Annotated in this window: 184 protein-coding genes, 9 tRNA genes, 2 other RNA genes and 1 pseudogene (1 of these 196 running past the window's edge); 87 read left to right on the top strand and 109 right to left on the bottom strand. The window is 39.2% G+C overall.

The features are described 5' to 3' along the window. Positions 1 to 71, top strand: partial view of a TrmH family RNA methyltransferase gene (locus H4J41_RS07530; RefSeq protein WP_182138090.1) — the end only. The gene continues 469 nt to the left of window position 1, outside the view; 71 of the gene's 540 nt are visible here — the last part of the coding sequence; its start codon lies off the left edge, out of view; it ends in the stop codon at positions 69 to 71. Positions 72 to 168: 97 nt separating this feature from the next. Here H4J41_RS07530 and H4J41_RS07525 read toward each other — a convergent pair whose 3' ends face one another. From H4J41_RS07525 to H4J41_RS07505, 5 genes are all read right to left on the bottom strand, one after another. Continuing rightward, positions 169 to 639 carry a DUF1499 domain-containing protein gene (locus tag H4J41_RS07525; RefSeq protein ID WP_182138089.1) on the bottom strand — a complete coding sequence of 157 codons (471 nt, stop codon included), beginning with the start codon at positions 637 to 639 and terminating at the stop codon, positions 169 to 171. 220 nt (positions 640 to 859) lie between these two features. Beyond that, positions 860 to 2071 carry an FAD-dependent monooxygenase gene (locus H4J41_RS07520; RefSeq protein WP_182138088.1) on the bottom strand — a complete coding sequence of 404 codons (1212 nt, stop codon included), beginning with the start codon at positions 2069 to 2071 and terminating at the stop codon, positions 860 to 862. 303 nt (positions 2072 to 2374) lie between these two features. Further along, positions 2375 to 4939 carry a TonB-dependent siderophore receptor gene (locus H4J41_RS07515; protein ID WP_182138087.1) on the bottom strand — a complete coding sequence of 855 codons (2565 nt, stop codon included), beginning with the start codon at positions 4937 to 4939 and terminating at the stop codon, positions 2375 to 2377. 613 nt (positions 4940 to 5552) lie between these two features. Then, positions 5553 to 5654 (bottom strand): transposase, encoded by a 102-nt coding sequence (locus H4J41_RS17740; protein WP_182198343.1) that lies wholly within the window; start codon positions 5652 to 5654, stop codon positions 5553 to 5555. A 267-nt stretch (positions 5655 to 5921) separates the two neighbouring features. Continuing rightward, entirely contained in the window at positions 5922 to 6797 is an 876-nt protein-coding gene (locus H4J41_RS07505; protein WP_182150450.1) for a S9 family peptidase, read from the bottom strand. A gap of 235 nt (positions 6798 to 7032) precedes the next feature. Between H4J41_RS07505 and ggt the strand changes: the two genes are divergently transcribed. Together ggt and H4J41_RS07495 are read left to right on the top strand one after the other, a co-directional pair. Further along, positions 7033 to 8727 carry a gamma-glutamyltransferase gene (gene ggt, locus H4J41_RS07500; protein WP_259364450.1) on the top strand — a complete coding sequence of 565 codons (1695 nt, stop codon included), beginning with the start codon at positions 7033 to 7035 and terminating at the stop codon, positions 8725 to 8727. 489 nt (positions 8728 to 9216) lie between these two features. Beyond that, the gene (locus H4J41_RS07495) at positions 9217 to 10092 is read left to right on the top strand and encodes a sulfite exporter TauE/SafE family protein (RefSeq protein WP_182138085.1); all 876 of its coding nucleotides are present in this window, start codon (positions 9217 to 9219) and stop codon (positions 10090 to 10092) included. A gap of 166 nt (positions 10093 to 10258) precedes the next feature. On the opposite strand, the gene H4J41_RS07490 is transcribed toward H4J41_RS07495, so the two are convergent. Continuing rightward, entirely contained in the window at positions 10259 to 11599 is a 1341-nt protein-coding gene (locus H4J41_RS07490; protein WP_182138084.1) for a ferric reductase-like transmembrane domain-containing protein, read from the bottom strand. A gap of 612 nt (positions 11600 to 12211) precedes the next feature. On the opposite strand from H4J41_RS07490, the gene H4J41_RS07485 reads away from it, so the two are divergent. Continuing rightward, positions 12212 to 13933 (top strand): DUF262 domain-containing protein, encoded by a 1722-nt coding sequence (locus H4J41_RS07485; protein WP_182138083.1) that lies wholly within the window; start codon positions 12212 to 12214, stop codon positions 13931 to 13933. 49 nt (positions 13934 to 13982) lie between these two features. On the opposite strand, the gene gcvP is transcribed toward H4J41_RS07485, so the two are convergent. From gcvP to H4J41_RS07455, 6 genes are all read right to left on the bottom strand, one after another. Further along, positions 13983 to 16883 (bottom strand): aminomethyl-transferring glycine dehydrogenase, encoded by a 2901-nt coding sequence (gcvP, locus tag H4J41_RS07480; RefSeq protein WP_182138082.1) that lies wholly within the window; start codon positions 16881 to 16883, stop codon positions 13983 to 13985. 307 nt (positions 16884 to 17190) lie between these two features. Further along, the gene (gene gcvH / locus H4J41_RS07475) at positions 17191 to 17580 is read right to left on the bottom strand and encodes a glycine cleavage system protein GcvH (RefSeq protein WP_182138081.1); all 390 of its coding nucleotides are present in this window, start codon (positions 17578 to 17580) and stop codon (positions 17191 to 17193) included. A gap of 178 nt (positions 17581 to 17758) precedes the next feature. Further along, positions 17759 to 18847, bottom strand: a complete 1089-nt coding sequence (gene gcvT, locus H4J41_RS07470) for a glycine cleavage system aminomethyltransferase GcvT (protein ID WP_182138080.1) — start codon at positions 18845 to 18847, stop codon at positions 17759 to 17761. Positions 18848 to 19238: 391 nt separating this feature from the next. After that, complete coding sequence (locus tag H4J41_RS07465; protein WP_182138079.1) at positions 19239 to 20639, bottom strand: UbiH/UbiF/VisC/COQ6 family ubiquinone biosynthesis hydroxylase; 1401 nt, start codon at positions 20637 to 20639, stop codon at positions 19239 to 19241. Between the two features lie 144 nt (positions 20640 to 20783). Further along, positions 20784 to 22121, bottom strand: a complete 1338-nt coding sequence (gene pepP, locus H4J41_RS07460; protein WP_182138078.1) for a Xaa-Pro aminopeptidase — start codon at positions 22119 to 22121, stop codon at positions 20784 to 20786. 153 nt (positions 22122 to 22274) lie between these two features. Beyond that, positions 22275 to 22844, bottom strand: a complete 570-nt coding sequence (locus H4J41_RS07455; protein ID WP_182138077.1) for a UPF0149 family protein — start codon at positions 22842 to 22844, stop codon at positions 22275 to 22277. A 235-nt stretch (positions 22845 to 23079) separates the two neighbouring features. Here H4J41_RS07455 and H4J41_RS07450 point away from each other — a divergent pair, with 235 nt between their 5' ends. The 9 genes from H4J41_RS07450 to H4J41_RS07410 all read left to right on the top strand — a co-directional run bounded on the left by H4J41_RS07450 (position 23080) and on the right by H4J41_RS07410 (position 30736). Beyond that, on the top strand, positions 23080 to 23385 hold the full coding sequence (locus H4J41_RS07450; protein WP_182138076.1) for a cell division protein ZapA: 306 nt from the start codon (positions 23080 to 23082) through the stop codon (positions 23383 to 23385). Between the two features lie 140 nt (positions 23386 to 23525). Next, positions 23526 to 23706, top strand: a non-coding RNA gene (gene ssrS / locus H4J41_RS07445) — 6S RNA. Positions 23707 to 23981: 275 nt separating this feature from the next. Next, on the top strand, positions 23982 to 24836 hold the full coding sequence (gene murI / locus H4J41_RS07440) for a glutamate racemase (RefSeq protein ID WP_259363264.1): 855 nt from the start codon (positions 23982 to 23984) through the stop codon (positions 24834 to 24836). Between the two features lie 198 nt (positions 24837 to 25034). Beyond that, a complete protein-coding gene (gene metK, locus H4J41_RS07435; RefSeq protein WP_182138075.1) occupies positions 25035 to 26222 on the top strand; it encodes a methionine adenosyltransferase in 1188 nt (395 codons plus the stop codon). 596 nt (positions 26223 to 26818) lie between these two features. Next, positions 26819 to 27565, top strand: coding sequence for a 16S rRNA (uracil(1498)-N(3))-methyltransferase (gene rsmE / locus H4J41_RS07430; RefSeq protein WP_182138074.1), 747 nt, complete (start codon positions 26819 to 26821; stop codon positions 27563 to 27565). Between the two features lie 123 nt (positions 27566 to 27688). Further along, complete coding sequence (gene gshB, locus H4J41_RS07425) at positions 27689 to 28642, top strand: glutathione synthase (RefSeq protein ID WP_182138073.1); 954 nt, start codon at positions 27689 to 27691, stop codon at positions 28640 to 28642. Positions 28643 to 28719: 77 nt separating this feature from the next. After that, positions 28720 to 29274, top strand: a complete 555-nt coding sequence (locus tag H4J41_RS07420; RefSeq protein WP_182138072.1) for a YqgE/AlgH family protein — start codon at positions 28720 to 28722, stop codon at positions 29272 to 29274. Next, positions 29274 to 29711, top strand: a complete 438-nt coding sequence (gene ruvX, locus H4J41_RS07415; RefSeq protein ID WP_182138071.1) for a Holliday junction resolvase RuvX — start codon at positions 29274 to 29276, stop codon at positions 29709 to 29711. The genes H4J41_RS07420 and ruvX overlap by 1 nt, the downstream gene beginning before the upstream one ends. Before the next feature lie 92 nt (positions 29712 to 29803). Next, a complete protein-coding gene (locus H4J41_RS07410) occupies positions 29804 to 30736 on the top strand; it encodes an AEC family transporter (RefSeq protein ID WP_182138070.1) in 933 nt (310 codons plus the stop codon). A 38-nt stretch (positions 30737 to 30774) separates the two neighbouring features. Here the strand turns inward: H4J41_RS07410 and H4J41_RS07405 are convergent, their stop codons facing one another. The 3 genes from H4J41_RS07405 to H4J41_RS07395 form a co-directional block, all read right to left on the bottom strand. Continuing rightward, positions 30775 to 31320, bottom strand: a complete 546-nt coding sequence (locus H4J41_RS07405; RefSeq protein WP_259363263.1) for a DsrE family protein — start codon at positions 31318 to 31320, stop codon at positions 30775 to 30777. Between the two features lie 160 nt (positions 31321 to 31480). Beyond that, complete coding sequence (locus H4J41_RS07400; RefSeq protein WP_182138069.1) at positions 31481 to 32608, bottom strand: PilT/PilU family type 4a pilus ATPase; 1128 nt, start codon at positions 32606 to 32608, stop codon at positions 31481 to 31483. 35 nt (positions 32609 to 32643) lie between these two features. Continuing rightward, positions 32644 to 33687 carry a type IV pilus twitching motility protein PilT gene (locus H4J41_RS07395; RefSeq protein WP_182138068.1) on the bottom strand — a complete coding sequence of 348 codons (1044 nt, stop codon included), beginning with the start codon at positions 33685 to 33687 and terminating at the stop codon, positions 32644 to 32646. Between the two features lie 70 nt (positions 33688 to 33757). Between H4J41_RS07395 and H4J41_RS07390 the strand changes: the two genes are divergently transcribed. The 7 genes from H4J41_RS07390 (at position 33758) to tadA (ending at position 39304) form a co-directional block, all read left to right on the top strand. Next, positions 33758 to 34432, top strand: a complete 675-nt coding sequence (locus tag H4J41_RS07390; protein ID WP_182138067.1) for a YggS family pyridoxal phosphate-dependent enzyme — start codon at positions 33758 to 33760, stop codon at positions 34430 to 34432. A 140-nt stretch (positions 34433 to 34572) separates the two neighbouring features. Beyond that, positions 34573 to 35385, top strand: a complete 813-nt coding sequence (gene proC / locus H4J41_RS07385) for a pyrroline-5-carboxylate reductase (RefSeq protein ID WP_182138066.1) — start codon at positions 34573 to 34575, stop codon at positions 35383 to 35385. A 162-nt stretch (positions 35386 to 35547) separates the two neighbouring features. Further along, on the top strand, positions 35548 to 36096 hold the full coding sequence (locus tag H4J41_RS07380; RefSeq protein ID WP_182138065.1) for a YggT family protein: 549 nt from the start codon (positions 35548 to 35550) through the stop codon (positions 36094 to 36096). A 67-nt stretch (positions 36097 to 36163) separates the two neighbouring features. Next, the gene (locus H4J41_RS07375) at positions 36164 to 36604 is read left to right on the top strand and encodes a DUF4426 domain-containing protein (RefSeq protein WP_182138064.1); all 441 of its coding nucleotides are present in this window, start codon (positions 36164 to 36166) and stop codon (positions 36602 to 36604) included. Between the two features lie 348 nt (positions 36605 to 36952). Then, positions 36953 to 37552: an XTP/dITP diphosphatase gene (locus H4J41_RS07370; RefSeq protein ID WP_182138063.1), complete on the top strand. Its 600-nt coding sequence runs from the start codon at positions 36953 to 36955 to the stop codon at positions 37550 to 37552. Further along, complete coding sequence (hemW, locus tag H4J41_RS07365) at positions 37553 to 38698, top strand: radical SAM family heme chaperone HemW (protein WP_182138062.1); 1146 nt, start codon at positions 37553 to 37555, stop codon at positions 38696 to 38698. 3 nt (positions 38699 to 38701) lie between these two features. Continuing rightward, the gene (gene tadA / locus H4J41_RS07360; protein ID WP_182138061.1) at positions 38702 to 39304 is read left to right on the top strand and encodes a tRNA adenosine(34) deaminase TadA; all 603 of its coding nucleotides are present in this window, start codon (positions 38702 to 38704) and stop codon (positions 39302 to 39304) included. Between the two features lie 109 nt (positions 39305 to 39413). Here the strand turns inward: tadA and H4J41_RS07355 are convergent, their stop codons facing one another. The 3 genes from H4J41_RS07355 to mltF form a co-directional block, all read right to left on the bottom strand. Beyond that, positions 39414 to 39794: a hypothetical protein gene (locus H4J41_RS07355; protein ID WP_182138060.1), complete on the bottom strand. Its 381-nt coding sequence runs from the start codon at positions 39792 to 39794 to the stop codon at positions 39414 to 39416. Between the two features lie 282 nt (positions 39795 to 40076). After that, positions 40077 to 40235 (bottom strand): hypothetical protein, encoded by a 159-nt coding sequence (locus tag H4J41_RS07350; protein WP_182138059.1) that lies wholly within the window; start codon positions 40233 to 40235, stop codon positions 40077 to 40079. A 408-nt stretch (positions 40236 to 40643) separates the two neighbouring features. Beyond that, positions 40644 to 42080: a membrane-bound lytic murein transglycosylase MltF gene (gene mltF / locus H4J41_RS07345; protein ID WP_182138058.1), complete on the bottom strand. Its 1437-nt coding sequence runs from the start codon at positions 42078 to 42080 to the stop codon at positions 40644 to 40646. Positions 42081 to 42276: 196 nt separating this feature from the next. Between mltF and purL the strand changes: the two genes are divergently transcribed. Beyond that, positions 42277 to 46212: a phosphoribosylformylglycinamidine synthase gene (gene purL / locus H4J41_RS07340; RefSeq protein ID WP_182138057.1), complete on the top strand. Its 3936-nt coding sequence runs from the start codon at positions 42277 to 42279 to the stop codon at positions 46210 to 46212. Between the two features lie 172 nt (positions 46213 to 46384). On the opposite strand, the gene H4J41_RS07335 is transcribed toward purL, so the two are convergent. Then, a complete protein-coding gene (locus H4J41_RS07335; RefSeq protein ID WP_182138056.1) occupies positions 46385 to 47251 on the bottom strand; it encodes a universal stress protein in 867 nt (288 codons plus the stop codon). 309 nt (positions 47252 to 47560) lie between these two features. On the opposite strand from H4J41_RS07335, the gene H4J41_RS07330 reads away from it, so the two are divergent. Then, the gene (locus H4J41_RS07330; RefSeq protein ID WP_182138055.1) at positions 47561 to 47836 is read left to right on the top strand and encodes a hypothetical protein; all 276 of its coding nucleotides are present in this window, start codon (positions 47561 to 47563) and stop codon (positions 47834 to 47836) included. Between the two features lie 129 nt (positions 47837 to 47965). Beyond that, on the top strand, positions 47966 to 48640 hold the full coding sequence (locus H4J41_RS07325; protein WP_182138054.1) for a nitroreductase family protein: 675 nt from the start codon (positions 47966 to 47968) through the stop codon (positions 48638 to 48640). Between the two features lie 63 nt (positions 48641 to 48703). Here the strand turns inward: H4J41_RS07325 and H4J41_RS07320 are convergent, their stop codons facing one another. Both H4J41_RS07320 and H4J41_RS07315 read right to left on the bottom strand, forming a co-directional pair. Next, positions 48704 to 48916: a hypothetical protein gene (locus tag H4J41_RS07320; protein WP_182138053.1), complete on the bottom strand. Its 213-nt coding sequence runs from the start codon at positions 48914 to 48916 to the stop codon at positions 48704 to 48706. Between the two features lie 16 nt (positions 48917 to 48932). Continuing rightward, the gene (locus H4J41_RS07315; RefSeq protein ID WP_182138052.1) at positions 48933 to 49283 is read right to left on the bottom strand and encodes a ribonuclease E inhibitor RraB; all 351 of its coding nucleotides are present in this window, start codon (positions 49281 to 49283) and stop codon (positions 48933 to 48935) included. A gap of 197 nt (positions 49284 to 49480) precedes the next feature. On the opposite strand from H4J41_RS07315, the gene H4J41_RS07310 reads away from it, so the two are divergent. Beyond that, positions 49481 to 50353, top strand: a complete 873-nt coding sequence (locus tag H4J41_RS07310; protein WP_182138051.1) for an RluA family pseudouridine synthase — start codon at positions 49481 to 49483, stop codon at positions 50351 to 50353. Positions 50354 to 50524: 171 nt separating this feature from the next. Here the strand turns inward: H4J41_RS07310 and dapA are convergent, their stop codons facing one another. After that, positions 50525 to 51433, bottom strand: coding sequence for a 4-hydroxy-tetrahydrodipicolinate synthase (dapA, locus tag H4J41_RS07305; protein WP_404842450.1), 909 nt, complete (start codon positions 51431 to 51433; stop codon positions 50525 to 50527). A gap of 79 nt (positions 51434 to 51512) precedes the next feature. Beyond that, positions 51513 to 51908 carry a hypothetical protein gene (locus H4J41_RS07300; RefSeq protein ID WP_146879118.1) on the bottom strand — a complete coding sequence of 132 codons (396 nt, stop codon included), beginning with the start codon at positions 51906 to 51908 and terminating at the stop codon, positions 51513 to 51515. A 489-nt stretch (positions 51909 to 52397) separates the two neighbouring features. Here H4J41_RS07300 and H4J41_RS07295 point away from each other — a divergent pair, with 489 nt between their 5' ends. From H4J41_RS07295 to H4J41_RS07280, 4 genes are all read left to right on the top strand, one after another. After that, positions 52398 to 53648, top strand: a complete 1251-nt coding sequence (locus H4J41_RS07295; RefSeq protein ID WP_182138049.1) for a CinA family nicotinamide mononucleotide deamidase-related protein — start codon at positions 52398 to 52400, stop codon at positions 53646 to 53648. Positions 53649 to 53875: 227 nt separating this feature from the next. After that, the gene (locus tag H4J41_RS07290; RefSeq protein WP_182138048.1) at positions 53876 to 54202 is read left to right on the top strand and encodes a hypothetical protein; all 327 of its coding nucleotides are present in this window, start codon (positions 53876 to 53878) and stop codon (positions 54200 to 54202) included. 114 nt (positions 54203 to 54316) lie between these two features. Next, on the top strand, positions 54317 to 56002 hold the full coding sequence (locus H4J41_RS07285; protein WP_182138047.1) for a DUF342 domain-containing protein: 1686 nt from the start codon (positions 54317 to 54319) through the stop codon (positions 56000 to 56002). Positions 56003 to 56042: 40 nt separating this feature from the next. Beyond that, positions 56043 to 56816 (top strand): DUF2884 family protein, encoded by a 774-nt coding sequence (locus H4J41_RS07280; protein WP_182138046.1) that lies wholly within the window; start codon positions 56043 to 56045, stop codon positions 56814 to 56816. Positions 56817 to 56998: 182 nt separating this feature from the next. Here H4J41_RS07280 and H4J41_RS07275 read toward each other — a convergent pair whose 3' ends face one another. After that, the gene (locus tag H4J41_RS07275; RefSeq protein ID WP_182138045.1) at positions 56999 to 58648 is read right to left on the bottom strand and encodes an electron transfer flavoprotein-ubiquinone oxidoreductase; all 1650 of its coding nucleotides are present in this window, start codon (positions 58646 to 58648) and stop codon (positions 56999 to 57001) included. A gap of 290 nt (positions 58649 to 58938) precedes the next feature. Between H4J41_RS07275 and H4J41_RS07270 the strand changes: the two genes are divergently transcribed. The 4 genes from H4J41_RS07270 (at position 58939) to H4J41_RS07255 (ending at position 62113) form a co-directional block, all read left to right on the top strand. Continuing rightward, entirely contained in the window at positions 58939 to 59691 is a 753-nt protein-coding gene (locus tag H4J41_RS07270) for an electron transfer flavoprotein subunit beta/FixA family protein (protein ID WP_182138044.1), read from the top strand. Beyond that, positions 59688 to 60614, top strand: a complete 927-nt coding sequence (locus H4J41_RS07265; RefSeq protein WP_182138043.1) for an electron transfer flavoprotein subunit alpha/FixB family protein — start codon at positions 59688 to 59690, stop codon at positions 60612 to 60614. Before H4J41_RS07270 ends, H4J41_RS07265 begins: the two co-directional genes overlap by 4 nt. Positions 60615 to 60895: 281 nt before the next feature. Then, on the top strand, positions 60896 to 61294 hold the full coding sequence (locus tag H4J41_RS07260; protein WP_182138042.1) for a stress response translation initiation inhibitor YciH: 399 nt from the start codon (positions 60896 to 60898) through the stop codon (positions 61292 to 61294). A gap of 30 nt (positions 61295 to 61324) precedes the next feature. After that, positions 61325 to 62113: a response regulator gene (locus H4J41_RS07255; RefSeq protein ID WP_182138041.1), complete on the top strand. Its 789-nt coding sequence runs from the start codon at positions 61325 to 61327 to the stop codon at positions 62111 to 62113. Between the two features lie 81 nt (positions 62114 to 62194). Here H4J41_RS07255 and H4J41_RS07250 read toward each other — a convergent pair whose 3' ends face one another. Beyond that, positions 62195 to 63760, bottom strand: a complete 1566-nt coding sequence (locus H4J41_RS07250) for a sigma 54-interacting transcriptional regulator (RefSeq protein WP_182138040.1) — start codon at positions 63758 to 63760, stop codon at positions 62195 to 62197. A 319-nt stretch (positions 63761 to 64079) separates the two neighbouring features. On the opposite strand from H4J41_RS07250, the gene megL reads away from it, so the two are divergent. Next, positions 64080 to 65297 carry a methionine gamma-lyase gene (gene megL, locus H4J41_RS07245; RefSeq protein ID WP_182138039.1) on the top strand — a complete coding sequence of 406 codons (1218 nt, stop codon included), beginning with the start codon at positions 64080 to 64082 and terminating at the stop codon, positions 65295 to 65297. Positions 65298 to 65456: 159 nt separating this feature from the next. On the opposite strand, the gene H4J41_RS07240 is transcribed toward megL, so the two are convergent. The 3 genes from H4J41_RS07240 to topA all read right to left on the bottom strand — a co-directional run bounded on the left by H4J41_RS07240 (position 65457) and on the right by topA (position 69991). Beyond that, positions 65457 to 65888, bottom strand: coding sequence for an HIT domain-containing protein (locus H4J41_RS07240; protein WP_182138038.1), 432 nt, complete (start codon positions 65886 to 65888; stop codon positions 65457 to 65459). A gap of 93 nt (positions 65889 to 65981) precedes the next feature. Further along, a complete protein-coding gene (gene ylqF / locus H4J41_RS07235; RefSeq protein WP_182138037.1) occupies positions 65982 to 66914 on the bottom strand; it encodes a ribosome biogenesis GTPase YlqF in 933 nt (310 codons plus the stop codon). Positions 66915 to 67309: 395 nt separating this feature from the next. Then, positions 67310 to 69991 carry a type I DNA topoisomerase gene (topA, locus tag H4J41_RS07230; RefSeq protein WP_182138036.1) on the bottom strand — a complete coding sequence of 894 codons (2682 nt, stop codon included), beginning with the start codon at positions 69989 to 69991 and terminating at the stop codon, positions 67310 to 67312. Between the two features lie 398 nt (positions 69992 to 70389). On the opposite strand from topA, the gene H4J41_RS07225 reads away from it, so the two are divergent. Continuing rightward, positions 70390 to 71496 (top strand): arginase family protein, encoded by a 1107-nt coding sequence (locus H4J41_RS07225; RefSeq protein ID WP_182138035.1) that lies wholly within the window; start codon positions 70390 to 70392, stop codon positions 71494 to 71496. Positions 71497 to 71577: 81 nt separating this feature from the next. On the opposite strand, the gene H4J41_RS07220 is transcribed toward H4J41_RS07225, so the two are convergent. After that, positions 71578 to 75303, bottom strand: coding sequence for a hypothetical protein (locus H4J41_RS07220; RefSeq protein WP_182138034.1), 3726 nt, complete (start codon positions 75301 to 75303; stop codon positions 71578 to 71580). 464 nt (positions 75304 to 75767) lie between these two features. On the opposite strand from H4J41_RS07220, the gene H4J41_RS07215 reads away from it, so the two are divergent. Next, positions 75768 to 77102 (top strand): dicarboxylate/amino acid:cation symporter, encoded by a 1335-nt coding sequence (locus tag H4J41_RS07215; protein WP_182138033.1) that lies wholly within the window; start codon positions 75768 to 75770, stop codon positions 77100 to 77102. A gap of 209 nt (positions 77103 to 77311) precedes the next feature. On the opposite strand, the gene kdsA is transcribed toward H4J41_RS07215, so the two are convergent. The 7 genes from kdsA to hemA form a co-directional block, all read right to left on the bottom strand. Continuing rightward, on the bottom strand, positions 77312 to 78154 hold the full coding sequence (kdsA, locus tag H4J41_RS07210; protein ID WP_182138032.1) for a 3-deoxy-8-phosphooctulonate synthase: 843 nt from the start codon (positions 78152 to 78154) through the stop codon (positions 77312 to 77314). Between the two features lie 37 nt (positions 78155 to 78191). Next, positions 78192 to 79454 (bottom strand): DUF819 domain-containing protein, encoded by a 1263-nt coding sequence (locus tag H4J41_RS07205; RefSeq protein ID WP_182138031.1) that lies wholly within the window; start codon positions 79452 to 79454, stop codon positions 78192 to 78194. A gap of 93 nt (positions 79455 to 79547) precedes the next feature. Continuing rightward, entirely contained in the window at positions 79548 to 80348 is an 801-nt protein-coding gene (locus H4J41_RS07200; RefSeq protein ID WP_182138030.1) for a tetratricopeptide repeat protein, read from the bottom strand. Positions 80349 to 80658: 310 nt separating this feature from the next. Further along, the gene (locus H4J41_RS07195) at positions 80659 to 81033 is read right to left on the bottom strand and encodes a SirB2 family protein (RefSeq protein WP_182138029.1); all 375 of its coding nucleotides are present in this window, start codon (positions 81031 to 81033) and stop codon (positions 80659 to 80661) included. Between the two features lie 37 nt (positions 81034 to 81070). Then, positions 81071 to 81910, bottom strand: coding sequence for a peptide chain release factor N(5)-glutamine methyltransferase (gene prmC / locus H4J41_RS07190; protein ID WP_182138120.1), 840 nt, complete (start codon positions 81908 to 81910; stop codon positions 81071 to 81073). A gap of 50 nt (positions 81911 to 81960) precedes the next feature. Continuing rightward, entirely contained in the window at positions 81961 to 83049 is a 1089-nt protein-coding gene (prfA, locus tag H4J41_RS07185) for a peptide chain release factor 1 (protein WP_182138028.1), read from the bottom strand. Positions 83050 to 83237: 188 nt separating this feature from the next. Next, positions 83238 to 84506, bottom strand: a complete 1269-nt coding sequence (gene hemA / locus H4J41_RS07180) for a glutamyl-tRNA reductase (RefSeq protein ID WP_182138027.1) — start codon at positions 84504 to 84506, stop codon at positions 83238 to 83240. Between the two features lie 267 nt (positions 84507 to 84773). Here hemA and lolB point away from each other — a divergent pair, with 267 nt between their 5' ends. From lolB to H4J41_RS07125, 11 genes are all read left to right on the top strand, one after another. Continuing rightward, positions 84774 to 85388, top strand: coding sequence for a lipoprotein insertase outer membrane protein LolB (gene lolB, locus H4J41_RS07175; RefSeq protein ID WP_182138026.1), 615 nt, complete (start codon positions 84774 to 84776; stop codon positions 85386 to 85388). Between the two features lie 10 nt (positions 85389 to 85398). Next, entirely contained in the window at positions 85399 to 86259 is an 861-nt protein-coding gene (ispE, locus tag H4J41_RS07170; protein ID WP_310649831.1) for a 4-(cytidine 5'-diphospho)-2-C-methyl-D-erythritol kinase, read from the top strand. Positions 86260 to 86382: 123 nt separating this feature from the next. Then, entirely contained in the window at positions 86383 to 87330 is a 948-nt protein-coding gene (locus tag H4J41_RS07165; protein WP_182138118.1) for a ribose-phosphate pyrophosphokinase, read from the top strand. 468 nt (positions 87331 to 87798) lie between these two features. Continuing rightward, positions 87799 to 88416, top strand: coding sequence for a 50S ribosomal protein L25/general stress protein Ctc (locus H4J41_RS07160; protein ID WP_182138025.1), 618 nt, complete (start codon positions 87799 to 87801; stop codon positions 88414 to 88416). A gap of 128 nt (positions 88417 to 88544) precedes the next feature. Continuing rightward, positions 88545 to 89129, top strand: coding sequence for an aminoacyl-tRNA hydrolase (gene pth / locus H4J41_RS07155; RefSeq protein WP_182138024.1), 585 nt, complete (start codon positions 88545 to 88547; stop codon positions 89127 to 89129). Positions 89130 to 89161: 32 nt separating this feature from the next. Beyond that, positions 89162 to 90253, top strand: a complete 1092-nt coding sequence (gene ychF, locus H4J41_RS07150; RefSeq protein ID WP_182138023.1) for a redox-regulated ATPase YchF — start codon at positions 89162 to 89164, stop codon at positions 90251 to 90253. Between the two features lie 961 nt (positions 90254 to 91214). After that, a tRNA-Met gene (locus H4J41_RS07145) sits at positions 91215 to 91291 on the top strand. A gap of 31 nt (positions 91292 to 91322) precedes the next feature. After that, positions 91323 to 91407: transfer RNA gene (locus H4J41_RS07140), tRNA-Leu, on the top strand. A gap of 51 nt (positions 91408 to 91458) precedes the next feature. Continuing rightward, positions 91459 to 91533 (top strand) — tRNA-Gln (locus tag H4J41_RS07135). Positions 91534 to 91595: 62 nt separating this feature from the next. Beyond that, positions 91596 to 91670 (top strand) — tRNA-Gln (locus tag H4J41_RS07130). A 58-nt stretch (positions 91671 to 91728) separates the two neighbouring features. Beyond that, positions 91729 to 91813: transfer RNA gene (locus H4J41_RS07125), tRNA-Leu, on the top strand. A gap of 376 nt (positions 91814 to 92189) precedes the next feature. Here the strand turns inward: H4J41_RS07125 and H4J41_RS07120 are convergent. Then, the gene (locus H4J41_RS07120; RefSeq protein ID WP_182137025.1) at positions 92190 to 93356 is read right to left on the bottom strand and encodes an FAD-dependent oxidoreductase; all 1167 of its coding nucleotides are present in this window, start codon (positions 93354 to 93356) and stop codon (positions 92190 to 92192) included. A 431-nt stretch (positions 93357 to 93787) separates the two neighbouring features. Between H4J41_RS07120 and miaB the strand changes: the two genes are divergently transcribed. The 7 genes from miaB (at position 93788) to H4J41_RS07085 (ending at position 101803) form a co-directional block, all read left to right on the top strand. Further along, a complete protein-coding gene (gene miaB, locus H4J41_RS07115) occupies positions 93788 to 95230 on the top strand; it encodes a tRNA (N6-isopentenyl adenosine(37)-C2)-methylthiotransferase MiaB (RefSeq protein ID WP_182136907.1) in 1443 nt (480 codons plus the stop codon). Between the two features lie 86 nt (positions 95231 to 95316). Beyond that, positions 95317 to 96396, top strand: coding sequence for a PhoH family protein (locus tag H4J41_RS07110; protein WP_182136908.1), 1080 nt, complete (start codon positions 95317 to 95319; stop codon positions 96394 to 96396). Further along, positions 96386 to 96856 carry an rRNA maturation RNase YbeY gene (gene ybeY, locus H4J41_RS07105; RefSeq protein ID WP_220460911.1) on the top strand — a complete coding sequence of 157 codons (471 nt, stop codon included), beginning with the start codon at positions 96386 to 96388 and terminating at the stop codon, positions 96854 to 96856. The genes H4J41_RS07110 and ybeY overlap by 11 nt, the downstream gene beginning before the upstream one ends. Before the next feature lie 203 nt (positions 96857 to 97059). Beyond that, complete coding sequence (locus tag H4J41_RS07100) at positions 97060 to 97938, top strand: HlyC/CorC family transporter (RefSeq protein ID WP_182136909.1); 879 nt, start codon at positions 97060 to 97062, stop codon at positions 97936 to 97938. Positions 97939 to 97944: 6 nt separating this feature from the next. Beyond that, positions 97945 to 99504, top strand: coding sequence for an apolipoprotein N-acyltransferase (gene lnt, locus H4J41_RS07095; RefSeq protein WP_182136910.1), 1560 nt, complete (start codon positions 97945 to 97947; stop codon positions 99502 to 99504). 269 nt (positions 99505 to 99773) lie between these two features. Then, positions 99774 to 101435, top strand: coding sequence for an amidohydrolase (locus tag H4J41_RS07090; protein ID WP_182136911.1), 1662 nt, complete (start codon positions 99774 to 99776; stop codon positions 101433 to 101435). Positions 101436 to 101491: 56 nt separating this feature from the next. Next, on the top strand, positions 101492 to 101803 hold the full coding sequence (locus tag H4J41_RS07085) for a VanZ family protein (protein WP_310649811.1): 312 nt from the start codon (positions 101492 to 101494) through the stop codon (positions 101801 to 101803). 127 nt (positions 101804 to 101930) lie between these two features. Here H4J41_RS07085 and H4J41_RS07080 read toward each other — a convergent pair whose 3' ends face one another. Then, a complete protein-coding gene (locus tag H4J41_RS07080; RefSeq protein WP_182136912.1) occupies positions 101931 to 102890 on the bottom strand; it encodes a diguanylate cyclase in 960 nt (319 codons plus the stop codon). 2 nt (positions 102891 to 102892) lie between these two features. Beyond that, positions 102893 to 103975 carry a response regulator gene (locus H4J41_RS07075; RefSeq protein WP_182136913.1) on the bottom strand — a complete coding sequence of 361 codons (1083 nt, stop codon included), beginning with the start codon at positions 103973 to 103975 and terminating at the stop codon, positions 102893 to 102895. A gap of 224 nt (positions 103976 to 104199) precedes the next feature. On the opposite strand from H4J41_RS07075, the gene tpx reads away from it, so the two are divergent. Both tpx and H4J41_RS07065 read left to right on the top strand, forming a co-directional pair. Further along, entirely contained in the window at positions 104200 to 104844 is a 645-nt protein-coding gene (gene tpx / locus H4J41_RS07070) for a thiol peroxidase (RefSeq protein ID WP_182136914.1), read from the top strand. A gap of 350 nt (positions 104845 to 105194) precedes the next feature. Continuing rightward, on the top strand, positions 105195 to 105668 hold the full coding sequence (locus H4J41_RS07065; RefSeq protein ID WP_182136915.1) for an Hsp20 family protein: 474 nt from the start codon (positions 105195 to 105197) through the stop codon (positions 105666 to 105668). 447 nt (positions 105669 to 106115) lie between these two features. Here H4J41_RS07065 and H4J41_RS07060 read toward each other — a convergent pair whose 3' ends face one another. Next, a complete protein-coding gene (locus H4J41_RS07060; protein ID WP_182136916.1) occupies positions 106116 to 107453 on the bottom strand; it encodes an amidohydrolase in 1338 nt (445 codons plus the stop codon). A 776-nt stretch (positions 107454 to 108229) separates the two neighbouring features. Here H4J41_RS07060 and H4J41_RS07055 point away from each other — a divergent pair. Then, complete coding sequence (locus H4J41_RS07055; protein WP_182136917.1) at positions 108230 to 109639, top strand: NAD(P)/FAD-dependent oxidoreductase; 1410 nt, start codon at positions 108230 to 108232, stop codon at positions 109637 to 109639. Positions 109640 to 109918: 279 nt separating this feature from the next. Here H4J41_RS07055 and H4J41_RS07050 read toward each other — a convergent pair whose 3' ends face one another. The 3 genes from H4J41_RS07050 to H4J41_RS07040 all read right to left on the bottom strand — a co-directional run bounded on the left by H4J41_RS07050 (position 109919) and on the right by H4J41_RS07040 (position 111481). After that, on the bottom strand, positions 109919 to 110311 hold the full coding sequence (locus H4J41_RS07050; protein ID WP_220460912.1) for an MGMT family protein: 393 nt from the start codon (positions 110309 to 110311) through the stop codon (positions 109919 to 109921). Next, positions 110305 to 110970 carry an SDR family oxidoreductase gene (locus tag H4J41_RS07045; protein WP_182136918.1) on the bottom strand — a complete coding sequence of 222 codons (666 nt, stop codon included), beginning with the start codon at positions 110968 to 110970 and terminating at the stop codon, positions 110305 to 110307. Before H4J41_RS07045 ends, H4J41_RS07050 begins: the two co-directional genes overlap by 7 nt. Before the next feature lie 133 nt (positions 110971 to 111103). Beyond that, a complete protein-coding gene (locus H4J41_RS07040) occupies positions 111104 to 111481 on the bottom strand; it encodes a hypothetical protein (RefSeq protein WP_182136919.1) in 378 nt (125 codons plus the stop codon). Between the two features lie 611 nt (positions 111482 to 112092). Here H4J41_RS07040 and H4J41_RS07035 point away from each other — a divergent pair. The 4 genes from H4J41_RS07035 (at position 112093) to H4J41_RS07020 (ending at position 114825) form a co-directional block, all read left to right on the top strand. Beyond that, positions 112093 to 113058: a tRNA-dihydrouridine synthase gene (locus H4J41_RS07035; protein ID WP_182136920.1), complete on the top strand. Its 966-nt coding sequence runs from the start codon at positions 112093 to 112095 to the stop codon at positions 113056 to 113058. Between the two features lie 155 nt (positions 113059 to 113213). Beyond that, positions 113214 to 114191 carry a methylenetetrahydrofolate reductase gene (locus tag H4J41_RS07030; protein ID WP_182136921.1) on the top strand — a complete coding sequence of 326 codons (978 nt, stop codon included), beginning with the start codon at positions 113214 to 113216 and terminating at the stop codon, positions 114189 to 114191. An 81-nt stretch (positions 114192 to 114272) separates the two neighbouring features. Further along, a complete protein-coding gene (locus H4J41_RS07025) occupies positions 114273 to 114515 on the top strand; it encodes a hypothetical protein (RefSeq protein WP_182136922.1) in 243 nt (80 codons plus the stop codon). Positions 114516 to 114621: 106 nt separating this feature from the next. Beyond that, entirely contained in the window at positions 114622 to 114825 is a 204-nt protein-coding gene (locus tag H4J41_RS07020) for a hypothetical protein (protein ID WP_182136923.1), read from the top strand. A 259-nt stretch (positions 114826 to 115084) separates the two neighbouring features. Here the strand turns inward: H4J41_RS07020 and H4J41_RS07015 are convergent, their stop codons facing one another. From H4J41_RS07015 to H4J41_RS07000, 4 genes are all read right to left on the bottom strand, one after another. Further along, complete coding sequence (locus tag H4J41_RS07015) at positions 115085 to 115474, bottom strand: acyl-CoA thioesterase (RefSeq protein ID WP_182136924.1); 390 nt, start codon at positions 115472 to 115474, stop codon at positions 115085 to 115087. Between the two features lie 66 nt (positions 115475 to 115540). After that, entirely contained in the window at positions 115541 to 116611 is a 1071-nt protein-coding gene (locus tag H4J41_RS07010) for a beta-ketoacyl-ACP synthase 3 (RefSeq protein ID WP_182136925.1), read from the bottom strand. 528 nt (positions 116612 to 117139) lie between these two features. Continuing rightward, positions 117140 to 117754 (bottom strand): DsbA family protein, encoded by a 615-nt coding sequence (locus H4J41_RS07005; RefSeq protein ID WP_182136926.1) that lies wholly within the window; start codon positions 117752 to 117754, stop codon positions 117140 to 117142. Between the two features lie 522 nt (positions 117755 to 118276). Then, positions 118277 to 119164 (bottom strand): matrixin family metalloprotease, encoded by an 888-nt coding sequence (locus H4J41_RS07000; RefSeq protein WP_182136927.1) that lies wholly within the window; start codon positions 119162 to 119164, stop codon positions 118277 to 118279. A 750-nt stretch (positions 119165 to 119914) separates the two neighbouring features. Here H4J41_RS07000 and H4J41_RS06995 point away from each other — a divergent pair. Further along, the gene (locus tag H4J41_RS06995) at positions 119915 to 121339 is read left to right on the top strand and encodes a nodulation protein NfeD (protein ID WP_182136928.1); all 1425 of its coding nucleotides are present in this window, start codon (positions 119915 to 119917) and stop codon (positions 121337 to 121339) included. Next, positions 121323 to 122105: a slipin family protein gene (locus H4J41_RS06990; protein ID WP_182136929.1), complete on the top strand. Its 783-nt coding sequence runs from the start codon at positions 121323 to 121325 to the stop codon at positions 122103 to 122105. The genes H4J41_RS06995 and H4J41_RS06990 overlap by 17 nt, the downstream gene beginning before the upstream one ends. Positions 122106 to 122629: 524 nt before the next feature. Here H4J41_RS06990 and H4J41_RS06985 read toward each other — a convergent pair. Next, entirely contained in the window at positions 122630 to 123067 is a 438-nt protein-coding gene (locus H4J41_RS06985; RefSeq protein WP_182136930.1) for a universal stress protein, read from the bottom strand. A 30-nt stretch (positions 123068 to 123097) separates the two neighbouring features. Continuing rightward, the gene (locus H4J41_RS06980; protein WP_182136931.1) at positions 123098 to 123553 is read right to left on the bottom strand and encodes a cytochrome C; all 456 of its coding nucleotides are present in this window, start codon (positions 123551 to 123553) and stop codon (positions 123098 to 123100) included. A 495-nt stretch (positions 123554 to 124048) separates the two neighbouring features. Between H4J41_RS06980 and H4J41_RS06975 the strand changes: the two genes are divergently transcribed. Together H4J41_RS06975 and H4J41_RS06970 are read left to right on the top strand one after the other, a co-directional pair. After that, positions 124049 to 124513 (top strand): Hsp20/alpha crystallin family protein, encoded by a 465-nt coding sequence (locus H4J41_RS06975; RefSeq protein WP_182136932.1) that lies wholly within the window; start codon positions 124049 to 124051, stop codon positions 124511 to 124513. 372 nt (positions 124514 to 124885) lie between these two features. Then, a complete protein-coding gene (locus tag H4J41_RS06970) occupies positions 124886 to 125797 on the top strand; it encodes a DNA-binding protein (protein WP_182136933.1) in 912 nt (303 codons plus the stop codon). A gap of 1061 nt (positions 125798 to 126858) precedes the next feature. Here H4J41_RS06970 and lon (H4J41_RS06965) read toward each other — a convergent pair. Further along, positions 126859 to 129327 (bottom strand): endopeptidase La, encoded by a 2469-nt coding sequence (lon, locus tag H4J41_RS06965; protein WP_182136934.1) that lies wholly within the window; start codon positions 129325 to 129327, stop codon positions 126859 to 126861. 340 nt (positions 129328 to 129667) lie between these two features. Here lon (H4J41_RS06965) and H4J41_RS06960 point away from each other — a divergent pair, with 340 nt between their 5' ends. From H4J41_RS06960 to H4J41_RS06945, 4 genes are all read left to right on the top strand, one after another. Next, positions 129668 to 130336 carry a response regulator transcription factor gene (locus H4J41_RS06960; RefSeq protein ID WP_182136935.1) on the top strand — a complete coding sequence of 223 codons (669 nt, stop codon included), beginning with the start codon at positions 129668 to 129670 and terminating at the stop codon, positions 130334 to 130336. Between the two features lie 93 nt (positions 130337 to 130429). Then, complete coding sequence (locus H4J41_RS06955) at positions 130430 to 134044, top strand: CheR family methyltransferase (protein ID WP_182136936.1); 3615 nt, start codon at positions 130430 to 130432, stop codon at positions 134042 to 134044. A 278-nt stretch (positions 134045 to 134322) separates the two neighbouring features. Further along, complete coding sequence (locus tag H4J41_RS06950; RefSeq protein ID WP_182136937.1) at positions 134323 to 134592, top strand: DUF211 domain-containing protein; 270 nt, start codon at positions 134323 to 134325, stop codon at positions 134590 to 134592. Between the two features lie 82 nt (positions 134593 to 134674). Beyond that, the gene (locus H4J41_RS06945) at positions 134675 to 135202 is read left to right on the top strand and encodes a hypothetical protein (RefSeq protein ID WP_220460913.1); all 528 of its coding nucleotides are present in this window, start codon (positions 134675 to 134677) and stop codon (positions 135200 to 135202) included. A gap of 120 nt (positions 135203 to 135322) precedes the next feature. On the opposite strand, the gene H4J41_RS06940 is transcribed toward H4J41_RS06945, so the two are convergent. The 7 genes from H4J41_RS06940 to H4J41_RS06910 form a co-directional block, all read right to left on the bottom strand. Beyond that, positions 135323 to 143839 carry a GH36-type glycosyl hydrolase domain-containing protein gene (locus H4J41_RS06940; RefSeq protein WP_182136938.1) on the bottom strand — a complete coding sequence of 2839 codons (8517 nt, stop codon included), beginning with the start codon at positions 143837 to 143839 and terminating at the stop codon, positions 135323 to 135325. Further along, positions 143839 to 144819, bottom strand: a complete 981-nt coding sequence (locus H4J41_RS06935) for a universal stress protein (RefSeq protein WP_182136939.1) — start codon at positions 144817 to 144819, stop codon at positions 143839 to 143841. Before H4J41_RS06935 ends, H4J41_RS06940 begins: the two co-directional genes overlap by 1 nt. A 552-nt stretch (positions 144820 to 145371) precedes the next feature. After that, positions 145372 to 146073 carry a cyclic nucleotide-binding domain-containing protein gene (locus H4J41_RS06930; protein ID WP_182136940.1) on the bottom strand — a complete coding sequence of 234 codons (702 nt, stop codon included), beginning with the start codon at positions 146071 to 146073 and terminating at the stop codon, positions 145372 to 145374. A gap of 371 nt (positions 146074 to 146444) precedes the next feature. Then, the gene (locus H4J41_RS06925) at positions 146445 to 147161 is read right to left on the bottom strand and encodes an SGNH/GDSL hydrolase family protein (protein ID WP_182136941.1); all 717 of its coding nucleotides are present in this window, start codon (positions 147159 to 147161) and stop codon (positions 146445 to 146447) included. Between the two features lie 218 nt (positions 147162 to 147379). After that, positions 147380 to 147646 (bottom strand): hypothetical protein, encoded by a 267-nt coding sequence (locus tag H4J41_RS06920; protein ID WP_182136942.1) that lies wholly within the window; start codon positions 147644 to 147646, stop codon positions 147380 to 147382. Between the two features lie 92 nt (positions 147647 to 147738). Further along, a complete protein-coding gene (locus H4J41_RS06915; protein WP_182136943.1) occupies positions 147739 to 148173 on the bottom strand; it encodes a universal stress protein in 435 nt (144 codons plus the stop codon). A 271-nt stretch (positions 148174 to 148444) separates the two neighbouring features. Next, positions 148445 to 149515, bottom strand: coding sequence for an NAD(P)-dependent alcohol dehydrogenase (locus H4J41_RS06910; RefSeq protein WP_182137030.1), 1071 nt, complete (start codon positions 149513 to 149515; stop codon positions 148445 to 148447). Between the two features lie 194 nt (positions 149516 to 149709). Here H4J41_RS06910 and H4J41_RS06905 point away from each other — a divergent pair, with 194 nt between their 5' ends. After that, positions 149710 to 152400 carry a cation-transporting P-type ATPase gene (locus H4J41_RS06905; RefSeq protein ID WP_182136944.1) on the top strand — a complete coding sequence of 897 codons (2691 nt, stop codon included), beginning with the start codon at positions 149710 to 149712 and terminating at the stop codon, positions 152398 to 152400. 224 nt (positions 152401 to 152624) lie between these two features. Here the strand turns inward: H4J41_RS06905 and H4J41_RS06900 are convergent, their stop codons facing one another. From H4J41_RS06900 to H4J41_RS06890, 3 genes are all read right to left on the bottom strand, one after another. Then, a complete protein-coding gene (locus H4J41_RS06900) occupies positions 152625 to 153056 on the bottom strand; it encodes a TerB family tellurite resistance protein (RefSeq protein ID WP_182136945.1) in 432 nt (143 codons plus the stop codon). A gap of 66 nt (positions 153057 to 153122) precedes the next feature. Then, positions 153123 to 153440 carry a hypothetical protein gene (locus H4J41_RS06895; RefSeq protein WP_182136946.1) on the bottom strand — a complete coding sequence of 106 codons (318 nt, stop codon included), beginning with the start codon at positions 153438 to 153440 and terminating at the stop codon, positions 153123 to 153125. A 95-nt stretch (positions 153441 to 153535) separates the two neighbouring features. Continuing rightward, positions 153536 to 154354 (bottom strand): formate/nitrite transporter family protein, encoded by an 819-nt coding sequence (locus H4J41_RS06890; protein WP_182136947.1) that lies wholly within the window; start codon positions 154352 to 154354, stop codon positions 153536 to 153538. A 230-nt stretch (positions 154355 to 154584) separates the two neighbouring features. On the opposite strand from H4J41_RS06890, the gene fdhF reads away from it, so the two are divergent. The 3 genes from fdhF to H4J41_RS06875 are packed head-to-tail and all read left to right on the top strand — an operon-like array spanning position 154585 to position 158660. After that, complete coding sequence (gene fdhF / locus H4J41_RS06885) at positions 154585 to 156696, top strand: formate dehydrogenase subunit alpha (RefSeq protein ID WP_182136948.1); 2112 nt, start codon at positions 154585 to 154587, stop codon at positions 156694 to 156696. Then, complete coding sequence (locus H4J41_RS06880) at positions 156677 to 157717, top strand: 4Fe-4S dicluster domain-containing protein (protein WP_182136949.1); 1041 nt, start codon at positions 156677 to 156679, stop codon at positions 157715 to 157717. Before fdhF ends, H4J41_RS06880 begins: the two co-directional genes overlap by 20 nt. Beyond that, positions 157710 to 158660 (top strand): FAD-binding oxidoreductase, encoded by a 951-nt coding sequence (locus H4J41_RS06875; RefSeq protein WP_182136950.1) that lies wholly within the window; start codon positions 157710 to 157712, stop codon positions 158658 to 158660. Before H4J41_RS06880 ends, H4J41_RS06875 begins: the two co-directional genes overlap by 8 nt. Positions 158661 to 158663: 3 nt before the next feature. Here the strand turns inward: H4J41_RS06875 and ppsA are convergent, their stop codons facing one another. The 18 genes from ppsA to H4J41_RS06790 form a co-directional block, all read right to left on the bottom strand. Continuing rightward, positions 158664 to 161177: a phosphoenolpyruvate synthase gene (gene ppsA / locus H4J41_RS06870; protein WP_182136951.1), complete on the bottom strand. Its 2514-nt coding sequence runs from the start codon at positions 161175 to 161177 to the stop codon at positions 158664 to 158666. 40 nt (positions 161178 to 161217) lie between these two features. Next, positions 161218 to 161463 carry an acyl carrier protein gene (locus H4J41_RS06865; RefSeq protein ID WP_182136952.1) on the bottom strand — a complete coding sequence of 82 codons (246 nt, stop codon included), beginning with the start codon at positions 161461 to 161463 and terminating at the stop codon, positions 161218 to 161220. After that, entirely contained in the window at positions 161460 to 162728 is a 1269-nt protein-coding gene (locus H4J41_RS06860; protein ID WP_182136953.1) for a dihydrolipoamide acetyltransferase family protein, read from the bottom strand. The genes H4J41_RS06865 and H4J41_RS06860 overlap by 4 nt, the downstream gene beginning before the upstream one ends. 51 nt (positions 162729 to 162779) lie before the next feature. Continuing rightward, the gene (locus H4J41_RS06855) at positions 162780 to 163781 is read right to left on the bottom strand and encodes an alpha-ketoacid dehydrogenase subunit beta (protein WP_182136954.1); all 1002 of its coding nucleotides are present in this window, start codon (positions 163779 to 163781) and stop codon (positions 162780 to 162782) included. Then, entirely contained in the window at positions 163778 to 164797 is a 1020-nt protein-coding gene (pdhA, locus tag H4J41_RS06850; protein ID WP_182136955.1) for a pyruvate dehydrogenase (acetyl-transferring) E1 component subunit alpha, read from the bottom strand. The genes H4J41_RS06855 and pdhA overlap by 4 nt, the downstream gene beginning before the upstream one ends. 50 nt (positions 164798 to 164847) lie before the next feature. Further along, positions 164848 to 166626 carry an acetate--CoA ligase gene (gene acsA, locus H4J41_RS06845; protein WP_182136956.1) on the bottom strand — a complete coding sequence of 593 codons (1779 nt, stop codon included), beginning with the start codon at positions 166624 to 166626 and terminating at the stop codon, positions 164848 to 164850. A 327-nt stretch (positions 166627 to 166953) separates the two neighbouring features. After that, the gene (locus H4J41_RS06840) at positions 166954 to 167283 is read right to left on the bottom strand and encodes a YbaB/EbfC family nucleoid-associated protein (RefSeq protein WP_182137031.1); all 330 of its coding nucleotides are present in this window, start codon (positions 167281 to 167283) and stop codon (positions 166954 to 166956) included. Between the two features lie 64 nt (positions 167284 to 167347). Continuing rightward, positions 167348 to 169579, bottom strand: a complete 2232-nt coding sequence (dnaX, locus tag H4J41_RS06835; protein ID WP_182136957.1) for a DNA polymerase III subunit gamma/tau — start codon at positions 169577 to 169579, stop codon at positions 167348 to 167350. 9 nt (positions 169580 to 169588) lie between these two features. Beyond that, positions 169589 to 170134 carry an adenine phosphoribosyltransferase gene (apt, locus tag H4J41_RS06830; protein ID WP_182136958.1) on the bottom strand — a complete coding sequence of 182 codons (546 nt, stop codon included), beginning with the start codon at positions 170132 to 170134 and terminating at the stop codon, positions 169589 to 169591. A 54-nt stretch (positions 170135 to 170188) separates the two neighbouring features. Further along, positions 170189 to 170572, bottom strand: coding sequence for a response regulator (locus H4J41_RS06825; RefSeq protein WP_182136959.1), 384 nt, complete (start codon positions 170570 to 170572; stop codon positions 170189 to 170191). Between the two features lie 21 nt (positions 170573 to 170593). Beyond that, positions 170594 to 170716, bottom strand: a complete 123-nt coding sequence (locus H4J41_RS17595; RefSeq protein WP_259363252.1) for a hypothetical protein — start codon at positions 170714 to 170716, stop codon at positions 170594 to 170596. Between the two features lie 229 nt (positions 170717 to 170945). After that, entirely contained in the window at positions 170946 to 172205 is a 1260-nt protein-coding gene (locus tag H4J41_RS06820; RefSeq protein ID WP_182136960.1) for a lipopolysaccharide assembly protein LapB, read from the bottom strand. 2 nt (positions 172206 to 172207) lie between these two features. Next, a complete protein-coding gene (locus tag H4J41_RS06815; protein ID WP_182136961.1) occupies positions 172208 to 172825 on the bottom strand; it encodes an energy transducer TonB in 618 nt (205 codons plus the stop codon). 3 nt (positions 172826 to 172828) lie between these two features. After that, the gene (locus H4J41_RS06810) at positions 172829 to 173230 is read right to left on the bottom strand and encodes a biopolymer transporter ExbD (protein ID WP_081149207.1); all 402 of its coding nucleotides are present in this window, start codon (positions 173228 to 173230) and stop codon (positions 172829 to 172831) included. Between the two features lie 12 nt (positions 173231 to 173242). Next, on the bottom strand, positions 173243 to 173767 hold the full coding sequence (locus tag H4J41_RS06805; protein WP_182136962.1) for a MotA/TolQ/ExbB proton channel family protein: 525 nt from the start codon (positions 173765 to 173767) through the stop codon (positions 173243 to 173245). Further along, positions 173767 to 175110: a MotA/TolQ/ExbB proton channel family protein gene (locus H4J41_RS06800; protein WP_182136963.1), complete on the bottom strand. Its 1344-nt coding sequence runs from the start codon at positions 175108 to 175110 to the stop codon at positions 173767 to 173769. Before H4J41_RS06800 ends, H4J41_RS06805 begins: the two co-directional genes overlap by 1 nt. Next, positions 175110 to 175889 (bottom strand): DUF3450 domain-containing protein, encoded by a 780-nt coding sequence (locus tag H4J41_RS06795; RefSeq protein WP_182136964.1) that lies wholly within the window; start codon positions 175887 to 175889, stop codon positions 175110 to 175112. The genes H4J41_RS06800 and H4J41_RS06795 overlap by 1 nt, the downstream gene beginning before the upstream one ends. A 1090-nt stretch (positions 175890 to 176979) precedes the next feature. Further along, positions 176980 to 177411 (bottom strand): hypothetical protein, encoded by a 432-nt coding sequence (locus tag H4J41_RS06790; protein ID WP_182136965.1) that lies wholly within the window; start codon positions 177409 to 177411, stop codon positions 176980 to 176982. 812 nt (positions 177412 to 178223) lie between these two features. On the opposite strand from H4J41_RS06790, the gene H4J41_RS06785 reads away from it, so the two are divergent. Beyond that, a complete protein-coding gene (locus H4J41_RS06785; RefSeq protein ID WP_182136966.1) occupies positions 178224 to 178505 on the top strand; it encodes a hypothetical protein in 282 nt (93 codons plus the stop codon). Positions 178506 to 179025: 520 nt separating this feature from the next. Here H4J41_RS06785 and H4J41_RS06780 read toward each other — a convergent pair. After that, entirely contained in the window at positions 179026 to 181923 is a 2898-nt protein-coding gene (locus H4J41_RS06780; RefSeq protein WP_182136967.1) for a TonB-dependent receptor domain-containing protein, read from the bottom strand. 453 nt (positions 181924 to 182376) lie between these two features. Between H4J41_RS06780 and H4J41_RS06775 the strand changes: the two are divergent. Continuing rightward, positions 182377 to 183183: pseudogene (locus H4J41_RS06775) on the top strand (IS1595 family transposase). 288 nt (positions 183184 to 183471) lie between these two features. Here the strand turns inward: H4J41_RS06775 and H4J41_RS06770 are convergent. Beyond that, complete coding sequence (locus H4J41_RS06770; RefSeq protein ID WP_182136968.1) at positions 183472 to 186273, bottom strand: TonB-dependent receptor; 2802 nt, start codon at positions 186271 to 186273, stop codon at positions 183472 to 183474. A gap of 829 nt (positions 186274 to 187102) precedes the next feature. Here H4J41_RS06770 and H4J41_RS06765 point away from each other — a divergent pair. The 4 genes from H4J41_RS06765 to H4J41_RS06750 all read left to right on the top strand — a co-directional run bounded on the left by H4J41_RS06765 (position 187103) and on the right by H4J41_RS06750 (position 190792). Continuing rightward, positions 187103 to 187882 (top strand): TSUP family transporter, encoded by a 780-nt coding sequence (locus H4J41_RS06765; RefSeq protein ID WP_182137032.1) that lies wholly within the window; start codon positions 187103 to 187105, stop codon positions 187880 to 187882. A 12-nt stretch (positions 187883 to 187894) separates the two neighbouring features. Then, the gene (gene priC / locus H4J41_RS06760) at positions 187895 to 188497 is read left to right on the top strand and encodes a primosomal replication protein PriC (protein ID WP_182136969.1); all 603 of its coding nucleotides are present in this window, start codon (positions 187895 to 187897) and stop codon (positions 188495 to 188497) included. A gap of 121 nt (positions 188498 to 188618) precedes the next feature. Then, positions 188619 to 188879, top strand: coding sequence for a late competence development ComFB family protein (locus H4J41_RS06755; protein WP_182136970.1), 261 nt, complete (start codon positions 188619 to 188621; stop codon positions 188877 to 188879). A gap of 83 nt (positions 188880 to 188962) precedes the next feature. Next, positions 188963 to 190792, top strand: coding sequence for an SLC13 family permease (locus H4J41_RS06750; RefSeq protein ID WP_182136971.1), 1830 nt, complete (start codon positions 188963 to 188965; stop codon positions 190790 to 190792). Between the two features lie 588 nt (positions 190793 to 191380). Here H4J41_RS06750 and H4J41_RS06745 read toward each other — a convergent pair. From H4J41_RS06745 to pspA, 13 genes are all read right to left on the bottom strand, one after another. Continuing rightward, the gene (locus H4J41_RS06745) at positions 191381 to 191938 is read right to left on the bottom strand and encodes an NAD/FAD-utilizing enzyme (RefSeq protein WP_182136972.1); all 558 of its coding nucleotides are present in this window, start codon (positions 191936 to 191938) and stop codon (positions 191381 to 191383) included. A 1013-nt stretch (positions 191939 to 192951) separates the two neighbouring features. Continuing rightward, an RNA gene (gene ffs, locus H4J41_RS06740) (signal recognition particle sRNA small type) lies at positions 192952 to 193048 on the bottom strand. A 92-nt stretch (positions 193049 to 193140) separates the two neighbouring features. After that, positions 193141 to 193314, bottom strand: coding sequence for a hypothetical protein (locus tag H4J41_RS06735; RefSeq protein ID WP_182136973.1), 174 nt, complete (start codon positions 193312 to 193314; stop codon positions 193141 to 193143). Positions 193315 to 193749: 435 nt separating this feature from the next. Continuing rightward, on the bottom strand, positions 193750 to 194610 hold the full coding sequence (locus H4J41_RS06730; protein ID WP_182136974.1) for a DUF3014 domain-containing protein: 861 nt from the start codon (positions 194608 to 194610) through the stop codon (positions 193750 to 193752). 91 nt (positions 194611 to 194701) lie between these two features. After that, a complete protein-coding gene (gene maiA, locus H4J41_RS06725; RefSeq protein ID WP_182136975.1) occupies positions 194702 to 195340 on the bottom strand; it encodes a maleylacetoacetate isomerase in 639 nt (212 codons plus the stop codon). Positions 195341 to 195391: 51 nt separating this feature from the next. Beyond that, complete coding sequence (gene tyrR / locus H4J41_RS06720) at positions 195392 to 196942, bottom strand: transcriptional regulator TyrR (RefSeq protein WP_182136976.1); 1551 nt, start codon at positions 196940 to 196942, stop codon at positions 195392 to 195394. Positions 196943 to 197053: 111 nt separating this feature from the next. Next, complete coding sequence (locus tag H4J41_RS06715) at positions 197054 to 197389, bottom strand: 4a-hydroxytetrahydrobiopterin dehydratase (protein WP_182137033.1); 336 nt, start codon at positions 197387 to 197389, stop codon at positions 197054 to 197056. Between the two features lie 13 nt (positions 197390 to 197402). Beyond that, complete coding sequence (gene phhA / locus H4J41_RS06710) at positions 197403 to 198215, bottom strand: phenylalanine 4-monooxygenase (protein ID WP_182136977.1); 813 nt, start codon at positions 198213 to 198215, stop codon at positions 197403 to 197405. Positions 198216 to 198433: 218 nt separating this feature from the next. Then, the gene (locus tag H4J41_RS06705; protein ID WP_182136978.1) at positions 198434 to 199444 is read right to left on the bottom strand and encodes a YcjF family protein; all 1011 of its coding nucleotides are present in this window, start codon (positions 199442 to 199444) and stop codon (positions 198434 to 198436) included. Next, positions 199441 to 200871, bottom strand: a complete 1431-nt coding sequence (locus H4J41_RS06700) for a YcjX family protein (protein ID WP_182136979.1) — start codon at positions 200869 to 200871, stop codon at positions 199441 to 199443. The genes H4J41_RS06705 and H4J41_RS06700 overlap by 4 nt, the downstream gene beginning before the upstream one ends. A gap of 164 nt (positions 200872 to 201035) precedes the next feature. Beyond that, positions 201036 to 201524: an envelope stress response membrane protein PspC gene (gene pspC, locus H4J41_RS06695; RefSeq protein ID WP_182137034.1), complete on the bottom strand. Its 489-nt coding sequence runs from the start codon at positions 201522 to 201524 to the stop codon at positions 201036 to 201038. Continuing rightward, a complete protein-coding gene (pspB, locus tag H4J41_RS06690; protein WP_404842451.1) occupies positions 201524 to 201748 on the bottom strand; it encodes an envelope stress response membrane protein PspB in 225 nt (74 codons plus the stop codon). The genes pspC and pspB overlap by 1 nt, the downstream gene beginning before the upstream one ends. Positions 201749 to 201794: 46 nt before the next feature. After that, on the bottom strand, positions 201795 to 202472 hold the full coding sequence (gene pspA / locus H4J41_RS06685) for a phage shock protein PspA (RefSeq protein WP_182136980.1): 678 nt from the start codon (positions 202470 to 202472) through the stop codon (positions 201795 to 201797). 191 nt (positions 202473 to 202663) lie between these two features. Between pspA and pspF the strand changes: the two genes are divergently transcribed. From pspF to H4J41_RS06655, 6 genes are read left to right on the top strand one after another with little or no spacing between them, the layout of a single operon-like run. After that, on the top strand, positions 202664 to 203758 hold the full coding sequence (gene pspF, locus H4J41_RS06680) for a phage shock protein operon transcriptional activator (RefSeq protein WP_182136981.1): 1095 nt from the start codon (positions 202664 to 202666) through the stop codon (positions 203756 to 203758). A gap of 9 nt (positions 203759 to 203767) precedes the next feature. Next, positions 203768 to 205384, top strand: coding sequence for an ABC transporter substrate-binding protein (locus H4J41_RS06675; RefSeq protein ID WP_182136982.1), 1617 nt, complete (start codon positions 203768 to 203770; stop codon positions 205382 to 205384). Between the two features lies 1 nt (position 205385). Further along, positions 205386 to 206414 carry an ABC transporter permease subunit gene (locus H4J41_RS06670; protein WP_182136983.1) on the top strand — a complete coding sequence of 343 codons (1029 nt, stop codon included), beginning with the start codon at positions 205386 to 205388 and terminating at the stop codon, positions 206412 to 206414. Beyond that, a complete protein-coding gene (locus tag H4J41_RS06665) occupies positions 206404 to 207297 on the top strand; it encodes an ABC transporter permease subunit (protein ID WP_182136984.1) in 894 nt (297 codons plus the stop codon). The genes H4J41_RS06670 and H4J41_RS06665 overlap by 11 nt, the downstream gene beginning before the upstream one ends. Beyond that, on the top strand, positions 207297 to 208289 hold the full coding sequence (locus H4J41_RS06660; protein WP_182136985.1) for an oligopeptide/dipeptide ABC transporter ATP-binding protein: 993 nt from the start codon (positions 207297 to 207299) through the stop codon (positions 208287 to 208289). The genes H4J41_RS06665 and H4J41_RS06660 overlap by 1 nt, the downstream gene beginning before the upstream one ends. Continuing rightward, positions 208286 to 209071 (top strand): ATP-binding cassette domain-containing protein, encoded by a 786-nt coding sequence (locus tag H4J41_RS06655; RefSeq protein WP_182136986.1) that lies wholly within the window; start codon positions 208286 to 208288, stop codon positions 209069 to 209071. Before H4J41_RS06660 ends, H4J41_RS06655 begins: the two co-directional genes overlap by 4 nt. A 325-nt stretch (positions 209072 to 209396) precedes the next feature. Here the strand turns inward: H4J41_RS06655 and H4J41_RS06650 are convergent, their stop codons facing one another. From H4J41_RS06650 to H4J41_RS06585, 14 genes are all read right to left on the bottom strand, one after another. Continuing rightward, positions 209397 to 211304 (bottom strand): SurA N-terminal domain-containing protein, encoded by a 1908-nt coding sequence (locus tag H4J41_RS06650; protein WP_182136987.1) that lies wholly within the window; start codon positions 211302 to 211304, stop codon positions 209397 to 209399. 334 nt (positions 211305 to 211638) lie between these two features. After that, on the bottom strand, positions 211639 to 212148 hold the full coding sequence (locus H4J41_RS06645; RefSeq protein WP_220460917.1) for a cytochrome c-type biogenesis protein: 510 nt from the start codon (positions 212146 to 212148) through the stop codon (positions 211639 to 211641). Then, positions 212148 to 212699 carry a DsbE family thiol:disulfide interchange protein gene (locus H4J41_RS06640; protein WP_182136988.1) on the bottom strand — a complete coding sequence of 184 codons (552 nt, stop codon included), beginning with the start codon at positions 212697 to 212699 and terminating at the stop codon, positions 212148 to 212150. Before H4J41_RS06640 ends, H4J41_RS06645 begins: the two co-directional genes overlap by 1 nt. Before the next feature lie 3 nt (positions 212700 to 212702). Then, on the bottom strand, positions 212703 to 214688 hold the full coding sequence (locus H4J41_RS06635; protein WP_182136989.1) for a heme lyase CcmF/NrfE family subunit: 1986 nt from the start codon (positions 214686 to 214688) through the stop codon (positions 212703 to 212705). A gap of 155 nt (positions 214689 to 214843) precedes the next feature. Further along, positions 214844 to 216106 carry a c-type cytochrome biogenesis protein CcmI gene (gene ccmI / locus H4J41_RS06630; protein WP_182136990.1) on the bottom strand — a complete coding sequence of 421 codons (1263 nt, stop codon included), beginning with the start codon at positions 216104 to 216106 and terminating at the stop codon, positions 214844 to 214846. A 657-nt stretch (positions 216107 to 216763) separates the two neighbouring features. Continuing rightward, positions 216764 to 217039 carry a nucleoid-associated protein HU-beta gene (gene hupB / locus H4J41_RS06625; protein WP_146880417.1) on the bottom strand — a complete coding sequence of 92 codons (276 nt, stop codon included), beginning with the start codon at positions 217037 to 217039 and terminating at the stop codon, positions 216764 to 216766. Positions 217040 to 217311: 272 nt separating this feature from the next. Continuing rightward, complete coding sequence (lon, locus tag H4J41_RS06620) at positions 217312 to 219675, bottom strand: endopeptidase La (RefSeq protein WP_182136991.1); 2364 nt, start codon at positions 219673 to 219675, stop codon at positions 217312 to 217314. 152 nt (positions 219676 to 219827) lie between these two features. Further along, positions 219828 to 221105, bottom strand: coding sequence for an ATP-dependent protease ATP-binding subunit ClpX (clpX, locus tag H4J41_RS06615; protein WP_182136992.1), 1278 nt, complete (start codon positions 221103 to 221105; stop codon positions 219828 to 219830). A gap of 94 nt (positions 221106 to 221199) precedes the next feature. Continuing rightward, positions 221200 to 221799, bottom strand: a complete 600-nt coding sequence (gene clpP, locus H4J41_RS06610; protein ID WP_182137037.1) for an ATP-dependent Clp endopeptidase proteolytic subunit ClpP — start codon at positions 221797 to 221799, stop codon at positions 221200 to 221202. 127 nt (positions 221800 to 221926) lie between these two features. Further along, positions 221927 to 223234: a trigger factor gene (gene tig, locus H4J41_RS06605; RefSeq protein WP_182136993.1), complete on the bottom strand. Its 1308-nt coding sequence runs from the start codon at positions 223232 to 223234 to the stop codon at positions 221927 to 221929. 514 nt (positions 223235 to 223748) lie between these two features. Further along, positions 223749 to 223825 (bottom strand) — tRNA-Pro (locus tag H4J41_RS06600). Between the two features lie 29 nt (positions 223826 to 223854). Continuing rightward, positions 223855 to 223930: transfer RNA gene (locus H4J41_RS06595), tRNA-His, on the bottom strand. A gap of 7 nt (positions 223931 to 223937) precedes the next feature. After that, positions 223938 to 224014 (bottom strand) — tRNA-Arg (locus H4J41_RS06590). A gap of 87 nt (positions 224015 to 224101) precedes the next feature. Beyond that, positions 224102 to 224178, bottom strand: a tRNA-Pro gene (locus H4J41_RS06585). Positions 224179 to 224445: 267 nt separating this feature from the next. Here H4J41_RS06585 and folD point away from each other — a divergent pair. Further along, positions 224446 to 225303, top strand: a complete 858-nt coding sequence (gene folD, locus H4J41_RS06580; protein ID WP_182136994.1) for a bifunctional methylenetetrahydrofolate dehydrogenase/methenyltetrahydrofolate cyclohydrolase FolD — start codon at positions 224446 to 224448, stop codon at positions 225301 to 225303. A 169-nt stretch (positions 225304 to 225472) separates the two neighbouring features. On the opposite strand, the gene cysS is transcribed toward folD, so the two are convergent. Further along, positions 225473 to 226855 (bottom strand): cysteine--tRNA ligase, encoded by a 1383-nt coding sequence (gene cysS, locus H4J41_RS06575; RefSeq protein ID WP_182136995.1) that lies wholly within the window; start codon positions 226853 to 226855, stop codon positions 225473 to 225475. Positions 226856 to 227077: 222 nt separating this feature from the next. On the opposite strand from cysS, the gene H4J41_RS06570 reads away from it, so the two are divergent. Then, complete coding sequence (locus H4J41_RS06570) at positions 227078 to 227569, top strand: peptidylprolyl isomerase (RefSeq protein WP_182136996.1); 492 nt, start codon at positions 227078 to 227080, stop codon at positions 227567 to 227569. Between the two features lie 24 nt (positions 227570 to 227593). Next, a complete protein-coding gene (locus tag H4J41_RS06565) occupies positions 227594 to 228364 on the top strand; it encodes a UDP-2,3-diacylglucosamine diphosphatase (protein ID WP_182136997.1) in 771 nt (256 codons plus the stop codon). A 335-nt stretch (positions 228365 to 228699) separates the two neighbouring features. Here H4J41_RS06565 and H4J41_RS06560 read toward each other — a convergent pair whose 3' ends face one another. Further along, positions 228700 to 230583, bottom strand: coding sequence for a DUF885 family protein (locus H4J41_RS06560; RefSeq protein ID WP_182136998.1), 1884 nt, complete (start codon positions 230581 to 230583; stop codon positions 228700 to 228702). Positions 230584 to 230686: the final 103 nt, after the last annotated feature.

Raw genomic sequence — 230686 nt, 5'->3', positions numbered from 1 at the left:
ACTCTCTCAATGTTTCAACCGCTGGCGCGATTGTTTTAACCGAATGTGCTAATCAAATAAGAAAAAAATGATAAGGCTAACTGCTGTAAAAGCATGTTATTGAGAGCCCAATACTGAAACATGTTGCAATAAATGGGGTCTGAATCAATGACGCTGCCCTCATTGATATTACATTGACTCAGATCCATTAACATTAAGCACCTCAAATTTAAGCCGAATCTTTTCAACTCGTTCTCGATTAACGTTAAAGTCTGAATAACCCACTCTAGAGCCAGAGCGAATATGTATGCTGGTATCTTTAGACTGTGTTTCTGGGAAATAAAATTCTACATCATCAACAAAGCCAAAAAATTTAGAGGTAAACTCAGCCCTAACATAGCTATTTTCGGTCACTGTGACCTTTGAATTTTTTAATTCATTAACAATGTTCACAATATCGTTTTTGATTTCTAGCCTTTTGCCTTTAATCATAATGGGCTTGATATAGTGCTTTTCATTATTTGAAAAGCTACTAACACAATTAGGTGTATCTGGACATTGGGTTAATTGCCCATTCTCAATACCTAGGTTTGGTGCTTTTCCGGCACAACCCGTTAACAATATAAAACTTGTGAAAACAACTTGAGTGAGTTTATTCATTGTGCGGATCCCTTAAATTAATAAACTTATATAAAATAATAATAATAACGTTAAGCGCGCCAGTTAATCATAATATTAAAAAGCTTATGACAAATATGCGACTTAAAGCATAACTCTCTTTTTTGGAACGTTCGAGCCAGTTAACTTACTCGATTTTATTATTTATTTATTTATTGTAGCACGCTAACGACATTGGTTTTATTAACACTCGATCAGTTACCTATGACTCTGATCCCATTGATAACTGCTCAACGATATTATAGGCATAGATGGAATCGAGCTTGTTCGCTGCGATTCTATCGCTGAGGCCAATACGGGATAGTCCTGAAACCAGTGCTAATTTGGCCTGTTCTATTGGCGAACTCATATGATACAAAGCGGCATTTTTACGCGCATTCAGTTGAATATTACGGGTGCGCGGTAAACGTATATTTTGATAGCTTTGCAACGCGTTTTCAATATTGCTATCACGAGATAAACAATATGCCAAGGCATAACTATCCTCAATGGCCATCGCTGCACCTTGAGCTAAAAATGGCAACATGGGATGGCATGCATCACCTAAAAGTGTCACCTTTAGATCTGACCATTTTCCAAGGGGTTTTCTGTCGAATAAAGCCCATAAAAAACACTGCTCTGTTGCGTTTAATAATTTGCTTACCTCAGGATGCCAATCACTAAAAGTCTCGCGTAATTCATTGATATCACCGGGCTCATTCCACGATTCTTTTTGCCAATTTTTACGTTCTTGCACGGCAATAAAATTGATTAAGTCTCCGCCACGCAGATAATAGCTAACAAAATGTTTGCCCGGTCCTACCCATAGGTTGGCATTGGGTTTAATTAATCCTTTCGGGAGTTTACTTGCTTCGACCACACCACGCCAAGCGACTTGTCCAGTAAACTCAGCTGGTTTTTTGCCTAACATACAGGCTTGGATATTTGACTTGATACCATCTGCACCGATTAACAAGTCAGCTTGGATACTGTCATTGTTGTCAAATTGAATGGTTATATTTTTTCGGGTTTGCTGGTAACTTTTAATAGATTTACCTAAGTAAATAGTTACCTTCATATTTACACAGGCATTATACAGCGCCGTATGTAAATCAGCACGGTGAACATGCAGGTAATCCGCGCCATATTTTTGTGTGGCGTTATCACCCAAAGGCACAGTAAAGTATGGTTTGCCGGTTTTATAATGACGCATCACTGCTGCATCTGGACTAAAAGCCTTGGCTTTAACTTCGTCTGCTATACCAAGTGTTTGTAATACATGCATGGCATTAGGGCTAAGCTGTATGCCGGCGCCTACTTCGGCCAGTTGAGGATTTCGTTCGTAAACAGTCACCTCAAATTTGTTTTTAGCCAATGCTAACGCGGCGCACAAACCACCAATACCAGCACCAGCAATAACAATTTTTTTACTCAAAATAATTATCCTAGGATCTAGACTTGCCTCCCCCTCAGTGGGGTCCAATATCAATGAAAAATCAACAACATAAATGACTCCATTGATAGCTAACCCCGTTAATAATTGAGGTAAGTCGGTAAGGTTATCAAAAAGCATTAGGCAGTAGTGAAGAATAAATTGAATTCGTTAATTAACAAGCTAAAAATATACCTCTAAATTCGTCAATCTCCCTTAGACGCTTATTGCATTAATACTTGTTAATTATATCAATATAAAGAAAAAGCTTGAGCAGCGAATACCACTCAAGCTTTTAGATTACGGCTAAAAAGTTACACTAATTTTTCCATAAACATATCGTCCAGTAAAACCGAAAGGCGAAAAGCCAGAGTAAGAAAACAATCGAGAAAAGGTGGTTACATCTTCAACCAACTCGCGCGTTGTATCAGGGTAAACATCAAAAATATTATTCGCCCCTAAAGTAAACTTAACACTTTCGGTTAGCGCGTAACTCACATCGAGATCAGTCACCCACTTTTCAGGTAACACTTCATTGCGAGCAGGGTTGTCAGATGGGTCTTGTGTTTCTCCATAACGCGTTGTTCTTAGCGTGGCATACCAACTATCTTTATTCCAGGTCGCACTAAGGTTCAATTTACTTTTTGGTGAGCCAACTTCAAATCGACGCAATTCATTACCAGAAAATAAATTATCCTGATCAAATCCTGCATTTTGTAATACCGTTGGTGGATCGATAACATGAGTTACTTCATTTTTATTGTAGTTAAAACCGGCATTAAGTAATAAATTACCCATCTCTGCCATATCCATAGAATAAGTTGCAACTACATCAACACCTTTAGTTGTACTATCGATAGCATTTAAGAAAAATCGTGCGCGGTTGGCACCACTACCTGCTAATAAAGTCTCTACTTCAGGGCCTGATAAGTTGTTTGATAAGACAATCCGATTATCAATATCAATCCGGTAATAGTCTACCGACAAGCTAAATTCGGCCAATGGTGTCCAAGTAAAGCCGCCGCCAATACTCATGGCATCTTCAGCGTCTAAGCCCGGAGAACCTAGCGCCTTAGCCACATTACTGTTTGGTGAAAATGTACCTGTTTCTGTTGGTACAGCATCAACGAAAACAGTGGAAATAGAGGTGAAATGTTGTTGCTGTAAAGAAGGGGCTCTAAAACCTGTTGAAGCCGAAAAGCGCAGTGCAAACTCATCAGTTAATGAGATCCTATTAGCAACTTTACCACTTACCGTAGAGCCAAAATCAGAATAATCTTCATAACGTGTCGCTACTGTTAAATTCCATATTTCAGTAATATCAGCTTCTAGATCAATATAGGCACTGACATTATGACGGCTATTGTCGCCTGCTGATGCGGGTGTAAATCCAGGAAACACTTGTGAACCCGCAGAGCCAAATGGACCATTTATCGGATCAGTTACTGCACCGCCACTACCAAAAGTGCCCTGTTCGTAAGATGCCGTTTCACCAGCTTCAATTTGATAGCCCTCGTTTCTATATTCAAAACCAAAAGCAACGTTGAGGCTGCTGTCAAACATATCAACATCGACTTCTTTGCTAAAATCTGCATTTAATGTCAGTTGATCATAAGTTAATGTACCGGCATCAAATTCAGTCTGGCTCGAAGGACCAAATGAGGTATTTAAGCTATTAGTGACGCCAAATTGAAACTCATCTTTGCCGTAAACTGCTGATAAATCATAATTATAATCATTGATATAACCGCGTACTCCTGCAGCTAAAGAATAATCAGCAATATCTGACGTAATTACCGGTAAAAAACCATTGGGGTAAATACTTTGTATATTACGACTGTCTTGTGCTCGGCGATAAAACCCACCTCCTTCACCTTCTCGGCCGCTATAAGAGCCAAAGGCATAAAGTTCAGCATTTTCGTTAAGGTAGTAGCCACTATTAACAAACAGTGCGATGTCGTCCACCTCGCCATTTCCGTAAGTATGATTATATCTATTCGTTGTTAATTCGCGTGGGTCTAGATTACCATCATCAAGTCGTGCGTAATTTTCTCGTTGGTCATAATCAGCGCGATTGGCCGCATGGCGATTACGAAGCTCTGCTGATACATTGACGAAACCATCTTCACCCAGCGCAAAACCTGAGTTAACTCTTAATGTTAGTGTTTGACCATCAGTGACTTTACGATCCCCACCCTCAACAAACGCTAAGTCACCATCATCACCAACACCCACTGACTTTAAATTGGGCACTCCGTCCATTGTAGAGACATTAGCACCATAGGTTACCGATGCTGAGCCGCCACTATTAGCATTTTTAAGGACAATATTAATGACGCCAGCAATGGCATCTGAACCATATTGAGCCGCAGCGCCATCACGCAACACTTCAATTCGCTCAATGGCATTAGCAGGAATGGCGTTCATATCGACAGCTGATGAACCTCGTCCAGAAGAACCATTTAAATTTAATAAAGCACTACTGTGTCGACGCTTACCATTAATTAATACTAAGGTGTGATCTGGTGCCAAGCCTCTTAATTGTGCAGGTCGAACATGGTCTGTACCATCGGTGATTGAAGGTTGAGGAAAGTTAAAACTGGGGAGTAATGTCCCTAAAATTTGATTGGTTTCAGTAAGACCCGTATTCATAATTGCATCAGCGTCTATGATGTCGATGGGGACAGGACTATCTTCAACACTCCGCCCTAATCGTCTTGAGCCAACAACACTAATTGTTTCTATGTTTTCATCCACCTTAGCCTCTTCTGCCAAAGCACTGGGGGTAAATGCCATTGCTGATAAACCAGATAAAGCGATAGCTGATGTAATTAAGCTTAGCTGTGATTTAATATTTTTAGTCTGTATCATTGTATTATTCCCATAGTAATTAACTCTCCATTTCGTTCTATTATCAATCAGTTGCTTTTATGTTATCGACTTGTGTATCCATCTATCAATATCAATGGGGTCAGAGTTAACAATATCAATGGGGTCAGTGTTAATGACTTTCATTAATTATTTATTTACTTCCATGATATATAAATGATTTTTTATCAGCCCCTCAAGTTAAGGGACTTGCTCTTCTACCTGTTTTCTGTGCTATTTTAGCTTTAAATTGTTCACTACCAAGCACCTAATCTTTATTTGTTGCTTCTTGTATTTCAAGCAAAATTTTTGGCGATATCTGCTGGTGAAATAATGCATAATAAGCCGGTTGTCTCAACTCACTATTTATTCCTAACATTTGATAACAATTTTGATAACAATTTTGATAACAATAATGAGGAGTGATTAGCCGACTCGCTTTACCTAATGAATTATGCTGGAAATTTGACCATAAATAGACACTGGCCGCTAAAACCATATTAGCCCTTCCTGGCTTTAATTCAATATATCGGCTCAACACTAAAAAATAGTGTTCACTATCTACGAGTGTAGATTTATAGCGCCCTTCCCGCAAAGTGCCTGTTCGGCAATAAGACTAATTAATATAGTGCACATAGTAACAACCCAATGATTGCATCAATTGACTGACACCTTTTTCAGTCGCGGGGGTAAGTAATAAATGTACATGATTCGTCATTAACACATAAGCATGTACTGTGAACTGAAATTTTTAAGCATAAGAATTTAGTTTATCAAGGTTGGCTTTATAGTCCTGTTCGGCAAAAAATCATAAGTGACGATTATTGCCGCGTTGAACAACAGTGGTGGAATATTAGGTAAATTTAAACGCGTAAGTCTGCCATATTATCCACTAATCCATGTGAACTAAGTTAGCGTTAAACCGAGTTCACTATTAGCCAAGTATCAATGAGTTTGACCCCATTGATACTTGGCTAATAGTTATTTATCGACAGTTTGAATTTAAAAATGCTTCTGTTACTTTAAGAAGCTTTGAACGGTTATTATTAAAACTATGATCGTCTTTGATCAACCTATAATTGACATTATTACCTTTGACTTGACGCATGGCGTTAGCTAGAGCATTTATCTCTGCAATAGGGATAACGTCACTGTCTGCGGGAATAAAGAGTATGGGACGAGTACCAATTTCATGAGCTCTGGTGATTAAATCTAATTGCTCTCCCCTCTTGGCTAACTCTCTAGTGGCAACCTCCCCAGACCACCCACGTAGCATAAACAACGAATCTGCATACGCAGCCCACATATTTTTAACTTTTTCATCGTCACTTTTAAATGTAACGCCAATATTTGCCCCGTCGTACACAACACCACAAGCGACTTCAGGATTATCAAATAGGCCTGCAACCGCCATATGTCCACCCATGCTGTGCCCAATATAAGATATTTTATTAGGGTTTATTTTAAACTTTTCGACATTTTTGGGTTGTTGAAAGAATTTCGTTACCGCCGTTACATCTTGCTCCGAGCCAGTAAATGAAAAATCACCCTCTGCCCCCCAAGCACCTCTATAATGGAAAAATATTACATTCCACCCAGCGTCTCGCATGCCTTGTGCGACATCCAAATTCTTCTCATTGCCAGGATATCCATGTAATAATATAATGGTAGGGTGAGGCCCTTTACCCTGCGCGCCGTAGTAAATAGCGGGCAAACGTTTGCCATCAGATAACAGGGTAACTTCAGCAGAGTTCTTTGGATAAACCTCTACTTGCGCCTGTTCAAGCTTAGCGTGAACACAAAAAGAAACACTCAACAGTAGACTGACTAAAACATAACGATAACTCATTGCAATTTCCATTAGCAGAACTTCAAATAGTAAAACACCAAATATGACACAGTAAAGATATGTTTGACTATATCTAACTATAGCCTTTGCACAACAAATTGATTTTTATCCAGTATCAATAGGGTCTATTATCAATCTATCAATGAAGCACTAGTTTAGTGCGAAGAAAATAACTATTTAAGATTATCAATGACTTTAACCCTATTGATTAGTATTATCCAAATAGTAACCAACCAAGGAATTACCCATGATGAGTCGCGCTCGTTTTTATGCTTTTGTTTTTATTTTATTTTTTTCAACATTCTCTCATTATGCAAATGCTACTAGTGAAATTAACCTAAAGGCTTCTCAAGCGGCAGTAGCGATCCCAGATAAATATGCGGCTCAAGTAGCTGAAGACATTCTTCTCGCTGGCGGCAATGCTGTCGACGCCGCTATTGCAACGGGTTTTGCATTAGCTGTCACCTATATTGATGCAGGCAATATTGGCGGTGGTGGATTCATGCTGATCTACATAGACGGCAAAGCATTATTTTTAGACTACCGAGAAACCGCGCCCTTAACTGCCCATCGGGATATGTATCTTAATGATGAAAAAGCCGTTATTCAAAACTTGAGTTTAATTGGTGCTAAAGCGCCTGGCGTACCCGGCACAGTCGCGGGCTTTTGGGAAGCTCATCAACGCTTTGGCAAACTGCCATGGAGTCAATTAATAGAACCCGCGATTAAACTTGCTGAAGAAGGGTTTATTCCAGCAAAAATACTCGTCGATGATATTCAAAATAATTACCAACGTTTTAATGGACTGACTAATTTTAAGACCTATTTTGGCGGTGTTGAACAAGGTAAAAAATTTAAACAACCAGAACTTGCAGCAACCTTAAAACGGATAGCAAAGAATGGCCGCAAAGAGTTTTATCACGGCGAAACCGCGAAATTAATTGTTAAGCAAATGCAGAAAAGCGGTGGCATCATCAGTGCCCAAGATCTTGCTGAATATAAAGCGGTCTGGAGAGAGCCATTAAAAGCGAATTGGCGCGACTATCAAATACTGTCATCTCCACCACCTAGTTCAGGTGGGTTTGGCGTAATCCAATTGTTGAAAATGAAAGACTATCTAAACGACGAATTTAAAGGTGTTAGCCACAATTCCGCTCAGTATGTTCATTTAGTAGCAGAAATGGAAAAGAGAGTATTTGCTGATCGCGCTGAATACCTTGGCGACCCTGCATTTGTTGATATTGATATGACTGAGTTAATTAGTGATGCCTATATCAAACGGCGCGCGTTGGAAGTAAAACCACATGAGATATCGAGTTTAGCTTCCGTTAACCCTGGCCTTGAGTCACCAAATACTACCCATTACTCGATTGTTGATGCTGATGGCAACGCCGTTTCAAATACCTATACTATTAACTGGGCGTACGGCTCTGGCGTGGTTGTCGAAGGTGCAGGTTTTTTATTAAACAATGAAATGGACGACTTTAGTGTTAAACCTGGTGTAGCCAATGTATTTGGTGTTGTAGGAAATACCGCTAATGAAATACAACCAGGTAAGCGCATGTTATCTTCTATGTCGCCAACTATACTTTTGCAAAACGATAAAGCAGTGATGGTGATCGGTACACCTGGCGGCTCGACCATTTTCACATCGGTATTTCAGGCCATTGTTAATATCATAGATTTCAAAATGACACCCCATCAAGCCGCTAGCGCAAGCCGTTTTCACCACCAATTATTACCACCCGATCTAATCACCCAGAGCCCTTCTCTTCCGCTATCTCAAAGTACGATTAAGGCATTAACCGAACGAGGTTATCGCGTTGAACCCCACAGCTGGGAGTATGGCGATATTCAAGTTATCTGGAAGGATGGAGAACAACTCATTCCAGCTTCAGATTCTCGCGATCGAGGCGTTTCAAAGGTCATTGATATAAAATAATCCATATAAAAAGCATCACTTTAGTTAGGGTATAAAAGCCCTAACTAATTGGAATTGAATTGAAAGTTATTTAGTTAAAAAAGTCGCTTAATTAGGGGGGAGTTAATGACTTAATCAGGTCAGTCTTAGCCTATTATTTACTAATCTATGTAAACTAAGCCAGCGTTAAACATAATTCACTATCAATGACTCTGACCCCATTGATAATGGATAGATAGTCTCATTGATAAACAAAAGTATTGGGTGAAAGAACTTTAGTGACTAATTTATGTAAAATACCTACCATCAGCCATAGTGAATGGCTACACTAGCGTTTTCAGTTTTCAGTGAGCAATATGACTACACCCTTTTATTGTCCCACTAAATTTACCTTAGACAAAGCTCATATATTAGGAAAAAGTCATGCCTCTAATCGCTGTTTATCCACACCAGCCATCACTTTTATCGCTGGTGATATTTAATGACTTTAATTCGCCAACGGTCATCTAAATGAATAATCCTATTCGCTTATCAAATGCAAAATTTATCTACTTATTTTTCGGCGCCTGGTTGCTTTGGCTTTATCTCGCCCCAGCTAAAATAACTGAATTAATGGATTACGCCTTGTTCAGTTTATTAGGAATAATAGGCGCTATTTTTGCCAACGCAACGGGCGCCGGTGGTGGTGTCGTTTTTATTCCCATGTTCAAAGAATTAGGCTTCACTGATACTCAATCAGTGGCTACTAGCTTTGCTATCCAGTGTTTTGGGATGACTGCGGGTGCGATAACATGGTGGCATCACTATCAAACTGAAAAAACGGATCTGCGTTTATGGCAAGGTTTTAAACGCATTATTGTGATCACCAGTATTGCCGCCATAGTCGGCATTGGAGCCGTTCAAGGTTTTGGCATTGCATCTCCCTCATCTTTACATCATAGCTTCAGCTGGTTTTCATTAATATTAGGCTGCGCTATTATTTTAACGGTTTATGCTATTAAGCCCAAACGCGAACGTAGCCAAATTCAATGGTTTGACTGGTTAGCCTTGTCAGTTATTGGTTTAAGTGGTGGCGCCATCACGGCGTGGTTGTCTGTGGGCGTGGGTGAATTACTGGCGGTATATTTAATTCTTCGCCGCTTTGATATTAGCTTGGCGGTCTCTGCTGCGGTTATTGTTTCAGCAATCACTGTCTGGACAGGTATTTGGCATTATACTGTGGTTAATTTTCAGGTGTATTGGCAAGTGGTCTTATTTGCCGGCCCTGGCGCGATAATCGGCGGTATTTTAGCTAAAACACTAGTCACACATTTGTCAGCGACCAAGCTCAAGCTTTTCTTCGCTTTTTGGCTAGTTGTTATTGGCCTCGTTGGTCTGGAACTATAGCTTTTAAGCCAGTTAAGAAATAGTATTAATGGCTCTGGCCCAATTGATACTCTTCAAAACCCACGCCTTGTTTGTAGCGTCTTGAATTTATTTTAGCTAATTTGATTAAACATCTATTAACGTTTAGTAAAAAACGTATAGTGAAAAACGTATAGTGAAATTGTCACTATCTCATATCAAATAACTCTTGATGAAAGTCATCGTTTATAAACCCTTTATTTAAGAAGCCTGCGCGCAATGTTTTGCCAAACTCTTTTGGTCCACAAAACCAAATAGTTGAATCTTGCCAATCAGGTACTTGGTCGCATATTTGGTCTGTGTTTAATAATCCGTCTTTTTTAGCGACTAGAACATGAAGTTTTACACCTGCCAGCTCTGAAGATTTTTTTAGCGCGTTAATGAAAGATTCATCAGGTTCATTGGTGCAATAAAACAAATCTATACATTTACTAGTTTGTTTATCAGTTTTTTTTGCAGCTAAAGCCTCAATACGCGCGATAAATGGCGTAATACCTATCCCTCCTGCAACCCAAATCTGCCTAGGTTTACCGGTACTAAAATCAAATTGTCCATAAGGCCCTTCAATTTCAACCTTGTCTCCTGCTTTTAAGATACTCGGTAACGTTTTTGTATAGTCACCGAGGCCTTTGATAAGAAATTCAATCCTAGCGTCGTTATTCCATGCTGATGATATAGTAAAAGGATGAGGCCCTTCTTTTTTATCAAAGGTAACAAAGGCAAATTGTCCAGCCTGATGCCCACTCCAACTATTTTCTAAATCAATACTCAGACCCAATACTCGATTGTCACTGTGATAGTTTATATTGTTGATGTTGCCCACAGAACGTCGAGAAACGCCAATTTTTTGTGACAAGGATAGAAATGCCGCAACACTTCCAGCAATCATTAATAATACCGTCAACCAAGCTATGACCTCATCCCAATAATCAACTTTCATAAGTATGATCGAGTGAAAAACTAAAAATAGATAAATAACAGCGATAAACCGATGAGTTTTGAAAAAGTATCGATACGGAAACCATTTAACCAAGGCTAAAACAATAAATAATATCAGGGCATAAAAGGCCCATTCACCTATTGATTCAGCAAGACCATGTTGTTCTTTAAAGAAAAGTAATTGGGTGTTCATTTCTTCATTTGATCTATGACGGGCAGGCTTAGCCATTAACCCCCAGCCAACTAACCATTTGGGCACCATTGCCCATAGATAATGTAAAACTGAAAAGATAAGCCCTGTGACACCCAACCATTTATGTAAACGATAGTTTTTATCAAGCCCACCAAAAATAGGTTCAATAATAACAGGACGAATTGCCAATATCATACCAATACTCATCACAGCAATGGCCATAATACCGGTGTAACTGAGCATAGATTTTCTCAGTGGATAAAATTTATATGATGAAAAAAGTATTGGGTCTGCAAGTAACCAAAGTAATGTTAGAAACAGCAAAATGATAAAATAGATTAATTTGATATTTTTCATGTTGAGGATACCTTTCTACAAAATGTAAAACAGAGGTTTTATTCATTTCGTTATTTCATAATAAATTTAAATTTCTTTATCAAACTTAGTATAAAGTCATCAAGGTGAAAATTATAAGTTCCAACCTAATTCGCCTTATTAGCTTTGAATTTTCAAGCTGATTTTATACGCTGCACTTGCGTGATTCTTTGATCGCAAACTTGTTTTAGCAAACAAAAAATCAAAAGAATGAAAACAGATCTATCGATGAAGGGGTTTTCTTAATATATAGGAGATGATGGCCTAGCCGTTTGCTGTTCTATTTACTCCGTAAATCGTTAGCGATTAGCCCCTCGCTGAACAATATATTGAGGTATATCAGGTAAATTTTATTGGGGTAAACGAGCCTCATTAATCTCACGAAGAAAGAACAAAGAAAGAACAAAGAAATTAAAGTATAGAAAGCTAATTTATATAATCAACGACTCTGCCTTATTTGATTCATCATCTGTCGCCTTTGCGACAAAGGTAATAAATTCTAATTATATAATTTTTATTTTGATCTGTATTGCATTGCTGTTTGTTTATATGTTCTGATAAATTATCAGAACAATCACAATGTTAGGTAAAAGTATGAAAATTGAAGCTAATGATAAGGAAATCCAAGATATATTTTCATTAGGATACTTCAAAATCCCAAGGTTTCAACGACCTTACTCTTGGGAGATTGATGAAGTAGAGAGTTTTTGGAATGATGTAGTCAAAGAGAATCCTGAGAACTACTTTATTGGTTCTATGGTTGTCTATCAAGCAAAAAAACCCTATTTTGGAATAGTAGATGGACAGCAACGATTAACAACCATTACCTTGATTTTATCAGTATTGAGAAATGCTTTTCTTAAGATTGGTGAAGAAAATCTAGCAAAAGGTATCCATAAATATATAGAAAAGGCAAATATCGATAACGAAGATGAATATGTATTAAAAGCTGAAACATCATTCCCTTATTTACAATCTCATATTCAATCATTTGAAGGATTCAAATTAAACTGTGATGTGGGAACAGAAGAACTAAAATTAAAAAAATCTTATGACTTTTTGACAAAAAAATTGTTTGAATCCTTACCAGAATTACTTTCTTATAGCGATGAGGAAACACAACATTTATTATTTACAAACCATGATGCAGAGTTAGTTCAACAGTTAAAAGCAATACGTGACAAGGTATTATCATTAAAGCTCGTTTTTATACAGCTAGAAAACGAAGAAGATGCCTACTTAATTTTTGAAACTCTTAATGCACGAGGTAAAGATTTAACTACTTCTGATTTGGTTAAAAACTTATTATTGAAAAAGTTGCAAAATAAAAATATTATTTTGGATAAAGCTAAAGAATCGTGGAAAACTCTAACGAAGAAGTTTGACGATATAAGTGACATCGATGTATTAGGATCTTATCTATTACATTATTGGATGTCTCAATATGAATATACAACTGACAAAACACTGTTCTCTAAAGTTAAATTGCACTTAAAAAATGGCGATGACCGAGCTAACACACTCATAACTGATTTAAATGAATCAGCTGAGTATTATTGTAGAATGCTTCGCCCCGATAGCTGTAGATGGAATAAAGAAGAAAGAGAAGTAAAAAGACTTCTAGAATCTCTAAATATTTTTAAAGTTAAACAACAGTCATCTTTTGTTCTTTCTCTTTTGAGAGCATATTACAAAAATAAAATAACTTTAAAAAATCTAAAAAATACACTTACAAAAATTGTAAGTTTTCACTACTGTTTCAATGCTATAACAAAACAGCGTTCATCGGGAAGTATTGCAACTAAATATTCAAACTTAGCCATAAAATTATCTAATATTAAACAGAAGAATGATTTTCAGGATATATCAAATGAATTAATTGTTTTTTTAAAAAATAAACTTCCTGAGCAAAACGAATTTGAAGTGAAATTCTCAGAGCTTCATTATTTATCAAACATTACAAAATTCAAAAGCATAATTAGATACACATTAAATAGTATGCTATCTGAGTGTGAAAATGGCCTAACTGTCGATTTAAATAATATGACTATTGAGCACATAATCCCTCAATCTGCAATAGGAGAAAATAACACACAAGAGATTGTTGCAAGTATAGGAAACTTAATTTTGACTAGTGAGCAAGTCAACGCTGTTACTTTATCAAATAAAAATCCTAATGAAAAACTCAGATTATTAAAAGATTTAGCGTACCCATTAGACAAAGCACTGATTAACAAAGATTCATGGAATGCAGATAATATCAAAATTAGAACAAAAGAAATGGCAACAAGTATCTATCAATCACTAAACTTATAAACAAAAAAAGCGAGCCGTAGCTCGCTTTTTATTATTTTATATCAATTACCTAGTCTTGATAACTAGAAACCGGAGGACAACTACAAATCAAATTTCTGTCGCCATAAACATCATCTATACGGTTAACCGTTGGCCAGAATTTATTCGCTGCGGCCGCAGGCACTGGGAATACCGCTTCTTGAATCGTGTAAGCACGATCCCAAGGTGAGGTAATATCCGCTAGTGTATGTGGTGCATTATGTAGTGGGTTGTCTTCACTTGTCCACTCACCAGAGGTTACTTTACGCACTTCGCCGTGAATAGAAATCATAGCTTCGATGAAGCGATCAAGTTCCACTTTTGACTCAGATTCAGTGGGCTCAATCATAAACGTACCCGCTACTGGAAACGACATGGTTGGCGCATGAAAACCGTAATCTATTAAGCGCTTGGCGATATCGACTTCAGTAACACCTGATTCTGCCTTAAGTGGACGCAAGTCAATAATACATTCGTGGGCAACACGGCCATTTTTCCCAGCATATAACAGTGGAAAATGTTTGCTAAGCTTTGTTGCTACGTAGTTAGCATTAGTAATAGCGTATTTAGTGGCATCGGTAACACCTTTTTTACCGAGTAAGGCACAGTAAAGGTATGAGATACATAAAATACCGGCACTACCATAAGGTGCTGCTGATACCGCACCGTTACCTTTAGTTTCTTCATCAACATTAATTAATGCATGGTCAGGTAAAAATGGTGCTAAGTGCGCTTTAACGCCGATAGGACCCATACCTGGACCGCCACCGCCGTGTGGAATAGAAAAGGTTTTATGTAAGTTTAAGTGTGAAACGTCAGCACCGATGAAACCCGGTGATGTTAAACCAACTTGGGCATTCATGTTTGCGCCATCAAGGTAAACCTGACCGCCGTGCTCATGCACTATGTTACAAATTTCTGCAATGGTGGTTTCATATACACCGTGCGTAGACGGGTAAGTGATCATGATACAAGACAGGCTGTCAGCTAACTCACTTGCTTTCGCTTTTAAGTCGGCCATATCAACGTTTCCGGCTTTATCACAAGCAACCACCACCACTTTCATACCGACCATTTGCGCTGACGCTGGGTTAGTACCGTGTGCTGAAGATGGAATTAAACAAATATTACGATGCGCATCACCACGGCTTTCGTGGTACTTGTGAATGGCAATTAAGCCAGCATATTCACCTTGTGCGCCGGAGTTAGGTTGCATTGACATTTTGTCGTAGCCGGTTAACTCAACTAACCATTTGGCTAGTTCGTCAATCATGTGCTTATAACCTTGCGCTTGGTCAACTGGCGCAAAAGGATGCATGTTAGCGAATTCAGGCCATGATACTGGGATCATTTGTGCTGTCGCATTTAATTTCATGGTACAAGAGCCCAATGAAATCATGGAATGATTAAGCGCTAAATCTTTGTTTTCTAATTTTTTGATGTAACGTAGCATCTCAGTTTCACTGTGATACGAGTTAAATACTGGGTGCGTTAGAATCGCAGATTCACGTTGTAAGGCCGCTGGAATTGACGAATGATCAGAGTCGATAATTTGCTGATCAAGTACTGCTACGTCTAGGCCGTGATCTGCACCTAATAAAATATCAAACAAGGTTTGCACGTTTTCACGGGTAGTTGTTTCATCTAATGAAATACTAATTTGACCGTCAACATCAGTGCGAAAGTTAGCGCCATTAGCTAATGCACGGGTAACAATTTCATCTTTATTGCTAACGTTAAAGGTTAAGGTGTCAAAGTAGTGCTGATGAAGTGCTGGCAAGCCATTTGTTGCCGTACCTAAAGATAAAATATCAGCAAAACGGTGAATACGTTGTGCGATAGTTTTTAAACCTTTAGGACCATGGTAAACCGCGTAAAACGCCGCCATGTTCGCTAATAATACTTGTGCGGTACAAATATTTGAGTTGGCTTTTTCGCGGCGAATGTGTTGCTCGCGTGTTTGCATGGCCATACGCAGTGCTGGGTTATCGCGTGTATCTTTTGAGACACCAATAATACGACCTGGTAATGAACGTTTGTATTTTTCAGAGGTCGTGAAAAAAGCGGCGTGTGGTCCGCCGTAACCCATGGGCACACCAAAGCGTTGAGTTGAACCAATAACGGCATCAGCCCCTAATTCGCCTGGTGATTTTAATAGCACTAAGCTCATGATGTCGGCAGCAACGGCAACAATACCTTTTTTCTCATGTACTTTGGCAATTAAATCGCTGATGTCAGTGATTTCACCTGTGGCACTTGGGTACTGTAATAAGGCGCCAAATACGTCGTGTTCAACCACTTCTGCAGCCGGTGCTACAAGGATGTCGAAACCAAACATTTCAGCACGTTGTTTAACTAAGTCGATAGTTTGTGGATAAACGTCACTTGAGATAAAGAACAAGTTTGATTTCTTGTTTTTTGATACCCGCTTAGCTAATGCCATGGCTTCAGCTGCGGCTGTGCCTTCATCAAGTAATGACGCCGACGCTAGTTCTAAACCCGTCAGGTCGATACACATTTGTTGGAAGTTTAATAATGACTCTAAACGACCTTGAGCAATTTCTGGTTGGTATGGCGTGTATGCCGTGTACCAGCCTGGATTTTCTAACACGTTACGTAAAATAACGTTAGGCGTTAGTGTGCCGTAGTAACCTAAACCAATATATGTCTCGTTTACTTTGTTCAAACTTGCGACCGCTTTCAAGTCGGCTAAAGCTTGTACTTCAGTTTTGCTTTCTTCGATAGCAGGTAAATCAGCTAAACGAATATCACTAGGTACGATTTCATCGATAAGGGCATCGACAGATTCTGCACCGATATCTTTCAACATGGCTTGTGTTTGCTCATCACTTGGACCAATGTGACGTCGAATAAAATTTTGTCTTTGCTCTAATTCAGTCAAAGATAAAGAGTCATTATATTGAGTAGTCATAAAACAGCTTCACTATAAAGTTAATAATATTTAATAAAAAGAAAGCCCTGAACTATTAGATCGAGTTAAGGGCTTAAATATCGTTTTTGATAACAATCGGCTTTTAGGCACAAATAAATGGCTGCAAACTTAAACCTAGTACTTAAACTTGGCACTTAAACTAGCCACTTAGGTTAAGTTTTTGAGCTCAGTAGTTACTACAATATAAGCAACACGATTGATGTTATGAGTTTTACGAGTTTAGTAGACTAAATGATCACAAAAAATAACAGAAACAAGGTGTGTCGCAGCATAATGTGCCTAAAATTTAATCTTCGTCGATTGAGTTTGCATAACCTTCAGCATCAAGTAAGTTGTCGAACTCACTTTCATCTGCAATTTTTAATTTAAATAACCAACCGCCAACGAAGGCCTCTGAGTTAACTAACTCAGGTGAGTCTTCAAGATTTTCATTCACTTCAATTACTTCACCGCTCATTGGTGCATAAATGTCTGATGCAGCTTTTACCGATTCTGCTACAGCAACATCGTCGCCCGCACTCACTGTGTCGCCCACTTCAGGTAATTCAACAAATACCATGTCACCTAAAAGGTCTTGTGCGTGCTCAGTAATACCAACAGTAACAACACCGTTGCCATCGTTGCGTACCCATTCGTGTGATGTTACATATTTTAATTCTGAAGGAATGTTGCTCATTGATTTTGTCCTAATCTTTATTTTTAAATTGGATATACCAAGCAGATTAACTAATTGGTACTAACGACTATAGTATGAAGCTTGCCTGCGCTAATCATCCCATATTATAGCTTAAATTTTTAGCATTTTTTAACTAGCTTTTACGGCTCACTAATGAGCGTTGACCTAGCCTTAGTAGTTAAAGAACTTTTTTGCCATTACGCACAAAGCTTGGCTTAATGACTTGAACCTTAACTAGCTTTTTACGCATTTCAACTTCTACTGTGCTACCTATCGCTACACTACGTGGTAAACGAGCCATTGCAATACTGTAACCTAAAGTTGGAGAAAAAGTACCTGAGGTAATAACGCCTTCGCCTGCTTCAGTGATCACTTTAAGGCCACTGCGTAATACGCCTTTTTCTTCAAGCACTAAACCAACAAGTTTAGGTTGGTCGCCTGCAGCACGTTGCGCCGCTAATACTTCACGACCGTTAAAGTTACGATCTTCAGGTTCCCAGCTAATAGTCCAGGCCATATTGGCGGCTAATGGCGAAACGCTTTCATCCATGTCTAAACCATAAAGGTTCATACCGGCTTCTAAACGTAAAGTATCGCGAGCACCTAAGCCGCAAGGTTTGACACCAACATCAAGCAATTGTTGCCATAGGTTGGCAGCTTGGTCAGCAGGTAAGGCTATTTCATAACCGTTTTCACCGGTGTAACCAGTTGTGGCGATAAATAAGTCGCCGGCTTGTGCCGAGAAAAATGGCTTCATGCCTTCAACAGCAGCCGTTTGCTCAGCGTCTAATAATGTGGCTACTTTGGCTTTAGCTTGTGGGCCTTGCACGGCGATCATGGCAAATTCTGGACGTTCAGTTATTGCTACGTCAAATGCTGATGCTTGCTCGTTGATCCAAGCTAAGTCTTTTACGCGAGTCGCTGAGTTAACGACTAAGCGGTAATCGGTGTTACTGAAAAAATAAACGATTAAGTCATCAATAACGCCACCTTCAAGGTTACACATGCCTGTGTAAAGTGCTTTACCCACAACATCTAACTTGGCTACGTCGTTAATCACTAAGCGGCGTAAAAATGCCTGTGCATCAACACCTTGAACATCAACAATAGTCATGTGTGAAACATCGAACATACCAGCGTCTTTACGCACCGCATGATGTTCTTCAATTTGAGAACCGTAGTTGATCGGCATTTCCCAACCATAAAAATCAACCATTTTAGCGCCAGCTTCTAAGTGCTTAGCATGTAATACTGTTTTATTTGTCATCGTACGTTTCACTCACGTTAGTTGTTTTATCTAAGTTTGTCAGTGCTTAAAATAAGCATCACGATTAAACCTAGGATAAAGACGGAAGATTTACAAAAAGTGCTAAGGATTATAGCCCTGAGTAACTGTTGATTCAACAGATAAGAAAGCATATTTGAAATTTAAAACCGACTAAAGAAACTATTTAAAATTATATTTTCAAAACGACCTCTTTTAAAAATATAATTCCTTGAGCGTATGAAAATTTAGCTTGTAGCAAACTTAAATTTTATATTGCTGAAAAGAATAAAAGTACTATTTTACTCAACCTACCCATTTGTTATTGGCTGACTGAGCAAAAAAACGCTTTTGTTGACTAAGTAGTCAACAAAATAACGCGGTAAGTGTGACGCTATGAGCGATTTTTTTGTTGTGGTACTTGTTGTGGCACTGGTTTTGGTGAGTGCGATGATTGTTGTAGAATTTTTTGTGAAACTTGTGGTGAGACTTGTTCTGATAATTTTTGCGGCACTTGCTGTGAAAGTGCGGTAGCTAATTTGGGTAAATCATCTTTGAAACCCAAGGCTTGATTAATCATTAACGCTTTTGCCGGTTTAATATTATTGAGTAACGACATACCCAAGCCACGAAGTAATTTAATCGCGCTTTGCTGAGGTGTAAAGGCTTGTTTTATCGCTTCCATCGAGGCAATCATTTCTACTGCTTCACTTTTGCGCCAGCGGGCAAATTGTTGTAAAGATTTGTTGCTATACCATGCGTTATCATCAAGCGTGCCTTTAGCTTGTACTTTGCGAAGTTGCTCGCTAATGGTTTGTGACAAAGCGGCAGCATCAAGCAAGCCTAAGTTAGCACCCTGCCCAGCTAACGGGTGAATAGTATGTGCTGCGTCACCCACCAATACCATTCTGCCTTTAACAAACTCTTGAGAAAAACGCATAGTTAACGGGTAGGTAAATCGCTCACCTACTAGCGATACTTGCCCTAACTTACCATCGCTAGCGGCGGTAAGTTCTTTGCCAAAGTCTTCTGCTGACAAGGCAGTTAATCGAATCGCCTCTTCAGGGCTTGTTGACCAAACAATGGAACATAAGTCAGCTTGATATAAAGGTAATAGTGCTAATGGGCCGGTATCTAAAAATACTTGCCAAGCCGTGCTTTGATGGCCTTGTTGACATTTAACTGTAGCGACAATCGCGTGGTGATCGTAATCTCGAAAGGTTAATGGCACGTTCATTTGTTGACGTACAAAAGAGTTTGCCCCGTCAGCACCAACCACCAATTTCGCCACTATCGGCATAGGCTGGCTGTTGGTATGGCTGTTATGTTCGAAGGTAGCAAAAACTTCGTTATCGCTAGGATTTAATTGTTGGAGTTTGCTGTCAGTAAAAAACTCAATACCGCTGTCTTGCGCCGCTTTTTGCCACAAGGCGTTACGAATGGCTTTATTTTCAATTATAAAACCTAATTGCTCTGGGCCATTACCTAAAGCTGAGCGGCTAACATCTTTTAAAGCAAAGTTTAGCTGTCCATAACCGGCCTTGTCCCAAATGTGCATATCGTAATAAGGCTGGGCACGTTGCGCGATAATGTCTTGCCAAACATTAAGCTGACTAAATATTTGCTGGCTGGCGGCATTAATAGCACTAACACGCACCTCAGGTTCAACGCTTAACGCTTCAATAGGTGCGTTATCAACAATAGCGACACTTAACTGACTTTGTTGGCGAATAGCAAGTGCCAGTGTTAAACCCACCGTACCGCCACCGACAATTAATAGATCAAATTTTTGCATTGTTTTTCACATTTATGTTATTCACATTCACAAGCCTAGAAGGTTGTAGGTAGCTGATTATTTTCCTGCCTATGCACTTGGAGCAGCAAGCCAGCTTTAAGGCTTAAATCACCGGCAAGTCAACATTGATTGACTCCCTAACAACTAAGCCATCAAGGCTTCAATTTCAGCAATGGTTTTTGGTGCATTGACCGTTAGGTTTTCATAACCTGTTTGGGTTACTAGCACATTGTCTTCAATACGTACGCCAATACCACGCCATTTTTCGTCCACGGTTTGATCATTTTTTGGAATATAAATACCCGGCTCAATAGTCATCACCATACCGGCGACAAAAGGGCGTAATTGCTCTCGCTGTTGACTCGCATGGTAATCACCCACATCATGAACATCAAGACCTAACCAGTGTCCAAGGCCATGAATAAAGTATTTTTTGCAGGCTCGTTGAACTAATAATATGTTTAAATTGCCTTTGAGAATGCCTAAATCATGCAAACCTCTGGTCAGAAAATCACACACTATGCGGTTTAATTCAGCAAGGTTTTGTTCTGGCTTTATCGCGGCAATGGCAAGGTTTTGGCTATCAAGCACTAATTGATAAATCACTTGTTGTGCCGCAGTAAATCTACCATTAATCGGAAATGTGCGTGTAATGTCAGCAGCATAACCCGCTAATTCACCACCGGCATCAATAAGTAATAAGTCGCCGTCGTTTAGCACGTCATCATTGTCAGTGTAATGTAAAATATTGGCGTTATCGCCGCCAGCCACAATCGAGCCATAAGCCGGGTAACGCGCACCATTAGTGGCAAATTCGTGCAATAACTCTGCTTCTATTTGATATTCAAACTTACCGGCTTTAGTTTGTTGCATTGCTCTTTGATGAGCGCCGCCACTGATGACATTAACCTGGCGCATAATATCAAGTTCAGCATTTGATTTATGTAAGCGCATTTCATCTAGTAAGGCACTGCAATCAATTAAGGTCGTTGGTGCTTTAACACCCGTGCGAGCTGCCTTTTTAATCTCGGCTAACCATGAAAGTACTTGTTGCTGGAATGCATTTTGTTCATGCTGGCAAATTAATACGGCGGTTTTACCTGCCATTAACGCTAATAATTGCTCATCAATTTCTGCTAAGCTAAAACACTGATTAAACTGATAAACGTCAACAGCTTGCACTTGACCAACACGTCGTCCATGCCAAATTTCTTGCTGAGGATCTTTTTCACGAGAAAATAAAACACTTTCTGCTGACCTTGCGTCATCACCTTTAATTAGGGCTAAAATGGCATCGGGTTCATTAAAACCGCTAAGATAATAAAAGTGCTTATTTTGGCAAAATGGATATTCGGTGTCATTACTGCGGGTAACTTCCTGACCAGCAGAAATTAATGCAATGCTATTTACCGGCATTTGCGCCATAAAATCATTTCTACGCTGACAAAATTCAGCAACGGGCAATAAGGTGTTTTTGATCATGGATACCAGCTTATTTTTTATAATTAAATTTTGACAGTTAGGTTTTCAACCTTGAGTGTTTTAAGCTGATTTTTAAGTTATTAGTATTAAAATTTCAGCGTTAAAAGGTCAGCGTTAAGCGTTTTATTACTAAAGAAATTTAACCGCGAAGCGCTAGTGCAAGGTCGCGCTTGTGTCTTGTTGCGCAGGTGGCGCGCCTAATTCAGTAAAACACAATAGTGCAGAGATTCTAACATATTCAGCAATTTCAAAATACGCTTGCTCGGTCGCTTCATTTTCTTCCATTTCATCTGACAAGTTAGCAATTTCGCCAAAGTCGACCAATACTTCTTTAACATCTTCAGACAAAGCGGCATTTTTTGTTTGTTGTAAACCAAAGCCTAAGTTGAAGCCTTGCACCCACTTACCTAGTGCGTGTCCACGTTCAATAATTGAGTCGTCATCATCAGGTAGCATTAATTGGAAGCCGTAGGAGTCATCAAGGATTTTTTGCCAAATATCACTATAAATGTCTTTAACTAAGCTTTTAATGGCTACCGGTAAACCTTCAGCATTATTAAGCATGTCATTAACCATAGCGATATAATCATTACTTTCAAATTCAAAGCCTGCAGAAATCAAACCTGTTAGCACACCGTGAATTTCAGCAGCATGTGCCTCAATACCTTCACTGGTTAATATCGCTTGTGCGGCGGAAAAATCTAAAGCGGTGTTATCAGACATAAAAATATAAATTCAATCAGGGGGATATTGCTAGCTATCTTAACATTGGCATAGCCTTGATTCCAGAAAAAACCATAGAGATCACTTGCATAGTGTAACGCTCACCGTTATAGTTTCATCTTATGGCGCACTAAGTTTAGTTATCAGTATTTTTCTTGGTATTACAAGCGAGTAGCGCAATTTTTTGAGCTTAGAGCTCAATAAACTAATATTATGCATTGAGAATATACACGCAATGAGCCAACACACAGTCACCATAAATGTTGCCAACAAACGACTAAAAGTCGCTTGTCCAGCTGGAAATGAGTCTGCGTTGTTGCAGGCGGCGAGTGAAATAAACAAACGTTTAGAACAAGACGCCAAGAAAAAATTCTCAACAAAAACTGTTGAGCAGTCGCTGGTGATGATGTCATTAAACCTTGCCCATGATTTAATCCAAGCACGAAATGAGCAAGAGCAAGAACGCGAAAAAATGCAAAGCAAAATTGAACTGCTACAAACCACTATTGCACAAGCAGTAAACCGCACTAAATCTGCCTAATACACTTATTCATCGTTTAACCTATTTTTAAATATACTCTTTTCGTTTAAAGAAACTTCAATTTGTTCAAGCATTAAGCTAACAGGTCTTACAAGTAATAAAAGACTTAATTTGGCTGAGATTATTCGCTATAATGTTTTTGACTTCTGGGGTGTTTGTTGTGAACTATGTCCCTGAGCCGATAAGTTTTACCTAAGGATGTTGATTATTAACTATTGTGCAAGCCCGGCTCGTATCGGGAAGCCTACGGTTAGCATGATACGTCCGCCCTGAACACCCGGTGTTCAGGACAAATGTAAACTGCGGCACCTTGGAAGTCACTTCCTCTACTTTCTCATTCTGTAACTCATCCTAAAATATCAACAATATTTTTGCGCACTCCTAGAAAAGCATAGCAAAACTGAGCTTCAAACTTTAACTTACTGACAGCTAAAAACTGGTCTTTAAACGTTCCTAAATCCCCTGTCTTCAGGACTCATCTCAACGGCGGCAGCTTGGCAATCAATACCTATCTCAAAATATGTATAGATCTCATTTGCTTGTTGATAATATACTTGGCCCAACTAACTACACCAAACTTAAGCTGTGCTTAATCAATGCCCATGCAAAACCAAGCTGATATAAAAGCAGCTACTTCAATCCTAAAAAGTAAACGCCAAACGGCTAATGCCGATCCTATTGGTATATTTGACTCCGGCGTTGGTGGTTTGTCTATCACGCAGTGCATTGAACAACAATTACCCCATGAAAACTTGCTCTATGTCGCTGATACCCTATATGCACCCTACGGTGAAAAATCTACTGAATTTATTCAACAACGGGTTAATGAAATTGCCCAGTGGTTTATTGCCCGTAACGCCAAAGCTATTGTTGTTGCCTGCAATACCGCCACGGTTAATGCTATAGATCAGCTACGGAAAAATATTTCAATTCCAGTTATTGGTGTTGAACCCGCCATAAAGCCGGCAACCCGCATTAGTAAAAACAAAAAAATAGCCATATTAGTCACTAAAGCTACGGCTGAAAATCAGCGTTTTTTAGCCTTAGTGGCGCAATATAGTCATAACAGTGATGTTACTATTCAGCCTTGTCCCGGCTTGGTAGAACTTATTGAACAAGACAAGAAAAACTCGCCTGAGTGCAAATTAATGCTGTTGAGCTATTTACAACCTTTACTCGAAAAAGGGGTAGATACTATCGTATTAGGTTGTACACATTACCCGTTAATCAAAAACTTGATTAACGAAATATGTGGCGACAGCGTAGTCATTATGGAAACAGCACAGCCGGTAACTGAGCAATTAAAACGGCAATTATCCTTACATCAGCTCATTAATCCTCTGAATAATATAGGCACAACGACCTTTTACAGTTCGAAGTATTGCTTAAAACAACAAGCGCTTTTTAGTCACATTTTACAACGGCCACTGCGCTTAAATATGTATCCTTAATAGCTTAACTTCAGGTTACATCTCGCTAAAACTTAATTTTTGTCAATAAATGGCTACAGAATTTATATTGAAACTTTTCCGTCTTAAAGACGTTTAGCCATCTAGGCGTAAATAAATCTAGAAAAAGCTTAACTAAACAGTTAGAATATCGTTATTAAAGACGATTATTGTTTTTCAGTTAATTTTTACCGAGGTTTTATGTCTACACACCTTTTTACTTCTGAGTCAGTGTCAGAAGGACATCCAGATAAAATTGCCGATCAAATTTCTGATGCGGTTTTAGATGCTATTATTGCCAAAGATAAAAATGCACGCGTTGCTTGTGAAACTATGGTAAAAACGGGTGTTGCTATTATTTCAGGTGAGGTTTCAACCTCTGCTTGGGTAGATTTAGAACAAATTACCCGTGACGTTATTTCTGAGATTGGCTACACATCTTCAGATGTTGGTTTTGATGGCGCAACATGTGGCATTATGAACTTAATTGGCCAACAATCACCCGAAATTGCCCAAGGTGTTGACCGAGAAAATCCAGAAGACCAAGGTGCCGGTGATCAAGGTTTAATGTTTGGTTATGCGACCAATGAAACCGAAACCCTGATGCCTGCGCCATTATATTATTCACACCGTTTAGTTGAGCGTCAGGCTGAAGCACGTAAATCAGGAATTTTACCTTGGTTACGTCCTGATGCAAAAAGCCAAGTAACCTTTATTTATAAAGATAACAAGCCTGTAGCTATTGATACCGTTGTGTTGTCAACTCAGCATAACCCAGATATTAAACAAGAAGACTTGCACAGTGCCGTAATGGAAAACATTATTAAACATGTTTTACCTGCCGAGTTATTAACCAAAGACACTAAATATCATATCAACCCAACAGGTCGCTTTGTTATTGGTGGTCCTGTCGGCGATTGTGGTTTAACTGGTCGTAAAATTATTGTTGATACTTATGGCGGTATGGCTCGTCATGGCGGTGGTGCTTTTTCGGGTAAAGATCCATCAAAAGTCGATCGCAGTGCGGCTTATGCTGGTCGCTATGTTGCCAAAAACATTGTCGCAGCGGGTTTAGCTGAGCGTTGTGAAATTCAAATATCTTACGCTATTGGTGTTGCTGAGCCGACCTCAATCTCGATTGATACTTTTGGTACCGGTAAAGTGTCTGAAGAGCGTTTGGTTGAAATAGTACGTGAACACTTTGACTTACGCCCTTACGGTATAACTAAAATGTTAGACTTGCTACACCCTATGTATAAGCAAACGGCGGCTTATGGTCACTTTGGTCGCGAACCATTTGAAATGACCGTTGGCGATGATACCTTCACCGCATTTAGCTGGGAAAAAACAGATAAAGCTGAAGCACTGCGCTTGTCAGCTGGTATTTAATTCGTACTTTGATTAAAGCTTCTGTTTAAAAAAAACCGCTCTTTGAGCGGTTTTTTTATTTTCATGCTTGAATTTTCATGCTTTTATTTGCAATAGGCTTATCAGCCATAACGTATAAAAATACTCCTAATATGCTATTGCTTGTCACTATTGGCGAAATATCATCATCCGCTGCCACTTATTTAGACGGTACTTCACCAACCTCAATGATTACAGTGATATACTCAGGCAAAGAGAGAAAAATAACACGAGTTATATAATAAGATAGGTGCAAATAATAAATCGTCTGGCAAATGACTTATCTTAATAAAAATTCAATCAAGAACAGCAGTATCTCAATTTCAAGTGTTTTAATAACCTGCGATTTTTTCTGCTTTATTTTGAACAAGTGCTAACAAAAAATAATATCATTTTTTTAATATAAACAATTGAATTTACGATGAGTTGCCCTTATTAACAGGCTATATTAGAAATAATTATTACTCATAATTTCTAGCAACAAAGCTTTGGTCTTTAATCGCTATTAACTTTAACCTGAACGGCTACTGTAATATCACTCATCTATAGCTGCGACAATAACCATGGATAACCTTATTATGCGTAACCCTCGTATTTACCAAGCACAAGCATTTGAAATAGGTCAAACACAAGTATTAAATGCTGACGCTTTTGGCCATATTGTGCGCGTATTACGACTTAAAGACGGTGATGCCATTACACTATTTAATGGCATAGCAGAGCAAGAAGGTTATTTTGAGTATCAAGCAAGACTTTGTAATATAAATAAAAAGTCTGCTGATGTAGAGATTATTACTAAAAAAATTGTTGAAAACGAGTCGCCACTCAATATTCATTTAGCACAAGGTGTTTCACGCGGTGAACGCATGGACTTTACGCTGCAAAAATCGGTAGAGTTAGGTGTTAATACCATTACGCCTATTTTTAGTGAACGTTGCAATGTAAAGCTTAGCGGCGAGCGTTTAGAGAAAAAACACCAGCAATGGCAAAAAATAGTGATCAGCGCTTGTGAGCAAAGTGGCCGTTGCACTGTCCCTATTGTTGCCCTACCCATTTATTTGGATGAATGGTTACAACAAGAAAGTTCAGCATTAAAGCTAAATTTACACCCTAAAGCCCAGCACTCTATTATGAGTTTGCCAATCGAAAACCAACGGGTTCGCCTGTTAATTGGGCCAGAAGGTGGTTTAAGTGATGATGAAATTGCTCGTGCCAATACAGCAGGCTTTCACGATGTTTTACTCGGGCCGCGGGTACTAAGAACAGAAACCGCAGCCCTAACCGCAATAACGGCATTACAATGTCGTTACGGTGATTTAAATTAACTCAGTGTTAAGTTTCGTGCACCATAGAGCAACTAGTAGAAAGACCAGCTAACAGAATTTAATCGCTTGCAGCATATAAATAATGCCATGGCATTTATCAACATATAACCTTTAGGAAAACACATGAGCATAAAAATTGGCGTTGTTATGGACCCTATTGCCCAGGTCAAGGTAAAAAAAGATTCTTCAATGGCGATGATGCTTGAAGCGCAAGCCCGTGGTTATGAAATTTATTATATGGAAATGCAAGATCTCTATTTAGAGCAAGGCGTTTGTCGAGCAACCGCAGCCAAAGTGAAAGTATTTGACGACACTGAGCATTGGTATGAATTAGATGAACGAGAAGACATCAATGTAGCTGACTTAGATGCGGTATTAATGCGAAAAGATCCGCCGTTTGACACTGAGTTTATTTATGCCACCTACATGTTAGAACGCGCAGAAGTTGCGGGCACTTTGATTGTTAATAAGCCACAAAGTTTACGTGATTGTAACGAAAAATTATTTACCGCTTGGTTTCCAGAGTTAACACCAAAAACATTAGTTACACGTAATAATCAAAAAATTAGAGAATTTCATAAAGAAAACAAAGATATTATCATCAAACCCTTAGACGGTATGGGTGGTTCATCTATATTTCGTATTGGTGAGAATGATCCCAATGTTGGCGTAATTCTTGAAACATTAACAGCACATTCAACACAATATGCTATGGTACAAGAGTACCTACCAGAAATTGTTGACGGTGATAAACGCATATTAATCGTTAATGGTGAACCTATGCCTTACTGTTTAGCCCGCATTCCTGCACAAGGAGAAACCCGCGGTAATTTAGCCGCTGGTGGTCGTGGTGAAGCCCGCCCATTAAGTGCTAGCGACAAATTTATTGCTGAAACTATTGCACCAGAACTGAAAAAACGTGGCTTATTTTTTGTTGGTTTAGACGTTATTGGCAACAAAGTCACTGAAATCAATGTAACAAGTCCAACCTGTATTCGCGAAATTGAAGCAGCATACCCAATAAATATTAGCGGTAAACTCATGGATGCTATTGAGCAAAACATCAGAAAACGCTAGTTAATACCAATCGCAATAAGATTGCTAAAGGCAAAGTGACCTTTAGCGTATTTCTCTCTGATTATTAAGGTATATTTATGGATAGTTTTGAAAATCAACTTTTGATTGCTATGCCCAGTTTAGACGACTCTTATTTTAATAAAACAGTGACTTATATCTGTGAGCATAATGCTGAAGGGGCAATGGGTTTGATCATAAACCTTCCTATCAATGTCACCTTGAACGAATTATTAACCCAAATAGATCAAGATAAAGTTGCAGCACCCGAGTTAGACCAACAAGTCTTAACCGGTGGCCCCGTTTCACAAGACCGAGGCTTTGTTTTACACAGCACACAAGCGGGCTGGAATAGTTCTTTAGCCTTAACTGCTGAGGTAATGATCACGACCTCAAAAGATATTTTATTGGCCCTGGGTACAGCACAAGCACCTGAAAAATATATGGTAACCTTAGGCTATGCTGGCTGGGGACCGGGCCAATTAGAGGAAGAAATTAAAGCTAACTCTTGGCTACTTACCCCCGCTGATGGCGATATTATTTTTAATACCCCTATTGAGCAAAGGTGGAAAAAAGCCACTGATAAATTGGGTATTGATATGGCTCATTTATCCAGTGAAGTAGGACATGCATAATGGCGAGTAAAACCGCCATTGGCGAACGAACAATACTTGGCTTTGATTTTGGCAAAAAATATATTGGGGTTGCTGTCGGTCAAGAAATAACCGGTTTAGCTTCCCCTTTGGGTTCAGTAAAAGCGCGTGATGGTATTCCTGATTGGGACAAAATGACCAAATTTATGCACGAATGGCAACCTGACTTTGTTGTGGTGGGTTTGCCACTCAATATGGATGGCAGCGAGCAACCCTTGACCCATGATGCGAAAAAGTTCGGTAACCGAGTATCCGGAAGATTTGGCGTCAAAGTTGAATTTCAAGATGAACGCCTAACCACCGCCACTGCCAAAGAAGCACTGTTTGCTGAAGGCGGTTACCGTAATCTTAAAAAAGATAATATCGACGCCGCATCAGCAAAATTAATTATAGAAAGTTATTTTGAAAATCAATATTAAGCCGATTAACCGTGATTACAATCTAGCCTGATGAGTATTAACAAGTACTTGTTTAGCGAGTTTTACTTTGTCGTTAGAGTCATAAGCGTTTAATGGCTATTTTCACCCTTATTAGTCCATTAATTATGGTCGGCTTGCTCGGTTTTATACTGGCTAAAAGTAACTGGTTTAACAAAGCCCAAGTCGATGCCTTAAGTAAATTTACCTTTAATATCGCTATTCCGGCATTTTTATTTCAACAGTTGGCCAATGCGGATATGAGCACAATAAATTTGAATATTTATAGTGCCTTTTATTTACCCTTATTGTTAGTTTATGGCCTAGCTTGGGCAATAAATTACTATTTTCACCAGCATTTAAAACGTGATCTTCCTGCATCCGCTGTTTACGCTTTCGGTGCTGGTTATTCAAATAATGTTATTGTTGGCATGCCTATCGCTTTAATGGTGCTAGGTGAGCAAGTATTGCCAACAATATTTTTAGTGATCAGTTTACACAGTGCACTGCTAATTGGCATTACCAGTGTGTTGGCGGTTAATATTAAACAGTTTAATGGGTGGATATTTCTCAAGCAGACATTTTACAACCCATTACTCATTGCTATTACCGGTGGTTTTATCGTTAATTTAATGACGATAAAGTTACCCGTAATTGTTAACAACAGTCTGTTATTGTTAGGTAAACCTGCTATTACCTTAGCACTTTTTTTACTCGGCGCTTCGCTAGCCTTTTATAAAATTCGCAATGAAGTTAAATTTATTGTTACTGCCAGTCTACTAAAGCTAGTACTGTTACCAACTTTAATTCTCTTAACTAGTCATTTTATATTTCAGTTTTCGGCGCTCACCACCATGACGTTAGTGATTTTAAGTGCAAGTCCAACGGGCGTAAATGCTTATTTAATTGCCAAGCAACATGCAAAACATCAAGAGACTATAGCCGGAATAGTAGTGATTACCACCTTAATGTCTATCGTTTCTATCCCCTTATGGATATGGGGTTTGTCGAGTCTCTTTCCTTTATAAAAACTTTATGACAGACTATAAAAGCCTTATTGAAAGCCTTAGAATGGATTAACCTTATAACCTTTGCTTTGTAATACCGCATGAGCGGTCATTGCAGACAAGGCCATTTCAACGCCTGGTGCTAACATGTCATTGCTAATCTCGTAATAAGCGGCCGATTGACCACATAAATAAACCCTTACTTGGTTTTTCATCAAGTCTTGCAACAGTGCGCTATTCGCATTTTTTTGCTGAAACTTTTCTTGGTACAACAGCCCTTTTAGTAAATCAAAACCCGCTTTACCATGTACCACCAAAGCTAAATGAATATTCTTTGCCGGCATACCATTTGCCACATGCATGTTAATAAAACGCGCCAGAGTCTCGATCTTTCGATTAACCTCGCCTATTTTTCCTTGCTCACTGATGTCAAAAGCGACTTTAAAGACACTATTTTTATCAAAATTAAAATCCTGCTGAACCTTGGCATGCTTGCCATAGTTTTTAATCACTGGCCCCGCCATAAATTCATCAGTCCCAGCTATGGCGAAATTAACTGTAGTGAAGGCTAAAACAAGCATTAACACACGTATTGTAAATAACATTGGCTGATCCTTTTATTTTGCATCTAAACTTTATTTTACTTTATTATATTTTATTTTATTTTATTATAGCGTTTAAAAAATCACCACTCTTTCTAAACATAAAAGCATGCCGATATAGGCATGCTTTTATGTTTAGAACGGGCGACTTATCCGATAGTTATCATTGCTCTTTCGGCGCTAAACCATCAATCGTTACACCCGACAATGAACCCGTTCCTCCTTGATCATTGCTACGCAATTTGATCATTAAGCGTAAATCATTAGGTGAGTCAGCATGATGCAAAGCGTCAGCGTAATTAATAAGTCCTTGTTGATACAAATGAAATAATGCTTGGTCAAATGTTTGCATACCTTGATCAGTAGATTTTTCCATAACTTCTTTAATACTACCGATATCACCTTTTTTAATTAGCTCAGCGATATACGGTGAGTTAAGTAATATTTCAATCGCTGCCACTCGGCTATTACCATCACGCGTTGGAATTAATTGTTGCGCGACAATACCGCGTAAATTTAATGCAAGATCAAACAGTAGTTTGCCATGTTGATCTGCGGGTACTAAATGCATAATACGATCAATAGCTTGGTTTGCATTGTTAGCATGCAAGGTCGCAATACATAAGTGACCCGTTTCTGCAAAGCTCAACGCATGCTCCATGGTTTCTTGGCTACGAATTTCGCCAATAAGTATAACATCAGGGGCTTGGCGCAAAGAACTTTTTAAGGCGGCATCAAAGCTCTCAGTGTCTAAACCCACTTCACGTTGCGTTACCATACATTTACCGTGCTCATGAACAAACTCAACGGGGTCTTCTATCGTCAGGATATGGCCACGAGAGTTTTTGTTACGATAGCCAATTAACGCGGCCATTGACGTTGACTTACCGGTACCCGTACCGCCAACAAATAACAATAAACCGCGCTTTGACATCACCACATCTTTTAGTACTGAGGGTAAACCCAAATCATCCGCTTCGGGTATTTCGGTAACAATACGGCGAACAACCATACCTGCCATATCTCGCTGCCAAAATGCCGACACACGAAATCGGCCAATGCCGTCTATCGAAATCGCAAAGTTACATTCTTTGCTTGCTTCAAACTCAATTTTTTGTTTTTCTGACATAGCGTCATGCACTAAGCCTAAAGCCTCAGTCGCCGACAAAACTTGCTCATCAATAGCGATAAGTTCACCATTAATTTTTGCACTAACGGGCAATTTAGCCGTAACAAACATATCTGATGCTTCGTGCTGCACCATTTTTTGTAATAAATCATGAAAATTCATTTAATTACCTTTCGCTTTATTTCACACCAGCAAGACTAGTAACCATTAAATTGGTTTTTATCGTACGCTGTGTCCATAGCATCTTGCCTAGTTATCATGCCGCGGTTGACCAAGTTTTGTAAACATTGATCCATCGTTTGCATGCCATGAGACATACCCGTTTGGATAGCTGAATACATTTGTGCAATTTTATCTTCACGAATAAGATTACGAATTGCCGGCACACCCATCATAATTTCGTGCGAAGCAACACGTCCGCCACCCACTTTTTTAACCAAGGTTTGCGAGATTACTGCACGCAATGACTCAGAAAGCATGGAACGCACCATAGCTTTTTCTTCGCCCGGAAATACATCAATAATACGGTCAATCGTTTTTGGCGCTGAAGTTGTATGTAAGGTGCCAAAAACTAAATGGCCAGTTTCAGCTGCGGTCATCGCTAAACGTATGGTTTCTAAATCACGCATTTCACCCACCAAAATAACGTCAGGGTCTTCACGTAAAGCCGAGCGTAATGCGGCGCTAAAACTTAAGGTATCGCGATGAACTTCGCGTTGGTTAATCAGGCATGACTGGCTTTGATGCACAAATTCAATCGGGTCTTCAATAGTTAAGATATGATCGTGCTTATTTTTATTTATATAATCAACCATCGCGGCCAGCGTTGTTGATTTACCTGAGCCTGTAGGCCCAGTAACCAAGACTAAACCACGAGGAAGATCGGCTATATCTCGGAAAATATCAGGGCAACCTAAATCATCCAATGAGAGAATTTTGCTCGGGATAGTACGAAATACCGCGGCAGGGCCACGATTTTGATTAAAGGCATTGACCCTGAAACGCGCTAGATTTGGCACTTCAAAAGAAAAATCGACCTCTAAATTTTCTTCATATTCTTTGCGTTGTCTATCATTCATAATATCATAGACCAAAGCGTTAACATCTTTTTCGTCAAATGCTGGTATATTTAACTTTCGCACATCACCATCGACGCGAATAGACGGGGGATTTCCCGCTGATAAATGTAAATCTGAAGCATTATTTTCGACACTAAATGCTAATAATTCGGTAATATCCATACAAACCTCTTAGTCTAATTTATAATTGAACTAACAACTTAATAAGTCATTGAGAACTGAAATAAACAATATGATTGCTATTAAAGATAATATTGCTGCGGTTGAACTGCAAATTGCTTCTGCTTGTCAACTTGCTCACCGCAACCCTGATGAAGTCACTTTGCTGGCGGTAAGTAAAACTAAACCTATTGAAATGCTCGAACAAGCTTACCACGCAGGACAACGAAATTTTGGCGAGAACTATGTACAAGAAGCGGTGGAAAAAATTATCGCTTTGCAAAATAAGCCAGATATAACTTGGCATTTTATTGGTCCAATTCAAACCAATAAAACCAAGTTAATCGCTAGCCATTTTTCGTGGGTACATAGCATAGACAGAATTAAAGTGGCTAAACGTCTTAACGAGCATAGGTCTGGTCAAGATACTCCGCTAAACATTTGTTTACAAGTGAATATTAGTGGCGAATTAAGTAAAGCTGGCGTATTACCCGAAGCGCTTCCTGAACTGCTGGCTGTTATCGAAACTTGTGACAATTTATGCTTGCGTGGTTTGATGGCCATTCCAGAAAAAAATGCGGCTCAGGCAAGTTTTGTTAAGATGCAGAATCTGTTCATCGAACTTAAACAGCAATATCCCACCATGGATACGTTATCAATGGGCATGTCTGCTGACCTACAACTTGCGATTAATGCCGGCTCTACGTTAGTGCGTATTGGCTCAGCAATATTTGGCGCTAGAAGCTAAGTAAATCAGTGCAAAAAAAATAATATAATAATGTTAATATAAAAGGTATCTGCCGCTAACAATAGTGACGGTTTACTACAAAATATTCCGGTATTTGAGCGACGACTAAATATCGAATCAGTAATTCTTGAAGGAAAATTATGAAAAAAATAGCTTTTATCGGCGCAGGCAACATGAACGGCGCTATTATTTCTGGCCTTATCAATGGCGGTTTCAACCCTGAAAATATCATGGTGTCGAATCCATCGCCCGAAAAACGCTTAGCATTGCAAGCAACACATGGCATTAAGCAAACACCAGATAATATTGAAGCAACAACATTTGCTGACGTTATCGTGCTTGGCGTTAAGCCTTACCTTATTAGCGATGTTTGCCAACACTTAAGTGAGCATGTGGATATTACCGGTAAATGTTTTATCTCTGTTGCGGCAGGATGCACCATAAAGCAAATAGAGCAGGCGCTAAATAAACCATGTACTGTGATCAGAACTATGCCAAATACGCCTTCACAACTAGGTTTTGGCGTGTCTGGAATATATGCCAACGATCACGCTAATGACGAAGAAAGAGCATTCACCACATCGCTTATGGAATCAGTCGGTATTGTTAAATGGTTAGAATCAGAACAACAGATTGATCATATCATTGCCGTGTCAGGCTCTGCCCCTGCCTACTTCTTCTTATTTATGGAAGCTATGCAAAAACAGGCAATAGCCTATGGATTTAGCGAACAAGATAGTCGAGATCTTGTTCAGCAAACCGCCTTAGGCGCAGCTAAGATGGTGATAGAAAATCAGTTACCGATCAGCAAATTACGTGAAAACGTCACCTCTAAAGGTGGCACAACCCAAGCGGCTCTGAGTTCTTTGATTGAAGGTGGATTAGAGTCACTGGTATCAAATGCCATGAATTGTGCTGTAGATCGTGCTAAAGAAATGGCGAAAAATGGTTAATAGTATTATTATCATGATGTTTGAGATTTTAACTGTATAAAAAATTAGTAACATGCTGATATTTTAGTCTTTTACATCTCCAATAGTCACTTGAGTAACTTGAGTAACTTGAGTAACTATTACATGATGATCAAATCCCTTCTCATAATTTTGGAGTTTTAGATGGAAGCAATTAATTACTTGCTTAAATTTGCCTTTGACACTGTACTCATGATTTTAGTATTGCGAGTGTGGTTACAATTAGTGCGCGCTGATTTTTATAATCCTTTTAGTCAATTTATTGTTAAAGTGAGTAACCCATTAGTTATTCCATTGCGCCGTATCATCCCCAGTATTGCTGGTGTTGATTTAGCCACCATTGTTTTAGCTTATGTTTTCGCCACGTTAACTTTTATCATTATTCCATTAATCAATAGTGGCCCTATTGATATCGTTTCTGCTTTGTATTTGGGCTTAATATATCTTATTAAACAAACCGGAATTTTACTGTTTATCATTATGTTGGTCATGGCGTTAATGAGCTGGGTAGTTCAAGGTTACAATCCAACGCAAATGATTTTTCATCAACTGACTACACCGGTTTTAGAACCGATTAGACGCATTATCCCCAGCATTGGTGGACTTGATTTATCTGTGCTGATCGCCTTTTTATTATTGAACGTACTTAATATTCTCTTTAGAGGTTGGATACCGTATTGGGGGATGTTGTAAGCGGTTATCTAATTTGAGATTGTCATATATACTAAACATCAACGACTTAAATAATAAGGTCATCAACATGAAAAGTATCATCAACAAATTTGTATTAATTACTTTATTAGCACTGTCTGTTATTACCACCAGTAGCGCTGAAAACATGAAAAAAATGGATGGTCTTAATGTACATTACATTGCCTTAGGTTCGGCATTTTTAACCCCTGAAATTGCTAAAGCATACGGTATTGAACGTAGCCGCTATAAAGGTTTAGTCAATATCTCAGTGCTGGATAATACCCAAGCGGGTAATCCGTCAAAAACAGTCTTTATTAACGGTAAAGCTAGAAACGATGTTGGGCAAATTAAATCATTAGAATTTACCGAAGTAAAAGAAGGTGATGCGGTTTATTATCTCGCACAAGTGAGTTATACCAATAAAGAAACCATCTATTTTGATATTAATATCACAGATAAAGGCAAGCAACATAACTTAAAGTTTTCTCAAAAATTTTATGTTGATTAGTTTTATCTTGCCTAGCTTTATGTTCACTAGCTAAGCTACTAATAATACTGACCCCAAAAAAACGGCAATTAATTTGCCGTTTTTTATTGCCTGCTGTTAACATAAACTAGCGTTTTGGCCCTGATAGCAATCTCATTACATTATCGCCTTCTTGTGTTCCGTTCTGGGTAATTGTGTCTTTGACGCTCCCTCTTTGATGCAGATTAAGGTATTATGCGCGCCATTGTTTTAATTAATTTATCTAGTCGTTTACTTATCACTATCATAGGTTGTTCACGGCTTGTTTAAGCTAAGCCGCTAATCAGACATTAGCTAGGCTTTTAGCTAGAAATATAAAAGGTATTTTCCATGACCACTATCGTATTAGCCACAGGTAACAAAGGTAAAGTTAACGAACTTGCTAGTTTGCTAGCAACGCACAACATTGAAATTAAGCCACAAAGCGAATTCAATGTAAGTGATGTTGCAGAAACCGGCACAACCTTTGTCGAAAACGCGATTATTAAAGCTCGTCACGCGGCAAAAATCACCGGTTTACCTGCTATTGCTGATGATTCAGGTCTAGAAGTTGACGCCTTGAACGGCGCACCTGGTGTTTATTCAGCTCGTTATGCCGGCGAAAATGCCAATGATGATGACAATACCACTAAGCTGCTAAGCGCCCTAGAAAACATTGCTGATGAGCAACGCAGTGCGCGTTTTCATTGTGTGCTGGTTTATATGCGCCATGAAAACGATCCAACGCCGCTTATTTGTCATGGCGTATGGCAAGGTAGTATTTGCAGAGAAAAAATAGGTCAGCAAGGATTTGGTTATGATCCCGTATTTTGGCAGGCTGAACATCAAATGACATCGGCACAATTACCAAGAGAGCTAAAAAACCAACTCAGCCATCGTGGCCAAGCACTACAGAAATTGGTGCCACTGCTTTTAGAAGAACTTGCTTAGATGTTAATTGCACCGCCACTTTCGCTTTATATCCACATACCTTGGTGTGTAGAAAAATGTCCCTATTGCGACTTTAATTCGCACGCATTAAAGCATGCTATTCCTGAGCAAGACTATATTTCGCAGCTGCTGCTTGATTTAGACAGTGATATTACCCGTTTCAAGCTCAACAACAGGCCCTTACATTCCATTTTTATTGGCGGCGGAACACCCAGTTTGTTTTCTGCACCCGCTATTGAGCAACTACTAACACAAGTTCTGCAACGTTTTGAGCATAAAGTTGATATCGAAATAACCTTAGAAGCCAACCCAGGCACGGTTGAAGCAGATAAGTTCATCGGTTTTTTTAATGGCGGTGTTTCAAGATTATCGGTGGGTGTACAAAGTTTTGCTTCAGATAAATTAATTAAGCTAGGGCGTATTCATGACAGCGAGCAAGCTAAAGTAGCGGCAAAGTTAGCTCACGAGTGTGGGGTGAAAAGTTTTAATCTTGACTTAATGCACGGCTTACCAGAACAAACGGTAGCCCATGCACTTGATGATTTAAAAACCGCCATTAGCTTAAATCCAAGCCATATTTCTTGGTATCAATTAACTATTGAACCTAATACTGCCTTTCATTCTCGGCCGCCAAAATTACCGCAAGATGAAGTACTTTGGAATATCCAAGACCAAGGCATTGCGTTATTAAACCAAGCCGGTTATCAGCAATATGAAATTTCAGCTTACAGCAAGCCTGAATTTCAATGTCAGCATAACCTTAATTACTGGAAGTTTGGTGACTATCTTGGCATTGGTTGTGGCGCACACGGCAAAATTACTGATGTTGAAAAACAAACTATTTATCGTACGGTAAAAGTAAAACATCCAAAAGGTTATTTAGATATCAGTAGAAAAGCACTGGATAAACTGCATACCGTAAGCAATGAAGAATTGCCCTTTGAATACATGATGAATCGTTTACGTTTGTTTTCAGGTTTCTCACTCGATGAATATCAAGCGTATACCGGCTTAAGCATTAACAGTGTTTTACCAATATTATTAAAAGCCCAAGATAAAAACCTAATGGAATTTAATGGCACACATTGGTCAGTCAGCACACTTGGCCACCGCTACCTTAATGATTTATTAGAAATGTTTTTATAGCTTATGATAAAAAATACCTTAGCAGATAAACACAAAGATCAAGTTGTTAGTAAAGTAAATGATGACGGGGTTTCTGACCACAGTGTTTATGATGACAGTTTTTCTGATGACGATCGTAAGTTTATGCGCCGCGCTATTGAACTAGCCAAAATTGCCGACAGTCATGATGAAATTCCAGTTGGCGCTGTGGTTGTTTGTGCAGGGGAAATTGTTGGCGAAGGTTTTAATCAATCGATTATGAATAATGACCCTTCAGCACATGCAGAAATGATGGCCATTCGTGATGCGGGTAAAAATTTACAAAATTATCGCCTACTAGATTGCACGCTATACGTTACCCTTGAGCCTTGCCCAATGTGTGCAGGTTTATTGGTACACAGTCGTATCAAGCGATTAGTATTTGCCAGTCACGATTTAAAAACTGGGGCTGCAGGCAGTGCTTTTTCATTAGTAAAGCATGAAAAACATAATCATCAAGTGGCGGTCACAGCCGGTCTTTTAGCCGATGAATGCAGTACTATGCTGTCGACTTTTTTTAAACGTCGACGAGCAGCAAAAAAATCTGAAAAACAAGCGGCAAAAAAAGCGCTAAGAATCCCAGAATAAACACCATTTGAATAACACCAATTAAAATGGGCAAATGATTATAACGAGGAAACACAATCCCATTTGTAAAAATATGACATTGGGAATAGTGTGCTAGAAATCTTGCACACTACAACTGGCTTATAAGCCAAAGTTTTGCTTCTTGCACGTCAGTGAACTCTCGACGGCTTTTGAGTTCAGATAATGCCGCTTGCTCATTTTTTACAATATCAGCATAAATATTCTGGCTATAAATAGTGGCTAGGGCAATATAATTACTTTTATTTAACCATAGTAAATACTGGTTGGATATTTTATGCGCATCAGGCGTACTACCTTCATAGCCAATACAATTAAGCAATATGCCAAAGGCTTGACCATTCAAGCTTTCAACTTTAGCTTCTATTTGCTGACAAGCAGAAAGTGTTGCAATATCATTAAACGTACCTAATAAAGTAATGCTTAACAAATTGCCCTCGAGTACAACTGAAAAAGTGCCGTGTCCATCCATAAGTAAAAGACCTCATTAAACATTGATTTTCTTAAGTTAAGTTTAGCTTAACTTAGATGGGCTTTTTTTACACCTACTTAGACGCTCTTTGTTGCACAGCTGAAATATGCACTTTGATTAATAAATGAAAAAGCCGATTGTATTGGCAATACATAGTTGATTATTTAAAACGATGGCGTGACTTTATGACGACTACAATGGAAGTTGGTGCAATTAATGTGGGAGCGAAATGACTGAAAAAGCGACTGGAACCGCGACAAGCACGATTAAAAGGCTAGCAAATTAATTTAAATCCAGCTCGCTTTCGCTGTTTAACCACGGGCGATCATTACTACACAGATCCAAGGCAAATTGGGTATGACGGCGATTAACTAATCTTGTTTTATTACGATTTAACGTTCTTTTTCTTTGGTTGCTTAATAAACTTTTTTTAATTCTCATATTTACCTCTTTGGCATGAGTATAACTAATAATATATAGACTGCTAATACTAGTGTTATACCAAACAGATTAGCAAATGGATCACCTTCAAATTGTCTAAATAATAAATTTCTTCACTGTGCGCAATTGTGAAACTCACTATTGCTCAACACTTGTTTTGCCTTGTTCTACTGACTTACCTCAAGCTACAAGGCTTTGCTAATACCGTACAGCCGTGTTGTGACATAGCTGTAGGTACTTATGTTTAGTCTGGAACAAAAACATCTGAAGTTAACTATTTATCCTTGTTGAATTTTTAATCCTTTATTTAATCCCTTGGTTATTGGTTACTGGTTACTAGACTTAGTATTACCCACTTTTGTGACAACTTAGTGACATAACAGATAATATTCTAGTATGCCTTAACCATTATTCTTCAGCCGCATTCACCGTTAACTCACTTTTCGCCGGCTGTTGCTTAGTCTGATTGTCTATCCAAGTTAACGTATCATAGTAACGACGAATATTCTCTACGTAATGAACAGGTTCATCACCGCGAGCATAACCATAACGGGTTTTTTTATAAAACTTCTTTTGCTTTAGGAGCGGTAAACGTTCTTTTACGTCGACCCAGCGGTCATGATCTCCACCTTGTTGTCGGGTGATTTTACGCGCATCGTTTAAATGCCCTAAGCCAACATTATAAGATGCTAACGCAAACCAAAGTCGATCCGGCTCTGGCACTCGTGCAGGCATACGTTGAATAAGTTGTTTAATATATTTAGCACCACCACGAATACTTTGTTCTGCATCTAAGCGACTTTTTATACCCATTTGTTTTGCTGTCGGCAAGGTCAACATCATCATGCCACGCACACCGGTATAAGAACGAGCATGAGGCTCCCAATGCGACTCTTGGTAACTTATAGCCGCCAATAAGCGCCAGTCAACTCCTTGACCATATTTTTCAAATAGCGGCTGGTATTTAGGCAGCTTTTTTTCAATCGCTTTGATATACATACGGGTATCGACATAATTGAACTCTTCAATGTGACCATAATGTTTATCATTCAAGGCTAACAAAACACCGTTATGATGCACTTGACCAAAAAACTCAATTAAACTAGCAAAAATGGAATCATCGCTATTTTTATTGATCATCCAAGCTAAAGACTCTGCTTCATTGATAGTAAATCCTATACTGATCTCTGGATAATATCGGCGACTAATGGCCAAAGCATTACTGTCTGCAATGGTATAGTCAATTTCATCCATAAGTACACGTAACAAAAGTTCTTCGCTATCTAACTCGTTAGTGGTCGACCATGACAATTCAGGGTTAGATAATTTTAATTGCCCTAAACTTTCCACGTGGCTAGATTGCTCTAGCACTTCTAACGTGCCGGTTAAATCAGCCAATGTACGTGGGCGAATATTACCTTGCTTGAAAACCAACTTTTGGCTGACTTCATCATAACTTGGCGAAAAGTGATAATTTTTCAGACGTTCATCTGTTACCGCTAGCCCAGCAGCGAGTAAATCGACGCTACCATTATCGAGTTGCTGAAATAACTCTTTTAAGTTGTAACTCGGCATCATTTTTAATTCGACACCTAAATATTCAGCATATTCTTGCGCAAGTTCGTATTCAAAACCTGCCGGCCCTTCGGCATCAAGATAGTAACTAGTGTTACCATAAAGTGTGCCTACGGTTACATAGCCGCGATCAATAATACGCTGCAAATTTGCCGAGGTTTTTTGTGTTTCACAAGCAGACAAAATAAAGATACAGGGCAGTAACAATAAGGTTAACAGCTTATGTACATTCACTTTATGAGCAAATAATTTTATTTGTTTTTTTATCATAGTAGCCATTGTCACGTGAATTGAGTTATTTAAAAAGCTATTTTTTTACTGCTTAACCAGTTTTACCCTCATAAAATTAGTTTGAAATGAGACAAATCATTTCTCTAATCGCCCTGTTTCATCTATAATACGCGCGTTTTTTATGCTTAATTTCCTTAATTAATATAACCCGGTGAAATAGTCTATGTCGATGTTGATGAAAACCTTTCGCGGTGCGCCAGCACTTTCTGATTTTAGAGTAAACAAGCTATTAAATCAGTGTACTGAGCTGCAACTGCCCATCACGGATATCTATGCTGAATTTAGCCACTTTGCTCATATTTCAGCAGCACTAAACGTTGAAGAGTCTCAGGTTTTACAGCAACTGCTTAAGTACGGTCCGACCATTGAAGAACATGAGCCTGTCGGGCAATTTATCTTAGTAACCCCACGACCTGGCACTATTTCTCCTTGGTCATCAAAATCTACCGACATTGCCAACAACTGTGGTTTAACTAAGGTTATTCGCCTTGAACGTGGTTTAGCTTATTATGTCAGTACCGAAAATTCAGTGCCATTGACGACAGAGCAACAATCGACATTGAATAATTTAATTCATGATCGCATGATGGAAGCCATTTTCACTGATCTCAATGACGCTACCGCACTTTTTGCTAGTGCAGAGCCAGGTGAACTTACCAGCATTGATATTGAACACGGCGGTAAAAACGCTTTAGTTCGAGCCAATAGTGAACTCGGCCTTGCCTTAGCCGATGACGAAGTTAATTATTTATTCGAAAACTTTACTAAACTTGGCCGTAATCCCCACGATATAGAACTGTACATGTTTGCCCAAGCGAATTCAGAACATTGTCGTCATAAAATATTTAACGCCGATTGGACTATTGACGGTGTAAAACAGCCTAAATCATTGTTTAAGATGATCCGCAACACGCATGAACTCAATCCTGATTTTGTCTTAAGTGCCTACAAAGATAACGCCGCGGTTATGGTCGGCAATAAAGGTGGTCGTTTCTTTCCAAATCCAGACACTAATATTTATGGTTATCACCATGAAGACATTCAAATATTAATGAAGGTTGAAACGCATAACCACCCTACCGCTATTTCTCCTTATCCAGGTGCAGCAACTGGCTCAGGTGGTGAAATTCGTGACGAAGGCGCAACCGGTATCGGCTCAAAACCCAAAGCAGGTTTAGTCGGGTTTTCAGTTTCAAACTTACGTATCCCCGGTTTTGAACAACCTTGGGAAACCGACTTTGGCAAACCCAATCGTATCGTTTCAGCCTTAGATATAATGACCGAAGGCCCATTAGGTGGCGCGGCATTTAACAACGAATTTGGTCGCCCCGCTATTTTAGGCTACTTTCGTACCTATGAAGAGCAAGTGAATTCATTCAATGGCAGTGAAGTGCGTGGTTACCACAAACCTATTATGCTGGCCGGTGGCTTAGGCAATATTCGTGATGAACACGTACAAAAACGTGAAATTGTTGTCGGTGCTAACTTAATTGCCCTTGGCGGCCCTGCAATGAACATTGGTTTAGGTGGCGGTGCGGCTTCTTCAATGGCATCAGGTCAATCCGCTGAAAGTTTAGATTTTGCTTCTGTGCAACGTGAAAATCCTGAGATGGAACGTCGTTGCCAAGAAGTTATTGATAAGTGTTGGCAGCTAGGAGAGGAAAATCCTATTGCTTTTATTCATGATGTGGGTGCAGGTGGTTTATCTAATGCTTTCCCTGAGTTAGTCGCTGATGGCGGTCGTGGTGGTGTTTTTGAACTGCGTAACGTCCCTAATGATGAACGCAGCATGGCGCCACATGAAATCTGGTGTAACGAGTCTCAAGAACGTTATGTTATTGCCGTATCAGACAAAAATTTAGCGACTTTTGAACAAATATGCCATCGTGAACGTGCACCGTTTTCTGTCGTTGGTCGTGCGACCGAAGAGCTACATTTAACCGTGACTGATGCCCACTTTGCCGGTAATGATAAACTCGATACACCGATTGATTTACCGCTTGAAGTGTTATTAGGCAAAACCCCTAAAATATTCAAGGACGTGGAAACAGCAAAGGCCGCTGGCGATAATTTCTCTGTTGCTGACATCACTTTAGCTGATGCGGCAGAACGTATTTTATCACTCCCCACGGTTGCAGAAAAAACTTTCCTTATTACCATAGGCGATCGCTCAGTAACTGGCATGGTTAATCGCGACCAAATGGTTGGCCCATGGCAAGTACCTGTGGCTGATTGTGGTGTTACCGCTTCAGCACTTGACTCTTACCACGGCGAAGCTATGTCATTAGGTGAGCGTACCCCAGTAGCGTTATTAAACTTTGGCGCTTCAGCGCGTTTAGCGGTTGCTGAGTCGTTAACTAATATTGCCGGTACTGATATCGGCGATTTAAATCGCATTAAGCTTTCAGCTAACTGGATGTCGCCAGCAGGCCATCCGGGTGAAGATGCGGGTTTATATGAAGCAGTTAAAGCCATTGGTGAAGAGCTTTGTCCAGCGCTTGGCTTAACTATCCCCGTGGGTAAAGACTCAATGTCGATGAAAACCCAATGGGATGAAAACGGTGAGCAAAAATCTGTTACTTCGCCAATGTCATTAATTATCACCGCTTTTGGTGTTGTTGAAGATATTCGTAAAACGGTAACGCCGGAACTACGTATAGATTTAGGCGAGACGCAACTTATTGCCATTGATTTATCAAAAGGTAAACAACGTTTAGGGGGTTCATGTTTAGCTCAGGTTTATAAACAGTTAGGCAATGAAACGCCTGATGTTGATAGTCCTGAAACCTTAAAAGCTTTCTTCAATGCCATGCAAACCTTAGTACGTGATGAGAAACTGATCGCTTACCATGATATTTCTGATGGCGGCTTGTTCACCACTGTGGTTGAAATGGCTTTTGCTGGTCATACTGGTGTTGATATCGACTTATCTCAGTTAACATCCATATCAGGCAACGACGTTGATGTATTATTTAATGAGGAGCTTGGCGCAGTAATTCAAATTCTTGCTAGTGATGCTGATGCTATTCAGGCTGTTTTTGCTGAGTACGGTATTGCCGATTGTTGTACTGATATTGGTCGTATCAATAACGAAGATACACTCCGCTTTAGCCGTGATGGCGAAGTGGTGTTAGAAAACTCTCGTACTTATTACCGTACTACTTGGGCACAAACCACCTATAAAATGCAGTCACTGCGTGATAACCCAGAATGTGCACAGCAAGAACACTTTGTTAAATTTGATACCGAAGACCCAGGCCTAAGCGCTGACTTAAGCTTTGATATCAATGAAGATATTGTTGCACATTTAATTGCAAAAGATGCACAACAGGGTACCAATCCGCGTATTGCCATTTTACGTGAGCAAGGCGTTAACTCCCATGTAGAAATGGCAGCGGCCTTTGATCGTGCAGGTTTTATTGCTATTGATGTGCATATGTCAGACATTTTATCTGGTCGTACTGATTTAGCTGACTTTAATGGTTTAGTGGCTTGTGGTGGTTTCTCTTACGGTGATGTATTAGGCGCTGGTGAAGGTTGGGCAAAATCAATCTTGTTCAACAAAGATGCCAAAGCCATGTTCAAAACATTCTTTGAACGTGAAAATACTTTCTCATTAGGTGTGTGTAACGGCTGTCAAATGTTGTCAAACCTGAAAGAAATTATTCCGGGTGCAGCCGCATGGCCTCGTTTTGTACAAAACCAATCAGAGCGCTTTGAAGCACGTTTTAGTTTAGTTGAAATACAACCAACGCCATCTATCTTCTTTGATGGTATGACTGGCTCTCGCATGCCTATCGCCGTATCACACGGTGAAGGTCGAGCAGAATTTAGTTCTGATGACGCGATTGATAGCGCAAATTCATCTGGCACAGTGGCTATGCGTTATGTCGATAACTATGGTCAGATCACTGAAACTTATCCGGCAAACCCTAACGGTTCGCCAGACGGTATTACGGCATTAACCACCACTGATGGTCGCGTAACGATTATGATGCCGCACCCTGAACGCGTTTTTCGCACGGTAGCTAACTCATGGCACCCTGACGAATGGCAAGAAGATTCGCCTTGGGTACGTATGTTCCGCAACGCGCGTAAGTTTATTGCTTAGGTCGAGGTTCATTGCTTGAGTCGTAAATCTCAGTATAAAAAATATCAGCATTAAAAAAGCGCCTTGATGGCGCTTTTTTTTATGCCTCCTAACTTTTTTATGCCTCCTATCCTAACTTTTTTATGCCTCCTAATAGGTACTATTGTGCATTACACCTTTTAGCTTTTAGCTTTTAGCTTTTAGCTTTTAAAATGAGGGCATCACAAGCTAAGCCATCAACAACATACTCGCAAGAGTGGCCTTTAAGTAAATCGATTAAACCATGATGCTCACCAGCCCCAAGGGTAACAATATTCGCATGATGTTTTTTAGCTTGATGTGGAATAACGTACTCGGGTAATCCCGGTTCAACGTGTATCTGCTCTGGTGGTAAACCATAGCGCAATGCTGAGTCTTGTAAGTGACGCCAATGCTGTTGTAATGGCTCTTCAAACCCTCCGGCAAATAGCTGCTCAGCCAATGAAATGCTTGGCTGTTCTTGATAGCAGTTGAGCAAATGTACTTCACTATTTAATAGTGTAGCCAAGTACTGACTTTCATCTATCATAAAATGGTTTAGTTGTTGGTGTTTTTCAGTTAACTCTTCTGTTTCTAGCGCCGCTAGAATCTTGCCTCTGTTTGGCCATTGTGTTTCACCCACGAGCAAGAGATTTGTCTCACCTTCGCGCAATAAATAATAATTATCAGACCAAGACAAACCCCACTGAAAATGTGCTGAATGAATGTCTTTAATCAGTAAATCATAAGCATGTTCAGTAATTTCAGCGAGTATAGCTTGGTGAGAAAATGGCGCTGCACAATATTTTATATTGATATCCATGTTAAGTCTTGATGCTTGATAGCCATTTAGCATGGCTAAATCTGCTATTTTTTGTTGATAAATCAGCTCAAGATGCGGCGCTATTTCCTTATCTTGATTATTGGCCATAATCGTTAAACTTGCCTTGGCACGGTGCGCAAGCGTCAGCGCTTTGTTCAGTAATGTTTGATTTTGGCCAATATCTTCAGCAATCACTAAAATATTCTTAAAGCTTTTCATTTTAAAACCTTATTTATCCCTAAGGAGTTAATGAATAATTTTAGTCCATTTAAATTTCTGCGTTGATAATTATGCTGTCAAACACAAGTGGTTTTTTATTGATTTCACTACGCTTGAGAGCATTAAAAAATAAAACCTCATAAGCTATTGAAATAAAAAATTTAAACCTCGCACTGAAAAAAAGCTATGAGATTATAAACTTCACTTCTTTCATATATTATTTTTGAATATAAATTAACTTATATATTCCTATTTAGTTAATTATACTTATGAGTGAATAATTAACTTGGTATATAAGAAAATCAGCCATTGAAAAAAGTCACATCGATAAAGCCGCTCTATCTAGAGAAAGCATTAATGGCAACATACATCTGGTTGCGTATAACCTTAAGCTATTGCGTTGTGGGTGCGGTTATCACCACACTGTTGTCTGCCTATATTCAAACGGTGAGTTTACCCGCCATCAGCTTAATTATGACCCTATTCCTTTTCATTGGCGTGTATAACGCTGAAGTCACGCGTCGCTATACTGGGCTCAATAGCTATTTGATTAAGTTATCTCATCAAAAACACCACGATTTTTAAATCACTGCCCTCCCCCTGATATATCCAGCGACTTCTCGCTCCTTTAAAATATAGTTTGCTGACATAAACTTGCCTTTTGATGAGTTTTATCGATAAGCTATAAAAAATATTGATTAGAGAAGTTAGTTTATGAAGGCCCATAACTCATCGCCTTTAAGCGATTATATTGAATACCCCCCTGAAGAAATGTTACAGCGCTCGGCTGAATTTTATGAAAATATTAAACGTCGCCACAGTGTTCGCAGTTTTAGTGATCGCTTGGTGGAAAAACAGATCATTGAAAACTGTATAAAAGCAGCAGGAACAGCGCCAAGTGGTGCTAATCATCAGCCATGGCATTTTGTTGCAATCAACAATATTGACGTTAAAAAACAAATACGCCAGCAAGCTGAGATCCACGAAAGTAATTTCTATCAGGGCCGAGCAAGTGAGGAATGGTTAGACGCGTTAAAGCCTTTAGGTACCGATGCTAAAAAGCCTTACCTAGAACATGCGCCTTGGTTAATTGCGGTTTTCAGTGAGAAAACAGGCGGGGTTGCTACAGCAGATAAAAACACCAATTATTATGTGCATGAGTCGGTGGGTATCGCCACTGGTTTTTTAATTAATGCCTTACACTCAAGCGGTCTAGTCACCTTAACCCATACCCCAAAACCCATGTCATTTTTAAGTAAAATTTGTGGTCGTGATGATAATAGCCGGCCTTATATGCTGCTTATTGTTGGTTATCCAAGTGAAGACGCGACCATTCCAGATCACGCAACAACAAAAAAAGCGCTTGCAGATATCGCAACATTTTTATAGCAAATAAAATATAACGAGCTAGGTCAGGTCAAACATTCGAGCTAATAAAAATCACTTAACTCGTTATATGACAAAATCTAAAGCGATATTCGTGCAACCTTTAGCACAGAATAAACCTGTGGTTTTTTTGTCTTCAGGCAAAGTAACTCTGATAAATGTTCCACATTGCTTACATGCCATGTCGCGTCCCGCTAGCACTTTTTTTATCAAGGCTTTTTGATCATTAAATGATTTAGCGCTGACACTTTTTAGACGATCAAACTGTTGTTCATCCATAAAAAATTCTCAACCTTTAGGTTTTGCTCGCATCAACACAATACCAGCCGTCATACTGGCCAGAAAAGGGAGTCGCGCTAGTCATTAGTAGCTCTTGATAAGCGGCTATATTTTCATAACTCGCTGACATAAAAGGATATGCAGTAATTTCCCAAGGAAGATTGTCATCGCCTTCATAAGGACAAAAAGATAATTTCTGATTATTTTCTAACAGTAACTGACCAAATTTTAAGGCTTGGTCTTGGCTTGAGAAAATGGTGGAAAATTCAAACTCGCGTTCAATAGTTAAATCATCACCACTATTTAACATCTCCCATAGTGCATTACCGACATTATCAAGTGGAAATAATTTTTCGTTACGTTGCATAGCTTGTGCTCATATTAGTTTTACTGTTGCGGGTATTTTATCTTTCTCTGAAGTTAAAAACCAAGGGCAATTACACTTAATTAAACATATTTATCGTCAATATTCCCTTGCAGCTATAATAAGTTGCTTTTAGCCATGCCAATTATCGGAAGAAATTTGTTAAACTAAGCATTAATTATTAATTGAGTAGATTTATTTTGAAAAAATTTGAATGCCATATCAATATTGATCGCGCGATAAATATCGTTGAAGCGCTGCAAATTCAATGTGACTTAAGCGTCGGTGAAATAAAAAAAGCGATTGATAAAGGCGCATTATGGCATAGCCGCGGTAAAACGACACAACGCTGCCGTCGCCTGAAAAAAAAATTACATATCGACGATAAACTGCATTTTTATTATGACGTGGATGTTTTATCTCAAACCCCAACACCGGCAATATTAATCGCCGACTTAAGTGATTACAGTGTTTGGTATAAACCTTACGGCATGTTGTCTCAGGGCTCAAAGTGGAGTGACCATTGCACCGTAACGCGCTGGGCACAAAAAAACTTGCTTCCTGAACGGCCAGTTTTCCCCGTACATCGTCTTGACCGTGCCGCCACTGGCTTAATTTTAGTTGCTCACAGTAAAAGTGCCGCACGGGCATTAAGTATGATGTTTGAGCAAAACCAAGTAGAAAAAACCTATCATGTTATTGTTCATGGCGATCACCAGCAGCGTCCGCAACCTGACACTATTGACTTGGCTATTGATGATAAAAACGCTCGCAGTCATTTTCTTTGCCTTGAACATCACCAAGCAAGCAATTTATCTTTACTGCAAGTTAACATTGAGTCTGGTCGCAAGCATCAAATACGCATTCATGCTGCTAGTATCGGCTTGCCCGTGGTTGGCGACCGACTGCATGGCAAGGCAGCAGAGCTAAATCAACTTAACGACGCTGATGAGCCAGTAGATTTACAACTTTGCGCCGTACAGCTGAAATTTATCTGTCCAACAAACAAAACTGAGCAGCACTTTTCTCTGCCGATAGCACTTCACCCGCAATTAGCAAAATTGCTCGATTAGCAGCAAGTTCAAGTAAATTTAGCTGACTTGTAATTTACTTTTAATTTACTTTTAGACTAGTTATAAACTAGTTATAGCCTTAGAAACAAAAACAGCGAGCATAAGCTCACTGTTTTTTTCATTTTTAAGACCTGGTTAGCTTATAAACTTAACGCTTAGGTTTTAGGTTTTTTAACAACAATATTGAAAATCATCATCTGCCATTAACATCAGTTTATCACCTACAAGTTCATCTTTAGCAATATTGGCAAGTAGGGCTAGACCTTGTTCACGCTGCACTTTAGTTAATGCTTTATAAGGCATTCTGAAAATAGGCGCTACAGCACCTGTCATCATGAGTGCGGTATTAATACCAATGGGGTTCGGTTCACAAAAAAGCCATTGCATTAACGGTTCCATACTTTGCTGTAAACTGTCGTTTGGCGCATCGATTAATTGTCTCATTAAGTTAGGAACAATATTAGAAGTTACCGAAATAACACCATGAGAGCCATACTGATGGCGCCCAGCGGCACTTTCATCATCATTACCAGACCAGCACGCAATGCCTCGCTCTTCATAATAGGCAATGCGCTCATTACCGGTACATTCTTTAACACCGATAAAGTTTTTATGTGTTGATAATGGCTCAATTAACTCGGGCGTTAAATCCTGACCTGTGCGGCTTGGCACGTTGTAAATAAAAGTGGGGCCAATATCAAGCAATTTTTCAAAATGCGCTATGACACCTTCAGATGAGCTGCGACCATAATAGGGATTAATTTGTAGTGTTGCATCCATACCGGCAGCAAAACCATATTGTGTCGCTTTAATAGCTTCTCTAGTGTTGTTACTACCGGTATTACCGATAATAAGTAAATCTTTACCATGTTTGTGAACACTATGAGCAATAAGGATTAAATGTTCTTCCCAAGTAAGCAAGTGTCCTTCACCTGTAGTACCGCCAACAACAATGCCATCAACACCGGCTTTAATCTGTTTAGCGACCAATTGATCATAAGTATTAAAATCTATCTCGCCTTTGACATTAAATGGTGTTTTGATTGCCGTCATTAAACTGGCTGCTTTAAATTGCTTCATCCGAACTCTCATAAAAATGATAAATGGAAACTGATAACAAGAAGACGATACTTTTGCCCTTGTATTAGTTTAAATAAGTTTAACTTAAGGCAATATTATCAATAACTCGGCGTAGGATAAACACTTCATTACTTAAGATGTGTTGATATTCAAAAATTTGGCTATTTAAGGTCAGTACGCGATAAGCATGATAATTATCATCATGCTCTAAGTCCGCCGCATAATGTTCATCATTGACAAATTCACTCTTACTAATGGTAAAATGAATATCGCCTACTAAACCCCAATCACCTGATTCTACCGATTGTTCTGAAACCGTGCCATGGTCGTCATGCTGCATAAAAGTAAATTCATAGCGGCCATCAGCTGAAATTTCTGCAAACTCGGTAAACATGTAACCTTCGTCATCTCGTTCGCTGCGATACCATTTACCAAACAAAAGTGTGCGATGGTACGACTGTATTTTCTTGGTCATTTTATAAAAAGTCTTATTAATTCATAGTGATATAGCCAAGCCACTTCAAGCTGCAGGCTTGGGTATTGGACTAAAAATTGGCTAGTGTTTCAAAAGTTTTGCTCGTATTTCAACAACTTTTGCTCGTATTTCAACAACTTTTGCTCGTATTTCAACAATAGTGTATTTCTGCTTTATTTTAGTACGGCTTGACTATTTTCACTTAAGCATTGCTATCATCAAGATTACCATATAATACAGGCTTTAGCCTCTATGTTAGTAAGAGTGATAGTGACAGATGAAAGAGCCACAAGGTAAAAAAACACACTTAATAACCCCTCTACTTTTGTTTTTTGCTATTAATCGCTCATTTTGCATTATATTTATTATCTATAATGACAATACGGCAATCAGGTGAAAAACAATAAAACAATCAGCTAAATTTACAGCGCAATCAAGCCACTTTTTCGCTAACATGAAAGCCATATTACAATTGAATTTTGGCGCTATATGACTACTCAGGTGAATATACTGTTAACCGGTAACGAATTGATGAACGGCGATGTTATTGATACAAACTCAGTAATGTTTGCACAACAGCTCAATGACATTGGCTTAACTATCAATAAAAAAGTAACCATTGCTGATGATCTAGCACTTTTATGTGCAGAAATAGTTCAACTTAGTCAAACAGCAGATGTATTACTCATTAATGGTGGCCTTGGCCCAACGATTGATGATCTTACATCACAAGCACTAGCACAAGCTTGCTGTGTTGACTTACACCTTGATCCACAAGCACATTCACACTTAAAAAAATGGGCCAAGCGTAGAAACACTCAACTCAATCAACCTAATTTAAAACAAGCTTACTTACCCTTAGGCAGTGAAATTGTTGATAATGCCACTGGCAGCGCTGTCGGTATTCGTATTCAATTAGGCCAGTGTCTGATTATTTGTACCCCTGGGGTGCCAAGTGAATTAAGCCACATGCTAAAAGATGAAATTATTCCTAGCTTGCAGCAATTATTTCCAATAACAAACAAACAAAATCTCATCCGTTTGCAGACTTTTGGTATGGGTGAGTCAACATTACAGGCACTGATCAATGACAAGTTGCCTGACTGGCCTAATGAAATAGCGATTGGTTTTCGCGCTGCGATGCCATTGTTGGAAGTGAAATTAAGCGTTCAATGCCCAAAAGGTAAAGAGCTATTAGCGCAATGGCAGCATAAGCTGAGTAACTTGTTAGGTAGTCATATACTCACAACAGGTAAAAGTAACCATGTAACAATCGCTGATTACCTTGTCCCCTTACTCATTAAGTCACAGCAAAAAATTACCCTTGCAGAATCTTGTACTGGCGGACTAATTGCCAGTCAAATAACGGCTATAGCTGGCGCTTCAGCAGTTTTTGAAGCTGGCTTTGTCACTTACTCCAATAAGATGAAAAGTGAAATGCTTGATGTGCCGGCGGCAACTTTAATTAGCCACGGCGCGGTTAGTAAGGCAACCGTGTTAGCCATGGCCAAAGGAGCTTTAGCTAAGTCGAATGCTGATTATGTCATCGCTGTGTCTGGTATAGCAGGGCCAGATGGCGCTACAGAAGACAAACCTGTCGGCTCGGTATGGATAGCTTGGGGTAACAAACAAGCGTTACAGGCGAAGTATTATTGTATCCCTGTCGCTAGACAACATTTTCAGCAGGTGGTTGCTGCTCGCAGTTTAGACTTAATTCGAAGGATGTTAATAAATAGTTAAGATGAACCATACTAGGACCGTATAAGTTAATCTATAAGGCAAATTGAGGTAAGCGAGCGGTTTTATATTGCTTAGTGATTCAAATCTTTATATATTTAGAACCATTAAATTTTAATCTTATTGCAAGCTGATATTAATATAAAATAATATATTTAAACATTAGCAGCAAAATTTGCTTTGACAACAAGTTAAAGTGACAAGTCACTCATTATCATAGGGAGAGTACTTTGAACGATAAAAACTTTAGAGTCAGTGGCCGTAACACTATTATTCATAAAAACAGAAAAATTGATCTACTTTTGGTTAACGGTGATCATCCAGTGATAATAGTAAGCCATACAGGTATTGATTTATATAAAGGTGTTTTACCAGAAAAACGCATAGATGCAAAAAGAGCCCATCAAGAACTTATTGATTTGTGTAAACCTGACGTGTTTGGCCAAGAAAAAACTTTAGTGTTTATCGAGGCATTAGACAATAAAGAATATAAATTAGATTATTCAAAAATAAACACCGAAAATTTTATTAAAGTTCATCAAGAGAATTATATTTAGGGATAATAAGTTTTATAAAATAATGGAGTTACAGGCTTGTGAGCAAGGTAAGTTCATCAAGAGAATTATATTCAGGGAATAGTAAATTTTATAAAATAATGGAGTTATAGGCTTGTGAGCAAGGTAAGTTTAGTAAGTAACGAAGTCAATAACATCGACCTAGTGTTGTCTCCGATAAAAACGAAGACCCCCCTAACGGAAGCTGATATACATGAGCTAATTAATAACTCTCAATACAGTCATTTATATGCTGTTGAGGCTAATATTAAAAATGCCATCGCTGAACTAGAAAGTGTTTTAAAACCGTTAAAAGAAAATCATACTGGTCGTGAAATAAAATACCAAATACTTGAGCGGCGCGATGCTACGTTTTTAATTGAAATTGCTGACGACAAAATGTCAGCTTCAGCAGAAGTTACAACCGCGCTTGGTGGCCAACACATGAGCGCAAAAGCAATACTCGATGCGGCTCAAGCCGCTAAGGTTTATAAAGGTTTTAGTAAAGAACAATTAATATCACTTGCCAAACGGGCAGCTAAAGAGCCCGCCGGTTCGATGGTAAAGTGTGAAATAGCGCACGGAAAATTACCGATAGAGGGTAAAAATGCCTATGTAAAACTCTTAGTAGAGAGTGCACAAGATAGAATATTAAAACCCAAAAAACGTGATGATGGTAGTGTAGATATGCGCGATCTTGGTGATATTATCTGTGTAAAAATAGGTGATCCTCTCGCTAAAAAAATCCCACTGACTAATGGTATTCCAGGCTATACCGTCACCGGCGATATATTAGACTCTACACCTGGTACAGATATTGACATATTAGTTGGTGAAGGAACCGCTTTAAGCCCAAAAAACAGCAGCATTTTAGTTTCTACCTTGGTTGGCCTACCTCGTATTATTGAAAACGGTATGGAGGTTGACAGTGTTTACCATCTTAAAAATGTTGATGTCGGTACTGGCCATGTTAAATTTAAAGGTAGTGTCATTATAGATGGTGACATTGGTGAAGGCATGAAAGTAGTTGCTACAGGTGACATTTCAATTGGCGGTTTCGTTGAATCTGCTACGCTAGATGCTGGTGGAGATATAACTATTGGCAAAGGTATTATTGGTAAAAAACAAGAAGTTGAATCAGTCGATATTTCTAAAATCCACTTAAGTGCTCATATTAAAGCCAATGGTAAGGTTTTTGCCAAATATTGCCAATACGCCGATATCACCTGTGACTCATTACGAATTGAAAATCAAATAATGCATAGCATAGTAAAGGTTAATAAAACGGTATGGGTTGGCCGCGAAGAAAAAGCCAACGGTAAACTTATTGCTGGCTATATTAGTGCAGGAAAATCGGTGCATGCAGGTATAATAGGTGCAACAGCTGGCAGTATGACCATTATAACTTTTGCCGATAGAATGCACGATTGCTTAGCTAAAATTGTAGAAATTGATCTGGCTGTAAAAGCTGAGTCGGATACCCTTTTAGGGCTGAAAGATACTGTGATTAAACTAAAAAAACTCCCCAAAGATAAAGCAAAACCAGAAATATTGGCAAAAGTTATCTCCACTTACCGTTATCATTCGAAAAAAATGGCTGAGTTTAGCGCCGAAAAAGAGTCAGATAAAGAGAAGCTGCAAGAATATATGACCAGTGGTTGTGTTGAAGCAAGCGAAAAAGTGTATCATGGTGTAAAAGTTATCATTGGTGAATCTCACGATAAAACTCGCCGTGAATATGGCCCCAGTCGTTTCATTTACAAAGACCAGAAAGTTCATATAGAACCACTTGTTTCAATATAATAATTCCCGCTACAAATCCGATATAATATGGAGTTTTGCTATGGCATTTATCGCCCGCAGCTTACTAGTTACATGTTTGTTTATGAGCGCAGCAAACGCCCAACAATGCGATATTAATTTTAATTATGGTGTTATTATCGATCCAGCTCACCTGCGTATTGTCAATCAGGGGCAAACTTATGTACAAATAAATGGCCAACATCAGCTTTTTGTTTATGGCCGTGAAGTTGCGCTTAACCAGGCACAAAAAAGTCAATTGAGCGAGTATACCCGCGGCATTAGATCACAAGTGCCTGCGATAGTTTCAATCGCTATAGAAGGTGTTGAGCTCGGGTTAAAAGCGGTCAATAAAGTGATCAGCAGCTTAACTGGCGAAAACAGTGCTACACATCAACAGTTTCAAGAAAAGTTTGATGAGATGAAATCGCGACTACGTACTCGCTTTAACCATAGCGATGAAAGCTACTATATTGCGCCACAAGATTTTGATGATTTTGATGAGATTTTTGCTGGTGAATTTAAAAAAGAAATCGAAACTATTGTGACTAACTCTGTCGGTAACATTTTAGTCGCTGTGGGTGAAGCCATAACCCATAAAGAAAAACAAAGTACCGAACAACGTGTTGAAACTTTTGACCAGCGCATTGAATCAATGGGTAATGATATAAAAATCGATATAAGTAACCAAGCTAATACGTTAGAAAATAAAGCGGCAATAATTTGTGCAAGCTTACTAAAACTTGATCAGATAGAAAACAAGCTGCAATTAGAAATACCAGCCTTAGCAGAATTCAATTTGATAATAACTCATTAATCAACTGCATTGACAGCGCTCCTCGCTACGGCATTGAAAAAGCACTAAAGTAAACTTTATAATTGTAAAGCCCCATTTTATAAACATAAAAAAACCTGCAATTGCAGGTTTTTTTGTTCAAAAATAGCGATATACACAATCACATCAATCTGAACGAGTGACTAATAATCCGTTTTGTATTACTACATATTAGGATAATTAGGGCCACCGGTGCCTTCTGGTGTTACCCAAGTAATATTTTGGCTCGGATCTTTTATATCACAAGTTTTACAGTGCACACAGTTTTGCGAGTTAATAACAAATTTATCGCCGTCTGTTGTACTTTCAACTTCATATACCCCTGCAGGACAATAAAGTCGCGCTGGCTCACCATATTTAACTAAGTTAACACCAATAGGAATACTGCTATCTGCTAACTTCAAGTGGCATGGCTGCTCTTCTGCATGATTAGTATTTGATAAGAATACTGATGACAGTTTATCAAAACTCAATTTATTATCAGGTTTGGGATAATTAATCACCGGCACATCTGCGGCTAGTTTTAGTTGTTCATGATCTAAGCTGTCATCTTTAAAGTTGAACGGTAACTTACCACCAAAGAAGTTTTGGTCGACTGTGTTATAAGCGCCACCTAAAAAGGTGCCGAACTTGTGCATAGCTGGGCCAAAATTACGTGTCTTATATAATTCGTCATATAACCAAGAATTTTGATACTTCTCTGAAAAACTGGTTAAATCTTTGCCACCTTCATCACCTGTTAGTAAGGCATCAAAAATAGACTCAGCCGCCAACATGCCAGACTTCATCGCGGTATGGTTACCTTTGATTTTAGCAAAGTTAATGGTACCCGCGTCACAACCTACTAATACCGCACCTGGCATAGTCATTTTAGGTAGTGAATTAAAGCCACCTTTAGCCATTGCTCTTGCGCCATATGATACACGCTTGCCACCTTCAAGATATTGGGCAATTTTAGGATGATGCTTGTAACGTTGAAACTCATCAAACGGACTTAAATGCGGATTGCTATAACTTAAATCAACAATTAAGCCAACAAAAACTTGGTTGTTTTCCGCATGATATAAATAACCGCCACCGTTAGTGTCTTTCTCAAGCGGCCAACCAGCAGAATGCACCACTAAACCTTCTTGGTGCTTTTCAGGGGCAATATCCCAAATTTCTTTAAAACCTAAACCGTAATGTTGTGGTGATTTATCAGCATCCAGGCCAAATTTAGCGATAAGTTCTTTGCCCAAATGGCCACGACAGCCTTCAGCAAAAACCGTGTATTTTGCTTTTAGCTCCATACCCGGCATAAACGAATCTTTAGGCTTACCTTCTGCATCTAATCCCATATCACCGGTAGTAACACCGCCAACACTGCCATCGTCATTATAAATAATGCTATGTGCAGGGAAGCCTGGAAAAATCTCCACGCCCAACTCTTCAGCCTGTTCGGCTAACCAACGACAAACATTGCCCATACTAACAATGTAGTTACCGTCATTGTGCATAGTTTTAGGGACACTAAAGCTAGGTAATTTTATCGCACTCTTTTCGCCATTAAATAAATAAATATCATCGCCCGTAACAGCGGTATTTAAAGGCGCACCCTTTTCTTTCCAATCAGGAAATAATTCATTTAATGCTCGTGGTTCAAAAACTGCACCAGAAAGAATATGAGCGCCAACTTCAGAGCCCTTCTCAACTACGCAGACCATAAGTTCTTGTTCTTTTTCTTGTGCAAGTTTCATTAGTTGACAAGCAGTCGACAGGCCTGCAGGACCCGCTCCAACAATTACAACATCAAACTCCATTGATTCGCGTTCCATAACATCTCCCATCATTTAATTATTATATGAAATATTCAAACACACGTTTGATTTTCAAACACCTGTTTGATAATATCAAACATTATAGATATATTCGTGTTAAATACTATCTTGTATTGCATTAATTAACGATAATATTTATTTAAACACGATTTGACTGACCATATCGACAGAAGACGTTGACGTAAACGTCATCTGCAAGTAGTCTTTCAAGCCATAATAATAGCGTTAAGTTGAATTAACTTTAGTTTAACCAAGATTACCTACAACCAACATAATCAGAGGCAACGATGAAAGTATTAGTACCCATCAAACGCGTTATTGACTATAACGTAAAAGTACGTGTTAAAGCAGACAATTCAAATGTCGATCTTGCTAATGTAAAAATGGCAATTAACCCTTTTTGTGAAATTGCTGTTGAAGAAGCCGTTCGTTTAAAAGAAGCGGGCATAGCCACTGAAGTTATCGCCGTATCTATTGGTAATAAATCTTGCCAAGAACAGTTGCGTACAGCCCTAGCCTTAGGTGCTGACCGTGCTATTCAAATTGAGACAGATGAAAGCTTAGATTCAATTAACGTTGCTAAACTATTACAAAAAATAGTGGAAGAAGAGCAGCCACAACTGGTTATTCTAGGTAAGCAGTCAATTGACAGCGACAACAACCAAACAGGCCAAATGTTAGCGGCACTTACCGGCATGTCACAAGGTACATTCGCCTCGGCTGTAAGCATTGATGGCGATAAAGTTAATGTCACTCGTGAAGTTGATAGCGGTTTGCAAACTCTAGCCTTAACTCTACCAGCTATTGTCACCACTGACTTACGCTTAAATGAACCTCGTTATGCCTCATTACCGAATATAATGAAGGCCAAACGCAAGCCACTAGTGGTAAAAGCGGCCGCTGATTTTGGTATTGATTTAACCGCACGTACTAATTTAATTAAAGTTACACCACCTGCTGAACGCAAAGCCGGTATTATTGTTGAAAGCATTGATGAATTAGTAGAAAAATTAAAAAATGAAGCGAAGGTGATCTCATGAGCATTTTAGTATTTGCCGAACACGATAATAGCGAATTAAAAGCCGATACACTAAAAACTGTTGCAGCAGCGCAAGCTATTGGTGGAGATATTCATCTTTTAGTGGCTGGTCACAACTGTCAAGCCATTGCTGAAGCAGCAAGCAAGGTTAATGGTGTTTCAAAAGTTTTGGTCGCTGATAACGCCGCTTATGAACACCAACTGGCTGAGAATGTTTCATTATTAGTGACTGAACTTGCCGCAGATTATAGCCACATCATGGCGACAGCACTGACAACAGGCAAAAACTTTATGCCACGTGTTGCTGCCTTATTAGATGTTACGCAAATTTCAGATATTATTGCCGTAGAAAGTAGTGACACCTTTGTCCGTCCTATATACGCTGGTAATGCCATTGCCACAGTGCAAAGTTTAGACAGCAAAAAAGTAATTACTGTTCGCTCTACCGGTTTTGACGCCGTTGCAACCGATGGTAATGCTGAAATTATTGCTCTAGACAAGGTCACTGATGCCGGCATTTCTAGCTACGTAAGTGAACAACTTTCGGTTTCAGAAAGACCTGAACTCGGTGCGGCAAGTGTGATCATCTCTGGTGGTCGTGGTATGCAAAACGGCGAAAACTTCAAATTACTTGATGGTATAGCTGATAAGTTAGGCGCAGCCATTGGCGCTTCTCGTGCCGCGGTTGATGCTGGCTTTGTACCAAACGATATGCAAGTGGGTCAAACAGGTAAAATTGTTGCTCCTGACTTATATATCGCCGTAGGTATTTCAGGTGCTATTCAACATTTAGCCGGTATGAAAGACTCTAAAGTCATTGTTGCGATTAACAAAGATGCTGAAGCACCAATATTCCAAGTAGCTGATTACGGTTTAGTGGCTGATTTATTTGACGCTTTACCTGAATTAGAAAGTAAGCTTTAAGCTCACTTTATTCTCTGTATAATAAAACCACTCGAGCAGTGGTTTTATTTTATCCAAATTTTAGCAGTAGGGCCAGTTCCATTAATTGTCTGCTCTACTTTATATGCAGGTAACATCACCAAATACAAAGCATTTATTTAATAACGACTTGTTTAGGGCAATAGGCTACTGCATTGCTTAATAAGCGGCATTGGTAAAGCGATAATGATTAAATAAACAAGCTAGTAGTGGCTTGTTTTAACCAATAGAAATGATCAGAAATTAGTGAGATTGGTACAACTATGACAAAAAAATTTTCTAGCCTAAGTGACTTAGCTAGTGCCTTTGGTAAAAGTATCGACGATACAGCCCCTAAGCAAAATAGTAACCATCAAGCTTTGGTCTATTCAACGGCTGACGGAAGAATATCACCGGCTAAAAGTACGACAGTTACACCGTCAGACGGTTTTGCAAAAGTACGTCGAGAAACTAAAGGCAGAAAGGGAAAAGGTGTTATCACCATTACCGGTTTAGGTTTAGATAATAAAGCCTTAAAAGAACTTGCCAAAAAACTTAAAAAAACCTGTGGCACTGGCGGCAGCGTAGTGGGTGACGTAATAGAAGTTCAAGGTGATAAGCGCGAAGAAATAAAATTAGTGCTCGAAAAAAGTGGCTTTAAGGTCAAATTTATTGGTGGCTAAGTAATCAATTAAAAACTATAGAGTAATATTATGAATCCAAATGAATTATCTTTACTGGTTGTTGAGCCTTCTGACTTACAAAGAAAAATTATAATTAAAGAGTTAAAACAGCTGGGTATCACCCAAGTATCAGAAGCTAAAAACATTGCTGAAGCTTATGATAGTGCCGAAAAATATCCACGTGATTTAATTACCAGCGCGATGTATTTTGATGACGGTAGTGCGATAGAATTGCTGCATAAAATAAGAAATAACCCTGCTATTGCTGACACACCTTTTATGCTAGTTACCAGTGAGAGTCGCCTGAAAAAATTAGAAGAGTTTAAGCAATCTGGTGTTATTGCTTTATTACCAAAACCTTTTACTTCTGATCACTTAGCAACAGCAATAAACACGACCATTGATTTATTATCAACCGATGAGCTAGAACTTGACTACTTTGATGTTCATCAAGTGCGCGTTTTGCTCGTTGATGATAGTCGCCTAGCCAGAAATCATATTAAACGCGTATTGAACAACTTGGGTTTACTGAAAATAACCGAAGCCGTTGATGGTAATGAAGCCATTGCCTTATTAAAAGAAAATATGTATGACCTCGTCGTTACTGACTACAATATGCCAGAAGTCAATGGACAAGAGCTAACCCGATATATTCGCAGTGAGAGCCAACAATCACATATTCCCATACTTATGGTAACGAGTGAAAGTAGTCAAACCCACTTAGCGAATATACTCACTGAGGGCGTTACAGCTATGTGCGATAAACCATTTGAGCCTAAAAACGTTAAACAAATCCTCTACAAAATACTAGAAGATTAAATCATCTTCACAACGGTTACCCACAGTTATTAGTGATTCGGTATTTGGCATTATTTATTAGTTATTTAGTTATTTAGTTATTTAGTTATTAATGCCAAACTGCCTCAATTTCATGGCAATTTTGTTATGTGATACCTTTAATCGCTCTGCCAATTTGCGCGTTGTCGGATAATAAGGATATAAAGCGCTAATAAGCTGCTGTTCAAATTTTGCTTGCGCACTTGCCCAATCCTCCAGCTCGTTTTCTACTTTAAATTCAACCACACCAGTGACTTCAGTTTGTTTAAATTGCGCTAACGCGACGCTGATATTTTGTGCAGAGATATCACCATATTCATTCAGTGCTACCGCCCTAAACAACACATTTTGTAATTCTCGAATATTGCCGGGCCAAGGATACGATGAGAGTAATTGTATAGCACTTTCATCAATTTTCGGTTGCTGCAAGTTCATTTGTGTTGCCGCAAGCACCACAAAATGACGCGCTATTAAGGCAATATCTTCGGCACGTTCACGTAATGGCGGCGAATTTAAATTCAGCACATTTAAGCGATAAAACAAATCCTCCCTAAACTTGTGCTGACTTATCATGGCTAATAAATCTTGATGAGTCGCACTCAGTACTCTAACGTTGGCCTGTAATTCTTTGGTACCACCCAAACGACGAAATTTAAAGTCTTGTAAAAACCTTAATAGTTTAGCTTGTAAATAAGGTGACATTTCAGCAATTTCATCTAAGAATAAAGTGCCGCCTTCCGCCAACTCAAGTAAACCCGGTTTACCACCCTTTTGCGCGCCTGTAAAAGCACCGTTTGCGTAGCCAAACAGCTCACTTTCAAGTAAATGTTCAGGTAACGTTGCACAATTTACTGCTAAAAATGGCGCTTGTTGACGTTTGCTCGCATTATGTAAAGCCCTAGCAACAAGCTCTTTACCCGTGCCTGTTTCACCATTAATTAATACCGGCAATTCCAATTCAGCAAAGCGAGCTGTTTGTTCTTTAAGTAATTGGATGCTAGCAGATTGACCAATAATATTATCAAGTCCCTGAGCATCTCTCGTTTGCAGTATCGAAATTTGTCGACCTAAACTGGTGATTGATTTTAAGGATATAACGGCACCAGAGCTGTTTTCTTGTTCACTGATCGGACTAATTTCTGCTAAGTAACTTTGCCCCGCAATATCAACATTTTGCGAGCTAATTTCATCCAATAAAGGCAAGGTTATTTCTATATCAAGTAAGCGATTAACTTTAGCTCCTTTGAGTTGCTCACCGAGTAATGGCGACACCCCTTTGTGGCGTTGATGATTCACCAATAGCTTTTCACTCGCTTGATTTAATGCCATCACACAAGCGTTTTCATCAATATCAATAATAGCATCAGGCAGACGATTCACTAATGCCCTTAAATGCCGTTCTCGACTTTCTGAGGGTAATAAATCCACTGCCCGACAGTGATCAACTCCGGCAACGCTCATTAATGCTTTTTTTACTTTATTAAAACTAATGGCACTTTTGGCCAAATGCACAAATATAAATTGTGAGCTTACTTCCATTGCTTGAATGTCTAGCGCCAAACCAGTAAAAGTTGCCAATATTTCTTGGCTAATACCCATTCGGTCTTCAGATTTTATTTCTATTCGCACATAAACTCCTCATCAATACCATACTATTCTTAGTGTTGTAATAATAATATTACACTGTAATTAATTTATTACAAAAGACAAAATTCAAGCAAAGCTATAGCTAACAAAGCTTTCTTCCATATTTTAACTCACTATCTTTATTAGCCACAAGTAGCTTGTAATAATAATATTACAAGCTACTTGTTAAATCTAATGCAAAAAACATAAGTTACTGATAAATAATAAAATAAAAAGATGGCAGTATAATTGCTAAATAACTATTAATAAGTGACTGACTTACAGCTAACAATAATAATTCTCCCATAGATAAAGGTATCCCATGTCAGAAAGTAAACATATTGAAACTCAAGCGATTCATTCAGGCCGTATTAATGACGAACAATTTGGTTCATTAGCTACGCCACTTTATCAAACCTCTACTTTTATCTTCGACAATGCACAACAAGGCGCTGATAGGTTTGCAGGCGAAGCTGAAGGCTACATATATAGTCGCTTAGGCAACCCAACAACTCGACAATTAGAAATGCGAGTAGCCGCAATGGAAGGCATGGAAGACGCGGCTGCTACGGCTACTGGCATGGGCGCTGTCTCTGGCGCTTTATTGAGTAATTTATCTTGTGGCGATCATTTAATTTCATCAAAAGCGGTTTATGGTTGTTCATTTGCGTTAATGAATCATCAACTTACCCGATGGGGCATTGAAGTTAGCTTTGTTGATATGGCAAACCCTGCAGAAATTGAAGCGGCCATAAAACCCAATACAAAAGTCATCTTTTTAGAAACACCGGTAAATCCAAACTTAGCGGTATACGACTTAGCTATGATTGGTGAAATAGCGCAAAAACACAATATTATTTCTATCGTCGATAACACCTTTTTAACGCCAGTATTACAGCAACCGGGAAAGTATGGCATAGATATAGTAGTGCATAGCGCAACAAAATATTTAAACGGTCATGGTGATGTGGTTGCTGGTATTATTTGTGGTACTAGTGAAATGATCATGATGATAAAAATGACGGTACTCAAAGATATTGGCGCAACCATGAGTCCACATGATGCCTGGTTGATCATGCGAGGCCTTAAAACCTTACCTATTCGTATGGAACGCCATTGCAGTAACGCTGAAAAAATAGCGAAATTTCTAGAAAGTAATCAGCAAGTCACGCACGTTTATTACCCTGGCCTAAAAAGCCACCCAGGACATAAATTTATCGGCTCGCAAATGAAAGCAGCTGGCGGTGTTATTGCTTTTGAAATTGATAGTGATTTAGCCGGTGGTAGTGACTTTATTAACCGTATGCAGTTGTTTTCAATTGCCGTCAGTTTAGGCGATGCAGAGTCTCTTATTCAACATCCTGCCTCGATGACACATTCACCTTATACTCAAGAAGAACGTTTAGCCGCCGGTATCAGTGATAGTTTAATTAGAATATCAGTTGGTCTTGAAAATGTTGATGACTTAATTGCAGATTTGAGCCAGTCTCTTGCCATGATGAAGCAATCGTCTGTTGCAAAAAAAACCTGTATAGCTTAGTTAAGCTGATTTAGGCTTGCACGATTATACCCGCTGCACTTCAAATACTGGTTTGTCTCTTGAAATATAGCGGATAAATACAAGAAGCCTTAATACACTGAGTATTAAGGCTTCGTTATTTTAAAACTTAGTTATATTAAAGCTAAGCTATATTGAAACTTAGTTATCAGATAACAATATGGCTGATAATTTAGGTATTATGCGACTTTTGATAACGTCTAGTTCGCTATCTGTATAAGGTGTTAGCGCTTGCTGCCCCCAAATAGGCTTTGGCCAACAGGCATCTTTTTCATAACGCACTATGTGGTGTAAATGCAACTGTGATACTACATTGCCTAAGGCTGCCACATTCATTTTGTCACCTTTAAATTCTTGCATCAGCACTTCACTTAGCATGCTTGATTCATTTAATAGCTGTTGCTGTTGTTGCCAATCAAGTTGATATATATCCTGAATACCATCGACTTTTGGCACTAAAATGAACCAAGGGTAAGCACTGTCATTACACAGTAATAAACGAGAAAGTGGAAAATCAGCCATAACAAAGCAGTCATTGGCTAATTGTGGATGTAATTTAAATTGCTCACTCATATTGCTACCTTATCTTAATCTTATAACTAAACTTACTGATTAAACTTATCACTAAATTTTTAATGCTAAGCTTAGTGACAAGCTTAGTTAATACTAACGTTTATTGCGGCGACCTCGGCCTCTGGCGAGTTTTTTGGCTTCTCTGGCAGCAACTTTGTCTGCTTCAACCTTATCAAAATGCACCACCTCTGCTATCACCATTTCTGGCGTTTCAAAGGATATGCCGCCTAAGGTTTTATCGCGAATTTCATTAATTAATATTTCAGACGCTTTGTGAAAGTCAATGTGTCCACCGCTTTTAACGCAACCACGACGTTTGCCAATCGCTTCAATTAACTCAACTTCTTGTGCTGGCAGCTCTTCAATGGCATAACGCTCTTTTAAACGCTCAGGGTAAGCCGCTAATAAATATTCAGCGGCAAAACAAGCAATTTCTTCATGGTCGAATGCGGTATCTTTCACTGCGCTGGTGATCGCTAAACGATAACCACTATTTTCATTGACTATTTTCGGCCAAAGCATACCTGGGGTGTCATATAAATATAAACCTTCATCTAAACGTATTCTTTGCTGACCTTTGGTTACCGCAGGTTCATTACCAACTTTAGCCTTAGCTTTACCGACTAGGGTGTTAATCAAGGTAGATTTCCCCACATTAGGGATCCCCATGATAACGGCATTAATTTGCTTACCAGCTTCATCTTTATTAGCGGCTAATTTTCGAATTAAGTTGGGAAGCGTCTTGGCAACTGATGGCGACTCTGTGGTTAATGCAATCGCTTTTACGTTATGCTGAGACTCTAAATAGTTCAGCCATAACTCGGTGACTTTTGGGTCAGCTAAGTCTGATTTATTTAAAATTTTAATTAATGGTTTATCACCACGAATTTCAGTGATCATGGGGTTTTCGCTACTAAAAGGTAAACGCGCATCACAAACTTCAATCACCACATCAATTTGCGGTAAAATTTCTTTAATTTCTCTTTGGGCTTTATGCATATGCCCCGGGAACCAATTAATCGCCATAATAAATCTTTGATAAAATAAAACAGATTTTATCACTGATAATAATGAAAAGCTGTTGAAACTCGACATTGTTTTTGACATCGCCGTTTTTTTCACATTAACGCACATGAATGTACGAATGCCGTGAAGCTATTTTTTTATAGAGATGTTAGTCATTAAAGTAATGCAGGAGCAATTACTGAGATGGCGATGAACCGCCATATGAACACGGCATTGCCGGCAAGGATTTTGGAACTTAGTTTTTTCTAGCACAAAAAAACGCTTACAAGCTCAAACTGAGTGTTTATCGTGAACATAAAAAAAAGCGCTCTTAGAGCGCTTTTTTTTTGTAACATTACTGCCCTATTCTACTTCAAGATACAGTTTCAGCATTTTGAAGTAGAGCAGTTATCTATTTAGGCTGTTTTTTTCGCCTTAGGCTTAGCTTTAGCTTTAGGTTTTGCTTTGGCTTTTACTACTTTTTTCTTAGCGAGTTCTTCAACCCACTTATCATCAACATACTTAGCATTCCAACCCGTTGCTTTGCCTTCAACTTCAGTCATAACATATTGTGACTTAGTTTTTCGACTATAACGAACAACCGCTAAGTTGCCTTCTGGATCTTGCGCTGGTGCATCGGCTAGGTAATAGAATTTCTCTGAAATTCTATCGCGAAAACGCGCTAGCTCAGCAACTTTAGGTGCTCGTGTTTCCCGTGATTTAGGGAAGGTATTGGCCGCTAAAAAGATACCGGCTGCGCCATCACGTAACACAAAGTGTGCTTCAGACTTTTCACATGCTAATTCAGGTAATTGTACTGGGTCTTCTTTGGGTGGCGCAGCTTCGCCACTGGCTAATAACTTACGGGTGTTTTTACACTCGCTGTTAGTACAATCAAAATACTTACCAAAACGGCCTGATTTTAACTCCATTTCAGCATCACAACGGTCACATGCTAAAATAGGTCCGTCGTAACCTTTAAGTTTAAACTCACCTGTTTCTAATTCTAGGCCGTCACATACTGGATTATTACCACAAACATGCAATTTGCGTGTTTCGTCAATCAGGTAACTGTCCATCGCCGTGCCACATTTCTCACAACGGTGCATAGCACGTAACGCTTCGGTTTCTTGATCTTCAGCTAAGACACTAACCGCTTCTTCACCAGGCGTTAAGTTCATGGTAGTAGTACAACGCTCTTTCGGTGGTAATGCATAGCCAGAACAGCCTAAAAACACACCCGTTGAGCCAGTTCTAATACCCATTTTACGACCACAGGTTGGGCAATCAATATCGGTTACAATTGGTTCGTTATTACGCATACCACCTTCCTCAGAAGGCGTGTCGGCAAGTTCTAGCTGTTCGGTAAAGCTTTTATAGAAGCCGTTTAATACATCTTTCCAGTTACTTTTACCTTCAGCAACTTCATCTAACTCCTGCTCCATATTGGCAGTGAAGTCATAATTCATTAATTTTTTAAAGCTACCCGATAAGCTATCGGTAACAATTTCACCCATTTTTTCGGCATAAAAGCGTTTTTTATCTAAGCGCACATAACCACGATCTTGAATGGTAGAAATAATTGACGCATAAGTCGAAGGACGACCAATTGAACGTTTTTCTAACTCTTTAACTAACGATGCTTCACCAAAACGCGCTGGTGGCTTAGTAAAGTTTTGCGATGGATTTAACTGTTGAAGTGTTAATACTTCACCTACGGCTAAATCAGGTAAATGGGTGTCATCACCTTTTGATAGTTGCGGGTGAACACGTGTCCAACCGTCAAATTGCATTACACGCCCTTTCGCTTTTAAATCAAAGCCAGAAGCATCAACGGTAATGGTACTTACCGTGTAACGTGCTGCCGTCATTTGACAAGCCACAAATTGGCGCCAAATTAATTCGTATAACTTTTTCGCGTCCGCATCAACATCAGTGATAAAAGCCGCTTCAAGCTTAACGTTTGATGGACGAATAGCCTCATGCGCTTCTTGAGCATTACCTTTACTGGTATAAACTTTCGCATTTTCTGGTAAATAATTTTCACCAAAATTATCAGTAATATAACCTCGACAAGTTTCAACCGCATCTTTACTTAAATTGGTCGAGTCGGTACGCATATAAGTAATATGACCCGCTTCGTATAAACGTTGCGCAAGCCCCATAGTACGTTTAACACCAAAGCCTAATTTAGTACTAGCCGCCTGTTGCAATGTTGAAGTAATAAAGGGTGCTGACGGCGTACTTTTTGACGGTTTGTCTTCACGTTTACTTACTGTATAAGCCGATGATTTTAAGACAGTTAACGCTTTGTTCGTATCGGCTTCGTTGGTTGGCTTAAAAGCTTTGCCATGGTCATGAGTAACATCTAATGCAAAGTCGCTACCTGTAGAGGTTTGCGTATCGGCACTAACTTCCCAATATTCTTTTGGATCAAAAGCTTTAATTTCACGCTCTTTTTCCACGACAAGTTTAACGGCAACCGATTGCACACGACCAGCTGATAAACCTCGAGCTACTTTTTTCCACAATAATGGGCTGACCATAAAGCCAACAACACGATCGAGAAAACGTCGTGCTTGTTGGGCATTAACCCCAGGCATGCTTAATTCGCCTGGTGCAGAAAACGCTTGTTGAATGGCGTTTTCAGTAATTTCGTTGAAAACTACGCGCTTAAATTTAGCGTCATCGCCACCAATAATTTCTTTTAAGTGCCATGCTATTGCCTCACCCTCTCTATCCAAATCGGTTGCGAGATAGATAGTATCTGCGGTACTGGCAAGTTTGATTAATTCAGCAACAACTTTTTCTTTGCCTTCCAATATTTGATAATTCGCAGCCCAGTCGTTATCAGGATCAATACCCATACGATTAACTAATGCGAGTTTGTCGCGTTTAGCTTTATATTTAGCTTTCGCCGCAGGCGCCATTTTTCTTACTTCAGCAGGAGATTTTGCCGCTACTTTTTTACCCGTGCTACTATGCGGTAGATCACGAACGTGACCCACACTAGATTTAACAATAAAATCTTTACCAAGGTACTTGTTAATTGTTTTCGCTTTGGCTGGCGATTCCACAATTACCAGAGATTTTGCCATATTATTTTATATTCCTACTAAGCTGACGATGTCAGTTGCGTCACAGTTATTTGCATTGAATGACTTAATATTGCGCGAGCAAAACATTAAGAAAAAATTGCCTTCGTGAATAAAACTGAGACGTAAAATTAAATTTGAGACTGAAATTACTATTAGATATATCTGTAAATTAGCAAGCTGACAAGCAAAAAATTTTATATATATGCCTTTTTACAACTTTTAGCTATAATGACGCGAACTTTTCGGCGCCATCATAATCGACTTTTTAGCAAAATTTAAGGGCTGAAAGCGAAATAACTGCACTTTATGGCCAGTATTAACAATTTTTTACAATCACTCCAGGTAGTTTGCGTTCATTTAAGTGAATTTCAATACCTTTTAATAGGAAGAGAATATACATGACAACTTCATGGTCAACATTTAAAAATAAAATCAACCAGTGCTTATGTCCACCAGGAAACGGCGTTTTTACCGTCAACACTGCCAAAGAGCGTAAAGAGCGTTTGCATAAAGCCTTATTTGGCCAATCAAACGATATAGAGTCACTATGGCAGCAAAGTATTGAAAAACTGCCACAGTCGACTAATGCGGTTATTCTCGGCATTGCTTCAGACTGTGGTGGTGGAATTTTGCGTGGTGCTAACTGGGGACCTTTATTTGTTCGCTCAACATTGTTAGAACAATACCCTGATTTAAATGCCTTTGATTTAGGCGACGTGCGCGTTATTCCGCATTTGTTACATGATAAATATCTTAATGAAGCAACCATTGCCAATTGTCGAAAAGCGCTTTATCAAGATCAGAATAGCGAGTTTCCTGTTAGCCCGTTATCAATCACAGAAGATGTATTACACGACTTTTATGCTGAATTTCCTAACAAAGGCATATTTGGTATTGGCGGTGATCATTCTGTTAGTTACCCATTAGCAAAAGCCTATTTACAAGCAAAGAAAAAACAAGGCATACGTGCGGCTATTATTCACTTTGACGCCCATACCGATTTATTGGTTGAACGTTTAGGTATCGACTTGTGCTTTGGCTCGTGGTGCACACACATCTTAGACGACTTAACTGAACGTCGTGATTTAATTCAAATCGGCATTCGTTCAAGTGGCAAGCCTAAAGCACATTGGGAAAGCACTTTTGGCGTTAAACAACATTGGGCACATGAACTTAAAGAGCAAGGCGTGGAAGCGATTATTGAAAAAATAATCAAGCAATTAAAAGCCGATAACATCGATGAGATTTATGTTAGCTATGATATTGACGCACTCGATGAAACCTATGCAGCAGCAACAGGCACACCAGAGCCAGATGGCTTATCACCCAACGAGTCAATGCAAATATTGCGCGCTATCGCCGCTCAGTATCCAATTACCGGTGCCGACATGATGGAAATTGCACCATTTACTGACAGCACTGGCTTAGGTGAAGTCAGCCGTGATAAAACCCTGGCTGCAGGTGCAGAAATTTCAGCTTTCTTGATTGAAGAGATGAATAAATAATTTATCTTAAATAACGCTGGCTCAGCATCAAGTTAATAAAAAAGGCTCCTACTGGAGCCTTTTTTATTATGCCTTATATATTTAAAACGACGTTATATTTATAGTAGCAACAGTATAGGAGGTAGCAACCCCCAACAGTGTTGTCACGGTAACCACAAGTGGACCACTAATGTCCTTATCTTTTACCCCTTCAATAGTGACAGTAAATACGCTACCACCGTTAAAGTTAGTATTAGGCCATTCATAGCCACCTGAAGGTACACCTATAGGTGTACCTACAGCCGCATCAAAAGTGACTACTGTACCTGCTGGCATAGGTTGATTATGAAAATCTGAAATAGTTACTGCTGCTGCCACAGTACCATCTTGAACTATATCAATGCTTTCACCATTAGTAGGATAAGTTGTAACAAATCTTGGATTACTACCCGACATAACTAGCACAACTGAACCCCGAACATTAATTGACTTTTCAGGAGAGCAATTATCAGCATCACCACATAATGAGCCATTATATTGCTTATCTTCTAAATCAAAATCGCCGCTTGAATTAAAATCATCAAACTTTTCTTGTTCACCACCAGTTTCACCGCCAGCTCTTTCACCATCAGGTACTGTTGGATCTGGGTTATAAATACCATCTTCGTTGTAATCGACAAATGACTCTGCTAAATCATAACGGGTGCCATTGACATCCAGCCCTGAGTTACCGTTAAGGCCCAAAAATGCATTTTTTTCGCTGTTGTCGTAAAGGCCATTACCATTAAAGTCTGGAAATGACTCCTCACCTATCGCCGTTGCAGAAATCGTCGCTCGTCCACCGTACTTTTGTCCCATAAAATTTTGGCTACTAGGTGAAGAATTGTTAATTCTCGAAGCGAAAGTTGTACCATTAGCAATTCCTAATTCTGCAAAAGTAGTATTAGTACCAGCATCATCTGTAATTTTTATATCTAAACGAGTATCTGAAGTCAACAGCAAATAAGCACTTCCAGCATACATAAATTCAGATGCAACAACAGATGAGGTTACAAGTTCATCATTAACTTTGTTAACTAAATCAGCAGTACTTGTAAGATCAGTGTTTAAGGTCACTATATCCTCACCATCAGTAGTTATAACCTTAAATTTAATATCATTAACAGAGAAATCTTTACCACCTGTAATGATATTTAACCCTAGTACTTGAGTAGCATCATTATAATAAGTAGTGCCGTCAGTTATACCTAAAACATCGAAAGTTGTTACCGAGCCGCTTGAGGTGTCTTCGATGGTAATATCTAAACCTGCTGGCGATATAAGTTCAAACAAGTCTTCAAAGCCTGATACAGCTTTAACGTCTGAATCTGCCAACGAAGTATTAACTGCAGCAAGTAATATAGCTCTAGATGCATAATCTTTGTTAAGCGTTATAGTATCTGTACTCTCTGAAGTCGAAACAGTAAAGCTGATTGTCTTGCCTGTAAAATCAAAACCTTTACTAATATCTGCAGTACTTTTAACTAATGTCGGTCCATTATTAGCTTCACCTAACTCTTGACCTGCCGGCCTAACATTTTGGCTTGTCCATGTAACTTCACATACACCATTAGTAGTCACACAAGAATCTTCTATTGCACCACCTTCGGTGGTGAAAGAAACCGCAGTCCCATCAGGTGCCGGGTTATTGAATGCATCCGCTAACCTTGCTGTAATGGTTACTTCAGTGCCATCGATATTCCAAGCTTCTGGATTAAAGACACTGGCAGATAAACTAAAACTGTCTTGATCTGGAATACCGGTTGAAATAACTAACAGGTTAGATTGTGTAAAAATTGATGCATCTTCATTTAACTCAGCTCTAACCCGAACACTAGTATGTACTGTGCCTGAATTGACAACCGTTTGAACCAAACCATTACTATCAGTTTTGGCAAATTTTGGGCTCCAGCCAATACCTCCAACTTCAGTATTTAAAGAAAAACCAACGTCTTTATTAGCAACAACATTACCGTTGGTATCTCTTACTTTAAAGACAACTGTTGAGCTTTCGATACCACCAACACCTTTCAAACTAATATTTTCTGGTGTTGCAGAAATAAATTCAATACTGCCAGAATCCGGGGAACTAATTGTCACCGTTCCTGTGGCAGATAAAACTGTTCCTCCAGCATTAGCCGTTGCAGTAACAATATCAGGTCCCTGACAGCCTTGGGCTAAATAAGTGCTTTGAGCAATACCCGCTATAGTTGCAACAGGGGAATCAATATTGGCTGTTGTTACAGATAGGTCACTACAACCTGAAGTAAAACTAACTTCAACAGTTTCTGTGGTAAATAATGTCGCAGGTGTACTCGCTGAAGCATTAGAGACGTCCCAAATGCTCACAGACAAACCAGCAGTAGCACCAGCAGAAATAACACCAGCTGGCACAGCAATTAAACCATCAGGTAAACCCGTAACGCCATCAATGGCATTACCCATGCCAAGAGAAGATGCGCCAATTGAAAAAACTAACTGCTCTGATTCACCTGATGCTAATTGTGCTATCACGGTACCAGCGCCTAGTGAATTACCTGCTAATAGATCAACAGTTGCAATATAATCACTACCTGTTGTTGCGATTGCTGTTTGAATGGGAATAGTGCCTAGGTCAGTTGTAAAAGTAACAATAACCGCTTTGTTTACCCCAGTAACGGTTGCAATTAGTTTACCCGAAGAGATACTGCTTATTTGTTCAACCTCATTACCTTCACTATCGGTTAAAGCTAAGCTTATATTGACACCTGATCCAACACTATTACCTTCAGAAAAGAAACCTTGTGTAACCACATCGCCCGCACTGGAGCTAACTGTTAATACACCTGCACCACGAACTGTACCAGCAAAAAGTGTAATCGTTGCGTCACCCGTACTGTTAGTCAGTACCGTACCCGTAATGGGATCCAATACACCTAAAGTTGAGGAAAAAGTAATGACTTCATTACTTAAATCAGTACCATTAGCCGCTTCAAAATGAGTAATAATATTGGCAGGATTGGCATTAGAAATCGAGGTGCTATTAGTAAAACTAGTAATGGTTAATGCATTTCCGTCTTCTTCTGAGCCGTCACCTTCGGTAAAAAAACCTTGCGTTACTGCATCACCGGCATTAGAGCTAGCCGTTAAGACTCCCGCACCACGGACTGTCCCTGTAGAAAGTGTGATGGTTGCATCACCCGTACTGTTGGTCAGTACCGTACCTGTCTTAGGGTCAAGCAAACCTAAAGTGGAAGTAAAGGTGATCACTTCATTACTCAAATCAATACCATTAGCGGCTTCAAAATGAATAATAATATTGGCAGGATTGGCATTAGAAATCGAGGTGCTATTAGTAAAACTAGTAATGGTTAATGCATTTCCGACTTCTTCTGAGCCATCACCTGCACTTTTAAACGTTACAGAGTTTGAATCAATACCGTCGATGTTAGCAGTGACTGAACCGTCACCGCTACTTGCACCGGCAAGTAAACCTATTTCAGCGTTTCCATCTGCATCAGTACTACTCGTATTGACATCAGTACTAAAACTTGCCAAATCTGTATTACTAACTGTAAATGTGACTAATTTATCAGATAGCGGTGTACTACCTTGCATGACATTTACTGTAAGCGTTTGTGGTGTCGCTTGAGTAAGATTATTATCCGAAATAGCTAAAGTAATAGTTATAGCGTCTGGTGTACTACCATCGCTGCCATCTGGGGTTTCGTCAAATCCACCAGCACTACCTCCACAACCGACTAATAGTGCAAATATTAAAACTAAACTAAGACGTTGAAATAGCGCCATAAAAAGGATCTCCCTATATTTTTTATTAAGTTAACTCGATAATAACCGAATTATCGCAAAAAAAGACAATGATTCACATAAAAATATAATTTATCTAGAACTGGTGGTTTTCAGGGGATTATTTATTAAATTTACGCCAATTAAATCAGACGGAATGCTATTTTTTATTGAGACAAGTCCCAAGTAGCGAGTTAGGCAGCTAGGCAATTTTTCAAGCAAAGTGGATACAATAAGAAAAGTTAAACAACTTAACATACGCACCATAAAAATTTTTTTTTGTAGTTAATCTCGTAACATCGCATATTAACGCCAATCATTACCTTTTACCTACTTAGCTTAATTAAAGAGCAAAAAAACCAGCAGTAAAAATAATCGCCTAAAATCAGTAGCCCTATGCTTTAATCATTTGATTTCTGCTCGTCGCAACAACATAATAAGGCATCGCTCAATAAAATAAGAAAAATATGGCTGAAAAAAAGCAAGCAAGTTTAACTGCTCGAATTGTTACCGGTATGATTGCGGGTATCCTCACTGGCACAATTTTACAATGGTTGATGCCTGATGGCTCTGATTTCGTTATTCCTCTATACCTCTTTGATTTTTCAGTCCGCGGCTTTTTAGTTGATGGTGTTTTTGAAGTTATTGGCCAAGTATTTATTTCTAGTTTACAGATGTTGGTCGTACCTTTAGTGTTCGTTTCGTTAATTTGCGGCACTTGCTCACTAAAAGATACCACTAAGCTAGGTCGCATCGGTGGTAAGTCTATAGGCTTATATTTACTCACAACGGCTATTGCGATTAGCTTTGCTATGGGTTTAGCTTTACTTGTTAGCCCTGGTGAAGGTGTAAATATGACAGCGGGTACAACCTTTACCAGTCGAGAAGCCCCTTCACTTGCTCAAACCCTTATTCAAATGTTCCCAAGTAATCCATTTGCCTCATTTGCTCAGGGCAACATGCTGCAAGTTATTATTTTTGCTTTATTATTTGGTATCGCCATTGCACTTTCTGGTAAACCGGGCGAGCGTGTTGCTGCACTTTTTGAAGATATGAGTGTTGTAATTATGCGCCTTGTTACTATCTTGATGAACATTGCGCCCTATGGTGTATTTTGTTTATTAGCCGGCTTATTTACTGACGTGTCGTTAAGTACCTTTGGCAATTTGTTGGGGTATTTCTTTGTGGTGCTTTTTGCATTATTACTGCATGCCTTTATCACTTATCCTGTTTTACTTAAGTTATTTACTGGCTTAAATCCATTAATCTTTTTAAAGAAAATGCGTGATACCGCTATTTTTGCATTTTCAACCTCAAGCAGTAATGCAACTTTACCCATTACCTTAGAGACAACAACAAAGAAAATGGGAGTTAAGAACTCTATTGCTTCATTTACTGTGCCATTAGGTGCCACCATTAATATGGACGGTACGGCAATTATGCAAGGTGTTGCTACGGTATTTATTGCACAAGTATTTAGCCAAGACTTAACGCTTACTGATTATTTAATGGTGATATTAACAGCGACATTAGCATCAATTGGCACGGCGGGTGTTCCCGGTGTTGGCTTAATTATGTTAGCTATGGTGCTAGAGCAAGTCGGTTTACCTGTTGAAGGCATTGCGCTAATTATTGGTGTAGACCGCTTACTAGATATGACACGTACCGCGGTTAACGTGACGGGTGATAGCATGGTAACGATTATTGTCGGTAAGTCTGAAGATCAATTTGATGAAGCGGTGTTTAACGACCCTGAAGCGGGTAAAAATATTGAAGATATTGACTTCCACCACTTGAAATAACCCTTAATCATGGCACTACTCATATAGAAAAAGGGCGCTTAATAGCGCCCTTTTTATTTGTAGTCAATATGTTGAGTAAACGATGTGTTGTTGTGACTAAAAGTAGTTACTGGCAATTGCTACTAACTTAGTAAGCTCAACAATAGCTAATTAACCTAGCGCGACTATAAAAACCATATAAGCTAAGCCGTATATCTAAGTTGAAGTATCTACCCTGTAATGAGCGGTTCAAAGCCTTTAACTAACTCGTCTAACGCTTTCATTTGTGCTAAATAAGGTTCAAGTTTATCTAAGGGTAACGCGCAAGGGCCATCGCACTTTGCGTTTAATGGATCAGGGTGCGACTCAATAAATAAGCCTGCAATACCAATAGCCATACCACTACGGGCTAATTGCGCCGCTTGTGCACGTCTGCCGTCAGCTGAGTCTTCTCTACCACCTGGACGTTGCAAGGCATGCGTGGCGTCAAACATAACGGGCGCATAGCTTTTCATCTCATCCATGGCTAACATATCAACAATTAAGTTATTGTAACCAAAGCAACTACCACGCTCGCAAAGAATAATGTCTTCGTTACCGGCTTCGGCAAACTTATTGATGATATGACGCATTTCATGGGCAGCCAAAAATTGTGGCTTTTTCACGTTAATAATCGCACCGGTTTTTGCCATGGCAACCACCAAATCAGTTTGACGTGCAAGAAACGCAGGTAACTGAATAATATCAGCCACTTCCGCAACAGGTCCAGCTTGATAAGGTTCATGTACGTCAGTAATAATCGGGACATTAAATGTCGACTTAATTTCTTGAAAAATCTTTAAGCCTTCGTCCAAACCAGGGCCACGATATGCGCTAACCGACGAACGGTTAGCTTTATCAAATGAGGCCTTAAATACAAAAGGAATATTGAGTTTTTGGGTTACTTCAACATAGTGCTCGGCAATGGTCATGGCTAAGTCTCTCGACTCCAGCACATTCATACCACCAAATAATACGAAAGGTTTATCGTTGGCGATATCAATATCGCCCAGTGTAATTAATTGCTTTGTCATAATATTTCCAATATTTATCTATAGATTAGCGGCGATTCTAGCTGCCAATAATTCTTAACAACTGGCCACATAACCATGCCATATAAGTGCCTAATGCATAACCAAAAACGGCTAACAAAACCCCAACAGGTGCTAATGACGGATGAAATGCCGAGGCAATAACGGGTGCCGATGCTGCGCCGCCAATATTAGCTTTACTACCCACAGCTAAATAAAATACCGGAGCTTTAATGTACTTACGTATTGCAAATAATAAGCCTATGTGCACGGCCATCCATATTAAGCCAATCACCATATATTTAGGCGCTTCAACAATTTGCGTAATATCCATATGCAAACCAATAGTAGCGACTAAAATATAAAGAAAACTACTACCTACCTTTGAGGCTCCTACCGCCTCTAGTTTTCTGACTTTAGTAAAGGAAAGTGCTAAACCGATAGTGGTCACTAATACGATGATCCAAAATAATTTACTGTGCAAGCTAAATTTCTTTAACTCAGGATAGCTGTTTTGAAAAAAGGGTACTAAGTAATCAGCCGCTAAATGTGCCAAACCGGCAGCACCAAAGCCAACGGCTAAAATGAGCATATAATCTTTTAGTTCAGGTTGTTTTGAATTTTCTTTGGTTTCGGCTTCAACTTTTTCAATCAATCGATCAATGCTTGAAGTATCTGCACCATTTTTTGCATCAATGCGCTTATGGTTCGCCGCCATATAAAGCAAAATGGCCATCCAAATATTGGCAACAACAATATCTACCGTCACCATAATGGTGAATATTTTACCATCAGCACCGTAAATTTCTTTCATAGCAAGCATATTTGCGCCGCCGCCAATCCAACTTCCCGCCAGCGCTGCCATACCTCGCCATACCGCGTCTGGGCCTGAAACCCCAATTAACTCGGGCCATACCGCTGAAACAATTAATAATGCTATTGGCCCACCTATGATTACGCCAACGGTACCGGTTAAAAACATAATAATGGCTTTACTACCCAAGCCAGCAATAGCTTTAATGTCGATACTAAGCGTCAATAAGACTAAACAAGCGGGTAATAAATAATATTTTGCCACTTCATCAACTTGACTGACTTCAGCACTAACAATACCAAAAGTATTTAAAAGCGATGGTAACAAATAGCACATTAACAGTGCGGGCACATACTTATAAAATGAGCGACAAGCGGGGTTACTGCTGCTTGAGGTATAGAAAACAAAGCCTAAAATTAGCGCTAGAATTCCAAGTACTGTTGCGTCGTTGGTGATCAATGGCATGCTAGCCACGACTGAATCTTGCATTACTTATCCTTATGATTTTTCAAGTTACGGTATTATTATTGTTATTATTCTTATAAATGACGCTTAAGCCGACTTTTTAACCGGTAAGTTTTGTTAATGCAATATGGTATCTGCAATTGAAATTTTATCTAACTGTAGTTTTAATAGCTGCGCCGCAGGATCTTTGGGGCATTGCTCAACAAAGTATTGGTAATCATCATAGGCGACTTTAAAACAATCAAGTTGATGTAATAAAAAGCCACGGTCGCGACGTTCAAAGGGATCATTTGGATTAAGTGCCAATAGCATATCCACACATTTGAGTGCGTTATCGTAAGCCTGTTCTCGTATAAAAGCCGCTTTTAGACTCGTGATATGTTCAAGCACTAGGCTTTCTTGTTTCATTATATCTAGCGTGACTTCAAATGGGTCACCTGAAATTTCACTCATGCGAGTATCAAGCTCGTGCCAATTTAACGACTCGCCGGTAACGGGATCAAGAATAATGGCGTAACTGTCATCACAAATAATTCTTAACATGGCTTTTTCTGGTACAAAAACAATGTCAGTCTGACAATCACAAGCATTGGCTACATAGGCAATAAGTACCGATTTTAAGATAGGTGAAACCAGTTTATGCGTTAACGCTGATGACACCTGATATGACATTACTGGCCAATTTTGTTGCTGTTTATCAATAAAAAGTTGATCAATAAACAAGGCATTAATCAATACCTCAGCACGTTCAATGGGATCTTTAATTTCATCAGTTTCACCTTGGCAATAACCCACTAGGTCATCCAGTTCAGTTTGAACAGCCGTTTTTTTGCCAAAAATAAACTCTTCTATTAATAAAAAAGTTTGTAATAGTTCATTTTCTTCAGATTTAATTTCTGATAACAATAAATCGTTCATGCATACTCTATTAGTGTTTAATACTTATACCAATGCCAATAAGTTTCTTGCCACTTAGCGAGATTTAAAAGCTTAGAAACAAGGCATTGGTTAGAGAGAATGGTTATTCCATTTTCAAAATCAATAACGCAGGCTGCCAGCTTTTTCAACTCACCCTTGGGAGTTTACAGCGCTTCGATAACCGCCTATAACTTCCTATAATTCCCTGCATATAGCATATTCTATATGCAAGAAATCAAACTTGTTCTCAAACCGCTAACAAGCTCTGAGTGGTAACTAACTTAATGAATTTGGTCATGATTTTAGCCGTTTATAAGCCAGCTAAAAATACGGACTCCTTGCTTATGGCTAGACGAACAATCAGCATTACCCAGCCTATTGCGCCCAAAAAGCCAATAATTTGCATAGCGCGATTTCGCGCCAATTTCAGGGTGTAGTAACCGGTAAAAATATAAGCAAACACGGCAAACAGTTTTTCGGCAAACCAGAGTTGTTCTACTGGATTTATCGCTAGCTGAATCGATAACGCGACCCCAAGACCCAGTAATAAGGTATCGATAATATGTGGGGCAATTTTCAACCATTTCAAGGTTAATTTATTTGAATTAGCTAAGGTTAAGGCAAAACGAAAAGTAAAAAGTAAAACACTGATCACCGCAATGGTCATATGTAAATTTTTAAGCATGATGAACTCCGTTAAGTTTATTTTTTAGTTTTGTGCTTTATGCAGAGTAACAAGCCCAAGTAACTCGGTCATTGTGACTGTAATCTTTTATTGTTTGGATTTCGCTATAAGCTAAATCGGCTAGAATTTTTTGCACCATTTTGCTTTGCTCAAAGCCATGTTCAATATACAAAAAGCCACCCGATTTTAAAAAGTTAAGTGCTTGGTGAGCAATGATTTTAATATCCGCTAAGCCATTATCCCCTGCAACTAATGCGGTTTTAGGCTCATACCTGACATCCCCTTCGTTAAGGTGATAATCATGTTCATCAATATACGGAGGATTGCTGACAATAATGTCAAAGCGCTTATCATCAGCAATCTGATTAAACCAATCACTTTGATAAATATTAACTTGTGTTAGCGCTAAATTGTCGGCGTTGACCTTGGCGAGCGCAACGGCTTCATCGCTATAATCTACCGCTTCTATTTGCCATTGAGGTCGTTCTGAGGCTAAAGCCAAGGCAATAGCCCCCGTACCTGTGCCTAAATCTAGACAACTTAGTTCTACTGCTTGATGATGAGTTAACACCAGTTCAACTAGCACTTCAGTATCTGGACGCGGAATTAAAGTCGCCGGTGAAACTTGCAGTGGTAATGACCAAAACTCACGTAGTTGAACAATATAGGCGATAGGTTCGCCCTGAACTCTGCGCAACATGAGTTCAGCAAATTGCTTTGCTTGGCTGGTAGATAACTGATGCTCTGGCCAAGTTAATAAAAAACTTCTCGGTTTTTCAATAACAAAGCAAATGAGTATTTCAGTATCTAATTTGCTGCTATCTGAGTGAGGCAACAAAAGTTGTTGCCCAAAGGCGGTTAATTTAGCCAAGGTCATCGATGATAAGTGTTCAACCGACAACCTTTGCGCTACAACTGATGCACTCACTAATGTTGCTCGGCAAGCTCTGCTAATAAATCAGCCTGACTTTCTTGCATAATGGGTTCAAGTACTAAGTGTAAATTACCTTCCATGATCTCGTTTAAACGATAAAGTGTCAGGTTGATACGATGATCACTCATGCGCCCCTGTGGGAAGTTATAAGTACGAATTCGCTCAGAACGATCACCACTGGCCACTAAGTTACGACGAGAAGACTCTTCTGCACTTCGGCGTTTTTCATCTTCTATTTGTTGTAAGCGAGCTTGTAATACTGACATCGCTTGGGCACGGTTTTTGTGCTGTGAGCGCTGATCTTGACATTCAACCGCCACGCCACTTGGGATATGGGTAATACGAATAGCTGAGTCGGTTTTGTTGACGTGTTGTCCACCCGCACCAGAGGCACGGAAAGTATCTACTTTTAAGTCAGCTTTATTGATTTCAATGGCTTGTGACTCTGGAATTTCCGGCATCACAACCACAGTACAAGCAGAAGTATGCACACGCCCTTGTGATTCAGTTTCAGGCACACGTTGCACTCTGTGACCGCCAGACTCATACTTCATTTGACCGTAAACACCAACACCGTTAACTTTAACAATAATTTCTTTAAAACCGCCCTGCTCACTTTCGTTGGAGTTCATCAATTCGATTTTCCAACCTTGCTTTTCAGCATAACGGCTGTACATACGGAATAAGTCACCAGCAAAAATAGCGGCTTCATCACCGCCAGCTCCAGCGCGAATTTCAACAAAACAGTTATTGTCGTCTTTTGGATCACGAGGCAGTAATAAAACTTGCAATTCCTCGGTCATTTTTTCTACCAATTTCTTCGCCGACTTAAACTCTTCTTGCGCCATTTCACGCATATCAGGGTCTTCATCTTTAAGCATTTCTTCTGCCGCGGCAAAATCATTCTCGGCATCTTGAAAGCGATGAAAGGCTGAGGTTACAACTTCTAATTGTGAAAATTCTTTTGATAATGCCTGAAACTTTTCTTGATTAGAAATAGTTTCAGGATCAGACAATAACGCTTGTACTTCTTCAAAGCGTTCGACAAGTATCTCAAGTTTTTGGTAAACAGATTTATTCATTAAATGATCTTATATAGTCAATGATTGATGAATTACCCGCGCATTATATTCGACTATGCAGGTAATTTATACTAAATAGGTATGCAAGCGAGCAGTATAAAGAGCTTAGCTCAGAGTTTCAACGGGTGTGAAGATAGCGAATGGTAAATTATTGCCTGCTTAAATTAAAGACTAGCTAAAGCCAGTGGCTAATCTTGATGGTCAATATCAAAAATATCGCGTAAGTAAATAAGCCGGTCTAACTCTCCACCTTGTGCGGCCGATTGAATGGCACTGGTGGGTGCATGCATAAATTTATTGGTTAGCTTAGTGGCAAGTTCAGCAATTACCGCTTCAGGTTTTTTGTTTGTCGCTAGTTGCTGCATGGCTCTTTCAAGCAATTGATCACGACTTTCTAAACACTGTTTACGATATGAGATTACTGTATCTTGGGTATTTAAACCACGTAACCATGACATAAAAACAGATGACTGTTCAGTAACAATACCTTCGGCTAATACCGCTTCTTTGCGGCGATTATTTAAATTTTTTGCAATGATATTTTGTAAGTCATCAACGGTGTAGAGAAATACGTCTTCAAGATCTGAAACCTGCTCTTCAATATCACGAGGAACAGCTAAATCGACCATAAACATTGGCCGATGCTTTCTTTTCATTAAAGCCTTTTCCACCATACCTTTACCTATAATGGGCAAAGTACTACCGGTTGAACTGATGACAATATCAGCACTAGACATCAGTTCTGGAATTTGTGCGAGCGTTATAACATCGGCACCAAATTTTTTGGCCATGTTTTCAGCCCGACTTAAGGTCCGGTTTGCCACCGTAATATGGCCAACATTATTTTCGTATAAGTGTTTAGCCACTAATTCAATCGTTTCACCAGCACCGACTAGCAGAACCCGGGTTTTATCTAAACTGGCAAAAATATGTTTTGCTAAGTTAACCGCAGCAAAAGCAACAGAAACCGCACTTGCCCCTATTTCGGTATCGGTTCTCACTTGTTTAGCGACACCAAAAGTACGTTGAAAAAGCCTGTCCATCACTAACGCCATTGAACCCGCCGCTTTAGCTTGTTTATAGGCTTGTTTCATTTGCCCTAATATTTGTGGTTCACCCAATACCAAAGAATCTAAACCACAAGCAACACGCATCATATGATTAACCGCTTGTTGATCTTGATGCCAATATAAACTTGGCGTTATGGTAGACGCAGAAACATTGTGGTGTTGTACTAACCAACGCACTAAACGCTCTTGGGTTAAGGTCATATCACCTTCTTGAACGATATAAAGCTCGGTTCTATTACAGGTAGATAAAATCGCGGCTTCTTTACAATCTACTGAATGAATCAGTTCCTGCAAAGCCGAACTCAAGTTATCAGGGTTAAATGATATTTTTTCCCTAATCGCCACTGGAGCGGTTTTATGATTGATACCTAATGCAACTATCGACATATGAATATATTGAGTCCAAAAAATGTTAATGCCCGGCAATGTCTGCGGCGGATGACCATTATCTTACGGCCGATTATACGCTTGTAATGACTATTTGGCGCAATTATCAGTTAGATATTGAAAAAAACCTATGATCTGAGATAAAAAATCGCGATAATTTTACGTAAGATCACCTTAAATTGAAAGCATGCAGTTATATGTTTTTGTTATTTGTTGTTTCTCTTGATATAAGCAAAGCTTATTTAATTCATTCAATTCAGGAATGTTATGTATAGTATACGACTCATTACGCTATTTTTTGTCAGTCTGTTAAGTGCTTGTTCTAGCATCAACGACATACCTGTAGAGAATAATCAAAAAAACCAAGATATTGCCACCCGCAACCAACAAGTATCACAGCTTAATAGCTGGACCATAGTGGGGAAAATAGCCTTTATCGATAGTCAAAAGCGCCAAAGTGCGTCATTGCATTGGCAAAAAAATGCAGCTGATCAAACCGAGTCGTTAAATTTATCAACCTTATTCGGCATTAAGGTATTAGCACTGACTCGACAGCAAGATAACTTTGTTTTAGAAGTTGACGGTAATCTTTATAATACGGCCGATTTAGACTATTTAATCTATACACTTACCGGTTTAGATTTACCGACTCGTGCCATGAGCCATTGGCTGAAAGGGTTAGCTTTTTTACCTACAGATAAGCTAGATTACCATGTAAAAACTCAACTCCCACAGTCCTTAACCAGTCATTATAACAATAAAGACTGGTTGATAAAATACAGTAAATATCATCATATTGGCCCATTTCAATTGGCTAAACAGCTAACGATTATTCAAGGCGATTTGCGGATAAAAATTGTCATTCATTCATGGAAAGTTTAACGAGGTTATCGTGAATAAGCAGCCCTTTATTGTATTTAAGTCACCGGCCAAGCTCAATTTGTTTTTACATATTGTCGGTAGAATGGACAACGGTTATCACCAACTAGAGACTGTTTTTCAGTTTCTGGATTACCACGACACTATCGCCTTGCGGATCACAGCAGATAAAGCCATAACGCTACTGACGCCGATTCCCGGCGTAAGCAATGACCACAATTTAATCATCAAAGCTGCACGACTATTGCAAAACTATAGCGGGTGTCAGCAAGGGGTGGATATTAAGTTAGAAAAATTATTACCTATGGGCGGCGGCTTGGGGGGCGGTTCATCAAATGCCGCGACTGTGCTACTGGCACTCAATGCACTTTGGCAAACAAAGCTGACGATTAAGCAACTTGCTGAACTTGGCATAACCTTGGGTGCTGACGTACCCATTTTCATTCATGGTTTTGCCGCATTTGCCCAAGGCATTGGCGAACAACTGACTCCCGCTGCACCAAAAACTTATTGGTATTTAGTTTCTAAACCCGATTGCAGCATTTCTACTGCCAGTGTTTTTACCGCGAAAGATTTAACTCGAGATACGCCCACTATACGTTACAGCGATGATGATATAGAAAATTATCACAATGATTGTCAAACCTGGGTAATAAAAAACTACCCCGAGGTTGCCAAACTACTGGCTTGGTTGATAGAATACGCACCGTCACAGATGACTGGAACTGGTGCGTGTATTTTTTCACGTTTTAGCTCCAAACAAGACGCGTGCTATGTACAATCTTTACTGCCAAACGGTATAGAATCATTCGTAGCCGAAGGACTAAATCAATCGCCCTTACATGCTGCAATTGCGGCAGTAAACGACAATTAAGTTCGGATAAAATTAATATAAATGCCATTAAAACTGGCAAAAATAAAATAATTTGCTGATATTTAACTCACCGTTTTATTCAGTATCGTAATTTAAATGTCAAAAGTTTCTAAGGAACTCGTCGTGCCTGACATGAAGATCTTTGCGGGTAATGCCACCCCTGAACTGGCCAAACAAATCGCTAATCGCTTATACATCACCTTAGGCGAAGCCAAGATTGGCAGTTTTAGTGATGGTGAAATTAGTGTTGAAATTACCGAAAACGTACGTGGTGCGGATGTTTTTATTATTCAATCAACATGTGCCCCTACCAACGATAACTTAATGGAACTAATCGTGATGATTGATGCGCTACGTCGTGCATCAGCTGGACGTATTACCGCTGTTATGCCTTACTTTGGTTATGCTCGTCAAGACCGTCGCGTTCGTAGTGCTCGTGTCCCCATTACCGCGAAAGTTGTTGCTGACTTCTTATCAAGTGTAGGTGTTGACCGTGTTTTAACGGTTGATTTACACGCAGAACAAATTCAAGGCTTTTTTGATGTACCTGTGGATAACGTTTTTGGTACGCCTATCTTATTAGAAGATATGTTAGCGCGTAACATTGAAAATCCAGTGATAGTTTCACCTGATATTGGCGGTGTTGTTCGTGCACGTGCCGTAGCTAAATTATTAGATGATGCAGATCTTGCCATTATCGATAAGCGTCGTCCTAAAGCAAACATTGCGCAAGTAATGCACATCATTGGTGATGTTAAAGGACGTGACTGTTTTATCGTTGATGATATGATTGATACTGGTGGTACATTGGCAAAAGCGGCAGAAGCATTAAAAGAACACGGTGCTAAACGCGTATTTGCTTATGCAACTCATCCAGTATTTTCTGGTAATGCGGCTGAGAATATAAAAAATTCAGTAATTGATGAAGTTGTTGTCACTGACTCAATTCCACTATCAGATGAAATTAAAGCGCTAGGTAAAGTTCGTCAACTTACCTTAAGTGGTATGTTGTCAGAAGCTATTCGTCGAGTATGCAACGAAGAATCTATTTCTGCGATGTTTGATGCTTAAGCGTTAATCAACAAATATCATTCAAAAAAAGCACCCTTAGGTGCTTTTTTTTATTGTTATGAATCGAAAGCCTTTGCTGATAATAGCCTTATACCAATTTCATTAATTAGACGGTCTACTTTATACGCAGGAAAAATGGCCAAATATAAGGCATTTATTTTAATAACTAGTTGTTCTAATTATTAAATAAATAACGCAGTAGTTGGTTGTTTTAACCAGTAAAAATGATCAGATAATTAGTGAGATTGGTATTACCTTTAAAAATAACATAAATAATAGATTTCGATTCATCAGAGTGTTATCATGCTGCGCCTTTTTTAGCTAATTACGCTTGGATAGTACCTCACTAATAGTGTTTCGCTAATAGTGCTTCACTAGTTAATCGCTAATTAACCGACAAAAAAGGAACAGGTTGCTTTTGGTCGCAAAAAGCAACGACCTTTAATTATTAAATAATGGATATAACCCATGACTGATTTATTTACATTGGATGCTGAAGTACGTACAGATTTAGGGAAAGGTGCGAGCCGCCGCCTACGTCACGCGAGCAAAGTTCCAGCGATTTTATACGGTGAAGGCCAAGAGCCTGTTTCTTTAACGTTAGCGCACAAAAATGTTTTTCGTGCTCAACAAGAAGAAGCATTCTACTCTCACGTTTTAACTATCAACGTTGATGGCAAGCCTGTTGAGTGTCTTTTAAAAGACATGCAACGTCACCCGTTTAAACAACTTGTAATGCATTTAGATTTTTTACGTATCGATGCAACCCATGTTGTGCAAGTTAATGCTCCAATTCATTTCCTTAATGAAGAAGCAGCAGAAAAACTAGGTGGCAAAATTGCTCATCTAATGAATGAAATAGCAATTACATGTTTACCTGCTGACATTCCTGAGTTTATTGAAATTGATGTTGCTAATTTAGCTGTTGGTGAAACAATACATTTATCAAATGTTACTTTGCCTAAAGGCGTTACATCTGACGAATTAGCTAAAGGCGAAAGCCATGATCAAGCCGTTGTTACTGTGAACGCTCCTAAAGTTCCAAATGCAGACAGCGAAGCAGCTGAAGAGGCTGCAGCTGAGTAATAGTTAACTTTACTCATGATGAACAAGCTTAAAGGGAGATGTTTTTATAACATGCCCTTTAAGCTTTTTAGTTTTAAATGCACTTGAATTTATTGACCTTAAGTTTAATAACAAGAGTAAATAATTAAATGGCGATTCAATTAGTAGTCGGCTTAGGAAATCCAGGTTCCGAATACAGTAAAACCCGTCATAATGCTGGTGATTGGTTCGTTCAAGAGCTTGCTGCACGTAACAACATTTCACTAAAGCCAGAAAAAAAATACGCTGGCCTATACGGTAAGGGGTTAATTGCTGGGCAATTAGTTCATCTTCTCATTCCTACTACTTTTATGAATTGTAGTGGTAAAGCCGTAGCACCTTTAGCCAATTTTTTTCGTATTCCTGTTGAAAGCATTCTTGTTGCTCACGATGAGCTAGATATGTTACCTGGCGTTTGTAAAATCAAACAAGGTGGCGGCCACGGTGGCCACAACGGCTTACGTGATATCATTTCATGCTTGGCTAATAACAAAGAATTTTATCGGTTACGCATTGGTATTGATCATCCAGGTCATCGCGAACGCGTTACTGGGCATGTGCTTGGCAAAGCACCGGCCAATGAACAAAACTTAATTGACCAAGCGATAGACGAAGCTGCGCGCTGTTTTGAAATTTGGCAAACAGACGACATTAAAAAAGCACAAAATCGTCTACATTCTTTTAAAGCGCAATAAAGGTTATTGCGTTAACATAATAGGTAAACATCATGGGATTTAAATGTGGTATTGTTGGCTTGCCCAACGTAGGTAAATCAACGCTTTTCAATGCGTTAACTAAAGCAGGTATTGAGGCAGCAAACTTCCCCTTTTGTACAATCGAGCCTAATACGGGTGTTGTGCCTGTACCCGACCCACGCTTAGACGCATTAACAAAGATAGTAAAGCCAGAGCGTGTGTTAGCAACCACCATGGAATTTGTTGATATTGCAGGCTTAGTGGCTGGCGCTTCAAAAGGTGAAGGTTTAGGTAACAAGTTTTTAGCTAATATTCGTGAAACTGATGCCATTGGCCATGTTGTTCGTTGTTTTGACAATGACAATATTATTCACGTTGCTAATAAAGTTAGCCCAATCGATGATATTGAAGTGATCAATACTGAATTAGCCTTATCTGATATGGACACTGCAGAACGCGCTATTTTTCGTTTAGCTAAGAAAGCCAAAGGTGGCGATCAAGAGGCTAAATTTGAAATGCCAGTATTGGAAAAAATACTAAAGCATGTTGAAGATGGTGAAATGATCCGTTCTTTAGTCTTAACTAAAGAAGAAAAAGCTGCCGTTGCTTATTTAAACTTTTTAACCATCAAGCCAACTATGTATATTGCCAATGTTAATGATGATGGTTTTGAAAATAACCCTTACCTTGACCAAGTGCAGAAAATTGCTGATTCCGAAGGGGCGATAGTTGTCGCGGTTTGTGCTGAAATTGAAAGCGAATTATCTGAAATGGATGATGAAGACCGTATTGAATTTATGGCTGAAATGGGCTTAGAAGAGCCTGGCCTAAATCGTGTTATCAATGCTGGTTATTCTTTACTTCACTTGCAAACCTATTTTACCGCGGGTGTAAAAGAAGTAAGAGCTTGGACAGTGAAGCAAGATGCTACCGCACCACAAGCGGCTGGTGTTATTCACACTGATTTTGAAAAAGGCTTTATTCGCGCTGAAGTAGTTGCCTATGATGATTTTATCGAGTTTAACGGTGAGTCTGGTGCGAAAGAAGCGGGTAAGTGGCGCTTAGAAGGTAAAGAGTATCGCGTTAAAGATGGCGACGTGGTGCATTTCAGATTTAATGTTTAATGTTTAATGTTTAATTAAAGTTTAAACGACCAAAAAAAGAGAGCTTAGGCTCTCTTTTTCTTTTCTCTCATAACCTCGCACTTGATCTCTTTAAAGTTAACACTAGCTCTGTGCATGTAAGTAAAGCGCTTGTCATCATCCTCAAACATTAAAATACAATTAAAAGATAATTAAAAGATAATTCAGTTATCCCCATTTAATTAAGTGGACTACTTGTTCATACAGAAAAATGGGTAAATGGTATAACAGGGTAGTTTTTCATTTTAACCATTAAAAATGAACAGGTCATTAATCAACTTGCTATTAAATAGCCGCTTCACCTCAAGGCGTAGTTGCAGAGCTAAGCTAGAACATCGGATTAAGGCACAATTACCTATATAGCTAGAAACTTCCGACAAACATTAATGTACTAATGCCGTTGAGCCATGGATAGCTGAAAACGGCTAAAAACGGCGAGATAATTATCAATCAGTATCTTGCCTATATAAATGTCGGTACTTACCTTTAAACTTTAGTCTTTAATCTTTTGTCTGGAGCCATAAACATCGGCCGTGAGGAGTTTTCACTGCGCGCAACAAGATCATAAACGTAATAAAACGGCTATCACTCTTCTTCGACTTACTGAAATCTACCAACGAAATAAAAAAAATTGGTTTTAAAGCAGACTTAGTCAATCAATAAGACAATAAAACATAAAACGTTTAGCAAAATTTTAGTGATCATTAAAAAATCTCGTGGTAAAAGCTAGCAAGGAAGTTATTAAATAGTCATGATAAGTAAACTCATTAAACTAGCTTACGATTAACTTTGTCTTTTGGGGGCTATTTCTGTGCAGATATCCGACAAATTGCACAGCGATTAGCCAAACAAGAAAAAAGTCTTATTTTTTGATAAAAAACGGTTGACGTAAGGCGATCAGATTTGCATAATACGCGCCACTTGCTTAGAGGCGAGATGGAAAGGCTACATAGCTCAGCTGGTTAGAGCACATCACTCATAATGATGGGGTCCCAGGTTCAAATCCCGGTGTAGCCACCACTTTCCACTCTTAGTAAGAAATAGAAAAAATGCGGGTTTGGCGGAATTGGTAGACGCGCTGGATTTAGGTTCCAGTATCGAAAGATGTGAGAGTTCAAGTCTCTTGACCCGTACCATTCTACTAACAAGTATCATCATGATATTTGTTAGAAAGTAAGTAACATTGTTGGGGTATAGCCAAGCGGTAAGGCAGCGGGTTTTGATCCCGTCATTCTGAGGTTCAAATCCTCATACCCCAGCCACTTTCTTCTAAGTTATTTGAAAGTTCATCAATGTTTCTCACTTTAATCTAAAAGTATCCAGTTGGGGTATAGCCAAGCGGTAAGGCAGCGGGTTTTGATCCCGTCATTCTGAGGTTCAAATCCTCATACCCCAGCCACTTTCTTTTATGTTAATTGTTTTATGATTTCAATTTATTGAGATTACTACCTGAATATGCGGGAGTGGCGGAATTGGTAGACGCGCTGGATTTAGGTTCCAGTATCGCAAGATGTGAGAGTTCGAGTCTCTCCTTCCGCACCAATTCTAGATATAAATTTTCTTCCTGTACTTCTATATAGTTATCATAATTAAACTTCTCTTATACATCTCCTAGATACTAGCTATTATTCCCCATAAAAAATACACTTTAACTTTTAATCTAAGCTGATTTTTACTCTCGATCCCTTTCAAAATAAATACGCTTGCTACTATTCTGATCATTTCTCCTGATTCAAAACATACTGCTATGTTATTTATTTAATCACTATCGCTGCATGGATGCGTTTATTAGACCTTGCAGGCGCCTATTACCCTGAACAAGGCATTATTAAAATAAACGCCCTGTCTTTGCCCGTTTTCCCTGCGAATAAAGTAGAGCAGATAACTAATCAAACGGCTATAAGATATTAAATTAACGCTATACACCACACGCATAAGCTAAGGCTTTATTTTTCAAGTTTGGCACTTTATTTACCATCATTAAGCCCGCATTTCGGGCAAGCTTGACTAAAGGTGATACATGGCCAAATGACAAATATAATGCATCCATCGTCGTCATCATTAATAAATTATCCGTTCTTCTTTTTTGTTGATAACGCGATAAAACGTCTGGTTGATGCCATAACTCGCCATCACCGATAGCTTTTGCAATAACATGCTGCAAGGCTTTAACATCTTTAAAGCCTAAATTAACCCCTTGCCCTGCCATAGGATTAATCGTATGTGCCGCGTCGCCTATTAAGAGTACACGGCCTTTCTGGTATTGATTCGCATGTCGTCGTGTTAGGGGAAACGAGGCTTTATTAGTAATGGCTATTTTTCCTAAGCAGCTTGGAAAGTGCTGCATTATCTCTTGCGCTAGATTGTCATGGGATAATGCTGATAAGCGCTTTATTTCATCTTTATTATGATACCAAACCAATGAAGCACAATTGCCTGACATAGGGAGCATGGCAATCGGGCCTGTTTGAAAAAACTGTTGCCAAGTTATATCTTGTTGTGGTTTTTCTGTCTCGACATTGATTAACAGAGCAGATTGGGCATAGTCCCAACCTGTGGTGCCAATATTCACCAGTTTACGGACATAAGAATTCGGACCATCGGCACCAATAACTACGTTAGCTTTTATAGTGCCTGACGATAAAGTTAACTCAACGTCTGTTGGGCTTTGCTCAAGTTTAATTAAGGTTTCAGGACACAACAAAGTAATATTGCTGTGTTGCTGCATTTGTTGCCATAAAGAAAGTTGTATCAACCTATTTTCAACAATATGGCCTAAATGCGTTTGTTCGATATCTTTGGCATTAAACTCGGTGTAGCTGCGCTCAATCTCCCATACGCCAAGGCGCTTATAGGGGCACACTCGCCATTTTTGCAACTGCTGCCAAGCACTTAATTGTTTTAACAATTGCTCTGAGGCTAACGAAATCGCTGAAACCCTTAAGTCAAAGGCTTGTTCAGGAGAAAACTTTTTTGGCACACTTTTTTCAATAATGGCCACACTTAATCCTAACTCAGCCAGTGATAAAGCACTTGCCGCACCTACCATGCCACCACCAACAACAACACAATCAAACTGATTCATCATGATTTTTACAACTTTATGAACGTTAGGTTATTCTACCCAACCTGATATCTTAATTCGATGTTTATGTGCCCGATGATGCAACAATACCTATATCACTCATTTTCTACTTATTTCAGCTGGTGAACCTAACTCGCGACTCAATTATTTATTTGCTCGTTTTAGCCGCAGATAAAGTGAACCCTCGCATTAATGAACCGAATAAAACTCAAGTAAAGCACTCGCAACAAAACGCCCCATTAAGCGTTTAAAGGTCAAACTAGGCGCTTCAAATTTATGATGACTCATAGCGCTAAACTAAAAACTTAAAACTATTTTTAACCAAGATATTTCTAAGCTAGCATCATAGGCAAAGAAAGAGTAAAATATGGCTCCTTAAATTCTCTAGCAAAAACTAGAATCAATTCATAGAAAAGATTAGGCGCGAAACAATGAGTAAAAAGCTATATATCAAAACTTGGGGCTGTCAAATGAACGAGTATGACTCGCAGAAAATGGCTGAACTTTTAGACTCTACCCATGGCTTTGAATTAGCCGAAGCAGCAGAAGATGCTGATGTTATCTTACTTAACACCTGCTCTATCCGTGAAAAAGCACAAGAAAAAGTGTTTCATCAGTTAGGTCGTTGGAAAAACCTCAAAGTAAAAAATCCTGATTTAATCATAGGTGTTGGTGGTTGTGTTGCTTCACAAGAAGGCGATGCTATTCGTCAACGTGCCCCTTATGTAGATATGGTTTTTGGTCCACAAACCTTGCACCGTTTACCTGAAATGATCCAGCAAGTTACCGGTCACAAAGGTCATGTTGTTGATGTGAGCTTCCCAGAGATTGAAAAATTTGACCGTTTACCTGAGCCAAAAGCCGATGGGGCTACTGCCTTTGTTTCTATTATGGAAGGTTGTAGTAAATATTGTACCTTCTGTGTAGTACCTTATACCCGCGGTGAAGAAGTCAGTCGTCCGCTTGATGATGTCTTATATGAAATTGCTCAACTTGCCGAGCAAGGTGTGCGCGAAGTCAATTTACTTGGCCAGAATGTTAACGGTTATCGCGGCGATTCGCATGACGGTAGTATTTGTCGTTTTTCTGAACTGTTGCGCCTAGTCGCTACCATTGACGGTATTGACCGCATTCGCTATACCACATCACATCCAATCGAATTTACTGATGATATTATTGATGTTTACGCTGATGTGCCTGAGCTTGTTAGTCACTTACATTTACCCGTGCAAAGTGGCTCAGACCGTATTTTAACGCAAATGAAGCGTGGTCATACCGCTTTAGAGTACAAGTCTCAAATCCGTAAATTGAAAAAAGTTCGACCTGACATTTGTATGTCATCTGACTTTATCATTGGTTTTCCGGGTGAAACTGATGCTGATTTTGAAGCGACCATGAACTTAATTAAAGCAGTAGATTTTGATTTAAGTTTCAGCTTTATTTACAGTGCTCGCCCAGGTACGCCTGCGGCCGATATGGTTGATGACATTAGTGATGAAACTAAAAAGCAACGTTTACAAATATTGCAAGACCGTATCAGTCAACAAGCACTGCAAATTGCACGTCATATGCTTGATACCGAGCAACGTATTCTAGTTGAAGGTCCGTCCAAGAAAAATCCAATGGAATTGCGTGGCCGAACAGAAAATAATCGTATCGTAAACTTTGTTGCTCCACATACCGTTATTGGCCAATTTGTTGATGTCAAGATTACGGATGTTTATGCCAACTCCTTACGCGGTGAACTGGTTCGTCAAGAAAGTGAAATGGGGTTACGTATCGCCCATTCACCCGCTGACATTTTAGCGAACAACCATCACCAAGCAGAACAAAATCCAGTGAATGAGCTAGGGGTAGCCACCTTTACGCCTTAAGCTATTATTATTCATAAAAGTAGATATTAAGGGCAAATAATTATTTGCCCTTTTAACATGTTACTTCAAACACTTGGGAGCAGCAATTGAGTAAAAATACCAGTATAACTTTTGAACTATCTCCAGCCGATAATAATCGTCTGGCCAATTTGTGTGGCGCTATAGACGACAACCTTAAGACGATAGAACGTCGAATGGGCGTTGAGATCAGCTACAGAAGCCATGAGTTTAAAGTCACCGGTAAAAGTGTCAATGCAGAGGCTGTGAAGCAACTTTTGATCAATCTTTACCTTGAAACTGAAACCGTTAAAGGTAAGTCAAACACCATTACCGCTAAAATGCTGCACTTAGCCATTGTCGAAGCCGGAGTCTTAGAAGCCGCACCAAGCAAGCTTGATGCTAAATACGACGATATGGTGACGATAAAAACCAAACGTGGCATGGTCAAGCCACGTAACGAAAGCCAGCAAAGTTATGTCCAAAATGTGATTACCAATGATATCAGCTTTGGTGTTGGTGTTGCCGGTACAGGTAAAACTTACCTAGCCGTGGCCTGCGCTGTTGATGCTTTAGAGCGTCAAGAAGTCAGACGTATATTACTGACCCGCCCAGCCGTAGAAGCGGGTGAAAAGCTCGGATTTTTACCTGGTGATTTATCGCAAAAAGTCGACCCATATCTACGTCCGTTATACGATGCGCTATTTGAAATGCTAGGTTTTGAGAAAGTTGAAAAGCTGATTGAGCGTAATGTCATCGAAGTGGCTCCATTGGCCTACATGCGCGGTAGAACATTAAACGATGCCTTTATTATTCTTGATGAAAGTCAAAATACTACCGTAGAACAAATGAAAATGTTCTTAACCCGTATCGGCTTTAACTCACGCGCCGTGATCACAGGTGACATAACTCAGGTAGATTTACCACGCGGACAAAAATCTGGCTTACGTCATGCTATTGAAGTATTAGTGGATATACCCGGCGTTAGTTTTAACTTCTTTCAAGCAAAAGATGTGGTACGCCACCCTGTTGTCGGTCATATAGTTGAAGCTTATGAAGCGTTTGAGCAAAAAGAGCAACGCTTAAAAGCAGAAAAACAACAAGCACGCGAACAACAGCAAAAAGCAGAAGCCTTAGCCGCTGCAAGCGAAAGCAAACATGGCGAATAACGTGGCTAATATTGTCGTCGATTTACAATTGGCTTGTGATGATAAGACGGTGCCTGAACTCAGTGACTTTCAACGTTGGACTGAGGCTGCGCTAGCGCCATATGAAAAATCATTTGAACTTACCATTAGATTGGTCAATAGTGATGAAAGCCGTCAGCTTAATCATCAATATCGAGGCAAAGACAAAGCCACCAATGTTTTATCATTTCCATTTGAAGTACCTGATGGCATTGAACTGGATTTATTAGGTGACCTTGTTATTTGCGTTGATGTTGTTGAGCAAGAAGCCGCAGAACAACACAAATCTATCAATGCCCATTGGGCGCACATGGTTGTACATGGCTGCTTACATTTATTGGGTTTTGACCATATTGACGATGATGAAGCAGAAGAAATGGAAGCACTTGAAACGAAAATAATTACCGGTTTGGGCATTGCTGCGCCTTATGAAATACAATAGCAGCCAATATTTAATCGTAAGCGGGCTCATTGATGAATTCGCTTAGTATAAATAACAAACCATTATTTGATCTCTGTCAGTAAAATAGTTACTGAAGAGAATTAAGCAACAATTTAGTACTTGAAATTAACTACGATCGGTTACAAACTAGTCGAATAATTAAATAGTACTAAATTCAACGAACAAGGAATTAAAAAGGCTCTATGAGCGACGACCAACCCCACTCTAGTAACGGTTCTTCAAATAAGTCAATCTTGACTAAGATTATACAAATATTTACCGGAGAACCGAGAAGCAAAGAGCAGCTAGTCAATGCATTAAATGATGCTGAAAACCATGAATTTATCAACCCTGAGATCAAGCAAATGATCGAAGGCGTACTCGAAGTATCTGATATGCGAGTACGTGATATTATGATCCCTCGGTCACAAATGGTCACCTTAGATATTAATGATCCATTAGAGAAATCACTCGCCATTATAGTGGATTCTGGACATTCAAGATTTCCCGTGATTAATGATGATATTGACGACGTTGAAGGCATCTTATTAGCGAAGGATTTACTCGCTTACGGCTTTAGCCAATTCGATGAAACATTCACCATTGCACAAATTATTCGTCCAGCCATTATTGTTCCTGAGAGTAAAAAAGTTGATCCACTTTTAAAAGAGTTTCGCCAACAGCGTTATCATATGGCGGTTGTCGTTGATGAATACGGTGGTGTTTCAGGTGTGGTGACCATTGAAGATATTCTAGAGCTGATTGTCGGTGAAATTGAAGACGAAACCGATGATGCCATGGAAGAAGATATTAAATACCTTGCCGGCCAAGTTTATCAAGTGAAATCACTTACCGACCTTAACGACTTTAATAATTACTTTAATTTTCAATTCAATGAACGTGATGCCGATACCATAGGGGGTATTGTTACCCAACACTTTGGTCATATGCCGAAAAAAGGTGAAAAAATCACCATCAATAAAGTTATATTCAAAGTCACCGCTGCCGATAACCGTCGCATTCAAACCTTGCAAATTACCGTACCAAAAGAGCATGTAGTTGCAGGTAAAGTTGCTGATTAATCCTTTATGCTAAATAAATTCTTTACACGAATTAACCACAAGATCATTAATAAAGACAATGGCCTCAGTTTTTTACTGGGGCTTGCATTAGTACTCTGCTATGCACCATTTTCTTATTATTGGCTAATGGCAATAATATTACCCACTTGGCTATATTCGCTACAAGGAAAATCAGCTAGAGCGGCAGCCAAGCAAGGTTTTATCTTTGCCTTTGGTTGGTTTTCTGCGGGTATCAGTTGGGTACATGTCAGTATCGACCAGTTTGGTGGTTTACCGCTGATTGTGTCGATATTATTAATGGTGCTGCTGTGTGTCTATTTAGCGCTATTTCTCGCCCTTGCCTGCTATTTGGCTGCGCGTTTTTCCTATCAACAAAAACTTAATCTTTGGCTTTTATTACCCTTTTGGCTACTTGCTGAGTTCTTACGTGGCGTATTACTCACCGGCTTTCCTTGGTTAACTTTAGGTTATAGTCAAATTGACGGTCCTTTGGCGGTGTTTGCCCCTATCATGGGTGAGAAAGGTATCAGCGCCCTAGTGATTACCCTCAGCATTGCCATAGTTTATATTGTTAAACAGCGCAAACCTTGGCGACATATTGCCTTACTTGTCGCCATTAGTGTGACAAGCCTAGCCTTACAAAATAAAGTTTGGGTGTCAGCAACAGGTCAGTCTGTTAGCACTGTGATGGTACAAGGCAATATCAAGCAAGCAATGAAATGGTCGCCAGAGTTAACTTGGCCAACCATGTTAAGCTACTTAGATTTAACCCGTAAAAATTATCCTGCTGATATTGTTATTTGGCCAGAATCAGCCATCACGGCAATAGAGCCAAGTACCCAAGCGCAAGATTTCTTACAAATAGCGCAAAACTCAGCCTTATTAAATAACAGCGCTATTATTTCCGGTATCATTGATTACAACATCAATAGCAGAAATTATTACAATAATTTAATCGTACTGGGTAAAGAATTACCGAGTGACAGTCAAGGAAGTTACCAATATAACAATCAGAATCGTTATGCTAAGCATCACTTACTGCCCATAGGTGAGTTTGTGCCCTTTGCTGATTGGTTAAGACCACTAGCAGCGATTTTTAATTTGCCGATGTCGTCTTTTAGTCGTGGTGAATATGTGCAAAAAAACCTCGTCGCTAATGGTTATCACTTACTACCACTGATCTGCTTTGAAGTCGCTTTTGCAGAGCAACTTAGCGCTAATTTTTCTAACCAAACTGATTTACTCTTAACCGTGAGTAATGATGCTTGGTTTGGTGATTCACATGGCCCACACCAACACTTAGAAATTGTTAGAATGCGTGCGCTAGAGTTTGGCCGACCTTTTTTGCGGGCAACCAACAATGGCATTACCGCTGTTATTGACCATCAAGGTCATATTCTTAAACAAATCCCACAATTTGAACAAGCCGTACTGAGCAGTCAAGTAGCTTTAGTAACTGGACTAACACCTTATGCGCGCTATACGCGTGTTATCGACTTTGTTATTCCTTTATTACTTTTATTACTGGCGTTGATACGCCGTTTTCAATATAGAGCCAAATCATAAAACCTTAACAGCCGTGCTAATAACACAGACTTTTATCACAACAAAAAACGGTGTTAATAAGCCCTACTACAAGCAAAATAAGTTAATCGTCAATAGTGCTAGCGACTTAACACCTGGACTAAGGTTATGATTTTATTTTATTCTCCTTTGAGAGCCTTTAGGCCTTTTGCTCATAAAAAGCTCCGAGTCCATAGATAAAACAGCTAAAGTTTTCATTATTTTTCATGTTAGTATTTAGTGATAATAAAAAGGTACATCAAGGAAATACAATGATTAGACTATCCACCTCAATAAAGTCGGCAATACTCATCGCAACATTGAGCCCAGCCCTAGTGTTTGCAAAAACTACGTTAATTACCAATATTCAAGGCTATACCATAACGGGCAGCGAACTAGAAAGCTTCGCTGCGATTGCCTTTACCGATGACAAAATCGATAAAATATATTCTGCAACAGACACGCTACCAAGCACAAAAAATTTAACCGTGATTGATGGTAAAGGAAAAACCTTAATCCCGGGTTTGATTGATTCCCATGGTCACATTTTAAACTACGGTTTAAGCCTATTACGCGCAGATTTAGTCAACAGTGCTTCAGAGCAAGACGCCGTTAATAAGACCTTAGCCTACGCCAAAGCCAACGCGGGGCTGACATGGATACAAGGTCGCGGCTGGAACCAAACTCAATGGCCAAGCAATGCCTTCCCTAATGCAGAGAGTTTAGACAAGCACTTTATTGAGCAGCCGGTCTGGCTTGAGCGTGTTGATGGCCATGCCGGCTGGGCAAATTCAAAAGCGATGGCGCTGGCAGGCATCACAAAAGATACCGTATCACCAGAAGGCGGTGAGATTATTAAAGATAAGAATGGCCTACCTACAGGTGTTTTTATCGATAATGCCATGGCACTCATTAATGACAGTATCGCGCCTTTAACTATCAAACAGCAAAAACAAGTGTTGGTCAAGGCGATGGACTCGCTTGCCAGTTATGGCCTTACTAGCGTGCATGATGCTGGTATTGACACCGATAACCTTAATGCTTTTAAAGAACTCAGCCAAGAACAAGCGATGAGTATTCGCGTTAATGCTATGTTGTATTTACCGTCGGCTAAGTGGCAACAAACGTTAGCTAACGGTCAATATCGCAGCAAAGACGATATGTTAACCTTTAATAGCGTTAAAATTCAAACCGATGGTGCCTTAGGCAGTCGCGGTGCGGCATTAATTGAAGATTATTCTGACCACCCAGGTCATAAAGGCTTACTGCTAAATACCCCGAAAGAATTTGAACATTTAGTCAATACTTCAATGCGCCAAGGCTATCAAGTTAACAGTCATGCCATTGGTGATAATGCGAATAAACTGGTACTTGATACCTACGAAAAACAGATCAAAGCGACTAATACCAAAGCGTTACGTCACCGTGTTGAACACGCACAAGTATTACGACTTGAAGATATACCGCGTTTTGCAGCACTAGATCTTATTGCTGCCATGCAAGCAACCCACGCGACCAGTGATAAAAACATGGCACAAGACCGACTTGGGCCAAGCAGAATGTTAGGCGCCTATGCCTGGAGAAAGTTACTCGATGCTAAAGTAATGATTGCGGCTGGTTCAGATTTCCCCGTTGAATCACCCAATCCATTTTTCGGTCTACATGCCTCGATTACTCGTCAAGATCATACCAATAGTCCCGAAGGTGGTTGGTTTGCTGATCAGAAAATGACACCACTAGAAGCTTTTAGAAGTTTTACCTTAGATGCCGCCTATGCTGGCCATCAAGAAAACATCATTGGCAGCTTAGCCCAAGGGAAGAAAGCTGATTTTGTTTTACTCGACAATAATTTATTTACCATGCCTGAGCAAAATATCTGGAAAATATCGGTGGATAAAACTTGGGTAAATGGCAAGTTAGTGTATAAAAAGTAGTGACTATCATAGCAATAACAAACTTTATTAAGCAGTTTTGGCAGGCTATAACAATCGTGATTTTAGTACTAATAACGGTTGCTTCGCTCTACCCTGCCCAGCATTTGCCCAGTGTACCTGGCAGTGATAAAACCCATCACTTTATTGCCTATTGCGCTTTAATGTTGCCTACCGCACTACGTCGGCCTAAGTATTGGTTAGCCTTTGCCTTGTTATTCATTACGTGGAGTGGCTTAATTGAATTGATTCAGCCACACGTTAATCGTTATGGTGAATGGTTAGATCTGGCGGCTAACACCGGAGGTGTAATATTAGCGATAATTATTGCACAAGGGCTACATGGATTAATTGCGCTAAAGAAAGCATAATATAATCAGCGAGCTAGCATCAGTAAACTAGTATGCTACGCTTATGAGCACTGAAGTATTAATGCGTTTATGCAGATAAAAAAAGCCCATATGGGCTTTTTTTATCTTCATCATACTGGCTAGAGCATTATTTTTGATAAATCGTCGCTTTATTACGGCCATTATCTTTCGATTGATATAAAGCATTATCGGCATGCTCAAGCCACTGTCTTTCTGAGCTATAGTTTGGTTGAATTTGTGCAACCCCTAAACTAATAGTGTATTGAACCTCAATGCCATTATAAATAACCACTGACTCTGCTACTGTTTTACGCAAGCGCTCAGCAAATATTAGCCCGCCTTCTGCATGAGTGTCCGCCAATAAAATAATAAACTCTTCACCGCCATAGCGAGCTGAAATATCAGTTTCTCGTACTTGTTCACGGATAAACTTAGCTAAATGGCGAATCACATCATCACCTACCAAATGGCCATAGTTATCGTTAACAGCCTTAAAGTGATCTATGTCTAACATAACTAAGCAACTAGCATGTTGGTTACGCGTATAGCGCTTAAACTCAGCAGCTATAGATTGCTGCCAATGATTGCGATTAAATAATTGTGTCAGGCCATCGGTTCGACTCAAAATAGCTAAATCAGCGTTAGCCTTTTTTAACTGCTTTTTCTGCGTAGCATTATCAGTTACGTCGTAAACTAATAAACATAAATGAGAAACTTCACCCGTAGTCGACTTTAAAGGAATAAAGGTTGTATTTTGGTACATAAACTCAGCGGTACCGGTAATAGGGCGATAATTGTTAAATTTGAAGACATAAGGGCGTTGCTCCCAAATAGTAAACGCTTTGTTTTTTAATAAAAAAACTGATTCCGCTTTACGACGAAACCAGTCTTGGGGTATTTCGTCAAAAAGATCAAAGAGTAACTTACCTTTAACTTCACGCGGCAATAAGCCACTGTGGTTTTCCATAAAACCATTCCAAATTTGAATGGTGTAATCACGATCAAGTACTACCAGGCCAACATCAATGGTATGAAGTACTTCCATCATCCAATGTAATTCGTTCAACTGTTCAGTTTGTAATGACATGATTAATCCAACAAGTAAGCTATTTTATGATTAAGTACGGCTAACGATTGTTCAGTAAAGAGCAGCAGTAGATCAAATTTAATAGGGTAGTTTTCGATACTATAACTAATTTCAATCGCGAGGGTTTTCTTCCATTTATTAGTATTTTTCGCAATTAATTCAGAAATTTTCCTATGTTGACCTAACACAACTGGATGGCCCTGACTAAAGGACATATCAAGCTGTTCTGCAATACCACTTAAACACGCACCAATAAGTAAGTTAGCCATATCCATTAACAACTCTAACTCAACATTGTTGTCTAATTTATCTTCATATTTCATCAAAGAAGCAATGTCTTTAAAGCTGGAGTCATTAAGAATTAAAAGTGCTTCGCCTGAGATGCCAGCACCAATAAAACCTTGACAGATACCTGAGGTTTCATCTTTGTTCTCAACGTCCGAAAGCGCCATGGTTAATTCACTGACTTCAATTAAATTAACATTAGGAATGGGTAAAACAACAACAACGTCCAGTAAACGAGCGAGCAAATCGCCTGCCTGCCCCATAGCTACATTAGTGATTTCTTGATAACAATCAAGCATTTCACTATCAACTTTAGTAATGGACTTCTGGGTTGCTGCCACAGCAGGCTTTCTCACTGATGCGCTTTTTACCGGGCCAGTTGATTGATTTATCAGTTTAGCTGTATCATTTTCAGCAATGATGAGATCTTCTTTACTGAAAACCCCATAAGCACTCAATACTTCAGTGAGTTTGCTTTTATCAACCGGTTTTTTAATGAAGTCTAATGCACCTAACCCCTTCACTCTTTGATGTGCTTCAGGTTGAATATCACCTGATATAACAATGGCAAGGGTTGGCAGGTCTTGTTTCAATATGGTTTCTAGTACTTGATAGCCGTCCATTTCTGGCATATTCAAATCAAGTAATAAGATATCACCTTTACCTGCCTTAATTGCTGCTATGGCTTCAACACCATTACTGGCAAATGTTAAATCAACATCCCAGCCATCAGGAAGTGAGCGCGCGACTTGTTTTCGCGCCATAGTGGAGTCATCACAAATAAGTAAAGAAGTTGGCATAACAAAAAAGCCCTAGGTTGGGATAGCAAAAGATAACTCAGTGAAATTTTCAGCAAGATATACTCAGGAATAAAAGATTAAGATATATTTATGCTACGACATTTAGTGGTGGTTTTTAAAATAAAACACGATTAATTCGCATTTTTTTCTACACTTTTTCTACACTTTTTTCTTACAAAAAGGTAAGCTTGGGGTCTAGTTTACCTTAAGTAAATATCGAAATTATGAATATTTTTAAATTAACCGCAATTGCCTTACTTAGCTCAGTGTTTTTCTCTTCAGCCAGCGCTGATATTTCTGTACCTGAACTGACAGAAACTACCAATTTAGTCATGGCAGGTAATAAGTACGTTACCTTACTTGGCAATCAAGTAAAAGTAGGAGATCAAGCACCTGACTTTAAGGTAGTAACTCAGTCATTTTCACCCGTTACCTTGGCTGAATTTAAGCAAAAACCTGTGTTAATTTCAGTTGTACCGAGTTTAGATACTGGTGTTTGTTCTATTCAAACTAAGCGTTTTAATGATGAAGTAGCAAATTTACCCGAAAACGTGGTTATGTTAACCATTAGCAATGATTTACCTTTTGCGCAAAAACGTTTTTGTAAAACTGAAAAAGTAGAAAATATCAAAGTGTTATCTGATGCTGTCTGGCGAGATTTTGGTCATAATTATGGTTTGCTTATTAAAGATATGGGCTTGTTAACACGCGCTATTTTCATTATTGATGTTGACGGAAAAATCGCTTACAAAGAATTAGTCGGCAATATTTCTCAACACCCAGATTACGAGACAGCGTTAACCAAATTAAGATCAATGGGTCAAAAAGTTCAACCAACAAAAACCACAACAAGTGAGCATTCTGGCTAGCACTTTTCAAACGATAGCATGATGAGAGCCAATATAAAATATTAGCTCTCATCAACTAACAAGCGTAAAACAAATAATTATACATTTAAAAATCAACAAGTTAAAAATAAATTTAACAATAACTCAACTATATCCCCTCCTTGCTCTTGAAATTAAATGCATTAATCCCATCTTTAATAGTGTAGTCGCCGATAGGGTCTACATTAACCGCCTGTTCAATATTGAAAGGCACAATTAAACTCTGTAAACGTTTAATTTCAGTTGTCACAATTCGCAGCTTTAGCTGGTTTTAGCATCAGAAATATATTTACAGAGACAACATATTGCTAAACTTAAATAGGATATGAATTATGCGTACAGCTACAGATTTCAGCCCACTTTACCGCTCATTTATCGGATTCGATCACTTAGCCGGATTAATTGACAAAGCATCAAGGGCAGATAAACAACCTTCTTACCCTCCGTATAACGTAGAGTTACTGGCGGAAGATCAATACCGTATAACCATGGCAATCGCTGGCTTTGCTGAACAAGAACTCGACATTGAATCAAAGCAAGACACACTCATAGTTACCGGTACAAAAAGCGCTAGCGACAGTAATAAAGAGCGTAAGTATTTGCATCAAGGTATTGCTGATCGCAACTTTGAACGTAAGTTTCAATTAGGCGAGCATGTTAAAGTCATTGGTGCGTTTATAGAGCATGGCTTACTGTCTATAGATTTAGAACGAGAAATACCGGAAGCGCTAAAGCCAAGAAAAATTGCGATTAACGGCAAAAGCTTATTACAACAACGTAATGCCAATGTAATAGAAAAAAATTAACCCCTTTGTTTAAATAGTTTCTCCCTGTTGTTTTGCCCAGTCTGTGACTGGGCTTTTTTATAAATAAAATACGGTCAAAAACTGATCTCAGCTAATAAAGTTCATGTTTAGCATCAACTTATACGTCTTTTAATTCACCTACTTTTTCATGAGAAATAATGGCTTAATACCAGGTATAAAATTGAGTCAGGCGTTATGCTAGTTATCAATTTTATCACTCTGTATTTTTTCATTTTATCCCTTAAAAATGAACAGCTAATTAATCAACTTGCTATTACATACTGTTCATAAACACGACTTGACCAGGCAACTCAGCACAAAGGTCGTTGCTATTTTATTATCACTAAAGCGATATCAATATAATCCGCGCTAACGATTAAATTTATTGTGATACTAAACCATTTACTTTTCAGTATCACAATAAAGACACGTTAAGGGCTAGGCTTGTTATTTCGCCATAACATCAAGTAGCGCATATACCGTAGCTTCAACACCTGATTTAATTGCGGGCTCAGGGGTTATTTTAAATTGCGGACTATGATGACTCGGCACAGCCGCGCCACCGGCTTGTGCACGCTCAAAATCAGCTTTTGGCGTGCCGCCTACTTTAAAATAAACGCTAGGAATATAAGGCTGTGTGGTAAAAAAGCCAAAGTCTTCTGCGCCCATCCCCGTTTCTGCCGGTTCTAATAGCGCGTCAGCACCCATTTTTTCGCTTAATACGTTTTTCAAACGCTTAGCCAACTTTTTATCATTAAAGGTCGGTGGATAAGCGAATTCACTGACCACTACTTCCGGTAATTTATCTTCTGGTACACCTGCAGTGCGTGCTGTACCAATAGCAACACGCTTAATTGCCGATAGTAACTGCTCACGTACCTCTGGTGTTAAACTGCGTACCGTTAACTGCAACTTAGCTTCATCTGAAATAATATTATGCTTAGTACCGGCATGAAATGACCCCACTGTGATAACCCCCGCATAACGAGGTGCTAACTCACGACTAATAATCGTTTGTAAGTTATTCACAATTTGCGCACCGATCACGACAGGATCTTTACCTTGATGTGGTGAAGCACCATGAGCACCAATACCATGTACCCTAATATCAACCGTATCCGCACCGGCATAAGGTGAGCCTTCGTCTACAATTATCTTACCCGCTTCTGAATTAGCGGTAACATGAAAAGCAAAAGCATAATCTGGTTGACCAAAACGCTGCCATAAATTATCTGCCATCATTGCAGACGCTCCTGGACCCTTTTCTTCTGCGGGTTGCCCTATAAGCATTAAAGTGCCTGACCATTTATCTTTATTTTCAGCCATATAACGGCCAGTTCCCACTAGGCTCGTTATATGAACATCATGACCACAAGCGTGCATAACGCCAACAGTTTCGTCATTCCAATTCTGCATTTTAACGGTTGAGGCATTAGCTAAGCCTGACTGTTCAACTACCGGCAAGCCGTCCATATCGGCTCGTACCATGACCATTGGGCCTTCGCCATTTTTCATTATTGCGACAATACCTGTACCACCAACACCTTGAGTAACCTCATAACCCACAGCACTCAACTCTTGCGCTAAGCGTTTTGCTGTTTTAGTTTCCATTAATGACAATTCAGGATTACGATGAAAATGATCCCATAACGGTGCTAAGTGCTGTTGATAATCTTTTGCAATATCGTTAGCCGTGTCTTGTTCAAAGGCTAAAACGTTAGTCGTCGCAAAAGACGAGATTGTGAGTGCTGACGCAATTAAAATTGCTAGTGTTTTACGCTTCATTTTAAACTCCATAGATTGTCCAAATATCATCCCATTTTTATAACGAATCACTTTAAAACCTTGATGACTTTATTGTTATAGCAAACGGAGCGGGTAGGTAACTTACTCTACCTAGGCTCATTATCAATGTCTTGCTGTTTTCGCTAATCTGCCTAGATTCAACGACAGGCAACCTTAATTTCTAACCATTTATGTCTACTTATCATCTAATTATTGTTGGTAATTAAAGCGACCGCTGACTGTACAAAGCTCAGTCATATCGAGTCTTTAACCACCCTTTCGCTTAACGAATATGCGCTTAATAACACATTTGTTTACTTCTTGATTTATGAGCCTCGGGGATAAGATTTTTTTAACAACAACTAAAGCTTAATTAACCGACAAAAATTTAACCTAGCAGCAGCAGAAAGAATCTAATTTTTTTATGAAAAAAATTACTGATATTAAATTTTTATTGTGCTCAATATTGTGCTGAAAGTTAAATTCAATCTTACTCATGCTACCCACAATATTGAGTTATCATTGCATAAACGCCAAGTCGATATTGCCTGCTGGTACAAGGGTAAATATCTCAACAGCAGTTCAGGTGCTATGGCCGGCTGTTTTGTATAACAAAGCCACATTGAAAATACCCAAGTTAAGCGCTTTGCGGGTTGAATGTTGAGTGTTAGCACTGATGGGCGCACAACTTATGTTATTTGTGTTACGCCCGTGTCGTTATACAATAATGTTCAAAATATTTACCATTTTGTCAGAATATTAAAGGAATTCATCTAATGTCAGTCAGAGAGCAAATAACCATTGCCGGTGCCGGCCCCGTTGGTACTCTACTTGCCGTGCTTTTAGCTCGACAAGGTTATGCCGTTAATTTATTTGAATCGCGACCTGACTCACGTAATCATAATATTTATCAGGGTAAGTCGATTAACATTGCCTTGTCTGATCGGGGCTGGCTGGCATTAGCAGTTGTTGGTATTGAAGCAGAGATTAAGCAACATGCCATTGCTATGCATAAGCGCGTAATGCATGCCATTGATGGCACGATTACCGAACAAGCATATGGTCAAGAAAACCAAGCTATTTGGTCGGTTTCTCGTTCGGGTATTAATGAGCAGCTACTTGATTTAGCTGAGCAAGAGCCCTTAATAAACGTGAGATTTGAACAACGTTTAGTTGCTCTTGATTTTAGCGATGCCAGTGCTAGCTTTAGCCATGATCATAAGCTTGAAAAAATATCAGCAGATATTTTATTTGGTGCCGATGGCGCTTTCTCAAAAGTGCGTCGCCTAGCACAAGACACGCCAGGTTTTAGTTCTAGTCAGTCTTATATGCCACAAAGCTATATTGAATTAAACATTCCAGCCAATGATGATGGTTCATTTAAAATAGCCAAAAATGCCTTACATATTTGGCCACGTAAAACCTTTATGCTGATTGCCTTACCTAACCCTGACGGTTCTTTCACTTGCACTTTATTTCTAGACGCTGAAGGTGAGGTTTCATTTTCTTCATTAACACACCGCGCTGAGGTGACTGCGTTTTTTACAGAAAATTTTGCCGATGCACTCCCTTTAATGGAAAATCCGATAGATGACTTTCTCAATAAAACCGCCAGCCCATTATTTCTGCTTAATATTGACCCTTGGGTTATCAATAATACTGTCGCGTTAATTGGTGATTCAGCTCATACCATGGTGCCTTTTTATGGTCAAGGCATGAATTGTGGTTTTGAAGATTGTCGAGTATTAAACGAATTAATTACTGAATATCAGCAAGACTGGTCAAAAATATTTCCAGCTTATCAAGTGGCTAGAAAAATAAATGCGGATGCCATTAGTGAGTTAGCGAAACGAAATTTTGTTGAAATGAGTGAGTTATCAGGTCAGGCAAGGTTTTTATTACAGAAAAAAATAGAAGCAGAATTTCATCAACGCCATCCTACACTTTGGACTCCGCTGTATACTATGGTGACCTTTTCGCCCTTACTGCCTTATTCTCAGGCCTTAGCTCTGGGTGATATTCAGCAAGAGATTATGCAGAAAATAATGCAAATTTCCAATATCGAAAAATCTTGGCAAGCCGACTTTGTTTATGAAGAGTTGTGGCAATTAGCCCAAGCAGCATTTGGCGCTGGCCATACTGATTTAGTTAACCAGAAAAATTTAACCGACTATGCTAAAGGCTAAATTAGGTTCGACAAAGGCAAGGCTAATCATACCAACGCAAAGAAAAAATCCGCTAGCGAAACAAGATAACTGGCGGTCCTTTTCATCATTAAACCAGTAAGGTTGGGATAATTATCAGGCACTGAAAACGATACTCATCAGGGGTTAGCGGCTTAAAAATAGCCGTTAAAGGTGAGATTTATTCTTCAGCCGATTGCCATTCGTAGCCATTTATAACTCACCACGATAATGCAGCTTAAATTCATTAGTTAACTCAGCTGCTTTGAATTATAGAAATAGCTAATGCGCTAAAACAAACAACAATTCTGCTAAATCAGGTTGCCATTGAAAGTCTTTTAATTTGATACGCGCCCCTATAACCACCACTTGCTCAGCTTGCAGTAAGTCACGTTGTCGAGCAAAATTCTCGCTACCGGCTGCAAATGAAATTCGACCTTGAGCATTAATTACCCGATACCAAGGCACGGTTTGCCCGTGCCAACCGTTAGTTGGCACAGCAGCTAACGCTTTACCTACTAACCGAGCGCGGCCAGGTAAACCGGCTAGATCAGCAATTTGGCCATAGCAAGCGACTTTCCCCGCAGGTATAGCCAGAACAGTTTGCCAAATTTTTATATGCTTGCTACTAAACGGTTTACCAACATTTGAGCGTATAGTGTTCTTAATTACCAAGGCAAAACACTGCCATTAGAGTGTTTAAAAATACCACTTTGTGCCAAGGTTAATTGATTAATTAATTCAACTAGCTTTTTAGCCGCATCACTCGCGCTAATGTCACCACCATAATTAACCATCTCTGTTTGGACATAACCAGGATGATATATACCAACAGCCACTTTATTACTGGCAAGGTCATGACTCAATGACATGGCGGCCGCATTTAAAGCCGCCTTTGACATTCTGTAACCATAACGACCACCTGAGTCATTATCGGCAATAGAGCCCATTCGTGAGGTAATAAGTGCTACTTTTGCTCCTTGTTTAAGCTGTTTTTGCAAACTAGCAACCACTCTTAGCGGTGCTAAAGCATTGACTTCGAACTGCTCTCGTATCGTGTTTAAATTGAGATTGGCTAAACTTTCATCCCTTAAAATACCCGCATTACACACCAATACATCAATGTCGATATGCTTTAATCCAGAGACCATATTTGCTATACCCAAATCACTTGTTACATCGATATCTTCGATGATATTGACATCAAGCGCGGTTAACTCAACTGAAGTTTTTCGACACAGCCCAAAAACACGATCTCCTTGTGTCTTAAAGTGCATACACATGGCTAAACCTATGCCTCTATTCGCACCGGTAATCACAATATTATTCTTCATTGACTATCCTTATATGTAAACGTTTTCATTGATATTAAATCATTAAAACTAAAAAACCACTTCAGTGAAGTGGTTTTTAATATGCTATCAAGCTTATTGGCTAAACGTTAGACTTATTAACTAAGCGGTGCGCTTATTCGCCACACTTGCCTTCTTTAGCTTTTGTAGCTTTACCTTCACCACATTTGCCTTCGCCACATTTACCTTTGGCTTTGGTCTTCATTTTACTTTCGCCACACTTGCCTTCAGTTTTAGCTTTGCCTTCGCCACACTTACCTTCGGTTTTAGCTTTGCCTTCACCACACTTACCTTCGGTTTTAGTTTTGGCTTTACCTTCACCACATTTGCCTTCGCCGCACTTACCATTCTCGTGACCGTCAGCAGACACTATAGTCATGACATTTTGCACAGCAAACGGGTTAGTTTCTGCTTGCACTGGCATTGTTGCCGCAACAGTTAATACAAATAAGCCTAATAAAGCCGCAATTGAAGATTTTTTAATTAATTTCATTATATTTTCCTTTTAATTTTTTATGTAGATACTACATCTACTAGGTACAGCTATTAACAAAGACCATACTGGATGTGAATAAATTTCAAGCGCTGTAAATTTTTACATTAATTTAAAGAAATTTTGTATCTACAACAACGTTGAGATTAGCTTTATCAACATGAAACCACAAGTAAAAAAACTCACCTATTTAACTGCAGCATTAGCCACTTTCGGTCGTAAAATGTAGTTAATATGATTGATTATCATTCTGTCTTTGTCGAAAATAGTACTTAAACATAGGATAAGCTCACTTAACTTTACTAACGCCATTTAATTTTTTAGCACCAAACCACATTAGCTCTGAGTCATTTTCCGGTGGAATCCTAATTTTTTTGAGCAATTTTTAATACTAAAAAAAATAGAAGATAAATAAGTAGCCTGCTATTTATTTTTAGTTGTTATGGTGCGCTTAATGTTATTATTGCCAGATGATTACCCTTGGGTAAATCAACATTAATGGCAGCTAAAGCGCGTTGCCTGTTGAGAACACAGCTTGCTCTCAGCATAAGGTATTTAATAAAACACCATTGAATAACGTCTACCGCCTCAAATATTACAGCTAATAACGTATGCATACCCCAATAGAAACCAAAGTAAAAAAAATAATCTTAGCACCTATGGAAGGTGTTGCCGATGAGTTAATGCGTAAGACACTGACATCTCTTAATAATTATGATTTTTGTATAACAGAATTCATTCGTATTGTTGATGCCTTAATGCCTGAGCATGTTTTTAGAAGAATGTGTCCTGAACTAGAGAATGGCTGTAGAACTCAAAGTGGTACACCTTTGAGAATTCAGTTACTCGGCCAAGAGCCCGATTGGATGGCTGAAAATGCGGTCAGGGCATTAGACATGGGATCGCACGGTATTGATGTTAATTTTGGTTGCCCAGCTAAAACCGTTAACAAAAGTAAAGGCGGCGCTGTTTTGCTGAACGAGCCAGAAAAAATCTACCAAATAATGGCTAAAATGAGAGCCGCCATTGGCCTTGATGCAACTTTATCAGCGAAAATTAGGCTAGGCTTTAACGATGCGTCAAAGCTAGATGAAATTGTTAGTGCCATCGAATCAGCTCAAGTTGACCAATTAACCATTCATGCTCGCACCAAGCAAGATGGCTACCGACCTCCTGCTTACTGGCACTTTATTGGCCAAATAAGACAAAAATACGCTATTGAGATATTTGCTAACGGTGAAATTTGGAGTAAAAGTGACGCGGCTAACTGTATAACTCAGAGCCAAACACCCAACCTAATGCTGGGGCGTGGCGCATTAGCCCTACCCAACTTAGCCAATGTGATTAAGTTTGATGAAAAACCTATGCCTTGGTCTGAACTAAGCTTGTTGTTAATAAGTAATAGTGAATTTGACTTAAAAGGTCATAAAAGCTTTTATTTTTCAAGTCGTTTAAAGCAATGGTTGCGTTATTTAAAGTTACAATACCCACAAGCAGATACCTTATTTAACAATATCAAACGATTAAAAGATAAAGATGAAATTCTTCATCAAATAGATATTGCCGCATCGATATAGAAAATCAAGCTAACGTATTAAACCCGCCGCCTTATCAACATTAGCTATAATGTTGATAAAACTATTATTAGACTAACGCAGATTTTTATCATCCAACAAGGTAAGATAATTGTTATTAAAGACCATTAATTTACCTTAAATAAGAAGTAACGATAGTGAAGAACGGTTCAGAGTTAAGAGCACGATATAACGACGTAAATCGTGGTGTCTACTTTATCGGCACAACCCCGCCTAAAAGTGATACACCCATTGAGCAAGTATCAACCATTGCCGATAAATTACTTGAGCGTGTAAGCGACATCGATTTTGACGGTTTAATTGTTTATGACATTCAAAATGAGGATTCACGGACCTCGAAACCACGGCCTTTTCCTTTTAAGTCGACGCATGATCCTCGACTTTACTCTTCACTTTTACAGCAAAAGTCAAACCGGCCGGTAATTACTTACAAGAGTGTCGTGCAATCAAACGGCGATGCTTTTAATCAGTGGGCTAATGAAGCCTGGCATGAATATGGTATTCGCGACATTGTGTTGGTTGGAAGCCCTTCACAGCAAAATAATATCAGCCTGCCTTTAGGCGAAGCTTATAAAACCTTAGTAAACAATGAAAACAACTTTTTTATTGGCGGTATTACCATTGCTGAGCGCCATGCAAATAAAGGCAACGAACATGTTAAATTAATTGAAAAACACCAGCAAGGTTGCAATTTTTTTATCTCTCAAGCCATTTACAATGCCCAAGCAACCATTGATATGTTAACGCGCTATGCCATTGAATGTCAGCAACAAGGTATAAAGCCACAACGTATTATTTTAACTTTCTCTCCTTGTGGCAGTAAAAAAACCTTAGCGTTTATTGAGTGGTTAGGAGTCAGTGTTCCTGAAGCAACAAGTTTACGCATTTTAAATGCTGAGCGACCGTTATACGAATCCATTAGAATTTGCAGCAATACCTTAGTTCAGATACTTGATGCGGTATTACCCTACAAAGTACCTTTAGGGCTTAATATTGAGAGTTTAACCAACCGTAAAGAAGAGATTGACGGTTCAATATTACTTTATAAACTCTTACGTTCAACCATGGATAATTATTTAGCTAAACAAGAGCTCAGTGGACTTTTTACTGATTAATTAAGCATTTTTCTCATCGTTATACGCTATGCTTAATTGAAATATTATTTATTTCAATTACAAGGTAAAGGAGACTTAAATATGTCAGGTACAGCGATGGTTGTGTTAATTGTATTTATTTCAGTTGGCTTTGGGGTGATATTCGACATGTACAAAAAGCATTTAGAATTTAAAACCAAAACCTTAGACCACAACAGCCAAAGTAATGAAAAAGCTGTAGCGATGACAAAACAAGTACAAGCACTTGAAGAACGTATGCAAGTGTTAGAAAAAATTGTTACTGATGAAGGCTATAGCGTACAAAAAGAGATTAATAAACTCTAAGCTACAGACTTTAAGCTACAGACTCTAAGCTAAAAAATTTTGCTATTGGTAATTATGACGGTGGTGGTGGTGATGATGGTCATGACCAAAAGGATCAAGTGTTAATATGAAATTAATCATGAGAACCGAATTTGAAAACTTACAAAAAAATCCACTTCATGGTTATCAAAGTGATGTAAATGGCGAAAAGCAGGTCGTAAAATTATATCGAAATGATCAACTTATTGCGAAAAAGATCACGCTAAAAAAATCTATTCGATATTTTGCTGTTGATGGCTATCAGCAATTTCTCACTGATGAAACTGAATAAACACAACAACGGCTAACTATCTGATCAGATAAACGTCTGATCAGATAGATACCTAATAAATAAATACACCGCCTGCATCACTATATTGCTATTTACTTCACTTATCGCGCTTTGTGCTTATTTAATATTACCACAGCAAAACCACTAAATAAGGCTACGTTTTATCGCTGCAATAACGAAATAGAGTTGACTGTAGATATGATAAATTCTAATGATTTAAAAGGCAGTTATTAAGGGTTTTTTAGATTAACCAAACCCATTAACCTTCAAAAATTTCAGTTAAAGAAGCCAAGGTTTTACCATGTGGGATCGGTTGTTTGGATTCAGGATCAACCTGAACAAAAACGATATCATCAGCTAAACATATTGTTTTTTTCGTCACCTTATTACGCATAATGCACGTAATGGTAATCGACGTACTTCCAACCGCTTTAGTTGATAAACCAAACTCAACAATGTCACCTTGTTGTGCCGGCGATTCAAAGTTTATTGCGCCAATATGCTTAGTAACCAAACAGTTTGTTTCTAGTTGGCAAATGGCATATATAGCAGCTTCCTCATCAATCCAAGCTAATGCCCTGCCGCCGAAGAGTGAATTGGCATAATTTAAATCATTAGGCAAAATTAACCGACGAGATAAAAAGCGCATAGGTATCCTTATTATAGCTATCAGCCAACTCAAAGTAGTGTTGGCTGATGAACAAAAATTTATTTTTTACAAAGATTTGCCAGCAATAATGTCTTGAACTAATTCCAAGCCAGACTGCTTACATTCAGGTAAGTCAACATCGGTCGTTGATAAAACGTGCGTTCTATCACCCCATTTCACCACATGAGCGCTCCATGTTAAACCACCACCAAAGGCCGGAAGCAACACATAAGATTGCTTCGCAATAAAGCCTTCTTCTATCGCTTCGACAAAGGCCACTAAGGTGGTTGCCGCTGACATATTGCCGTATTTATGAATGTTGATAAATACCTTTTCTTTGTCCACTTTAAGACGTTTAACTAGGGTATCAATAATACGTAAATTTGCTTGATGAGGAACAACACTGGCCATTTGGTCAGCACTAAGTTGCGCTTGTGCAAGTGCTTTTTCACAAGCCTGCGCCATACCTGAAACCGCTTTTTTAAATATTTCTGGGCCTAAAAACGCCCAATTAGACTGCCCAAGCAAACGTCCTTTATTAGCATATTTCATGCCCCAACCTTCAACAGCAAGAATATCTCGAGATTCGCCATAACAGCCTAAAGCTTGCGTTATAACACCCGTTTCTTCTACACTTTCTTCCAAGTAAAGCGCTGCTGCACCGTCACCAAATAAGACAGCAACATCACGATTACTCCAGTCCATAATGGGCGAAATAGTTTCAGCGCCAATAACCAGCGCTGATTTAACCACGCCACTTTTTATCATAGACGTTGCAACACTTAGGCTATACATGCCACCAGTACAAGCTGTACTAACGTCCATACAAGCGGCATTCTCAGCTCCTAGTAAACGCTGAACATTGGAGGCTGCGTTAGGACAGATCTGATCAAAGGTGGTGCTGCCAAAAACAATCAATTCAACATCTTTGGCAGTTTTACCTGCAGCAGCTAATGCTCGCGCACAGGCAACATGGGCTAACTCACTGACGGTAACATGAGAAATTCTTCGCTCTTTCATGCCAGTGCGAGAAGTTATCCATTGGTCATCTGTTTCTAAAAACGTTGCTAAATCATCATTGGTAAGAATAGCGGGCGGTAAGCATTTGCCCCAACCGGTAATTGCTGCGTATGTCATAGGAAACCTTATTTTGCTGTTATTTTTACTTTTAAAAAGCAAAGAATAGTCTTTTTTTTATAGCCACATCATACTACAAAAAAACAGTATTTTAACGGCTATTTACTGTATTTACATCAAGTTGATTTAAAATTTAGTCAGGCAATATAGGCTAGTATGAAATACCTCCTAAAAAGTCAGCGTTTTTACCTCTCCTGCCGTCCTCCTGCTTTCCTCCCTGAGAATTATTTTATTTTTTTACAGGAAGGAAAATAATGAGAAAACAAGGAGAAAAGACTTAAAGCTTTTAGGGCATCTATATTTATGCGAAGTTGATTTAAAATTTGAACAGTCGATAAAAACTAGCATTAAATACCACCTAAAAAGTCAGCGTTTTTACCTCTCCTGCCGTCCTCCTGCTTTCCTCCCTGAGAATTATTTTATTTTTTACAGGAAGGAAACAATGAGAAAACAAGAAGGAAAAACTTAAACCTTTTAGGACAGTTCTATTGATACAAAGTTGAGCAGTTAATTTTAAAAATTTTGAAGCTAAAGTTTCGCCATTATTAACGCATAACTATTGCGCCAATCTTTATAATCAATGGGAATATTAATAAGCGTTTGGTTGCTAACTAAAACTAACGCAGGAAAACCGTTAATCGGCATCATACTCATTTGGGTAATTTCTTTTTTCAGAGCCTTATCAAGTTGCTGGCTGTTCATTTGTTGCAAAAAATCATTGCCGTCCAAGCCAATTTCAATCGCTAACTTATATAAGGTATCGATATCCGATGGATTTTTGGCCTGTAAATAATAAGCATGCTGAATAGCGGTCAGCATGCTTTGTTCTTTATTGCTGGCTCTTGCAATAAGTGCAGCGCGACAAGCCGGAAAGGTAGAGCGCCTTGGCTGACAATCACGCCAAAAATCAAAATTAAATGTGGTACCAAGTTCCCCAGAGATATTTCGCCAAGTTTGCTGTAAAAAATGTTGCATTTCGTCTGGCATAATTTCATCGCAATCTTGTGCTAAACCACCAAGCCCATAGATAATATCAATATGTGGCGCGAGTTCTTGTTGCAGTCGATGCCAAGTAGGTGCATAACCCCAACACCAGCTGCACATAGGGTCGTAAATATAATATAAAGTAGAGGCCATATTCATTTTAGATCAGGGTGTTGGGTGTGATAACAACTAGCATACTAACTTCAATCTAACATTTCATTATAAAGCTATTATCTATAGTCTACATTTAGTTAAAACGTTGTAGTAACTTCCATTAACAACCAAATACGAACAAGGTTCGTATAACAGATAAATTGATGTATGCTTTAATTTATTGATAAAAATAATTAAACATTAATAAGGAAATTACATGTTAAACAAATTAGCTATAACCATAATAATTTCCTTATTTAATAGAGTTCGTTTTACTACTTACTATACTTCGTTTTACTAACTAACTCCTTTGATAGCTGAAACTTTTACGCAAAAGTTGCACCGACAATTTAATTGATTTTTTGTACAAATTTAATTTTTTTTTGTACAAATTTAATTATCCATAAAAATATTATGAACAGTATTGTAAAAAAAGCTGACAATATATTTTTAAATTTAACAAATTTAATTGTTACAAAGTGACCCTCGTCAATTTGCCTTGCGCAATTAAATCAGTGCTCATCTTCGTTAGAATAAACGACGTACATGTCTCCTACTAATACCTATCAAGCCTAAAACGAAAATCAATAAAGTTGATGGTTCAGGTACATCGATAACTAAAGGAGCTGGCCCGTAGATAGAGTTAATACCAGCTATGTCATCGGCAGACAAACTACGCCGACTCCCAGCATAAACCGCTTGCATAGCCGAACCGGCTACGGTTGAATGTCCCAAACCTAACGCATGCCCAAGCTCGTGAAGTGCGACGGTAAATATGTCATATGTCGAACTATTGGCATTAGGATCATCTACAAAGCTGCGTGCAACATCAAAATGCAGATCACCACCGACAGAGCCAATTGCGCCAAAAATAGCCTCAGTGCCGGGTTGAAAGGCGTGGGCAAGGGTATTAGGGTTAGCAATATTCCAGGCTGCTATTCTTATATCACCTGTTGCGTTTGATCCCGCAACATTTGAGCCGCTATCAGTTACCTGGCCCAAGTTAGAAAACCCAGAGACATCACCCCAAAGATTAAGCATACTGTCAATCATCGATTCAAAAGACGATAAGCCCAAACCAAGAGCCGTGATGTCTTGTGTCACCCCCAAATGATTGAAGGCATCAACAACAACGGGAACTTCAGTCAGCCCTGCTCCCATTATGCTCCACGTAGCATCACCTAACGACGGAAATCCATTTACTCGTGCAGTGTTGGGGCCAAGTTCCCATTTAGTAGGAGTAGCAAATATGCTAAAACTTTCCGGTTCTATACCATTTAATATATACCCAGCTTGAGCTTGTGACTGGGTGAATAGCACAAGTATGCAAGCCCAAATGGCAAAGGTTTTACGTTTTTGCCTTAGAAGTTTACTCATTGCGTTACGTTTTACAGAAATATATTTCAAGTTAGTCATCTAGATAATCCCTATATAAGTAAATTATTCGTCTGTAGATAAGTAATCGCAGACTTCCATCAGTTCAGCTATGAAAATTATCCCTATAAAAATACAAAACTACAGTTACCTTTAAATCTGCTATTCAAACAATTTGTAAGCCAAAAAATTAAGCCTTAAAAAACACATCTGCTTATGATGATGTCAAAATTCTCTATATAAAAAAGTGTAAATAGGTCTGGCACTTCAAACATCATAAGACTGTAAGTGAACTGCATCCATTTTTATTTATTGCCCTTACTTTTTTAAGTGCCCATACCATGACAACCGACACTAAAAACTATCAAGTGTGGGAAGTGGATTTATAACCTGTCTTATTTGACTAGTTCACGCGTTTAATTGTTGATAATAAACTGTAGTCCAGTAATGACAATGCGTCACGTTTACACGGTAATATTTATATAATATCTTTCTAGAGTAATATCTATGCTTTCTGACTGGACATCCCAGGACACGAACATGAACTTTTTTTTATTATCTTTTTAGCTTAAAGTGGTAAAAAAACAAGGGGCTTTTAATGAAAAAAACGCCATTTAAAACGTTTTATCAGCAGCATTTATTATTTCACAAGTATTCAAACACCTTGAATAAAGGCACTATTTTTCGCTAACAACTAAGAGTTACTGATCTTTATCAGCATTTTCCAACACAAGTTAGAGATATTGACCAAGTACAACTAAGCTCATAATTCAGCGATTAATGGAAACTGTTATGTGTAAATTGTGCGGAATATTCTTGATTTTATATTGTGCTTTGCTCTCAATGCATGCCTTAGGAACAGCAGAAACGCCGTATTTAAAGCCAGTAGCCAATAGCGTTCAGCAAGAGATAAGTATTAATGCCAACACTTTGGTTGTGCCATTATTAACCATCAAAGGTGCTATTGGGCCTGCCGTTAGTGACTATTTAGTGCGAGAAATAAACAGTGCTAATATGGCCAGTAACATCCCTTTAATTATTATCACACTCGATACTCCTGGTGGCTTAAGTGCCAGCCTACGTGACATTAATAAAAGTATCTTAAATTCTACTATTCCAATCGCCTGTTTAGTTTACCCACAAGGAGCACGCGCAGCGAGTGCAGGTACTTACATACTTTATGCTTGCCATATTGCTGCTATGGCTCCCGCCACCACTCTGGGCGCTGCGACACCGGTTAATATTGCTGGGCCGATGACGCCACCAGCAGAAGATAAGGCACAAAAAAACGCACCTTCTGCGATGGAGAAAAAGGTCTTAAATGATGCCATTGCCTATATTCGTTCACTCGCACAATTACGTTCTCGTAATGAACTATGGGCTGAAAAAGCCGTTACAGAAGCGGCAACGTTAACAGCGAAAGAAGCACTAAAAGAAAATGTCATCACCTTAATCGCTCAGTCGCCACAAGTGTTATTAAATAAACTAGAGGGTCAGCAGGTAGCGATAAAACAGCAAAATATTAAATTATCCTTACAAGGTGCTGAAATACTGAGTAAAAAACCAGACTGGCGTAGCCAATTTATTGCCACGATTACCGACCCTAATATTGCCTATATTTTAATGCTACTGGGTATTTATGGTTTGTTATTAGAATTCTACAGCCCTGGTGTCGGCATAGCGGGCATCATCGGCGGTATATCATTACTTATCGCTTTATATGCCCTGCAGTTATTACCCCTGAATTTTGCGGGTGTTGCCCTACTCTTGTTAGGCGTAACACTCATGGTGATGGAATCACTGATACCAAGTTTTGGTATTTTTGGCCTCGGTGGTATTAGCGCATTTGTTTTAGGCTCCATATTTTTATTCGACACTAAACTTGAGCAATTTAAAGTTTCACTGCCATTAATTGCCAGTTTTACTTTTGTCTCTGCACTCTTTATTGTCTTTGCCTTGGGTTTTATCTACCGAGCCCGAAAAAATAAAATCGTCAGTGGTCAAGAAGAAATAATTAATGCTTGGGTTACGGTGGAAAATGACTTCACTGATAAGGGTTATGTGCTCTTTAATGGCGAGCGTTGGGCGGCTAGTAGCCCACTAGCCTTAAAAAAAAGTCAACAGGTACAAGTGCAAGCAATTAATGGCCTAACCCTTGTTTTAGCGCCCGCAATCAACACAACAACTAAGGAGCAAGATAATGACTTCACTATTTAATAATTCAGAATTATTCACCGGCTCAATTATTTTTTTACTTATTGCCTTTTTTTTCAGTGCTTTTAGAATTTTACGAGAATATGAACGCGGGGTAGTTTTTTTACTTGGACGATTTTATAAAGTGAAAGGGCCTGGTTTTATTCTTGTTATTCCCTTTATCCAACAAATGGTAAAAGTTGATTTACGTATAGTAGTGATGGATGTACCTAGCCAAGACGTTATCAGCCGCGATAATGTCTCAGTAAAAGTTAATGCGGTTATTTATTTTCGAGTTATTGACCCACAAAAAGCGATTATCAATGTCGAAGACTATTTACAGGCAACGTCTCAACTTGCACAAACCACCTTACGTTCGGTGTTAGGGCAACATGAATTAGACGAAATGCTCGCGAATAGAGATATGTTAAATGCCGATATTCAAACCATTTTAGATGTCAGAACCGACAGTTGGGGCATAAAAGTGTCTAATGTTGAAATTAAACACGTTGATTTAAATGAAACTATGATCCGCGCTATTGCCAGACAAGCCGAAGCAGAGCGAACTCGTCGAGCCAAAGTTATTCATGCCACTGGGGAATTAGAGGCGTCAACTCACCTGACCCAAGCCGCCAATCAACTGGCCAAAGAGCCTGATGCGATTATGTTACGTTATTTACAAACTTTAACAGAAATTGCTGGTGAGAAAAATTCTACTATTATTTTCCCTTTACCCATGGAGCTGATAAGCGGTCTTATTAAATCAACAGACAAAACAACCAAAGGATAGTAGAAAAACACACGCTATTATCTTTACTCATTATTATAATATTAACGTTAATCTCTTATGACAAGGGGTTAACTCCTCTTAGAAACATTACCTAGTAAACCATAATATTGAAACAGTAAACTTTGCATTAAACTTTGCATTAAACAGCCAAGAAAAAGCCGTTAAACTTGAGCCTGTGCTTCTTACGTGCTGAATAAATTTTAACTGTAATTAAAATTATTGTTTATAGCAGAACATATACCTGCAGTGACTGGTTAATTTCACCCCGTCTATCGAGATAATATTTCGCGCACTTGAATCCAGATACCGAGCAGTAAAGCATAACAATCTATGTTGATATGGGTTTATTACCTTGAGTTATCAACAATAAAAACACACGACTAGCAGCTTAATTTTTTGGCATGTTCTATTTGCTAAAAGTTTATCTTTATTAAAGTTCAAGAGATTAGGACTTATAGACTTATGGAGCTATGGATTTATGAACTTATGAACTAATGAACTTATGAACTTATGGAACTATGGAACTATGGAACTAAAACAATAGGCACACCAACACAATGTGCCAGTTTATTCGCCACACTACCCAGTAATATATCAGCAAAGCGCGATCGACCTCGCCGACCAACAAAGAGCATATTAACGTGATAATCATTTACCTGTTGAAGTAATGCATCAACAGGCTCACCCCAGATATATTCACTACTCAAATCAACCTTTTCTGCTTTAAATTTTTCAATCGAGGGTTGTAAAATTTTTTCATTCACATCATGTTCTATTTGTTTTTTATCAAGCGGAGGTGGCGCAACCCCCTCAATCATCATTGGCTGAAATTCTTGCCAAGTAATCACATACACTAATTTAACACTTGCACCTGTTTTTTGTGCAAGATGAACCGCTCGTTCAACAGCTCTGTTACTCCATTCACTGCCGTCAACGCCAACTAAATATAAAAGTTTATGCATGTTATTTACCCTTTTTAATAACCTGTATTTTTAATAGTGATAAAATTGATAGTCAGTTCTTCTATAAGGCACCAACTCATAATGAGGTTGTAAAAATGTTACTAAATCAACCAACTCTGTTATCGTCATCACATCATTAAAATTGCTCATTTTAGACTCTCCGTCAACAGCAATAGCGGTAAGGGCATAACCTTTAGATAGTTTATGTGAAGGATTAATAACACTGGTCACAAGTTCGGCATACGTTGTTACCTTGGTTGATTTACCTCCTAAACGTACATTTAAATCAGGGTTATTTATACCTTCAGCTTGTTCCACACCATTGAGATTATGACAAGCTAAACATTGGTATTTTGTTAATACCATCGCTCCCTTAGCAATATCACCTTTTGGCAAACTAAAGCCTCTGGGTGAATCAGGACCTAAGTCACAACTGCTCAGACTAATAGCGATTAAAGTAAAGCAACAAAAAAGTAAATATTTCATAACAACTCCTCGACACCGATTCAAAAAAGAACAACTACTTTATAAACCTAACATCTAAGTAATAATGCACAGGTTAATTTATCTCTACTTTTTCTAACAAGTAGCTGAGATAGATCAGTTAATGGTCACTAACGATGAAAAATAAGTGTTATTCATCAAAAAGTAGAGCAATACCCCGTAAAATTGCTCGCTGGATTAATAAAATTGCCAAGATAAAGATAAGAATCAACGCCTCATTTACCTCTCTATCTACACACAAAATGACACGCCAAAAAACTTCATATAAATGACATTTATCAGGATCGCCAATATAACTTGGTGATAATATCGTGGTGAATAGCAGCGGTATTGTCTGTTTTACTCAATGTACCTATTGATTATGACAACGACTATTTAATGCATGAGCTTGTAAAAGCTATATTGAAATTTTTATTAACTTATAACGCCAGCAACTATTACGCTGTGGCGTTATAACACTGTACGGAGATAAAAATCATGACATTATTTAAACATCAACCATTATCAACAAGACCACAACTGCCCTTGTTTTCGCAATTATCTAACGAAATTGATCGGTTTTTTGGTCAGGGGTTTCCGATGAATAGCCGGAGTTCAGATTTACTGACTGATGTTTGGCAACCTTCTGCGGATATAGAGCAACAAGACAATCGCTATATAATCAGAGCCGATATTCCTGGCGTTGATCCTAAAAACATTAATGTCTCCATGGACAATGGTAATTTAGTGATTGAAGGAAAAAGAGAAAGCAAAGCGGAAGATAAACGAGAAAATTACTATCGACTCGAACGTTCATACGGAAGCTTTTATCGTAGTTTCAATTTACCTGATGCCCAAGATGCAAAAAAAATTGAAGCGCATTGCCATAACGGTGTATTAGAAGTTATTGTGCCTAAACTCGTCGCAGAAAAGCACAAAAAAATAGAAGTAAAAGTAGATTAATACTCGCTCTATTATGTTTGTGAGCTTGTTGCGCACAGAAAAATAATTCAAGGGGTTATATTAAGGGTCATATTTATTTTTTCAGACTAAACATAAGTATCTACATCCGTGTAGGTAAGGTGCTCAATTGATCAATAGCGAACTGTTGGTATTAAGAGCACAGGTGTTTAGTTCCAGAAAAAATCTAAGTACTCGGCTCAATGTGAGCAATAAAGCCTTGGGCTATTTAAACCAGCACAAGTGAGCAATAGCTTAATAGAATTGGTATCACTCAGAAAATTTATTTATCTGGACTAGGGGATCAGTCCAGATAAACTTTAGCTACTCAGTGCTAAATCCATGGAAGCTGAGCTTTATGATAAGGAATAAATCATGTTATCTTTTAATTATGAGGTAGCCAAAAACCTGCGAAAAATCTCATTTTTGCTTAAAGAGCAACACGCCAATCCATTTCGCTGTCAAGCTTATCTAAAAGCGGCAATCACCATTGAGGCATTACCACAAGATCTCAGGCAACTTTTTAAAAACAGTGGAATCAAAGGATTAACTCAGTTACCCAATATTGGCCTTGGTATCGCCCGTTCAATTAATGATTATATTACCATGGGACATATGACGAGATTAGATAATCTCAGAGGAAACACCAATCCCATCGATTTATTTCAAGTTATTCCAACCCTTGGTCGAGAGATGGCTCAACGTATTCACGACACCTTACATGTCGACACCTTAGAAGCTTTTGAAAATGCGATCTTTGAAGGTCAATTAGATAATGTTAAAGGGATAGGCGTAAAACGAAAAAAAGCTATTAAAGCTTGGTTTGCTCAATGTTTTGGTGCCCGTCAATTACCCATACCAACTCACCACCAGCCCATTGAGGCTAAGCCCAGTATTGAGCTAATTTTCAATATTGATGCACAATATCGTAAAAAAGCAAAAGCAGGAGAACTGCCTGTCATTACACCAAAACGTTTTAATCCAGAAAATAAGCCTTGGTTACCTGTAATGCATCTTAATAAAGAAAATTGGCATTTTACTGCCATGTATTCTAATACTCAGCGCGCCCATAAGCTTAACTTAACTTTAGACTGGGTATTAATCTTTTGTTATGACGAACATCATCAAGAAAGCCAATACACCCTGGTTACCGAAACCCATGGTCCACTGAAGGGAAAGCGTGTGATCAGAGGACAAGAAGCCGCCTGTGAAATTTTTTATACCACAAAAAATGCTATCAAAAATCCTAATACTGATATCGAAAAAATAGCAGCATCAGCAAAATAAATCACCAAATTATAAAGTAGCTGCCAAAATAACAATAATGAGACAAAAATCAATAATACTAAGGTTTGTCATATAACACCTGAAAGCAAAGCAGATATTCGATGCTTAGGCCGATTTAGAATAAACCATTATAGAATTAAACATATAATTCAATGATTTATTGTAAAGTTGCGTTGTTTTTTTTATCTAAGCGCTATTTTTCTACCTTAGTTTGTTACGCAAGTGATTGCGATTATCTAATGTTGGGTGATTTTTTGTAGGTCGGACTTCAGTCCGTCAGCCGTTAAACAGGCAATTAACCTGATGTGTTAACCAACATCTGAAACGGTCGTATTTTTATCGTTTGGTAGTTATGCTAATGACGGTTAAATTTCATTTAACTTGATGGACTAAAGTCCATCCTACATAAACCCTACGGGTGTTCATCTAATTTTGTAGGTCGGACTTTAGTCCGTCAACCGTTAAAATGGCAATTAACCTGATGTGTTAACCAACATCTGCAACGGTGTTATTTTTATTGCTTGGCCGTTATGCCAATAACGGTTAAATTTCATTTAACTTGATGGACTAAAGTCCATCCTACATACGACCTACATAAACCCTACGGGTGTTCATCTAATTTTGTAGGTCGGACTTTAGTCCGTCAACCGTTTAACTGGCAATTAACCTGATGTGTTAACCAACATCTGCAACGGTGTTATTTTTATTGCTTGGCCGTTATGCCAATGACGGTTAAATTTCATTTAACTTGACGGACTAAAGTCCATCCTACATAAGACCTACATAAACCCTAGGGGTGTTCATCTAACGTTGGGTGATTTTTTGTCGGTCGGACTTTAGTCTGTCAACCGTTAAACAGGCAATTAACCTGATGTGTTAACCAACATCTGCAACGGGATTATTTTTATCGTTTGGCAGTTATGCCAATGACGGTTAAATTTCATTTAACTTGATGGACTAAAGTCCATCCTACATACGACCTACATAAACCCTACGGGTGTTCCTCTAACGTTGGGTGTTTTTTTGTGGGTCGGACTTTAGTCCGTCAACCCTTAAACACCCTATTGAATCGGCTTTGTTAATGCTTCATCTAATACAGTATCGACATGTTCAGCCAACACAAAACGCATTTCTTTCTGAATTGACTCAGGTAAATCAGTCAAGTCTTTCTCATTTTTACTGGGTAAAATAACTGTGGTTAAACCGGCGCGGTGTGCGGCCAAAATTTTATCTTTTATCCCCCCCACAGGTAACACTAAACCCCGTAAGGTAATTTCGCCCGTCATGCCAATATGATGAAAAATAGGCCTATCAGTTAATAACGACACTAACGCGGTAATGATAGCAACGCCCGCAGACGGCCCATCTTTTGGTGTTGCCCCAGCGGGTACATGAACATGAATATCAGTATGCTCAAAAAAATCTTCAGCAATACCTAATTGCTTGGCTTGGGATCTTACGTAACTTAACGCTGCTTCAACTGACTCTCGCATTACATCGCCTAATTGTCCGGTAATGGTCAACCCTTTTTTGCCTGGCATAGCGCTGGCTTCAATAAATAATATATCGCCCCCAACAGCGGTTACCGCCAAACCCGTTGCTACGCCTGGACGTTCAGTACGTTCGGCGAGATCATAAGAGAACGGCGGTTTACCCATTAATTCTTCCAACATGGTGTTATCAACAGTGAGCGATTGACCACTTTTTGTGGCAATTTTTATCACTAATTTTCGACAAATAGCACCTAAACGTCGATCCAAACTACGTACGCCCGCTTCTCGGGTGTATTGACGAATAAGTGTCAGCATCGCTGTGTCACTTATAGTTAACTCATTAATATGTAGACTATTTTCTCGTAATTGCCGAGGTAATAAATAACGCTTCGCGATATGAAATTTTTCATCATCGGTATAGCCCGACAAGGTTATAACCTCTAATCTATCTCGTAACGGCCCAGGAATGTTATCGAGTTGATTAGCCGTGGCAATAAACATTAACTGACTAAAATCAAAAGCGACTTCAAGATAATGATCACGAAATTCGCTATTTTGTTCTGGATCTAAAATTTCAAGTAGCGCCGACGCAGGATCACCGCGCTGATCGCCAATAATTTTATCAACTTCATCTAACAATATAACCGGATTATTAGTCCCCACGTCGCGCAACGCTTTAATAAACCGACCCGGCATCGCACCAATATAGGTACGACGATGGCCCCGAATTTCAGCCTCATCACGTATGCCTCCTAAACTGATACTGACCAACTTACGTCCCAAGGCATGTGCTATTGAATGCCCTAATGACGTTTTTCCAATGCCTGGAGGCCCAACAAAACAAAGAATAACGCCTTCTCGTTCTCGGCGAATATGGGGTGACGATGCACTCTCATCTAATGGCTTAGTTAATAACCTTTTCTGCCGCAGCTGCCTGACCGCCAAGTACTCTAAAATGCGCTGCTTTATTTTTTCCAAGCCATAATGGTCTTCATTAAGAATTTTTTCAGCCTGTTTAATATCAAGCATGTCTTCCGTCGTTTTTTTCCAAGGCAACGCGAGTAACCAATCAAGATAAGTTAATATCACGCCCGACTCTGAAGATGATTGTGGGATATGTTCTAAACGAGAAATTTCCTGCCTTGCTTGCTCTTCTGCTTCGGTTGACATGCCACTGGTTTCGATTTTCTTAAGGTATTGCTCTATTTTAATTTGTTGGCTATCTTCTTCACCCAATTCGCGTTGCATAGCCTTAATTTGATGGCGCAAAACATAATCACGTTGTGCCTTGTCCATTTCACCATGGGCTGAACTTTGTATTTTCTTACCTAGCTCAAGTACCTCCATTTCGTGTTGGATAAGATCGGTTAATTTAAGCATTTTTGCCACAACATCTTTCATATTAAGTATGTCTTGAGCGTCAGCCATGTTCATTCGCATACTCGAACTGACTAAATAGACCAGTTGACGACAATCTTCTGTTTGGCTTAATGCACTTACTAATGATTTAGGTAAATATGAAAGTATGTTAATTAATTCGCTAAACGACTTTAACAAGTTATTGCGTATTGCTTGTGCTTCAATATCTCCTGCTTCTGGTTCAATATCAGCAACAAGATGAATTTTTGCTCGTAAATAGGGTTTTTCGCTCAGCCAAGCGTCAACCGAAAATTTATCAAGCCCTTGTAACAATACTGTGGAGTGATTATTTTCACCCTTTGAAATTCGTAATATCTGTGCAATACAACCCACTTGATAAAGATCTAAAGGTGCTGGCTCTTCAACGTCTTGATCTTTATAAGCAAGGGTTGCCAATAAGTTATTACCTGCGGCCACATCCTCGAGCAATTTCAACGAGCGCGCTTGACCAACAGAAATAGAATTGACGTTGTAAGGGAATAAAACTAGATTTCGTAATGGCAATACCGGCAGATTATCAGGAATAGCGACTACCGATCTAGGCTGTTGATTTACATCAACTGATTGCTGCTTATTGTCCTCTTTTACTTTAATACCTTTAACATTAATGTCTGACATCTGGGTTCCTTAATATTACAAAATTATAAATTTACTTTTTTTTTCGTAATATGGTCATTACTGCTTGGGTTAATTCACCAAGCATAATGCTAATCCCAGTTATTAATTTACACGCTGATATTTATCAGTTCAATTTCGTATTATTCTGTTTAAAGTTGCTTTAGTGTTTTAAAGTTATAATGTATTTACATTAGCGATATTTATAGCTAATGCTGATTTTTAATGAGAATCAAGCCATTGAAACTACAAAATGTTGACGCTAAAACTTGATATAAACAGCGAAAACAACTTGCTGAGATGAGCAAAAACAATAAGTACAATATTGTTAAGGAGGGGTCAAGTGTCTGGACTAAAAGTACAAAAAATTTTTATTGTTGACGATCATGAACTCGTTCGCCAAGGATTACGTCAGTTGGTTAACGGTGAAGCAGACATGCACATTTGTGGTGAGGCCGCCAATGTCTATGACGCACTTAACATGCGCTCTACCCTGACAGCAGACGTTGCTATTGTTGACTTATCATTGCCCGACGGTAATGGTCTGGATTTAATCAAACAACTTCATACTTGGCGACCACAAATGGGGATTATCGTCTTATCAATGCACGATGATGAATTGTATGCAGAAAGAGCATTAAATTGTGGTGCGCTAGGTTATATCAATAAACAAGACTCAGCTCAAAAATTACTCCTTGGCATAAGACAAGTAATGAAAAATAAAATTTTTGTTAAAGCAGAAATTCTTGAAAAAATACGTAAAAACCCATCACGAACAATAACCTCTAAAAATGCTATCAACATAGAGATACTGACCGACAGAGAACTACAGGTTTTTGAAGCTATTGGACAAGGCATCACAACAACAAAAATTGCCAAATTACTCAATGTTAGCGTAAAAACGATTGAAAGCCACCGGCGTCACATCAAAGACAAGTTCCACTTAAGCTCTGGTTTAGAGCTAACGCGCTCAGCAATAATCTGGAGTTTAGAAGTCATTTCAGCTGAATAAAAAATAGATATAAAAATATTTTTATTCTTAGCACAACACTTAAAATAAATCACTTTAGATCACACTCACTTTTCCACCGAAACTAGGTGCTACATGTCTGGAATAAATGCAACTAAACCTAAGCTGATTGTCGGTATTGGCGCTTCTGCTGGCGGGCTTGAATCATTTAGTACCTTCTTTGCTCATATGCCAAATGACAGTAATATAGCCTTTGTTTTATTACCTCATTTAGACCCAACACATAACAGCTTGATGCCCGAGTTACTTTCCAAAAAAACGGCTATGCCGGTTTGCGAAGCGAGTGAAAATATGCAAGTGCAAGGGGATCATGTCTACATACTGCCTCCCGGTAAACTGCTTTTTATCAGTGGCGGGCACCTGCACCTTTCACCAAACGTTAAAAGTCGCACCCAGTGGGTTGCGATTGAATATTTTTTACGCTCTTTAGCGCTAGATCAAGGTGAACATTGTGTTGCCATCATTTTGTCTGGCACTGGCAGTCATGGCACATTAAGTTTTAGTGATATAAAACTTGCAGGTGGCATGATCATAGCTCAAGACCCAGCTAGCACTACCTATAATCAAATGCCTATAAACGCCATTAATACCGGATTAGTTGATGTGATTGCCCGACCTGAAAACATGCCAATCTTGTTAACAGAGTTTTCCAACCACCCCTATTTACAAAGTAAAGCTGAACAAACTGATCAACAGGTGTTTAATTGCATGTACTCTATACTGTCATTATTGCACAGCCGCACAGGTTATGATTTTAGTGGCTATCGGAAAAATATGTTATTGAGGCGCATTCAACGACGCATGTGTGTGTGTCATACCGAAACAATACAAGATTATCATCAGTTTATGAAAAATAATCCAACCGAAACCAACTCATTAAACAAAGATTTATTGATTGGGGTTACCGCATTCTTTCGTGATAAAGAGGCATTTTCAGCGTTACAAACCCATGTTTTTCCTGAACTTGTCGCGCGAAGTAGTGTAGATAATCCTGTTCGTATTTGGATCCCTGCCTGCGCTACTGGTGAAGAGGTTTATACCATCACCTTATTAATGTTTGAGGCTTTTGACCAAGCGAAGAAAGAAATTAACCTGCAAGTTTTCGCCAGCGACATTGATGAAAAGTCAATCAATGTTGCTCGCGGCGGCATCTACGCTAAAAGTATTGCTGAAATTATCTCTGCTGAGCGCTTAGCAGGTTTTTTCGACGTGACTAATAAGGGCGATTATCAAATTAAAAAAGTCATTCGCGAAAAAATTATTTTTTCTAATCAAAATCTGATAAACGACGCGCCATTTTCTCGACTAGATCTCATCAGCTGTCGTAATCTGTTTATTTATTTACAGCCAGAACTGCAAGCTAACCTGCTCGATTTATTTCATGTTGCGCTGAAAACGACAAGTTATTTAATGCTAGGCCCGTCTGAGTCTCTAGGTAAAAATAAACATCAATTTACCACTATATCCAAAAAGTGGCGTATTTTTAAAAAGATTACACCGTTAATTAAAAACTCATTGGCTGTAACCCTGAGCCGCATGCCAACACCAAATATCGCAATAGATCAAAGTACTATAAGCAATAATTTTAGAGTTGACTCACCTTCTCGTTATAGTGACTTGGTTAATCGTGATTTACTTGCCGCTTATGCGCCAGCAGCCGTGTTGATTAATCGTTCATTTGAAATACTGCACCATCAAGGCCCTACGGTTAATTTTCTTGAGTTTCCAAAAGGCTCCCCTTCTAATGATCTATTAGTCTTATTACGTGAAGGACTCAGAGCGCGAATGCGTTCAGCGATTAATTATGTGCAAAAAGAAAATCAGGCTATTGCAGATCACCAAGCCAGAGTAAAACGTAATAATCATTATGTAACTTGTACACTTACCGTTCGCCCAGTATATGAGCCAAACCTTTCAACTGAGTTGTTACTGATCACTTTTGAAGACAAACATTCTTTACAAAATAGCTCGCCGCAAAATATTTCAGTAGAAGATACGCTTAAAAAAAATCCCCCTAGTCCGTATTTAATCGCAAACAATGACAGCGCAGGAAGCTCAAACATAGTCACTCAACTTGAGTATGAACTAAACGCTACTCGCGAAGATTTATACAGTACGGTTCACGAACTGGAAAACTCCAATGAAGATCTAAAAGTAAGTAATGAAGAAGCCATGTCGATGAATGAAGAGTTGCAATCTGCCAACGAGGAATTGGAAACCTCTAAAGAAGAACTGCAATCGATGAATGAAGAACTCAACACCATTAATGCCGAATTACAATATAAAGTTGAAGAATTAGAGCGAAGTTATAATGATATCAGCAACTTACTTTCCAGCACAGATATTGCCACTGTGTTTCTTAATCGCGACATGCAAGTGATGTTATTCAATCCTCCTATTAGTGAATTGCTCAACTTACGTGAAAGCGATATTGGTCGTCCTATTAGTAATTTTTCTGCCAATGTATCTAATAAAGCTTTAATGACTGACGCAAAACAGGTGCTGGAAACATTAACCCCGATTGAAAGCGATGTATGGAGTCATCATAAAGGTCAAAAGCAGCGCTGTTATTTACGTCGAATAGTGCCCTATCGCACCTTAGATGATCATATTAACGGTATAGTGATCACTTTTGTCGACATTACTGAGCGCCATCATCAAAAACAAATATTGGAACAATGTGTGCAAGAGCGCACGCATGCGTTACACGAGCGAGAAGCACGGCTAAGCGCCATAATGAATTATGCTTTTGAAGCCATACTTGTTTTAGATTTATCAGGCAAGATTACCGAATTTAATGACTCAGCCCAAACAATGTTTAATTATAATAATAAAGAAATTATTGGCAAAAACATTCAAGCATTAATTCCCTCAATCAATATTAAACAGCTAACTAGCCAAGCACTGAACCTTGAATCATCGGCTCTGTCTACCTTGATTTTAGAGAAAAAAGAATTGATAGGGTTAAGGAAAGATGCGCTTGATTTCCCCATCGCACTCTCCTTAACTAAGGTCAAGGGTCGAGCACTTTACATCGGTATTATTAATGACTTGAGCGAACCTCAAGCATTAAAAAAAGCCTTAATTAACATCAGCACCTATGAGCAGGAAAAAATTGGCCATGAAATTCATGATAATTTAGGCCAACGTTTAACTGGGATCAACTTACTGGCGAGTAATTTAAAACGCTCTTTGCCTAAAAGTGACATAAAAAACAATCAAGCAATGGACCTTATAATAGAACAATTGAGTCAAGCCATTGGTGATACTCGAGATTTTAGTCATACCTTAGCCCCTATTTTATTTCCTCCGCATGGCTTACAAGGCGCCTTAACCACCATGATGAAATTATTTGATTCATCAGGTATTAAAAAGAAAATAAAATTATCTTCAAATTTAACCATTGTAGATTCCGTCGTAGCGACTCAAGTCTACCGCATCGCCCAAGAAGCCATTAATAATACCTTAAAACATGCTAAAGCCCGAGAGGTAACACTGCAACTACAAGCGCAAGGAGAAAACACCTGTTTAGAGATCACTGATGATGGCCTAGGTTTTGACATCAATGATCCAAAGTTTAATCAAGGTATAGGTATACAAATCATGCGATATCGGGCATCTAATATTAATGCGACATTAGATGTTGTCTCATCGAAAGGCAAGGGTACAAGTGTGCGCTGTGTGTTTTAACACTCTAATTTATTTTCATCACTTCAATAAACCTAACTAAACAGCACACTAAATAACAAAGTAAGAATATAGCAAAGTAAAGCCACAGCAGATGAAAAATCAGGTCGGCAGACTCATAATAACCCGCGTGTATTTTAGTGTTTTTTATACTCAAATTATCTTAGCATTACCCGTGCATTCGATAATTTGACAGTATCAGCTATAAGTCTATAGTTATAAATGATGACATCCAAAAATTAAATAACGAATAATTATAGTCAACATTAGGAGTTAGTTTAATGGTTCGCGTTAAACGTTTGGTACTCGATATTCTAAAACCCCACCAACCCAATGCGCTAGAATTTTGTCAGGTGTTAGCGTCGGTAGGTGAAGACTATCATGTGACGTTAACTGTAATCGAGATGGATGAAGAAACAGCCACAACCGAAGTGGTAATAGAGGCAAACCATATTGATTTTGATGCAATTTGTGCTGCTATTACTTCAGTAAGTGGCTCAGTTCATAGTATCGATTTTGTCGAAGTACAAAACGACACTCAACAAAAGTAACCGATGAATCTGGAATAGCATTTTGATTAGCACTTTAAAACAGGTTGCGTTATTGTTGAGGATCACTAACTCGCAAGACATTATGCGGCGGTACTTTGTGGTTAACGGCTTCGATGGTGCGCTAACAATGCTTGGCATCATTGTCGGTTTTAGTCTTGGTTCTACCACCAGTTTGACTGTCACCATTAATGCTTGTGTAGGAGCGGCTATTGCGCTTGCAATTAGTGGTTTAAGTAGCGCATATATCAGTGAGCATGCAGAGCTTAAACGCACGTTAGTGGAACTTGAAAACATTATGTTAGTTAACATGGAAAATACCGCTCATGGACAAGCAGCACGCTGGGTACCTATTTTTGTTGCGCTAGTTAACGGTTTGGCACCTTTGGTCATATCCTTATTAATTATTGCTCCGCTATGGTTGGCCGACGCTGGATTTTCGTTAATTTTTCCACCTCTGTTAATGGCCAGTATTATCGCGATGACATTAATTTTTTTTCTTGGTATATTTCTAGGCCATGTCTCTGGAGTGTCTTGGTTAATAAGTGGTCTAAGAACCCTGCTAATCAGTTTAGTGACAATCTTTCTTATCTATCTGTTTAGTAAAAACTAATCTCAATGAAATTAGACTAATATCCATCAAAAAAAGAGACCGTATTTTATGCGTTTATTCGCCGAGTAACTTCAAGGTATGCGCTTCCAGCCTTAGTCGATTTTAAATTAATGAGTGGCTTTAATTCGTCTCTTTCCCCAATAGTACTTCAACCCTTAATAGTTCATTATCACTCGGCAATGCGACTTGCTGACCTGTTATTACCTTGCCATTAACACTGATTTGAATGACACCACAGCCGACTCCCTCAGGGTCTTTCACTGCAAGCTCAACAGTGCCGTTTTCTCGAGTTAACGTAGCGCTATAACTGCCCCATGACTTAGGAATACAAGGGTCAATCAAGAGGTATTTATCACGATAACGTATGCCTAAAATGGCTTCAGTTCCTAAGCGATAAGCCCACGCTGCTGAGCCCGTATACCAAGACCAACCCCCACGACCCATATGAGGCCCAGCCGTTGCTATATCTCCTGCCATTACGTAAGGTTCTATTTGATAAGTGGTCATTTCTTCTGTCGTGCTAGAACGCTCAATAGGGTTGAGCATGTTAAATATTTGCATCGCCCCGTCTCCATCTCTGTCTTTTGCCAACGCCCAACCTAACCAAGTAGCCGCATGCGAGTATTGTCCACCATTTTCTCGAGTGCCTGGAGGATAAGCCTTGATATAACCTGGGTCTCGCATGGTTGCGTCAAACGGGGGCCATAGTAGTCGAGCTAATTTATGCTCTTGATCAATTAATTCATTTTGAGCCGAGGTCAATGCCTGCTTAGCGCGAGTTTTATCAGCTTTACCACAAAGAGTTGCCCACGATTGTGCAATAGAGTCGATACGACATTCTTGACACTCACTTGAGCCCCAAGGGAGTTGCATATCATCGAAAGCTCGTCGATACCAAGCGCCATCCCAGCCATTATTTTCCACAGCGCGGCAAAGATCTTTAGCTCGCTTACGCCATTGTAAAGACAGATCACTTCGCTGTTGTTGATCGCATATAACCGTAAAGGCATCAATCACAGCAATAGCAAACCAACATAACCAAACGCTCTCACCCCGACCTCGAACACCCACTCGGTCCATGCCATCATTCCAATCACCCGTACCTATTAGCAATAAACCATGCTCTCCAGATGAATCAGTGCCACGTTCGATTGCCCGTTGGCAATGTTCAAAAAGCGAATAGCTTTCGCTTGAACTTTCATACTTACTGTATCGGTCTGCTTCCTGTGTGGTTAAGGGCTCTCCAAGTAAAAACGGGACTTTCTCATGCAATATCGAACTATCGCCACTGGTTTCAACATAATAGGAGGTAACAAAAGGTAGCCACATCAAATCATCAGAACAATGTGTTCGTACACCTCTACTATAAGGTGGATGCCACCAATGTAGTACATCACCCAGGTCAAACTGGTGTGCTGCACACTCAAGAATATACGCTCGAGCCAAAGCGGGTTCTATGTTTACTAGCGCCATCACGTCTTGAAGTTGATCGCGAAATCCATAAGCACCGCTTGATTGATAAAAGCCTGAACGCGCAAATATTCGACACGCTAAGGTTTGATAGATAAGCCATTGATTCATCATCAAGTTAAACGACAGTGACGGTGTTTCTACCTTGATGGCATTACAGACCTTTTGCCAGTGCGCCTTCATTAATGTCCAATCTTGGTCAATAACACCAGCAGAGCGCCATTTCTTAATGAGTTGTTGCACATGATTATCATTTTTACCTTGACCCAAGATAAAGTGAATATCGACTTCTTCATCAGGGGCTAAATCAATATGCACTTGCAAAGCGGCACATGGGTCAACTGCCGCGCCTACTTTGCCACTCATTCCCCAACGAGCTAATGCGGCAGGCTTAGAGAAATGCCCTTCACGACCTATAAATTCAGCTCTGTCTGTAGTAAAAGCATGCACTGGATAATCAGAGAATAAAAAACTTACATTAGTCGAGAAATCACTACTCCAACGATTTTTAGCTAAAATCACGCCCTCATCAGCTAAATATTCGGTAAATATATGCGAGCCACTATGGGCTCGACTAACCCCGTTTACGAGTTCAGCATAATAAGTAACTGTTAAACGTCGAGCGACAGGGCTGGTATTATTTAAGCGCAGACGAGTGACTTTAATCGGGTCTTCATGGGCGACAAATACGGTTAGTTCTTGCTCTAATTGATGCCAATGGCTACGCCAACGACTATAACCCACGCTATGGGTGACTTCGCAAAGGTTACCTGTTCCTATAGGTTTTGGGGTTACTGTCCACACTTGTGCTGTTTGTTCATCACGTAAATAAACCGCTTCACTGGGTTGGTCAATAACGGGATCATTCGTCCAAGTCGTGAGTCGATTTTCACCACTGTTGCCAGCCCAAGTATAACCACCGCCAACTTCGCTGACAATACTGCCAAAATTAGCATTGGCTAACACGTTACACCAAGGGGCTGGTGTGGATTTATTTGCCTCAAGATAAATAATGTATTCCTTATCAGTAAAGCCACCAAGACCGTTAAAAAAAGCCAAATCTTTGCGGCGCTGTAGTTTTGGTATGTCAGGTACTTCTTCAGGAGCCACCATCCCCCGAAAAGGAGGCAAGAGTTCTGTCTGACGATAAGCGAGCGCTAACTGCTCTTTCAATGAAGAATGTGCACCTAAAATGACATTCGCACTCGCCTCAAGTAAATGTGTTTGCGGAACTGAGATTTGATCTGAATGAATGACATGAATACCCGCCCTTTGCGCCACTAAAGTTTCAATGTCTAACTCATGTATAAGTTGCTGTATTTGCGCACCAAACTTGTCATCATAACCAGAAGGGCCTGATTGTAATATCACAAAATCAATCTTGATCCCTTGATGATGCCAACGTCGATAAGAAAAAAATAACAGTCGTAATAACGCCACATTCGTTTCATCAACAAGTCGCATCAACAAAATAGGGAAATCACCCGAGATACTAAATGGCCAAAGAGCTGACTGACCCAATAAGTTATCCGTGATCACTTTATCTGCGGCGCGTAATACGTCAACCGGATAAATAATGAGTGCCAATAATTGCTGTAATTCGGGTAAATAAGCAACGGCATAATCGAAGGTTTTCATCTCATTACTGACTTTAAATAAGGCATCATGAAAAAGTAAATCAATGGCAGAGTAAACTTCATAACATTGGCAAACATCAAACAATGCGTGTCGCGAACTGGCTGCAATAGTAACAAAGGCAAAAGATTCACTATGATAAGGTGATAATTCAACATTTACCTGTAGAGACATAACTGCATCAAGTGTCCAGCCAAGAGTTTTCGAAACCCCGTCAGTGACGGCTTGTGGACTTTGTATCGAGCCATTTCTACCCATAAATTTAGCACGGTCAGTCTCATAGCCAACCAATGTTACCGCGTCGCTATCGCTCAGTAATCGATGCATCATAGCGGGAGATTTTTCTTGTGGTGAGCGCGCACGACGTTCAAAAATCAATGCATTCATGTTGCTGGCTAATTCACTGTGAACAAATAATTTGCTAAAAGCGGGATGACTTTGGTCGGCGTCGCTTGGGGTTAAGACCACCTCAGCATACGTGCTGACTTGAAGCCTTCTTGACGCGGCCGTTTCATTTATAAAGCTTAATCGCCTGACTTCTACATCATCATTTGCCGCGACCGCGATTTCCATACGTAAGCTAATGCCTTTATCGTGGCGATTAAATTCTGCCATATGCGCATGAAATACCACTTCGTATTTATCAGCGCGTTTATTTACCGGTTGCCTACCTGCAGACCAAATTTCTCCACTATCAAGGTCACGGATGTAGATCCATAATCCCTGATTATCGAGTGTTGAATCCGCTGACCAACGTGTTAAAGCGTTATGGCGCCATAATATACCTCCTGATCCCGAGTCGGTCAGCAAAGTGGTGAAACGACCATTACTTAAAGTATGCAGCTGCGGAATAACGCCATGCAGTTTAGGTTTCCAAATGGGTAGGTGTGGCAATTGATGCATAGGTACATGATTGATTTCCGCTTCGGTAATTGCATCAATAGGAAACTCAAGGGCATGGGTTGTTGGTATTTGTTCATGTAAAAGCAATTCTACCGTTTGCACCATGGGACACGACTGAAAACGCTGGGCAACCTGATCATGAAATATCGCATTATCTAACGCAGTTAATATCATGCCTTGATGATGCGCCATATGAGAACGAACAATAGAAAAACGTCGATTCTTAGCGACTCGCCCTGGGGTGTAATCAATCGCTTCATACATACCATAAAGGCTCATCATACCGAGCTTGGTTAATTTTTGAAGGTTTTGCACGGCGCGAAGTGGATAAATAGCTAATGCCAGTGCGGTAGAATAAGGTGAAATAACCGTATCTTCCTCTAAGCCACGCTTATAACCCAAACTGGGCACACCAAAGGCACGATATTGATAGTTATGTTGAAAATCAACCGCCGCATACCCTGACTCAGAAATTCCCCAAGGGGTATTACGTTTTTCAGCTAATTTAATTTGTTCATCGACCGACACTTGTTCACTTTGAGCCAATAAAGTTCCAGCGTGACTTCGCAGTAATATCCGCGGCATCAAATACTCAAACATTGTTCCTCCCCAAGAAAGTAAAACACTACGGCCAGCAACTTTGGTGACAGAACGCCCCAAAGTAAACCAGTGTTTTATCGATACATCTCCCTTTCCTATCGCGACAATACTCCCCAAACGCGCTTCTGATGCGAGTAAGTCATAATGGTGTGTATCCATAATTCCGGTAGTGGCATTCCAACCAATATGAAAAAGTGCAGCGTCTTGATCATAGAGTAAACGAAAATCCATCGCCGATACTTCTTCACTCGCCAATGTAGCGATAGTATTTAATTCTACTTGCAGGGTTTGAGCATTCTTTTTGGATTCACTTACTGCAGTCTCCAGCTTATTAAGCCATAAGGTAAAATCATTCGCGGGTTCCTCTAGCCAAAGACTTGGCTTGGCGTCACGTAAAGTGGCAATAAGCGCTTGAGCTGACTCACAAGCGAAAGGCACTTCAGCCAAGCTTAGCGTTGGCTTTAAAACTTGATTAAAAGCACTTATGGCTTGGTAGTAGCTACTTGTATCTTGGTGCAAGGTTTTTGGCTGGGCTTGCAATAACACAGACAACCAAGGTAACAAGCGGTCAATATCACGTAACATATCACGTAGATGTTGGTGTAGACGCCCTAACCAAACACGGACATCTCGCAGTTGTGAAACCCTTGAAACCAAAGATTTTTTAGCCAGTGTTGTCACCAAAACATGGTCGAAATTAACGCAGTCATCTTGACAAAGTTCGTGTATGGTTAACCACCAAAGCGCTGAATTTTTTTTGGCTTTATTGGCCTTATGACGGATATCAGCTATTAGTGTGACTAATAGGGTAAAGTCATGGTGTTTGTCTGTGTTAAGTAACGCCAAAGACTCTTCAATTAAGGCGATATTATCCATCAAGCCATCCCAACGTGAACAGGTAAATATAGCGGTGTTTTGCACTTCTTGGCAGCTTTTTTCAAGGGTCATTAAAGCCGCCGCCAAATTACCGCTATCAACCATTGAAATGTAACGAGGTGAGAGTACTTCTAATGTTTTAGTGTCATACCAGTTGAAAATATGACCACGATAATGCTCAAGTTTAGTCAGTGTATTCATACTGGCCAGTAAACGAGCAGCCAAATCTGTTGGGCCAAGGTAACCAAAATCCCAAGCAGAGACATTAGACAAAAGCATCATGCCAATATTGGTTGGAGAGGTGCGATGTGAAACAGTGCCATGCGGGTCTTCTTGATAATTGTCAGGCGGTAACCAATGATCAGAGGGTCCAACAAAGGTCTCAAAAAACAACCAGGTTCGTCGGGCCAAACGGCGTAAAAATATCACCTCATCATCGCTTAATTTTTCTTTGTCACTCGATAGTGTACGCCCTAGTACCCTGGCTATTTCTGGTGCCATAAGCCACAAAAAAAACAAAGGTGCAGCAATAGGTAATACCGCTAAATTAACACTAGCAACGGCTGCAGCTAGCGATAAGGTCAGCAGTATACTTGTGCTCATTTCACGCCAATAAAACAACCGAGTATCATCACCATTGAGCTGATTGTCAGTATCAGCTGCGGTTACCCATTCTAACATTTTACCTCGGCTAACCGTGATTCTATACAGTGTTCGAGCGATAGCATCTGTGGCGATAATGGCTTCATAAGGCAGAAATATGAGTAACAATAACCAGCGACCCGCCACCTCACGTGGCACAATAAAAGAATGCATCAAAGTTTTAAAATTAGCCGCACGGGCGACCCCTAACATGAAATGACAAAAATTATGTCCAACAGGGGCAAGTAGCGCCATTGCGGTCCAAACTAGGGCGTTACCGGGCAACCATAGCCAGCCCGCAATAAGCCATAAAAGCAATGTTGGTGCAAAAAGGCTGCGTCGTAAATTGTCGATTATTTTCCATCGTTCAATCACACCAAAACGATTTTTAACCTTGGTGCCATCAGCCTGAAATAAACTATTGGCTAGCCATGGCATGAGCTGCCAATCTCCGCGTATCCACCGATGTAAACGGCGACTAAAGCTGAAATAATGTGTCGGGAAGTTTTCATAAAGCACAATGTCAGAAGCCAGTGCTACCCGGCCTAAGATACCCTCGAATAGATCATGACTTAGTATGGTGTTTTCCGGAATACATTGCTTGAGGCTGCGCTCAAAACTAGCGACCTCATAAATACCTTTGCCAACAAAAATGCCCGTACTAAAAAGATCTTGATACACATCAGACACGGCATGGCTATATATATCAATAACACGATCGCCAGAGGCCAATCGAGTAAACAAAGTGTGGCGGTGTATGGTAGGAGCGATTTCAATACGGGGTTGAATAATGGTATAACCTGCAATAACCTTGCTTGTTTTATCATCAAAAACTGCGCGGTTCAGCGGATGCGCCAAGGTACCAATCAGCTTAGCCGCAGCCCCCCGACAAAGCTGGGTATCACTATCAAGGGTGATTACATAACGAATATCATTCAGCCCTAGCGGCTCTCCCTCATGAACAAAAATAGCCTCACAGTTTTTGTCGCTAAGAAAACGATTGAAATCGCTTAATTTACCGCGTTTTCTCTCCCAGCCCATCCAGCAATTTTCACTGAGGTTATAACGTCGCTCTCGGTGTAATAAGTGAAATGGTCCGGTATTGCTAGCACCGTATTTACTATTGAGTGCTCTGATACCTTGACTAACACGATTAAGATAATCCGCGTCACTGGCAATACTCTGCACTTGCGCGTCAAGATAATCAGTTAACAACACAAAACGCAGTGCAGGATCGCTATTTGACAAATAATGAAGCTCTATTTGTTTGAGTAATATGTCGATATCGCTATTACTACTTAACATACTAGGTATAACAACAGCTGTTTTATATTGGGGGTCTATATGCTGTTCAAAGTCGAGCTTGTTTAAAATTCGACTTGGCCATATGAGGGTAATCAACCAATTAGTAATAGCAATCGATAACATGGACGCGGGTATTAATGTTAATGCCAAACCCGCCAAATATGTTAAGGCTTGAGCATCATTTTGATAGAGATAAACAACAACCACAACTTCAGCCAATATCACAGAGAATGCTAGCGCTAATAAATATAATAGGCTGGAAAATTTGCCACAAAAACGCTGAAAACGCTGCCACCAAGACACCTGATAACCTAAATCTTTTTCTAACGCCATTAATCCTTCATCAACCAGCCAATAACCTACATGGGAATAACGTTCGCCATTGGCACTTTCACAACAGGCTAATGCGACCGCTCGCTCGGCAATATGAGCTTCATCATGGGCAGTTGCCCTTGCTAAGTTTTCAATGACTTTGCAATACCTATCACGGCTGTCAAAATCAAGGCTTTGATATATGTCTGCCGGCTCATGGCGAAGCTTTTCCTCAACCGCACTCACTTGCTCAAAAAACTTACGCCATGGGATTGTTTCTATCACTGAAAGACAATGAATAGCTCGACTTAAATAATCAATTTCATCACGAGAAACCATTAAAGGCTGGCTAATATCGTCACGCGAATAAGGCACAGTGAGTTCAGGCACTATATTGTCTACCGCTTCGACAATTAATTGGATACAAACCAAACGCAATAGTGTCGGTAAGGCCCATAATTCAGAAATATTGAGCGTCGTTTCTTGTTGATAGCCTTTAACAAATTTAACCAAAAAATTTAACGACAGTTGGATACCTGTGGCCGCTAATAAGCCACTAGCCAGATAATAGGCTCGCGGTAATGACTGAGTACTGGTATTTTGTAGACTCGGTAACAGCCGATAATAACTTGTTGGCATATCGATTTGTATTTGAGTAATTGCGCGGTCAACAACATAGCCATTGTCATAGACCCACTCAGCAACTTTCGCGGTATTAACATCACGGGTATTAAACAAGAGCTTTGCCTGCTCAAGCCACTTGGGTATTTTGGGCAGTGCATTAAGTAAAGGGATTTGAGCAGGCGGACGATACGACACGGTTTGACTTTTAGCCAACTCCTGCGCCTTTATCGCTAACAAAACTTCATTCGATATTTCCGCCTGAGGATTCATTAATAAGCCCTCTGAGGATAACGTCCTTCTAACTCAGATTGATCAGTATTGCCCGGCCTGAGTAAATCATCTTGCGGTGTTATACCTTTTACCAACAACACGGGCACTTTACTATTTGCCAAAAAATCCATGGCAATATTACCATGGTAACGCCCTGCTCTAGCAGAGCGACCATGCGCGTTCATAATCACCATATCGATGTCATCTTGCGCTACCACTTGTAATAACTCGTCACACACGCCATGTTTGGGGATCAGCATAGAACTGATGTCTAAAGTGGTTAACGATGATAATTGTTTTCTCACCTGCTCGAGGTAATTGGCTGCAACTTGTTCATTATGTCGCTGAATACTATTTTCCAATGCTATTTCATCATTGTTCAACGGCATAATATGCGTCAGTCCAGACTCTGGTACAACATGGGCTAATAGTATTTCTGCCTGCTGCTCTTTGGCGATGCTTAGCGCAACAGGTAATACGCTTTCAGCCCAAACAGAGCCGTCTAGCGGTATCAATATTTTTTTACAGTGAAGGGGTTGTTCTTGATGTTGTTGATGCTCTTTTGCTGGCACCAATAATGTTGATACTTTGCTGCCAAAAAGTAGTTTTTGACTATTACTGGCTAATGGCCACTGCGAATAACCATTGGCACCATGACTGCAAAGTACGACCAGATCGACAGGGTGTTTTTTTATCCAATGACTAATTTCTTCTGCCGCTTTACCTTCAACAATATGGCTAGTAACTATATTAGTGTTGGCTGGAAAATTTGACATAATATCATCAAGATATATTTCTATTTCTTGTTTTTGTAGCGCCCAAAGAAAAGGGTCAACCGGTGTTTTAATATTATTGTCTGAATATTCCAGTACATGTAGCAGGGTAATTTTTGCTTTAAAAGCATGTGCTATCGCCAATGCATAGGGAATAGCCTGCTTAGAAATAGCGGATCCATCAAGGCAAATTAAAATATCACGCATGATATACATCTCCTTCATAGTTAAGGACACAATTATTGAGCCTCTTTTTTAGGGATAAACGTAAATACGAAAGGAATTCGTGGTAATACGCTAAACATTGTCAGTGCTATATTTCAGGCACAGTTGAAATGCGCCAAGGCAGTAATAATGTATGTTAGCTAGACTATAAATAAGAAGGGGATTTTTTAAACTGATAATAATCAGGTCAAGAAAGATTAACTAAAGTATAACGTCTTAAACTGTATTAATCTTGATGTAATATCTTGATTAATTCACCCATAGATAATAAAACCTGTTTCTTTTTACCAAAGGCTTGTACTCAAATAAGTACATGCATATTGAGTCAATCAGTAATACATAATAACGAGTTACCTACTGCACGAAATAGCAAGATAACAGCAGCATTTATGAAGCCCTGAAAAATATCCGTTGAGCATAAAAAGTGTTTTATGCTTGCCTTTTAACAGGCACAACGCATGTATTTAACCGAGACCTTAACTGAGATCTTAACCTAGACAAACAGATGATTTTACAATAATCATCCTATTGTGCTTAACGATGTTGCGCCATTTCACTTAAGTGCGGCGCATTTATAATCGTTACATTTCTCCGTTCCATTTTTACTGAGCCTTCTTGTTGTAACTGAGTCAATGTTCTGCTGACGGTTTCTGATGCTAGCCCTAGATAATTACCTATGTCATCACGAGACATACTTAATTCAAAGTTCTTATCTGAACAGCCAAGGGATTTGTAGTTATCAGCCATATCCATTAAAAATGCCGCTATCCGTGCTTTAGCTTTTTTCTTATTTAACAAAGCAATATTACGCCCCTGTTTACTCAAATTATCGGTGGCAAGCTTGATTAACCAACTTGGTACTAACTCAGCGAGTATATTTCTAAACTGTTGTAATGGAATAGCACAAACAGCTGAGGTTTGTAAGGCAATAGCCGAAGAAGCATATTGCTGTGTATCTAAACCATCAAGGCCAAGGATATCGCCTGGAATTAAAAAATTGAGAATTTGTTCATCACCATCATTATGGGTAACATAATTTTTAATTGCCCCTGATTTAATTATATAAAGTGCACTCAGCTCATCACCCGCATGATATAAGTGTTCATGAGTACTTAGTAAATATGAATTAACGGTTTTAATATAAGGCGTACTTCCTAATAACTGTGCGACAACGCAATTTTGATATCTAATACAACGTTCACATTTACTTGCTTCCGCGTATTTAAGGTGTTTCATGGCTTTCCCTAAGAGGTTTTTACGCTCATATATGTATTTCTCCCATTAATCATTATCCAAAGGAGAAAAATTAGTAATAAGGGAAAACCTGATATAAAGCTTATTAGTTAACTCTCAAGAAATATTGATGTCTTCTGATTTGCTTATACCTAAGTTAATGTATGTAAAAATAGCGTTCGCTGACCTTATTTTTAATGACAATAAGTAGATAAATCAACAAATTAATCAGCTTGAGATAAGCCTATTAAGCATGACAAGATAACGATGTTTTAAGCAGGAAATAAGCTCTGTGAACAATAGTCTTAAATAGAATTAACAACCATCACCCAATATATTCAGATCCTATATAAGATAATCAACAAAGTCATTTATTACGCGTTGATGTCATCTAAAGATGAGGTAATTGTTTTAGCTGCCTGATTCGCCCAAGCTTGATAGGCTATTTTTGATGGGTGAAATCCATCCTTGGCGATGTACCTTGGTTCAATAGGTGCATCGATATCAAAGCTAGTACATTGGCTAAAATTTTTAACAACAACAGTGAGCCGGTTATTTAACTGCTTAGAACGCTGCCCCCACCACCAACGTAAAGGTAAAGGAAAGGTGGTAAATTCTTGCATAGGTGGTAAGTTTGATAGCAGTATTTTTTTTACTGAAAATTTTGATACTAGGATATTGAGCATCACATTCATACTCTTTTCCCATCGATTTAAATGAGTGAAATGCGTTACGTCATTAACACCAATCGATACGAGTACCACATCAAACACTTGCTCTTCTTGATGTTGTAACATAACCAGTACATCTTCAGCAGTAGCCCCAGTCTTTGCAAGTAACTGCCAATTAACACTATAATAACAGCCAAGTAATGATGATAGCTGTCCGGCTAAAGCATCTTCTTGTCCATCGACCCCAACACCTAAGGCAGCTGAATCGCCAATGATGAGTAATTTCAGTTCATTACCCGCACCACATACACCTAAACGCTCCCCTGTTGGCTCTGGCAGTGATACTGTCATTTTATTGATAAAAATAGCTTGAGGTATCAATACCGGCATTAACAAAACGGTTGTTATTTGATGGAACATATTAATCACCTTCCCTGAGTTTATTTCCCTCTTTGTGTTTTTAGCTCTTTGTGTATTACTATCACTAAACGGGGAATTGAATGCTGTCACTGCTTGTGCTGCTTGTGCTGTTTGTGCTGCTAATAGATGATATTCACCATTTTATGATTAATACTTTGATTAATACTGTGAGTAACAAACTTAGATGAAAGCGAGCAATCATATCCTTGTTGCGGTAATCACTTTAAAAAAGCTTTAGCATCATAAGCGTCATCTAAGTCACTTCCATGGTGTTGATCAATCACCTTATACTCTAGCGCTTCAAGTTCCTGTAATTCTTGTCGAGTTGCATTTTTGTTGGCTTCTTTCTTGGTTAGTACCAATAAACGGTTATAATCACGTTTTTGCATAATCAGCTCTATTAATAAATAAAGATCACAGTCTGCGGCATCTACTCCAAGGATAAAATGATAAATATCAGCCGAGTTAACATATAAATGACGCAAGCCTGCCTAACCTCAAAATGATTTAATTAGTCGCAACAATCACAATAAAAATAGCTTATTGATACGATAATAAAAATGTCACCAAACCTTGTTCAAGGGACTAGCACAATAGGTATGCCGATAGAGTGAGCCAGTTTATTAGAGACACTGCCAACAATAATTTCAGAAAAACGCGAACGACCTCGTCGGCCAACAAAAAGCATATTGGCATGTTCCGTTTTGGTCTTCTCATGTAAAATTTCAGCTGGGTCTCCCCTTAGCACTTCACTGTCTAAATGAACATTTGATTTCTTATATTGATCACACAAAGACGACAGCATGTTCAAGGCGATTTTTTTTTCATCTTCATTTTTTATCATAGGCACAATACCGCCATCAACAACAAATGGTTCTGATAGGATCGGATTAATAACTTGCACCAATTTAACCTTAGCACCGGTTTTTTCAGCTAATAAAATAGCACGTTCTAGCGCTCTTTTTGCCCACTCACTGCCATCGATGCCAACAATATACATAGGTTTGTCCATACTATTACCCTCATTTATTAAGACCTGATGCCAAGCCAATAATCAATAATAAAAAGTCAAAAATCGTTATCCTGAAAAACCACTCTATTATTAACTTGCCACTTATATTTTGCTTGTATGAGTGTGATTAAATCCAGTAGCGCGATAACAATCATCCCCATTAAAATTTTCACCTTGTTGATCTACCCTTTTTTGGATAGCGCACTAAGGCTAACCTTTTTAATTGACTTTATATGGCTAGCATTTCAGTCGTATGCCGTTCTTAAAATATTCAATTAGAGGTTATCGCAATTTTCAGCACGCCATCCCTTTGATTGGCAAATAGTTCATAAGCATCTTCTATCTGATCAAGCGAATAATGATGAGTAATTAAGGCTTTGAGATCAATTCGCTCAGATTCGATCACATTCATCAATCTACGCATCCGCTCTTTTCCGCCAGGACATAAAGAGGTAATTATTTTATTGTCGCCTAGTCCGGCATGAAAAGCATCGAGGGGGATAATTAAATCCTCAGAATACACGCCAAGGCTAGATAATGTGCCTCCAGGCTTGAGTGCTCTTAGGCAGTTTTCAAAGGTTGACTGCAGCCCTAACGCCTCAATGGCCACGTCGACACCGCGCCCTTGGGTAATGCGCATAATTTCTTTAACGGGTTCTGTTTTTCGATAATCAATGACAAAATTTGCTCCTAACTGTCTGGCCATTTCCATTCGCCGTGGTACTGTTTCTACTGCAATTATGGTGGTTGCACCGCGCAACTTAGCCCCTGCGGTAGCACATAAACCGATCGGCCCTTGGGCGAATATAGCCACACTATCACCAATTTTTATGTTGCCTGATTCAGCGCCAGCAAAACCGGTAGACATAATATCTGGGCACATAAGCACTTGCTCGTCGGTGAGATTATCTGGTACCAGCGCAAGATTTGCCATCGCATCTGGAACCAATAAAAATTCAGCTTGAGCACCGTCAATGGTATTGCCAAAACGCCAACCACCAAGTGCTTTTAGGCCATGTCTACAGCTGCCACCATCTTGCGAATGAAGTCCATCAAGACAAGCGTGTGAATAGCCGCTAGGGCAAATTGCTCCCGCAATAACACGCTGACCTTCTTGATAACCAGCAACATTAGCACCTAACTTCTCTATTATCCCGACCGGCTCATGGCCTATTGTCAGGCCTCTGGCGACTGGATATTCTCCCTTCAATATATGAACGTCTGTGCCACATATTGTTGTTGTAGTTACCCTTATTAACGCATCATTAGGCCCAACATTGGGTATAGGTTTGTCATCAAGAACGATTCGACCAGGCTCAACAAAAATAGCCGCTTTCATCATCTCAGCCACAGTAATTTACTCCAAAAATTAGTCTTGAATATAAAGGCTATCATGGCTGCTGTGGGTGAGAACTGATATTTATCAGTTCGACAATAAGTGTAAGCGCGTATTCTTTAGTTGGTAATTTAGATATTGATTCAGATGATGAATGTTTAGTGCATTCAATAATTAGCATAGCTATTGGAGGGATAAGGATGTCAAACAGTTATCATACTGAACAGGTACAAACAGTCTTCGAATTACTCGAGGCAACACCGAGTGGACTATCAAAAGATGAGGTAAATAAAAGACTGACAAAATACGGACCCAACACTTTACCCGAATCAAAGGGACGTGGTTTATTAGTCCGTTTTTTATACCAAATTCATAATATTCTCATTTATGTCTTACTAGTAGCGAGTGCTGTTACCGCAATCTTGGGTCATTGGATAGATGCCAGTGTGATCCTAGCGGTTGTTTTGATTAATGCCATGATTGGCTTCGTGCAAGAGGGTAAGGCCGAGAATGCTTTGAAGGCTATTCGGAAGATGCTTTCTCCAAATGCCATGGCATTACGTGATGGCAAAAAAATAAGTGTCGCTGCACAGGCCTTAGTACCTGGTGATATCGTCATGTTGCAGTCGGGCGATAAGGTCCCCGCAGATCTACGACTATTTTATGTTAAAGGGCTTCAAATACAGGAGGCAGCGCTAACAGGAGAGTCGATAGCAGTAGAAAAAATAACAGTTCCTGTTGCACAAGAGTCGATGATAGCTGACCGTCGATGTTTAGCTTACTCAGGCACTCTCGTGACTCATGGCCAGGGCAGCGGCGTGGTTATTGCAACAGGTGCACAAACTGAGATTGGTCACATTAGTAAACTCGTATCACAAGTAGACTCACTAACAACACCATTATTACGTCAGATAGCCCAGTTTGGACGCTGGCTTACACTCGCCATTTTAGCGATTGCCATGTTTACATTCATTTTTGGTTCACTAGTAAGAAATTATTCACTCGCTGAAATGTTTCTTACCGCTGTCAGCCTTGCTGTAGCGGCAATTCCAGAAGGTTTACCTGCCATTATGACAATTACCCTGGCCATTGGTGTACAGCGTATGTCAAAACGAAATGCCATTATCCGTAGATTACCTGCCGTGGAAACTTTAGGGGCCGTGAACGTCATTTGCACTGACAAAACAGGTACCCTGACGCGCAATGAAATGACGGTTCGAATGATTGCCACGACTAGTAGTTTATTTGAACTGAGTGGCACCGGCTACGATCCTCATGGCTCAATAATGTTATCAGGTATGAATGTGTTTCCTGAAGAGAAGTCACTTCTGTTGGAGGCTATCAGGGCTGCGGTGCTATGCAATGATGCATCACTAGAACTAAAAGAGGGAGAATGGCTAGTGCATGGTGATCCCATGGAGGGGGCTTTATTAGTATCAGGTATCAAGGCTGGATTAGACCTTGAGGCAGAGACTAAGCTATATCCCCGCACAGATCTGATTCCTTTTGAATCCGAACATCGCTTTATGGCGACACTTCACCATCAACACACAGGTGATGCCTTTGTTTTCCTAAAGGGTGCCCCCGAGCGTATTTTAAAGATGTGTAGGTATCAGAAAACAGCACAAGGTGTTCAGACCTTAGACAGTGATTACTGGTTAAGCCGTATTAATGAAATGGCTCATCAAGGCCAGCGCGTATTGGCTATTGCCGTTAAGCCAGTCAATGATAAGCAGCTGGAATTAAAGTTTAGTGACGTGGATAACGGTCTCATATTGTTAGGCATGTTTGGCTTGATTGACCCGCCTCGCGAAGAAGCAATAGAAGCGATAAAAGTCTGCCATGCAGCGGGTATTCGGGTAAAAATGATTACAGGTGACCATGGTGTTACAGCCCGCGCTATCGCCCAGCAACTCAACCTGATTAATGTCGACGATGTTCTGACCGGACAGGAACTGGATCTCATGAGTGAAGATGAATTACGCCAGCGCATCCAAGACATTGATGTCTACGCACGTGTCAATCCGGAGCATAAGTTACTTTTAGTTAGGCTGTTGCAAGAGCTAGGGCTAATTGTTGCCATGACCGGAGATGGTGTGAATGATGCCCCGGCCCTGAAACGTGCTGATGTCGGCACAGCTATGGGTCATAAAGGTACAGAAGCGGCCAAAGAGGCGGCTGAAATGGTGTTGCTTGACGATAATTTTGCTTCTATCATTCATGCGGTAGAAGAAGGACGCACCGTTTATGACAATATCAAAAAATCGATTCTTTTTATTCTGCCCACCGGTGGTGGCGAAGCACTGATCATTTTGGCGGCAATTTTATTTGGTTTTCATCAGTTACCGTTAACGCCAGTACAAATTCTCTGGGTCAATATGGTGACCGCCGTTACTCTAGCATTGTCATTATCATTTGAGCCGCCCGAAAAAAATGTCATGAAACGCCCACCACGTAATTCTAAGGAACCTATGCTGACGCCCCACTTAATTTGGCGTATCAGTTTTGTTGCTGTTATTTTGATGAGTGGAACAATCGGCCTTTATATTTGGGAAATTAAACAAGGTATGAGCATTGAACATGCACGCACAGTAGCGGTGAATACCTTGGTTATGTTTGAAATATTTTATTTATTTAACTCCCGCTATTTGAAAAACAGTGTCTTTAATTGGGCGGGACTAACGGGTAATCGTTATGTATTAATCGCTATTGTTATACTGATTTTTTTACAGTTAGGTTTCACCTACCTAATACCCATGCAGTCTTTATTTGGCACAACAGACATTGACTTAACTGTATGGCTACGTATTTTTCTCGTTTCTTCTTCGGTATTGTTTTTAGTCGAGGGGGAAAAATATTTTAGGCGACGTGCAGAACGAATGACATCATGAGTCATATAACCACTGGCTAATTTTACCAACGGTTAATCGTTATATTGGTTGGAGGATAATGATAAGCATTGGCTTAAAAAATTGTTTGGTTAGCTTTTTATATTGTTGGAGCAATGCATAGCACATCAGCTTTAGTTGCTTTAGTTACTTTAGATCAGAAATTCAAACCAAAATCAGCTAATGAGTATTTGGCTTACTGCTCAGTAAATTTTTTAAAACCCTATTCATTCTTTATCTCTAAGCTGTTTAACAAGGTCTGGGAAGATAACTTTCCATGTTTCATAATATATATTCAGTTCTTCGCTATCGACACCATCAACGCCAATCAATTGATTTAGTTTAGCCATGAATGCCATACGTAAATTAGGATTCTTTTTTAGGTACATATCAACCGTTAATAAATCAGATTGTAAATCACTTTTAAGGTTTTTCACATAGTGATAAAGCACCATAATTTGTTGTTCTGACAGCTGAAACTCCTTAGCCATAATAAGTTTAAATGCTTGCTTTTCATTATTATCATCCAAACCGTCAGCACTAATCACATGATAGAGCAAAGCAGCCAATGCGATATGAAGGTTCAGTGAGTTTGGATGCTCAAATAATTGGCTTTCTTGATTTCTGGCTTCAAACCAGTGTTTAAATGATTCAAACATACTTACCTCCTATGTTGATATTTGCGCAGATCGTGGTGCTGACATTGAAATTAGATAGTCTGATATTCAAACAAAAACCACTGAACTGCTAATGGCAACACAGCCTTTTTTTATCCAAAGCAGAACCATAACCGCATCTTCGCCATGGCTATTAATAAGATTAGGGAGTTTTTCAATCAAGCCTATATCAGCACTATTAAATTCATAATACTGCGTATTTTTGGCATAGGGTTCTGCAATTAATACCACTTTATTGGTATCATAAGGGTGTTTACCCAAAGCACCAGAAAAAGCCACATGCTCATTTTTAAATGCCGTAATATTAAAAGCGAGATGATATTTAACTAATTCAGTACCTTGGGCTGCAATAATAAAATATGACATAACCGACCTTATTTAGCTGGGAGCTTAGACCTTAGCTTAGACCTGAACTTAGACCTGAGCTTAACTGTGAGCGATGCAATTATTTTAAGTGAATATTAACTCTGATTGCGCCGATAAATAATGTGATAAACAAAAGCAACAAAAACACTCCCCCCCACAAGATTACCCATAATTACCGGTACTAAATTACTAAAAAACCCAGACCAAGTTATCGCAGCAACAGCCAAGTCGGTGTTACCAAAAGTCTGCGCTAACATCGCCAAAGGAATGATGTACATATTAGCAATGCAATGTTCGAACCCTGCGGCAACAAAAGCTGAAATAGGAAAAACAATAGCCATCACTTTATCTGTAACGCTTCGTCCCGCAAAGGCCATCCAAACCGCCATACACACCAAGACATTACATAAAACGCCTTTAAAAAAAGCACTCCAAAAAGGCAAGTTACTTTTAATAAGCGCTATTTTGATATATTGCTCAGCAATAGCACCCTGGTTCATGTCAATATGACCCGACAGAAAAACTAATACGGCAAGACCTGCTGCCCCAATAAAATTAGCAAAACAAACAACAAGCCAGTTTTTTAAGATCTGGGCTGTCGATATCTTACCTTCGGCCCACGCCATCGCTAATAGGTTATTACCGGTAAATAATTCCGCGCCAGCAACAATGACTAAAATTAAACCCAGAGAAAATGCTACCCCTCCTAACACTTGGCTAATAGCAAAACCCAGGCTGGCATCTGACTTTATCAAAACAAAATAAAGTGCGCCTAAGCCAATAAATGCCCCCGCAAGCATACCCAGCATCAATAACGATAAAAATGGCAAACCTACTTTAGCAACACCTACATCATTAACACGCTGGGCAATTTCTTTGGGTGAAAAGGCATCAGAACCAAATATCTCAGACATATCAACAAACCTTGTGCGATCAAATATTAATAATTTCAAACCTAAGAATAAACCTTAGCTGTTCATAAAATATACTTATCACAGTGTTGGCTGATTTATATCAGGCAAAGCAAGCTTTTGCCGATAAGCAGGCATTTTTTAGACTCTATACTCAATGTAAATGTTGGCTTTGCCGGTGAATTTTAATCAAATTTTAATCAAACTTTAATCAAAGTAATGGGGGATTAGACGTGGCTAATAAACTGATAAATGCTATTTGTCCTTTTTGTGGCGTAGGTTGTGGTATAGCTTTATCTGTAGACGAAAAAGGTAAACTTATCGGTGTTGAGCCACAACCCTCACACCCTATTAGTCAAGGGAAACTCTGTGATAAGGGCTGGAGTACCGCTTATGCCATCACGGATAAAAACCGCTTAACACAACCACTAAAACGTATTAATCATCAATTTTTTCCTATTAGTTGGCAAGAAGCCCTTGTGAGCATTGCTGAAGAATTAACTCAGATTATTGAATATAGTGGTGCTAACAGTGTCGGTGTTATTAGTAGCGCTCGAGCGACTAATGAAGATAACTACGCCGCGCAAAAATTCGCTCGGGCGGTATTAAAAACAAACAATATCGACCATTGTGCCCGTATTTGCCATAGCCCAACCGTTGCGGGCTTAAAACAATCTTTAGGCTCTGGCGCAATGACCAATAGTGCCAAAGATATTTTCGACACTGATTTGATTATGGTCTTTGGCGCCGACCCGACAGAAAACCACAGTATTTTAGGTGGGCATATTATGCAAGCACACCTCAATGGCTGTAAATTAATCGTTATTGATCCAAGAAAAATACGCCTAGCGAAACTAGCGCCACTGCATTTACAGCTCAAGTTAGGTAGTAATATTGCGCTGATAAATGCAATGTTACATGTCATTATCAAAGAGAAATGGTATGACAAAGATTTTATTGATCAACGTTGCGAAGGTTTTGAGCACCTAGCTAAACACGTTGAGAATATTACGCCAATATCAGTTGAAGCAATAACAGGCCTTAAAGCCACAGATATTTACCAAGCCGCAAAGCAATATAGTCAAGCGAAACGGGCAATGATTTTCTATGGCATGGGCATCACCCAATACATGAGCGGTACCAATAATGTTATTTCCTTAGCTAATTTAGCGTTAATCTGTGGCCATATTGGCAAGCCGGGTACTGGGGTCAATCCACTTAGAGGACAAAATAATGTTCAAGGTGCTTGTGACATGGGCTGCTTACCTAATGTTTATCCAGGCTATCAAAATGTTGATGATGAAAAAGCGCATGAAAAGTTTAGTAACGCTTGGCATACAGAACTAGCAAAGGCCCCAGGATTAACCTCATTAGGCATGACCAAGGGCGCTTTATCGGGAGAGTTTCGCGCACTTATACTGTTTGGAGAAGACCCCGTAGTGACCGACCCAGATCAAAACCATGTAAAATCGTCACTCAAAAATTTAGACTTATTGGTTGTTGCTGAACTCACCTTAACCGAAACAGCAAAGCTCGCCGACTTTGTTTTACCCGCGGCTTCTTTTGCCGAAAAAGAAGGTACCTTTACTAATTGTGAACGCCGAGTACAGAAATTAAACCAAGTTATCGCGCCTGTTGGGCAAGCAAAAGGTGATTGGCAATGGCTACAAGCGTTGGCAAAACAAATGGGATCTGAGCAACTAAACTGGTCAAATTCACAAGACGTATTTAATGAAATGACCTCCCTAACGCCGCCATATCAAGCGATGAATTATCAAAAACTTGAGGATAATTACGGCTTACAATGGCCCTGCACTGATGACAGCCCCAAGGGTACCGCCATTTTACACAGCACAAGTTTTCCTATTGGCAAAGCAAGATTAATTGCAGTAAACCATAGTGATATCGATGAAATGCCTGATGAAAACTTTCCATTGCAGCTGACCACTAATCGGCTACATTTTCATTATGGTTGTGGCTCAATGACCCGAAACTCGCCTTTGTTAGAAAGAGAAATACCCCCTGGTATTTTATTTATTAATCCCATTGATGCCAACAAGCTTAATATCAGCCATCAAGACGCTGTCAGCGTTAAATCGCGTCGAGGTTATTTAGAGACCAGAGCGATAGTCACTAATGACGTGCCTGTTGGACTGGTCAGCATGCCTTATCATTTTAAAGAAGCGCCATCGAACCAACTGACCAATACCGCGCAAGATCCAATCACTAAAATGCCTGAGTTAAAAGCCTGTGCGGTCATGGTTGCAGCATTAGCGAAAGGGCAAATACCAAAAACAATCGAGCAATTGCAGCAGGAGCCAAAACATGAAAATTTATTTACTTGATGACTTGCAGCATTTGCAAGCACATTTAGCTCAGGATTATCAATTTCATCAGGTGGTAACAAACAACAATGGCCAATATCATTGGCAACAACTCGCCAGTGATGAAACTCAACCTCTAGTGCATGACAAACCACAAAGCTCAGCCAAAGGCTTCTTTTTTGCCGAACAAGAAAGTTTACTGGTTTTTAATGGTGAATATTTTCAAGAAACCTTGCCTACACCTAAGCCTTTTGTTTTATTTGGCGTACAAAGCTGTGATTTAACGGCTATTCATTATCAAGATAAATTTTTTAAAGACGATCGCTATTATCAGGCAAGGCGCCAGCAATGCTTATTGGTAGGACTTGATTGCATTAATCCTTGCGAGCATGGTTTTTGTCCAACGGTGAATGCAGGGCCTGGTGTAAGAGAAGAGCACGCAGATATTGTTTTACACCCGCTAGGTCATAAATGGCTAGTCATTGAACAAACGAGTAAAGCTGCAGAAGCATTACAAGCATTAGCACTGATAGAAACACACTGGCATTATTTGACCCAAAGAGACTTAACATTACATCAATGTGAACAAAAGTTTCCTGACGATAAATACATCACTGATGGTATAAAAAAGTTAAATTCAGGAACAATAACTGATGAGTTTTGGCAAACGTTAGCCATACAATGCCGGGGTTGTTCTGGTTGCACCACGCTCTGCCCAACCTGTTCTTGTTATGGCACCCGAGCGATAAAACAAGACAACAATGCGTTTAGTCAGCAGCGTTTTTGGGACTCTTGTCTTTATGAAGGTTTTCAACGAGAGGCAAGCTTTAATAATCCCTCGGCAGAAGCAGGCACAAGAGTAGAGCGTTTTTGGCAGCATAAGTTTGCTGATGAATTTTTCACCGAATTTTCTCGCCATAGCTGTGTAGGCTGTGGTCGTTGTGAACAAACCTGTCCGGGTGTTATTGGTGTACATTCAGTGATGAAGCGTATCACTAAAGAAGGTGGTCAAGAAAATGGGCCTGAGGTGACTCATGCTTAGTCATATTCCTGATTGTATTGAGTTAGTGGATTACATTGATGATGGTGAGCAGGCTCGTCATTATTTGTTTCGGCTGTTAAATTTAGCACACAGTAAAAATAAAAATCATCCACATCATTGGCAACAAGTACAACCAGGACAGTTTTTTATGCTCAATGTCCCCAGCATAGGCGAAGCCCCCTTCACCTTTACCGAACCACCCAATGAACGAGGTGAGTTTAAAGCTTTTATTCGACAAATGGGGCAAGTCACCTCAACTTTATTCTCTATGCAACGAGGTGCTATTCTTGGTGCGCGTGGCCCTTTTGGCCGTGGTTGGCCGTTGGATAAAATTGTTAATCATAATACGCTCATTATTGCCGGTGGCTGCGGATTAGCGCCTTTAGTGACTTTAATAGACAAATTAACTAACAACTCACCTGACAAACCAACTGATAAACTAGCTAATAAAGCCAAAAATAAACAGCAACTCATCTTAGTCTATGGTGCTCGTAATAAAGCCGCGCAGATGTTAACCCCAGAACGTGCGCGTTGGCAAAAGCAGATCAAGATATTTAATACGCTTGATGCCACTGATGAATATACTAGTACTAATGCCAATACCCGTGCTAATACCAGTGATAATACCCGTGCTAATAATAGTAATGAATTACGGGCAACTACTGTTCAAGGTAGCCCTTTAATGATATTACCCACAGCGCTGAGCACTTTTACTCGCCCACCCACAACGGCGCTGCTTTGTGGCCCAGAGCTGATGATGAGTAGTGCCGCCACTTATTTGACTGAGCATGGCATGACAAGTGATGCTATTTTCCTTGCGCTTGAACGACGCATGCATTGCGCCCTTGGTTTATGTGGCCATTGTTACATCAAGCATCAATATGTTTGTAAAAGTGGTCCCACCTTTAGCTGGCAGGCTTTACAGCAACTCAAAGCAGATTAATCATTAAATGTTTTTCTGCTTTTTTATCGTGTTTTCTGCTAAAGCAATATGTACGCTAGCCTTAGCAACTGAGTCGGGGTTCAATGAAATAGAATCAATACCGCATGCCACTAAAAACTCGGCGAATTCAGGATGATCCGAAGGTGCTTGTCCACAAATCCCTACTTTGCAACCACACTCATGAGCGACTTTTATCACTTGTGAAATCATACTTTTAACCGCATCATTCCTCGCATCAAATAAGCTTTTTAACTCTGTTGAATCACGGTCTATACCTAAAACAAGTTGCGTTAAATCATTGCTGCCAATAGAGAAACCATCAAAACGCTGAGCAAACTCTGCTGCCAAAATAATATTAGAGGGTATTTCACACATAACATAAACCTGTAAGCCCTTCTCGCCTCGCGTTAACCCCGCTTTACTCATCACAGCAAGTACTTTATCGGCTTCATCGGGTGTGCGACAAAATGGGATCATCACGATGACATTATCAAATCCCATCTGCTCTCGCACTTTAACAATCGCCTGACATTCCAACATAAAAGCTGCGCGATAAAGTTTATGGTAATACCGTGAGGCCCCCCGTAAACCTAGCATAGGATTTTCTTCGATCAGTTCAAAAAACTCACCACCCAATAAACCACGATATTCGTTAGATTTAAAGTCTGACATGCGCACAATCACAGGTTTTGGGTACTGTGAAGCGGCAATTTTAGCGACGCCTAGCGCAAGATTATCAACAAAATAATCTCCACCTTGTGCATAGCCACGGCACAATTCACTAATTTTTTGTTTAACTTTACTATCAGTCACTTTTTCAGGGTGTAGTAACGCCATAGGATGCACCCCTATTTGACTGGAAATAATAAACTCTATGCGGGTTAAACCTATGCCCGCAACCGGCAAAGCACTCCATTTAAAAACGCCATCGGGCATCGCGGCATTAATCATAATGTCTGTGTTGGTGTGAGGTATGTCAGCTAAATTTACCTCTTCAGTTTCAAAAGCTAATCTGCCTTCATAAACAATACCGAGTGTGCCTTGGGCGCAACTTAAGGTAACTTCTTGATCATTTTGTAGCACTTGAGTGGCATTTTCACAGCCAACAATCGCGGCAATTTTTAGCTCGCGACTAACAATCGCTGCGTGACTTGTTGGTCCGCCCGTATCGGTAATAATACCCGCCGCTTTTCGCATTAAAGGTAACCAGTCAGGATCGGTTTTTTGAGTTACTAACATAGCGCCTTCAGGAAAGTGTTCAACATCTTCAGGATTAAGGACTTTAAACACCTTACCCGTAGCAATAGCACTGCCAACACTGGCACCTTGCACAAGTATTTTTGATTTTTCTTTCAGTTTATAATTGACTAATACCGAATGATTTTTCTGTGATTCTACTGTTTCAGGACGAGCCTGAACGATGTAAAGCTGCCCTGAAATACTATCTTTTGCCCATTCCATATCCATGGCTTTGCCGTAATGTTTCTCGATTATCACCGCCCAGTTTGCCAGTTGTAGTATTTCATCATCAGATAGCACTAAGCTGGTACGTTCTTCAATACTGGTTGCTAGCGTTTCAGTACTTGCTTCTACTTTACTTAGATGAATGCTTTTCGATTTATCCGCATGGGCAAAGCACATTTTCTCTAATTTGCTGCCACATTTTTTTTCAATAATAGGTCTAAAATTGTGCTGTGGCTCACTAGCGGTAACTTTTATATTTTGTGCTAACAAAGGCTTAAAAACCATAAATCTATCTGGCGTAACGCTGCCTTTTACTATTGTTTCGCCTAATCCCCATGCGCCATTGATTTCAACAACGTCACTAAAGCCGGTTTCGGTATCAAGCGTGAACATCACCCCTGCTGCTTGAGCATTAATCATTTGTTGAATACCAATCGACAAGGCGACTTTCTCATGTTCAAAGCCTTGTTTTTCTCGATAAACAATGGCTCTGTCGGTATAAAGCGAAGCGAAACATTGTTTACAGGCAATAAGTAAATGTTCAATGCCGATAACGTTTAAGTAACTCTCTTGTTGTCCGGCAAAGCTTGCTTCGGGTAAATCTTCAGCGGTCGCCGAACTTCTTACCGCAACACTGGCCATATAAGGGGCTTGGTTTACTAAGTCATTTTGATTAAGTTTGTTGTGTTGAGTTGCTTGTATTCTTTTTGATAAGTCTTGATAGGCTTGAGTAATCTCACTGCTTTGCTGCTCGGTAAAGTCACCATTCGCAATTAATTTTCTGATCGCACTGCCGGTAGTGGCCAAGTTTTGTTGTGCTGAACCATAGGCATCAATATGATGTTTTATTTTTTCATTGAGCTTATTTTGTTGTAAAAAATCGACAAATAATTGTGCGTTGGTCGCAAAACCAATAGGCACCTGCACTGGTGTTTCACTCATATTGGCGATCATTTCGCCTAAACTGGCGTTTTTTCCACCCACTTGTTCAAGGTTAGCGAGCGTTAATTTTTCAAACCAAAAAATAGTTTGCGCTTGTTGTTTTGATTGCATATTTATCACCTTTATCCGCTCGACATTACCGACTATAAATTCAACTATTCTTATCGTTAAGAAAAGCTAACGCACTATTAATACTATGAAATTTAGGGTAATCACCCTCAATAATTTTTATTCCCGTTGATTTTTGCAACGCCGCTAAATAATTAATAAAGTCCATTGAGTCTAAATCACACTCTTCACGGATATCTTCGTCAAAATCAATGGTGTTTTTTTCAACTTCAGGCGCAACTTCCTTTATAGCCTCGATAATCAAGCGCTCGATTTCTGTTGAATTCATAATTGCTCCGGTTTTTGTAAATTTTTAGCCAAGCTATTTAAAAACTTCGCCGCGAGCATGCCATCAACGACTCGGTGATCGGCACTTAAACAAAGCGTTATTTGCTCACCAATATCAATTTTTTCATCGTATACTTGTGGCACTTTTTTTACTTTACCAACACCGATAATCGCGACTTGTGGCGGATAAATAATGCCAAAAACTTGATCAACGCCACGCTCACCCATATTGGTTATGGTAATCGTGGCGCCCATCAGTTCTGAGCTACGTAAACGCTCACCACGTTCAATCGCTCGACTTCGACGCGTGATATCACGCAAAGTAGCCATAATTTCTGGCACCGATAACTGTTCGACATGGCGCAATGCAGGTACAACTACCCCACCAGCTCGTAAACTAATGACATTGGCAATATTGATTTCACTCGCTGGCTCAAAATGATCCTTTTGGTAAAAGCCATTTAATTGCGGATATTTTTGTAAACTTATAGCAACCGCTTTAAGTACTAGTGCAATAAGTAAAATATGTGTTTGGGGTGTTTTGTCTTTATTGGCTTGTTGTAGCCATTGCTGTGCCTTATTTATAGGCAGGTCTACACTCAGATAAAAATGGGGGATTTCTTGCTTAGATTTCGTCATAGCAGCGGCGATCGCGCTACGCATGTTTGTTAATGACTCGCCTTCAGTTAAGCGCGTTTTGGGTGCTATCTGCGTAATATCTTTTAGTATGATGCCACCATTAGGACCACTGCCTTTAATCCTCGACAAATCTAGCTGCTGTGCTTTTGCTATTTTACGAACAATGGGCGAAGCAAGTACCCTATTGGTTTTGGTATTGATGTTTAGCTTTTCAGTCGATTTTTTTTGCGATTTTATTAACGGTTTTTCTGTCAAGGCTTCTGCCAATAATGAAACCGGCTCATCAATTATTTTCTCGGGTGTTGTTTGTTCAGTGGTTACTGGTTCTTTGATGATGCCTTCAGTGCTAATGCTTTGATTTTTAGATTCATTTAGTGACTTTTCTTCGATTTCTATCCTTGCCAATACGCTACCAACAGAGACAGTGTTTACCGGTTGAACTAATAACTGGGTAATAATGCCGTCATGGTAGGCTTCCATGTCAATCGCACACTTTTGTGTTTCAAGCACGGCAATAATATCGCCATGTTTTACCTTATCACCTACCTTGATTAACCATTCGACCAACATGCCTTCGCTCATATCTGCCCCCAGTGATGGCATGGTAATGTCTATGGATTTTTTCATGCTGCCTTCCCCCCCTATTTTACATGACCTGCTGAACGTTGAAGCGCAGCGTTATTGTTCACCTGCAAATAAAGTTGTTGCACAACGGATGATTTGTTCTACCTGAGGTAAAGCCGCTTGTTCGAGGTGACTTGGGTAAGGAATAGGCACCTCTTGAGTACAAATTCGCTGCACTGGCGCATCTAAATACCAAAAAGCTTGCTCCATAATAATGGCGCTGATTTCACCCGCTAAACTGCCGGTTTTCCAGCCTTCATCGATAATAATAGCGCGGTGTGTTTTCTTAACACTGGCTAAAATGGTGTGGTTATCTAATGGTCGCAAACAACGTAAGTCAACAACCTCGACATTAATATTCAATGTGTCAAGCGCAGAGGCTGCCATTAAAACTTTAGGTAAGCTGCCCCCATAGGTGATCAGGGTAATATCTGTACCTTGCTTACGCACTAAGGCTTTTTCCATATCAGCGTCTGGTGCATTAAAGACTTCACCTTGGTTATTTAATAACATGACATGTTCAAAAATAAGCACAGGGTCAGGGTCTTGTATTGCTTGTAATAGCATATAACGGGCATCGTTATGCGTTGCTGGGCTTAATACTTTTAAACCAGGAATATGGGCGTATAAATTTTCCCAGCTATGAGAATGTTGCGCGGCCAGTTGTAAGCCGGCACCACATGCCATGCGAATAACAATGGGGACATTCAGTTGACCACCTGACATATGACGTAACGTGGCGGCACTATTAACAATTTGATCCATTGCCAACAAGCTAAAATTAACCGTCATCACCTCTACTATCGGCCTCATTCCCCCTAACGCGGCGCCGATACCTACCCCGACAAAACCTGATTCGCATAGCGGCGTATCAATAATTCGCTCTGCGCCATAATGTTCAAACAAGCCTTTACTTACGCCATAACAGCCACCATAACGTCCAACGTCTTCACCCATTAAAAATGTACGTTCATCGTCGTTTAGGCATTGTTCAATACCCGCACGTAAGGCTTCGCGGTAAGTCATTGTTTGACTGCTGTTTGTTTGAACCTTCATGCCAAGCCTCCTTGTTCTGCCTTGATATTTATTTTCGGTGTTGCTGGGCTATAAACATCTTTACAAAGATCTTCAACCGGCTCCCATTGTCCTTGCTCGGCAAAGTTAATAGCTTCGATTATCTCTTGTTTAATTTCTGATTCAATGCCGTTAAAGTCACTATCACTGAGCTGATGATTTTGTATCAACCAGTGCTTTAATTGCTTTACAGGACCGTGCTTTTTCCACTGTTCTATTTCTGCTTTATCACGGTATAGCTGACCATCAAAGCTTGAATGTCCTCGAAAACGATAAGTCTGACACTCTAAAAAATAAGGTTGCTGATAACTTCTAACGTGCTGAACGGCTTTAGTCGTTGCCGCTTCCACGTTGACCACATTCATACCGTCGACTTGCTGCGCTGGCATGCCATAACTTTGTGCTTTTTTGGCAATATTGATTTCTGATTCAGATAAGGCCAATGCCGTACCCATGGCATAACCATTGTTTTCACAAATAAATAGTATGGGTAATTGCCATAACACGGCCAGATTCATTGCTTCATGAAACTCACCTTCTGCCACGGCTCCTTCGCCAAAAAAACACACGGCTATCGCTGATTTTTTCAGTTGCTTATTGGCCATAGCTAAACCTGTGGCTAAAGGCAAGCCACCTCCAACAATGGCATTGCCACCATAAAAGTGCTGCTTTTTATCAAATAGGTGCATAGAGCCGCCACGCCCTTTACTGCAACCATTCGTGCGACCATACATTTCAGCCAACACAGACTTCATTGATAAACCACGCGCAAGCGCGTGACCATGTTCACGATAAGTGGCCACAATATTATCTTCTGGGGAAAGCGCCGCCATCACGCCTACGGCTACGGCTTCTTCGCCAATATAAAGATGAAGAAAACCTCGTATTTTCTCTTGTGCATAAAGCTCAGCACATTTTTCTTCAAAAAGACGAATGCGTAACATTTGTTTTAATTGTGCAAGTAAGTGCGCTTTATCAAGATGTAATTTATCATTCATTTTTTATTACTCTTTTTTCTTACTATTTTTCATTACCTTCTTATTGAACATTATTGTTCATCACTTTCTAAGGTGGAAATATCACCTTCGGGTAAATTGAGTTCACGTGCCTTTAATAAGCGCCGCATTATTTTACCACTGCGAGTTTTAGGTAAATTTTTTCGAAAAACTATTTCCTTAGGTGCAACTGCCGCGCCTAATTTTTTACGAGCAAAACCTTTTAGCTCTTTTTGTAATGCGGCTAAGTTGTGCTCAGTGCATTCAACATCAGGGTTTAACGTCACATAGGCTTTAACCTTTTGCCCGGTGATTTCGTCAGGAATACCAATAACACCCACCTCAGCGACAGCTTCATGCTCCATCAAGGCACTTTCAATTTCAAATGGGCCAATTAAATGACCTGACGATTTGATCAAATCATCAGCCCGACCTACAAACCAGTAATAGCCTTGTGCGTCTCGCTTAGCGAGATCGCCAGTTAAATACCAACCGTCTTGAAAACACTGTTGATATTTTTCTTCACGATGCAAATAGCCACGAAACATTGAAGGCCAGCCTTGTTTTAATGCCAGCTCACCAATTTGCATAGCTTGCTCTATTGTTTCAATACGCCCTTGTGCATTACGCTTAACAATAGCGGCCGTTATACCCGGTAAAGGTAAGCCCATTGAACCGGGTTTTATTGGCTGACTGGCAAAATTAGCAATCATGATGGCGCCTGTTTCTGTTTGCCACCAGTTGTCATGAAAAGGTAAACCCAGTACTTTTTCACTCCATCGCACGGCTTCAGCATTTAAAGGTTCACCAACACTAGCGATGAAGGTTAACGCGGATAAATCATATTGTTCACGAATAGCTGTTCCTGCTTTCATCAACATGCGAATCGCGGTTGGCGCGGTATACCAAATGGTTATTTTTTGTTGCTGTAAAATGTGATACCAACGCTCAACTTCAAATTCAGCTTCATCAACAATCATTGTCACGCCCAAACAAAGTGGCGCAATAATGCCGTACGAGGTACCCGTCACCCAGCCAGGATCAGCAGTGCACCAATAAATATCGTCTTGTTTTAAGTTTAAGGCGTACTTTGCCGAAGATTGATGGGCAACCACCGCTTGATGCACATGAATAACGCCTTTAGGTTGACCCGTTGTACCGCTGGTAAAGTGCAGCAAAGCCATGTCATTAGCATGAGTTTTAGCACAGGGATATCTGGTGTCAGCATCAGTAAGCAGTATGGTTAACCAATAACAGCCTTTGTCTAAGGGATGAGAAGAGGCAACTGAAATTTTTTCATCTTCAGGGCTATCGATGAATAGAATAACGTTAAGATGAGGCAGTTCGTGCCACCAAGTGGCAATTTTTTTATCATATAAACGCTTAGTGGTAACTAATACATTAACTTCGCCTATCTCCATGCGAGAACGAATAGGCTCAGGGCCAAAGGCAGAAAATAAGGGGGTGAAAACGCCGCCAAACTTTAACGTACCTAACGCTGAGATATACAGTAGCGGTAATCGCCCCACCAAGCTAAATACCCGTACGCCTTGTTCAAAACCCAGCTTAGCTAACACACTCGCAAAAAGGCTAGTTTGTTCTGCTAAATCACGGTAACTATAATCAATTAACTGTTCATCTTTACCAAGCCAGCGAAGTGCTACTTTGTTTTCAATGCTGGTATTTAAATGTTTATCAACGGCTTGGTAGGCAATATTAAGTGTTTTTTTGGGGTCGGTTTGCCAATTAAAGTCATCACAAGACTGCTGATAATCATGCAAATTTGTATCACTGCTATTATATGACATCTTATTAATTATATTTTCAGACATGCGAGCAAGATCAATCAAACAAATGATGTAAGAAGTATAGTGTTCATTAAATTTTTTACGTTTACTTTTACTGATCTACATCAGGTGAAAACACAATAAAAAACAGGCGTTATCTCGAAGAGTGTGAGTAGGGAGATATGCAAATTTCAGAGAAAAATGAACCCTTAGGTATCGTAAAGTAAGACAAACTAAATTTCAGAAATGGCAGAGAAACTTGGCCAGAGCTACGAATCATAACTTTATAAAAACTTTATTATGTTTTTTGACCCACATATGACCCATACAAAAAAGCCCGCTTTAAAAGCGGGCTTTTTCATACACTAAGAACTAGAAAGGCATTTTCATCCCTGGAGGCATTTGCATACCACCAGTTAAAGCACCCATTTTATCTTTATTTTGCTCTTCAACACGACGTACAGCATCATTCATTGCTGCGGCAACTAAGTCTTCAAGCATATCTTTATCATCGGCTATTAAGCTGTCATCGATAATAACGCGACGAACGTTATGATTACCTGTCATAGTCACTTTAACCATACCGGCACCCGCTTCGCCGGTCACTTCCATTTTGGCTAGCTCTTCTTGTGCTTTTGCCATTTTAGCTTGCATGTCTTGGGCTTGCTTCATTAAGTTACCCATGCCACCTTTCATCATAATTTTTCTCTCCAAATGTAATATGCCGCCAAAGATAGTAGTTAACGGCTAAAAGTTCAAGTAGCGATTAACGCGCTACGACAGTTTCTTGGTCAAGCTTAGCTTGAAATTGTTGTTGCAGTGCTATAACAATTTCATCTTCAGCTAATACTTGCTTTGCATATTCATAGCGCTTGGCATTAATGTCCGCTTGGATCTGATAAGGATCTGAAAAGGTTTTTTCAACAATATTTAATTCAACGGTAATTTTACGTTGTAAATATTCAGATATTTGTGCTTCTAATTGCTTATGTGCTGTATCGCTATTTAAGTGTTTAATTGATTGATCTAGTTGTAAAATCAATAAGTCGTCAGTAGACCTATCATCAATAGTAGCGTGGATTGCTAGCTGCCTTAGCCGCGCGAGCAAAGACATACTGTCAATCATATGTGCCCATTTATCAACTTGGTTTGCTAGTTTAATCGTTGCTGGATTGATAACGCCTTCATTATAAGGTTGCTCAGGTAATGTTGCTAGTTCTGGAACATTAGGCTGCTCAACAGCGGTATTTTTTACCGTGTCGACACTGGCATTTTCTCTCGTTGCTAATGCTGGGCGCAAGGCAGCGCCGTTAGGCTTTTTTCCGCTATCCTCCATTGACTTTTTACGACTTCTGAGCATATTTCGTGTCGCTATTGCTGCCGCAACGGGCGATTCGAATACTTTTTTGTCATCTTTAGCCGGTTGTAAATCTGAACTATTGTTAGTGGTGCTAACAACAGTTTTATCTTCATCATTATGATTAGCAGAAAGGTTTGGCTCAGTAATATTTGGTTCAACAGGGCCTTGTTCCATAGGGCTTTGATCAACAGGGCTTTGTTCAATAATATTTTGATCACTATTACTCTGCTCAGATTGTAATATATTCTCTGCGGGTATTGGCTCAATAAGCGTATGAGCTTGATGTTCAATTGCCCGCATTTCTTCTGCTAAAACATCATTCGCTTCAAGTTCTTGATCAGGGGCTATACCTGCATCTGAAATCGATTTGTCTTCATTTATATTAACGCTTGATTGCTGATGAATATCTTCCACAGTCTTTGGTAAGGCTGATTTTTTTTCTGGATTGAGGTTTTCATCGATATTAGCGCTAGCATGAGCTAATAACGTTGTATCATTGAGCGATATATCATCAGCTATTTCTTTACCTGCTTCGGGTAAATTATGACTATTAACAACCGGTTTAAAAGCAAGTAAGCGAAGTAACATCATATCAAATGCAGCTTGTTCATCATCTGCATAAGGTAAATCTTTTCTGGCAGTTAACACGATTTGATAATACAGCTGAACATCTTCAGGCGACATTAACTGACAGAAACGCGTTAGCAATTGTTGGTGTTCTGCCGGCAAGCTAAAATTAGCTTTAACCACTTGTGTCATCGCTATTTGATGCAGTAGTTGGATTAGATCAGCTGACAATCGGCTATAGCTTGGCGCGTATGAGGCAATCACCAGTGAAAGCTGCATTAAAGCGGCAGAGTCTTGTTTTAATAAGGCGATGATAATTTTAAAGACCCAGTCTCGGTCAACACCACCTAACATTTGCTGCACGTCATTTCTGGTTATATGGCCATTACCTTGCGCGATGCATTGGTCGGTCAAACTTAAGCAGTCACGCATGCTGCCACGGGCCGCTTTAGCGAGCATAGCAATTGATTCATCATCAAATGATACGGTTTCTTTTGTGAGTATTTCAATAATTTTATCGCTAATTTGTTTAATCGTTAGCGCTTTTAAATGAAACTGTAAACAACGAGAAAGTACCGTAACGGGTAATTTTTGTGGATCAGTAGTCGCAAGGATGAACTTTACATGCTCTGGCGGCTCTTCAAGTGTCTTTAATAATGCATTGAAACTACTGCGCGACAGCATATGAACTTCATCAATCAAATAGACCTTATATCGACCTCTTGTTGGTGCATATTGTACGTTATCTAAAATTTCACGCGTATCGTCAACTTTAGTGCGTGAAGCAGCATCAATTTCAAGTAAATCTACAAAGCGACCTTGATCTATATCCACACAAGCATCGCAAGTACCACAAGGCGTTGCTGTGATGCCTGTTTCGCAATTTAGGCTTTTAGCAAAAATTCTTGCGATGGTAGTTTTGCCAACACCACGAGTTCCAGTAAACAGATAGGCATGATGTAACCTTTGTTGCGTCAGGGCATTAACCAAAACAGTAACAACATGTTCTTGGCCCATCAATTCACTAAAGGATTTTGGTCGCCATTTTCTTGCTAAAACCTGATAGCTCATTCTTCAGCCTTAATCACCAGCATATTGCAGTAAAGAGAACACAGATAAATCCATGTCTTCGAGTTTTTTTTCTCCACCTAAATCTGGCAATGATATAACAAATGCCGCATCTGTTACCTTCGCACCTGTACGTCTTATCAGCTTGGTGGTTGCTTCAATAGTCCCACCTGTTGCCAGTAGATCATCAATAATTAAAACATTATCATCTTGGGTTAACGCATCTTGATGAATTTCTAAGGTGTCGTGACCATACTCTAGCTGGTAGTCTTGCCTGTAAGTAGCTCTTGGCAACTTACCTGGCTTGCGCACTGGAACAAAACCTAAGCCCATTGCTAATGCTAACGGAGCTCCAAAAAGAAAACCACGTGCTTCAGTACCAACTACTTTAGTAAAACCACCCGCTTTGAATTTATTCACTAAAATGTCTATGGTGAGCTTGAATGCTTCAGCATCATCTAATATACCTGTTACGTCTCTAAACATAATACCGGCTTTTGGATAATCTGGAATGGTATGAATTGCGGATTTAAGTGTATTGATTTGTGTTTCAGTCATGTTCTAAGCGTCTAAAAATATTTTAGTTACAGAGTAAAGCAATTCATTGAAAGATTATAGTAACTGATAGCGAGTATTTACCGATAGTAAGCTCTTTATCAATTTAAGTAGGTTTTGTACATCAATCGGTTTATCAATTACCGCTGAAAATAAGTTGGTATTACAAATCAGCTTTAACGATTGATGACCTTGCGTTGTCATCAAGATAACCGGTGTATCTAAATAGGTTTTATGTTGGCGTATGTGTTTAGTTAGCTGAATACCATTCATGATAGGCATCAAGTGGTCGACGATCACTAAATCGTAGTATTCGTTTTGTAACTTTTCAGAGGCATCTAGACCGTGACACCCTGTATTGACACAATAACCTTGAGCGAATAACAGATCACTCAGGCTATTGAGTATTAACGGATTATCGTCTACAACAAGAATTTTCATATTAAATAAAACTGTTGTTGGTTAATTTGACAATAATGTAAACCAACCGGCCAACATGGGTAATAAAGGTGCTGCGAACATCACAAATAACGCGGCAAATAAATGACGCTTAGACGAACTATCTTTGAAGTTTTCTTCTGACATTGGCATTCCAATTGATTGACTAAACGGCGCGGATTGTAGTCTAAAAAAGCTATTAAAAATAGCTTTATTTGATTTAGAACAACTAACTTAACTATAGTTTAAAGTTTTATTTGAAATTTTAAATTAATGTGCTACGAAGTCATTATTGAATAAGTACTCTTCAAGATATAAAAAAACCAGCCTAATTGGCTGGTTTTTTAGTTTCATATCTATTAATTAAGTATAAAAATTAGATAGAAACGTTCTTACGTCGTGCTGTGTCTTTAATAAAGCTTTCCCAACCCTTAGCTGACTTACGGGTTTTAGGATCTTTCATTGCTAAACTAATCGCTTTATAAGCTTGTTTATATTGCTCTAAATAAAAGTGAGATTCTGCGATACTCATTTGCAGTCTACCTTCATTTTTAACACCAAGCTCAATTGCTTTAGTTAACGCTACGATCGCTGGCTTAAATTGCTCATCTTGCTTTAATAACATACCTTGTTTGCTGTAATGCTTAGCAAGGTTAGTCATTTTAGCTAATTCGCCATAATAAGCAGCCGCCTTATCAATATTCTGAGCAGCGTGCCAAGCGTTAGCTAGTGAAGATAAATTTTTATCATCACGTGGTACTAAGCCAGAATCGATATGCTTTTCTAACAGTATTGCTGCTTTATATGGCACTACATTCTGCGAATATAAACTTGCTAGTGTTTTAATTTCAGATTCTTTAACAAGGAAACCTTGTTTATAAGCCAGATCAAGTGTTTGTAAACCTTTCTGGTAATCTTCAACTAGCAGATAGAACATACCTAACTGCGTCCACCAAGTTTTATCTTCTGGGAATATTTGGATAACAGTTTCAAGCGTTTTAACAGCCTCTTTATATTTTTTATTTTCATAAAATGAAGTGATCTTCAATATATAAGGATTTTTGTTTTGCTTGTCACCATAAGCTGCAATCGCATTATCTGCTGGCACAATCATTTCATCTAATTGTTTCAACGCATAATGAGCATTAGCTATTTTTGTCCAAGTATTACCGTCAGATTCACCCGTAAAATCCATCCAAGCTTGGTAATTAACTAGTGCTTCTTCATAAGCCTTGGTCTGCATCTGTAAATCAGCTAACAATTTAATCGCAGCACCATGATCACCTTCGTTAAGGAGATCAGGTTCAACCGCTGCTTTTAAATATTTAATTGCATTAGCTTCTTCATCACCCATAGTTGCATACATAACTGCTATAAAACGGGATACATAAGCTTTGTCGTAGTCTTTACTCGCATCAATATCTAAAAGAATAACTAAAGCACCTGGAATATCATCCGCTGAATAAGCTTCAAAGGCTTTTGCTACTTTTTTACCGACACTAGGACCAACAAGCTGTGTTTTACGCTTTGGTTTTTCAGACTTTTCAGCACCAGCTGCAGATACTTCTGCAGCTATTGGCAATTGAATTAGAACAACTGAAATAATTAACAGTAAAGATGAAAAAATCTTATTCATTACTAATTCCCTCCATCCATTTTAAAGTCAAGTCGTACGGTCAAACCTGTTTGTCTCATAGCTTTGCCATCAACAACTTTTGGTTTGTATTTCCATTTTCGCAAAGCACGTTTAGCTTCTCTGTCGAAAACACGTCTTGGCTCTGCTTCAATGACATCAACATCTTCAACACCACCAATTTCATTGATAGTAAATGAAAGCGTAACCCAACCTTCTTTACCATCACGAGCAGCTTGTATTGGGTATTTAGGCTCAATACGAACTATTGGTGTTGCATCTCCGTCACGACCGAAACCAGCACCAGGTGCAGAAATACCTGCATTTGCTCCGGCTAACTGTACACCAGGCATATTAAACGTTAATCCACCCGCGTCGTTATTAGCTTCAGGCTCTGGAGCTTGAGGCTTAGGTGGCGTTTTAGGCGGCGGCGGCGGCGGCGGCGGAACACGTTGACGGCGTTCAGCAGCTGACTTAGGTGGCGTCGTATTAACTTCTACAATGATATTCTCTAATCCTACTTCCTTGGTTCTATCACCGCTAGAAACAAGGAAGGCCATAAAAGAAAACAAAGCAAATGTTACTGCCGCGCCTAGTAGTATAGATACTAAAAAGCGAACCATAAACTACCCCTTAGCTGCAGCGATAGATATTCTGTCTATGCCCGCTTCTTTAATTGCATCCATTACTTTAACAACTACACCATGTTTAGCGTCTTTGTCAGCTTGAATGATTACAACATCAGTTGGTTGCTCAGCCAATAATTTTTCAATATTGGCCGCTACGCGTTCAACATCAACACGACGCTTATCTAACCAAATTTCACCATTATCTTTAATTGCCACAAAGATATTAGCTGACTTTTGTTTCGATTGATTTGCCGCTTTAGGTTTATTAACTTCAATACCAGCTTCTTTAACAAAAGAAGTAGTTACGATAAAGAAAATCAGCATAATGAATACGATGTCAAGCATCGGTGTCATATCTATAACTGCTTCTTCGTCCTCACGAATACGTTTACGTGCCATTCGAATATCTCTCTAGTGATGAGGTAAACTGTCAACCAGTTTAGCCTTTGCTAGTTTAACTTTAGCGTCTAACCTTGAACTGAAAAACACCCCTGATAATGCTGCAACCATACCCGCCATTGTCGGAATTGTTGCCATTGATATACCAGACGCCATCAGACGCGGATTACCAGTACCTTGTTGTGCCATTACTTCAAACACACCGATCATGCCGGTTACGGTACCAAGTAAACCAATTAGTGGACACATTGCCACCAAGGTTCTAATTGTGAGCATACGTTGCTCTAGTAGTTCTGTCGCTTCGGAGATCCAAGTATCTCTAATTCGATGTGCATACCAAGAAGTAGTATCTTCTCTTGCATCCCAACGTCCGACAATATCGTCTTTCATTTTAGGATAGATTTTAGATAGGAACCAATAACGCTCTATCATCATTATCCACATCAATAAGAGTGCGAAGGCAACAACGTACAATACGTTACCGCCAGTCGCAATAAAACTCCTGACAGATTCCCAAAGCTCTATCAGGAATAACATTATTTAGACTCCTTCTCTGCAATAGCAGCGATCAAGCCAGCACTTTGCTCGTCTAGCTTTTGCAATACAGATTTACTTTTACCAGCAACAACACTGTGGATTAAGATTAATGGCAATGCACAAATCAAACCTAGGGCAGTTGTTACAAGTGCTAGAGAGATGTTACCCGCCATAATTTTCGGGTCACCTGTACCGTATAATGTAATCGTTTGGAACGTCATAATCATACCGATTACTGTACCTAATAGACCCATTAGTGGTGCAATTGCAGCGAACATTTTGATTAAGTTAATACCACGGTCAACTTTAGGTGTTTCGCGTAATATAGCTTCGTCAAGTTTAAGTTCAAGTGTTTCCGCATCAACAGCTTTGTTGTCAAAGTAAACTTTTAACAAGCGACCCAGTGGGTTATTGTCGTTTGGCTGTTCAAGATTCTTCTCTTGAGCGCGGATTTTAGAACTCATGCTGCCAAGAACAATCATACGCTCTAAAGCAATAAGAAGACCAAAGAATAGTAATACAGTGATGGCATAGCCTACTTCTTTACCTTCATGGTAGAATTCCATCAATGTTTTCTTACGCGTTTCAAGCGTTAAGATAGCACCACGAGATGGATCAACATAAAGAGGTGAGAAACCAGCAGTTTCACCAAAGAAAGAAATCGCAGTATCAGTGATATAACCAGCAGGTTGCTTAGCTAGTGGCTGTACTTGACCAACTTCATCATTATAGTTTAAGTAACCGTTTTCAGATACTAAGTTGAAAGTACCAACACGTGTTACTGATTCAGTAGACTTTGAACCATCTAAGTTAGTTACTTCTGTAGTAAACTTAGATACTTCACCTGACTGAGTCATTTCAGTTTGCAGAGCAAACCATAATTCTTCAAGCTGCTCAAGTTCAGGGATAGCTTTTGAATTAGCAATCTTGTCTAACGTGTTACCACGACCTGGGTATTCAGCTGAAACAATTGACGTTACAATTGAACCATAAGCATTAGCTGCAGCGGCACGACTTACACCGAACATTTCACCTAAAGTACCTTGGGCATTGTCTAACTCTACAGATTTTTGCGCTAAAGTAATTTCATTAGCGGCATACTCTTTTGTCAAACGTTTGTTTCGTGCTTGTTGATTTGCTAGTTCTGTTTTAGCTGTGTTCAATAAAGATTGCTTGTCAGAACGCGCAGAAATAAATTCCGCTTCACGTTTTTTATCAATTTTAGCTTCAGAAATACGGTCATTTTTAACTTGTTTTAATAAGTCATCTAACTGATTAGCTGATGCTGAAGCTGCTACTGTCATTGAAGCAGCAAATAATACGAAATTAATAACTTTTTTCATTATTCTGCTCCTGCTGCAAATACGGGTAGTTTAGCTAGATCAAGTGGTAATTGCTTACGAGCCATACGAACGGCATCAGTCACTGGTTTCAAGTATTCGTCACCTAAAGCATCCCAACCACGTTTTTCATTATTCCAAACCCAAGAGTTTTTCATGTCAAGAGATTGAGCAACAAATGAAATACGACCCATATGAACAAAATCAACAGTGATCATACGATCACCTAAGTCAAGCTCACCTTGATACACACCGAATATGGTGCCGTAACTGGCTTCAATTTCGTATGCTTCAAGCACTAAACGAAACTGTTCAGATACTGATACATCTGAATCACCCATTACATCACGTAAACCAGCAATACGCTCTTTACGTGCATCAATGTTCATAGGAACATCAAGGTCAACAAACTTCTCTAATGTGTCAATCATTTTGTACATCAATGGTACAACGCCTTGCTTGGTTTTATCTATACCAGCAATTTGTTTTTGTAATGATTTAATATTAGCTTCTTGATCATCAACCATAAGTTGAACATGATCGTTATAACCGTTTAACACGTCAGCTTCATCGACTGTATTACGGTACTCAGCTAGTAGCTCTTGAGTTTGTCCGTAAATGTTGTCTATTTTGCTTTGTGATTGACTTGAAGCTTTAAAAATTTGAGCTTCTGCTTTTTGTAGATCTGTTAATGCATCTGCAGCAGCGAAGTTGCTTGCTGAAAATGCTAGTGCGCCAATTATCGTCGTTGCGATAAGGCTTTTCTTGCTTAATTTGGACATAGTTCCCAACCATTGCTATTGAATTTTGATAACAAACTTTATTGTTAACGCAAATTTAATAATCTGCCATTTAAAGTTTTATTATTCTAAAATAAAACTACGACAATATTCCCAGACGACAGCCTAACTGTCAACTAAGTACAATAAAAAGACCATTTATTTCGCTTTTAAAGAGTGAAGTAAATTTTTTTGTAACGATAATTTAACAATATATTCATTTAATGCAGAAAATTATTAATTTAATCGATGTTACAGAAGGCCTCATTATTGTAAAAATATGTGCTGTTCATGTTTTACTAACTCTTTCGTAGTAAGTCAAACTTTATTATCTAAATGCAGTTTAATTTTGCCATTTTGGTTTTTAAATGAACAAATATATAACATTATAAATATGCAAGCTATATGGCGTTCATCAACGCCTGCCCTAAATTATGCGAGTTAGGTCAGCTTATAATTTAATCACAAGTAAGACTGAGCCAACCAAAAGACTAGCAAATGCCTTAGATAATAAGCTGTCATAAAGTGGTATTAATTAGGTATTCTTTTTTACTATAAAAGTATATGACAATCTCCTAAAAATGCACAAGTTAAGCGATACAAAACTAGCAGTTTAATTAAACAACTTTTACTTTCCAACTATTTGAATAAACTATTTGTAATCGCCTAAAATAACGAGGCACTAATTGTTTCAATCCCAATTACGAATTTTAGTGAGGTAGTCATTTTTAAGACGTAATTACGCACTATTACAATCAAAAAAAAGCTTGCTTAACATCAAGAAATAGGTATTCAGGTAAGTTCGCTTAACCAAAATTCAAATTAGCTTGCTCATAACAGTATCCAGTCGAGTTGTTGAAATTGTTTAATACACTGAGAAAAGTATTCTATTAACTGATTATTGTCTAAGGATTGATCCTTCAGTTCTTGTCTAACCTGATCAAAAAGAACTTGTAGTGTCTTTTACCATCAATATTTTTAAATATTAAATAGTCTAACTGTGACGCGGATAGATCAAACTTAAATCCGCTGATATGTTTCATCAAAATAGATTTATTGGCGTTTGCCAACATAGCTTCTGCTAGTTGACTACCTAGATTTCATAAAGGTTCTCAGGAAAAAAGAATGGTAGATTGGACAACGTGGAAAAACTTACCTTTGTATCAACACCTACTGAGGCATAGTACTCATGATTTTTAAAAGCGCCCACTAGCAACTCAGCAATGCCGTGCTGCTCTTTTATCGGTCGCTGTTTAATCTCTTTAAGCAAGTTATTGTCGGTAATATATTGCTCTGGCCGGTAGGACGTTCTCAACTTACCATCATTGAGCTCTACAAACTGCAACCCCAACTGTTTTAGCAACTGATAAACTTCTAAAATGCTATAAGCACAGTATTGTTCATGCAACAATAAATGTACTAAGCCATTATCTTCACATTTAATATGATCAACGATAAATTTTTCATTATGGGAAAACCAATTAGTTTCTGGGATATTTTCCAATATTCTTTTAGTATTTGTCACCTATTAGGCAAATATTCTTCATCCGCGTTAATCATTCTCATTAACTGCTGCATTTGATAAACGCCAGTGCGTCCATATTTCCTTATACCATCAAACCCATTGCACCTGAGTCATTCAACAAATTTTTAAGTGAGTGTAGACCTAACAATTGCTCGTCTAAATGATGTAATACACCTGCTCAACCTATGTAGTAAAAATTACCTATATCCCAATAAATAAGAGTAGTGAGCCATGCAACCAGTTTATATTGGTCAAATTTCTGCCGTGTTATCTTTTAATTATTCCACTAAAAAATATCGGAATCTCCTGTTCCCGCTGCCAGCGACTAACACTCTTAATTGATTAAAATCACAGCCGCCTTTAAAGCAATAGAAATGGATCCAATTAAGGCCTTCAATACCTACTTCAACTAATCGACGGATTTCGTCAAACGGATCTCTATGAGCGTAGGCGTAACTTTCATATAAATCTCTACCTTTTTTAAATATTGCCTATTACGCTATGCTACCTTATTATTTAAGGATCAAAATAATCTTTGTTAATCATCTGGATAGAAAATTTCATATTATTTTGGATTTATATCATTTGTTACAAAATCATTATATACATATTTATAGTGAAAATTATAATTTAGGTTATCTTGCAAAGTACTAATAAAGAAATTTAATGAAACACGTACAACTTACTAATAATGCCGTTTGCAGCATTTGCTAAGATATAGTTTGTAAAATCAGGCTGTTTGGTTATCAGTTTAATAATTTAGTAGGTTACAAAGCAGTCGTTACTCATAAAATATAACAATGGAGCTCAAAATGTTAAAAAAAACAACACTAATTAGCATTACCATATTACTTGCCGCTTGTAGTTCAAGCCAGTCAGGCTATGCTGATAAATCTAAAGAAAATGATGATAAATATACCAAGATGGCAAATGATAAAAATATGGTATGTGAGTATAGAGCTACGACAGGAAGCCATAGAAAAAAACGCAGTTGTATGTCGAAAGAATTGGCTGACGAAGTAAGAAGAAGAAACCAAGAAGCGCTTAGATCACAAGAAAGTAAAGCCCAAACTAGCGCTGGTTCAACAATTTAGCGATTGAATAAGTGCTAGATTATAATTTACATAGTAATGTGATTGCTAAATAAAGCTTAAGTAGCTTCTGCAGAAAGCTAATCCTTAACTATTGAGTAGTTAGGGATATTTTATGCTTCAATGTGTCGATAGCATGGTTTGAAATAAGGTTGTTACAATTCGATGGAGAAGCACCTAAATAAGTAAAGAAAACCAACAAAGCTGAAATGCTATTCCATATACTTATACTCCCCGCGGATGTCAGCTTGACTCTTTTCGGTATCGCCCCTTATTCTTAATAAATTCAGTTTATAACATAGTTAGTTTATTTGTCTATTGGTTGATTGTTTATCGAAAATAAAAGAAAAACAGAAAGATAAATACCTTGGTTGTAGTATGTTCGGAGTGAACAGGACAGACTTATACCAATTGCATTAAATTACTGCTCAATTGCTGTGGTTTAAAATACCTAATAAAGAAAATAAAAAAGCCATTGAGTCGTTCTCAATGGCTTTTATGATTTTACTTAACTAAAACTAACTTAAAAAGCTAATCCTAAAGTTACGTAAACGTGACGACCTGACGTGTTATAAGTACGCGGGTCTGTATTATCGTTGAAGCCAGTATCTGCATACGGAGGATCTTCATCAAATATGTTATTCAGACCAATAGTTGCCGTCATGTTATCCATGAAGTAACTAAAGCGTGCATCATTAATAATTTGAGCATCAATAGTACGGAAGTCACCGTCAAATGGTTCATCTACTTCACCAATGTAACGAACTGACCATGCTGCAGACCAATCATCGCTTGTGTAGCGAACGTCAGCATTTGTTTTCCATTCAGGGAAGTTACCATCACCACTATTGCGGTAAAAATAACCCGCATTCTCAATTACATCACCATTGGCTTGTGTAATATCATATGTATCATAATAAGTCGTGTCAACGTTGTAAGTTATCGTGCCACCTTCAAGGTCTGTAGAGTAACGAATGTTAAAATCGTAACCAGATGAGTCAACACCACCAACGTTAGTTGTGCGGTCATCAATGTCAATTGAGTTACCGTAAAGTGTGCTATCAGCACCGAAACGTATAATTTTATCACAATGCTCGCCAGTTGCTGCACAGCTATCTAGAATTAACTGCTCACCTAACGTACTAATTGCACTCGTAATTTCGATATTCCAGTAATCTAAAGTTAATGACAAACCTTCTACGAAATCAGGGCTATATACAATACCAGCGGTAAAGATATCAGCTTCTTCTGGTTGTAAATCTTGACTACCACCACGCGTTGAAGATAATTGGTCACCAATGGGTTCGAAACCGGCAGCAGGAACACCATCAGCAATACAGAATGCTGTTGGGTTTGTGTTACAAGGATCAACTACTTCTGGACTGTTGTCTGAAGAACCAGCAAACAGGTCAGATGTAGATGGAGCACGGAATGCTGTTGATGATGTACCACGTACCATTAGTCCATCAAATGGAACCCAACGAACACCAATTTTGTGGTTAGTTGTATCACCAAATGTATTGTAGTCAGAGTAACGAACCGCTAAATCAACTTCTAATACTTCAGCGCCAACAACACCACTTAATAGTGGAACATTAGTTTCCAGGAATACTTCATCTACTTCGTAGCTACCTACCGTTGATGTACGCGATGAGCCAGATGTAATACCTAAAGCAATTAGCGCGTCAGGAAAATCAGCACCTTTTTCTTCACGATGTTCAACACCTAATGCGAAACCTACAGTACCAGCGGGTAATTCAAACGCATCACCAAAGATACTTGCAGACATGATTTGCTGTTCGTTAGAACCCACATCATGTGCTTCAAACAACATATAATCCATCATTTCTTGGCTAATTTCGCCATCTGTACCAGGAGTACCGAAGGTATTTAATGATACACAGCCCGCAATTGGAGCAGCTTCAGTACCACAAACTACATTACCAAGGTCATCCATAAAAGATGGACCAACAGCTGCGCTAACTTTTTCAAAGTTTACACCGCCAGCACCTTGTGTTGCTGAATCGTTACGACCAAAAATGTAACTTGCTTCCCAGCCCCAACCATTGTCAAATTCACCGTCCATACCAATCATAGCACGTACCGTTTCAACGCGGAATTGTGAATCACGTCCACCTGTTTCAACCATACGACGACGCCAATCAGCAATATCTACTGTATCGCCATTTTTGTCTTTTGGACCAAATTGTTGATTGTAGTAGTTGTCTGCAGAGTAAGTTGCATCACCCCAGCCAAAAAATGCTAATGGTGCTAATGGCAACGGTGCTAGTTTTGTTTTAGAAGTACGACGGTTAAAGCTTAATTCAGTAAATACACGAACAGTATCAGTGATTTCATAAGAGCCTGAAGCATAAATACCGTAACGCTCTTGTGGCGTTAAGTGATAGTTAGCTGGTGCGAAGTTGTAAGTATCTTTATCCCAATCCCAACAATCATAACCCGTAGCATTTGCTGGGTTAGAAGGATCAGATTGACCTGGACCATTTGCTGCGCCGTGAGTAAATGAGTTACAAGTACCTGTAGGTAAGTCAAATTGTTGGTTACCATCTGTATCTAAATCAGGGTTGCCATCTTCATCTAAACGAAGTTGAGTAAAGTTATCTGGGTTAGCTGAGTTTACACCGTTGTAACGTCCCCATGGTGGAGCCGAAGAGCCCCCTGGAATAAGTTCGCCATCTGCATTCATACCATAATCGAATTTAGACCAATCACGATCGCCAGACCATTGTGCGCCCTGCTGAACATAGTATGCATTTACAACAGCATTACCTTTATCGCTTGAAAAACCTATGGTTAAATCCATATTTTTGGTTTCGCCATCCCACTCTTCAGTGCCGATATCATAACCTGCATTGAATTCGAAGCCTTCAAAGTCATCACGAGTGATAATGTTTACAACACCACCGATAGCATCAGATCCATAGATAGCTGACGCGCCATCTTTTAAAACTTCAACACGTTTTACAATGGCAGTTGGGATAGTACTTAAATCAACTGAACTGTTTGCACCAGTACCAGAGGCAACCATACGGCGGCCATTTAAAAGTACCAATGTACGAGGAGAACCTAAACCACGTAATGAAACACGAATGGCACCTGAACCACCGTTATTGATCGCGGTGTTAGTTGCGGCACCAGCTACAGATGGAATTTCTCGTAAGATATCACCCATATTAGTGATACCTGATGCAACAAGGTCTTGGCGAGTGATAACTTGGACAGGATTTGCACCTTCCATATCAGCACGCTTAATACGAGAACCTGTTACTTCAATACGCTCTACACTTTCAGCTGATTCATCTTCTGCTGAAAATGCAGGTGCTGAAATTGCAGCAGCTGCGCCTGCGCCAAACATCATGGCGACGCGTACTGCTTTAGCTATTTTGCTATTGTTATACATAAATACTCCCTGGACCACTTTCGTGATTCTAGTGTTTAAATTCAAGACTATATTGCCTTGTTGAATTATTTTTGGTCAGATACCTGACCTAACGGTTAAGATATTAAACTTAATATTGTTAACAGGTCAACACAAACAGTTACATTTGAATTACTTTAATCAGAAGCAGCAGTCCAATTAAAAAAAAACATATTATAAACAATTAGATAAATAATATTATTTTAAATGAAAACTTACTAAAATAAACATCAACAGATCGCAGTAGCCTGGTTCGCTATAAAAATAATGCCAAATTCGACAGCATATTAAATTTTAATAATTTTGTTAAGAGGGCCAACATTTAAAAGAATAATATTTTGGAAGGTATAAAAGAATAAAAAAACATGTCTATGCAGATAACTTAGGATGGAACAATAGCGTATATATAAACACAATGTGTAGCTAGCCATTACCCTGAATATGCCAGAAGCCATATTTTTAGCTTGGCAGAAACAGTTTAATACCGAAGACGATTGCTTGAAATACTTACAACAAATAAAATAGCCAGATAGTTTTATTTGTCCTCGTTGTGGTAATGCCCATCACTATGCAATAACAAATCGCCATTTATACGAATGTACGCAATGTAAAAAGCAAACATCCGTCATGGCGGGAACACTTTTTCATGACAGTAAAATCACCTTGATTCAGTGGTTTTTTGTTATCTATTTTCTTGGCTCAGAAAAGGGAAGTAAATTAATAAAAATCAATTGGCGCAACGCTAGACTTATTGTAAATAAACTTAGAAAGGCTATAGGGTATAGAGCATAGTTTGTATCAATTAAGTGGCACAATAGAGCTAGATGCTGCGCTAGTTGGTGGCAGACAAAAAGGCAAGTGTGGTCGTGGCGCAGCAGGAAGAAATAATGTGTTATCACCTGTGAAAGCAAAGATAAAAAAACAGGATTTATTGCTATGGCAGTAGTCGATAGTATTTGTTATTTTAGTGTAGACAAATTTGTCAAAAAGCACTTAAAGCTAAGTCAAAAAGTTCATTCAGATGCATTGCCCGCATTGAATATTATTGACCAAACACAAGACCACGAAGCCAAAGTAACACCAAGTCATTTGGTTGATGAATGGTTACCGAGGGCATACATCGCCATCGGTAATTTAAAAACGTTTTTGTTAGGTAGATTCCATGGTGTATCAGGGAAATACCTGCAAGAATACCTAGATGAGTTAAGTTATCGCTTTAATCATCGATTTATCGAAAAATAGATTCCTAATCGTTTGTTAAAGTTGGCAATAATTTATTCACCTATTAAATCGTCCTGAGCCAAGTGCATAGGCATTTTTATCTATTGGTTGATTGATTATCTAAAATAAAAGAAAAACAGAAAGGTAAATATCTTGGTTGTAGTGTGCTCAGATTGAACAGGACAGACTTATACCAATTGCATTAAATTACTGCCCAATTACTGCTGTTTAAAATACCTAATAAAGAAAATAAAAAAGCCATTGAGTCGTTCTCAATGGCTTTTATGATTTTACTTAACTAAAACTAACTTAAAAAGCTAATCCTAAAGTTACGTAAACATGACGACCTGACGTGTTATAAGTACGAGGGTCTGTATTATCGTTAAAACCAGTATCTGCATACGGAGGATCTTCATCAAATATGTTATTCAGACCAATAGATGCGGTCATGTTATCCATGAAGTAGCTAAAGCGAGCATCATTAATGATTTGCTTATCAATCGTACGGAATCCTTCACCAAACGTCTCTTTAACATCACCTATATAACGAACTGACCAAGCTGCAGACCAATCATCGCTTGTATATCGAACATCAGCATTAGTTTTCCACTTAGGAAAGTTACCATCACCACTATTACGGTAGAAGTAACCAGCATTTTCAATTACGGCGCCATTGGCTTGTGTAATATCATATGTATCATAGTAAGTCGTGTCTACGTTGAAAGTTATTGTACCGCCTTCAAGGTCTGTAGAGTAACGAACGTTAAAGTCGTAACCTGATGAGTCAACACCACCAACGTTTGTTGTACGGTCATCAATATCAATTGAGTTACCGTAAAGTGGGCTATCAACGCCGAAACGAGTGATTTTGTCACAATATTCGCCACTTTTTGCACAACTTGTAAGAATTAACTGCTCACCTAACGTACTAATTGCACTAGTAATCTTGATGTCCCAGTAATCTAACGTTAGTGATAAATCTTCAGCAAAATCAGGACTATACACAACACCAGCGGTAAAAATATCAGCTTCTTCAGGTTGAAGATCTTGATTACCACCACGCGTTGAAGATAATTGGTCACCAATTGGCACAAAACCAGCGGCAGGAACACCGTTAGCAATACAGAATGCTGTTGGGTTAGTAAAACATGGGTCTACGACTTCTGGACTGTTGTCTGAAGAACCAGCGAACAAATCAGATGTAGAAGGAGCTCGGAATGCTGTTGAAGATGTACCACGTACCATTAGACCATCGAATGGAACCCAACGAACACCAATTTTGTGGTTAGTAGTATCACCAAACGTATTGTAGTCAGAGTAACGAACCGCTAAATCAACTTCTAATATTTCAGCGCCAACAACACCATTTAATAGTGGAACATTGGTTTCAAGGAATACTTCATCTACTTCGTAGCTACCTTCTGTTGATGTACGCGATGAACCCGACGTGATACCTAAAGCGATAAGCGCGTCAGGATAATCTGCACCTTTTTCTTCACGATGTTCAATACCAGCGGCAAAACCAACAGTACCTGCTGGTAATTCAAATGCATCACCAAAAATACTTGCTGACATAATTTGCTGTTCATTAGAGCCAAGATCATGTGCTTCAAAAGTAATATAATCTAACATTTCTTGAGAAACTTCACTGTCTGTACCTGGAACACCAAAAACATTCAACGATACACAACCGGCAATTGGCGCATCTACCGTGCCACAAATTACACTTCCAGTATCATCTAAAAATGACGGGCCTACCGCTAATGCTACTTTCTCAAAGTTTACACCACCTTGTGCGGAGGTTGCAGAGTCATTTGAACCAAAGATGTAGCTAGCTTCCCAGCCCCAGCCATTATCAAATTCGCCATCAATGCCAAACATTGCACGTACAGTTTCAATACGGTAGGTAGAATCACGACCGCCAGTTTCAACCATACGTCGACGCCAATCAGCTATATCTTGACTTTCGCCTGCACCATTTTTTGGACCTACAGTCTGGTTGTAGTAGTTATCGGCAGTGTAAGGAGCAGAATAACCAAAGAATGCTAATGGAGCTAAAGGTAATGGTGCTAATTTAATATCTGATGTACGACGGTTAAAGCTTAACTCCGTAAATACGCGAACACTATCATTAAGTTCATATGAACCCGATGCAAAAACACCGTAGCGCTCTGCAGGTGTTAAATGATAATTTGCTGGTGCGAAATTGTATAAATCGGTACCACCAAAACAGTCATAACCGGCAGTACGGTGATCTGATGGATCAGATTGACCTGGTCCATTAGCTGCACCATGAGTGAAATCTGTACAGCCGTCAGCGTCTTCATCAAAACCACGGAAACGACCCCATGGTGTAGCTGAAGAGCCACCTGGTGTTAATGAACCATCATCTTCCATACCATAATCGAATTTAGACCAATCACGATCTCCAGACCATTGTGCGCCCTGCTGAACATAGTATGCGTTTACAACCGCATTACCTTTATCACCAGAAAAGCCAATAGTTAAATCGATATTCTTGGTTTCGCCATCTGACTCTTCAGTGCCGATATCGTAACCCGCATTGAATTCGAAGCCTTCAAAGTCATCACGCGTAATAATGTTTACAACACCACCAATCGCATCCGAACCATAGATAGCTGACGCGCCATCTTTTAAAACTTCAACACGCTTAACAATCGCAGTAGGAATAGTACTTAAATCAACTGAACTGTCTGCACCAGTACCTGAAGCTACCATACGGCGACCGTTTAGAAGAACTAGAGTACGTTCAGAGCCTAAACCACGTAATGATACGCGAATAGCACCTGAACCACCGTTATTGATCGCTGTGTTAGTTCCCGCACCAGCTACCGATGGAATTTCTTGCAAGATATCACCCATATTAGAAATACCTGATGCAACAAGGTCTTGGCGAGTGATAACTTGGACAGGATTTGCACCTTCCATATCAGCACGCTTAATGCGAGAACCTGTTACTTCAATGCGCTCTACGCTTTCAGCTGATTCATCTTCAGCTGCAAATGCAGGTGCTGAAATTGCTGCAGCTGCACCGGCACTAAACATCATGGCGATGCGCACTGCTTTAGCGACTTTGCTATTGTTATACATAAATACTCCCTGGACCACTTTCGTGATATTAGTGTTTAAATTCAAGGCTATTTTGCCTATTTTTGAATTGTTTTTGGTCTTTTGGTTACAGACCTAATTTGCTCTTTTGGGTCGTAAACCTGATATGTCAGCTAAGACATCGAACCCAATATTGTAATAATTAAGTTAACAGGTCAATGCAATATTGTTGCAATTTAGTTGCCAGGTCAATACAAACGGTTACGTTTATTGACTTTAGATTAGGTCAACAACTAAACACAGCAAAATACCTGAACAATACTGACTAAAAACAATAAAATGTCATCCCGAGTGAAACTTACATAAATAAACACTAATACATCACAACAACCTAGTTCCATATGAAAATTAAACTATATAAAACAATGGATAAAGTTAAATGATAATATAAACTGAAGAACTGCATTTAAAAAATAAAATCTTTTGGACGATATAAAAGAATAACCAGTTAATTAAGATAAACTAATAATTACAATCACTTAATAAAAAAATAATTACTGTAAACAAAATGAAACGTTTTGCTATTTTTTTATTGGGATTTATTTTGTAACTGAGCTCAAGCAATACTGAAGCACTATTGTATTACTAGTTATAACTAGGTGGAATATTCGTATTTAAGGTTATAACAGCGCCTAAATTATTAGTACCACAACTCATTAACCGCATATGCAAAATCTCTAAGTTAGGTTTGATTAGTACACATTATTGAAAACTAATTTCACACGTGAAAAATTGAAAAATAAAGGGCAATCAAATCAAGCTTTCACTGTGGTATAGTTAGCGCTAAATTTTATACGCAATAAATCCTATGATTATTGATCCCGTCCTAGACATGAGTTTATGGATAACCTTATGTAGTGTCGGCTTTGTTGCAGGGCTAATTGATGCAATCGCCGGTGGCGGCGGAATGCTAACAGTTCCAACATTACTAACGTCAGGCTTGCCACCACATGTTGCCTTGGGCACCAACAAACTTGCTGCGTCTTTTGGTTCATTCACCGCATCATTTGCCTTCTATCGTAAAAGACTTTTTAGCCCTAGATATTGGCGATTTGCTATTATTGCTACCGCCATTGGTGCTGTTTTAGGCACCATAATGGTTAATTTTTTATCCGTCGAATTTTTAGATAAGTACATCCCGGTACTCATAGTGATGACCGCGATATATACCTTAATTTCAAGTTCAGTCACTAGTGACATACATGGTTTGCCGTTAAAAACCATGTCGATTAAATTTAAGCAAGTTGTACAAGGCTTAATACTAGGATTTTATGATGGTTTTGCAGGCCCGGGTACAGGGGCATTTTGGGTCAGCTCGTCTAATGCAATATATAAGATCGATATTCTTTTAAGCTCTGGCTTAGCCCGCTCCACCAATTTTGTCAGTAACTTTTTTAGCTTATTAACCTTTATCTATCTTGGCCATGTTAACTTTGTCTTAGGCATTTCTATGGGAATATTTATGATGCTAGGTGCGTGGGTAGGCGCTCATTGGGCGATTAAATTTGGTAGTAAGTTTATCCGCCCAGTATTTATTACTGTGGTCATTTTAATGTCTGTTAACTTGGGCTACCAAGCCTGGCTGAGCTAAGAAAGGTTACTTATGCAAAGTGCAATTAATAAAATTCACGCCATTCTTGATCAACTTAACGAGCAAGCTCTGCAAGTTGATCAACAAAATAAGCAGTCTAAATCGCATAAAATAATTCAAGAAAATGATATTTTTTCTGAAGCATTATTCCTCACCCATAGCGATCAGTTCCACCCTTATATTGTTGAAGTAAAAAATAAAACTAATGAATTGTCTCGATTACTATCAGCTAACAAGAATGCACTTGCACACAGCCGTTTACTGATATTAGAACAGCAAATATCGGCGTTGCGTAACGCATTGAATTCAAATAGTGCGCTACATAAAGAGCCAACTCAAAGGCTTGTTGCCATAAAAGCCCGTCGTTATAAAAAAGCGGCTCAAGCGGTAATGCAATCGAGTCACAACTTACATAAAAAGCTTAATGAAACCTTTGAGTTTGAACGCCGATTAGTAGAAATGATCCAAGTGCGTGAACGACAAGGCCACAACACATCAGCGACACAAGCAAAGCAATTTACCGAAGAAATTCTTGCGCTACACCAACGCCTTGGTCGGTGTCGTCAAGCCATATCTAAATTAGAGCGTGAAATAGCCCAAGCTGAAAAATTTTAACTAACAGCTTACTGCCATTAACTTTTTTGATAAAAATCAATCTAAAGGCATAAAAAGTTGGTGTTTTCATTACACTAGCATTACGCTTGAAAATATAGTTATTAAATTAAGTGACGCCGACATGAAAATTTCTGATGATATTCACAACTACTATGAAAAATTAGTGGATCAGCACTTTGCTACGTTAAAATTAGAAGAAAGCTATGATGCTGAGTTTATAGCCGATTTAGTTTGCGTGGTGTTAAACCAATTACCCACCCGCTATATCCGCCATGAAGTTGATATGGCCTTTTATTTACCCGCATCTGAGCGTTTTGAAATGGAAAGCGATGTCAAAGTAGCGGTAGCAAAAGCATTAGAATTTATGAAAGAACATACTTAGTTTGTTAATGAATAACTGATAAAATTCGACCAAGTCAGGGCGAGATCTAAAAACTAAACAATTAAATCAACTTGGTAAAGCCTTTGAATATTCCAGAGCTTCCTAATAATCATGCCTTAGCAGTTTTATTGATAACGGTATTGGCATTGTATTTATTTCGTCGAGAAGATACTCCCTTAGAAACCTCCTCACTTGCTGTTATAGCAATTTTAAGTGTGATGTTTGCTGTTTTTCCATTTTATAGCGATGGCAAACACTTTGAGCCAAGCTCCTTGTTCTTTGGTTTTGGTCATGAGGCTTTGGTTACTGTTTGTTCCTTGATGATTATTGGTCATGGCATTGTGCGCACGGGAGCCTTGGAGCCTATTGGCCGATACCTGGCCAAGTTGTGGAAAATAAGCCCCACACTATCTTTATTGATCACACTTATTTTAGCAGGCGGGTTAAGTGCCTTTATTAACAATACCCCTGTGGTAGTTTTATTACTGCCTATTTTGATCAGCGTGTCGTTACGCACTAAAACAGACTCATCACCCATGTTGTTACCTATGGGGTTAGCCACCTTAGTCGGCGGAATGGCAACAACGATAGGCACCTCAACAAACCTTCTGGTGGTTAGTATTGCAAAAAATATGGGCGCAGCTGAATTTGGGCTATTTGACTTTGCTAAACCGGCACTGATGGCTTCAGTCGTTGCTGTACTCTACTTATGGCTAATTGCGCCAAGACTTTTACCCCGTAGAGCACCATCAATGCCTGATACGTCGCCACGTATATTTAGTGCTTACCTCAATATAAACGAAAACAGTCTTGTTAACGAAAAAACCATCACCGAAATAATTGCCTTAACTGATGGCCAAATAAAAATTGAGAGTATCCAGCGAGGGCCCGAAAATAGAAATATTATCCCTTTACCTGATACTTTGCTTGTTGTTGGGGACCGATTAAAGGTTCATGACTACCCCGATCGTCTAAAAGAATATGAAACAGTATTAGGAGCCACTTTATTTTCTGGCTTGCATAAAGTTGACGACGAGCATCCATTAAAAGCTGAAAAACAAACCTTGGCTGAAATTGTCATCATCGCTGGCTCTGGTCTTGAAGGTCGCACCTTACAACAGGCCAATTTCATTCGTAAACATGCCATAACGGTAGTGGCATTGCACAGAGCAGGTAAAGCCATGGAAATTGGTGCTAATGGCATAGGAAACAGTCGCTTGCAGATTGGTGATGTATTACTTGTGCAAGGAGAAACCGAGCAAATAAGTTTATTAAAATCCAAACCCGGTCTGTTAATAATCGATGGGGCAGAATCGTTGCCACAAACAAAAAAAGCCCCATTGGCTTTAGGCACATTACTCGCCGTGGTTGTTTCGTCGGCACTGGGTATTTTACCCATTGAAATTAGTTCAGTATGTGGGGTCCTGATACTGTTGGTGACTAAATGCTTAGATTGGCAAGAAGCTGCATCTGCGCTTAGTACCCAAGTTATTTTAATTGTTGCCGCCTCTTTAGCTTTAGGCTCTGCAATGATGATAACCGGAGGCGCAGAATATATAGCCCAGGTTTTTGTCGCCTTATCTTTTGGTTTACCACCAGGCGGAATTTTAGCCGCGTTAATGTTGTTATTAGCCATATTAACTAATATTGTTTCTAACAATGCTGCAGCCGTTATTGGTACACCTATTGCTATTTCCGTGGCTAGCCAATTAAACCTTTCACCTGAGCCATTTATCTTAGCGGTATTATTCGGTGCTAACTTGAGCTATGCCACACCTATGGCTTATAAAACTAACTTATTGGTGATGAATGCCGGTGGCTATAAATTTTCTGACTTTATGCGTATTGGTATTCCGCTGATTCTACTGATGTGGGTAACACTCTCTCTGTTATTAAATTGGTTGTATTTATAATCTTGGTGATGATGAGGGTTAAGCATAAGTTTATGCCAAGTTGCCATTTTATTGATATTTTTCCTCACAAGGTAACTTTATCACCCTATTTACCTTTACCCAGAATACCCTTAATTGCGGCTAAAATTTCTTCTGATTGGCTGGAAAAATATAAAAGCTATCTCCCTCGACACTAAGCGCCTAGTGAGTTCCAAAAAAGGTTAATAGCGATTGTCATCACAACTATCGTTAAACTAAAGATAAATAATTGATAAGAGGTTTTAGTAACTAGCATGTTAGCTAAAAGTGATCAGCATCGATGTTATTCAGTGATGGGGCTCAGTGGTAATGTACAAACATTATCACTGGCTGTATTTAAAATATAAGTCAACCTTGCTATTTTATTCTTTACAAAACGTATAACGCAGATGTTGTTACCGGTATAGACTCATCGATAAACTAAGGGTTTGAGCTATTATTTTTCGCTAAAACGTCATCATGTAAATATTTTTTCTGTTTTTACTCATGTTTTCACTCATATAGTGCTGGCTTAACTTTTATAACTTTAACTACTGCTATCGTTACCTAGTGATATCATTATTTGCTAAATTAAGGCATAACTTTCATAAAACGTTTAAATTTATCTTGGGCTCTTACCACCCAATGAGGAGCTCCTTCCCCTATCCCTGCCACTTGAATATTTGGATGCATCTTCATCACTGAAGCTATTGCCATTTCTTGTTCAGGGTCGACATCAACAAACAAAATATACTTACCTTCATGCAACATTTCCTTAAACTGTACAAAATTGATATTGGGTGTTTGAATGCCGATAAGGCCACCCTCCCAAGTACAAAAACCAAGTATAATAATAGACAAGAAAATAAAGGGTATCCAACCCACAGTAGATTCTGTCCAGCCCATAGTATATGAAATCAAGAGAGTGATAATAGCGCCAATAACGCCATAAATAGCACCAATTTTTGTTGAATGGACAACATCTTGTTTCAATACAGACTCTACTGCATGTAAATCATGGGTTTCTACCTCAGTATCATTTTCACTCAGCACATGAATTTGTGAATCAGTAAAACCTTGTGACTTGAGCTCTTTTTCAACTTCTTCAACTTCGTCAATGTCTGCTGTAACGTAAAAGTGTCTGATCATAATTGTTCCACCTAAAATAGGATGTATAAAGTTGCTATTTACAGCTAGCGTATAACTAATGATAAACAGGCTAAACCCCACAACTAAGCCTACTACGTGTTGAAGTATAGCAGCGATTTTTAAAAGACCTTCTGGCAGTGAAGATAAAATATTTAAGCTTTGTGTTGGCAATAGATTTGTTAAGGTCTTGTTTTGGAACATAGGTTTTTAACGCTAGGGTGTTAATCTGCTTGTCGTAAATTTTTTATACTAATTTAATTAAGTGATCAGCTTTTTTATGAGGGAGAATGGATAAATATAAAGCATTAAATTTAGTCAGTAGTTATTCACCTTAGTAATTTTATAACGATGATGTTGTTCATTTTAACCATTAGAAATGAGCAGATAATTAATCAACTTGGTATTACTTCCATTCAACTGCCGTCACTATCCCTAATTACTATTGGGCTTGTGCTTGTTTTAGGGCTTGGGCTAGGTCTAGGTCTAGGTCTAGGTCTAGACCATTTTGCAGTATTCATTTTTTAAGTCAGCAAATTTAGTTAGTTACCATTACTGAGGACTTGTCTGATGGAGTAGTCTGAAAGGCTCGCCTATTGGTATCAAAACCTTAAGGAATTTTGGCAAGGAATAAGGTTTCCATTAGCGTCCACTTTGCTATTTGGGCAATTCTGAATCAAGAGTTCTACTACGGCGCAAGGTAATTTTGTTGCAATCTGGCCTGTCATCACAGATAAATTTTGGCTTAATTTTGATGAGTAATACAGTGCTTAACGAGATGATAGTATGTTGTGTTGGTGCGGTTGGTGCGGATAGAGAAAAAATATATAGTCGCTGATAACTAATTGAAGCTGCTTTTTCTAAGCTATGCTTAATAATGTACAAACAGGGTTATTTCGATAAAATAATACTATTACAAGATTACAAATGAGGGATTATAGCTGACTTCGTTGCTGCACCAATTGTAGCCGTTACGCTTTTCTGGTGTAAGTCATTGATAAAAATAGTGGTGGCAACCCTAATAGCCACACTCCGGCACATGAGTCGTCTGCTGCGGTTGCTTCCTTCCGGACCTGGCCGAGTTCACAGAGTATCATTGCGGAGGGACCAAAAGGGTCACCATAGAGGCGTTAAAAAGAATATCTTCTAACACGGCGCGAATTATGGCTAATCAATGGCTTGGTTGCAAGCGCTAGTTACTAAATTCAGACTGCTTGCGGATTTTTTGCACAAACATCAGTAAAAACTTGCTTAAATTCAATTAACGCTTGATTTATATCGTTCGTTATAACGACTGCAGGATGAAGTCGCTCTTCCTTTTTAATCAAATCAAAACTTAAGAGTACCACTAGCACATTCGCTTGCTTGGCAATATGCAAAAATACAGTTCTCCACTCGGTATGTTTTACCGCGAGTTCATTTTCGGTGCAATCGCTAAAATAAACTGCTTATTATCTTTAAATTTTTCAACTGCTTGGCTAAAAACACCATGACTATGCTTATAGTTACGTTCAACACCAATGGCTGTCAATAACGACTTTATTGGCCAGTAATAGATACTGCCCTTAGCAAGAAGTCACAGCTTGATATTTAATGAAAAAATAACCGCGATGCCAACACCTCGCAAAATTTAAGGGCTGAGGGGCCACCGCAATAATAAACGTTTCATGTTGTGGCAACGCTGCAGTAATTTTCAAACTACAGCGCACCACTGCTTGACTGGCGAATCATCTTACAAGAGCATAATCGCGGGTTGTTATACGCGCAGGTAATCTTGGTTTGATTAACAGATTCATTTAATACTTAACCAGTACTTAACGCGATCTTGCTAGCTTTTCGTTAATTTCTAACAACACTGACTTGATCACAAGTAAGTTTTCTTTACCTAGTCTTAGCAATAGTTTTTCTGCGTCATCTAAAGACTCTAGCGATGAATCTTTATATTTATACATAACGCTAAGGCGCTCTAACTCAGGCTGGGTTTTAGGGATTTCCATATCTAAAACCTTGGTTATAGCATTGTGTAATACTTCGGTAAAATCTTGTTCAGGGTAACCTAACTCACCATAAGCTTGATCAATTAACGGCTTAAGTTCAACATACCATTGAACTAGCGTTTCGCTGTCCATTGAGCGTAAAAGATCAACGTAGTTGCTAAAACGACGAGTGCTACTTTCATCCCACTGCAATTTAATGCCGTTGTCTGTGGGTTCTTCTAGCGCAGTAAATTTTTCACTCGGTGTAATTAATGGTGTGTGCTCATAAGCTAAGGTACCTTGGCTGAAATTATCAGTAAATACCACAAACCGGCGGATTATATCTTCTGTAACGACCAGTTTCAGTAATTCTTTGCGCCAAGTTAACGTCGGCAATTTAGTACTAAACCAAGTGTCACTTTCGTCTAATGTTGGTAATAAAATTTCAGGCTCAAGCTCAATAATCTCTTCTTCAACCTGCTCTGTGGTAATTTCTGGTTCAATTAACTCAGGTGTAATTTCAGGCTCAAGCACGGGTGTTTGAACGGGTGCAACGGCAGTAATAGCGACGGTATCACTACTGTTATCTTCATCTGCTGCAATCACGTAGAAATAGATAACCAAGGCGATAACAGTAGCAATAATTACTGCAATAATGGCCCAAGGCGTTTGTTTTTGTTCAGTATTTTTAGTTGACATAATAACCTTAAATTTATGTAATACCCATTGTATTAATGAATTGGTTTAAGTAATGGCATAGTAAATAATAAATTTTCAAAAACATTGCACGTTACTGTGCATCCGCCTGATTCTCAGGCAAAGCGGCAATAAAGGCCGCATGTTGATTACAATTTTCAGCCACCCGACAAATATTTGGAAATTCACTCATATCAAGATTAAATCGATAGGCGTTATATACTTGAGGCACTAAGCAAATATCGGCCATAGTAATGATATCGCCAAAACAATATTTTCCTGAGTTTACTTTTAACTGCTGCTCAACAGCCAAAAAACCTACATTCATCCAATGATGACTCCAAATAAGTTTATCACTTTCTGGTAGTGAAAAATGATTAACTAGGTATTGTTGTACGCGTAAATTATTAACCGGATGCATTTCACAGGCAACATCAAGTGCAAGTGCCTTTACTTTTGCTTTAGCCACAATATTTTCAGGATAAATAGCCACCGACGGATATTTATCATCTAGGTACTCAACAATCGCAATCGACTGATGCAAAATAACATCATCATCAATCAAGGTGGGCACTAAATGTGTTGGGTTTAATTCAGTGTAAGCTTTTTTATGCTGCTCGCCACCATCTTTAACTAAATGCACGGGAACTGATTCAAATGTCAGCCCCTTTAAGTGCATAGCAATTCTTACTCTATACGCAGCGGATGAGCGCCAATAACCATATAATTTCATATCTAATACTCAAATAGCTTTTGCAGTAAAACCAATATTGGTCAGTTAACGTTAAATTTTAACCGTTTTTTTATTGATATCGTAGTCACGTAATTTGTTGGCAATGGCCGTGTGACTCAGTCCTAATTTTTTGGCTAATTGTCGCGTACTTGGATAAGCAGGATAAAGTTTACGCAGCAAATCGGCTTCAAAATTTTTCACTGCCGCATCCAAAGTACCTTCAAAATCTTGCTCAAGATAACCATGCTCGCGCGTATACGCAGGTAAATGCAAGTGCGAGGTTGTAATAATATTGCCGTCAATTAAGGATACAGCTCGAATCAGCACATTTTCTAGTTGTCTAACATTACCAGGCCAAGGGTAGTGTTCAATAAACTCAAGACATTCTTTATCGAAAGAAACATGAGTCTTGCCAACACGTTGACCAAATTTAGCGACAAAAAGTTCCGCTAAAGGCACAATATCTGAACGTCGTTCACGCAAAGATGGAATATTAAGCCCCAAAACATTTAAACGATAATATAAGTCTTCTCTAAACTCTCCAAGAGAAACCATATTAAGTAAGTCGCGATTGGTTGAACCGATAATACGGACATTAACTTTGATTTCTTTTTCGTCATCAATGCGTCTAAAAGTGCCATCTTGAATGACCCGCAGCACTTTAGTTTGTAATTTGGCTGACATCTCGCCTACTTCATCGAAAAATATAGTGCCGCCGTCTGCTGATTCGAATATACCTTTTTTACTTTTTGCTTCTCCAGCAGCACCAGAGCCAAATAATTCTGTTTCTGCAGCATCGTCAGGTAATGCTGCACAACTTAAGGTCATAAAAGGCTTATCCTTGCGATCACTGGCCGCGTGACAAGCGCGAGCTAATAACTCCTTACCTGATCCTGTTTCACCCACAATCAGCATAGAAGAGTCGAGCAAGGCCATACGCTTTGCTTCGCGTATCAATTTACGCATTGAACTGCTGTTAGACTGGATGCCGTTAAAATCATTTTCATTGGCTTTTTTAAAGGCGCTAATTTGTTGACCTAATCTCGCTTCTGATTTTAATATCAGTACTGCTCCCGCCAGTACTTGCCTGCCGTCACCTTCAGCAATGTGAATAGGGATAATGTCGGCGACAAAGTCACCTTCTTGAAATTTAACACGGCGAGTTTGGGCCAGCACTTCTGCACTGCCAAACCAGCGGGTAAAATTAAAACCTTTTAGCCATTGTCCAATATACTCACCAATAATATGCTCAAGCGAGCTACACATTATTTGCGCAGCAATATTATTAACCACACGAATTTGGCCATTATTATCAATCGAGATAAAAGGGTCTGGAAAGGTTTTAACTAAGGTTTCAAATTCATTTCTTTCACGCTCAGACGGCATGTAAGGTGTTGTTTTAACATCAATAACGCCATCTATTAATCGTAATTGCGGCATAAAACCTTGCAGCTCTGAAAACTCTAAATCAGGGATGTTAATAAAAATTTTCCCTGGTTGTTTTAACTCGATACCACGTAGGTCGATCCCACGTTCAACAAATATTGCTAATACACTTTGCGCAATACCAACTCGGTCCTTGCAACCAATTTCTAAACGCATTTAATAACCTCAAGCAAACAACAAAATCCAATATCACCATTGTAAACTATTTTTTACAACAAAAAAAAGCCCCCTTTAATAGGAGGCTTAGTATTATTGTGTGGTATTAGGTTAAAGAAGCTGATCGGTTTTGGCCGCACAAATAAAGTCATTCTTATGCAGCCCTTTAATAGCATGGGTCCACCAAGTAACTTTTACTTTGCCCCACTCTAATAAAATGGCTGGATGATGAAATTCTTTTTCTGCTAATTCAGACACTTTATTTGCAAAAGCCCATGCTAGTTTATAGTTTTTAAATTTATAAACACGTTCTAGCATCATAATACCGTTATTCACTTCAGGTACCCAATCAGGTATTTGAGCCAATAAACTTGCTAATTCGTCATCGCTAACCTTTGGTGCATCTACTTGGCATGCTTCACATTGTTGATTTGATAATTCGCTGATCATAAAAATTCCTTTAACTTACTTTTGAAGTTGTTTTTAATTCAAATTTAGCTGGATGTAGACCTATTGCTTTCGCTTGTTCTACCAACACCATAATATCTTCTACGCTTAATTTTCGTACCTCATCAAGATCACTAACTTTGGTGAGCATAAAATAAACCGGTTGCAAAATATCAATGCGATATTGTGTTCGTAAAACATCTAAAACATCGAGTGGTTTTCTTTCAACATTTTTATCATGTAATGCATATTCTGTTTCAGTTGGAGAAGACAAAATACCACCACCGTATACACGTAAACCTTTAGGGGTATCAAGTAAGCCAAACTCTACGGTAAACCAATAAAGCCGAGCTAAAAATACACGGTCTTCCTTCGAAGCATTTAAACCCATCATGCCATAAGCTTGGGTATAATTAGCAAACGACGGATTAGTCAGTAAGGCACAGTGACCGTATATTTCATGAAATATATCGGGCTCTTGTAAATAGTCAAACTCTTCTTGGGAGCGAATGAAGGTCGCAACAGGAAATTTCTTTTCTGACAGTAAGCGGAAAAACTCACCAAAACCAATCAGTGCTGGCACGGGTTCACAGCTCCAACCCGTTTCTGCCCTTAATACCTGGCTAACTTCTTCTAGTTGAGGAATACGATCAAGTGGCAGATTTAACTTACTTAAGCCGGCGATAAATTCATCACATGCGGTATTTTGTACTGTTGAAAGTTGTCGCGTAATTAACGCTTGCCAAATTTTGTTTTCTGCTGCTGACCATGCAATGTTGCCATGTTCATCTGCAACCTTAGAAACGTACTTACTCGCCTTTGCCATTCGTTTAACCTTATTGAGTGAATATCAATTTTATTATTTTTTGTTAATTTTATTTTGATATTTAAAACTACTTTAGTTGTCATAATCATAAGGCAACACCAATAGAAAAAGCACGACTTTCAAAGTGGCTATTTTTTCACCAGAACAATAAAGCTGTAAAACTTATGTTACATCTAAATATACAGTTAAAGAAATTATATTTATTTTCAGTAGCTTGGCTAACTTCTCTTCACCAGTGATTGCACTTGGCTGACAATCTGTTGACGAATATGCCCAAGCTTTGGCGCATCATCGGTAAAGGGAATAGGGCGACATAAGTGCATGGCTTTGAGCCCCAATCGGGCGGTTAACATACCTGCACCTAGGCCTTGTGCCATACGCGCTGATAATTTTCCTAACAGCTCTGCGCCCAACAGATCTGCACCTAAATCAGCCACTAATTCACTTGCGCCGGCATAAGCCATGTTAATAATCACTTGTTTAATCAGTTTGACTCGGCTCCAGTAACTTAGTTTTAAACCATATAAAGCAGCTATTTTATTAACTAAACGTAAATTTCGCCATAACATCAGCAACATATCAATAATGGCAATCGGACTTAAGGCCACTAAAACAACTGACTCTGAAGAAAACTTTGCAATTTCTTTCAATGCTTTTTGATCCACTTGAGATAAAACGTTGCGAGCATATAACTGCATTATTTCCACATCGTTATACTCTTCAAGGTTTAACTGCTGCCATGAACTGTGATCAAATTCAGCTAAGTCAACCGGTAAACGCTGAGATATTTTATCACAAAGGCTGATGGCATCAATTTGGCCTTCTTCATTGATAATATCTTGTGCTTGTTGTTTAAGATTTTGCTGATATTTAAACTGCCTAAGCCCAGCAAATTCTCGCCAAACACTTCGGCCACAAATAAGTGATAAACCGGCCAGTAAGATAGCGTACAAACTGGCGATTATCGGCGATTGGCTGAAGCCATTAACAAAAAACTGTACCGCTTCAACCGCCACTAAAGTAACAAAAACCACCCCTAATGTACGCCAAAGCCAGCTTGGTTTTTTGCTAGCAATAACGCTATTATCGTCAACCGTTTCTACTTGCTCATCACAAACCCAATCTTGCTCATTAACAATAATTTGCTGGGTGTTTTCTGTTGTTGGCTTGTCAGTAATATCAACATCAAATAATATTTGTTGTTGATGTTTTTCTTTATTTTCGGTCATTTTAATTTATCTCCAAGCAAAAACTGCAACATTTGATCCATGCGAAGATGCGGTAAACATTCGTCACTACTCGCCGGTTCAATCGGCGAAAAAGCGATATAGTTAAAGGCTTGCTTTTGCCAATAATCAAGCGTTGGAATACTCGCCGGCACCGCACCAGGAAATAAGGTGATCATTTGGCCATTACTTAACTGACGACCTTTAATCACCGGAATATTTTGGCCTTGGTACAGGCTTTTGCCCACTTTGGTTGCTTTGACCGAGGCAATAGCGATTGTTTTCATTTTAATGGCATCAAAACTCAGCGCTTGCTTAGTTTGAAAAACCAGCTTGTTGAGCAAGGAAACTAAATTACCGTGTTGTTCAGGTGTGACATGGTCGGCCTTAGTGGCAGCAAAAAGTAATCGATCAATTTTTGGCGAAAATAAACGCGACAGTAAACTCGATTGCCCATATTGAAAACTTTCCATGATCATTGCCATGGCATGTTGTAAATCTGCAAAACTTTCTGGGCCTTTATTTAATGGCGTTAAACAGTCAGCAAGCACAATTTGTCGATCAAAATTAATAAAGTGCTCTTGATAAAAACGCCGTACTACACGCTCTTTATATTCAGTAAATCGTGCGCGCAACATGCCGATATAACAGTCGTCTTTAGCATTTTTATAGTCATTACTGTCAATATCGTCAAATCCGCTATAAGGAAAAAACTGCAGTATTGGCGCATCTTCTAACTCACCGGGTAGAATAAAACGTCCTGGTTGAATAACAGACAAGCCAAGTTGATGACGAAAGAGTAACAGTAGGTCGGTATATTCTTGTGATAGTTGCGCTAAAACAACTTCGTCAACACTGGCAAAGGCATCAAACTCAGCCAGTTTATCGAGAAAGCCCTGTGCATGTTCACTTCTGGGTGCCTGCTTAAGCAGTTCTATGGTCTGTTTCGACCATTGCTCAAATGTTAACGACAACATAGGTAAGTCAAGCAGCCACTCGCCTGGATAGTCGGTAATATCAATATAGAGCGTTGCCGACTCCGTAGCATACTTTAATAACGAGTCTTTCGGCTGATAACGCACCGCTAAGCGTAACTCGCTAATACCGTTGGTAGGTTTTGGCCATTTTGGTGGCGACTGACACAAGGCTGATAGCGCCCCGTCATATTCAAATCTTGAAATATGAAGATGCTTTTGTGGCACGCGTTTAGCGGCAATGTAACGACCTTGATGGACTACATTAAAAAAGCTGAGCTGCGAATTGTTACCTTCGTTGAGTAACTGATTCACTAAAGAGGTAATAAAAGCGGTTTTACCACTGCGGCTAAGTCCGGTTACAGCCAATGTGATATGTTGATCGATAGAACGATTAACGATATCGCTAGCTTTTTGTTTTAACTTGTTTAACTGAGCTTTATTAATAAATGCCATACTTGAATGCTATCTTTTTATTTTCAATACGTTGAAGGGAGAATACTTGTCTTAACAATACTATCACTGCCTTAGATATTAGCGACTTTTACATTGAGATAACAGTGCTACAACGGCTTTATCATTAAGTTACCACTATAAAAAAAGCGGCCTAGCCGCTTTTTTTATAGTTGATTAATTTCTCGTGACACCGTAAATTCTGGTGAGGTGACATAGCGTTCAATCACTTGTAGTTCCAACTCTAATGTCTTGAACTTGCGCCTAATATCTTGAAATGCTTGTTTAGGCGGCTCACCTGCTTGCCAGATTCGCGATTTCACTTTAATCGACTCATTGGTAATGTCTTCATCAAACCCTTGTTGTTCTGGCGCTTGCTGCTTAGACTGCTGCTGACCAGCCTGACCATGGCCAAAATGACCTCTTTGGGCGTTACGGTTAACATGGCCTACATTGGCGGGTTTTTTATCTAATATAAACCAAGCGGCAATATAGATAACAATAAACCAACCCATGCCTAACAACACACCAGAAACCACGAGTATACGCACCAACCATGATTCCCAGCCAAAGTAATCGGCAATACCTGCACAGACACCGGCTAACTTTCCTTGGCTAGTATTTCGATATAACTCACCTCGGGATTTGCCGTTCATCATTTGTTTCTCCACTCGGGTGTTTCAACATCTAAAATAGCTTCTAAGGTTTTTATTCTGTCAGCCATTTTATCGGCGAGTTCAGACAACTCAGTCAGTTGAATATACTCTTCTTCACTGAAACCCTGGCTAATTTGGCGTTTACTACGATAATGCAATATCAACCAAATAGGCGCTACGACGACCATGAATATAATTACTGGGGCGATGATAATCTCCTCCACGATTTTTCTCCTTTAATTGCACCTAATTAAGGCATATATTCTTAATCTATGATGATTTATTTTTAGTCTCTGATTTCATTTTAGCTTTTAATTGCGCTAATTCATCATCAACTTTTTCATCTGAAGCCAACTCTGAAATTTCATCAGCCAATGACTTGCTGCCCATATCGTAAGATTCGACTTGTGCTTCTATACCATCAATTTTACGCTCGTAGCGGTCAAAGCGGCTGAGCGCGTCATTAACCTTATCGCTGTCAATATTCTGTTTCACTTTTAAGCGTGAGTTCGCTGTTTTTTCGCGCATAATAATCGCTTTTTGACGCGACTTAGCATCGGCTAATTTGTCTTGCAACTGTGAAATTTCACTTTGCAATTTAGCAATATGGCTATCTACGCGGCTTAACTCTTCACGCAAAGCACCAGCGCTTTCAACACATTTTTTCTTTTCCATTAATGCTGCACGCGCTAAATCTTCACGATCTTTACTTAATGCTAGCTCAGCTTTTTCTTGCCATTGTGATGCATCCGCTTCAAAGCGACTAGCTTGGCGTGCTAATTCTTTTTTATCTGCTAAGGTTTTTGCTGATGAAGAGCGCACTTCAACTAGCGTGTCTTCCATTTCCTGTATGATTAAACGCACCATTTTTGCAGGGTCTTCTGCTTTGTCTAATAAGTTGTTAATATTAGAATTAATGATATCTGTAAACCTTGAAAAAATACCCATATTTACTTCCTCGTTCAAAAAATGACTTTAATTGTCTTAGGTTTTACTATTCACGTTCTGCGCCAAGTTTTTATAACACTATAATATATTGATTAATAATGCTTTATTATTATTTAAAAAAAGACTTTTCTCTAAGCGGTTAATAAAATACACTATTTGTTAGTGAAAAAAACCAATTATTAGGTCAGTTCATGACACGTTTTAAACAACAAGATAATCTCATTGGCCAATCTAACAATTTTTTAGAGGTGCTTGAGCAAATTTCACAGATAGCACCTTTAAGTAAGCCTGTGCTGATCATCGGTGAACGCGGCACAGGTAAAGAGTTAGTTGCGGCCCGTTTACATTATTTATCTAAACGATGGGATCAAAATTATCTCAAACTTAATTGTGCGGCGTTGAATGAAAATTTATTAGAAAGTGAATTATTTGGTTATGACAGTGGTGCCTTTACTGGCGCCAGTAAACGTCATGAAGGTCGTTTTGAACGCGCAGACAACGGCACTTTGTTTTTAGACGAAATCGCCAATACGACTGGCTTAATCCAGGAAAAATTATTACGTGTTGTAGAATATGGCGAATTTGAACGTGTTGGTGGCTCAAGAACCATTAAAACTAATGCTAGATTAATCGCAGCAACTAACGAAGACTTACCGTCAATGGCTGCAGCAGGGGAATTTCGTGCAGACTTGCTTGATAGATTGGCCTTTGACGTGATCACCCTGCCGCCTTTACGCGAACGTTTAGACGATATATTGGTATTAGCTGAGCACTTTGCTATTAACATGGCGCGCGAACTTGAATTTGAGCTTTTTAGTGGTTTTACCGCAAAAGCAAAACGTGCTTTACTTGAATATCATTGGCCGGGTAATATTCGAGAATTAAAAAATGTAGTAGAACGCAGTGTTTATCGCTGTAATAATCCACACTTACCTGTGCATGAATTAGTCATAGATCCATTTGAGTCACCTTATCGCCCTTCTAAACGTATGAAAACTCAAGATCGCATCATAGCGACACCTGTTGCACAAACCAATGAAACCACGACAGCAACGCCGGTTAAAGTAGAAGAAAAAATTCAGCCAAGCACGCAAGCGTTACAATTCCCGCTGTCATTAAAAGATTTATCACAAAACTATGAAGTCGACTTGATCAAGTCGGCATTGGCGCATTGCCAATATAGTCAAAAGAAAACCGCTGACGCCTTAGAATTAACCTATCATCAGTTAAGAGGCTACTTAAAAAAATATAATCTACTCGATTCAAGTAGTGCAGACGAAGAATAAAGATTAGCTATGGCTTACTCTACCCTTACATACTATTACGGTTTTGCACTATTGATATTGGTGTTGTCAGGCTGTGATTCAAACGAAGCACTTTCGTTAAGTAAAAAAAGCATTATCTATTGTAGTGAAGGCCCTCCCGAAAGCTTCAACCCCCAAACAGTGTCATCTGGGACGACAATAGATGCCACGTCACATCAGTTATATAACCGTTTGATTGAGTTTAGCCCTATCGATAATGCGATTATACCTGCTATTGCTAAATCTTGGCATGTGACACGTGATGGCAAAATGATCACTTTTTATCTTCGCAAGGATATTCAATTTCATCAAACTAGCTATTTTATGCCAACAAGGGCGCTTAATGCTGACGATGTGCTATTTAGTTTCAATCGCATGTTGGATATCAACCACGAATATCACCCGATTTCAGGTGGCAAATATCCATTTTTTCAAAATGCTCAATTAGCCAGTTTGATTGATAACATAGAAAAAATTAATGACCACACCATTCGCTTTCGACTTGCACATTCTGACAGTTCATTTCTCGCCAACATTGGTGGTGATTCAGCCGTTATTTTATCAAAAGAATACGCCGACGAATTAGTCGAACTTAATGCTATGCCAGAAATAGATATGCTCCCCATTGGTACAGGGCCTTTTAAGTTTAAACAGTATAGTTCAGGGGCTTTTATTCGTTATGAACCTCATTCAGATTATTGGCGAGGTAAGTCAGAGCTTAAACAACTCGTTTTTGATATAACCCCTAGAGATACAGCTCGCTTAACTAAGTTATTAGCCGGTGAATGTGATGTAATTGCCTACCCTATTGCACATGAAAAAATTAAACAGCACCCCAATCTCATTTTAGAATCAGTGATATCTTTCAATGTGGGTTATTTTGGTTTCAATACCCGCAAACCACCCTTTAACAATCCTTTAGTACGCAAAGCGTTATCCTACGCTATTAATAAGCAAGCAATTCTAGAGGCGGTTTATACCGGCCAAGCAGAAATTGCAAACGGCATTATTCCAAACTCTTCTTGGGCTTATGATGCAACGATAACAAGCCAAGACTATTCAATAGCTACGGCACAAGAATTATTAACGCAAGCGGGTTATAGCAATGGCTTTTCTATGGATTTATGGGCAATGCCTGTGCAGAGATCCTACAACCCAGATGCCATTACGATGGCAAAACTTATTCAGGCTGATTTACAAAAAATAGGGGTAGAGGTTAATATAGTGTCAGGTTATGAATGGTCAACTTTTTTACGAAAGGTTTCTGAAGGTGAACATCAAAGTGTGCTATTAGGTTGGTCAGCTGACAACCCTGATCCCGATAACTTTTTTTCGTCATTACTCAGCTGCTCTGCAGCAAATACTGGCAGCAATCGCACCTTTTGGTGTAATAAAAAATTCGATCAGCTTATCCAAAAAGCGCTAAAAACAAATAACACTAATAAACGAAAAGCCTATTATTCAAAGGCGCTAAAATTAATCAATGAAGAAGTGCCATTAATTCCCATTGCCCATTCAAAAAGATATCAAGCACGGGATAATAGTGTAAAAGGCACTGTATTACGCGCCATCGGTGGGGTTGATTTTAACGGAGTTACAAAAAACTAATATGCTAATTTTTACTCTGCGTCGTTTTAGTTTATTCTTTTTTACCTTGTTGTTATTAACAATGTTGTCATTTAGTTTGAGTTTTTTATTTCCTGGTGAGCAACTCATTAACCTAACGGGCCAAATAAGTGCTTCACCAGAGCAGCTAGCGATTTTAGCTGATGAATATCAACAGCAATCGGGTTTACTGGGGCAATATGTCAGTTATTTGAAACACCTATTTCAAGGCGACATGGGTTATTCAATGACCAGCCACCTACCGATTTCAACCGAAGTACTTAACCGTTTACCTGCAACGGTCGAGTTGGCCAGCGTTGCTTTGTTAGTAGCAATGTTTGTTGGTATTCCCGTTGGCTTTTGTGCCGCGATTTACCACCGAAAAGCGGCTGACAATTTAATATTGACCATTGCAATGATTGGCTACTCAATCCCAGTTTTCTGGTTAGGCATACTTGCTATATTGGTGTTTTCTATCCAATTAGGTTGGTTTCCTTCTTCCGGACAAATAAGTCTTTTGTTCGAAATTAAACATATTACCGGTTTACAGTTAATTGATATTTTACTCAGCGACAGTCCGTATAAATGGCAAGCTTTTCAAGATGCCACTCGACACCTTATCTTACCGGTTATTGTCGTGGCATTAGCACCCGCCACCATCTTTATGCGCTTAGCCCGCTCAGCTATGCTGGAAGTTTTAGACACGCATTACATTAAAGCGGCAAAAGCAAAAGGCTTAACCTTTAGTCAAATTATTTATCGTCATGCTATGCGTAATGCTATTATTAAAGTTATCAGAGATATAGGCTTACAATTTGCTAATCTGATTACTATAGCCATGGTGACAGAAGTTATTTTTAGTTGGCCAGGCATTGGCAGCTGGTTAATCGAAAGTATATATCAGCGTGACTATACCGCTATTCAAGGCGGACTTATTGTGCTTTCAAGCTTTATATTCATTGTTCACATTATTATAGATTTAGTCTATGCAGCGCTTAACCCTTTAGCTCGGGAGCCTCGTCATGGCACGTGATAAAATATACTTAGAAGAAGAGTTCCCAACTCCACTGATGCAGTTGTGGCATAACTTCAAGCAACCTCCTGTTGTTATGATTGGATTTTGCTGTTTTTTATTTTTAATTGCGCTGGCAGTATTAGCCAATATCATTACGCCGTATTCCTCGGTGGAAAACCATTTAGACCACTTATTATTACCCCCGGCATGGAGTGATGATGGCGATGTCAGCTTTTTGCTAGGTACAGATAACCTAGGTAGAGATATGTTGTCGCGGTTAATTCAAGGTACCTCATTAACTTTTGGCTTAAGTATTATTGTGGTTATTGCCTCTTTAGCCGTTGGTGTTGTTATTGGTTCACTATCAGCTTTAACAACCGGGATTAAATCTAGCTTTCTTAACCATTTTCTCGATGTTATTTTATCCATTCCTTCCTTACTTTTAGCCATTATCATTGTTGCCATACTCGGTCCTGGTTTAGAGAACACCTTGTGGGCCATCATTATGGTGTTAATACCACAGTTTGTGCATGTAACCCGCAATGCCGTTAAGGAAGAGTTTGCCAAAGACTACGTACTGGCATCGCGTCTTGATGGCGCTAGTTCGATTAGAATTTTACGTTATTCTATTTTCCCTAATATTATCGAAAAATTAATTAGCCAAGCAACACTTGCTCAATCAGCTGCTATTCTCGACATTGCAGCACTAGGCTTTCTTGGTTTAGGTGCCCCTATTCCTATGCCAGAATGGGGAGCCATGCTAGCTAATGGTATTGAGTTATTTTACATTGCTCCTTGGACCGTTTACCTACCCGGTTTAGCTATTTTATTTTCAGTTATCGCGACAAACTTGGTCGGTGAAGGCATGCGCCATGCCCTAAAAGTGCGCAAGGAAAACTAATGAACTTAATTGATATTCGCAACCTTTCCATAAAACTGCAGACGTCAACAAAGCCAATATTTGCTGTCGACCGAGTAAACTTGACCATGAAAGAAGGTGAGGTTCGCGGTTTAGTCGGTGAATCTGGCTCTGGAAAATCGCTATTAGCTCAAGCGATTGTTGGTGTGTTAGATGAGAAGTGGGCAGTTGATGCCGACCGTTTTCATTGGCGCGGCAACGACTTAATGCGACTATCTGCTGAAGAAAGAAAAGCGATTATATCAAAAGACGTCGCCATGATTTTTCAAGAACCTATGGCATGTTTAGATCCAACCACCACCATTGGCGAACAATTAGAAGAAGCGGTAGATGTTGAGCAACTGACAGGCTATTTTTGGCAAAAAAGACAACAGCGTAAACTGGCTGCTATTAACTTATTGCATAAAGTTGGTATCAAGCAGCATGAGGTCTGTGTGAAGAGTTTTCCTCATCAACTAACCGATGCATTATGCCAACGTGTAATGATCGCAATGGCCTTAGCACGTCGCCCTATGCTGCTTATAGCTGATGAGCCTACTGCGGCAATGGAAAGTACCAATCAAGGCCAGATATTTCGTTTGTTAGCGAGCCTAAATCAGCTGAAAAATATGTCAATATTATTAATAAGTCATGATTTAGAAAATGTTACCCATTGGACCAACACCATTACCGTGATGTATAGTGGCCAATTTGTTGAGGCTGGCACCACAGAGCAAATTTTTAACCAACCATATCATCCCTATACCCGCGCCTTGGTCGACAGTAGCCCAAAAGCTAACCGAATGATCCCAAATAAATCTCGACTAATGACATTGCCTGGTAGTATTCCTACTTTGCAACATTTACCAATAGGCTGCCGATTAGGCCCAAGGTGCCCGCGAGCACAGCAAAAATGTGTACACGCGCCAAAAATTAAAAATTTTCATAGCCATCAAGTCAGTTGTCATTTTCCACTAAAGGATAACTATTCGTGAGTGATGTTTTATTACAAGTCAGTAACCTGAGTAAAACCTATAAAGATAAAAATTATTGGTTTAATCGTAAATGCGTCACGGCACTTGAGCCTTTATCTTTTGATATTATGGCGCATAAAACGCTCGCTATTGTAGGCGAAACAGGCTCTGGAAAGTCTACGGTTGCGAAACTACTAGTTGGCGCTGAGTTGCCAAGCACTGGTCACATTCGTTTAAATGGCCAAAGCTTAGAACCTGGTAACTTTAAGCAACGTTGCCAACATGTGAGAATGATTTTTCAAGACTCAGGCACCACCTTAAATCCTAGTCTAACGATAGAACAATTATTAGATGAACCACTGCAACTCAACACCAACCTAAATGAAACTGAGCGCCATCAGTTGATCCGAGAAACCTTACAAAAAGTTGGTTTATTAGCTGAGCATATGAGCTTTTACCCTCATATGTTTTCAGGGGGTCAAAAGCAACGTATTTCATTAGCACGGGCGATAATATTAAAACCACAAGTGATCATTCTCGACGAGGCTTTAGCATCACTCGACCCGTCTTTACGTTCACAAATGATCAATCTATTGCTCGATTTACAACAGCAAATGGGGCTAGCATTTATATTAATCTCTCATAACCTTGGCATTGTCAGACACTTTAGTGATGAGATGATGGTACTAAGCAAAGGTGAAGTTTTGGAGTTTGGTAAAACTGCTGATATTTTGCAAAAACCGAAACACAAGTACACTAAAAGGTTGATAATGAGCCAACGTTTTCAACTGCTGCATCGTTAGCGTTAATGGCCAATTACTTGGTCTTAATGATTATAAGCAAGGCAAACAAGTTATCTGTTATAGCAAACTGATCATTTTATGTTTCAAATGAGCTAGCTACACCTACCTAATAAACCACTTCTTTTTACACAATAACATCGTTTAGTTATAGAACAATTAACCGGATAATTTTTTCAGTGCTTATACTATCTGATGTTATACCAGTGTCATTAAATTATTACCCATTTGTGCGGGTTAACCAATAAAACTTAAACCCTAGAAGCAAAAAACCAGCCTATTGGCTGGTTTTTATTTAACGCTTTATTAGCTCAAATGATAGCTTGAGTTAGTATTGTGTCGTCGGTGCTTGCACTTGTTTGCGTACAATCTCTGCGCCAACTTTCAGCGATTCAACGTAACTTAAATAAGCCGCTTGTGCCAATTGCTGAGTTAACTGCTGCGACAAGTTCGGTGAGTTAACGGCTGTACCTTCGTTAACTGCTTGCACTTCAAGTAATGCTAAATTGCCATTACTAAGATTGACTGTCGTTGCAGATACCGCGTTTTCACTTGGACGAGGTAATTTGAAGGCTTCACGTGCCAAGCTTGCATCTAAGCCGCTACCCACACGTGCAACTGCGGCTTTAACTTCCATAGTAGCGCCAATTTCAGCTAATTGCTCAGTGATATCGCTTCCAGATTTGAATGCAACCAGCAATTCATCCGCAACAGTTTGAGCTTTTTCAGACGCTTTTTTCGCAAGTAAAATATTTTCAATTTGTGCGCTAACTTCAGCAAGAGGTTTAACACTGGCTGCTTGGTATTCATTTAAACGCATTACAATGGCTAAGCTATCGCTAACGTCAACAATGTCAGAGTTTAGTTGTTCATTCACCACGATATCAGAAAAAGCCACTTCAACAACATTGCTGACATCAAAAGGTGTGCTATTAACACCACGCGTTAACCAGTCAGATGTTTTTATAGTGGCATTAATTGCACCTGCGGCATCATATAAACTGTCAGGAAACTCGAAACTTAAACGCGCTACTTCCTGTTGAAGCTCAAAGAACTTGTCTTGCGCTTTTTCATTTTTAACTTTTGAGACAATATTGTCACGTACTTCAGCTAAGCTTTGCACTTTCTCAGCCTTATAATCAGTTAATTTGATGATATGAAAACCAAAGTCAGTTTTAACCACATCACTAACACTACCTATACCAGACAAAGCAAAGACTGCATCATCAAATGCGGTGTCCATTACGCCAGCATCAATCCAATCTAGATCGCCGCCATTTTCGCCACTAAAAGTATCGGCTGAATGCTCTTTTGCTAATTCAGCAAAGTCTTCACCGGCATTTATTTTAGTAAGTAAGGCTTCTGTTTTGACTTTAGCTTTCGCTTCGTCATCACCAAATTCAATGAGAATGTGGGCAACGCGACGTTGTTCTTCGTCGCGGTATTGACTAATATTGTTCTTATAATAATCATCAACATCGGCATCGGTTAATGTCACTGTGTTGGCGATAGTGTCAACATCAAGTGTGATGTAGTTAACTTTTACTTGCTCTTGGTTTTCAAAACGCGATTTGTTGGCAAGATAATAGTCATTAACTTCTTCATCGCTTAACTCGATACTCGCTTTAAATTGTTCCGCATTAATCGTAGCAAAACGAATGTCACGCTGTTGATTTTGTAAAGCAGTAAACATATTTTCTTGGTACGGTAAGCTAAATTCGCTTGCTACCAATGCTTGAGTTAATTGACGACGGGTCATTTCAGTGCGCAGATAGTCACGAAAATCAGCTGATTGATAAAAACCCGCTTGATTAATCATCGCTAAGTAACGATTGTTGTCAAAAACACCGTCAATTTGAAATTCTGCCATATTTTGAATGGTACTTTTAATTCGCTGATCTGCTACACGAATGGCAAGCGCCTCTGAGTTTTGATCGATAAGTTTTTGGTTAATTAAATTATCAACCACACCGTTACGAAAATTACTCATGTAACTAGGATCAGCTGATAATGTTTCAAACATTTCACCAAACTGCTGCGCCATACGGTTACGTTGTGCTTGATAAGCTTTATTAAACTCATCTTGTGATATTTTATCACCATTAACATCAGCCACTGAAGTGTCAACTGAGTTGCTGTAACTACCAATGCCGGCAACAGCGAAGGTTAAAATAATAAAACCAAGAATAATCTTAGCCGTTAATCCTTGAGAGCTTTCTCGAATATTTTCTAACATCTTTATCTCTTTACACGAGGGTATTGTACTTTTCGGGCGATTTTAACTGCGACATTACTTTACCGCTATTATACGTTGTAATTATTGAGTAGCTGGTTAATTTATCAAAGTGTCAATTCACTTTAACAGCAAACTAATCAGGCTATTTCACTAACTTACACGCTTTAAAATCGCAATATGAACGGGCATGTTAGCCCAATAATAATAAAAATGAAACCCTTTTACTCTAGCGATGAAATAACGGTTAAATAACCATCATCCAAGCATAAAAAACACTAATATCATCAAGTTTAGCTTTAGATGTTTTTTTATGGCTTTAATGAATTTAATGGATTTACGGCTTATTGAGAATATCATCCAAGTTAGCTTGCTCTTGTGTTGATAAATCATGTTCATTTACCTTAACTTGACTACGTTTTCGTAAAACAAATATCACACCGATAATAAAACCGAAAAGAATAATCAATGGACCAAACCATAGAATATAAGTTTTTTCTTTCAATGGCGGTCGATATAAAACAAAATCGCCATATCGATAGACCATAAAGTCAATAACTTCTTGATCACTCATACCTTCTTGCAGCAGGTTATAGAGGTTATTTCTTAAATCTACAGCAATTTTAGAGTTCGAATCGGCTAAATTTTGATTTTGACACTTAGGACACCGTAACTCTTTGGATAATACTTGAAAGCGTAATTGGGTTGCTTCATCTTTAAATTCAAAAGTGTCTACTGGGCTAGCATTTACGCTAGTTACCCAAACAACACTCAGCAGCATGCTGCTAATAAACAAGCGAATAACATGCTGTAATGTTAGGCTTTTACTGTCTATTCTGTTTTGCATTAGGACGCTCCTGCTGCCATTTCTGCTTCAAGAGTTTCAATTAACGGCAGAAACTCTTTTTGCCATACCTGATCGTTAATCGGACCTGCAAAACGCTTACGAATGATACCTGTGTGATCAATAACAAAAGTTTCAGGCGCACCAAATACACCAATATCTAGACCAAGTGCACCCTGTTCATCAAAAATTGAGAATACATAAGGGTCTTGATATTGTTTTAACCAATTTAAAGCGGCCTTGTGATCGTCAGTAAAATTAAGGCCATAGAGCTTAATACGCGGATCACGAGCAATATTAAGCAAATATGGATGCTCATATTTGCATTGTATACACCAAGTCGCCCAAACATTAAGTAACACGATATCGCCTTGTAGATCATCTCGACCTACCCGTTGTTCAATCGATTTTAATGTTGGCAATTCAAAGTTTGGCAATGGCTTGCCTATCATGGCTGATGGCATCGACTGCGGATTAAGAAATAAACCTCGATATAATAATACCGCCAATAAAAAAAATAGAATTAATGGGATAAAACGAATAATACTTTTCACTAATTATGCCTCTTGTAAAACAGCGGGTTTAGCTTGGGTAAGCTTTTGTTCTGTGACCAACACACGCTTACGATAGCGTTTACTTAATATCGCTAAGAAACCACCTATTGCCATACAAAAACCACCTAACCATATCCAGATAATAAAAGGTTTATAATATAAGCGCATTGACCAGGAGTTTTGCTCTAGCGGATCACCTAAAGCGACGTAAATATCACGCCATAAGTTGGTATGAATGGCGGCCTCGGTCATCCCGGAACGTTGTACTTTATAAGTACGTAGCTCAGGCTTTAATAAGGTAACAAATTCACCATCCAGTGAGACCTTAAGTTGCCCTTGAATTGCACTATAATTTGGTCCTAAAACATCTTTAGTACCGGCAAACTCTATCATGTAACCTGATAAATTAGCACTTTCCCCTGGCGCCATCTTTATGTTCATTTCTTTTTCATAGGTCGACACCATAGTCACACCAATAACCGTAATTGCAATGCCGGCATGGGCAAGCGCCATACCAATATGATTAAGTGGCACGGCTGAAAATTTCAATCTACCGTCGGCCTGCTTAGCATTGATAAATACATCTTTTAAAACAGCTAAGACAATCCAACAACCTAGAGTCATGCCAATGAATGCGCTTAGGCTAAATTCACCCGCATAGATAAACGGCCAAGCAGCACCAAAGAAGACACTAAAAATTGAAGTTTTATTTAAATGTTTAGCTAGTTCACCTTTACGCGCTTTTTTCCAGCGAGTGAGCGGCCCAACACCCATAAATAGAAATAGAGCGATCATCATAGGAACAAACACAGCATTAAAATAGGGTGCACCTACTGATATTTTTCCCAAGCCCATAGCATCGATGATTAGCGGGTAAAGTGTGCCTAATAAAATAGTCACTGTCGCCGTGACCAATATTGACATGGCAATTAAAATAGCGTTTTCACGTGAATAAAACGTAAAGCGGCTTGGGCTGCTAACATTTGCAGCTCTAAAGGCATAAAGCGTTAACGAGCCGCCAACGGCTATCGCTAATAATACCAGTAAGTAAATGCCGCGCTCTGGATCTACTGCAAATGAATGTACTGAAGTAATAACACCTGAGCGGACTAAAAAGGCTCCTAATAAAACCAAAGAAAAAGTAAAAATAGCCAGTAATAATGTCCAATGCTTAAAAGTGTTACGTTGTTCTGTTACTGCTAACGCATGAATCAGCGCAGTACCAGCAAGCCACGGCAAAAATGAAGCATTTTCAACAGGATCCCAAAACCACCAACCGCCCCAGCCAAGTTCATAATATGCCCACCAACTACCTAACGCGATGCCTACCGATAAAAATGACCAAGCGGCAACTGTCCATGGGCGAGACCAACGTGCCCATGCGGCATCCATTTTTCCAGCCATAAGCGCGGCAATAGCAAAAGCAAAAGCAACTGAAAAGCCAACATACCCCATATATAACATTGGTGGGTGAATGATTAAGCCAATATCTTGTAATAATGGATTTAAATCAAGACCTTCAAGCGGAAAGTTTGGTAATAAACGCTCAAACGGGTTAGAGGTTAATAGCGTAAATAAAATAAAGCCAACCGCAATCATGCCCATTACCGCTAAAACACGCGCGACAAACTCTTTTTCTAATTGCTTACTAAAAACACTCACCGCGAAGGTCCAACACGTTAAGGCAAAAACCCAAAGTAGCATAGAGCCTTCGTGTCCGCCCCAGATCGCACTGATTTTGAAATAATAAGGTAATAAACTATTAGAGTGACCGGCAATATATTTGACTGAAAAGTCATCTACCGTAAAGCTATAGCCTAATAAAAAAATACTGATTGCTACAAAGAAGAAAAGACCAAAACTCAATGGTTTGGCACTATTGATTAATTGATGATTGTTCTGCGCTACGCCAATCAGCGGCACTACGCTTAAACATAATGCAAACGCTAACCCGATAATGAGTGCGAAGTGCCCGAGCTCTGGGATCATGATAATTCCTGTAAATTAATGTTAAAACATTATTGGGACTAAGTTTAGCTGATTTTAACTAGTCAAGACTAGCGCCAAATCAGATCTTCTCAGCTTAAATATCACCCTAAATGTTACCAGAGGTAAGTTTTACAGTGATACTTAAGCCATTACCTTTATGGTACTTGTACTGATATTTTCATTGTTATTAAACTTTTTTCCATCGCATCAACATTAAGTGCTTCTGCTTTAAAGTCACCCGACTTAATACCCACACTACCTTGCATAGACACTACGGCGTAAATATGAACTTTATCCACACTACTTAAGCGCATTTGTGGCGTCATTGCTTGTGAATCATCTAAAACTATACTGAGCGGCAAGTCACTGGCTTTAATTTTTACCGCAGCTAAAGGCATTCTAGGCCCCTCTGTAGCAATGGCATATATATATACGGTTTTATCTTCACCGTTGATCAATTGTTCTTGAACATTCGCCGCTAAAGATACCTCAATAGTAAGGTGTGGCAAGTTTGCCTCAAGTTCAGCACTACCGGCTCCAGAAGCTGTATTTTTATTGCTCAAGCGCAATTGGTTTTTAGCTTCTTCTACAGCGCCCGCTAGCGCTTGTGTACTTATCCCTGGCCGGTCGCTATTTAAAACCACTTCCCAGTACTGCACTGCTTTAGCAAACTTTCGCTTGGTGAAACTGTCCATACCTAAAAGGATATTGGTTGATGCGTCTAATGGGTTTAACACTAATGCCTTATCAATCACAGCTTGAATGTCTGAGCTCAATTGCTGATTATTTTTATAATACATCGCTTGAGCTTTTGGCCCTAATAACTCGGCATGCTCGCCAACTTGCTTCATTACGCCGTCAAACGCCTCAATCGCATTGTCAAACTCACCGGCAGAAATATAGGCTTGACCTAAGCTGAACAAAGCTTGTGAATTACTCGGGTCGTCTTTTACCTCGCGCTGAAGTTTCTGTAAACGACGAACTAGCATTTGTTCTGGGGCTAATTCACTCTGTGCGTTATTTTCATTACTCAGGACAGATGAACTCAATTGTGCATACGAACCAAGGTTCATGTAGGTATATAAGCTAAAGCTAACGACAGCCAATGCTATGCCTAGTGGCCATAACCATGATGTCTGTTGTTTTTCAACCCTTGACGATTTACTTAATGTAGCATCTTGCAAAAGTGTTTTATCTAACTCTGCTTTTAATTGTAGGTAACTGTCTTGCCCAATACTGCCCTCAGCCAAATCGTTTTCGAGAAGTGATAAGTGCTCATGGTAAAGTGTGACATTGGTTTCTTGACGAATATTTAGATTTTCTGCACCAATAGTATTTTTAGATGAAGAAAAAATACGCCAGACAATAATTAATGCAATCACTATTAATGATAAAACTGCCAGCCAGAATGTAGTCATATTATTTAATTTATACCTATGTTGATCAAATTATTTAAACTGCTGAGTATTAGCCCTGTAAGAGGTTTTAATTAAAGTTATTTAAAGCAATAAGTAACGTTTAACACCCTTGTTTATAAGTGGCATAGCGTAACAATTTTATCTGGTTTTTTCTAGCGATACCGTCGCAAAAAAGCCACATATTCATCGTAATAATAGTGATAAATTAGTCGCGGTAAACGTGTCGTTGCTATAACCGCCTAATGGCTCAACTTTATTTTTCTAATATGCCAAATAACATTGCCCATTAACCCTAAGTGCAGAGCTACCAATGCTATGTTTAATTGCAGTTAAACCTAGCCTAAATTGATTAGTAGCATAAATTAACTAGTACCATAAAAAGCACACAGAATTTTAAGAAGAGGTTAAAGGGGTAATTAAACCAGTTTTATTACCTTTGGCTGCTTTATGCGGGATATTGATGAAGAGTAACCTAGCTGTGGTTTACTTTAACCAGCAAAAGTGACCATAACTTAATGAAACTGGTATTAAGCTTTATAGTTTACTGAAGGAAGTGATGTTATTACGATTAGTCTTTTCAATGATAACTAATGCGCTAGAAACAATTAAGCCGCTTATAAAAGCGGCTTAATGTTCAATCTTTAGCAAAGCTATTAATTAAGCGTTGCAAGCATCTTTAAGTGCTTTACCAGCTTTAAAAGATGGGATTTTTGCTGCTGCGATTTCGATAGTCGCGCCAGTTTGTGGGTTACGACCTGTACGTGCAGCACGGTCACGTACTGAGAAAGTACCAAAACCAACTAGTGCAACTTGCTCGCCACCCTTTAATTCTTCTGTAACTGCTTCGATAAATGAATCTAATGCACGACCAGCCGCAGCTTTAGAAATGTCAGCACCCGCAGCAATTTTCTCGATAAGTTGAGATTTGTTCACAGTGTATTCCCCTTCAATTGTTATTATTCAGCGCTATCTTCTGTTTAGCGTCCTGCAGAAACTTTATCCTAAGCTTCTTTTTGAACATAAAGCGCCGAGTTAAAGAAAACTAAAAATATTGATAATAATTTTTATCTCTACTAGGCCCCTTATAAATGGGGGCTCTAGCGTTGTTAGCGTCATTAACTTACCATAGTTTCAGCGTTTGAAAAGCGTTAATTACGTTTTTATCAATTTTTTTGCTATTTTTTTAAGTTTTTTAACAAAAACAGCTATTTTCTAACCACTTCCTTGTCTAACTGCCATTTATCAACAGGATGTTCTAAAGCAATGTTTAACACTTCATCTATCCATTTCACTGGGTAAATGGCTAGATCAGCTTTGACATTGTCAGGTATTTCTATCAAATCGCGCTCATTATCTTTAGGTATAATAACCGTTTTGATACCACCACGATGCGCGGCAAGTAATTTCTCTTTTAAGCCACCAATTGCCAGTACTTCACCACGTAAAGTAATTTCGCCAGTCATTGCCACGTCAGCTCTGACTGGATTACCGGTTAAACTTGATACTAATGCCGTACACATACCGACACCAGCACTTGGGCCGTCTTTCGGTGTTGCACCTTCAGGTACATGCACATGAATATCGCGTTTTTCATGAAAGTCACTATTAATCCGTAGCTTTTCTGTACGACTTCGCACTACCATCATTGCCGCTTGTATCGACTCTTGCATTACGTCACCAAGCGAACCCGTATAGCTCAACTTACCTTTGCCTGGCACAGAAGCAGTTTCAATGGTCAGTAGCTCACCGCCGACTTGAGTCCAAGCAAGACCAGTGACTAAACCAACACGATTTTCATCGTCTGCTTTACCATAATCAAAGCGTTGCACACCAAGAAATTCTGATAAATTCGCTTGATTTATCGTTACCTTTTTGACGTTTTTATCCAATAAAATCGATTTAACCGCTTTACGACATAACTTAGAAATATCACGTTCTAAGCCACGCACACCAGCCTCACGAGTGTAATAACGAATAATACCGACAATGGCGCTGTCTTCTATTTCAATTTCTTTACTTTTTAAACCGTTGCGTTCTATTTGCTTATCAAGCAAGTGATTTTTCGCAATGTTAAGCTTTTCATCTTCGGTATAACCCGACAGATGGATAACTTCCATACGATCTAGTAAGGGGCCAGGAATATTCATACTATTTGACGTAGCAACAAACATCACATCAGATAAGTCATAATCAACTTCCAAATAGTGATCATTAAAGCTACTATTTTGCTCTGGATCTAGCACTTCTAATAATGCCGAGGCAGGATCGCCACGCATGTCAGAAGCCATTTTATCTATTTCATCTAACAAAAATAACGGATTTTTCACGCCAACTTTAGCTATTTTTTGAATTAGCTTGCCCGGTAATGAGCCAATATAGGTTCGTCTATGTCCACGTATTTCAGCTTCGTCTCGTACACCACCTAGCGCCATACGGACATATTTACGACCGGTCGATTTAGCAATAGATTGTCCTAACGAGGTTTTACCTACACCTGGAGGCCCAACTAAACACAAAATAGGCCCTTTTAAATGACTAACACGTTGTTGAACGGCCAAGTACTCTACTATGCGCTCTTTAACTTTATCGAGTCCGTAATGGTCTTTATCTAACACTTCTTGTGCTAATTTAAGATCACGCTTTAATTTACTGCGCTTTTTCCATGGCACACTAATCATCCATTCGATATAGCTGCGCACAACCGTGGCTTCAGCTGACATGGGTGACATCATTTTTAATTTTTTTAATTCTGTTAAGGTTTTTTCTTTTGCTTCTTTAGGCATTTGCGCTGCTTCGATCTGCTTTTCTATTTGATCAGCTTCGTTCGTACCCTCTTCGTCATCACCTAATTCTTTTTGAATTGCTTTCATCTGCTCATTCAAATAATATTCGCGCTGACTTTTTTCCATTTGTTTTTTAACACGCGTGCGAATTTTCTTCTCAACTTGCAATAAATCGATTTCACCTTCCATTAACGCCATTAAAAACTCAAGACGTTCTGAAACATGGGTAATTTCTAGTACCTTTTGTTTGTCGACTAATTTAAGCGGCATATGAGCTGCCATAGTGTCAGCTAACTGCTCGGCATCATCAATACCTGAAACCGACGTTAAGACTTCCGGTGGTATTTTTTTATTTAATTTTACATAACCTTCAAACTGAGAAATAGCCGAGCGAATTAACACTTCAGTACTATCGTCAGGAACACCTTCAACACTTAAAAATGTAGCATTGGCGGTAAAGTATTCATCAGTTTCAACAAACTCAGTAATTTGAGCTCGACGCACACCTTCAACCAGTACTTTAACGGTACCATCAGGTAATTTAAGCATTTGCAAAATAGTGGCAATAGTACCAGTTTGATACAAATCGCTCTGTGCGGGGTCGTCTACTGCAGCATCTTTTTGTGCAACAAGGAATATTTGCTTATCATTTTCGTTGGCAATATCAAGACAACGGATAGATTTCTCGCGACCAACAAATAATGGGATAACCATTTGTGGATAGACAACGACATCACGTAAGGCTAATACGGGAATTTCAACTACGCCAGATAACTCTTTAGTCATTGGTTACTCTCTCGGTGAATAGTATGATGTGATTTTTAAGGATATGTATTTGTATATGGGGTGTTTGTAAATACTTTCAACAGATGAATAAAAAAAAGTGACGTTAACCAAACTGGCTAACATCACTTTTTAGACTTAAATTAGCGAAATAATTATTCTGATGACGCTTTATCTTGCTGCGTTTCATAAATAATAATAGGTTTAGACTCGCCTCTAATCACCGTTTCATCAACAACAACTTTCACAGCATTTTCCATCGATGGTAATTCATACATAGTTTCGAGTAGAACCCCTTCGACAATGGAACGTAAGCCACGAGCACCGGTTTTACGCACCATAGCTTTATGGGCAATAGCGGTTAAAGCATCGGCTCTGAATTCAAGTTCAACATTTTCCATATCAAAAAGCGCAGAGAATTGCTTAGTTAAAGCATTTTTAGGCTCTTGTAAGATTTGAATAAGTGCCTGTTCATCAAGCTCTGTCAAGGTTGCAACGACAGGTAGACGGCCAATAAATTCAGGGATCAGGCCATATTTAACTAGATCTTGAGGCTCAACTTCTTGAAAAAGCTGTGTTAAGGTTTTTTCGTCGTCTTTGCCACGAACTGTCGCGCCAAAACCAATACCTGTGCCGGTTTGACAACGTTGTTCAACAACTTTATCAAGGCCTGCAAACGCACCACCACAGATAAATAGAATCTTTGAGGTGTCAACCTGCAAAAACTCTTGTTGTGGATGCTTACGACCACCTTGCGGCGGTACAGAGGCAATAGTACCTTCAATGAGTTTCAATAACGCTTGCTGCACACCTTCGCCCGAAACATCACGGGTGATTGATGGATTGTCTGATTTACGTGAAATCTTATCAATTTCATCGATATAAACAATACCACGCTGTGCTTTTTCAACGTCATAATCACATTTTTGCAGTAGCTTCTGAATGATGTTTTCAACATCTTCGCCCACATAACCCGCTTCGGTTAGTGTGGTGGCATCAGCCATGGTAAATGGTACATCTAATAAGCGCGCTAATGTTTGCGCTAGTAATGTTTTGCCACTACCCGTAGGGCCAATTAACAATATATTACTTTTGCTTAGCTCTACACCATTATGTGAGTCACCATTGCGCAAGCGCTTGTAATGGTTATAAACCGCAACAGCAAGCACTTTTTTAGCGTGTTCTTGCCCGATAACGTAGTCATCTAAGCTTTCACGAATTTCGATTGGCGTTGGTAAGCTTTCTTTATCTTGCTTAGGCGCAATTTCTTTAATTTCTTCGCGGATAATGTCATTGCATAACTCAACACATTCATCACAAACAAAGACTGAAGGGCCTGCAATTAACTTACGCACTTCATGCTGACTTTTACCACAAAATGAGCAATACAGTAACTTACCGTCATCACCGTCACCTGTTTTCATATCGGTCATACGGTACCTCTAATATTTTAAAAATTTTACAAACAAATACTGTTCAGTATTTCATAAATCGCGAGAATAACAACGCGCATCACAAAATAGAAGGTTATTTATCCATTCTTTGTTCTAGTATGGCATCAACTAAACCATATTCAACCGCGCTTTCAGCACTTAAGAAATTATCACGGTCTGTATCGTCAGATATTTTATCTAAGCTTTGGCCGGTGTGCTCTGCCATTAAACGATTAAGCTTGTCTTTGATATACAAAATTTCTTTTGCATGAATTTGAATATCAGAAGCTTGACCTTGAAAACCACCAAGAGGTTGATGAATCATGACACGAGCATTAGGTAAACAATAACGTTTGCCCTTTTCTCCGCCAGATAGCAAAAATGCGCCCATGCTAGCCGCTTGACCAATACAAACTGTGCTAATATTTGGCTTAATAAACTTCATGGTATCGTAAATAGCCATGCCTGCAGTCACAGAGCCCCCTGGAGAATTTATATATAAATAAATATCTTTATCTGGGCTTTCTGACTCTAAAAATAGCAATTGGGCAACGATCAAATTAGCCATATGGTCTTCAACTTGACCACAAAGGAAGATTACGCGCTCTTTTAACAGTCTTGAGTAAATATCGTAAGAGCGCTCACCTTTGGCAGTTTGCTCAACAACCATAGGTACTAAGGCACTTTCGGTCATACTCGTTAAATCGTGAGAATTATTTTGAGAAGTAAACAACTAACTTTCCTTTTATAAAAAAAATGGCTCATATGTCCCCATACAAGCCATTTAAGCGATTGCTCAGCAGAATGTCAATCTAAAAGGTCTATTTACCTTCAGGATTCATGATATCTTTAAAGCTGGCTTTTTTGTCTGTTACATTTGCACTGGCAAGTAACAATTCTACAGCTTGTTCTTCTAATGCAACATTTTGCATTTGTTGAGCAAGTTCTTTGTTAGTTTTGTAGTACTCAATAACTTCAGATGGATCTTCATAAGCTGAAGCTGCTGACTCAATTAAGTCAGTTACTTTAGCTTCGTCAACTTTTAATTCGTTAACTTTGATCACTTCACCTAAAAGCAAACCCGTTTTAACGCGGCGTTTCGCTTGTTCTTCAAACATTTCAGCTGGAAGCTCTGGTAAGTTATTAGGGTCCATTTGATCGGCAAAACGTTTCATAGCTTGCTTGCGCAATACGTCAACTTCTTGCGCAATAAGTGCCGCTGGAATATCTAATTCGCTAACTTCAAGTAGGCCTTCAATCACTTGCTCTTTAACTTTAGCTTTAACAGCTTGGTTAAGTTCGCGCGCCATGTTTTTGCCAACTTCTTCACGAAGTGCAGCAACACCACCAGTTTCTACGCCGAATAGTTTTGCAAACTCATCATCTATTTCTGGTAAAACGGCTGATTCAGTTGTATGCACAACAATATCAAACTCAGCAGTTTTACCTTTAAGCTTCTCAGCATGGTAATCGTCTGGGAAAGATACTGTGATAGTTTTTTCTTCGCCAGCTTTCATACCTATGATGTCTGTTTCGAAACCAGGGATCATACGACCTGAACCTAATTCAAGTTCAAAACCTTCAGCTTTACCACCTTCAAATTCTTCACCGTCAACGCGGCCATTGAAATCGATAGTTAGCTTATCGCCTGTCTTCGTTTTACGCTTGTTTTCTTTCCACGTTTTATGCTGATTTTGTAATGTTTCAAACATTTCATCAAGGTCAGCTTCGGTAACGTCGACTGCAGGACGTTCTACCGCTATCTTATCTAAATCTTTTAAAACAACATCAGGGTAGATCTCAAATGTTGCTTCAAATTCTAATGGTTGACCATCTTCGTTGCTTTTGGCAACGAATGATGGACGACCGGCTGGGTTTAATTTTTCAGCAACAATCGCATCAACAAAGTTGCGTTGCATAAATTCACCAGCAACTTCTTGACGAACAGATTGACCATAGCGTTTTTGAATAACCGATGGTGGTACTTTGCCTGGACGAAAACCATTGATACGTTGGGTCTTACCGATGTGGCGAAGACGATTTTTAACTTCAACATCTACTGTTTCGGCAGGAACAGAAATCGTTAAACGACGTTCCAAACCTTGTGTAGTCTCAACTGAAACTTGCATTTAATTACCTCAAAAAACTTAGCGTTTGTACGCTTTCTATAACGCATCTAAATATAGTCAACAAAACTTTATAATAAAGTTATGTATGCAGCCTGCCAGTATTACTAGCAGAGCCCGGAAAATCCGAATAAAGATGTTCAGATTAAAATAATGACGCGAAATTATAGCGGTGCTTTAAACAAGAGTCGAGCATAGAACGCAAATAAATTAAAAATTTAATGCTATTGAAGTAATAATAGAAAGTAAAATTGCTATTTAGGGAGATTTAACTAAGGAATTTTAATAAAGTTGTTGGTAATGCAAGATTTGAACTTGCGACTGAACTTAGTGGAACCTAAATCAGTATTTAATTTTTTAAGCTACATACGGTAGTTAAATAAATCACATAAAATAAAAATTGGCCGGTGATGTAAGATTCGAACTTGTGACTGAACTTAGTAACACCCAAACCAGCACTTGATGTGTTAAACTACGTAAAGAAATTAAATCAAGTAAAGTCATCAAAAATAAGAAGTGGTCGGTGATGCAAGATTCGAACTTGCGACCCCTTGGACCCAAACCAAGTGCGCTACCAAGCTGCGCTAATCACCGATATACTTTTTACTAAACCATACAAAAAATGGGGTGGCTAAAGGGACTTGAACCCTCGACAACCGGAATCACAATCCGGGGCTCTACCAACTGAGCTATAGCCACCACTGTATGGCGCGCCCTGTAGGATTTGAACCTACGACCCACGCCTTAGAAGGGCGTTGCTCTATCCAGCTGAGCTAAGGGCGCACATTGCCTACAGATGCTAAACAAGCTTCATTAGGTATAAAACTTATCTTTTTTTATTTTAAAATAAAAACATTGAAAATAAAAAAATGGTCGGTGATGCAAGATTCGAACTTGCGACCCCTTGGACCCAAACCAAGTGCGCTACCAAGCTGCGCTAATCACCGACGTATGTTAAAAGAGCTTGCTCTCTCAACGGATGCGGATATTACCTAGTTGCCCGTTGTCCGTCAAACACTTTTTTTAAATAAATGTTCGTTCGCTCACTTTTACAGCATCTTGATTAAAATACCACTGATATTGGCTAATAAAATAAAAATATCACCATTATTTATCAATAAATAATTATTTCGACACGCTATGCATTTATTTTCTACAAATAGCTTTTCTATTATGCGAAAATAACCACGTTTTTTAGCCTTTTGTGAAGAATTATGACTGCAGCTCTTATTGACGGTAAGTTGATCGCCCAACAACTACGCCTTTCTGTTAAAGATAAAGTACAACAACGCATAAAAAATGGTCTGCGTGTTCCCGGATTAGCCGTGATTTTGGTCGGTTCAGATCCCGCCTCTCAAGTTTATGTTGGTAGTAAAAGAAAAGCCTGTGAAGAAGTTGGCTTTGTATCACGTTCTTATGACTTGCCTTTAACAACATCTCAAGAGCAACTGTTCAACTTAATTGATGAGTTAAATAACGATAATGCAATAGACGGCATTCTTGTTCAACTGCCCTTACCTGCAGGCTTAGATGCCAATTTAATTATTGAGCATATTAATCCATTAAAAGATGTTGATGGCTTTCATCCAAACAATGTGGGTAAATTAGCCTTACGCCAGCCTGGACTTCGTCCTTGTACGCCAAAAGGTATTATAAAATTAATCGCCTCAACTGGCGTAGAACCTCACGGCTTAGAGGCTGTTGTGGTCGGTGCATCAAACATTGTTGGTCGCCCTATGACACTAGAGCTATTACTCGCCGGTTGTACGGTTACCACCACCCATAGATTTACCAAAGACCTAGAAACAAAAGTAAGAAATGCTGATTTATTAGTGGTAGCTGTTGGTAAACCTGAATTTATTCCTGGTGAATGGATAAAAGCAGGCGCTATTGTTATTGATGTGGGTATTAACCGTTTAGAGAACGGCAAGCTAGTGGGTGATGTTGGCTTTACTAAAGCAAAAGAAAATGCGGGTTATATCACGCCAGTACCAGGCGGTGTGGGTCCAATGACGGTTGCTAGCTTAATAGAAAACACCCTTATTGCGTGTGAAGAGTTTCATAGTAAATAGTCTGGTTATTTGTCAATGTAAGCGCTGGTGCATTAATGCGCTGATGACACTGCCTGCATGGACGCAGGTATTAAGTGTTTGTCTAGAAAAAAACTGCCAGTACATCATGTACATAAAAGCCTGCTATTGCAGGCTTTTATCTTTATAATACGCTTGTGCTAAGGTAACTCTAGCCTTTACGCCAGGTTGTACCGCCCGCACTATCTTCTAGAATAATATTCAATGCCGCTAGCTTATCGCGTGCGTCATCCGCCATTGCCCAATTTTTATTGGCACGGGCGTCATTACGTTGTTTAATCAAAGCTTCAATTTCTGCCACTTCATCGCTATCGCCATTCCCACCTTGTAAAAAATCTTCCGGTGAATTTTGCGCAACGCCTAATACTGCACCTAATGAAACTAAAATAAAGGCCAGTTTAGAGGCGGCTTCAATATCTGTTGCTTTGATGCGATTGATTTCTTTCGCTAATTCAAATAAAACTGGCATAGCTTCAGGACAATTGAAGTCATCATTCATCGCTTTTTCAAAACGTTGAACATATGCGTTGCCTTTTAACTCGACCTTAATGGGCGTGACGTCACGCAACGCCGTATAAATACGCTCTAAACTTGCACGCGCCTGCGTTAAGTTATCCTGTGAATAATTTAACTGGCTACGGTAATGACTCGAGGTTAAAAAGAAACGCACACTTTCTGCATCATAGGCATCAAGCACGCTGCGCAAAGTAAAAAAGTTATTTAAAGATTTTGACATCTTTTCTTTGTTTATTTGCACCATACCGCCATGCATCCAGTAATTAACGTACGGTGTATCGTGAGCACAACAAGATTGAGCTATTTCATTTTCATGGTGTGGAAATTGTAAATCTGAGCCGCCACCATGAATATCAAAATGTTCACCTAAATGCTTTAGATTCATCGCGGAACATTCAATATGCCAACCCGGACGACCTTTACCCCAAGGTGACTCCCAACTTGGCTCATCGGGTTTAGCCATTTTCCACAGCACAAAATCTAATGGGCTACGCTTTGCTTCATCAATATCAACACGAGAACCCGCTTGCAGCATATCTAAATTTTGTAAACTCAATTTTCCATAATCTTTATAGGTACTGACTTCAAACATCACATCACCATTACTGGCAACATAAGCATTTTTTCGCGCTATTAGGCGTTCAACCAAAGCAATGATCTCAACCATATGACCCGTAACCGTTGGGGCAATATCTGGGCGCATAATATTAAGATCATCAAAGTCTTGATACATTTGCTCGGTCATACGTAAGGTTAAGGCTTCACAGCTTTCACCGTTTTCATTAGCACGTTTGATAATTTTATCGTCAACGTCAGTAATATTACGCACATGCGTTAAGTCGTAGTCTAAATACTTTAAGTAACGGGCAATAATATCAAAGGCAACGTAGGTTCTGGCGTGACCGATATGACATCGGTCATAAATAGTAATACCGCAAACATATAAACCTACCTTGTTGGAAGTGATCGGCTTAAAAACTTCTTTTTTCCTGCTTAAGGTATTATAAATCTGCAACATAATGGCGCTTTTTCCTATCTAATATCAATACGTGATTAAATTCACTTATCCCCACAACGGGAATTATCGCAATTGTACCCCAAGTATGGGTATGAATCATTAACTTGGCTCATTTGCAGAGAAATTTTCTGATAAATTTACGATGAATTTTGCCAAGAAATGTTTCTTTTATTGAGTTACAATTTAGCCAGTTAAATTTCCTTTAGATTTATGAGTAAAAAAATGATCACATTTAAAACAAGCTTAGGCGACATTAAAATTGAATTAGATTTTGATAACGCACCTGTTACCGCTAAAAACTTCCAACAATACGCTGAAGACGGCTTTTATAATGGCACAGTTTTTCACCGTGTTATTAAAGGTTTCATGGCGCAAGGCGGTGGTTTCGCATCAGGTATGGACGAAAAAGACAGCCGTGAATCAATTCAAAACGAAGCAAATAATGGTTTAAGCAATACCCGTGGTACTTTAGCTATGGCGCGTACCCAAGACCCACATTCAGCATCAGCACAATTTTTTATTAACTTAGCTGATAACGACTTCCTTAACTTTAAAAGTAAAGATGTGCAAGGCTGGGGTTACTGTGTATTTGCTAAAGTGGTTGAAGGTATGGACATAGTTGACAAAATGACTTTAGTTGATACCGGTCGTTCTGGCTATCATGACGACGTGCCAAAAGAAGAAATACTAATTGAAGAAACTATCGTAGCGTAATACTTAAATACGCACGTTAACGCCATGAGCGATATTTCTCACTTGAGCAATAAATCAGCTTTAACTTATTTTATTGCTGATTTACATCTTGCGCAAAACAGGCCCGATATAACGGCCTGTTTTTTAGCGTTTTTAAAAAACGAAGCACCTAAAGCACAAGTATTATATATTTTAGGCGATTTATTCGAATACTGGATTGGCGACGATGACGATAGCCTTTTTATTCTAGACATATCTCAAGCGATAAAAGCACTATCAGCACTTGGTTGTAAAATTTATTTTATTCATGGTAATCGTGATTTTTTATTAGGTAAACGTTTTGCTAAGCAATCCGGTATGCAACTATTACCCGAGGTCACCTTAATAGACTTATATGGTAAGCCTGTGATTATTATGCACGGTGATACCCTTTGTACTCGTGATGTTAGCTATCAGGCTTTTCGTAAAAAATCACGTAGTTGGTGGTGGCAAGCGATGATAAAAAGCTTACCTTTATTTGTTCGACGAAAAATTGCTAATAATTATCGTGACCAAAGTGCGACAGCCACAGCGATGAAATCACAAGACATTATGGATGTTACGCCCAGCGAAGTTGTTCAGTGTTTAGAGCAATACCAAAGTCAGATTTTGATCCACGGCCATACGCACAGACCTGCGGTACATGAAATAAAAGCCAACAAAAAAGCAGCAAAGCGTATTGTACTGGGTGATTGGTACGAGCAAGGTGCTTGGCTTAAAGTCACGCCTGATAGCATGGAATTAATGGACAGCCCATTTGAGCTAAATAAGTCATAAGCGCTTTTTCTGAGCACATTTTATCAGCCTACTAGTGGTGATTTAAGTAAAAAATCACCCTGTCTAACTCTACTTATTACCCTAAATATCGTCACGCTTTCACTATCGATGCCCATGGAGGTATTAATGCCGTGGCATCATATTTTTACATGAATGTAAGTTATTAGCCTAATGCGGCACAATGACCTCAATGGCTAAGAGCTAGCGGCCCTGTGATCTTGGCATACCATTCATCTTGAATATAAAAAAGTGCCTGAATTTTCACTCAGGCACTTTCATTCAAGCACTTTTATTCAGGCACTTCATTAATAAAGCTAATAACTACCTAGGGTTGATCACGACTTAGGCATTTGGCTACTTACCCAGTCATTCACTCTTCGCTCTAATATCGCTAATGGCATAGCACCGCCACCAAGCACGGTATCGTGGAAGCCTCGAATGTCAAAACGATCGCCGAGTGTTTGTTGGGCATTTTCACGTAAGGCTAATATTTTCAGCATGCCAATTTTATAGGCGGTTGCTTGACCTGGTAGCACTAAATATCGACGCACTTCAGAAACAATAGCTTCTTCAGCAATAGGTGTTTTTTCTTTAAAGTAAGCAATAGCTTGCGCTTCAGTCCAGCCTTTTGCATGTAAACCGGTATCAACCACCAAACGGACGGCACGCCACATTTCATTCACCAGTCGACCAAAATCAGAAAAGTCATCTTGATACGCGCCCATCTCTTTCGCTAGCAATTCAGCATATAAACCCCAACCTTCGCTATAGGCAGTAAAGTTAGCTTGTCGACGAAACTGTGGCACTGATGTTAGCTCTTGTGCGATGGAAATTTGCATATGATGGCCCGGATTACCTTCATGGTAAGCCACACCTTCCATTTCATTTTTTGGCATGGCTGACATATCAGATAAATGCGCATAATAAACCCCTGAACGACTACCGTCTGGCGTACCTGGGTTATAATGTTGAGCGGCGCCATCTTGTTCTCTAAAGGCTTCTACGCGCTTAACCACTAAATCAGCCTTTGGCAACAGGCCAAAGTATTGTGGTAGTTGTTCATTAATAAAACCTAAATAAGCTTCAGTATCACTAATATAACCTTGTCGCCCTTCGTCAGTATTCGGATAAAAAAATTGTTCATCGGTTTTGATAAAATTAAAAAACGCGGGTAAGTCGCCTTCAAAACCAACACGGTCTTTAATCGCGATCATCTCATCGGTGATACGCGCGACTTCTTTAACACCAATGTCATAAATTTCATCAGCAGATAATTCAGTGGTTGTTGAAGCGCCAATCATATAATTATAAAATGCTTGACCATTTTTTTGTGATGAAACGCCTGTTGGGTTACTCACTGTGTTGACTATATCACTTTCAAACCAGGCAATTAACGCTTGGTAACTTGGTAAAAAGGCTTCAAGCAGTTGCTTTTTCGCGTCTGACTCTAAAGTTTTTGCTTGTGCTGCCGTAATTTTTTTAGCGTCAACTAGCGTTTTAATTTTTTTCTGAGCATCTAGCCAAAGTGGCGAATCACTTGCGCTTTTTGCATTTGAAAATGGACGACCCGTAATCAAATTACCTGCCTGTTCAATAACACCTTCGTAAGCAAATTTTGGTGGCCGTGTACCTAACGCAGCATTTTCTTTTGCTCGCAGCAATAATTGACTAATTGCCGTACTAATACCGCCAATACGTTTGATATATGCCTGCATATCGCTTAACTCATCAACACGATGAAAGTTAATTAAAAACTGCGCGGCAAAGGCTTGAATGCCATTGAATTGAGTAAAGATATAATTGTTATTGTTAAACTTTTGACCGGCTTTAGCTTGTTCATACTGATAAAGCCAAATATCGTATGATATTTTAGCCTCGGCGGTTAATTTGTTGTAATCAAAATTAGCACTTAACTCAGCAACCGTTGCCGCTTGCCATGCCAATTGCTTTTGCTCAAAAGCTTCAGTCATATCATTGATTTGATCGTACTGCTCTTTTCGCCCTAAAAACGTCAACATGATTGGGTTGCTTTGCAGCTGCTCTTCATATTTAACCGCAAACCATTCATTTAATCGTTGCGACTCGCTAAGTTTATTTTGTTCAACCGGTTGAATTACCGACACTTCGGTCGGTGCTTGAATGGACTTTTGTGTTGAACTATTAGGTTGGCAGGCAGACAAACAGGCCACAGCTCCAACTAATGCAATTATAGTGCGCATCAATTATTTTCCTTATTATTGTATTTTATATAAATATCATATTCATAGGCAGCGCATTAAAACGCCTGTTAGCAGTCTAGCGAGTTATGGTGAGAATTAAAAA

This window comes from Colwellia sp. MB3u-45 (genome assembly GCF_014077005.1).
GTDB lineage: Bacteria > Pseudomonadota > Gammaproteobacteria > Enterobacterales > Alteromonadaceae > Cognaticolwellia.
Note: the sequence above shows the minus strand (reverse complement) of the source record. Positions and strands in the feature narration are given on the sequence as shown.

Bases quoted from the DNA above. Each gene is read 5' to 3' on its own strand.
- H4J41_RS07525 (WP_182138089.1), bottom strand. From the start codon at position 639: ATGAATAAACTCACTCAAGTTGTTTTCACAAGTTTTATATTGTTAACG.
- H4J41_RS07515 (WP_182138087.1), bottom strand. From the start codon at position 4,939: ATGATACAGACTAAAAATATTAAATCACAGCTAAGCTTAATTACATCA.
- H4J41_RS17740 (WP_182198343.1), bottom strand. From the start codon at position 5,654: ATGACGAATCATGTACATTTATTACTTACCCCCGCGACTGAAAAAGGT.
- H4J41_RS07505 (WP_182150450.1), bottom strand. From the start codon at position 6,797: ATGGAAATTGCAATGAGTTATCGTTATGTTTTAGTCAGTCTACTGTTG.
- ggt (WP_259364450.1), top strand. From the start codon at position 7,033: ATGATGAGTCGCGCTCGTTTTTATGCTTTTGTTTTTATTTTATTTTTT.
- H4J41_RS07495 (WP_182138085.1), top strand. From the start codon at position 9,217: ATGAATAATCCTATTCGCTTATCAAATGCAAAATTTATCTACTTATTT.
- H4J41_RS07490 (WP_182138084.1), bottom strand. From the start codon at position 11,599: ATGAAAAATATCAAATTAATCTATTTTATCATTTTGCTGTTTCTAACA.
- H4J41_RS07485 (WP_182138083.1), top strand. From the start codon at position 12,212: ATGAAAATTGAAGCTAATGATAAGGAAATCCAAGATATATTTTCATTA.
- gcvP (WP_182138082.1), bottom strand. From the start codon at position 16,883: ATGACTACTCAATATAATGACTCTTTATCTTTGACTGAATTAGAGCAA.
- gcvH (WP_182138081.1), bottom strand. From the start codon at position 17,580: ATGAGCAACATTCCTTCAGAATTAAAATATGTAACATCACACGAATGG.
- gcvT (WP_182138080.1), bottom strand. From the start codon at position 18,847: ATGACAAATAAAACAGTATTACATGCTAAGCACTTAGAAGCTGGCGCT.
- H4J41_RS07465 (WP_182138079.1), bottom strand. From the start codon at position 20,639: ATGCAAAAATTTGATCTATTAATTGTCGGTGGCGGTACGGTGGGTTTA.
- pepP (WP_182138078.1), bottom strand. From the start codon at position 22,121: ATGATCAAAAACACCTTATTGCCCGTTGCTGAATTTTGTCAGCGTAGA.
- H4J41_RS07455 (WP_182138077.1), bottom strand. From the start codon at position 22,844: ATGTCTGATAACACCGCTTTAGATTTTTCCGCCGCACAAGCGATATTA.
- H4J41_RS07450 (WP_182138076.1), top strand. From the start codon at position 23,080: ATGAGCCAACACACAGTCACCATAAATGTTGCCAACAAACGACTAAAA.
- murI (WP_259363264.1), top strand. From the start codon at position 23,982: ATGCCCATGCAAAACCAAGCTGATATAAAAGCAGCTACTTCAATCCTA.
- metK (WP_182138075.1), top strand. From the start codon at position 25,035: ATGTCTACACACCTTTTTACTTCTGAGTCAGTGTCAGAAGGACATCCA.
- rsmE (WP_182138074.1), top strand. From the start codon at position 26,819: ATGCGTAACCCTCGTATTTACCAAGCACAAGCATTTGAAATAGGTCAA.
- gshB (WP_182138073.1), top strand. From the start codon at position 27,689: ATGAGCATAAAAATTGGCGTTGTTATGGACCCTATTGCCCAGGTCAAG.
- H4J41_RS07420 (WP_182138072.1), top strand. From the start codon at position 28,720: ATGGATAGTTTTGAAAATCAACTTTTGATTGCTATGCCCAGTTTAGAC.
- ruvX (WP_182138071.1), top strand. From the start codon at position 29,274: ATGGCGAGTAAAACCGCCATTGGCGAACGAACAATACTTGGCTTTGAT.
- H4J41_RS07410 (WP_182138070.1), top strand. From the start codon at position 29,804: ATGGCTATTTTCACCCTTATTAGTCCATTAATTATGGTCGGCTTGCTC.
- H4J41_RS07405 (WP_259363263.1), bottom strand. From the start codon at position 31,320: ATGTTATTTACAATACGTGTGTTAATGCTTGTTTTAGCCTTCACTACA.
- H4J41_RS07400 (WP_182138069.1), bottom strand. From the start codon at position 32,608: ATGAATTTTCATGATTTATTACAAAAAATGGTGCAGCACGAAGCATCA.
- H4J41_RS07395 (WP_182138068.1), bottom strand. From the start codon at position 33,687: ATGGATATTACCGAATTATTAGCATTTAGTGTCGAAAATAATGCTTCA.
- H4J41_RS07390 (WP_182138067.1), top strand. From the start codon at position 33,758: ATGATTGCTATTAAAGATAATATTGCTGCGGTTGAACTGCAAATTGCT.
- proC (WP_182138066.1), top strand. From the start codon at position 34,573: ATGAAAAAAATAGCTTTTATCGGCGCAGGCAACATGAACGGCGCTATT.
- H4J41_RS07380 (WP_182138065.1), top strand. From the start codon at position 35,548: ATGGAAGCAATTAATTACTTGCTTAAATTTGCCTTTGACACTGTACTC.
- H4J41_RS07375 (WP_182138064.1), top strand. From the start codon at position 36,164: ATGAAAAGTATCATCAACAAATTTGTATTAATTACTTTATTAGCACTG.
- H4J41_RS07370 (WP_182138063.1), top strand. From the start codon at position 36,953: ATGACCACTATCGTATTAGCCACAGGTAACAAAGGTAAAGTTAACGAA.
- hemW (WP_182138062.1), top strand. From the start codon at position 37,553: ATGTTAATTGCACCGCCACTTTCGCTTTATATCCACATACCTTGGTGT.
- tadA (WP_182138061.1), top strand. From the start codon at position 38,702: ATGATAAAAAATACCTTAGCAGATAAACACAAAGATCAAGTTGTTAGT.
- H4J41_RS07355 (WP_182138060.1), bottom strand. From the start codon at position 39,794: ATGGATGGACACGGCACTTTTTCAGTTGTACTCGAGGGCAATTTGTTA.
- H4J41_RS07350 (WP_182138059.1), bottom strand. From the start codon at position 40,235: ATGAGAATTAAAAAAAGTTTATTAAGCAACCAAAGAAAAAGAACGTTA.
- mltF (WP_182138058.1), bottom strand. From the start codon at position 42,080: ATGATAAAAAAACAAATAAAATTATTTGCTCATAAAGTGAATGTACAT.
- purL (WP_182138057.1), top strand. From the start codon at position 42,277: ATGAAAACCTTTCGCGGTGCGCCAGCACTTTCTGATTTTAGAGTAAAC.
- H4J41_RS07335 (WP_182138056.1), bottom strand. From the start codon at position 47,251: ATGAAAAGCTTTAAGAATATTTTAGTGATTGCTGAAGATATTGGCCAA.
- H4J41_RS07325 (WP_182138054.1), top strand. From the start codon at position 47,966: ATGAAGGCCCATAACTCATCGCCTTTAAGCGATTATATTGAATACCCC.
- H4J41_RS07320 (WP_182138053.1), bottom strand. From the start codon at position 48,916: ATGGATGAACAACAGTTTGATCGTCTAAAAAGTGTCAGCGCTAAATCA.
- H4J41_RS07315 (WP_182138052.1), bottom strand. From the start codon at position 49,283: ATGCAACGTAACGAAAAATTATTTCCACTTGATAATGTCGGTAATGCA.
- dapA (WP_404842450.1), bottom strand. From the start codon at position 51,433: ATGAAGCAATTTAAAGCAGCCAGTTTAATGACGGCAATCAAAACACCA.
- H4J41_RS07300 (WP_146879118.1), bottom strand. From the start codon at position 51,908: ATGACCAAGAAAATACAGTCGTACCATCGCACACTTTTGTTTGGTAAA.
- H4J41_RS07295 (WP_182138049.1), top strand. From the start codon at position 52,398: ATGACTACTCAGGTGAATATACTGTTAACCGGTAACGAATTGATGAAC.
- H4J41_RS07280 (WP_182138046.1), top strand. From the start codon at position 56,043: ATGGCATTTATCGCCCGCAGCTTACTAGTTACATGTTTGTTTATGAGC.
- H4J41_RS07275 (WP_182138045.1), bottom strand. From the start codon at position 58,648: ATGGAACGCGAATCAATGGAGTTTGATGTTGTAATTGTTGGAGCGGGT.
- H4J41_RS07270 (WP_182138044.1), top strand. From the start codon at position 58,939: ATGAAAGTATTAGTACCCATCAAACGCGTTATTGACTATAACGTAAAA.
- H4J41_RS07265 (WP_182138043.1), top strand. From the start codon at position 59,688: ATGAGCATTTTAGTATTTGCCGAACACGATAATAGCGAATTAAAAGCC.
- H4J41_RS07260 (WP_182138042.1), top strand. From the start codon at position 60,896: ATGACAAAAAAATTTTCTAGCCTAAGTGACTTAGCTAGTGCCTTTGGT.
- H4J41_RS07255 (WP_182138041.1), top strand. From the start codon at position 61,325: ATGAATCCAAATGAATTATCTTTACTGGTTGTTGAGCCTTCTGACTTA.
- megL (WP_182138039.1), top strand. From the start codon at position 64,080: ATGTCAGAAAGTAAACATATTGAAACTCAAGCGATTCATTCAGGCCGT.
- H4J41_RS07240 (WP_182138038.1), bottom strand. From the start codon at position 65,888: ATGAGTGAGCAATTTAAATTACATCCACAATTAGCCAATGACTGCTTT.
- ylqF (WP_182138037.1), bottom strand. From the start codon at position 66,914: ATGGCGATTAATTGGTTCCCGGGGCATATGCATAAAGCCCAAAGAGAA.
- topA (WP_182138036.1), bottom strand. From the start codon at position 69,991: ATGGCAAAATCTCTGGTAATTGTGGAATCGCCAGCCAAAGCGAAAACA.
- H4J41_RS07225 (WP_182138035.1), top strand. From the start codon at position 70,390: ATGACAACTTCATGGTCAACATTTAAAAATAAAATCAACCAGTGCTTA.
- H4J41_RS07220 (WP_182138034.1), bottom strand. From the start codon at position 75,303: ATGGCGCTATTTCAACGTCTTAGTTTAGTTTTAATATTTGCACTATTA.
- H4J41_RS07215 (WP_182138033.1), top strand. From the start codon at position 75,768: ATGGCTGAAAAAAAGCAAGCAAGTTTAACTGCTCGAATTGTTACCGGT.
- kdsA (WP_182138032.1), bottom strand. From the start codon at position 78,154: ATGACAAAGCAATTAATTACACTGGGCGATATTGATATCGCCAACGAT.
- H4J41_RS07205 (WP_182138031.1), bottom strand. From the start codon at position 79,454: ATGCAAGATTCAGTCGTGGCTAGCATGCCATTGATCACCAACGACGCA.
- H4J41_RS07200 (WP_182138030.1), bottom strand. From the start codon at position 80,348: ATGAACGATTTATTGTTATCAGAAATTAAATCTGAAGAAAATGAACTA.
- H4J41_RS07195 (WP_182138029.1), bottom strand. From the start codon at position 81,033: ATGCTTAAAAATTTACATATGACCATTGCGGTGATCAGTGTTTTACTT.
- prmC (WP_182138120.1), bottom strand. From the start codon at position 81,910: ATGACCTTGGCTAAATTAACCGCCTTTGGGCAACAACTTTTGTTGCCT.
- prfA (WP_182138028.1), bottom strand. From the start codon at position 83,049: ATGAATAAATCTGTTTACCAAAAACTTGAGATACTTGTCGAACGCTTT.
- hemA (WP_182138027.1), bottom strand. From the start codon at position 84,506: ATGTCGATAGTTGCATTAGGTATCAATCATAAAACCGCTCCAGTGGCG.
- lolB (WP_182138026.1), top strand. From the start codon at position 84,774: ATGTATAGTATACGACTCATTACGCTATTTTTTGTCAGTCTGTTAAGT.
- H4J41_RS07160 (WP_182138025.1), top strand. From the start codon at position 87,799: ATGACTGATTTATTTACATTGGATGCTGAAGTACGTACAGATTTAGGG.
- pth (WP_182138024.1), top strand. From the start codon at position 88,545: ATGGCGATTCAATTAGTAGTCGGCTTAGGAAATCCAGGTTCCGAATAC.
- ychF (WP_182138023.1), top strand. From the start codon at position 89,162: ATGGGATTTAAATGTGGTATTGTTGGCTTGCCCAACGTAGGTAAATCA.
- H4J41_RS07120 (WP_182137025.1), bottom strand. From the start codon at position 93,356: ATGAATCAGTTTGATTGTGTTGTTGTTGGTGGTGGCATGGTAGGTGCG.
- miaB (WP_182136907.1), top strand. From the start codon at position 93,788: ATGAGTAAAAAGCTATATATCAAAACTTGGGGCTGTCAAATGAACGAG.
- ybeY (WP_220460911.1), top strand. From the start codon at position 96,386: ATGGCGAATAACGTGGCTAATATTGTCGTCGATTTACAATTGGCTTGT.
- H4J41_RS07100 (WP_182136909.1), top strand. From the start codon at position 97,060: ATGAGCGACGACCAACCCCACTCTAGTAACGGTTCTTCAAATAAGTCA.
- lnt (WP_182136910.1), top strand. From the start codon at position 97,945: ATGCTAAATAAATTCTTTACACGAATTAACCACAAGATCATTAATAAA.
- H4J41_RS07090 (WP_182136911.1), top strand. From the start codon at position 99,774: ATGATTAGACTATCCACCTCAATAAAGTCGGCAATACTCATCGCAACA.
- H4J41_RS07080 (WP_182136912.1), bottom strand. From the start codon at position 102,890: ATGTCATTACAAACTGAACAGTTGAACGAATTACATTGGATGATGGAA.
- H4J41_RS07075 (WP_182136913.1), bottom strand. From the start codon at position 103,975: ATGCCAACTTCTTTACTTATTTGTGATGACTCCACTATGGCGCGAAAA.
- tpx (WP_182136914.1), top strand. From the start codon at position 104,200: ATGAATATTTTTAAATTAACCGCAATTGCCTTACTTAGCTCAGTGTTT.
- H4J41_RS07065 (WP_182136915.1), top strand. From the start codon at position 105,195: ATGCGTACAGCTACAGATTTCAGCCCACTTTACCGCTCATTTATCGGA.
- H4J41_RS07060 (WP_182136916.1), bottom strand. From the start codon at position 107,453: ATGAAGCGTAAAACACTAGCAATTTTAATTGCGTCAGCACTCACAATC.
- H4J41_RS07055 (WP_182136917.1), top strand. From the start codon at position 108,230: ATGTCAGTCAGAGAGCAAATAACCATTGCCGGTGCCGGCCCCGTTGGT.
- H4J41_RS07045 (WP_182136918.1), bottom strand. From the start codon at position 110,970: ATGAAGAATAATATTGTGATTACCGGTGCGAATAGAGGCATAGGTTTA.
- H4J41_RS07040 (WP_182136919.1), bottom strand. From the start codon at position 111,481: ATGAAATTAATTAAAAAATCTTCAATTGCGGCTTTATTAGGCTTATTT.
- H4J41_RS07035 (WP_182136920.1), top strand. From the start codon at position 112,093: ATGCATACCCCAATAGAAACCAAAGTAAAAAAAATAATCTTAGCACCT.
- H4J41_RS07025 (WP_182136922.1), top strand. From the start codon at position 114,273: ATGTCAGGTACAGCGATGGTTGTGTTAATTGTATTTATTTCAGTTGGC.
- H4J41_RS07020 (WP_182136923.1), top strand. From the start codon at position 114,622: ATGAAATTAATCATGAGAACCGAATTTGAAAACTTACAAAAAAATCCA.
- H4J41_RS07015 (WP_182136924.1), bottom strand. From the start codon at position 115,474: ATGCGCTTTTTATCTCGTCGGTTAATTTTGCCTAATGATTTAAATTAT.
- H4J41_RS07010 (WP_182136925.1), bottom strand. From the start codon at position 116,611: ATGACATACGCAGCAATTACCGGTTGGGGCAAATGCTTACCGCCCGCT.
- H4J41_RS07005 (WP_182136926.1), bottom strand. From the start codon at position 117,754: ATGAATATGGCCTCTACTTTATATTATATTTACGACCCTATGTGCAGC.
- H4J41_RS07000 (WP_182136927.1), bottom strand. From the start codon at position 119,164: ATGACTAACTTGAAATATATTTCTGTAAAACGTAACGCAATGAGTAAA.
- H4J41_RS06995 (WP_182136928.1), top strand. From the start codon at position 119,915: ATGTGTAAATTGTGCGGAATATTCTTGATTTTATATTGTGCTTTGCTC.
- H4J41_RS06990 (WP_182136929.1), top strand. From the start codon at position 121,323: ATGACTTCACTATTTAATAATTCAGAATTATTCACCGGCTCAATTATT.
- H4J41_RS06985 (WP_182136930.1), bottom strand. From the start codon at position 123,067: ATGCATAAACTTTTATATTTAGTTGGCGTTGACGGCAGTGAATGGAGT.
- H4J41_RS06980 (WP_182136931.1), bottom strand. From the start codon at position 123,553: ATGAAATATTTACTTTTTTGTTGCTTTACTTTAATCGCTATTAGTCTG.
- H4J41_RS06975 (WP_182136932.1), top strand. From the start codon at position 124,049: ATGACATTATTTAAACATCAACCATTATCAACAAGACCACAACTGCCC.
- H4J41_RS06970 (WP_182136933.1), top strand. From the start codon at position 124,886: ATGTTATCTTTTAATTATGAGGTAGCCAAAAACCTGCGAAAAATCTCA.
- lon (WP_182136934.1), bottom strand. From the start codon at position 129,327: ATGTCAGACATTAATGTTAAAGGTATTAAAGTAAAAGAGGACAATAAG.
- H4J41_RS06955 (WP_182136936.1), top strand. From the start codon at position 130,430: ATGTCTGGAATAAATGCAACTAAACCTAAGCTGATTGTCGGTATTGGC.
- H4J41_RS06950 (WP_182136937.1), top strand. From the start codon at position 134,323: ATGGTTCGCGTTAAACGTTTGGTACTCGATATTCTAAAACCCCACCAA.
- H4J41_RS06945 (WP_220460913.1), top strand. From the start codon at position 134,675: ATGCGGCGGTACTTTGTGGTTAACGGCTTCGATGGTGCGCTAACAATG.
- H4J41_RS06940 (WP_182136938.1), bottom strand. From the start codon at position 143,839: ATGAATCCTCAGGCGGAAATATCGAATGAAGTTTTGTTAGCGATAAAG.
- H4J41_RS06935 (WP_182136939.1), bottom strand. From the start codon at position 144,819: ATGCGTGATATTTTAATTTGCCTTGATGGATCCGCTATTTCTAAGCAG.
- H4J41_RS06930 (WP_182136940.1), bottom strand. From the start codon at position 146,073: ATGAAACACCTTAAATACGCGGAAGCAAGTAAATGTGAACGTTGTATT.
- H4J41_RS06925 (WP_182136941.1), bottom strand. From the start codon at position 147,161: ATGTTCCATCAAATAACAACCGTTTTGTTAATGCCGGTATTGATACCT.
- H4J41_RS06915 (WP_182136943.1), bottom strand. From the start codon at position 148,173: ATGGACAAACCTATGTATATTGTTGGCATCGATGGCAGTGAGTGGGCA.
- H4J41_RS06910 (WP_182137030.1), bottom strand. From the start codon at position 149,515: ATGATGAAAGCGGCTATTTTTGTTGAGCCTGGTCGAATCGTTCTTGAT.
- H4J41_RS06905 (WP_182136944.1), top strand. From the start codon at position 149,710: ATGTCAAACAGTTATCATACTGAACAGGTACAAACAGTCTTCGAATTA.
- H4J41_RS06900 (WP_182136945.1), bottom strand. From the start codon at position 153,056: ATGTTTGAATCATTTAAACACTGGTTTGAAGCCAGAAATCAAGAAAGC.
- H4J41_RS06895 (WP_182136946.1), bottom strand. From the start codon at position 153,440: ATGTCATATTTTATTATTGCAGCCCAAGGTACTGAATTAGTTAAATAT.
- H4J41_RS06890 (WP_182136947.1), bottom strand. From the start codon at position 154,354: ATGTCTGAGATATTTGGTTCTGATGCCTTTTCACCCAAAGAAATTGCC.
- H4J41_RS06880 (WP_182136949.1), top strand. From the start codon at position 156,677: ATGAAAATTTATTTACTTGATGACTTGCAGCATTTGCAAGCACATTTA.
- H4J41_RS06875 (WP_182136950.1), top strand. From the start codon at position 157,710: ATGCTTAGTCATATTCCTGATTGTATTGAGTTAGTGGATTACATTGAT.
- ppsA (WP_182136951.1), bottom strand. From the start codon at position 161,177: ATGCAATCAAAACAACAAGCGCAAACTATTTTTTGGTTTGAAAAATTA.
- H4J41_RS06865 (WP_182136952.1), bottom strand. From the start codon at position 161,463: ATGAATTCAACAGAAATCGAGCGCTTGATTATCGAGGCTATAAAGGAA.
- H4J41_RS06860 (WP_182136953.1), bottom strand. From the start codon at position 162,728: ATGAAAAAATCCATAGACATTACCATGCCATCACTGGGGGCAGATATG.
- H4J41_RS06855 (WP_182136954.1), bottom strand. From the start codon at position 163,781: ATGAAGGTTCAAACAAACAGCAGTCAAACAATGACTTACCGCGAAGCC.
- pdhA (WP_182136955.1), bottom strand. From the start codon at position 164,797: ATGAATGATAAATTACATCTTGATAAAGCGCACTTACTTGCACAATTA.
- acsA (WP_182136956.1), bottom strand. From the start codon at position 166,626: ATGTCTGAAAATATAATTAATAAGATGTCATATAATAGCAGTGATACA.
- dnaX (WP_182136957.1), bottom strand. From the start codon at position 169,579: ATGAGCTATCAGGTTTTAGCAAGAAAATGGCGACCAAAATCCTTTAGT.
- apt (WP_182136958.1), bottom strand. From the start codon at position 170,134: ATGACTGAAACACAAATCAATACACTTAAATCCGCAATTCATACCATT.
- H4J41_RS06825 (WP_182136959.1), bottom strand. From the start codon at position 170,572: ATGAAAATTCTTGTTGTAGACGATAATCCGTTAATACTCAATAGCCTG.
- H4J41_RS17595 (WP_259363252.1), bottom strand. From the start codon at position 170,716: ATGTCAGAAGAAAACTTCAAAGATAGTTCGTCTAAGCGTCATTTATTT.
- H4J41_RS06820 (WP_182136960.1), bottom strand. From the start codon at position 172,205: ATGAATAAGATTTTTTCATCTTTACTGTTAATTATTTCAGTTGTTCTA.
- H4J41_RS06815 (WP_182136961.1), bottom strand. From the start codon at position 172,825: ATGGTTCGCTTTTTAGTATCTATACTACTAGGCGCGGCAGTAACATTT.
- H4J41_RS06810 (WP_081149207.1), bottom strand. From the start codon at position 173,230: ATGGCACGTAAACGTATTCGTGAGGACGAAGAAGCAGTTATAGATATG.
- H4J41_RS06805 (WP_182136962.1), bottom strand. From the start codon at position 173,767: ATGTTATTCCTGATAGAGCTTTGGGAATCTGTCAGGAGTTTTATTGCG.
- H4J41_RS06800 (WP_182136963.1), bottom strand. From the start codon at position 175,110: ATGAAAAAAGTTATTAATTTCGTATTATTTGCTGCTTCAATGACAGTA.
- H4J41_RS06795 (WP_182136964.1), bottom strand. From the start codon at position 175,889: ATGTCCAAATTAAGCAAGAAAAGCCTTATCGCAACGACGATAATTGGC.
- H4J41_RS06785 (WP_182136966.1), top strand. From the start codon at position 178,224: ATGTTAAAAAAAACAACACTAATTAGCATTACCATATTACTTGCCGCT.
- H4J41_RS06780 (WP_182136967.1), bottom strand. From the start codon at position 181,923: ATGTATAACAATAGCAAAATAGCTAAAGCAGTACGCGTCGCCATGATG.
- H4J41_RS06770 (WP_182136968.1), bottom strand. From the start codon at position 186,273: ATGTATAACAATAGCAAAGTCGCTAAAGCAGTGCGCATCGCCATGATG.
- priC (WP_182136969.1), top strand. From the start codon at position 187,895: ATGCAAAGTGCAATTAATAAAATTCACGCCATTCTTGATCAACTTAAC.
- H4J41_RS06755 (WP_182136970.1), top strand. From the start codon at position 188,619: ATGAAAATTTCTGATGATATTCACAACTACTATGAAAAATTAGTGGAT.
- H4J41_RS06745 (WP_182136972.1), bottom strand. From the start codon at position 191,938: ATGATCAGACACTTTTACGTTACAGCAGACATTGACGAAGTTGAAGAA.
- H4J41_RS06730 (WP_182136974.1), bottom strand. From the start codon at position 194,610: ATGTCAACTAAAAATACTGAACAAAAACAAACGCCTTGGGCCATTATT.
- maiA (WP_182136975.1), bottom strand. From the start codon at position 195,340: ATGAAATTATATGGTTATTGGCGCTCATCCGCTGCGTATAGAGTAAGA.
- tyrR (WP_182136976.1), bottom strand. From the start codon at position 196,942: ATGCGTTTAGAAATTGGTTGCAAGGACCGAGTTGGTATTGCGCAAAGT.
- phhA (WP_182136977.1), bottom strand. From the start codon at position 198,215: ATGGCAAAGGCGAGTAAGTACGTTTCTAAGGTTGCAGATGAACATGGC.
- H4J41_RS06705 (WP_182136978.1), bottom strand. From the start codon at position 199,444: ATGACCGAAAATAAAGAAAAACATCAACAACAAATATTATTTGATGTT.
- H4J41_RS06700 (WP_182136979.1), bottom strand. From the start codon at position 200,871: ATGGCATTTATTAATAAAGCTCAGTTAAACAAGTTAAAACAAAAAGCT.
- pspC (WP_182137034.1), bottom strand. From the start codon at position 201,524: ATGAACGGCAAATCCCGAGGTGAGTTATATCGAAATACTAGCCAAGGA.
- pspA (WP_182136980.1), bottom strand. From the start codon at position 202,472: ATGGGTATTTTTTCAAGGTTTACAGATATCATTAATTCTAATATTAAC.
- pspF (WP_182136981.1), top strand. From the start codon at position 202,664: ATGACACGTTTTAAACAACAAGATAATCTCATTGGCCAATCTAACAAT.
- H4J41_RS06675 (WP_182136982.1), top strand. From the start codon at position 203,768: ATGGCTTACTCTACCCTTACATACTATTACGGTTTTGCACTATTGATA.
- H4J41_RS06670 (WP_182136983.1), top strand. From the start codon at position 205,386: ATGCTAATTTTTACTCTGCGTCGTTTTAGTTTATTCTTTTTTACCTTG.
- H4J41_RS06665 (WP_182136984.1), top strand. From the start codon at position 206,404: ATGGCACGTGATAAAATATACTTAGAAGAAGAGTTCCCAACTCCACTG.
- H4J41_RS06660 (WP_182136985.1), top strand. From the start codon at position 207,297: ATGAACTTAATTGATATTCGCAACCTTTCCATAAAACTGCAGACGTCA.
- H4J41_RS06650 (WP_182136987.1), bottom strand. From the start codon at position 211,304: ATGTTAGAAAATATTCGAGAAAGCTCTCAAGGATTAACGGCTAAGATT.
- H4J41_RS06645 (WP_220460917.1), bottom strand. From the start codon at position 212,148: ATGCAAAACAGAATAGACAGTAAAAGCCTAACATTACAGCATGTTATT.
- H4J41_RS06635 (WP_182136989.1), bottom strand. From the start codon at position 214,688: ATGATCCCAGAGCTCGGGCACTTCGCACTCATTATCGGGTTAGCGTTT.
- ccmI (WP_182136990.1), bottom strand. From the start codon at position 216,106: ATGACTACATTCTGGCTGGCAGTTTTATCATTAATAGTGATTGCATTA.
- lon (WP_182136991.1), bottom strand. From the start codon at position 219,675: ATGACTAAAGAGTTATCTGGCGTAGTTGAAATTCCCGTATTAGCCTTA.
- clpX (WP_182136992.1), bottom strand. From the start codon at position 221,105: ATGACCGATATGAAAACAGGTGACGGTGATGACGGTAAGTTACTGTAT.
- clpP (WP_182137037.1), bottom strand. From the start codon at position 221,799: ATGACCGAAAGTGCCTTAGTACCTATGGTTGTTGAGCAAACTGCCAAA.
- tig (WP_182136993.1), bottom strand. From the start codon at position 223,234: ATGCAAGTTTCAGTTGAGACTACACAAGGTTTGGAACGTCGTTTAACG.
- folD (WP_182136994.1), top strand. From the start codon at position 224,446: ATGACTGCAGCTCTTATTGACGGTAAGTTGATCGCCCAACAACTACGC.
- cysS (WP_182136995.1), bottom strand. From the start codon at position 226,855: ATGTTGCAGATTTATAATACCTTAAGCAGGAAAAAAGAAGTTTTTAAG.
- H4J41_RS06570 (WP_182136996.1), top strand. From the start codon at position 227,078: ATGATCACATTTAAAACAAGCTTAGGCGACATTAAAATTGAATTAGAT.
- H4J41_RS06565 (WP_182136997.1), top strand. From the start codon at position 227,594: ATGAGCGATATTTCTCACTTGAGCAATAAATCAGCTTTAACTTATTTT.
- H4J41_RS06560 (WP_182136998.1), bottom strand. From the start codon at position 230,583: ATGCGCACTATAATTGCATTAGTTGGAGCTGTGGCCTGTTTGTCTGCC.